Annotated in this window: 164 protein-coding genes and 2 pseudogenes (1 of these 166 cut by a window edge); 55 read left to right on the top strand and 111 right to left on the bottom strand. The window is 68.6% G+C overall.

Annotated elements, in window-relative coordinates:
- Positions 1–180: 180 nt before the first annotated feature.
- The 6 genes from EV649_RS38155 to EV649_RS38130 all read left to right on the top strand — a co-directional run bounded on the left by EV649_RS38155 (position 181) and on the right by EV649_RS38130 (position 8,077).
- On the top strand, positions 181–1,395 hold the full coding sequence (locus EV649_RS38155) for a helix-turn-helix domain-containing protein (protein ID WP_130388568.1): 1,215 nt from the start codon (positions 181–183) through the stop codon (positions 1,393–1,395).
- A gap of 144 nt (positions 1,396–1,539) precedes the next feature.
- A complete protein-coding gene (locus tag EV649_RS38150; protein ID WP_157996391.1) occupies positions 1,540–3,429 on the top strand; it encodes a PQQ-binding-like beta-propeller repeat protein in 1,890 nt (629 codons plus the stop codon).
- A complete protein-coding gene (locus EV649_RS38145) occupies positions 3,426–5,372 on the top strand; it encodes a PQQ-binding-like beta-propeller repeat protein (RefSeq protein ID WP_130388566.1) in 1,947 nt (648 codons plus the stop codon). The genes EV649_RS38150 and EV649_RS38145 overlap by 4 nt, the downstream gene beginning before the upstream one ends.
- A 22-nt stretch (positions 5,373–5,394) precedes the next feature.
- Entirely contained in the window at positions 5,395–6,627 is a 1,233-nt protein-coding gene (locus EV649_RS38140; RefSeq protein ID WP_130388565.1) for a DegT/DnrJ/EryC1/StrS family aminotransferase, read from the top strand.
- Entirely contained in the window at positions 6,624–7,352 is a 729-nt protein-coding gene (locus EV649_RS38135; RefSeq protein ID WP_130388564.1) for a hypothetical protein, read from the top strand. Before EV649_RS38140 ends, EV649_RS38135 begins: the two co-directional genes overlap by 4 nt.
- The gene (locus tag EV649_RS38130) at positions 7,346–8,077 is read left to right on the top strand and encodes an amidohydrolase family protein (protein WP_130388563.1); all 732 of its coding nucleotides are present in this window, start codon (positions 7,346–7,348) and stop codon (positions 8,075–8,077) included. Before EV649_RS38135 ends, EV649_RS38130 begins: the two co-directional genes overlap by 7 nt.
- Here EV649_RS38130 and EV649_RS38125 read toward each other — a convergent pair.
- The 5 genes from EV649_RS38125 to EV649_RS38105 form a co-directional block, all read right to left on the bottom strand.
- Complete coding sequence (locus tag EV649_RS38125) at positions 8,067–8,600, bottom strand: GNAT family N-acetyltransferase (RefSeq protein WP_130388562.1); 534 nt, start codon at positions 8,598–8,600, stop codon at positions 8,067–8,069. The genes EV649_RS38130 and EV649_RS38125 overlap by 11 nt on opposite strands.
- Before the next feature lie 59 nt (positions 8,601–8,659).
- Positions 8,660–9,016, bottom strand: a complete 357-nt coding sequence (locus EV649_RS38120) for a hypothetical protein (protein WP_130388561.1) — start codon at positions 9,014–9,016, stop codon at positions 8,660–8,662.
- An 84-nt stretch (positions 9,017–9,100) separates the two neighbouring features.
- Positions 9,101–10,417, bottom strand: a complete 1,317-nt coding sequence (locus tag EV649_RS38115) for a DUF1266 domain-containing protein (protein WP_130388560.1) — start codon at positions 10,415–10,417, stop codon at positions 9,101–9,103.
- Positions 10,418–10,443: 26 nt separating this feature from the next.
- Positions 10,444–11,247, bottom strand: coding sequence for a type II CAAX endopeptidase family protein (locus tag EV649_RS38110; RefSeq protein WP_130388559.1), 804 nt, complete (start codon positions 11,245–11,247; stop codon positions 10,444–10,446).
- A 3-nt stretch (positions 11,248–11,250) separates the two neighbouring features.
- A complete protein-coding gene (locus EV649_RS38105) occupies positions 11,251–11,835 on the bottom strand; it encodes a TetR/AcrR family transcriptional regulator (protein ID WP_130388558.1) in 585 nt (194 codons plus the stop codon).
- 46 nt (positions 11,836–11,881) lie between these two features.
- Between EV649_RS38105 and EV649_RS38100 the strand changes: the two genes are divergently transcribed.
- Entirely contained in the window at positions 11,882–14,287 is a 2,406-nt protein-coding gene (locus tag EV649_RS38100) for a glycoside hydrolase family 3 C-terminal domain-containing protein (RefSeq protein ID WP_130388557.1), read from the top strand.
- An 18-nt stretch (positions 14,288–14,305) separates the two neighbouring features.
- On the opposite strand, the gene EV649_RS38095 is transcribed toward EV649_RS38100, so the two are convergent.
- The gene (locus tag EV649_RS38095) at positions 14,306–15,277 is read right to left on the bottom strand and encodes a helix-turn-helix domain-containing protein (RefSeq protein WP_130388556.1); all 972 of its coding nucleotides are present in this window, start codon (positions 15,275–15,277) and stop codon (positions 14,306–14,308) included.
- Between the two features lie 59 nt (positions 15,278–15,336).
- On the opposite strand from EV649_RS38095, the gene EV649_RS38090 reads away from it, so the two are divergent.
- From EV649_RS38090 to EV649_RS38080, 3 genes are read left to right on the top strand one after another with little or no spacing between them, the layout of a single operon-like run.
- The gene (locus EV649_RS38090; RefSeq protein ID WP_130388555.1) at positions 15,337–16,584 is read left to right on the top strand and encodes an MFS transporter; all 1,248 of its coding nucleotides are present in this window, start codon (positions 15,337–15,339) and stop codon (positions 16,582–16,584) included.
- The gene (locus EV649_RS38085) at positions 16,523–17,356 is read left to right on the top strand and encodes an ATP-binding cassette domain-containing protein (protein ID WP_130388554.1); all 834 of its coding nucleotides are present in this window, start codon (positions 16,523–16,525) and stop codon (positions 17,354–17,356) included. The genes EV649_RS38090 and EV649_RS38085 overlap by 62 nt, the downstream gene beginning before the upstream one ends.
- Complete coding sequence (locus EV649_RS38080) at positions 17,353–18,009, top strand: hypothetical protein (RefSeq protein WP_130388553.1); 657 nt, start codon at positions 17,353–17,355, stop codon at positions 18,007–18,009. Before EV649_RS38085 ends, EV649_RS38080 begins: the two co-directional genes overlap by 4 nt.
- Here EV649_RS38080 and EV649_RS38075 read toward each other — a convergent pair whose 3' ends face one another.
- Together EV649_RS38075 and EV649_RS38070 are read right to left on the bottom strand one after the other, a co-directional pair.
- Entirely contained in the window at positions 18,010–19,056 is a 1,047-nt protein-coding gene (locus tag EV649_RS38075; protein ID WP_130388552.1) for a LacI family DNA-binding transcriptional regulator, read from the bottom strand.
- Positions 19,057–19,060: 4 nt separating this feature from the next.
- Complete coding sequence (locus EV649_RS38070) at positions 19,061–21,415, bottom strand: glycoside hydrolase family 3 N-terminal domain-containing protein (protein WP_241999189.1); 2,355 nt, start codon at positions 21,413–21,415, stop codon at positions 19,061–19,063.
- A gap of 258 nt (positions 21,416–21,673) precedes the next feature.
- Between EV649_RS38070 and EV649_RS38065 the strand changes: the two genes are divergently transcribed.
- The 4 genes from EV649_RS38065 to EV649_RS38050 all read left to right on the top strand — a co-directional run bounded on the left by EV649_RS38065 (position 21,674) and on the right by EV649_RS38050 (position 27,312).
- Positions 21,674–23,035, top strand: a complete 1,362-nt coding sequence (locus tag EV649_RS38065) for an extracellular solute-binding protein (protein WP_241999187.1) — start codon at positions 21,674–21,676, stop codon at positions 23,033–23,035.
- Positions 23,036–23,124: 89 nt separating this feature from the next.
- Complete coding sequence (locus tag EV649_RS38060; protein ID WP_130388551.1) at positions 23,125–23,967, top strand: sugar ABC transporter permease; 843 nt, start codon at positions 23,125–23,127, stop codon at positions 23,965–23,967.
- 1 nt (position 23,968) lies between these two features.
- Positions 23,969–24,859 carry a carbohydrate ABC transporter permease gene (locus tag EV649_RS38055; RefSeq protein ID WP_130388550.1) on the top strand — a complete coding sequence of 297 codons (891 nt, stop codon included), beginning with the start codon at positions 23,969–23,971 and terminating at the stop codon, positions 24,857–24,859.
- A 206-nt stretch (positions 24,860–25,065) separates the two neighbouring features.
- A complete protein-coding gene (locus tag EV649_RS38050) occupies positions 25,066–27,312 on the top strand; it encodes an ATP-binding domain-containing protein (protein WP_241999185.1) in 2,247 nt (748 codons plus the stop codon).
- 49 nt (positions 27,313–27,361) lie between these two features.
- Here EV649_RS38050 and EV649_RS38045 read toward each other — a convergent pair whose 3' ends face one another.
- Positions 27,362–27,955: a hypothetical protein gene (locus EV649_RS38045; RefSeq protein ID WP_130388549.1), complete on the bottom strand. Its 594-nt coding sequence runs from the start codon at positions 27,953–27,955 to the stop codon at positions 27,362–27,364.
- 186 nt (positions 27,956–28,141) lie between these two features.
- On the opposite strand from EV649_RS38045, the gene EV649_RS38040 reads away from it, so the two are divergent.
- Both EV649_RS38040 and EV649_RS38035 read left to right on the top strand, forming a co-directional pair.
- Positions 28,142–30,556: a transglycosylase domain-containing protein gene (locus EV649_RS38040; RefSeq protein ID WP_130388548.1), complete on the top strand. Its 2,415-nt coding sequence runs from the start codon at positions 28,142–28,144 to the stop codon at positions 30,554–30,556.
- An 84-nt stretch (positions 30,557–30,640) separates the two neighbouring features.
- Positions 30,641–31,903 (top strand): aminotransferase class I/II-fold pyridoxal phosphate-dependent enzyme, encoded by a 1,263-nt coding sequence (locus EV649_RS38035; protein WP_130388547.1) that lies wholly within the window; start codon positions 30,641–30,643, stop codon positions 31,901–31,903.
- On the opposite strand, the gene EV649_RS38030 is transcribed toward EV649_RS38035, so the two are convergent.
- Complete coding sequence (locus EV649_RS38030; RefSeq protein ID WP_130388546.1) at positions 31,894–32,406, bottom strand: PaaI family thioesterase; 513 nt, start codon at positions 32,404–32,406, stop codon at positions 31,894–31,896. The two genes, EV649_RS38035 and EV649_RS38030, sit on opposite strands and share 10 nt — an antisense overlap.
- A gap of 350 nt (positions 32,407–32,756) precedes the next feature.
- Positions 32,757–33,128, bottom strand: a complete 372-nt coding sequence (locus EV649_RS41885) for a hypothetical protein (protein WP_241999203.1) — start codon at positions 33,126–33,128, stop codon at positions 32,757–32,759.
- Between the two features lie 13 nt (positions 33,129–33,141).
- Here EV649_RS41885 and EV649_RS41880 point away from each other — a divergent pair.
- Positions 33,142–33,201, top strand: a pseudogene (locus EV649_RS41880) (excalibur calcium-binding domain-containing protein); the annotation flags it as partial.
- 5 nt (positions 33,202–33,206) lie between these two features.
- Here EV649_RS41880 and EV649_RS38020 read toward each other — a convergent pair.
- Genes EV649_RS38020 through EV649_RS38005 form a run of 4 tightly spaced genes read right to left on the bottom strand, consistent with a single transcriptional unit; the run spans position 33,207 to position 36,985 of the window.
- Positions 33,207–33,785, bottom strand: coding sequence for a hypothetical protein (locus EV649_RS38020; protein ID WP_130388545.1), 579 nt, complete (start codon positions 33,783–33,785; stop codon positions 33,207–33,209).
- Positions 33,698–34,102, bottom strand: a complete 405-nt coding sequence (locus EV649_RS38015; protein ID WP_130388544.1) for a hypothetical protein — start codon at positions 34,100–34,102, stop codon at positions 33,698–33,700. The genes EV649_RS38020 and EV649_RS38015 overlap by 88 nt, the downstream gene beginning before the upstream one ends.
- Positions 34,103–34,150: 48 nt before the next feature.
- Positions 34,151–35,569 (bottom strand): hypothetical protein, encoded by a 1,419-nt coding sequence (locus tag EV649_RS38010; protein WP_130388543.1) that lies wholly within the window; start codon positions 35,567–35,569, stop codon positions 34,151–34,153.
- A gap of 54 nt (positions 35,570–35,623) precedes the next feature.
- Positions 35,624–36,985, bottom strand: coding sequence for an NAD-dependent succinate-semialdehyde dehydrogenase (locus tag EV649_RS38005; RefSeq protein WP_130388542.1), 1,362 nt, complete (start codon positions 36,983–36,985; stop codon positions 35,624–35,626).
- Positions 36,986–37,246: 261 nt separating this feature from the next.
- On the opposite strand from EV649_RS38005, the gene EV649_RS38000 reads away from it, so the two are divergent.
- Complete coding sequence (locus EV649_RS38000; RefSeq protein ID WP_241999183.1) at positions 37,247–39,307, top strand: M6 family metalloprotease domain-containing protein; 2,061 nt, start codon at positions 37,247–37,249, stop codon at positions 39,305–39,307.
- On the opposite strand, the gene EV649_RS37995 is transcribed toward EV649_RS38000, so the two are convergent.
- Genes EV649_RS37995 through EV649_RS37975 form a run of 5 tightly spaced genes read right to left on the bottom strand, consistent with a single transcriptional unit; the run spans position 39,272 to position 45,261 of the window.
- Positions 39,272–39,928, bottom strand: a complete 657-nt coding sequence (locus EV649_RS37995) for a histone deacetylase (RefSeq protein ID WP_130388541.1) — start codon at positions 39,926–39,928, stop codon at positions 39,272–39,274. The genes EV649_RS38000 and EV649_RS37995 overlap by 36 nt on opposite strands.
- An 8-nt stretch (positions 39,929–39,936) precedes the next feature.
- The gene (locus tag EV649_RS37990; RefSeq protein ID WP_130388540.1) at positions 39,937–41,529 is read right to left on the bottom strand and encodes a peptide ligase PGM1-related protein; all 1,593 of its coding nucleotides are present in this window, start codon (positions 41,527–41,529) and stop codon (positions 39,937–39,939) included.
- Positions 41,526–42,656 carry an adenylate/guanylate cyclase domain-containing response regulator gene (locus EV649_RS37985; protein ID WP_130388539.1) on the bottom strand — a complete coding sequence of 377 codons (1,131 nt, stop codon included), beginning with the start codon at positions 42,654–42,656 and terminating at the stop codon, positions 41,526–41,528. Before EV649_RS37985 ends, EV649_RS37990 begins: the two co-directional genes overlap by 4 nt.
- A complete protein-coding gene (locus tag EV649_RS37980) occupies positions 42,653–43,036 on the bottom strand; it encodes a response regulator (RefSeq protein WP_130388538.1) in 384 nt (127 codons plus the stop codon). The genes EV649_RS37985 and EV649_RS37980 overlap by 4 nt, the downstream gene beginning before the upstream one ends.
- Complete coding sequence (locus tag EV649_RS37975) at positions 43,033–45,261, bottom strand: GAF domain-containing protein (RefSeq protein ID WP_130388537.1); 2,229 nt, start codon at positions 45,259–45,261, stop codon at positions 43,033–43,035. Before EV649_RS37975 ends, EV649_RS37980 begins: the two co-directional genes overlap by 4 nt.
- Before the next feature lie 232 nt (positions 45,262–45,493).
- Here EV649_RS37975 and EV649_RS37970 point away from each other — a divergent pair, with 232 nt between their 5' ends.
- Complete coding sequence (locus EV649_RS37970) at positions 45,494–47,527, top strand: phospholipase C, phosphocholine-specific (protein WP_130388536.1); 2,034 nt, start codon at positions 45,494–45,496, stop codon at positions 47,525–47,527.
- On the opposite strand, the gene EV649_RS37965 is transcribed toward EV649_RS37970, so the two are convergent.
- Positions 47,524–48,144 (bottom strand): LysE family translocator, encoded by a 621-nt coding sequence (locus EV649_RS37965; protein ID WP_157996390.1) that lies wholly within the window; start codon positions 48,142–48,144, stop codon positions 47,524–47,526. The genes EV649_RS37970 and EV649_RS37965 overlap by 4 nt on opposite strands.
- Before the next feature lie 127 nt (positions 48,145–48,271).
- Between EV649_RS37965 and EV649_RS37960 the strand changes: the two genes are divergently transcribed.
- Both EV649_RS37960 and EV649_RS37955 read left to right on the top strand, forming a co-directional pair.
- Complete coding sequence (locus EV649_RS37960; RefSeq protein ID WP_198682916.1) at positions 48,272–51,085, top strand: BTAD domain-containing putative transcriptional regulator; 2,814 nt, start codon at positions 48,272–48,274, stop codon at positions 51,083–51,085.
- A 42-nt stretch (positions 51,086–51,127) separates the two neighbouring features.
- Positions 51,128–51,904 carry a class I SAM-dependent methyltransferase gene (locus tag EV649_RS37955; RefSeq protein WP_157996389.1) on the top strand — a complete coding sequence of 259 codons (777 nt, stop codon included), beginning with the start codon at positions 51,128–51,130 and terminating at the stop codon, positions 51,902–51,904.
- Here the strand turns inward: EV649_RS37955 and EV649_RS37950 are convergent.
- The 6 genes from EV649_RS37950 to EV649_RS37925 all read right to left on the bottom strand — a co-directional run bounded on the left by EV649_RS37950 (position 51,897) and on the right by EV649_RS37925 (position 60,654).
- Positions 51,897–52,784, bottom strand: coding sequence for an ABC transporter ATP-binding protein (locus EV649_RS37950; RefSeq protein ID WP_130388532.1), 888 nt, complete (start codon positions 52,782–52,784; stop codon positions 51,897–51,899). The genes EV649_RS37955 and EV649_RS37950 overlap by 8 nt on opposite strands.
- Positions 52,781–53,614 carry an ABC transporter ATP-binding protein gene (locus EV649_RS37945; RefSeq protein WP_130388531.1) on the bottom strand — a complete coding sequence of 278 codons (834 nt, stop codon included), beginning with the start codon at positions 53,612–53,614 and terminating at the stop codon, positions 52,781–52,783. Before EV649_RS37945 ends, EV649_RS37950 begins: the two co-directional genes overlap by 4 nt.
- On the bottom strand, positions 53,607–54,482 hold the full coding sequence (locus EV649_RS37940) for an ABC transporter permease (RefSeq protein WP_241999181.1): 876 nt from the start codon (positions 54,480–54,482) through the stop codon (positions 53,607–53,609). Before EV649_RS37940 ends, EV649_RS37945 begins: the two co-directional genes overlap by 8 nt.
- Positions 54,483–54,490: 8 nt before the next feature.
- On the bottom strand, positions 54,491–55,519 hold the full coding sequence (locus EV649_RS37935; protein WP_241999180.1) for an ABC transporter permease: 1,029 nt from the start codon (positions 55,517–55,519) through the stop codon (positions 54,491–54,493).
- 62 nt (positions 55,520–55,581) lie between these two features.
- Entirely contained in the window at positions 55,582–57,435 is a 1,854-nt protein-coding gene (locus EV649_RS37930; protein WP_130388528.1) for an ABC transporter substrate-binding protein, read from the bottom strand.
- 249 nt (positions 57,436–57,684) lie between these two features.
- On the bottom strand, positions 57,685–60,654 hold the full coding sequence (locus EV649_RS37925; RefSeq protein WP_130388527.1) for a hypothetical protein: 2,970 nt from the start codon (positions 60,652–60,654) through the stop codon (positions 57,685–57,687).
- Between the two features lie 39 nt (positions 60,655–60,693).
- Between EV649_RS37925 and EV649_RS37920 the strand changes: the two genes are divergently transcribed.
- Positions 60,694–61,488, top strand: a complete 795-nt coding sequence (locus EV649_RS37920) for an SGNH/GDSL hydrolase family protein (RefSeq protein ID WP_198682915.1) — start codon at positions 60,694–60,696, stop codon at positions 61,486–61,488.
- Positions 61,485–62,063 carry a GNAT family N-acetyltransferase gene (locus EV649_RS37915; RefSeq protein WP_130388526.1) on the top strand — a complete coding sequence of 193 codons (579 nt, stop codon included), beginning with the start codon at positions 61,485–61,487 and terminating at the stop codon, positions 62,061–62,063. Before EV649_RS37920 ends, EV649_RS37915 begins: the two co-directional genes overlap by 4 nt.
- Here the strand turns inward: EV649_RS37915 and EV649_RS37910 are convergent.
- The 3 genes from EV649_RS37910 to EV649_RS37900 form a co-directional block, all read right to left on the bottom strand.
- Complete coding sequence (locus EV649_RS37910) at positions 62,060–62,845, bottom strand: GNAT family N-acetyltransferase (protein ID WP_130388525.1); 786 nt, start codon at positions 62,843–62,845, stop codon at positions 62,060–62,062. The genes EV649_RS37915 and EV649_RS37910 overlap by 4 nt on opposite strands.
- Positions 62,842–63,021: a hypothetical protein gene (locus EV649_RS37905; protein WP_130388524.1), complete on the bottom strand. Its 180-nt coding sequence runs from the start codon at positions 63,019–63,021 to the stop codon at positions 62,842–62,844. Before EV649_RS37905 ends, EV649_RS37910 begins: the two co-directional genes overlap by 4 nt.
- A gap of 73 nt (positions 63,022–63,094) precedes the next feature.
- Positions 63,095–63,589, bottom strand: coding sequence for a MarR family transcriptional regulator (locus EV649_RS37900; RefSeq protein WP_130388523.1), 495 nt, complete (start codon positions 63,587–63,589; stop codon positions 63,095–63,097).
- 67 nt (positions 63,590–63,656) lie between these two features.
- On the opposite strand from EV649_RS37900, the gene EV649_RS37895 reads away from it, so the two are divergent.
- Positions 63,657–64,391: a hypothetical protein gene (locus tag EV649_RS37895; RefSeq protein WP_130388522.1), complete on the top strand. Its 735-nt coding sequence runs from the start codon at positions 63,657–63,659 to the stop codon at positions 64,389–64,391.
- On the opposite strand, the gene EV649_RS37890 is transcribed toward EV649_RS37895, so the two are convergent.
- Positions 64,381–65,091, bottom strand: a complete 711-nt coding sequence (locus EV649_RS37890) for a DUF2071 domain-containing protein (RefSeq protein WP_130388521.1) — start codon at positions 65,089–65,091, stop codon at positions 64,381–64,383. The genes EV649_RS37895 and EV649_RS37890 overlap by 11 nt on opposite strands.
- Before the next feature lie 60 nt (positions 65,092–65,151).
- Here EV649_RS37890 and EV649_RS37885 point away from each other — a divergent pair, with 60 nt between their 5' ends.
- Complete coding sequence (locus EV649_RS37885) at positions 65,152–66,207, top strand: epoxide hydrolase family protein (RefSeq protein ID WP_130388520.1); 1,056 nt, start codon at positions 65,152–65,154, stop codon at positions 66,205–66,207.
- Here EV649_RS37885 and EV649_RS37880 read toward each other — a convergent pair.
- The 10 genes from EV649_RS37880 to EV649_RS37835 all read right to left on the bottom strand — a co-directional run bounded on the left by EV649_RS37880 (position 66,204) and on the right by EV649_RS37835 (position 77,693).
- A complete protein-coding gene (locus EV649_RS37880) occupies positions 66,204–67,205 on the bottom strand; it encodes a sugar phosphate isomerase/epimerase family protein (RefSeq protein WP_130388519.1) in 1,002 nt (333 codons plus the stop codon). The two genes, EV649_RS37885 and EV649_RS37880, sit on opposite strands and share 4 nt — an antisense overlap.
- 12 nt (positions 67,206–67,217) lie before the next feature.
- The gene (xylA, locus tag EV649_RS37875; protein WP_130388518.1) at positions 67,218–68,378 is read right to left on the bottom strand and encodes a xylose isomerase; all 1,161 of its coding nucleotides are present in this window, start codon (positions 68,376–68,378) and stop codon (positions 67,218–67,220) included.
- Positions 68,375–69,538: a Gfo/Idh/MocA family oxidoreductase gene (locus EV649_RS37870; protein WP_130388517.1), complete on the bottom strand. Its 1,164-nt coding sequence runs from the start codon at positions 69,536–69,538 to the stop codon at positions 68,375–68,377. Before EV649_RS37870 ends, xylA begins: the two co-directional genes overlap by 4 nt.
- A 7-nt stretch (positions 69,539–69,545) precedes the next feature.
- Complete coding sequence (locus tag EV649_RS37865; protein ID WP_130388516.1) at positions 69,546–70,580, bottom strand: substrate-binding domain-containing protein; 1,035 nt, start codon at positions 70,578–70,580, stop codon at positions 69,546–69,548.
- 12 nt (positions 70,581–70,592) lie between these two features.
- Positions 70,593–71,642 carry an ABC transporter permease gene (locus EV649_RS37860; RefSeq protein ID WP_130388515.1) on the bottom strand — a complete coding sequence of 350 codons (1,050 nt, stop codon included), beginning with the start codon at positions 71,640–71,642 and terminating at the stop codon, positions 70,593–70,595.
- Positions 71,642–73,144 carry a sugar ABC transporter ATP-binding protein gene (locus EV649_RS37855; protein ID WP_130388514.1) on the bottom strand — a complete coding sequence of 501 codons (1,503 nt, stop codon included), beginning with the start codon at positions 73,142–73,144 and terminating at the stop codon, positions 71,642–71,644. The genes EV649_RS37860 and EV649_RS37855 overlap by 1 nt, the downstream gene beginning before the upstream one ends.
- Entirely contained in the window at positions 73,141–74,403 is a 1,263-nt protein-coding gene (locus tag EV649_RS37850) for an ROK family transcriptional regulator (protein WP_130388513.1), read from the bottom strand. The genes EV649_RS37855 and EV649_RS37850 overlap by 4 nt, the downstream gene beginning before the upstream one ends.
- 164 nt (positions 74,404–74,567) lie before the next feature.
- Positions 74,568–75,086: a hypothetical protein gene (locus tag EV649_RS37845; RefSeq protein WP_198682914.1), complete on the bottom strand. Its 519-nt coding sequence runs from the start codon at positions 75,084–75,086 to the stop codon at positions 74,568–74,570.
- A 450-nt stretch (positions 75,087–75,536) separates the two neighbouring features.
- Positions 75,537–76,334, bottom strand: coding sequence for a dienelactone hydrolase family protein (locus tag EV649_RS37840; RefSeq protein ID WP_130388511.1), 798 nt, complete (start codon positions 76,332–76,334; stop codon positions 75,537–75,539).
- Positions 76,335–76,349: 15 nt separating this feature from the next.
- Positions 76,350–77,693, bottom strand: coding sequence for an amidohydrolase (locus EV649_RS37835; RefSeq protein ID WP_130388510.1), 1,344 nt, complete (start codon positions 77,691–77,693; stop codon positions 76,350–76,352).
- Positions 77,694–77,985: 292 nt separating this feature from the next.
- Here EV649_RS37835 and EV649_RS40990 point away from each other — a divergent pair, with 292 nt between their 5' ends.
- The gene (locus EV649_RS40990; RefSeq protein ID WP_157996388.1) at positions 77,986–78,123 is read left to right on the top strand and encodes a hypothetical protein; all 138 of its coding nucleotides are present in this window, start codon (positions 77,986–77,988) and stop codon (positions 78,121–78,123) included.
- Between the two features lie 333 nt (positions 78,124–78,456).
- Here the strand turns inward: EV649_RS40990 and EV649_RS37830 are convergent, their stop codons facing one another.
- Positions 78,457–80,580: a hypothetical protein gene (locus tag EV649_RS37830; protein ID WP_130388509.1), complete on the bottom strand. Its 2,124-nt coding sequence runs from the start codon at positions 80,578–80,580 to the stop codon at positions 78,457–78,459.
- Between the two features lie 590 nt (positions 80,581–81,170).
- On the opposite strand from EV649_RS37830, the gene EV649_RS37825 reads away from it, so the two are divergent.
- Positions 81,171–81,815, top strand: a complete 645-nt coding sequence (locus EV649_RS37825; protein ID WP_130388508.1) for an alpha-ketoglutarate-dependent dioxygenase AlkB — start codon at positions 81,171–81,173, stop codon at positions 81,813–81,815.
- Between the two features lie 6 nt (positions 81,816–81,821).
- On the opposite strand, the gene EV649_RS37820 is transcribed toward EV649_RS37825, so the two are convergent.
- Positions 81,822–82,265, bottom strand: coding sequence for a hypothetical protein (locus EV649_RS37820; protein WP_130388507.1), 444 nt, complete (start codon positions 82,263–82,265; stop codon positions 81,822–81,824).
- A 121-nt stretch (positions 82,266–82,386) separates the two neighbouring features.
- On the opposite strand from EV649_RS37820, the gene EV649_RS37815 reads away from it, so the two are divergent.
- From EV649_RS37815 to EV649_RS37785, 7 genes are all read left to right on the top strand, one after another.
- Complete coding sequence (locus EV649_RS37815; protein ID WP_130388506.1) at positions 82,387–83,643, top strand: MFS transporter; 1,257 nt, start codon at positions 82,387–82,389, stop codon at positions 83,641–83,643.
- A complete protein-coding gene (locus EV649_RS37810) occupies positions 83,643–84,281 on the top strand; it encodes a pyridoxamine 5'-phosphate oxidase family protein (protein WP_130388505.1) in 639 nt (212 codons plus the stop codon). The genes EV649_RS37815 and EV649_RS37810 overlap by 1 nt, the downstream gene beginning before the upstream one ends.
- Before the next feature lie 78 nt (positions 84,282–84,359).
- Positions 84,360–85,493 (top strand): sensor histidine kinase, encoded by a 1,134-nt coding sequence (locus EV649_RS37805; RefSeq protein ID WP_241999176.1) that lies wholly within the window; start codon positions 84,360–84,362, stop codon positions 85,491–85,493.
- Positions 85,494–85,600: 107 nt separating this feature from the next.
- Positions 85,601–86,509, top strand: coding sequence for an ATP-binding cassette domain-containing protein (locus tag EV649_RS37800; protein ID WP_130388504.1), 909 nt, complete (start codon positions 85,601–85,603; stop codon positions 86,507–86,509).
- Positions 86,506–87,270, top strand: coding sequence for an ABC transporter permease (locus EV649_RS37795; RefSeq protein ID WP_130388503.1), 765 nt, complete (start codon positions 86,506–86,508; stop codon positions 87,268–87,270). The genes EV649_RS37800 and EV649_RS37795 overlap by 4 nt, the downstream gene beginning before the upstream one ends.
- Before the next feature lie 22 nt (positions 87,271–87,292).
- Entirely contained in the window at positions 87,293–87,961 is a 669-nt protein-coding gene (locus EV649_RS37790) for a response regulator transcription factor (protein WP_198682913.1), read from the top strand.
- A complete protein-coding gene (locus tag EV649_RS37785; RefSeq protein WP_241999174.1) occupies positions 87,958–89,427 on the top strand; it encodes a HAMP domain-containing sensor histidine kinase in 1,470 nt (489 codons plus the stop codon). The genes EV649_RS37790 and EV649_RS37785 overlap by 4 nt, the downstream gene beginning before the upstream one ends.
- Here EV649_RS37785 and EV649_RS37780 read toward each other — a convergent pair.
- Positions 89,371–90,582 carry an alpha-hydroxy acid oxidase gene (locus tag EV649_RS37780; RefSeq protein WP_130388501.1) on the bottom strand — a complete coding sequence of 404 codons (1,212 nt, stop codon included), beginning with the start codon at positions 90,580–90,582 and terminating at the stop codon, positions 89,371–89,373. The genes EV649_RS37785 and EV649_RS37780 overlap by 57 nt on opposite strands.
- A gap of 73 nt (positions 90,583–90,655) precedes the next feature.
- On the opposite strand from EV649_RS37780, the gene EV649_RS37775 reads away from it, so the two are divergent.
- From EV649_RS37775 to EV649_RS37750, 6 genes are all read left to right on the top strand, one after another.
- Entirely contained in the window at positions 90,656–91,417 is a 762-nt protein-coding gene (locus tag EV649_RS37775) for an FCD domain-containing protein (RefSeq protein ID WP_198682911.1), read from the top strand.
- Positions 91,418–91,516: 99 nt separating this feature from the next.
- Positions 91,517–92,659 carry a histidine kinase gene (locus tag EV649_RS37770; RefSeq protein ID WP_130388500.1) on the top strand — a complete coding sequence of 381 codons (1,143 nt, stop codon included), beginning with the start codon at positions 91,517–91,519 and terminating at the stop codon, positions 92,657–92,659.
- Positions 92,656–93,303 (top strand): response regulator transcription factor, encoded by a 648-nt coding sequence (locus EV649_RS37765; RefSeq protein WP_130388499.1) that lies wholly within the window; start codon positions 92,656–92,658, stop codon positions 93,301–93,303. The genes EV649_RS37770 and EV649_RS37765 overlap by 4 nt, the downstream gene beginning before the upstream one ends.
- A gap of 10 nt (positions 93,304–93,313) precedes the next feature.
- Positions 93,314–93,979, top strand: coding sequence for a response regulator transcription factor (locus tag EV649_RS37760; protein WP_130388498.1), 666 nt, complete (start codon positions 93,314–93,316; stop codon positions 93,977–93,979).
- A gap of 214 nt (positions 93,980–94,193) precedes the next feature.
- Positions 94,194–95,093: an ABC transporter ATP-binding protein gene (locus EV649_RS37755; RefSeq protein WP_130388497.1), complete on the top strand. Its 900-nt coding sequence runs from the start codon at positions 94,194–94,196 to the stop codon at positions 95,091–95,093.
- Complete coding sequence (locus EV649_RS37750; protein ID WP_130388496.1) at positions 95,083–95,928, top strand: ABC transporter permease subunit; 846 nt, start codon at positions 95,083–95,085, stop codon at positions 95,926–95,928. The genes EV649_RS37755 and EV649_RS37750 overlap by 11 nt, the downstream gene beginning before the upstream one ends.
- Here the strand turns inward: EV649_RS37750 and EV649_RS37745 are convergent.
- Genes EV649_RS37745 through EV649_RS37730 form a run of 4 tightly spaced genes read right to left on the bottom strand, consistent with a single transcriptional unit; the run spans position 95,921 to position 101,215 of the window.
- Complete coding sequence (locus EV649_RS37745) at positions 95,921–97,189, bottom strand: glycoside hydrolase family 125 protein (protein WP_130388495.1); 1,269 nt, start codon at positions 97,187–97,189, stop codon at positions 95,921–95,923. The genes EV649_RS37750 and EV649_RS37745 overlap by 8 nt on opposite strands.
- 8 nt (positions 97,190–97,197) lie before the next feature.
- Positions 97,198–98,379, bottom strand: a complete 1,182-nt coding sequence (locus tag EV649_RS37740; RefSeq protein WP_130388494.1) for an ROK family transcriptional regulator — start codon at positions 98,377–98,379, stop codon at positions 97,198–97,200.
- Positions 98,380–98,425: 46 nt separating this feature from the next.
- Positions 98,426–99,976 (bottom strand): hypothetical protein, encoded by a 1,551-nt coding sequence (locus EV649_RS37735; RefSeq protein WP_130388493.1) that lies wholly within the window; start codon positions 99,974–99,976, stop codon positions 98,426–98,428.
- Between the two features lie 33 nt (positions 99,977–100,009).
- Complete coding sequence (locus EV649_RS37730) at positions 100,010–101,215, bottom strand: cysteine desulfurase-like protein (protein ID WP_130388492.1); 1,206 nt, start codon at positions 101,213–101,215, stop codon at positions 100,010–100,012.
- Positions 101,216–101,315: 100 nt separating this feature from the next.
- On the opposite strand from EV649_RS37730, the gene EV649_RS37725 reads away from it, so the two are divergent.
- Entirely contained in the window at positions 101,316–102,287 is a 972-nt protein-coding gene (locus EV649_RS37725) for a DMT family transporter (protein WP_198682909.1), read from the top strand.
- On the opposite strand, the gene EV649_RS37720 is transcribed toward EV649_RS37725, so the two are convergent.
- Genes EV649_RS37720 through def form a run of 4 tightly spaced genes read right to left on the bottom strand, consistent with a single transcriptional unit; the run spans position 102,284 to position 106,172 of the window.
- Positions 102,284–103,279, bottom strand: a complete 996-nt coding sequence (locus EV649_RS37720; protein WP_130388490.1) for a DMT family transporter — start codon at positions 103,277–103,279, stop codon at positions 102,284–102,286. The genes EV649_RS37725 and EV649_RS37720 overlap by 4 nt on opposite strands.
- A 48-nt stretch (positions 103,280–103,327) precedes the next feature.
- Positions 103,328–104,698: a transcription antitermination factor NusB gene (locus EV649_RS37715; RefSeq protein WP_130388489.1), complete on the bottom strand. Its 1,371-nt coding sequence runs from the start codon at positions 104,696–104,698 to the stop codon at positions 103,328–103,330.
- Positions 104,695–105,627 (bottom strand): methionyl-tRNA formyltransferase, encoded by a 933-nt coding sequence (fmt, locus tag EV649_RS37710; RefSeq protein WP_130388488.1) that lies wholly within the window; start codon positions 105,625–105,627, stop codon positions 104,695–104,697. Before fmt ends, EV649_RS37715 begins: the two co-directional genes overlap by 4 nt.
- Positions 105,624–106,172 (bottom strand): peptide deformylase, encoded by a 549-nt coding sequence (gene def, locus EV649_RS37705; protein ID WP_130388487.1) that lies wholly within the window; start codon positions 106,170–106,172, stop codon positions 105,624–105,626. Before def ends, fmt begins: the two co-directional genes overlap by 4 nt.
- 401 nt (positions 106,173–106,573) lie before the next feature.
- Between def and EV649_RS42100 the strand changes: the two genes are divergently transcribed.
- Complete coding sequence (locus EV649_RS42100; protein WP_277875762.1) at positions 106,574–107,656, top strand: C39 family peptidase; 1,083 nt, start codon at positions 106,574–106,576, stop codon at positions 107,654–107,656.
- The gene (locus EV649_RS37695; protein ID WP_241999172.1) at positions 107,657–108,799 is read left to right on the top strand and encodes a hypothetical protein; all 1,143 of its coding nucleotides are present in this window, start codon (positions 107,657–107,659) and stop codon (positions 108,797–108,799) included. It abuts the gene before it with no gap.
- 1 nt (position 108,800) lies between these two features.
- Here EV649_RS37695 and EV649_RS37690 read toward each other — a convergent pair whose 3' ends face one another.
- Positions 108,801–109,973, bottom strand: coding sequence for an epoxide hydrolase family protein (locus EV649_RS37690; protein ID WP_130388485.1), 1,173 nt, complete (start codon positions 109,971–109,973; stop codon positions 108,801–108,803).
- Between the two features lie 90 nt (positions 109,974–110,063).
- On the opposite strand from EV649_RS37690, the gene EV649_RS37685 reads away from it, so the two are divergent.
- Complete coding sequence (locus EV649_RS37685; RefSeq protein WP_130388484.1) at positions 110,064–110,639, top strand: CGNR zinc finger domain-containing protein; 576 nt, start codon at positions 110,064–110,066, stop codon at positions 110,637–110,639.
- Here the strand turns inward: EV649_RS37685 and EV649_RS37680 are convergent.
- The 3 genes from EV649_RS37680 to EV649_RS37670 are packed head-to-tail and all read right to left on the bottom strand — an operon-like array spanning position 110,614 to position 112,758.
- Positions 110,614–111,156, bottom strand: coding sequence for a DUF1707 domain-containing protein (locus EV649_RS37680; RefSeq protein WP_130388483.1), 543 nt, complete (start codon positions 111,154–111,156; stop codon positions 110,614–110,616). The genes EV649_RS37685 and EV649_RS37680 overlap by 26 nt on opposite strands.
- 4 nt (positions 111,157–111,160) lie before the next feature.
- Positions 111,161–111,781: an HAD family phosphatase gene (locus EV649_RS37675; RefSeq protein WP_130388482.1), complete on the bottom strand. Its 621-nt coding sequence runs from the start codon at positions 111,779–111,781 to the stop codon at positions 111,161–111,163.
- Positions 111,778–112,758 (bottom strand): AsnC family transcriptional regulator, encoded by a 981-nt coding sequence (locus EV649_RS37670; RefSeq protein WP_130388481.1) that lies wholly within the window; start codon positions 112,756–112,758, stop codon positions 111,778–111,780. The genes EV649_RS37675 and EV649_RS37670 overlap by 4 nt, the downstream gene beginning before the upstream one ends.
- A 97-nt stretch (positions 112,759–112,855) precedes the next feature.
- Here EV649_RS37670 and EV649_RS37665 point away from each other — a divergent pair, with 97 nt between their 5' ends.
- Positions 112,856–114,175, top strand: coding sequence for an MFS transporter (locus tag EV649_RS37665; protein WP_130388480.1), 1,320 nt, complete (start codon positions 112,856–112,858; stop codon positions 114,173–114,175).
- On the opposite strand, the gene EV649_RS37660 is transcribed toward EV649_RS37665, so the two are convergent.
- Complete coding sequence (locus EV649_RS37660) at positions 114,108–115,319, bottom strand: MFS transporter (protein ID WP_130388479.1); 1,212 nt, start codon at positions 115,317–115,319, stop codon at positions 114,108–114,110. The two genes, EV649_RS37665 and EV649_RS37660, sit on opposite strands and share 68 nt — an antisense overlap.
- A gap of 63 nt (positions 115,320–115,382) precedes the next feature.
- Between EV649_RS37660 and EV649_RS37655 the strand changes: the two genes are divergently transcribed.
- Positions 115,383–116,372: a helix-turn-helix domain-containing protein gene (locus tag EV649_RS37655; protein WP_130388478.1), complete on the top strand. Its 990-nt coding sequence runs from the start codon at positions 115,383–115,385 to the stop codon at positions 116,370–116,372.
- Positions 116,373–116,963: 591 nt separating this feature from the next.
- On the opposite strand, the gene EV649_RS37650 is transcribed toward EV649_RS37655, so the two are convergent.
- From EV649_RS37650 to EV649_RS37640, 3 genes are all read right to left on the bottom strand, one after another.
- Complete coding sequence (locus EV649_RS37650) at positions 116,964–118,997, bottom strand: primosomal protein N' (protein ID WP_130388477.1); 2,034 nt, start codon at positions 118,995–118,997, stop codon at positions 116,964–116,966.
- A 108-nt stretch (positions 118,998–119,105) separates the two neighbouring features.
- Positions 119,106–120,299, bottom strand: a complete 1,194-nt coding sequence (gene metK / locus EV649_RS37645) for a methionine adenosyltransferase (protein WP_130388476.1) — start codon at positions 120,297–120,299, stop codon at positions 119,106–119,108.
- Positions 120,300–120,488: 189 nt separating this feature from the next.
- Complete coding sequence (locus tag EV649_RS37640; RefSeq protein WP_130388475.1) at positions 120,489–121,613, bottom strand: winged helix DNA-binding domain-containing protein; 1,125 nt, start codon at positions 121,611–121,613, stop codon at positions 120,489–120,491.
- Between the two features lie 92 nt (positions 121,614–121,705).
- On the opposite strand from EV649_RS37640, the gene EV649_RS37635 reads away from it, so the two are divergent.
- The gene (locus EV649_RS37635; protein WP_130388474.1) at positions 121,706–122,620 is read left to right on the top strand and encodes a GNAT family N-acetyltransferase; all 915 of its coding nucleotides are present in this window, start codon (positions 121,706–121,708) and stop codon (positions 122,618–122,620) included.
- On the opposite strand, the gene coaBC is transcribed toward EV649_RS37635, so the two are convergent.
- The 7 genes from coaBC to EV649_RS37600 all read right to left on the bottom strand — a co-directional run bounded on the left by coaBC (position 122,597) and on the right by EV649_RS37600 (position 127,171).
- Positions 122,597–123,892: a bifunctional phosphopantothenoylcysteine decarboxylase/phosphopantothenate--cysteine ligase CoaBC gene (gene coaBC, locus EV649_RS37630; RefSeq protein ID WP_241999170.1), complete on the bottom strand. Its 1,296-nt coding sequence runs from the start codon at positions 123,890–123,892 to the stop codon at positions 122,597–122,599. The two genes, EV649_RS37635 and coaBC, sit on opposite strands and share 24 nt — an antisense overlap.
- A gap of 38 nt (positions 123,893–123,930) precedes the next feature.
- Complete coding sequence (gene rpoZ / locus EV649_RS37625) at positions 123,931–124,233, bottom strand: DNA-directed RNA polymerase subunit omega (protein WP_130388473.1); 303 nt, start codon at positions 124,231–124,233, stop codon at positions 123,931–123,933.
- A gap of 2 nt (positions 124,234–124,235) precedes the next feature.
- The gene (gene gmk, locus EV649_RS37620; RefSeq protein ID WP_130388472.1) at positions 124,236–124,829 is read right to left on the bottom strand and encodes a guanylate kinase; all 594 of its coding nucleotides are present in this window, start codon (positions 124,827–124,829) and stop codon (positions 124,236–124,238) included.
- Positions 124,830–124,867: 38 nt separating this feature from the next.
- Positions 124,868–125,182 (bottom strand): integration host factor, actinobacterial type, encoded by a 315-nt coding sequence (gene mihF / locus EV649_RS37615; RefSeq protein WP_130388471.1) that lies wholly within the window; start codon positions 125,180–125,182, stop codon positions 124,868–124,870.
- 117 nt (positions 125,183–125,299) lie between these two features.
- Positions 125,300–125,674 carry a hypothetical protein gene (locus EV649_RS37610; protein WP_241999168.1) on the bottom strand — a complete coding sequence of 125 codons (375 nt, stop codon included), beginning with the start codon at positions 125,672–125,674 and terminating at the stop codon, positions 125,300–125,302.
- Positions 125,675–125,782: 108 nt separating this feature from the next.
- Entirely contained in the window at positions 125,783–126,160 is a 378-nt protein-coding gene (locus EV649_RS37605) for a hypothetical protein (protein ID WP_241999166.1), read from the bottom strand.
- Between the two features lie 9 nt (positions 126,161–126,169).
- Positions 126,170–127,171 carry an EamA family transporter gene (locus EV649_RS37600; protein ID WP_241999164.1) on the bottom strand — a complete coding sequence of 334 codons (1,002 nt, stop codon included), beginning with the start codon at positions 127,169–127,171 and terminating at the stop codon, positions 126,170–126,172.
- 69 nt (positions 127,172–127,240) lie between these two features.
- Between EV649_RS37600 and EV649_RS37595 the strand changes: the two genes are divergently transcribed.
- Positions 127,241–128,104 carry a LysR family transcriptional regulator gene (locus EV649_RS37595; protein ID WP_130388470.1) on the top strand — a complete coding sequence of 288 codons (864 nt, stop codon included), beginning with the start codon at positions 127,241–127,243 and terminating at the stop codon, positions 128,102–128,104.
- Here EV649_RS37595 and EV649_RS37590 read toward each other — a convergent pair.
- From EV649_RS37590 to pyrR, 9 genes are all read right to left on the bottom strand, one after another.
- Positions 128,074–129,036 carry a DUF4037 domain-containing protein gene (locus EV649_RS37590; protein ID WP_130388469.1) on the bottom strand — a complete coding sequence of 321 codons (963 nt, stop codon included), beginning with the start codon at positions 129,034–129,036 and terminating at the stop codon, positions 128,074–128,076. The genes EV649_RS37595 and EV649_RS37590 overlap by 31 nt on opposite strands.
- Before the next feature lie 451 nt (positions 129,037–129,487).
- On the bottom strand, positions 129,488–130,324 hold the full coding sequence (gene pyrF / locus EV649_RS37585) for an orotidine-5'-phosphate decarboxylase (RefSeq protein ID WP_130388592.1): 837 nt from the start codon (positions 130,322–130,324) through the stop codon (positions 129,488–129,490).
- Between the two features lie 23 nt (positions 130,325–130,347).
- The gene (locus EV649_RS37580) at positions 130,348–131,379 is read right to left on the bottom strand and encodes a quinone-dependent dihydroorotate dehydrogenase (RefSeq protein WP_130388468.1); all 1,032 of its coding nucleotides are present in this window, start codon (positions 131,377–131,379) and stop codon (positions 130,348–130,350) included.
- The gene (gene carB, locus EV649_RS37575) at positions 131,372–134,677 is read right to left on the bottom strand and encodes a carbamoyl-phosphate synthase large subunit (protein WP_130388467.1); all 3,306 of its coding nucleotides are present in this window, start codon (positions 134,675–134,677) and stop codon (positions 131,372–131,374) included. The genes EV649_RS37580 and carB overlap by 8 nt, the downstream gene beginning before the upstream one ends.
- On the bottom strand, positions 134,677–135,819 hold the full coding sequence (gene carA, locus EV649_RS37570; RefSeq protein ID WP_130388466.1) for a glutamine-hydrolyzing carbamoyl-phosphate synthase small subunit: 1,143 nt from the start codon (positions 135,817–135,819) through the stop codon (positions 134,677–134,679). Before carA ends, carB begins: the two co-directional genes overlap by 1 nt.
- Positions 135,816–136,301, bottom strand: a complete 486-nt coding sequence (locus EV649_RS37565; protein WP_130388465.1) for a hypothetical protein — start codon at positions 136,299–136,301, stop codon at positions 135,816–135,818. The genes carA and EV649_RS37565 overlap by 4 nt, the downstream gene beginning before the upstream one ends.
- Entirely contained in the window at positions 136,298–137,590 is a 1,293-nt protein-coding gene (locus EV649_RS37560; protein WP_130388464.1) for a dihydroorotase, read from the bottom strand. The genes EV649_RS37565 and EV649_RS37560 overlap by 4 nt, the downstream gene beginning before the upstream one ends.
- Entirely contained in the window at positions 137,587–138,522 is a 936-nt protein-coding gene (locus tag EV649_RS37555; protein ID WP_198682906.1) for an aspartate carbamoyltransferase catalytic subunit, read from the bottom strand. The genes EV649_RS37560 and EV649_RS37555 overlap by 4 nt, the downstream gene beginning before the upstream one ends.
- Positions 138,522–139,118 (bottom strand): bifunctional pyr operon transcriptional regulator/uracil phosphoribosyltransferase PyrR, encoded by a 597-nt coding sequence (gene pyrR / locus EV649_RS37550; RefSeq protein WP_130388462.1) that lies wholly within the window; start codon positions 139,116–139,118, stop codon positions 138,522–138,524. The genes EV649_RS37555 and pyrR overlap by 1 nt, the downstream gene beginning before the upstream one ends.
- Positions 139,119–139,324: 206 nt before the next feature.
- Here pyrR and EV649_RS37545 point away from each other — a divergent pair, with 206 nt between their 5' ends.
- Positions 139,325–139,840 carry a transcriptional regulator gene (locus EV649_RS37545; RefSeq protein WP_130388461.1) on the top strand — a complete coding sequence of 172 codons (516 nt, stop codon included), beginning with the start codon at positions 139,325–139,327 and terminating at the stop codon, positions 139,838–139,840.
- Positions 139,841–140,089: 249 nt separating this feature from the next.
- Here EV649_RS37545 and nusB read toward each other — a convergent pair whose 3' ends face one another.
- Positions 140,090–140,500, bottom strand: coding sequence for a transcription antitermination factor NusB (nusB, locus tag EV649_RS37540; protein ID WP_130388460.1), 411 nt, complete (start codon positions 140,498–140,500; stop codon positions 140,090–140,092).
- A 35-nt stretch (positions 140,501–140,535) separates the two neighbouring features.
- Entirely contained in the window at positions 140,536–141,099 is a 564-nt protein-coding gene (gene efp / locus EV649_RS37535) for an elongation factor P (protein ID WP_130388459.1), read from the bottom strand.
- A 144-nt stretch (positions 141,100–141,243) separates the two neighbouring features.
- Between efp and EV649_RS37530 the strand changes: the two genes are divergently transcribed.
- On the top strand, positions 141,244–142,107 hold the full coding sequence (locus EV649_RS37530) for a hypothetical protein (protein ID WP_130388458.1): 864 nt from the start codon (positions 141,244–141,246) through the stop codon (positions 142,105–142,107).
- On the opposite strand, the gene fxlM is transcribed toward EV649_RS37530, so the two are convergent.
- Positions 142,085–143,236 carry a methyltransferase, FxLD system gene (gene fxlM / locus EV649_RS37525; protein ID WP_130388457.1) on the bottom strand — a complete coding sequence of 384 codons (1,152 nt, stop codon included), beginning with the start codon at positions 143,234–143,236 and terminating at the stop codon, positions 142,085–142,087. The genes EV649_RS37530 and fxlM overlap by 23 nt on opposite strands.
- 2 nt (positions 143,237–143,238) lie before the next feature.
- Entirely contained in the window at positions 143,239–143,736 is a 498-nt protein-coding gene (locus tag EV649_RS37520; RefSeq protein ID WP_130388456.1) for a MarR family transcriptional regulator, read from the bottom strand.
- 74 nt (positions 143,737–143,810) lie between these two features.
- Here EV649_RS37520 and EV649_RS37515 point away from each other — a divergent pair.
- Positions 143,811–144,632: pseudogene (locus EV649_RS37515) on the top strand (EamA family transporter); the annotation flags it as partial.
- Between the two features lie 30 nt (positions 144,633–144,662).
- On the opposite strand, the gene EV649_RS41865 reads toward EV649_RS37515, so the two are convergent.
- The 3 genes from EV649_RS41865 to EV649_RS37500 all read right to left on the bottom strand — a co-directional run bounded on the left by EV649_RS41865 (position 144,663) and on the right by EV649_RS37500 (position 146,425).
- Entirely contained in the window at positions 144,663–144,803 is a 141-nt protein-coding gene (locus EV649_RS41865; protein WP_241999198.1) for a LuxR C-terminal-related transcriptional regulator, read from the bottom strand.
- Positions 144,804–145,391: 588 nt separating this feature from the next.
- The gene (gene aroQ, locus EV649_RS37505) at positions 145,392–145,829 is read right to left on the bottom strand and encodes a type II 3-dehydroquinate dehydratase (RefSeq protein WP_130388591.1); all 438 of its coding nucleotides are present in this window, start codon (positions 145,827–145,829) and stop codon (positions 145,392–145,394) included.
- Between the two features lie 14 nt (positions 145,830–145,843).
- Positions 145,844–146,425 carry a TetR/AcrR family transcriptional regulator gene (locus EV649_RS37500; RefSeq protein ID WP_347233171.1) on the bottom strand — a complete coding sequence of 194 codons (582 nt, stop codon included), beginning with the start codon at positions 146,423–146,425 and terminating at the stop codon, positions 145,844–145,846.
- A 58-nt stretch (positions 146,426–146,483) separates the two neighbouring features.
- Here EV649_RS37500 and EV649_RS37495 point away from each other — a divergent pair, with 58 nt between their 5' ends.
- The gene (locus EV649_RS37495; RefSeq protein ID WP_130388453.1) at positions 146,484–148,457 is read left to right on the top strand and encodes an AAA family ATPase; all 1,974 of its coding nucleotides are present in this window, start codon (positions 146,484–146,486) and stop codon (positions 148,455–148,457) included.
- Between the two features lie 3 nt (positions 148,458–148,460).
- Here the strand turns inward: EV649_RS37495 and EV649_RS37490 are convergent, their stop codons facing one another.
- The 7 genes from EV649_RS37490 to EV649_RS37460 all read right to left on the bottom strand — a co-directional run bounded on the left by EV649_RS37490 (position 148,461) and on the right by EV649_RS37460 (position 153,531).
- Positions 148,461–149,552: a Gfo/Idh/MocA family oxidoreductase gene (locus EV649_RS37490; protein ID WP_130388452.1), complete on the bottom strand. Its 1,092-nt coding sequence runs from the start codon at positions 149,550–149,552 to the stop codon at positions 148,461–148,463.
- Between the two features lie 230 nt (positions 149,553–149,782).
- Entirely contained in the window at positions 149,783–150,874 is a 1,092-nt protein-coding gene (gene aroB / locus EV649_RS37485; protein ID WP_130388451.1) for a 3-dehydroquinate synthase, read from the bottom strand.
- Complete coding sequence (locus EV649_RS37480; RefSeq protein ID WP_130388450.1) at positions 150,871–151,371, bottom strand: shikimate kinase; 501 nt, start codon at positions 151,369–151,371, stop codon at positions 150,871–150,873. Before EV649_RS37480 ends, aroB begins: the two co-directional genes overlap by 4 nt.
- Positions 151,368–152,567: a chorismate synthase gene (aroC, locus tag EV649_RS37475; RefSeq protein WP_130388449.1), complete on the bottom strand. Its 1,200-nt coding sequence runs from the start codon at positions 152,565–152,567 to the stop codon at positions 151,368–151,370. The genes EV649_RS37480 and aroC overlap by 4 nt, the downstream gene beginning before the upstream one ends.
- A 43-nt stretch (positions 152,568–152,610) precedes the next feature.
- The gene (locus EV649_RS37470; RefSeq protein ID WP_130388448.1) at positions 152,611–153,021 is read right to left on the bottom strand and encodes a type II toxin-antitoxin system VapC family toxin; all 411 of its coding nucleotides are present in this window, start codon (positions 153,019–153,021) and stop codon (positions 152,611–152,613) included.
- The gene (locus EV649_RS37465; protein WP_198682905.1) at positions 153,018–153,281 is read right to left on the bottom strand and encodes a type II toxin-antitoxin system Phd/YefM family antitoxin; all 264 of its coding nucleotides are present in this window, start codon (positions 153,279–153,281) and stop codon (positions 153,018–153,020) included. Before EV649_RS37465 ends, EV649_RS37470 begins: the two co-directional genes overlap by 4 nt.
- A gap of 49 nt (positions 153,282–153,330) precedes the next feature.
- The gene (locus EV649_RS37460) at positions 153,331–153,531 is read right to left on the bottom strand and encodes a hypothetical protein (protein WP_130388447.1); all 201 of its coding nucleotides are present in this window, start codon (positions 153,529–153,531) and stop codon (positions 153,331–153,333) included.
- A 124-nt stretch (positions 153,532–153,655) separates the two neighbouring features.
- Here EV649_RS37460 and EV649_RS37455 point away from each other — a divergent pair, with 124 nt between their 5' ends.
- Positions 153,656–154,765, top strand: a complete 1,110-nt coding sequence (locus tag EV649_RS37455) for an ADP-ribosylglycohydrolase family protein (protein ID WP_130388446.1) — start codon at positions 153,656–153,658, stop codon at positions 154,763–154,765.
- 1 nt (position 154,766) lies between these two features.
- Here EV649_RS37455 and EV649_RS37450 read toward each other — a convergent pair whose 3' ends face one another.
- Positions 154,767–156,347: an FAD-binding protein gene (locus EV649_RS37450; RefSeq protein WP_130388445.1), complete on the bottom strand. Its 1,581-nt coding sequence runs from the start codon at positions 156,345–156,347 to the stop codon at positions 154,767–154,769.
- A 181-nt stretch (positions 156,348–156,528) separates the two neighbouring features.
- On the opposite strand from EV649_RS37450, the gene EV649_RS40985 reads away from it, so the two are divergent.
- Positions 156,529–156,969, top strand: a complete 441-nt coding sequence (locus EV649_RS40985; protein ID WP_157996386.1) for a DUF3592 domain-containing protein — start codon at positions 156,529–156,531, stop codon at positions 156,967–156,969.
- 144 nt (positions 156,970–157,113) lie between these two features.
- On the opposite strand, the gene EV649_RS37440 is transcribed toward EV649_RS40985, so the two are convergent.
- The 17 genes from EV649_RS37440 to EV649_RS37360 form a co-directional block, all read right to left on the bottom strand.
- Positions 157,114–157,821: an A24 family peptidase gene (locus EV649_RS37440; protein WP_241999163.1), complete on the bottom strand. Its 708-nt coding sequence runs from the start codon at positions 157,819–157,821 to the stop codon at positions 157,114–157,116.
- A gap of 19 nt (positions 157,822–157,840) precedes the next feature.
- Positions 157,841–158,890, bottom strand: a complete 1,050-nt coding sequence (locus EV649_RS37435) for a DUF2330 domain-containing protein (RefSeq protein WP_130388442.1) — start codon at positions 158,888–158,890, stop codon at positions 157,841–157,843.
- A gap of 14 nt (positions 158,891–158,904) precedes the next feature.
- Positions 158,905–160,440: an FAD-dependent oxidoreductase gene (locus EV649_RS37430; RefSeq protein WP_130388441.1), complete on the bottom strand. Its 1,536-nt coding sequence runs from the start codon at positions 160,438–160,440 to the stop codon at positions 158,905–158,907.
- A complete protein-coding gene (locus EV649_RS37425) occupies positions 160,427–161,251 on the bottom strand; it encodes a shikimate dehydrogenase (RefSeq protein ID WP_130388440.1) in 825 nt (274 codons plus the stop codon). Before EV649_RS37425 ends, EV649_RS37430 begins: the two co-directional genes overlap by 14 nt.
- A gap of 2 nt (positions 161,252–161,253) precedes the next feature.
- Entirely contained in the window at positions 161,254–162,462 is a 1,209-nt protein-coding gene (gene mltG, locus EV649_RS37420) for an endolytic transglycosylase MltG (RefSeq protein ID WP_241999161.1), read from the bottom strand.
- Positions 162,459–162,917 carry a Holliday junction resolvase RuvX gene (gene ruvX, locus EV649_RS37415; RefSeq protein WP_130388439.1) on the bottom strand — a complete coding sequence of 153 codons (459 nt, stop codon included), beginning with the start codon at positions 162,915–162,917 and terminating at the stop codon, positions 162,459–162,461. The genes mltG and ruvX overlap by 4 nt, the downstream gene beginning before the upstream one ends.
- An 11-nt stretch (positions 162,918–162,928) precedes the next feature.
- On the bottom strand, positions 162,929–165,598 hold the full coding sequence (gene alaS / locus EV649_RS37410) for an alanine--tRNA ligase (RefSeq protein ID WP_130388438.1): 2,670 nt from the start codon (positions 165,596–165,598) through the stop codon (positions 162,929–162,931).
- Between the two features lie 5 nt (positions 165,599–165,603).
- Positions 165,604–165,855 carry a DUF6167 family protein gene (locus tag EV649_RS37405; protein ID WP_130388437.1) on the bottom strand — a complete coding sequence of 84 codons (252 nt, stop codon included), beginning with the start codon at positions 165,853–165,855 and terminating at the stop codon, positions 165,604–165,606.
- A complete protein-coding gene (locus EV649_RS37400; RefSeq protein WP_130388436.1) occupies positions 165,852–166,262 on the bottom strand; it encodes a DUF948 domain-containing protein in 411 nt (136 codons plus the stop codon). Before EV649_RS37400 ends, EV649_RS37405 begins: the two co-directional genes overlap by 4 nt.
- A 155-nt stretch (positions 166,263–166,417) precedes the next feature.
- A complete protein-coding gene (locus EV649_RS37395) occupies positions 166,418–167,059 on the bottom strand; it encodes an excalibur calcium-binding domain-containing protein (protein ID WP_241999159.1) in 642 nt (213 codons plus the stop codon).
- Between the two features lie 95 nt (positions 167,060–167,154).
- The gene (locus tag EV649_RS37390; RefSeq protein WP_130388434.1) at positions 167,155–167,463 is read right to left on the bottom strand and encodes a nuclear transport factor 2 family protein; all 309 of its coding nucleotides are present in this window, start codon (positions 167,461–167,463) and stop codon (positions 167,155–167,157) included.
- The gene (locus EV649_RS37385) at positions 167,460–168,890 is read right to left on the bottom strand and encodes a replication-associated recombination protein A (RefSeq protein ID WP_198682904.1); all 1,431 of its coding nucleotides are present in this window, start codon (positions 168,888–168,890) and stop codon (positions 167,460–167,462) included. The genes EV649_RS37390 and EV649_RS37385 overlap by 4 nt, the downstream gene beginning before the upstream one ends.
- 105 nt (positions 168,891–168,995) lie before the next feature.
- A complete protein-coding gene (locus tag EV649_RS37380; protein ID WP_130388433.1) occupies positions 168,996–169,931 on the bottom strand; it encodes a hypothetical protein in 936 nt (311 codons plus the stop codon).
- Positions 169,928–170,812, bottom strand: coding sequence for a VC0807 family protein (locus EV649_RS37375; protein ID WP_130388432.1), 885 nt, complete (start codon positions 170,810–170,812; stop codon positions 169,928–169,930). The genes EV649_RS37380 and EV649_RS37375 overlap by 4 nt, the downstream gene beginning before the upstream one ends.
- 74 nt (positions 170,813–170,886) lie before the next feature.
- Positions 170,887–171,315, bottom strand: a complete 429-nt coding sequence (locus EV649_RS37370) for a hypothetical protein (protein ID WP_198682903.1) — start codon at positions 171,313–171,315, stop codon at positions 170,887–170,889.
- A gap of 210 nt (positions 171,316–171,525) precedes the next feature.
- On the bottom strand, positions 171,526–174,012 hold the full coding sequence (gene secA2, locus EV649_RS37365) for an accessory Sec system translocase SecA2 (RefSeq protein ID WP_130388431.1): 2,487 nt from the start codon (positions 174,010–174,012) through the stop codon (positions 171,526–171,528).
- A 125-nt stretch (positions 174,013–174,137) separates the two neighbouring features.
- A complete protein-coding gene (locus EV649_RS37360) occupies positions 174,138–174,944 on the bottom strand; it encodes a GNAT family N-acetyltransferase (RefSeq protein ID WP_130388430.1) in 807 nt (268 codons plus the stop codon).
- A 106-nt stretch (positions 174,945–175,050) separates the two neighbouring features.
- Between EV649_RS37360 and EV649_RS37355 the strand changes: the two genes are divergently transcribed.
- The gene (locus EV649_RS37355) at positions 175,051–175,665 is read left to right on the top strand and encodes a hypothetical protein (protein ID WP_198682902.1); all 615 of its coding nucleotides are present in this window, start codon (positions 175,051–175,053) and stop codon (positions 175,663–175,665) included.
- A gap of 54 nt (positions 175,666–175,719) precedes the next feature.
- On the opposite strand, the gene EV649_RS37350 is transcribed toward EV649_RS37355, so the two are convergent.
- The 3 genes from EV649_RS37350 to EV649_RS37340 form a co-directional block, all read right to left on the bottom strand.
- On the bottom strand, positions 175,720–177,738 hold the full coding sequence (locus EV649_RS37350; RefSeq protein ID WP_130388429.1) for a GxGYxYP domain-containing protein: 2,019 nt from the start codon (positions 177,736–177,738) through the stop codon (positions 175,720–175,722).
- Positions 177,739–177,862: 124 nt separating this feature from the next.
- A complete protein-coding gene (locus EV649_RS37345; protein ID WP_130388428.1) occupies positions 177,863–178,390 on the bottom strand; it encodes a hypothetical protein in 528 nt (175 codons plus the stop codon).
- 28 nt (positions 178,391–178,418) lie between these two features.
- Positions 178,419–178,844, bottom strand: partial view of a DUF1990 domain-containing protein gene (locus EV649_RS37340; RefSeq protein ID WP_206751601.1) — the 3' portion only. 96 nt of this gene lie beyond the right edge of the window; the window shows 426 of its 522 coding nt (coding positions 97–522); the start codon falls outside the window, past its right edge; it ends in the stop codon at positions 178,419–178,421.

Raw genomic sequence — 178,844 nt, 5'->3', positions numbered from 1 at the left:
CCGTCAGCCCGAAGGCGACACCGAACGTAAGAGCCAGACAGCGGGTGCTCAGGATCCAACCACCGCGTGAGCGGCAGCATCACCCTGACACTGACGCGAACGTAGCCGACCACGGCGCGGGTTCTTGCAGCAGTGGGGTGTTGTGGTGAGACTGACCCCCATGGAGGAGGGGGATCGCGCGTGGTGACGACGATCGGAGTAGTGGGACCGTCGGACCTGGTCACCTCCACCTGCCGGATCATCAAAGGACTGCGTGGCGTCGAGGTGGTCCCGCTCCGGTACCGCCGGGAGACCGACACCCCCAAGGTGATGGCCGACGCGCCGGGCAGCGTCGACGCGTGGCTGTTCACAGGCGTCGTCCCGTACCAGATCGCCGCGGCGCAGGACCTGCTGGACCGTCCGGCCGCACACGTCGAGTACACCGGCGCGACGCTGATGCGCGCCCTGGTCCAACTGCTCCGCGACGGGCACGACGTGACGTCGCTCAGCATCGACGTACTCGACGAGGCCGACGTCCGGGAGACGTTCGACGAGGTCGGACTCCCGATGCGCGGTGTCCGCGTGCTGCCGTACCGGCCCGGCCTGAGCCTCGACGAGATCGTCGCGTTCCATCACGAGGCCGGCGCGACCGTCGCGATCACCTGTCTGCGGTCGGCGTACGAGAAACTCCGGACCGAGCAGACCACGCTCCGCCTCGCCCCGTCGGTGCACTCGGTCCGTGCCGCGGTCAACAGACTGCTCCTGGTCCACGACGCTTTGCGCAGTGACGATGCGCAGATCGCGCTCGGCCTGGTGGAGATTTCTCCGGATGCAGAGAGCGCTCTCCAGCGCGAAGCCGGCTCTCTGGGCGGCAGCGTCATCCGGTACGACGACAAGCGCTGGCTCGTGATTGCGACCCGCGGACCGCTCGAACAAGCAACCGCGGCGTTCACCGAGCTCGGCATGCTGACCCGGCTGAAGGAGCAGTTTGGACCAGTCCGGATCGGGTTCGGCATCGGCGGGTCCGGGACCGAGACCGAGGCGCTGGCCCGCCGCGCGCTCGGCCGGGCGAAGACCGCCGGACGTACGGCGGCCGTCGTGTCGCTGCGCAACGACATCGATCTCGTGCTGGTCGGCGGCGCGCCGCCAAGGGCTCAGCAGCGCTCGAAACTGCAGCTGCTCGCGCAGCGCGCCGGCCTCTCGAAGGCGACGCTCGAACGGCTGCAGGAGCTTGTCCGCGCCACCCCGGAGGACGGTCTGACCACGCGCTCCGTGGCCGACTACCTCGGTATCCAGCCGCGGACTGCGCGCCGCGTCCTGAACCGCCTCGAGCGCGCCGGACTGGCGGATGCCACCGGCACCCAGCTCGGCACCGGCAGTGGCCGACCGCTTGTCGTTTATCGCGTTCATCTCTGATTAGTTCTCAACGGTTGACGTGCTGACGCACGTCCGGCTAATTTCAGCCATGACCGTAATTCGATGCGTACTGTCCCGGGAGGCCTTGTGGACAAGCGATTCGCACGGGGAATGATCGCTGCTTTGGTCAGCTGCGCAGGACTGGTGAGCGTTTCCGGACCAGCCCGCGCCACGATTCCGGTCGGGGCCGAAACTCCGACCGTCACCAGCCTCGGTCCGGCATCCGCCGTGACCTCGACCAGCGTCGCCGAGCAGGTCGGCGACCGGATCTGGACCATCACCTCCGGCGTCTCACCCGTCCAGGTCGGCGCGTTCGACCCGGTCGGCAAGACCGTCGACCGCAAGTTCTCCCTGCCGACCGGCGCCGGGGCGTGGGCCATGACCCACATCGGCACCGACCTGTACATCGGCCTCTACACACCCGGCGACGTCTACAAGGTCGACACGACCACCGGCACCGCGACCAAGGTCGCGCAGTTCGGCTCGTTCGTCTGGTCGATCGCCGCGACCCCGGACGGCAAGATCGTCGCCGGCACCTATCCCGACGGCGGGGTCCACGAGTACGACCCGGCCACGGGCGCCACCAAGTCGTACGGCGCCGCCATCGCCGGTGAGCAGTACGTCCGCAGCATCGCCGCCGACGCCACCACGATCTACGCCGGCGTCGGCACGAAGGCGCACCTGATCGCCATCGACCGCGCGACCGGCGACCGCCGCGACGTGCTGCCCGCCAAGTACGCGGACCGCACGTTCGTCGCCACCCTCGCCCTCGATGGGACGAAGCTCGCCGCGGGCCTCTCTCCCACCGGCACGATGCTCGTCTTCGACACCGCGGATCTGAGCAACCCGATCGAGGTGCAGACGCCCGGCGGCGACCAGTACGTCACCGCGATCACCCTCAGCGGTGACGACATCTACCTCGGCACCCGCCCGTCCGGAACCCTCTACCGGTACCGCGACAACGCGCTGACGCGCCTCGGTTCGCCGTACGACGGTGCCTACTTCAACCGGATCTTCGTCGAGGGTTCGACGAGCGGCACCATACGAGCCGAGCTGACAAGCCAGGTCGTCGACTTCGACGAGGCGAGTGGCACCTTCACCGGCACCGATCTCGGCCAGGCCGGTCTGCCACCCGCGCCCGAACAGGTGATGGCGCTCGCCGCCACGCCGTCGTCCGTCCTGGTCAGCGGCAAGGCCGGCGTCCAGGTCCACGATCTCGCCGCCGGCACGAGCACCCGCACGTTCCTGCCCGGCGAGGCGAAGACGATGACGCCGGTCGGAAAGGACGTGTACCTGGGCGTCTACACACTGGCTCGCCTCTGGCAGATGAAGCCCGACGGCACCGACCTGCACGAACTCGGCCAGATCGGCAACGAGCAGACCCGCCCGACCGACGCCGCGTACGACGACCGCTCACAGACGTGGCTGCTCTCCACCGAGCCCGACTACGGCAAGTACGACGGAACGCTCGTCGAACAGCACCTGGACAGCGGCGACCGCGAAGTGCACCGCGGCGTCGTACCACACCAGTCGGTCCGCTCCGTGACGACTGCCGACGGCATCGCGTTCCTCGGCGGCGCGACCCGGAACAGCCTCGGTACCGACCCGATCTTGCCCGAAGCAACCGTCGTGGCGTTCGACCTGCGCCGCAACAAGGTGCTGTGGGAGACTGCCCCGTTGTCCGGAGCGCAGACCTACAGCGATCTCGTGCTCTACCGCGGCCGACTGTATGCGACCACCGACGACGGCCGCCTCGCCGTCCTCGATCCGCAGACCGGCACGCTCGTCACGAGCGTGACGCTCGGCACCGGTCAGAGCCGGCTGACGATCGCCCGCTCCGGCCTCTACGGCACCGACAACAAGCGCGTCTTCAAGATCACGCCGAACCCCACCGGCGCCCCGACCGTGAGCACCGTGGTCGACGGCCTGGGCGCGCAGATCTACAGCTACCCGTTGATCACCACGTCGTACGACGGGAACGCGCTGTACACGATCAAGGGCCGCGATCTCGTCCGCATCGGAGGGCTCGGATGATCATCTCCCGCCGTACCGCTCTCGCCGGAGCGTTGGCGACCGGCGCGCTCACTGCACTCCCTACGACTGCCTACGCGGAGGACGGACCCATCGACGGCTCCACGCTGCCCACGTCCGGTCCCGCGGTCGTCACGGCCGCCGTTGTCGCGATGGCGGTGCACGACGGCCACGCCTACGTGATCAGCCGCGGCATCGTGCCGCCCCGCCTGACCGAGGTCGACCTGACCACCCGCCGCGTGACCAGGACGGTCGAGCTGCCGACCGGCGAAGGCGGCTGGGGAATCACGGTTGCCGCAGGCAAGGTCTACTGCGGGCTCTATCCGACTGCCGACGTCTACTGCTTCGACCCGGCCGACGGATCCGTGACCCACGTAAGAGCACTGGCCGGCCCCGGCGGCTTCGTCTGGGACATGACAACGGCCCCCGACGGCCAGGTGTTCGCAGTCAGCTACCCGAACGGCGCCGTCTGGCAGATCGATCCCGCGACGAACACAGCCACTCAGCTCGGCGCACCGGTCGCCGGGGCGCAGTACGGGCGCTACGTCGGGGCCGCGGGCAACTACGTGTACGCCGGGATCTACACGCCGTCGCAGTTGGTCGGGTACGACCGGAGTACCGGGGTCTTCCGCGACTTCACGCCCGAGGCATCCCGCGGGCAGAACTTCGGCCCGTTCGCCGACGCCGGCGACCGGATCTACGTGGGCAGCAGCCGGGCGTTGCTGAAGATGGCACTCGACGGCAGCGACGTACGGGCTGTGCCGTTGCCCGAGGGCCAGTCGAGCGTCGACGCGATCACAGTGGCCGCGGACGGCACGGCGTACCTGACCACCCGGACGTCAGGGACGGTCTGGTCGTGCGGACCGGAGGACACCAGCCTCACCGAGGTAGCGACGCCGGCGCCGTCGGACGAGCATCGCCGGCTCGTGATGCTCGACGGGAGCACGCTGCTCGGCTCGACCGGGTCCGGCGTGCTGTGGTGGCTCGACGTCGGAACAGGTGAGTTCGAGCTGCTCGATCTCGTCGACGCCGGGTTCACGCCCGCGCCGGACAAGCCGCAGTCGATCGTGATCGGCGACCCGCATGTGTACGTCGGTGGTCACTGGGTCGTCACCGAACACGCGATCGACACCGGCATCACCCGCCGGCTCCGGGTCGCCGGTGAGGCCAAGACGCTGAACTGGGTCCGTGGCGAGCTGTACTCCGCGCTGTATCCGAGCACCGAGGTGGTCCGGATCAACCCGCGGACCAAGGAGGTCCACAGCTTCGGCCAGATCCTTCACGAGCAGATCCGGCCGTGGCAGGCCGCGTACGACCCGAAGTCGAAGCTGCTGGCCATCGCGTCCGCACCAGGCACCGGGAAGCTGACCGGCGCCCTCACCCTGCTCGACATACGCACCGGCGAACTCGACGTGCACTACGGCGTTCTCCCCGACCAGGGCGTGCTGTCGGTGTCGATCGTCGACGGCATCGCGTACCTCGGCGGGGACGTGGTCGGCGGCGGTGGCATCCCGCCGACGCGCACCTCGGCGGCGATCGCGGCGTTCGACCTGTGCCGCCGCGAACTGCTCTGGACCGCCGAGCCACTCGCCGGAGAGCGCTCTATCCAGAGCGTCGCCGTTCACGAAGGGATCCTGTACGGCGTCCTGAAGCGCACCAGCGGCGGCTGGTTCACGTACGACCTGCGCACACGCGCCGTCGTCCGCGGCGCGAACAAGCTGTCCGGGTACGGCCAGATCCACACTGACCGGACCGGCGTCTACTGTGAAACGAACTTCGGCGGGAACCTGTACCAGCTGGGGCCGGGCCTCAGCACGGCGAAGCTGCTCGTGAACAAGCTGGGCGACGGGTGGTACACCGTGCCGCAACTGACCCCGGTCCCCGGCGCCGAGCACTCCGTCTGGGGTCTCGCCGACCGCGATCTCGTCCAGTTGCCGTTGCCGTAAGCAAATACCGGAGGATTGCTCGATGGAGAACAGTCAGCTCGCCCGCGACGGTGGTACGCCGGTGCGCACGGACCCGCTGCCGTCGGTGATGAACGCCAGCGGCCGGCGCTTCGGCGACGACGAGATCAAGGCGGTCGAGCGGGTGCTGCGCAGCGGCATGCTCTCGGCGACTTGGGGAACGGAGGTTCCCGCGCTCGAGCTGGAGTTCGCGTCCCTGCTCGGCGCCGGGCACGCGGTCGCCTGCAGTTCGGGAACGGCGGCGCTGCACCTGGCGGTCGCCGCTGTGAACCCGGATCCCGGCGACGAGATCATCACCACGCCCATCAGCGACATGGGCACAGTGTTCCCGATCATGATGCAGAACGCCGTTCCGGTGTTCGCGGACGTCGACCCGATCACGGGAAACCTGACGCCCGAGACCGTGGCGGCCGCGATCACACCGCGCACGAAGGCCGTGATCGTCGTGCACCTGTTCGGAAAGCCTGCCGCCGTCCGGGAGTTGCGCGAGCTCTGTGACCAGCACGGGATCCTGCTGATCGAGGACTGCGCGCAGGCGTATCTCGCGCCGGTCGGCGACACGTTCGCCGGCCGGATCGGGCACATCGGCTGCTTCAGCCTGCAGCAGACCAAGCACATCAGCGCCGGCGACGGCGGTCTCGCGGTCACCGACGACGCGCAGCACGCCCGCCGGATGCGGCTGTTCGCCGACAAGGGCTGGCCGCGGGACACCGACGAGCGGACCTATCTGTTCCTCGCACTCAACTACCGCATGACCGAACTCGTCGCCTCGGTCACGCGAGCGCAGCTCAACCGGCTACGCGGCGTCGTACAAGATCGTCGTACGGCGGCACTCCGGGCGACGGCCGGGATCGCCGACCTGGCCGGAGTCACGCCTCCGCCTGACGGGCAGAACCACGTGTACTGGCAGTACCCACTGATCATCTCCGAGGCGGCCGGCGACATGCGCGAATGGGCCGCGGCGCTGACCGCCGAGGGCGTCCCGGCGAACGGCGGGTACCTGACCAGCCCGCTGTACGCCGCACCTGCCGTCCGCGAGCGGATCACGTACGGTCAGTCCGGGTTCCCGCTGCAGGACGTCTCGTACCCGGCCGGCCTGTGCCCGAACGCCGAGGAACTCATCGACCGCAAGCTGCTCGTCCTCGGCTGGAACGAGAACTACACCGAATCCGACGTCGACGACATCGTCACCGCAATCCGCAAGGTCCACCAAGCCCTGTCCCGGAAGGCATCATGACCGATACTCCCCTGCTGCTCGACTGCGACATTCTGGTCGGGCACGACGTGACGACGGGGCGCTGGGGGCGACCCGAGAACGTCGCGAAGGTCTTCGCGGAGAGCGGTATCTCGGGCGGAGTCGTATCCGGGCTGCGGGCGGTGCACTTCGACGTACCGTCCGGGAACGACGAGGCGCGGCAGGTTGCTGATGGCAACGGCTGGACGACGTGCCCGGTGCTCGACCTGCGTGATCCGCTCGGCGCGGAGAAAGAACTGGAGCGTCAGCTGGCCAGTGACATGCCGCCGCGGGCGATCCGGCTGGCGCCGACCGCGCAGAGCGTCGAGCCGACGTACCCTTCCTTCGAGCACGTCGCGCAACTGCTCGTCGACGCCGGGCTGACGATCTTCGTCGAGGGCGACGTTCGCAAGGTCGGCCCGGCGCTGCGCGGGCTCGGCGCGCGCGTGGTGTTCCTCGACACGCACTTCTACTACCTCGGCGACTTCGTGCTGCTGGCCCGGTCCGAGCCCGGGTTCCACACGTCGACCCGGATGCTCACCGGACCGGACTCGCTGGAGATCGTGGCCGCGGAGGTCGGCGCCGAGCGGCTCGTGCTCGGCTGCCGGACGCCGTTCCACGAGACCCGCTCAGTGATCCGACGGTTGCTCTCGTCCAAGCTCAGCCCGGACGAGATCGCCCAGGCCGGAAGCCGCAGTCTCACGACCCTGCTGGAGCCCGCATGCTGATCGACGTACATGCCCACTGGGGACCGTGGTTCTTCTCGATGGACGTCGCGAGCATCGACACCAACATCGACGGCCTCGACCGGTTCGGCATCGACCTCCAACTGGTCTCCGCGATCGAGGCCATCGTGTACGACGCTCCGCTCGGCAACCGCTCTCTCGCGAAGCAACTCCCGGCCGATCCGCGGCTGCGCGGGATGATCGTCGTCGACCCGCGCCGCCTCGACGAGGCCCGAACCGATCTCGACGAGCTGCTCGCCGGGGACGGGCGGACGCGGTGGGTCGGCGCCAAGATCCACACCGAGTACAGCCGGACGCCGATGACCTCGCCCGCGATGCAGGCCGCGATCGAGCTCACGACCGAGTACGGGCTGCCCACTCTCGTCCACACCTGGGGCGACACCGTCGTCGATCTCGCCGACGTCGCCGCCCGGGTCCCGGGGGCGCAGGTGCTCGCCGGTCACATGGGCGCGAACGGCTGGCCCCGGGTCCCCGAGGCGGCGGACCGCTGCGACCGGATCTGGTTCGAGCCGTGCTGGTCCGCACCCGAGGCCAACCGGATCCGCTGGATCCTGGACCGGATCGACCCCGGCCGGATGATGTTCGGCACCGACGCCACGCTCATCGACCCCTCGATCGCGCTCGGCGCTCTCGAGGCCGCCGACCTCACCCCCGACGAACACGACGCCGTGACCCACCGCAACGCCATCGCCCTCTTCAGCCTCTGACTCCGCCGGCGACGAACACCAGGATGTCGTGTTCGGGGCCGCGGACCTCGGGCTCCTGCCAGCCGAGATGGCGGTAGAACGCAATCGCGTCGTGGTTCTGGTTCCACGCGAGGAGCCACGCGCGGTGGTTGTCGCGCGTGGCGCTCTCGAGGAGACGCCGGGCCAGGCCGGTACCGCGAGCGTGCTGGCGTACGCCGAGTTCGTCCACCTCATACGCGCCGATCAGCAGCTCCTCGACCTGCTCGCTGCCGATCCGGTCGAGGACGCTCCCGTACGACCGGTCGGTCCGGAACGGCGCCGGCGTCGTCCACCCGGTCAGGAACCCGGCGATCCGCCCGTCCTCCGACCGCTCGATCCACGCCTGGAACCCGTCCCGCTCCGCGTCGGTCTCGAGCCGTTTCCGGAACGCGGTCCCGGTCTCCTCGGGATCGCGGTGCTCGAACGGCGGCGCCGTGAACACCTCGACGTACGCCGTGGTCAGTTCGTCCGCGATCTCCAGAATGTCCCGCCCATGCGTCTGCACCGCTCCAACCTATCGATGGAGCGGTCCGACCTGCTGGTGTTGCTGCTGGTGCCTCAGGCTCAGTTGGTCGCCGCCGACTGGAGATCCGAGGGAGCGCCCTCCGAGCCGCCCGCCGGTGCCCCGGCAGCGGACCTCGTAGCGGCGCTCGTGCCGGGCGGGCCCGGCGTCGCCGCGATCGTCTCCAGTTCGGCGCGGAACTGCGGAAGCATCCAGCGCAGCGGCTGGTCCAGAACCCGTGCGATGGCCGCCTCGTCGACCTTCAGCAGGCCGCCGATCCGGGCGAGCGCGTCCGGCTCGTCGGTGGCGGCGTACAGCAGATGGACGACCTCGTGCCGGTGCGCGAACACGGCGAGCGCCGCGGCCGCGAGGCCGGCGTCGATCTCAGGCGGACTCGTGATTTCCCCGTTGACTGTCACGTCATCCTCAACCCGTCAGGAGGCCGATCGGTTACGTGTCAGTCTTTACAGTTGCCCAAATCTCGAAGGCGCATTGTCAACTCCCTAGCGGAACGGGACGGTGAGCCAAGGGCTCTGCTCGTAGCTGAGGAGACGCTCGTGGATGTCGCGGGCGTCGGTGTACCAGCTGCCGAAGCTGTCTTCGTCGAAGTGGAGGCAGCGGCCGAGCAGGTAGCCGACGCCGAACTCCTCCCATGAGGTGTAGCGGCGCTGGGCCTCCTGGCTGAGCTCGCGGAGGGCATCGAACATCTCGGCCTGGGTGCAGAAGCGGGTGCTCCGGCCCCAGCGGGCCATCGCGGAGGCGCGGCCCAGGTCCCACGCGGCGGTTGAGCGTACGGAGCCGCCGGCGGGGAGCAGTCGGTCTTCGCGGAAGCGATCCTCGTAGTGGAGGATCCGGGTGATCAGGTGGCCGCGGGCCGCTACGACCGCATCGAGCCGGGGGTCCGCGCCCGGATGAGCGGGAGCGCCGGACTGCGCAACGTACTGGCGGAACGCTGACTCGTCGTACTGGCGCCACTGGGCGGCGTCGGCCGGTCCACCGACGTGGTCGGCCAGCAGGTTACGGGTGTGCAGTACGTCGTCCCAGGAGGACGAGCCGACGTCGCGGTCGAGCAGGCGCCGCTCGATCTGCAACCAATCGTCGCGGACCTTGACGTCCCACCACTTCTCCACCAGCGCGAGCTCCGCGCTGTAGCCGTTGCCATGGTGCTCCGTGGTGTTCCAGGCGTAGCCGTTCGTGGCGCAGAGCTGCGCGCCGCAGGCCAGGCCGTGCAGGAGAGAGCCGGGCTCGGTGGCGTTGCTCTGACGGGTGATGATGCGGCCCGAGAAATAGCCCGGCTCCCAGTACTCGTCATGCAGCTGGAGCATCATCCGGAGCATCTTGTCGCCGAGTTGCAAGGCGTTCTGACACGGCGTCTCCGGGTTGACCAGCAGGACGTCGACGTCGCTGAGCATCTCGACCAGGCCGCGCAGCGTGGTGAACTCGTACACAACCTTCGGATGTGGGCGAGGCAGCACGTCCACGGTGTAGACGGACAGCGCCCGTAGTCCGTCGCTCAACTCGGCGATGATCGGCTGCCGCTTCGCCGGATCCTGGTCGGCGTGTGTGATCGCCACGAGGTGGTAGACACCGGCGGTCGCGAGAATCGACAGGTAACCGGAGGCGTCCGGGTCGTCCTTGTCCCGGTAGAGAAGTCTCTCGACCGGCGTCGGCGGTACCCAGTGGCCGTCCGGCGGCTCTTCGATCTTCGGGATCACCTCGTCGTGGTCATCCGCATCGCCGACGGTATACCCGAGATCGACCAGGTCGTTGACGACGTCGAAGTCGTCGAAGGAGCCGGGGCTGATGTCCCTCCTGAACATCTCGCAAAGATATGTGGTGCAGCAGGTCAGCTGGGCAGCCAGGACACCTTGCCGAGCAGGTACGTCGCCCCGATCAGGGCGGCCGTGTCGATCAGGGTGTGCGCGACGACGAGCGGCATGATGCGGCCCCACCGCCGGTACAGGTAGGTGAAGATCACGCCCATGATCACGTTTCCCGCGAACCCGCCGAGCCCCTGGTAGAGGTGGTACGAACCGCGCAGCAACGAGCTGGTCACGGTTGCCCGGCGTACCGACCAGCCGAGTTGGTCGAGCCGGTGGTTCAGGTACCCGAGCACGATGACTTCCTCGAGTACGGCGTTCTGCGCGGAGACCGCGATCAGGATCGGGATCCGCCACCAGTCGTCGGGCAGCTGCGACGGATCCACGGTCAGGTTCACGCCAGTCGAGTGTGCACCGATGTAGAACAGCAGCCCCGCTCCCCCGACGGCGGCCGCGATCGACGTACCGCGGCCGAGGTCGCGCATCCTGTCCCGCAGGTCGAACCCGATCGTCCGGAACGACTCCTTGCCCCGCGCGAGCAGGTGACCGACCAACGCGACAGGTACCAGGGCGGTGACCACCGCGAAGACCTGCCACGCCAGATCCAGCCACGGCCGGCCCGGCGCGCGCGAACCGACGATCACAGCGGTCTGCCCGCTGATCGGCTTCGCCGACGTCAGCACACCCGTGAACGAGATGATCGCCGCCACCCCGGACGCTCCGAGCGACAGCGCCAGCACCAGCCAGATCTCCCGCGAGAGCACCGACCGACTGACGCCAGAATCGACGGCCTCTGCCGGTGGGGACGGGTTGTCGGCGGGGGTCGTCATGGTTCAACTATCCCGCGTGGGACCACCCAGCAGGTCGAGCAGGTGGCTGAAGAGGTCGCCGGTGTCGGCCTGCAGTTCGTACTGCGACTGCACCTGGAGACCGTCGGAGAGCGCGATCAGCAGGGTCGCGATCGTTTCTGGGTCCGCCGATGCATTGAGGGTCCCGTCGGCCTGACGTGCGCGGACCGCATCGGCGAGGGCCGCGCGAATCCCGGCGTACCGCTCCACGAAGTACTCGTGAGAACCGTGTTCCGGGTCGCCGGCCTCGGCGGAGAACGTCGAGTACAACTGCACAAGGCCCGGCACCGACCCGTTGTGACGGACGATCGCCGTCAGATTGTCGATCGAATCGCCGGTCTCGAACCGGGCTGTGTCGGCCTCGTCACGGGCTCGCAGCACCGCCTCGAACAGCTGCTCCTTCGAGCCGAAGTAGTGCAGCATCCCGGCCTCGCTGAGCCCGGCCGCGGCGGCCAGCTCGCGCGTCGATGTCTTCCGGTACCCGTGCCGCGCGATCACCTCCAGCGCGGCCCGCAGGATCTCGGCGCGCTTGGCGACGCCCTTCGCGTACGGACCCCGGGAATTAGCCATGTTCAAAACCTAGCATCACTTGGTTTTCGCACGTACAGTCGTCGCCATGAACTTCGACGACCTGCTCGGCCGGCTCTCCCTCGAGGAGAAGGTCCGGATCCTCACCGGCCAGGATTTCTGGTCCACGCACCCGCTGCCCGCGATCGGGCTGCGTTCGATGGTGCTGTCCGACGGCCCGAGCGGCGTGCGGGGCGCGGTCTGGGACGAGCGCGACCCGTCGCTGAATCTCCCGTCGGCAACCGCTCTCTCGTCGTCCTGGGATGTCGGCATCGCCCATCGGTACGGCGTGGTGTCGGCGCTCGAGGCCCGCCGGAAGAACGTCGACGTGGTGCTCGGCCCGACGATCAACCTGCACCGTTCCCCGCTCGGTGGCCGGCACTTCGAGGCGTTCAGCGAGGACCCGGTCCTGACCGCGGACCTGGCCGCGGCGTACGTCGCCGGCGTGCAGGAGCTCGGCGTCGGCGCCACCCCGAAGCACTACGTGGCGAACGACTTCGAGACCGACCGCTTCACCGCGAACGTCGTGGTCGACGAGCGCACGCTGCGCGAGGTGTACCTGCTGGCCTTCGAGAAAGCGGTCACCGAGTCGAAGGCGTGGCTGGTGATGAGCGCCTACAACTCGATCAACGGCGCGACCGCGTCGGAGAACGACCTGCTCGAGACCCCGCTCAACACCGACTGGGGCTTCGACGGTGTAGTCGTCAGCGACTGGACCGCCGTACGCAGCCTGGAGAGCGCCAAGCACTCGCAGGACCTGGCGATGCCCGGTCCGGTCGGGGCCTGGGGTGATGCGCTCGTCGAGGCCGTCCGGTCCGGTGAGATCAAGGAGGACGCGATCGACCGCAAGGTCCGTCGCCTGCTCGCCCTCGCGGCCCGCGTCGGCGCCCTCGAAGGCTTCGAGAAGCCGGCCGACCCGCCGCAGGTCGACGGCGTCGCCTTCGCCCGTACGGCGGCTGCGGAAGGCACCGTCCTGCTCCGCAACGAGGGAGCGCTCCCCTGGCGTTCCGACGAATTGACGAAGGTCGTGGTCATCGGCCACAACGCCCGCGACGCGCGGACACAGGGCGGCGGGAGCGCGACGGTCATCCCAGAGAGCGTTGTCTCGCCACTCTCCGGACTGCGCTTGGCGCTCCCGAACGCAGAGATCACGTACTCCATCGGCGCGGTCGTCCAGGAAGGTGTCGCCGAGCTCCCGCCGGCCACGATGACCAACCCGCAGTCCGGCGAACCTGGCGCCCGCGTACGGTTCCTCGCCGCCGACGGGTCCGACCTGTTCGCCGAAGACCGTTTCTCCAGCGCGCTCGTGTACCTCGGCGGCAACGCGCCGATCGGCGAGTCGGCGGTCTTCGAGTTCCGCACCACCTGGACGCCGAGTGAGTCCGGCGCGATCCAACTCGGCTTCGCGTCGGTCGGCCGCGGCCGGATCTTTGCCGACGGCAAGCTCCTCCGCGAGGACGCCGCGGTCCCGGTCGGCAACGACCTGGGCGCCGCGCTGCTCTCCCCGCCGTCGATCTCCACGCCGCTCGAGGTCACCGCCGGAACGCCGATCGACGTACGCGTCGAGCTCGACCTGCCCAAGGTCGAGGGCGGCCTGAGCAACGCGCTGAGCATCACGGTCGGTGTCGAACCGAGCAACGACGATCCGCAGGCCCTGATCGACGAGGCCGTCGCCGCGGCCCGGGACGCCGACGTGGCGCTGGTTGTCGTCGGCACCAACTCGAAGGTCGAGTCCGAGGGGTACGACCGGACCTCGCTCGCGCTCCCGGGCCGGCAGGACGATCTGGTTCGCGCGGTCGCGGCCGCGAACCCGCGAACGGTCGTGGTCGTGAACGCGGGATCCCCGGTCCTCCTCCCCTGGCGAGACGACGTCGCCGCGGTACTGGCGACGTACTTCGGCGGCCAGCAGTACGGGGACGCGCTCTCCGACGTTCTCCTCGGCCGGACCGAGCCGGGCGGTCGCCTCCCGACCACCTGGCCGCGTGAGCAGGAGGACGTCCCGGTCATCAACGTGACCCCGGAAGACGGCGTCGTGCGGTACGACGAGGGCATCCACATCGGGTACCGCGCCTGGCTCAAGGCGGGCACCGAGCCGGCGTACGAGTTCGGTCACGGTCTCGGGTACACCACCTGGGAGCTCTCGAACCTGCGCGCGAACGACCCGTCGTCCGTCGCGCTGACCGTGCGCAACACCGGCGACCGCGCCGGCAAGCACGTCGTCCAGGTGTACGTGGAACGCTCGGAGAGCGCTCTCGACCGTCCCGTCCGCTGGCTCGCCGGTTTCGCCGTCGTACGCCTAGACGCGGGTCAGGCCCGCGAGATCACGGTCAGCCTGCACGCACATGCCTTCGAGCACTGGGACAACGAATGGGCGACGGAGCCCGGTGCCTTCACGATCCGAGCCGGCTCGTCGGTTTCGGACCTACCGCTCTCCACGGAGCTCGAGGTCCGTTAGCTGCCCGGCTGCACGAGCTCATCGGGGCTCGGGGCGGTTCGACGCCGGTCGCCGTACAACACGGCGGCCGGTGTCGGATTGCCAGTACAGGACTGATCGGCCGGAACGGCGACGTTCGAGCAAACCGGCGTCGGTCAGGACGCGCAGGTGGTCGGAGATGGTCGCGAGCGACAGGCCGGTGGTGGCCACGAGCAACGTTGTGCTGACCGGCTCGGCGGCCTCGACCAGGATGCGGGCGCGGTTGCGGCCGAGCAGCTGCACGAGCGGTTCGTCCGGCGTTTCCGTTGTCGCGAAGATCCCGGTTACGGGGTAGGTCAGCGCGAAGTGATCCGGCAACCGCCAGCTGACGTTCACGCGTTGGGTGTGCGCCGCGATGAACATCAGGTCGCGCCCACGTACGTCGGTCGCCGGGTAGTCCCAGCGGTTCACCTGGATCCGTCCGTCGCCGAGCCACCGGACATCGGGCCCGAGACCTCGCAGTACGCCGGACCACCCCTGCTCGCTGAGGCGCGACGTCCGCGACACGACGTCGGCCTGCAGCACCCGCAACCGCCGCGGCCAGTCCGGCTCGACCGTCGTCCGCCACACCCACCGCAGCAACCCCGCCGCCTCCGCGGCCAGCCCGGACGACGAGAGCAGGATCGATGGCAACGGCGTCCGTACGACGCAGAGGTCCGCGCGGATGTGGTCGTCGGAGAGCGACGTCAGGTACTCGAGTTCCTCCTCCAGCGTGAGGTCGGGCTCTAGCGGCGGCACGGTCAGGAAGTCCGCGACCCAGCTACGCCCGAAAGCGCTCTCCAGCAGCGCCGACGAGATCGGGCTCGCCGCCACCGCAGCCTGGAACGCGGCGCTGTGCGTGTCCTTCCACGGCCGGAACCACGGCTCGACCGGCGCACGCAGCAGCTTGAGCGCGGACACGGTCTCGGTGAGCTGCGACGTACCGAACCGTGCGTTCACGAGCGTGTCGGCATCGACCAGGAACTCGGACAACGTTTCGCCTCCATCCGAAACTGTAGGCGACGCGAGAACGGCGGTCGATGCTGCGGACCATGAGCACGTACCGGGCGATCTTCGCCAACCGGGAGTTCCGGAACCTCTGGATCAGCAGCGCGCTGGGCAACGCGTCGTCGACGATGACCAGCCTGACGCTCGCGATCCTGGTCGACGCCGCGACCGGATCCGCGTTACTCGCGGCGACCATCATGTTCGGACCGTCGCTCGCGCAGGTTCTCGGCGTTTCCACGCTGATGTCCGCGGCGGACACGGCCCGTCCCCGCCAGGTGCTCACGCTGCTCTCGGTTCTCTCGACCGTTGCGGTCGGCATCCAGGCAGCGTTCGGGCTCTCCGCCGGTCTGCGGCTCGTCCTGTCGCTCGCGGTCGCGTACGGGCTCTCGATCGGAGCCGGCGTCCGCTGGGGGCTGCTCGGCAAGGTCGTGCACTCCGACCAGTTCGTCCTCGGCCGGTCCGCGATGAACCTGTCGGTCGGCGCGATGCAGATCGCCGGCTTCGGCGTCGCGGGCGTCCTCCTGCAGGCGATCGCCCCGTCGACCGTGCTCTGGATCGCGACCGCCTGCGCCGCTCTCGCAGTACCGGTCATCCGCTTCGGCCTGCACGACCGCGCGCCGCGCCGGGTCGCGCGGACCGGCCTCGCCGAGACGTGGCGCGGCAACCGCTCTCTCCTTTCTCAGGCCCGCATACGTCCGCTGCTGCTCGCGCTCACGCTCCCGAACGGCTTGATCGTCGGCTGCGAGGCACTGTTCGTCCCGTACGCCGGTTCCCGCGCCGGCTGGTTGCTCGCGGCCGGCGCTGCCGGGATGATGACCGGCGATCTCGTGGTCGGACGTTTCCTGACGCCCAGAGGTCGCCGGATCGCGGGACAGGTTCTGCGGTTCGTACTGGCCGTACCGTTTCTCGGTTTCCTGTTCGATCTGCCGATCGCGGTCCTCTGCGTCTTGGTCGCTCTCGGGAGCAGCGGGTACTCGGCTTCGCTCGCGCAGCAGGAGGTGCTGGTCGAGCTGACGCCGGCCGAAATGCAGGGCCAGGTGCTCGGGTTGGACTCCGCGTTGCGGATGACGACGTTCGGTGTGGTCGCGATCCTGGCCGGAGCGCTCTCCGACCTGACCGCGCCCGCCCCGGCAATCGCCACGTTCGCAGCGGCTTCCCTGCTGGTCTCGATCGTCCTCACCCGCCCGCTGCACCGCGTGATGCGGCCCGCACTCTGGATAGGCTCGCCGCATGGAAGTGGTTCGGTTGCGGAAGGTGTCCAAGCGGTACGGACGCCGGGAGATCCTGGCTGACGTCGACCTGCAGCTGAACGCCGGTGAACTGCTGGCTCTGGTCGGCGCGAACGGTTCCGGCAAGTCGACCGTGTTGCGACTGATGGTCGGCCTGTCGCGACCGTCCGCGGGAACGGTGCATCGCAACGCCGGCGTCGTCAGCTACGTGCCCGATGTGTTCACGTCGCACGATCGCCTGTCGGCGTCGGCGTACCTGCGGCATATGGGGCGGATCCGTGGACTCAGTACGAGAACGGCGAGAGACCGCTCTCTCGAGTTGCTCGACCGACTTGCGCTCTCGGGCGGCGCGGACACCCCGATGCGCAAACTGTCGAAAGGCAACGCGCAGAAGGTCGCGCTCGCGCAGGCCCTGCTCGATCCGCCACAGCTTCTCGTTCTCGACGAACCCTGGGCAGGCCTCGACGCGACCGCTCACTCGACCCTGCGCGAACTCCTCACCGAGACCGCGGAACAAGGTGCCGCAGTCGCCTTCACCGAACACTCCGCCGAAGTCGTCCGCTCAACCGCAACCCGCGTCTGCGAACTCGACCGCGGCAGCCTCACCTCACTGCGCCAACAGCCCGCCCTCACTGAACTGCACCTCATCCCCGTCACTGCACACCTCAACGGCGCGGGGGTCGACTGGGAGCGTCACCCCGACGTCCTGGAGGTACGGCGTACCGAGGGCGGCGTGACTGTGCTGCTGCCGACCGGGCGGCACGACGCCGCGCTACTGACCGCGCTGAACCACGGGTGGTCGGTCGTCAGCGTGCGGCAGGTGAAAGCCGAGTGAGCGCTCTCTACCGTTACCTGCTGACCAGCGTCCTGCTTTCCCAGCGGTACCTTCCGCCGACGCTGATCTTCCTCGCCGCGATGGCCGTCGGTACGACGTCGGACAACGGCCCGTTGCAGTCGTCGTACTCGTTCTGCGTGCTGGCGATGCTCGTCTGCACGACCTGGCTCACCGTCAGCGTCGTCAACCACGAGGACCCGACCCAGCGGAAGATCACGCTGGTGATGATCGGCAGCTCGTTGCGCGTCCTGACGACGACGGTCGCCGTTGTGATCACCTGGTGCGTACCGCTCCTGGTGATCGGTCTCGTCTACCCGATCGTCACCGGCAAGCACGTCGTCACCGCCGGCGACCTCGCCGTCGGTGCGGCCGCGCAACTCGGCGCGGCGATGATCGGGATCGCGATCGGCCTGCTCTGCTCGCGTCTCGTGATCCCGCGGATCGGCGTCGCGATGCTCACCGCAGCCGCGGCGATCCTCGCCGTACTGCTCCTCCGCTGGATCTCCCCGATCCGCCCGATCATGACCGTCCTGTCCGACGAGAAGTCCGCCGGCGCCAACGCCGTACCACTCACCCTGTTGGCCGCGCTCTCCGCGATCCTGCTGTCAGCCGCCGTCCTCGCGACGAAGCTCCTCGCCGATCGCAAGGAATGATCAGGAAGCGGCGACCGACGACAGGCCGTGTGGGACGGCTGAGCCGCGGACGATGAGGGTTGTTGCCAGCTCGACGTGGTGTGAGGCGACGGGCTCCCCCGCGGCCAGTTGCAGCGCGGTGCGTACGGCGACCGCGCCGATCTCCCGGAGCGGCTGCTTCACCGTGGTCAGCTGCGGAGACGCATGCCGAGCCACCTGGGTGTCGTCGAAGCCGACCACGCTCAGGTCGTCCGGGATCCGCAGACCGCGGGCGCGCGCGGCCTCCATCACGCCGACCGCGATCTCGTCACAGCCGGCGAAGATCGCCGTCGGCCGGTCGGGCAGGTCGAGCATCATCGACCCGCCGGCCAGGCCGTCGTCGTACAGGAAGTTGTTCAGCCAGATGTAGTCCTTCGGCACCTCGGCGCCGACGGCGTCCATCGCGCTGCGGAACCCGCTCATCCGCGCCTGGTTGCAGGCCGACGTCGGCGGCCCGCCGATGTACCCGATCCGCCGGTGCCCGAGCTCGAGCAGGTGCTGGGTCGCGGCCATGCCGCCCGCGAAGTTCGTCGACCCGACGCTCGTGATGTCGGGCTGCGGTACGTCGGCCGGGTCGATGATCACCAACGGCAGCCGCGCCCGGGACAAGGCGGCCAGGTCGGCGTCGGACAGCTCGCTCGTGATCCCGACCGCGGCCCTGCGGCGGGACGCGATCAGGTCCCGCACCCAGGGTGCGGCGCGACCCGCCGAGTGCCGGCTCGGGTGCGGCGGCCGCGAGCTGAGCACGATCTCGACCCCGGCCGCTTCGCCCGCGTCGAGGACACCCTGGATCACCTCGACCGAGTAGCTGTTCAGTACGCCCTGGTAGAAGAGTTCGACCGTCTCGTGCTGGACGGGCTCCGGGCGGCGCCCGACGTACCCGTGCTTCTCGAGGACGTCCTGCACCCGGGCGCGAGTCGACGGCGAGACGTCGCTGCGCCCGTTCAGCACCTTGGACACCGTGGCGACCGACACACCGGCCGATCCGGCCACCGTGGCCAGGGTGACGCGACCCTTCAACGGCGACATCTCATCACCCTCCTCCAGGATCGTTGCTGATCGTCACCGGAGTCGTCAGGACCCGGTCGTGCCCGACCACCCTCACATCCCCGGTGAGCCGCAGCATGGCACGACACGGCAGGTCCAGCGACGACGTGCCCACCATCACTTCGACGTCTCCGGGCTCGACGATCCGGCGCAGATCGGGACCCGTGTACGCCGTGCGATCGGCGTGCACCCGGAACGTGACGTCGGCCGCCTGACCCGGCTCGAGCGACACCCGGGCAAACCCCGTCAGCAGCTTCAACGGGCGGGCGACCCGGGCGACGACGTCGCGCAGGTACAGCTGCACGACCTCGTCGCCGCCCCGGTCGCCTGTGTTCGCCACCCGTACCGTCGCGGTGAACTCGCCGTCAGTGCCGATCTCCGGCACGCTCAACCGGAGATCGGCGATCGTGAAGTCCGTGTACGACGCCCCGTACCCGAACGGATACAGCGGCTGCGTCTCGAGCCCACTGATGCCCGCGCTCTCGACACTCCCGAGCGCCGGCTGCAGGTACGTACCGGGCTGCCCACCGACGTGCCGCGGGATCTGCACCGGCAGCTTCCCGCTCGGCACGATCCGACCACTCAGTACGCCGGCAATCGCCGCAGCACCTTCCTGCCCGGGAATGAACGCCTGCACCAACCCGGCAGCCCGATCCGCGAACAACCCCAGCGCGTAAGGCCGCCCCGACACCACGACCACGACCACAGGTCGCCCGGTGTCGAGCAACGCTTCCAGCAGCTCGCCCTGCACCCCAGGCAGCCGCAGATCCTCCGCATCACATCCTTCGCCCGAAGTCCCGTGCCCGAACAACCCGGAGAGGTCACCCACGAAGGCGACACACACGTCCGAGTCCTGGGCCGCAGCGACAGCCGCCGCGAAGCCGGAGCGATCGTCTCCGATCACCTCACAGCCCTTGGCGTACGAGATGTCGGCCAACTCATTGCGCAAGGCATCGAGCGGCGAGGCCACCGAGATCCCCGGCCCACGCTCGGGATACCGCGGCAACACGTGATTCGGGAACGCGTAACAACCCATCAACGTCCGCGGATCATCAGCACAGGGACCGACCACAGCGACCTTCGCAGCACCCGACAGCGGCAGGACCGAGCCGGCGTCCAGCAAGACGACCGACTTCTCCGCAAGCTCACCCGCAAGAGACCGGTTAGCGGCCGAATCCAGATCGACGCCGGACTGCACCGAGCCCTCCGGCGTCCAGTCCTCGTCCAGCAGACCGAGCTCGGCCTTCTGCAGCAGCACCCGCCGCGCTGCGCGGTCGATCAGCTCCTCGGACACCTCCCCCGCCTTCACCTTGTCCAGCAGGCTCAAGTACCCGATCGTGTCCGGCAACTCCACGTCAGTCCCGGCGGTCAACGCGACGACCCCCGCGTCCGCGTTGTCCGCCGCCACCCGATGCATCGACGCGAGGAACGGCACCGCCCAGTAGTCCGAGACGACCGTCCCCTCGAATCCCCACTCGTCCCGCAGTACGTCGGTGAACAGCCACGGATCCGCGCTCGCGGGCAGCCCGTCGAGGTCGGCGTACGAGCTCATCACCGACCTGGCGCCGGCCGTCGCGATCGCGGTCTCGAACGTCGGCAGGATGATGTCCAGCAACTCGCGACGCCCCATCGACACCGGCCCGTGGTTCCGTCCGGCGCGCGACGCGGAGTACCCGGCGAAGTGCTTCAGCGTCGCGATGACGCCCGCGCTCTGCAGACCACGCACGTACGCCGAACCCAGAATCCCCACCAGGTAAGGGTCCTCGCCCATCGTCTCCTCAACGCGGCCCCAGCGATAGTCACGCACGACGTCGAGCACAGGCGACAGTCCTTGATGCACACCGACCGCCGCCATGTCGCGCCCGATCGCCGCCGCCATCCGCTCGACCAGCGACGGGTCGAACGTCGCACCCCACGCGATCGAGGCCGGATAGACAGTCGCGCCGTACGTCGTGAATCCGGTGAGGCACTCCTCGTGGACCAGCGCCGGCACACCGAGCCGCGACTCCTTCAGCACCACCTCGTGCTGCCGGACAACCTCGGCGATACCCTGCTCGACCGTCTGCGGGTAGCTGCCCCAGACCCGGGTGAGATGACCGAGCCCGTCGCGGCTCGCGTCCTCCAGGGACAGCGAACCGCCGACCGAGAACACGTCCTCCATCGGTGCCACGTTGATCGTCTCGTCCTCGGGGAGCTCGTGGTCGGCCATGTCGTTGCCGGCCCAGCGGCTGCCGAGCTGCGCGATCTTCTCCTCCAGCGTCATCGCCGCCAGCAGCAGCCCGGCCCGCTCGGCAGCGGGCAGCGCCGGGTCGCGCCAGGGCCGGTCAGTCGAGATGGACAAGAAAATCTCCCTTGATGAACGTTCCATTCGGTGAGCAATTATCGAAAACTTTTCGAAGCTCTCCGGTCGACCCGGCCGATCCGCCGTAGATCGATGAATCCCCTGTGCCAACAGGCGATTACGTGACCTCACTGTGACCCCAAAGTCTGCTTAGTTCAAGTCTTGACAGCAGTATCTCCGAAATCTATGTTTCGAAAACAAGTCATATCGGCAGGTGCTTCCGCAACCTGCGGGGCAGCATGGAGTACGGAGATCACAGTGGATCCCATCTCGACATCCCGACGTAACTTCCTCGGCCTGGTGGGCGGTGGCGCACTGGCGGCCGGCCTCGCGGCCTGCGGCAGCTCCGGTCCGAAGAGCACGCCCGGTTCCACCGCCGGAGCAGGCGGCGCCGGCAGCGGAGCGACGTACTGGTTCCTCACCGGACAGCCGCAGCAGGCCATCCGCGAGGCGCAGGTCAAGAGGTTCAACGACGCGAACCCGGACACCAAACTCAAGACCACCGAGTTCCAGAACGACGCGTTCAAGGCGAAGATCAAGACCGCGATCGGTGCAGGCCAGGGCCCGACGCTGATCTGGGGCTGGGGCGGCGGCGGCCTGAAGGCGTACGTCGAAGCCGGCCAGGTCGAGGATCTGACCGACTGGCTCAACAAAGAGCAGGCCGAACTGAAGAACTCGATCTTCCCGTCGGCATTCACGGCGGCGACCGCCAACGGCAAGATCTACGCGGTGCCGGGCGAGACCGTGACGCCGATCGTGCTGTTCTACGACAAGCGCGCGTTCGAGAAGATCGGCGCGGAGCCCCCGCAGTCCTGGGGCGACATCATGGACCTGGTGCCGAAGTTCAACGACAAGGGCATCGCGCCGTTCTCGCTCGGCGGCCAGTCGCGCTGGACCAACATGATGTGGCTGGAGTTCCTGTTCGACCGGATCGGCGGCAGCGAGGTCTTCCAGAACATCTTCGACGGCAAGAAGGACGGCTGGTCCGACCCGTCCGCGCTCAAGGCCCTCGACGAGATGCAGAAGCTGATCAAGGCGAACGGCTTCGTCAAGGGCTTCTCCTCGATCACCGCCGACTCCAACGCCGACCAGGCGCTGCTCTTCACCGGCAAGGCCGCGATGATGCTGCACGGCGCCTGGACCTACGGCAACATGAAATCGTCTGGTGGCGACTTCGTGACCGGCGGGCACCTCGGGTACATGAACTTCCCGCCGGTCGACGGCGGCAAGGGCGACCCGAGCGACACTGTCGGCAACCCGGGTCAGTACATGTCGATCTCGTCCAAGGCTACCGATGCCGAGAAGGCGACCGCGAAGAAGTTCATCGCGAACAACACCCTCGACGACGCCACGGTCGAGGCCTGGGTGAAGTCCGGCAGCATCCCGGTCGTGAAGAGCGCGAAGGACAAGCTCTCGTCGATCACCGACAAGAACGACTCCGCGTGGCTGAACTTCGTCTACGACACGGCGGCGAACGCGAAGAACTTCGCCCAGTCCTGGGACCAGGCCCTCAGCCCGACCCAGGCCGAGACGCTGCTCGACAACATCGCCAAGCTCTTCCAGCTGTCGATCTCCCCGCAGCAGTTCGCCACGAACATGAACGCGGTGATCGGCCAGTGAGTGTGACCGCTCCTCCCGCTCCGCCCGTTACGCAGGCCGGTGGCCGTACTGCATCGTCCAGGGTCGGGCGGAGCGGTCCGGTCGCCTGGATGGTGCTGCCCGCGCTCGTCCTGTTCATCGTGTTCGGGGTCGTCCCACTAGTCGGCGTACTCGTGCTGAGCTTCACCCAGTGGGACGGCCTCGGCGCGATCCACAACGCGGGCCTGTCGAACTGGAGGTCGGTGCTGTCCGACTCCCAGTTGCCGCACAGCATCCTGGTGACCTTCGAGATCATGATCCTGTCGTGGCTGGTGCAGACCCCGATGAGCCTGCTGCTCGGCACGTTCCTCGCCGGGCGGCAGCGGTACCGCGCGTTCCTCGCCGTCCTGTACTTCATCCCGCTGCTGCTCAGCTCGGCCGCGATCGCGATCACCTACAAGGCCCTGCTCGACCCGAACTTCGGGCTCGGCCCCGGCCTGCACCTCGGCTTCCTCACCCAGGACTGGCTCGGCCGCAGCAACCTCGCGCTCGGCGTCGTGATCTTCATCGTGTCCTGGCAGTTCATCCCGTTCCACTCGCTGATCTACCAAGGCGGCGTCCGGCAGATCCCGACCACGATGTACGAGGCGGCCTCGATCGACGGCGCCGGTCGGATGCGGCAGTTCTTCAGCATCACGGTGCCGCAGCTGAAGTACACGATCATCACGTCGTCCACCCTGATGGTGGTCGGCTCGCTGACGTTCTTCGACCTGATCTTCGTCCTGACCGCGGGCGGTCCCGGCGACGCCACGCGCGTCCTCGCCCTCGACATGTACAAGCGGGGCTTCATGTCCAACCAGATGGGTCCGGCCAGCGTGATCGCCGCCCTCATCGTGCTGCTCGGCCTGGCGCTCGCACTGCTGCTGCGCCGACTGGGTGGCAGTACGACGGCAAGCCAGCAGGAAGGTGCGTGACATGGCTGTGGCCACCAGCAGCTCGGGTACGGCGACCCGCCCGGCGCGCAGCCCCTCGTTCCGCGCCCGCAAACTGCTCCAGCTGAACTGGTTCGGCGGACTCGCCGGCTGGATCTGGCTGGCGATCGTGCTCATCCCGCTCTACTGGATCGTCGTCACCAGCTTCAAGGACCAGAGTGCGTACTTCACGCAGAACCCGTTCGCGCTGCCGTCCGCGCCGACGACGAACAACTACAGGCTGGTCATCGAGTCCGACTTCCCGCGGTACTTCCTGAACAGCGTGATCGTCACCGTGGGCACGATCCTCCCGGCCGTCGCGATCTCGTTCATGGCGGCGTACGCGATCATCCGCGGCGCCGGCAGCAAGTTCCTTGCCGGAGTCAACGGTCTGTTCCTGATGGGGCTGGCGATCCCGCTGCAGGCCACGATCATCCCGGTGTACCTGCTGATCATCAAGATGCACCTCTACGACAGTCTGCTGGCGCTCATCCTGCCGTCGATCGCGTTCTCGATCCCGCTGTCCGTGCTGGTGCTGACGAACTTCATCCGCGACGTACCCAAGGAACTGTTCGAGTCGATGCGCGTCGACGGCGCCACCGAATGGGGCATGCTCCGCGGCCTCGCCCTGCCCCTCACCCGGCCGGCGCTCGTCACGGTCAGCATCTACAACGGGCTCGGCGTGTGGAACGGGTTCCTGCTACCGCTGATCCTCACCCAGAGCCCCGACAAGAGAACCTTGCCGTTGGCACTGTGGACCTTCCAGGGCCAGTACAGCGTGAACGTCCCCGCAGTCCTCGCCTCCGTAGTCCTCACCACCCTGCCGATCGTCATCCTGTACGCCGTAAGCCGCCGCCAACTCCTCAGCGGCCTAACCGCCGGCTTCAGCCGCTAAAACACCCGCCGGGGTCTGGGAACAGGCTATTGCTTGTTCCCAGACCCCGGCGGGTGTGCTCAGCCCTGCTCTGAATCTCTTGCGGCAAATTCCCCGAAAAGGTACCGTGGGGTGTTTGTGCCGTAAAACAAAAAAGAAGCCCTGTCCGGGCTTCTAGGTTCAGATTATCAAACTCTCCGGGTTTGTGCAAGGGATCGGGGGCAGGGGTGCTGGAGCAGGAGATCGCTGCAGAGCAAGGCGAAGTGACGATCATGTACGAGCGGCTCGATGTGCTGCGTGAAAAGGCGCGCGGCGAACTGGGCCGGGTGCAGGTCGAGGAAACCGCCCAGACGGATCAGGCCTGGTCGGAGCGGGAGTCGTTCACGGATCTGTTCTCCGGGCGGTTCTCGCAATTGTCGTCGGTGGAACGCGGATTGTGTTTCGGGCGAATCGACGAGACCGCCGGCGAACGGTTCCACATCGGCCGGATCGGGTTGTTCGACGACGACTACAACCCGCTGCTGATCGACTGGCGGACGCCGGTCGCGCAAGTGTTCTACCGGGCCACCGCCGCCCAACCGCTCGGCGTCAAACGCCGCCGGCACATCCGGCTGCACGGCCGGACCGTGGTCGGGGTCGACGACGACCTCCTGGACGCCGACGCGATCGACGACGGCGAACGCAGCACGCTGATCGGCGAAGCGGCACTGCTCTCGTCGCTCGGCGCGAGCCGCACCGGCCGGATGAACGAGATCGTCGCGACGATCCAGTCCGAGCAGGACGAGATCATCCGGTCCGGCCTGCCCGGAGTACTCGTCGTACAGGGCGGTCCGGGCACCGGCAAGACCGTGGTCGCGCTGCACAGAGCGGCGTACCTGCTCTACACGCATCGCGAGCAGCTCGGGCGGAGCGGCGTACTGGTAGTAGGACCCAACAGCACGTTCCTGCGCTACATCGACCAGGTACTCCCCTCGCTCGGTGAGACCGACGTCGTGCTCGCGACGATCAGCGAGATGTTCCCGGGCGTCGCGGCGACCGCGCCGGAGCCGGCCGAGGCAGCGCGGATCAAGGGCAACCTGGCGATGGCCGACGTGATCGCGCAGGCGATCGCCGGCTTCCGGGTCGTCCCGGCCAAGCCGATCCGGCTGAAGGTCCACCAGGACGAGCTAGTACTTCGGCCGGACGCGATCCGCAAAGCACAACAAGGCGCGCTCGCTGCGCAGCCGCTGCACAACCGGGCCCGGCCGCTGTTCGTCCGGCGCGTCCTCAAGACCCTCACCAAGCAGGTGGTCGACCGCATCGGCCGGCAGTACGTCGGGGAAGCGGACATCGAGGACATCGAGCAGGAATTGTTCGACGACGACCACATCCTCGAGCTCCTCGACCAGTTGTGGCCCGAGCTCACACCGCAGCTCCTCGTCTCAGTTCTGTTCTCCTCGGACGACGGGCTGGCCGCCGCTGCACCGCATCTCAGTGCCTCCGAGCGTTCCGCCGTACTGCGTCCACTCGCCACGGACTGGACTGCGTCGGACGTTGCACTGCTCGACGAAGCGGCCGAGTTGCTCGGCGAGACCTCCGACGTCGTTGCCGGACGCAAGCGCCAGGCGGCCGAGGATGATGCCGCCGAGGAAGCGGGCCGGGAGTACGCGCACGGCATCGTCGACATCGAGCTGACCGCCGAGCGGATCACCATCGAGCCTTGGGAGATCGAGCAGTTCAAGGACCTGATCGCCCAACGCACGCGCGTGTTCAACAGGCCGGCGGGTAGCACCGAGGGTGCGGCGTACAACCGTGACTGGGTGTTCGGCCACGTCATCGTCGACGAGGCCCAGGAGCTGTCCGCGATGGACTGGCGGATGCTGATGCGCCGCTGCCCGCGCCGGTCGATGACGATCGTCGGCGACATCGCGCAGACGGGCTCGGCTGCCGGCGTACGGTCCTGGGCCGAGCTCCTCGACCGGTACGCCGCCCGCCGCTGGCGCACCGCCGAACTGACGGTCAACTACCGCACCCCGTCCGAGATCATGACGGTCGCCGCCGACATCCTCGCCGCCATCGACCCGACCTTGCAGCCACCCACCTCGGTCCGCGAGACCGGCACCACCCCCTTCATCGACCCGGTCCCGCCCGCAGCCCTCGCCGACGCGGTGCGCACCGCGATCAAGTTCGAGCAGCGGGAGATCGGCGACGGCCGCCTTGCCGTGATCGTCCCGGCATCCCGGTACAACGAGTTCGCCGCCGTACTCCCAGAAGTTGCCCACAGCCACGACCCGTCCGTCCTCGACGGCACCGTCGCCCTCCTCGACGTACCCCAGTCCAAAGGCCTCGAATTCGACGCAGTCCTGATCGCCGACCCAGCCACCATCGTCAAAGAATCCAACCGCGGCCTCTCAGACCTCTACGTAGCCATCACCCGAGCCACCAAACGCCTAACCGTCCTCGGCAAGCTCCCGGACGTCCTCAGGCAGCGATGACGGACGAAGCGGCTACCGGGCAGGGTGGTGGCCCGGTAGCCGCGGATTGTCAGCCGGCGAGGGTGATGGAGGTGGTTGCCTTGTCGAGGACCTTGGTGAGTGTTGCTCGGTCCTTCAGGCGGCCGCCTACTGTCATTTCTACGTTGGCGGAGTTCAGGGACCACATCGCGATGTAGCGGGTTGCGACGTACCGGGTCGTGGATCCGCTGCGGTAGGTGTAGACGAGGGTTGTCACGGTGAGCGGGCCCTGGCCGGAGGTCGACTTCATCGTGGTCGTCTTGCGGCTGAGGATCTTCAGGCCTCGCGTGCCCTTCAGTGCGGCCTGCTTGCGTTTGGCGGCCACCGCGGTGCTGGGTCCGGTGATGTTCATCCGGATCCGGATCATCCGCGGCGCGGTCCGGTCCGCGAACCGGTACTCGTCCGTGCCCAGCCGGATCGCCCGCCACGTCTTGGGCAGTACCGCCGTCGCGAAGCACCCCTCGTCGTAGTAACAGTTGAAGTACCGCTTCACGAACACCGGCTGGGCTGTGCCGGCCGCGGCCGATGTAGTTGCCGAGTCAACCTTGGCTTCCGCCGGCGATACCCCCGCCAGCACCATCCCCGCGGCCCCCACGACCGCGAGTCCTACTCCCCAACGCTTCATCCCGTTCCCCCTTGTTCGCGTGCTTCTTGTACTGGTTGGACGCCCGGTGTGGGGTGGTGGTTGGGGGTGGGATGATCGTCGGGTAGTGAGGTTTTGGCTACTGACGGTGAGATCGTTGGGCTAATGTGTAAATTCCGTAACGAGGAGACTCCCGGAAAGCACTCTCCTCACGTAATCTGCCCAACCATGCACAAAGGCGAGCGGCGGGCCAAGCGGCCCAATGTCGTGTGGTCAGTGTTCGTGTTCCTCGTGGTCAGCGCGCTCGCTGGAGCGCTGACCGCCGGGCTGGCCCTACCCTTCGCCGGTCTGGCCGGAGTGACCACGGCCAAGGCGCACGAGACGGTGCAGTTCCTGCCCCAGGACCTGCAGACGGCGCCGCTTGCGCAGAAGTCGATCATCCAGGCCGCGGACGGCAAGGTCATCGCGACGCTGTACCAGCAGAACCGGACCCCGGTCCCGCTGAAGGCGATCAGCCCGGTGATGCTGAAGGCAATCGTCGCGATCGAGGACGACCGGTTCTACGAGCACGGTGCGCTGGACTTCAAGGGCACCCTGCGCGCGCTGCTGCGCAACCAGTCGTCCGGCGGGGTCCAGCAGGGCGGCTCGAGCATCACCCAGCAGTACGTGAAGCTGAGCCTGATCAACAAGGCCCGTACGCCGGAAGAGGTCAAGGACGCCACTGCCGAGACCTACGAGCGGAAGATCGCCGAGCTGCGCTACGCGATCGCGGTCGAGAAGGAGATCCCGAAGACGGAGATCCTGAACCGCTACCTGAACCTGGCCTTCTTCGGTGACCGTTCGTACGGCGTCGAGGCCGCGGCGATGCACTACTTCGGCGTCCACGCGGCCAAGCTGACGCTGCCGCAGGCCGCGATGCTGGCCGGCCTGGTGAAGAACCCGAGCGGGTACGACCCGATCGACAGCCCGGACCGCGCGAAGGCCCGGCGCGACGTCGTCCTGCGCCGGATGAACGAACTGAACATCATCACCGCCAAGCAGGCCCAGGACGCGATCAAGACCCCGGTGATCGACCCCAAGAAGGTCCGCGTGATCCCGAGCGGCTGCGCGAACTCGACGTACCCCTTCTTCTGCGAGTACGTCGTCTCCAAGCTCAAGGCGAACAATGCGTTCGGCAAGACGCCGGAGGAACGCGAGAACTACATCGAGACCTCCGGCCTGGTGATCAAGACCTCGCTCGACCGGAAGATGCAGGCCGCCGCCCAGACCGCGATCGCGCAGCATTCGAAGGCCGGCGACCAGGCCGTCGCCGCGATCACGATGGTCGAGCCGGGCACCGGCCTGGTGAAGGCGATGGCGCAGAGCCGCGCGTACGGCGGGAAGAAGGGGCAGACGGCGTACAACTACAACGTCGAGAAGTCCTACGCCGGCGGTTTCGGCGGGTTCCAGAACGGTTCGACGATGAAGGCGTTCACGATCGCCGCCGCGATCGGCAAGGGCGTGCCGACGACGTACCGGATCCGCTCGCCGCAGACGATCAGCCTCGGCGGCCAGAACTTCAGTACCTGCAACGGCCCGATCTCGGTCGACTCGTACAACCCGAAGAACTCCACGAAGACCGTCCTCGACCCGTCGATGGTCGACGCGGCCCGTGCCTCAACCAACACCTACTTCCTGCAGCTGTCCCAGCAGATCGGTCTCTGCCCGATCACCACGATCGCGTCCCAGCTCGGCATGTACGACGCGCAGACGCTGAAACCGCTGCAGCAGGTGGTCTCGTTCACACTCGGCTCGGCGGGTCTGATCACGCCGCTGATGATGTCCAACGCGTACGCGACGTTCGCGGCCCGCGGCATGTACTGCAACCCGCAGATCATCACGTCGATCTCCTCGCTGAAGACCGGCAAGGCGATCCCGACGCCCGGCCCGAACTGCCACCGGGTGCTGTCGCCGGGGGTCGCGGACGGTGTCAACTACGTGCTGCAGCAGGTGATGGCGAAGGGCGGTACCGGCGCCAAGCTGAAGTTCGGCAAGAGCGACCTGGCCGGCAAGACCGGCACGATCCAGGAGAACCAGGCCGTCTGGTTCTCCGGCTACTCGTCGAGGCTCGCGGCGGTCTCCGTGGTCGCCGACGCCGACCCGCCGGCAGAGAACCTGATCAACCAGGTCTTCAACGGCAAGAAACTGAAGGACGCCTCGGGTTCCGGCACCGCCGGCCCGATCTGGGAGTCCGCGATGCAGGGTGCGTTGCAGGGGCTGCCGACCAGCAAGTTCGTGAAGCCGGACGACAAGATCATCCGCGGCAACGTGAAGGACCTGCCGTACCTGAAGGGCATGACCCCCGCCGACGCGGCCGCGAAGCTGCTGTCGATGGGCTTCAAGGTCCAGATGAGTCACGGCCCGCAGGTCGACTCGGACGCGCCGGCCGGGACGGTCGCCTGGACGAACCCGCGGCAGGAGGACGGCGCACCCGAAGGCGCGATGGTCCTGCTGTACATCTCCAACGGCAGCAAGGCCAAGCCACCGACGCCGCCGGTCACCCCGCCGACGCCACCCGTGACCCCGCCGACCGTCAAGCCGCCACCAGGATTCCCGACCTGCCCACCCTGGGACCCGCGCTACCCCAAGTGCAACGGCCGCTGACCCGGGACGGTCCCTGTTTCTGCGCTTCGTCGGGTGATCACTAGGCTGGGGGTCAATAGCTAGTACTTGGGAAAGGACTCCTCCGTGAGTGTCGATGAGCTGGTTGGTCAGGTTGAGCGTGCGCGGTCGGATTATGAGGCGCTGGTGGCCAAGGGGCTCAAGTTGGATCTGACGCGGGGGAAGCCGTCGCCCAAGCAGTTGGATGCGGCGAACGGGGTGCTGGGGCTGAGCGGTGATCCGGTATCCGCGGACGGGACGGATCTGCGGAACTACGGCGGGCTCAACGGGCTGCCGGAGGTACGGGCGATCTTCGCCGCGGACCTGCAGGTGCCGGTCGAGCAGCTGCTCGCGGCCGGGAACTCGAGCCTCGAGCTGATGCACGACGCGATCGTGTACGCGTTGCTCGGGAAGGTGCCGGGCGCCGAGCAGCGATGGGCCGACGTGGAGGGGCTGACGTTCCTCTGCCCGGTCCCGGGGTACGACCGGCACTTCGGGATCTGCGAGCGGTACGGGATCAAGATGATCCCGGTGCCGATGACGCCCGAGGGCCCGGACATGGACGTCGTCGAGCGGCTGGTCGCCGAGGACGCCGCGATCAAGGGCATCTGGTGCGTGCCGAAGTACAGCAACCCGGACGGCGCGGTGTACTCCGACGAGACCGTCCGGCGGCTGGCCGCGATGGAGACGGCGGCGCCGGACTTCCGGATCTTCTGGGACAACGCGTACGCCGTGCACCACCTGACCGACTCCCCCGCCCAGCTCGCCGACGTGCTCGCGCTGTGCGCCGAGAACGGGCACCCGGACCGGGCGTTCGTGTTCGGGTCGAGCTCGAAGATCACCTTCGCCGGCGCCGGCGTCGCGTTCTTCGGGTCCTCACCGGCGAACATCAAGTGGTGGCTGAGCCACACGGTCAAGCGGAGCATCGGGCCGGACAAGATCAACCAGCTGCGGCACGTGCAGTTCCTCCGCGACGCCGACGGCCTGCACGAGCACATGCGGACGCTGGCCGCGCTGATCCGGCCGAAGTTCGACGCGGTCGACAAGATCCTCACCGCCGAGCTCGGCGGCACCGGCCTCGCGTCCTGGACGGCTCCGGCCGGCGGCTACTTCGTCAGCCTGCAGGTCCCCGAGGGCTGCGCTCGCGAGGTGGTCGCCAAGGCGAAGGCGGCCGGCATCGCGATCACGCCGGCCGGCGCGACGCACCCGTACGGCGACGACCCGACCGACCAGGTCATCCGGATCGCCCCGACGTACCCGGAGCTGCCCGAGGTCGAGGCGGCGATCACCGGTCTCGCCACCTGCGTGCGGCTCGTGGCGAGCGAGAAGCTCCTGGCCGATCAGGCCTGAGGCAGTTCGAAGAGCAGGCAGTTCGACGTTGCGTGGGCGAGGAGTTTGCCGCGTTCGTCGTACAGGTGGGCCTCCGCGACCGCCGTACGACGACCGCGGCTGATGATCCCGCCCTCGCAGCGCAACAGGCCCGAGTCGATCGTGACCGGCTTGATGAAGCGGGTCATCAGGTCGAGTGACGTGTAGCCGACGCCGGCCGGCAGCGTCGAGTGGACGGTGCAGCCGGCGGCGGTGTCGAGCAGTGTCGCGATGACTCCGCCGTGCACCGTGCCGAGCGGGTTGTAGTGGAACTCGGCCACCGGCATCAGCACCGTGACTTTGCCTTCCTCGACCTCGATCTCGGTCCCGCCGACCAGGTGCAGGATCGGCGGTGCGGGCAGCTCCCCGTCGCGCATCGCCCGCAGCATCTCGAGGCCCGACGAGCGGCCGACCCGGGCCGCGGTCTCGGCCGGGTCCGCCCACGAGAACGTCCGGCTCCGGGTCGCCTGCTCAGTCTCCGTCATGGATCGAGCTTCACACCCCCACCTGAGTCTGTCAACGAGACTTAGCACTCAATGCGAGGTCGCCCGACGTCACCGCGCGACGCCGTACCGCGATCGGGTCCGGGCACGCGTCGACGTACAAGCGTTTAAATATTGGGATTTCGGGACCTCCCGTCTTCCTTCGTCCGACCCTCTCGCTAGGCTGCTGCCAGTACTGGGGGAGGAAGAGTGAGGCAGTTCAACGCACCGCCCGGTTGGCCCGACCCGCCGACCGCGCGCTGGCGACCACCGAAGAGATGGCGTCCGCCCGAGTCGTGGCCGCCTGCACCAGCGGGATGGAGATTCTGGGTCGACGGACACGGTCGGCCGGTTCACGGCCCGATTGGTCGGTACGGCGGACCCAGCAGGATCAAGCTCGGCGCCGTCGTGGCCGTACCACTCGCGCTGATCGCGGTGGTGCTGCTCAACCCGTTCGGCGGCGGTGACGAGTCCGCGAGTACGACGCCCGTGCGAATCTCGGAACCCACGTCGACGCCAACGAGCACACCGGTCGCGGAGCCAACGGCCGTCGCGACGGCTCCGGAGCGAACCGAGAGTCCCGAGGCCGGCCGGACGCCGACGCCGACCGAGAGCCAGACGCCGAGTGCGACGCCGGAGGTCACGACGGCGCCAACCCCGACGCCGACCGAGCCGTCGCCGACGAGCTCCTCGACGGCGCCGACCCCGACTACGGCCCCGGTCACGACCACTGCGGTCGTGTACCAGAGCTGTGCGGAGGTTCGCGCGGCGGGCAAGGCGCCGCTGCACCGCGGGGATCCGGGCTACTCGACGGCGCTCGATCGCAACGGCGACGGCGTGGCCTGCGAACGCGGCAACTCCTGACGGATCCCTTCGTTCCACAGCTCCTGCGTCTGGCTGATCCAGAAGGCCGCGAACAGCAGGATCAGCGTGCCCTCGATCCAGAGCACCGCATGGTCCCAGCCGAAGATCTTCTTCCAGCCGAACATGAGCAGCGGTACGACGACCATCGCGACCGCAATCACGGAGTACCGGTTCGCCGGTGAATGCGGGATCGCGTGCTTGCGTTGCTTGCGCCGGAACTGCTCCGCGTTCAGCAGCACGACCGCGACGATGCACAGGAACATCACGATCGCGGCCGCGTAGTGCGCGTTGCCGATGAACCCGGAGCGATCGACGAAGAACCACGCCAGCCCGCCGCCGAAGATCACCACCGCTACCGCGAGGCCGAGCACGTACATCGGCGTCCACCCGGCCGGCTGCCGGATCCGGTCCCGGGCGATGAAGACCGCGGTCAGCAGCAGGCACGGTACGCCGACCACGAACAGCGCGAGCATGTTGTTCGCAACGTTCGCGGCCGCGTCGCCGAGCGCGACCGGCACCGAGTGACACGTGCCCTGTCCCGGCGTCGGCACGAGCGCGACGGCCGGGGCCAGGATGCCGGCCACGTTGAGCAAATGTCCTCCGGCTCGGTGTTGCCCTTCAGCACCACCATGCAGACGCCGATGGTGATCAGCGAGCCGACGAAGATCGCGCGGACCGGCGTGTAGTAGTACGCGCTGATCGACGTCTGCAGGCAGTGCGGGTCGGTCTTCGCCCACTCGATGACCAGTGCGGCGGCGAGCAGGACGATCATCGCCGGCATCGCCATCCGCAGGTACCGATAGGTCTTGATGGAGTAGCCACCGGGCACGGTCATCCTCGGCCCCCTCGAGACGAGCTCCCTGGAGCCGTCAGTATGCGCCGTTCAGGGGCGCACCACGAGGGGCCGAAACGCCGCCTGGACCTGCGCGGCGCTCGGGGTCACGCTCTCTTCGTCCGTACTGCTGGAGCTCAGGCGGTACGGGCAGGCCTCCCCCGACATCGTCACGGTGGTGGACAGCACCAGGCGCCCGGTGCGCAGCTCGTACACCTTGGTCGGGACCGTGACCTTGCGGAACGTCACGTAGCTGACCTCTCCCCCGTACGGATTCGTCTCCGGTACGTACGGGCAGGTCTGCACGGCCGCGCCCATTCCCGGTGTCTCGGTGCACACGACGACGGTCGCCCGGTACGGGTCGTCGATGGACCACGCGGCCGGCAACTGGTCGGCGTACTGCGAGCCGTCGCCGAGGAAGATCGCCGGGTTGAAGCCGCGGTGGTACGCCTTCGCGCCGCTGTACTTCGCCGGCGTCGAGCAGTACTCCCCGGTCGACACCAGGCTCCGGACGTTGTCCAGCTCGATCGCCAGCGTGGCCTTCACGAGTCCGGCACGCGCCCGCATCGCCTGCTTGGCCTTGGGGTACGTCGTGACCAGCTGCTGGTACATCGAACGCGCCGTCACCCAGGTCGAGCGCGACGCGTAGTCGTCGGCGCAGGTCAGCAGGGCGTTCGGCTCGATCCGGGGTACGACGGCATTAGCGCGATCGAGCAAATTCTTGGACAGCTTGCGGGTCCGCAACCAGGCGGTCATCGTGATCTGCCCGCATGGCTCCATCGCCTGCAGGTCCTTGACGAACCGATCCATGACGACACCTGCGGTCGCCTGCTGCCGCGGGTCGGAGGCGATCGGGCCGAGGATGTCGTAGCCCTCCCTGAGGGACGCCACGTCGGTCAGTCCCGCGGCCGCCGTGAAGTGCCCCTTCGCCGTGTCGATCCTTCCGCAGGTCTCGACGTCGCTGTCGCCGCGGTCCATGTCCTGCCCGGCGACGAGACGGTCGCCGAACCAGACCTTGTCCTGCGCCGTGACCACTCCCGCGCAGTCACCGGCCCGCCGCGCCGCGGTCACCTCGTCGGCGACCTCGGCGGCATCGCGCTTGAGCACGACGCCCGAAGTCACGACCGCGAGCGTGATCACAGCGGCGACGATCCGCCTCGGAACACTGGCCTTCCGCTCCGGCGCCCGGGTCGCGAGGAACAGGCCGTGCAGCACCTGCAGCAGTCCCCATCCCAGCAGGCCGAACTGGTACGCCATGTCCTTGCGCTGGTACATGAGGACGAGGAGTACCGCCGTACCAATGAGGCCTAGGAGGCCGAAGAACCAGCGGCGGATCAGGAAGTAGCCGAGGCCGAGCAACGACGCGTTGCCCAGGGCAACGGCCAGCGGGTCGTGCGGGCGGAGCCGCTTCGGTTTCGGTCCCGGGTACGGCGTGCCCTGCGGCGGCGGGGGCTGCTGCTGGTAGCTCATCTCCACAACTGTGGCGTCGTCGACCTCCCCCCGCGGCGCGCTGGCCGGTTCCTGTCACCCCAGCCGGATGGACTTCTTGTTCATGAATTCCTCGATGCCAGCCGGGCCGAGTTCGCGGCCGAGGCCGGAGCGTTTGATGCCGCCGAACGGGAGGTCCGCCTGGGAGCCGCCGGCGCGGTTCAGGTACACCATGCCGGCGTCGATGCGGTCGGCGACGCGGCGGTTGCGGTCGGGGTCGGTGCCCCACACCGAGGCGCCGAGGCCGAACGGGGTGTCGTTGGCCAGCCGGACCGCGTCGTCCTCATCCGCAGCTTCGAAGACGATCACCACCGGCCCGAAGATCTCCTCGTAGTACGCGTCCATCTCCGGCGTGACATCGGTGAGGACGGTCGCCTCGAGGTAGGCGCCGGGCGTGATCCGGTGGCCGCCGGCGCGCAGCGTCGCGCCTTGTTCGACCGCCTTCGCGACCTGGGCGGCGACCTCGTCCGCGGCTGCGGCCGAGGCGAGCGGCGGGAGCTTCGTCGAGGGGTCGGCCGGGTCGCCGGGGACGTAGTACTCCGTGACGCGTTTGGTCAGCCGGTCGACGTACTCGTCGTACAGGCCGGCGAGGACGATCATCCGCTTCGGGGCGTTGCAGGACTGGCCGCAGTTCCGCATCCGCGCGGTCGCGGTGGCATTGACGGTCTCGTCCAGGTCGTCGGTGTCGAGGATGATCAGCGGGTCGGAGCCGCCGAGTTCGAGCACGGTCTTCTTCAGGTTCTTCCCGGCCTCGGCGGCGACCGAGATCCCGGCCTGCTCGCTGCCGGTCAGCGAGACGCCGGCGATCCGCGGGTCGGCGAGGATCGCGGGGATCTGCCGGCTGGACGCGTACGTGTTCACGTAGACGTCCTCCGGTACGCCGGCCGCGTGCAGGATCTCCTCGATCGCGCGCGCCGACCGCGGGCAGATCGAGGCGTGCTTGAGCAGGATCGTGTTCCCGAGGACCAGGTTCGGCGCGACGAACCGGGCGACCTGGTAGCACGGGAAGTTCCACGGCATGATCCCGAGCAACGCGCCGATCGGCCCTTTGGTGATGACGGCCCTCCCATCCTTGAGGTCGATCGGTTCATCCGCGAGCAACGCCGGTCCGCGCTCCGCGTAGTACCGGAAGATGTCGACCACGATGCCGACCTCGCCCCGGCCCTCGTTGACGCGCTTCCCCATCTCGAGGGTCATAATCGCGGCGAGCTCGTCGGCCCGCTCCACGAACAGGTCCGCCGCCCGCGCAACGATCGCCGCTCGCTCCCCCACGGTCCGCCGTCGCCAGTCCGGGTACGCCGCATGCACCCGCCCGATCGCCGCGCGTACCTCCTCCTCCGTCGAGTTCGCCACTTCCTCCACCAACACCCCACGCGCCGGATCGGTGACTGAGTACATCGGCAACCTCCTCCAAATCCAAGAACTGCCACCATACTGTATACAGCATCCCCTCGATCCGTCGCCGGTCCGACTTTGGGCACCCACCAACCGTTTCGAGGGCCGCGGAATGGTTGGTGGGGGCTCAAAGACGGCTTGGGCAGCGCGCCGTGTGCGGTTGTGACATTGGCGTCTTGGGGGCATGCTCATGGCTGGTCCCGTTGTCCCGCCTCTTTGATCGGATGCCCGCCCGTGTCTGAGCAACGGAAGTTTCGTCGTGTTGTGCGGCTGGTCGCAGTGCTGGCCGTTGTTTCGGTGCCGTCGATGGCGCTTGCCGCACCGGGTGCTCCCCCGGACCCCGTGAACGCCTGGCAGTACCCGCACTGGCCGCAGAAGCAGCCCTGGCAGGAGTCGGGGCCGGACACGCGGGTCGCGAAGACCCTGTCGAGTGGGTTACCGGGCCCGATCGACCCGCAGAACTGGGAGAACCCGGACCACATGACGTGGGACGACTACGTCAAACCGCCCGGCACCAACTGGGCCGACCCCACGGTGAAGGGGTCGGAGCGGACCTTCAAGGGCGCACTGGTGCTGCTCGACTACCCGAACCAGGACTTCGTCATCACCAAGCCCAAGGGGTCGACGGCGTTCGGCAACCCGAGTGCCGCGGCGAACGGCGTACCGCGGGATCAGACCGCGCAGTTCTACAAGAACTTCCTCAACACCCCGGAGCCGCTGAACCACGGTCACACGCTGCACGAGTACTGGATGGAGGACTCCGGCGGCCGGTACGGCGTCGACCTCACCGCGTTCGGGCCGTACCGGATGCCGGGCAAGTCGCACGAGTACGCGATGGAGTTCCAGAGCGACGAGGACTGCCCGGCCGGTGACGACTGCTCGCGGAACATCCGCACCGACGGCCAGGCGGCCTGGGTCGCCGACCAAGGTCCCGACGTACCGGCCGGGTACGACTTCGTGTTCTTCCTCAGCGCCGGTCAGGACGAGTCGTCGACCTGGCAGGAGTTCGGGATGATGAAGTTCCCGACCAAGGAGGACGTCACCGAGGAGTTCGGTGGGCCGGATCCCGCTCAACGCAACTGGTCCGAGACCCGGTACGTCGACTGGACGTCGTGGGCGGCCGGCTCGTCGATCTGGCCGAACGCCGGCGGCGGCTCGTCCACCCAGGCGGAGAGCTCCGGGATGGCCGTGTTCGCACACGAGTTCAGCCACATCCTCGGCATCGGCGACAACTACAACAACCCGTACGGCGTCCCGCCGAGACGCGCGTACACCGGCATCTGGGAGATGCTCAGCCGGGGTAGCTTCAACGGCCCGGGCGGCCCGCACAGCCGCTGGATGATCCCGGCGACCGGTGGCGCGTCGATGGGCGCGCAACACATGCTGCGCAACAAGATCAAGCTGGAGATGGTCGACGAGCAGAACGTGCTCAGACTCTCCCGCGAGGCACTCGCGACATCGGGTGTGGTGATCGCGAACGTCAAGGCGCGCAGCGTGAACCCGGGCGCTAAGGACCTGTCCGGGGTGAACATCGAACTCGGCGGCGCGGGTGATCTCGACGCACCGTGCGATGCGACGAAGGATCCGATGTGCGACGGCCGCGGGTACCAGAACTACACGGTCGAGGTCGTGGACCGGATGGGCACCGACTCGTTCACACCCGATGCCGGCGTACTGCTCGCGAAGACCAAGAACCAGGACCGCGCGCCGTTCGAGTGGGTCGTCGACGCGAACCCGCAGGACATCAACCTGACCGACTACGTGCTGCCCGACGGCACGAAGGTCCCGATCACGATCGGCGACTACCGGCAGTTGTCCGACGCGCTGTTCCACGCCGGCACGAACTCCGGCAGCGAGTACGAGTACACCGACACCGCGAACCGCCTGCACTTCTACATCACCAACGTGCACCGCAACGCGAAGGGCGAGCTGTCGTACACGGTCGCGATCCGCTCGCTCGACGGCGCCGGCTTGCAGAGACGCGGCGTACGGCTGCTGCCCACGGTCGCGAAGCCGGACCGCAGCGGCGTCCAGACCTGCAACTTCAGCCTCACCAACACGGGCACGGCCGGTACGTCGTCGACGCAGCCCGAGGACGTCACGCAGTACGTCAAGGGCGACGTCTACCGCCTGTCCGCCAAGTCCAACGGCTGGCCGATCGCCCTGCCCAACGCGCTCGCCACGGCGAACGCGGGCCAGCAGGTCACGGTCCCCGTCTACACGAAGGCCGGCACCAGCCCGCTCGCCAAGATCACCCTCACCGCCACCTCCGAGAGCGACCCGACCAAGTCAGCCACCGCCACCTGCATCGCCGTCAAGCCGTGAGCCGTTAAGCGCTGACAGCAGCGCGCCGGGCGTCCAGCCGAGTTGGACGCCCGGCACCGCGTGCAGGTAGTCGACCACCTGCCACACCTCCCAGCCGTGCGCCTCGATCAGCCCGGCTGCGATCCAGCGAAGGTACGGCGCCGTGGGGGCGGTCGCCTCGAGGCCGGCAGCCGGGTCATGCGTGACCGTGAACATCGGCAGGCCGTCGCGTTCGCCGAGGCGTACGACGGTCTCGTAGCGGCCGGGCCCCATGGTGTGGAGCACGTTCACGTCCGGCAGCAGCGCGGCCAGCTCGCGAGCGAACTCGCCGCCCGGTTCCCGGCGCATCTCCTGGGCGGCGACATCGCCCAGTTGGTCCGCCGTCAGCAGATAGGCCCGACCGGCGACACACCCGGCTGCGGCGTGGTCGTAGAAAGCCGAGCCACCACCCCAGACCCGCGACTCGCCGGCGAACACGAGCCCGCCGGGCACGTGGACACCGGCGATTCGCCGGGGATCGCTGTGATCGCGGCAGCCGGCGTAGACGCGCGCGCCACCCTGAGGCCGGCCGCCGGCCAGATAGCAGCGGAATCGGTCGAGAGCGAGGTTGGAACCGTAGGCGACGTACCAGACTCGCTCCATCGCACCTCTCAGCTCGGCAGCGGCTGCTCCACGAAGGCCTGCTCCGCCTCCGCCAGCAGAATGCGGGAAGCATCACGGTACCGGCGATCGGCCTCCGCCGGCGTGTTCCCTACCGCGGTCAGCCCGAGCCGGCCGCATTCGGTCAGACAGCTGATCATGTGGAACACGATGCCCACCTGCCGCGACTGGTCGAAGTGCAGCCCGTGCCGCGCCACGATGTCGAACACATCGGCCGGCGACAACCCCTTGAGCAGCTCCGACTCGAGGTGATCCGTCGCGACCAGATGCTTCTCCTGACCCAACGACGTGACGAAGAGCGCGGTGCGTGGGTCGTACCTCCCGTCGGTCAGGAACTGCAGCGTCAGGAACGGATGCGTCGTCCCGCCCTTGCGCAGATTCAGTTCGATCGCGTACGGCGTCCATCCGCCGGCGGCATCGCGCACCACGACGAAGTCGATCGCGAACCGTCCGAGCGCACCCTGATCCGCCAGCCGCCGGCCGATCGTCGCGGCATGCTCGGTGATCATCCGGGCGTACTCCGCCGCCGCCGGAAACACGCAGCCCAGGTAGCTCTGCCCACTCGCGCCGCCGAGCAGTTGGTCGTGCGTGGACAGCAACTCGACCGCACCGCCTGGTACTACCCGGAGCTGGACGCTCGGACTCCGCAGTTCGGCGCCGACGATCCGCTCCTCGACGATCCCGCCGTTCTCGGCGAACTTGGCGACGTACACCTCGAAGGGGGTCGTCACGGACTCCAGCTCCATCTCGCGCAGCCGCTGCAGGAGCTCGTCCCGCTCCCCCGCCGATCCGGCCGCCGGGAGCCCTTTCAGCCGCACCACCGCGTTGCCCTCGCCGGACACGCCCTCGTTCAGCTTCACGATCGCGCTGTCCATCCCGGGCCGCTCGGCACGCATCGAGACCAGCGCGTCGGCGAGCTCGTCGAGGCTGTGCAAGTTCTCCACGCCGAGCGGATGGGGTACGCCGACCTCCGCGAACAACCGGCGGCAGCCGGACTTCGAGCCCAGTGGCGCCAGCCGCGGATCCGCGGCGTACATGGGGATCCCGAGGCTGATCGCGACATCGCGTTCGAGCTCGGTCGTGTTGTACGGAATCAGGTGCGATCGGAACGGGTTCGGGATCAGCGCGGCGATCCGGCGCAGCAGCCGTGGCCGGGCCAGCAGCTTCTCGCTGAGCGGGATCGGCGACGCGTCGTTGACCGAGATCAGCGACAACCGGGCGCGCGCGTGGCTCGGAATCACGCCGGGCAGCAAGGACAGGTAGTACTCGATGATCTCCGGAGCGATCGGCATCGAGGTCACGTAGACCATCCGCAGCCGCGGTTCCCGCAACAGGATGAGCAGGAAGAGGAACCGCTCCTCGTAGGCCTGCATGGCCGTTCCGGTCCCGGCGGCCTCGGTCTTGTCCAGCGTGAGCGACGGTACGACGACCACCGACTCGTCGTGGTAGTTGAGCCGCATCGCCTCCCACACCCCGGCCATTCGCGCCTGCAACTCGTCGAAGCGGCGGTACCGCTCGTCCTCGGTCAGAGCGGACAGTCCACGGGCTGCCTCGCCCGGAGAGGTCCACAGGTCGCCGGTCATGACACGATCCGTGAGTTGTCGAGACCACGAATGCTGTAGGCGTGCACATTCCGGCTGAACCCGCGGACCTGGCGGAGTCCGGCGTCCTCGCCGATCACCACGTCACCGGCGGCGGCGTAGACCCGTTCGGTGGCGAGGATCTGCCAGGGTTCGGCGTCGGCGCACAGGCGCGCCGACAGGTTGGTCACGCTCCCGATCGCCGCGTAGTCGAGCCGTCCGTCGAACCCGATGGTCCCGAGGGTCGCGTAGCCCTGCGCGACCCCGATCCCGAGCGCCAGGTCATGCCCACGACGGCTCCACGTCTCGGCCAGCCCGCGGACCCGGGTCCGCATCGCGACGCTCATCCGCAGCGCCCGCAACGGGCCGTCCTCGCAGCGCACCGGATCGTTGAAGAACACCATCAGTCCGTCGCCCGCGAATCGCTCCAGCGTTCCCTCGAACCGGAAGATCAGGTCGCCGAGCGCGTGGTGGTACTCCGCCAGCACGCCCATCACCTCCTCCGGCTCGCTCGCCTCCGCGAACGCGGTGAACCCGCGCAGGTCGCAGAAGACCACGACGATCTCGCGCCGGTGGCTGGCCAGGAACGACTCGTCACCGGAGTCCACGATCAGCTCGGCCAGCTGCGGGCTGAGGAACCGGCGCAGCCGGCCCATCCGCTGCAGCTGCGACACCTGGCTCTCGACCCGTGACTCGAGTTGCTGGTTCCACGCGGTCAGCTCGGCGGCCTGGCGTTTGATCGTGTCCTGGTACCGCTTGATCCGGGCCAGCGACGCCACCCGGGCGAGCAGTTCGCTCTGGTTGACCGGCTTGGTGAGGAAGTCGTCCGCCCCGGCCTCGAGCGCCTTCACCTTCTGTTCGTCGCCGCTGGCCGTCACCATCACGACCGGCAGGTACGCCGTGTTCACCTGGTCCCGGATCCGCCGGCACACCTCGTACCCGTCCATCCCCGGCATCAGGATATCGAGCAGGACGAGATCGATGTCCCCGGCATCGATCAGCTCCAGCGCCTGCTCGCCCGAGGGAGAGGTCAGTACGTCGTACCCGCGCGGACTGAGGATCGCCTCCAGCAGCCGGACGTTCGGCGGCTGGTCGTCGACCACGAGCACCCTGGTCGTCGCGGCAGTCATGTCGCACCGCCCAGCCGGAGGAAGTCCCTCACCTGCTGCGGCAGCCGGCGCACGCTGATCGGCTTCTCGACGTACCCGGTGAACCCGGAGTCGAACGCTTTCTGCCGGTCGTGATCCATCGCGAACGCGGTCACCGCCACCACCGGCACGGCGTGCGCCCGCTCACCGGCGCGGATCCGGCGCAATGCCTCGGCGCCGTCGATGCCGGGCAGCTGCAGGTCCATCAGGATCAGGTCCGGCCGCTCCGAGGCGGCCAGCCGGACGCCGTCCTCACCCGAGGTCGCCTCGATCACCTCGTAGCCGGAGAATCGCAGCACATCCCTGACCAGCTTGAGATTCTTCGGATTGTCCTCCACTACCAGGATCCGGCCTGAGCTCATCGAGCATCCCCCTCGGTTGTGGCCCCGACTGCTCGGAGAGCGCGGAGCAAAGCGTCCCTGCTGACCGGTTTGACCAGATAGGCGGCGGCACCGAGCGCGGCACCGCGCGCCTGTTCGTCCACGATCGACACCACGACGACCGGGATGTCGCGGGTCTCCGGCTCGGCCTTCAGCGCCTGCAGCACCGCCCACCCGTCGATCCCCGGCAACCGGATGTCCAGCAGGACAGCAGCCGGCCGGACCCGTCGTACGGCGTCCAGCCCGGACTGACCGTCCTCGGCCACCGTCACGCGCAGCGCGGCACCGGTCAGGTAGGCGGTGATCAGGTCGATCGACGGGCGATCGTCCTCGATGACGACCACATCGCCGACGGACGTCGTGGTGTCCGGCCGGTGCTCGTTCGCCCTGCTCCGCAAGGAGAATCCGAACGTGCTGCCGACCCCGACCTCGCTGTCCAGCCACATCCGCCCGCCGAGCAGCTCGACGATCCGCCGCGACAGGGTCAGCCCGAGTCCGGTGCCCTCCTCCTGCGACGGACCCCGGCCGCCCTGCTGGAACGACTCGAAGATCCGCTCCCGGTCCTCCGGCGGTACGCCGCGTCCGGTGTCGGTGACCGAGATGTGCACCTCGGCGCCGGACCGGGTCGCCCGCACCACCACCGACCCGCCGTCGCCGGTGAACTTCACCGCGTTGGTCGTCAGGTTCAGCACCACTTGCTTCAGTCGCAGCTCGTCGGCGTACACCTCGTCGATGCCGGGCCCGACCTCGACCCGCAGGTCGATGCCGTGCACGGTGGCCCGCTCGCGCAGCATTGCCGCAGTGTTGTCGAGCACGCGGCGCAACGGGAACGTCGAGTACTCCAGCTCCATCCGCCCGGCCTCCACCTTGGACAGGTCGAGGATCTCGTTCAGCAGTTCGAGCAGATGCTTTCCCGAGCCGTGGATGTCGCGCAGGTACTCCTCCTGCCGCTCGTTGAGCTCGCCGAACATCCGCTCCAGCAGGACTTCGGAGAAACCGAGGACGGCGTTCAACGGCGTCCGCAACTCGTGCGACATGCTGGCCAGGAACTCGGACTTGTGCCGGCTGGCCACCTCCAACTCCGCGCTACGCTGCGTCAACTCGCGATAGAGCTGAGCGTTGAGCAGCGCGAGCGTCGACTGGTCGGCGAACATCTCCAGCAGCGTCAGCGTCTCGGCCGAGAACTCGCCCGGTCGTTTGCGGCGGACGACCAGCGAGCCGACGATCTGTCCCCCGCGCAGCAGCGGTACGGCGACCAGGGAACGCCAGCCGGCGTCGTACAGGACCGACAGGTGTGGATCGAGTTCCGCCGCGTCGAGATCGGAGACCGCCAGCGGCCGGCCGACCTTGGCCGCGCGGCCGACCAGGGTCTCGTCGAGGTGGATGCGGGTCGTCCGCAGCCGTTCGATCACACTCGGATCGGTCTGGTAGACGCTACGGACCAGGAAACACCGCGCGCCCTCGTCGTACTCCATGATCGAGCCGCCGTCGGTGGCCGAGATCTCGACCGCGTGCTTGGCGATGGTCGACAGCACCTTGGAGACGTCGAGGCTGGAATTGACTGTTTCGCCGACCTCGCGCAGCGCCTCGAGCTCGCCGACTCTTCGCGCCAGCTCGGCACCTCGAGCCTCCAGTTGCTGGACGAGCTTCACGCTGTTGACCGCCATCGCCGCCTGCCCGGCGAACCCTGTCACGAGGTTCTGCTCACCCTGGCTGAAGGGCATGACCTCGTTACGCCAGACCGCCAGCGCGCCGACCACCTCGTCGTCGACGAGCATCGGCGCTCCCATGGTGGTGCGGAACCCCGCCACCCGCTGCAGGTCCTGACGGTTGAAGTCCGGATCTGCCAGTACGTCGGGGATCTGCTGGGTGGCGCGCTCCAGACCGGCCCGGCCGACCAGCGAGCCGCGATCCATCGGGATCGGGTGCTCGGTGAGGTAGCGGATCGACTCCGCCGACATGCCGACCGCCTTGGACAACCGGTAGTAGCCGTCCTCGAACAGGTAGAGCTGCGCGGCTTGCGAGCGGCAGAGCCGGCAGGCGCTCTCGACGATGGTGGTGAGGACCGCGTCCGGGTCGCCGGCGGAGCGACCGACCGCGGACAGTACTTCGTTGGCTGCCGCGAACTGCTCGGTCAGGATCGTCAGCTCGCCCTGAAGCCGCTCGTGTTCTGTTTCCCTGGCGCCGAAAAGCGCCCGCCCAGCCATCGCAGCCTCCCCCACCCCGAGTCCCCCAGGCCGCGCTGATCCAGTCTTCCGCCGAACGTCGCCGAGAGCAATCGCCCCGGTGATCGAACTCCAGGCCCGCCGTTCACAACGGTTTGAAAATCACAAGTTGAGGACAGGAAAGTTCATCTTCCGTCGGTTAATCGTTCAGGCTAAGGTGCCTGCGTTGCAGTCCTGGTGTTTCAGACTCCATCCGCCCCGTTAGGAGACTCGCATGCCAGATATCAATCGCCGTAGGTTCCTGCAAATGGCCGGAGCGTCGGCTGCGTTCGCCGCGATGGCGAACAGCATCGAGCAGGCCGCCGCGATCCCCGCGCACCGCCGGCTCGGCAGTATCCAGGACGTCGAGCACATCGTCGTACTGATGCAGGAGAACCGGTCGTTCGACCACTACTTCGGCAGCCTGAACGGCGTCCGCGGGTTCGGTGACCCGCGACCGGTGACACTGCCGAGCGGACAGTCGGTGTGGCACCAGAAGAGTGCCCTCGGCAAGGAGATCCTGCCGTTCCGGCCGGAGGCCGACAACCTCGGAATGCAGTTCATCCAGGACCTCGCGCACAGCTGGTCCGACGCGCATCTCGCGGTGAACAACGGCAAGTACGACCAGTGGATCCCGGCGAAGACGTCGACCACGATGGCGTACCTGACCCGGGAGGACATCCCGTTCCACTACGCGCTCGCGGACAAGTTCACGGTGTGCGACGCGTACCACTGCTCGTTCATGGGCTCCACCGACCCGAACCGCTACTACATGTGGACCGGTTACACGGGTAACGACGGCACCGGCGGCGGCCCGGTCCTCGGCAACGACGAGGCCGGCTACGGGTGGACGACGTACCCGGAACGGCTCGAGCAGGCCGGTGTCTCGTGGAAGATCTACCAGGACATCGGTGACGGCCTGGACGGCGACCACGGGTGGGGCTGGATCGACGACGCGTACCGCGGGAACTACGGCGACAACTCGCTGCTGTACTTCAACAAGTACCGCACCGCGCAGCCCGGGAACCCGTTGTACGACAAGGCTCGCACCGGCACGAACGCGAAGGCCGGCGAGAGCCTGTTCGCCCAGCTCACCGCCGACGTGCAGAACAACCGGCTGCCGAAGATCTCCTGGATCGCGGCGCCCGAGGCGTTCACCGAGCACCCGAACTGGCCGGCCAACTACGGCGCCTGGTACATCTCGCAGGTCCTCGACGCGCTCACCGCGAACCCCGAGGTGTGGAGCAAGACCGCGCTGTTCATCACGTACGACGAGAACGACGGCTTCTTCGATCACGTCGTACCGCCGTACCCGCCGATGGATGCCAACCAAGGGTTGTCGACGGTCGACCCGAACCCCGATCTGTACACCGGATCGAAGGCCGCCCACGGCGCCTACGGCCTCGGCCAGCGGGTGCCGATGCTCGTGGTGTCTCCGTGGAGCACCGGCGGCTACACCTGCTCCGAGGTCTTCGACCACACGTCGATCATCCGGTTCATGGAGTCCCGTTTCGGCGTCCACGAACCGAACATCTCGCCGTGGCGCCGGGCGATCTGCGGCGACCTGACGTCGGCGTTCGACTTCGGTACGGCGGCGACACAGCCGGTCACTCTCCCGGATACGAGCGCGTACGAGCCGCCGGACAACAAGCGGCACCCGGACTACGTGCCGACGCCGCCCGCGGTCGGCAAGATCCCGGCGCAGGAACGCGGCCGCCGCCGTACCCGGCCGTTGCCCTACGCACCGGTCGTCGACGGAGCCGTTGCCGATAGCAAGTACAGGCTGACGTTCAGCTCCGGGGCGCGCGCGGGCGCGCAGTTCCTGATCACGTCCGCGAACCGTACCGACGGCCCGTGGACGTACACCACCGAGGCCGGCAAGACCGTCGCCGACAGCTGGAACCCGATCTACTCCGCCGGCGTCACCGACCTCACCGTCCACGGCCCGAACGGCTTCCTCCGCACCTTCAAGGGCAAGCCCGCAACCGGCCTGGAACTCACCGCCCGCGAGAACGCCGCCACCGGCAACGTCGTACTCACCTTCACCTCCGACATCGCCCGCCGCATCACGATCACCAACACGTACGCCGGCACCACCCAGAACCTCGACCTACTCAAGGGCACCACCACCCGCACCATCACCACCACCAACGGCTGGTACGACGTCTCGATCACCACCGCCACCGACGCGACCTACCTCCGCCGCCTGGCCGGCCACGTAGAAACCGGCACCCCCAGCCTCAGCGACCCCGCCATCAAGACCGTCTAGGACACCACCGCGAGCCCGGCAAGGGCCAGATAGACGCCTCCGGTCGTCTGTTTGATTCTGCGTCGGGCTTGCGGGGATCGGTGGATCCGGGGGGCCAGGGTGCCGGCGATCGTGGCGTAGGTTGCGTCGCAGGCGGCGGCCAGGAGGACGAAGCAGGCACCGAGGACGAGGATCTGTGTCGGTCCGGACCCCTCCGCCGGACGGACGAACTGTGGAAGGAACGCGAGGAAGAACAGCACCGTCTTCGGGTTCAGCAGGTCGACGAAGATGCCGTCGCGGATCATCCGGAGACAGCTCCTCGGCAGGGCACGGTGCTTGGGTGCATTGTCGCTCGGCGGACGGAACTCGCGTACTCCCATCACGAGCAGATAGCCGGCACCGGCATACCTGATCAGCCGGAACAGGTCAGGTGACGACGTGAGTACCGCACCCAGTCCCGCGGCGGCCGCGACGACGTGGACGAGCGCGCCGAGTTCCAGGCCGAGCACGGATGCGAGGCCAGCTGTGCGGCCGTGGCGCAGGCTGCACGCCACCACGTAGGCGACCGACGGCCCTGGTACGACGAGCACCACCAGAGCCGCCAGGCAGAAGGACAGGACTGTTGTCCCGCTTGGCATGATCCCCCCGATCCGGGCCTTCGCCCGCTCAGGAAGAGACCGTACGGACGGCCGCTGCCAGTTCGCTGTCAATCGGGGACGACCCGGTGGATCGGTAGAGTGGGTGGCCGTATCTCTCGGGGGTGAGATGGGACATCTCGACATTCGGCTGCTCGGCCCGTTCGAGATCCGTCGGGACGGGCGGGTGGTTCGGGTTCCGGGCCGCAAGGTCCGGGCGTTGCTGGCGATGCTCGCGCTGAACTGCGGACGGACGGTTTCGTTCGACGGTCTCGGTCGCGCGCTGTGGGCCGACGATCCGCCGCAGCGCCTGCGCGGCAGCCTGCAGACGTACGTCGGGCGACTGCGGCGCGTGCTCGGCGACGACGCGGTGACGACCGAGCCAGCGGGCTACCGCCTCGACGTGCCGGTGGAGAGTGTCGACGTACTGCGCTTCCATCGGCTGCTCGACGACGGCAAACCCGTGCAGGCGTTGGCGTTGTGGCGCGGAGATCCGTTCGGGAGCGCGCTCTCTGCGTGGTTCGACGAGCACGAGACGCCCGCGCTCGTCGAGCGCTACCTCACCGCCTGGGAACAGCGAACCGACGCCGACATCACCGACCTCCAGAAGCTCACCACGCGCTACCCGCTCCGGGAAACGTTGTGGCTAAGGCTTCTCACCGCCCTCCGCGACGCCGGCCGACAGGCCGAGGCCCTGGAACGCTACGGTGCCCTCCGCCAACACCTCACCGACGAGCTGGGCACCGATCCATCACCCTCGCTACAGACCCTCCATCACAACCTGCTCACCACCGCGCCCAGCGGAGGCGGGCGTGCGCGGGTCGGCGCGGGCAGAAGCGGCGTGGCGCTGACCCGCTTCTTCGGACGGGACGCCGAGCTCGATCGGGTCGGCCGCTTGCTCAACGGGTCCCGGCTGGTGACGATTGCAGGCCCACCCGGAGCGGGGAAGACCAGACTCGTCCGCGAATACGCGGCCCAGCAGGACTCGTCCCTTGTGCTGGTCGAGCTCGCTGCGGCGGACTCCGTGGCGAGCGGAGTCGCGGGGGCGCTCGGGCTCCGGCCGGGTGAGGTGCTGAGGCCGACATCCGACCTGCTGCTGATTCTCGACAACTGCGAGCATCTCGCGTCGGAGGCAGCGGCGTACGTCGTGCAACTGCTCGCCGACTGTCCAGGTCTGCGAGTCCTCGCCACCAGCCGAGTCCCGCTCGCCGCACCAGGGGAACATGTCTACCGGCTGCCACCACTGCCGGACCGCACCGCGACCGAGCTCTTCATCGACCGCGCACGCCTCGTCAACGCGGACTTCCCACGCGACGACAGCCCCACCGTCCGCCAGATCTGCCGCCAGCTCGACGGGCTCCCCCTTGCTGTCGAGCTCGCCGCCGCCTGGATCCGCGTCCTCTCCGCACATCAGGTCCTCGACCGCCTCACTCCGCTCCTGAACGAGCGCCACGGACGACAAGCAACGATGCGCGCCGCGCTCGACGCGAGCTACCGTCTCCTGCAACCTCCGCAGCAACAGCTGTTCGGACGTCTCGCGGTGTTCGCCGGCGGCTTCGACCTGGACGCCCTCGAAGCGGTCGCCGGGCTGGACGACGACCTCCTCACCACCCTCGCAGCCCTCGTCGATCACTCCCTCGTACTCACGGAATCCCTCCCCGACGGCCGCCTGCGTTTCCGGCTCCTGGAGCCGGTCCGCCAGTACGCCGTCGCAGTCTTCGACAACGAGGACGCCGTACGCGACCGCCACGCCCGTCACTATCTGGCCGTGGTACGTCGTGGCGACGCCCGCCTCCGCGGACCGGATCGGGCGACGGCGCTCGTCGACCTCCAACGCGAGGAAGCCAATCTCCTGGCGGCCTTGGCCTGGGCAGGCAGCCGGCCCAACGATCTCGCCCTGCGTCTGTCCACCGCGCTCGGCTACTACTCCGAGCACCGCGGCCAGGTCAACGAAGCCCGGGCCCGCATCGAGCAGTACCTCGGCCATGCGCCGGCCGAGCCGAAAGTCCGGGCCGCCGCGCTCGCGCGACTCGGCCGCCTCGCCTGGCGGCAACGCGACTACCCGGCCGCACGGCGCGCCTACCACCAGAGCCTCACACTCCGCCGGCAACTCGGCGACCAGAACGGTTCGGCGCGCAGCCTGCGAGATCTCGCGCTGGCGACGGCATCCAGCGGCGACACCGGCCGGGCAGTCGAACTGTGCGAGCAGAGCATCGGCATGTTCACCCGCTCCGGCGACGAGCGCGGCCGCGGCTGGGCGCTGACCGTACTCGGTCTGACGCTGTTCGAGAACGGCCGCTGGGCCGAGGGCGAGACGCACTACCGCGAAGCGCTCGAGGTCAGCCTGGCGGGCGGTGGCGCCGCGATGAATGTGAACGCCCGGCTCGGCATCGCGTTCTCCGCCGCGGTAGCCGGCGATGTCGACGCGCACCGGCATCAACTCGACGCGGTCGTCGACCAGATCCGCGCGGCCTCCGGCTTGATCGAAGACCCCGATTGGCTGTGGGCGAGCATGAGCCTGGCCGCGAACGAGGGCCGGACCCGCGCCGCGCTCCGGCTCGCCGGCGCCGCGACCGCCCTCAGCCGGCGTGGCGGCCGGATGTCCGGAACCATGACGACGTTCTGCGACGCCACGGTCGAACGGCTACGCCGCCAGATCGGCGTACGGCGGGCCGCCCGTCTGATGGCCGCGGGCCGGGAACTGTCGCAGGACGATCTGATCGTCGAGGCGCTCGCCCCGCCGACGGTCGACGACCGCCCACTGAGCCGCCGTGAACTGGAGGTCGCCGACCTGGCCGGCCAGGGGCTGAGCAACGACGAGATCGCGCGTTCCCTGACGATCTCGCGCCGTACCGTCGAGACGCATCTCGAGCACCTCCGCCAGAAACTCGATCTCACCAGCCGCTACGAGGTGGTCGCCTGGGCGTTGACGCGATCCGGATGATCCCGGATGCGGGCGGTACGCCGGCCGCGTGACGCTGCTGGGATGAACTACATCTTCGACACCGGCAGTGAGCTCGGACGGCACCATCTCGACCACCTCGGCAACCTGATCGACGCACCGACCCACTGGTGCCTCGAACGCCGCGGCCTGTCTCCCACCGCACGCTGCCTGGAGATCGGCGCCGGCTCCGGCCGGATCGCGAACTGGCTGGCCGCGCGCACCGGCGAGGTCGTTGCCGTGGACATCGATACCGCACAGCTCACCGATCTCGCGGCGAACGTCGAGGTCCGCAAACACGATGTCCGCGACGGTCTCGGGGTGGACGGCCCTTTCGACCTGATCCACGCCCGGCTCGTCCTCATGCACATTCCCGAGCGCGAGCAGATCTTCGCCGAACTGGTGAACGCGCTCGCGCCTGGCGGGCTGCTCGTCATCGGCGACTTCACCGGCCGCCGACTGCATCCGATCTCGGCGCCGAGCGCCGAGGACCGGGCGCTCTGGGCGCGGATGCAGTACCTCTCCCACGAGGTCGTCGGCCCGGCCGGCGGCATCAGCTTGACCTGGGCGGGCGGCACTGCGGCCCGGATGACCGCCGCCGGCCTGACCGACGTACACACGATGGAGTACTCCGAGACGACGGCGGGTGGCACCGACGGCTGCCTCCTGCACCGCAACCTCAACGAGCAGGCGGAGCCTCTCCTGCTGGCGGCGGGTGCCACCCCGGACGAGCTCGCACGGTACCGCGAGCTGATGACCGATCCGTCCTTCACCGCGTGGTTCTACCAGTTCCTGTGCACGTCGGGAGTGCGTCCTAGATGATCGGCGCCTCCGGCTTTGTGTCGGCGGCCGGGTTCGCGTCGTCGAGGCGTTCCAGTTCGTCGACGGCGATGCGGCTGGTCCAGCGCTGGTCGGGGTCGGGTTGGGGGATGGAGTCGAGGAGGAGCTTGGTGTACGGGTGCGAGGGCTCGTGCATCACCGTGGAGACCGGGCCGCGTTCGACGATCTCGCCCTTGGTGATGACCATGACCTCGCCGCCGAGGTAGTAGACCGTGGACAGGTCGTGGGTGATGAACAGCGTCGTCATCCCGTGCTTGATCTGGAAGTCGAGCAGGATGTCCAGGAAGTGCTTGCGCACCTGGGCGTCCAGCATCGACACCGGCTCGTCCGCGATGATGAACGAGGGGCGCAGCATGTGGACCCGCGCCAGCATGATGCGCTGCCGCTGACCGCCGGAGAGCTGGTGCGGGTACCGGCCGAGCACGTTCTCCGGCTCCAGCCGGACTGCGCGCAACGACTCCTCGATCAGCTCGAGGCCCTTGGCCCGGGTGTCCGCGAGCTTGAACTTCTTCACCGCCTTCCAGAGCACGCGATCGACCCGGTAGAACGGGTTGAAGATCGCGTACGGGTCCTGGAACACCGGTTGGACGTCGCGCCGGTACTCGTCGTACTCGGCCCGGCTCAGTTTGAAGATGTCCTTCCCGCCGTACAGCACGGATCCGGCCGTGGGTTTCTGCAGGCCGAGGACGTTGCGGGCGATCGTGCTCTTCCCGCTGCCGCTCTGGCCGACCAGGCTGACGATCTGCGGCGGCGACGCGGCCAGGCTGAAGCTCACGTCGTCCACCGCGGTGATGTAACCGTCGGCGACCCCACGAGCGTGGAACCGTTGCTGTACGCCACGAAGCTCGAGCTCCGACTTCATGATGCCCTCCGTCCGAGCTTCGGGATCGACTCGATCAGCTGCCGGGTGTAGGCGTCCTGCGGGTCCTTGAAGACCTGCCGTACGTCGCCGACCTCGACGAGCTGTCCCTCGTACATCACCGCGACCCGGTCCGCGAGCTGTGCGTGCACGCCCATGTCGTGCGAGATCACCATCAGGGTCACCCCGAAGTCGGTGCGCAGATCCGCGAGCGACTGCAGGATCACCCGCTGGATCGTCACGTCCAGCGCGGTGGTCGGCTCGTCCGCGATCACCAGGTCGGGTTCGAGCGCGACCGCGATCGCCATCAGCACCCGCTGCTTCATCCCGCCGGACAGCTCGTGCGGGTACATCCGGGCCACCCGCGGCTCGAGACCGACCTGCGCGAGCAGCCGCGGGATCATCTCGTGCAGGGAGCTCTTGCGTTCCGGCGCGTGCTCCAGGATCACGTCCTTGAACTGGTCCTCCACCCGCATGACCGGGTTGAGCGAGCTCATCGAGCCCTGCGGGAGATACGAGAGAGCGCTCCACCGCAGTACCCGCAGTTCCTCGCCGTGGACCTTCAGCAGGTCCACCGGCGAACGGCCGGCCGGGTTGAACAGCACCGAGCCGCCGGTCACCTTGCCCGGCGCCTTCAGGAGCCGGAGCAGCGCGACCGCGAGCGTGCTCTTCCCGCTGCCCGACTCCCCCGCGATCCCGAGGATCTCACCGCGACGTACGTCGAGATCGATGCCGCGGACCGCTTTCACGTCGCCGCGGTTGGTGGAGTAGACGACCTCGAGCCCCTTGATCTCCAGGACACTCTCGGAAACATTCCCAGGGACGTTATTCACCGGCCACTCCTCTCAGCCGCGGGTTGTAGACCTCTTCCAACCCGATGTTGACCATGTTCAGCGCCGCGAACAGCAGCGTCAGCAGCACGATCGGGACCACGAACATCGGCCACGCCCCGAGCGTCAGCGCGCCGGTGGTGATCGCGTTGTAGATGATCTGGCCGAGGTCGACGACACCGCCCGGCCCGAGCCCGATCACCTCCAGACCGACGAGGCCGAAGATCGCGCCGAGCGCCGACGATGCGAACCCGACGCCGATGAACGGCAGCAGGTTCGGCAGCAGTTCGGTGACGATGATCTCAATGTCGCGGGCCTTGCTCACCCGCGCCAGGTCGACGTACGGCCGGGTCCGCAGGCTGAGCACCTGGGAACGGATGGTCTTGGCCGCGAACGGCCACGCGAAGATCGAGATCATCACCCCGACCTGGAACAGCGTCACGTTCTTCGCGTACGCCGAGAGCGCGATCAGCAACGGGAACGTCGGGATCACCAGCAGGATCCCGGTGAACGTCGACAGGATGCCGTCGATCCAGCCGCCCTTGTAGCCGGCCACGAACGCCACGATCACCCCCACGACGGTGGAGATGATGCCCGCGATCGCTCCGATCTGGAGCGAGACGGACAGCGCCTTCATCACCATCGCGAACACGTCCCGGCCGAACTGGTCGGTGCCCAGCAGATGCCCGGCTCCGGGCACCAGCCATTTCTCGTACGCCGCCACCTCGATCGGATCCTTGCCACCCCCGATCGCGTTCACGATCAACGGGCTGAACAACGCCAGCAGGACCATCACCCCGAGGATGACCAACCCGGCCGCCAACCGCCGGCTGTTCCGGATCGTCCGCAGCACCGCGTTCAGAAATCTCATCGTCATCACTACTTCCAGTACTTGACCCGCGGGTCCAGCAGCGGGAGCAGGAGGTCGAGGAGGAGTACGGCGGTCAGCACCGAGAAGATCGCGATGTCGGTGACCCCGAGGATCGTGTTGAAGTCGAGCTGCTGGATCGCGGTGACCAGCGTGGTCCCGAGACCCGGGTAGTTGAACAGCTGCTCGACCAGCACGTTGCCGTTGAAGATGAAGCCGAGCGAGATGCCGAACGCGGTGATCTGCGGCAGGTAGCAGTTCCGCAGCGCGTACCGGGTCAGGATCCGCCAGCCCTTCAGGCCCTTCGCCTCGGCGTAGACCAGGTAGTCCTCGCCGAGCACCGGAACCATCAGCATCCGGGTGGACAGGATCCAGCTGAGCGTCCCGATCACCACGATCGACAGCCCCGGCAGCAACCCGTACTTGAGCACGCTGCCGATGAACTCCAGCGAGATCCCGGGACTGATATTGGAGTCGTACGCCGATCTCGCAGGCAGCACGCCCATCGAGTACGCGAAGATGTACACCAGGATCAGCGCGACGAAGAAGTACGGAACGTGGGAGAGCGCGATCGACAGGTTGGTCGCGATCGCGGAACCGAGTTTCCCGCGCCGCCAGCCCGCGATCGCGCCGAGGATCACGCCGAGGATCCAGGACAGCACCGCCGAGATCCCGAGCAGACCGATGGTCCAGGGCAACGCTCTCAGGATCACGTCCTGGGCCGGCGTCGGGTAGTTGATGAGGCTCGGGCCGAGATCGCCGTGCAGAACGAGTTTCTCCATGTACTTCAGGTACTGGGAGAACATGTTCCCGGTGAGACCGAACTCCTGCTGGTAGCGGGCGATGAGCTCGGTGCTCGCCTGCTGGTTGTACATGTAGTTCTGCTGCAGGGTCTGGATCAGCGTCTGGACCGGGTCGCCCGGGATCAGACGGAAGAAGAAGAACGCGATGGTGAGCGCTCCCCAGAGCTCCACGAAGTAGATCCCGACTCTTCGGATCGCGTACGCCGCCAGCGGATGCCGCGACAGCCAGGCCCGCACCCCCCGAGAAGGTGCGGAATCCTGGCTCTTGTCGACTGCTACCACCGGCGGGGCATCCGCCGTCACGCCGGTCCCTTCTGGCCGGTGGCCGAGATCTTGCCGAGCACCAGGGTGAAGTGCGGCCACCAGTTCAGCGGCACCTCGTAGAGGTTGTCGTCGGTCGGCCAGTCCTTCCAGAAGGCGGTGTTGAAGAACTGCGGGTACCCGGTCTGGATCACCGGCAGCAGCGGCAGCTTCTGGAAGTAGATCTCCAGCGCCTGCTTCAGCAGCGGCTTCGCCTCCTCGCTGTCCGGGTCCATCCCGGACAGCTTCTGGGAGATCGCGTCGAACGCCGGGTCCTTGAAGCGCATCTTGTTCTTACCGGCGGCGTTCTTGCCGATCGGCTGGGCCTTGGTGCTCTCCCAGTCGGTGTACAGCTGCTCGGGGTCGATGGCGAACCCGGCCCAGCTCGAGTCGATGTCGTACTCTCCGCGCTGGAACTTCTCGTCGTGCACGCTGCCGGACAGGCTGCGCAGGGTGCAGGGCACCCCGACCTTGGCGAGGTCGGTCTTCAGCACGTTCGCGATCGCGTACTCGGCCTTGTCGACCTGCGCGGGCGTGATGATCTCGAGGTTGATCTCCTTGCCCTTGTAGGTGCGCTTGCCGGCCGCGTTCTTCGGCGCGATCTCGTCGAGCAGCTGGGTCGCCTTGTCGAGGCTGTACTCGAACTTGTACTTTCCTGCGAGCTCGTCGTCTTTCCACTTGTCGTTGGTCGGGTAGTCGGCCCACGGGTAGATCGCGGGCGGCACCTTGACGTCCCAGACCGACGTACCGATCTTCTCCCGGTCGAGGCAGTAGTTGATTGCCCAGTGCATCTTCTCCTCGGCCATCACGCCCCGGGTCGGGTCGCAGTTCAGCCACATCACCCGGGGGTTCGGGTCGTGGAACTGCGTCGTGACCAGGTTCGGGTAGCCGGTGTTGGCCAGCTGCGTGGCGTGCTGCGTGTCGATCGAGCCGACGTCGAACTCGGCCCGCTCGAACGCCAGCGATGCCTGGTCGAGCTGCTTCGAGGTGCTCTGGAAGATCACGTACTGCGGCTTGACGTCGAGCTTGTCCTTGTTCCAGTAGTTCGGGTCCTTCTCCCAGACGAACATCTTCTGGTTCCGGATCGCCTGCTTCAGCTTGTACGGGCCGGAGCGGACCGGCGGGTTGTCCTTGAACTTCGTCAGGTCCTGCGACTTCCAGATGTGCTCGGGCATGATGTTGTTCGGCGCGCCCGCGATCGCGGCGATGAAGTTGTAGTGGAACCGCGGCGTCGGCTTCAGGAGCTTGACCACCGCCGTCTGCGGGTCCGGCACCTCGACCGTCTTGACGAACTCCTTCAGGTCGCCGCCGCCGCCGAACAGGTCGGGCCGGTCCTTGAGCGCCATGACGGTGAACTTGAAGTCGTTCGCGCCCAGCGGCTTCCCGTCGTTCCAGTGCGCCTTCGGGTCGAACTTCAGGGTCAGCTCGGTGTGGTCGTCGTTGTACTTGTACTCGGTCGCCAACCACGGCGTGAGCTTGCCGGTGGCGAAGCTGAGGAAGAACAGCGGCTCGGTGGCCAGCTCTACGCCGGCGCCGCCCGGAGATCCGTTGGGGATCATCCCGTTGAAGCTGTCGAAGACCGTGTACTCGACCTGCCCGACGATCACCGTCTGGTCCCGCGGGACGGGGATGTTGGCCTTGCCGATCTGGATGGATTTGGTGGCGACCGGCTTGTTGCTGTTGGCCGGCTTGTCGGAGTAGGAGCCGCCGCTGGAACAGGCAGCCAGGAAGGCGGTCAGCGCGGCGGCACCTCCACCGATCATGCTTCGCCGGGTCAACTGGTACCGGACGACGTCTTCGACATCTTCGTACTGCTCGCGCGGGCCAGCGCTGTTGTGGGACTCCGTGTTCATGACGAAGGTCACCTCCGTTTACGTTGCGTGGACTGGCGGATCACCGACCGAGAGGTGCCACGGACTATAAGTAGCGTTGACAACGTTGACAAGAGTTCGTTGCCACGTTGAAGCAGACTCGTCATATCCGCAGCTCAGTGGATATACCAACCTTTGACAACGTTGCTCGCTCTGCGTGACTCCCGTAGGCGGAAACGCTTCCAAGCGCAGTTACGCCGCGTGCACTTTCCGGCCCGCGGCCAGTTCCGGTCAGTCGTAGACGGAGTCGACCAGAAGTTCCACAGATCGGTCCGGTTCGTTGAGAACCGCGCGGATCACATGCCGCTGGTCCCATCGCCCGGCAGCCCATGCGAGGGCCTTCGCGAGGCCGTCGAACGTCGCCGCGTGCGGAGCGCTGTCGGCGTCCACCCACCACGAGACCTCGACACCGTCGACGGTGAGCTCCTCGTGCTCCCACCACGTCGCCGGGACCTCGGGCACGAGTTCGCGGACGATCGCCGGCACGTCCGCCGCCGTACCCTCGCCGTCGATTTTGCCCTCGGCAACTTCCTGGGCGAGCGGTACGTCGAACAGGTCGCTGAGCCCGTCCGCCGCGGCACCGGATCCGATCACGAATCCGCCGAGGTCCTCGCGCTGCACCCACATCGGCCCGTCGACCACGACCGCACCATCCGCGTCGGTGACTCGGGTGCCGCCGCCGTCGGTGTCCAGCACGCGGACCTGGGCCGGCGCGGCGCCCGGGAACAGCGCCATCGTCCCGAGCCGGTTCCACAGGCGCAGGATCGACGCCTCGTCGACCTCTCGCTCGGGGTCGGCGAGCCGGTCGAGGACGAGACCGATGCCGTCCGCGTCGAGGTCGCCGACGTCGCGGACCAGGCCGATCGCCGTACGGACCTCTGGATCGAGCCCGGCCGTCCAGGCGGGAGCTTCGTCGAGGAACGTCGCGAGTACCGGTTCGGCGTCGGGATCCGCGCGTCCGGCGAGCGGTTCGCCGTCGTCGAGCAGGACGTGTTCACGGATCCACCAAGCCGCGTACGACGGTACTCCGAGCGGCCGGTCGTCCGGGCCGACGACGCGGACCTGGGTGACGAGTGCGCGGCGCAGTTCGGGGTCAGAACCCAATAAATGCAGGGCTTTCGGCCAACTGTCGTCGGTGATCCAGTCGAGGTCGCGGATCGCTTCGAGCTCACCGACAGTGGCGCCGTACCGGGATCCGTCTGGTGCTATGTCGTACGCCCAGTCCTCGATGTCGTCGAGGTCCTGGAGGGCTTCGGGGAGGCGGTCGAGGGCGACGTCGGACGCGCTGACCCGGCCGAGCGAGGCGAGGACGCCAACGGCTTCCAGCGCGGGCACGCCGTAGCGGTCGAGGACGTCGCCGGCGACGGGTGCGACCTCCTCGACATCGAGCATTGCTTGCGCGTCGGAGCCCTCGACGACCAGGGCATTCGCGGGAACGAGCTCGCCGTCCGCGTCGCGAAGTACAAGGTCGGAGAGCCACCACAGGCCGTCCGCCTGGGTGGGGTCGGCGGCGACCAGGCTGAGGACGGCGTGCGCGATCGCGTCCGGGTCGTCGGAGTCCGCGGAGTGCTCGACGGCGGCGCGGACGGCGCCGTCTTCGAGGAGCGAGCGTGGGGTGGCGGGGATCGCTCCGAGGCGTTCGAGGACGGGGTCGACGGCATCCGGGTGTATGACGCGTACGCCGTACGCACCGAACGCGGCGAGCGTGTCGACCGGGATCTCGGGTCCGGGCAGGAGGAGACCGCGGGCTCCGCGGACGAGTCGGCCGTCGGCGAGCGGGACCGGGAGGGTGCCGAGCGGTTCGCGGATCAGTGGGTCGGTCACCATGGTCGACAGCGCGGCGTAGAGCGTGCGCCACCAGCCGGGCGGTTCCTCTCCCCCGAGCTGATCCACCACCTCGGCCAGCTCGATGCGGCGTACTTGCAGGGCGTCGAGGGCGAGGCGGTCCTCGCGGCGGGCGTGAATCAGGCCTGGTACGAGGGGTGCCAGGACCTCGTCGAACGCTTCGTCGGCACCGTCTACGACGGCCGCCTCGCTCGGTCGCAGGATGGTGCCGCCGACTGCGGGGAGGATGGGGACGCTCGGCAGGACGCGGAGGATTTCGTCGCGGAGCATGCGGTCGAGCGCGCCTGCGGCTAGGCCGGTTGGGACCAGCGGTAGTACGTCGTCTCGGTTGTCGGCTCGCTGGCGTAGGAGTTCGGCGTACGACGTCGCTGCTTCCTGGACGAGCCGGTCGGTCAGCGGGCCCTTTGCCACGTGCCGACGGGTGGAGTCGAGCGGGAAGGTTGCCAGGAGCAACGCTGGGAGGGAGAACGGTTCGTCGGTGGGGGTAGGTGCGTGGACCACACGCGGTAGTTCGGTGAGTGGGCTGCGGGGCAGGGCCCAGACGACTGACCAGGTCGGGCGGGTGCGTTCTTCGGTGGGGCGGTCGGCGAGGAGGCGTTCGCGCTCGTCGGTGGTGAAGGTGCCGGCGGCTCGGTGGATGTGCCAGCGGTCGGCGGCGTTCTCGAGGATCCGGTGGGTGTCCTCGGTCTCGATCTCGATGCGGTCGAGGCCTGGGAGCGCGAGGAGGAGCGCGTCGTCGGCTTCGGTGAGCAGGCGGCGGACGAGATCCGCGGCGGCTTCGTCGCGGAGCGGGAGGATGACGGCGGTGTCGTAGCCGGCAGGCGGTTCGCCCTCGGTCGCGAACGGCAGTCGCAGGACAGGCACCTGGCCGTCGCGACGCCGCAGTTCGGTGTCCAGCGAAGAGTTCCCGAGGTCGGCGATCGCCGCGACGGTGTCAGCCTTCGAGAACCGCACACCCCCACTCCGCGACAACACCACCGGCTCATCCGTCACCGCAAGCACAGCAGAAAACCCAACCCCGAACCGTCCCACCGAGGAACCCGCCCGCTCAATGCGTTTGGCTGATGCTCGGAGGGTGGCGAGTGATTGCACGCCTTCTGCGTCCAGCGGGGTGCCGGTGTTGGCTACGACGAGGGTGTTGGCGCGGAACTCGTACAGCACGCGCCCCGGGGTGCCGGCCCGGGTGGCTGCGTCGGCGGCGTTCTGGGCGAGCTCGATCACCAGCCGGTCGACGTACCCGCCGAGAGCGAGCTCCTCCTCGGCGTTCGCGTCCTCCCGGAACCGAACAGGCGCCGCCGCCCACCCGGCCAGCACCCGATCGCGGATCCCCCTGGCGCCGAACACATCCTCAGTCACCGGGGCACCGTACCCCCGTGAACCGTCTATCGTGGTGCGGTGATCGCTTCCGGCAGTCGGTACGTCGCACTCGGCAGCTCGTTCGCGGCCGGGCCGGGGATCCGCCCGATCGTGCACCCGCCCGCGGGCCGCTCGGGCAACAACTACGCGCAGCTCGTCGCGACCGAGCTCGGCCTCGACCTGGTCGACGTCTCGTACTCCGGCGCGACCACCGCGCACGTGCTCGACACCGCGCAGGACGAGGCGCCACCGCAACTCGACGCGCTCACGCCGGAGACCGCTCTCTTGACGATCACCGTCGGCGGCAACGATCTCGAGTACGTCGGGACATTCCTCCGCGGAAGTTTCCTGAACACGGTCGCCAAACCGGCGTCGATCCTCGGCCGCCGGGTGGCGAACCGGATCCGCGCGCGGATCAGCTACCTCAAGGACGACGCGTCGTACCAGGCCGTCACGGATTCGCTGACCACGGTGGTCGAGAGAGCCAGAGAGCGCTCTCCGGAGGCGCGGATCCTCCTGGTCGACTACCTGAGCCTCGTCGGACCGGCGACCCGGCCGCGCCTCGACGTACCGCTCAACGAGGAACAGCTACCGAGCATCGCGCTGATGGCCGACGGCCTGGCGGCCGCGTTCGCGAAGGCGGCCGCCGCGTCCGGGGCCGAGCTGGTAGCGGCGTCGGCGGCGAGCCGGGAGCACGCGATCGGATCGACCGAGCCGTGGACGACCGGGTTCACGCTGCGGCCGTCCTATCTGGGCGGCCACGTCTCGTACCACCCGAACGCGGCCGGCATGCGCGCCGTCGCCGACCTGATCCTCGAGACGCTCCGCACATGAAGGTGCGCGAGGCAACCATTGCGGACGTCGACGCCGCCGTCACCACTCTGACCCGCGCGTTGGCCGACTACCCGATGAGCCGCGCGTGCTTCGACCCGGACGGCTACCTCGATCGGCTCACGGAGTACCACCGCTTGTTCGTCAGCGGCATCGGGCTGCCGCACGGTCGCGTCTGGGTCACCGACGACGTGAGCGCGGTCGCCGTCTGGCTCCCGCCCGATCTGCCGGCCGATGCCTTCGCGCCGTACACGGCCGCATTTCAGGAGCTCGCCGGATCTCAGGGGCCTTTGACGGCGGAGTACGGCCAGGCGATCGCGCTCTTCCATCCTCGCGATCCCGTCTGGCTCCTCGCACTCGCCGCCGTCGACCCGGACCACCAGCGCCAGGGCCTCGGCCGCGCGGTCATCACTCCCGGTCTCGCAACCGCGGACGCCGCGCACTCCCCCGCGTTCGTGGAAACCCAGGACCCGGCGAACATCAGCTTCTACGAGTCACTCGGCTTCACCGTCATCGCCGAACTCGAACTCCCGCACAACGGCCCAATGCACTACTCCCTGTACCGCGCCGCGCGTTAAGCCGGGGTGTGGACGTACGGCGTCGTGGTGGTGACTGCGAGGAAGCCGAGGCGTTGGAGGATCGGGGAGCTGTCGTCGGAGGCGTCGACGTGGAGGTACTTGTAGCCGAGCTCGACCGCCCGTGCCGCGCGGACCGCGACCAGTGCCTTGTAGATGCCCTTGCCGCGCCACTCGGCGAGCGTCGAGCCGCCCCAGAGACCGGTGAACTCGGTGCCCTTCTTGTACACGGCCCACGCGGCGGACACCACCTGGCCGTCGGCCTCGGCGACGTAGACGTCGGTGCCGCCCGCGTTCCGGCGTACCAGGTCGTCGGTCAGCCAGGACCAGTCCTCGCCCCAGACCGTCGACTCCATCGCGGCGATGCGTTCGAAGTCCGCGCGCTCGGTCGCCAGCCGGATCGTTATGCCGTCGACCACGTCGCGGCCCTGCAGGCGCTCCGCGATGGCGGCGCTCTCGGCGACGAGTACGGTCTCCTGCTCCTCGGGCTCGAACCCGCCGGCCTTCAGCCGGTCCGGGAGGTCGGCGGGCAGGTCGTGACCGCGCAGCTTCCACTCGACGGCCTGTCCCTTGGCGGCGAAGTAGTCGCGCTGCCGGGCGATCAGGGCATCGATCTCCACGCCGTCGAGACCATCGAGAGAGCGGTAACTCACGAAGCCGCGACTCGGGTACTCGACCCGGATCACCGGCCCGTCGGTGCTCGTCGGCACGTCCGCGGTCTCGCTGGTCCCCCGCAGCTGGTCGTCGTACGCCGCGAGCAGGTCGTTCTTCAAGGCATCAGTCACGGGGTGACTCTGACACGACTTGCCCAGATCCGCCGCACATTTCGTCCTGCTGAGAGCCTCCGCGCCTTCCGCTCGGTACGGCGGCCACGCCCGGCAGGCTGGCTGAGGCCGTGCTCGTTCTCACGCTCGGCGTTCGCGAAGTGGCTCAGCGACACCATCAGGTTCAGCGGTTCCATCGGTCCGTCCTCCGGTCTCTCGGTGCTTACACGGGGACGTCGGATCCGATCGGCCGAACTCGACATGCGGCAGCTAGGAATCTTTCTCGGTGACGAGGACGAGGCGCCGGAGCAGGCTGTCGAGGCGGGTGCGGTCGGCTGCGGGCAGGTGGTGGATCAGTTCCTCCTCGACCCGCAGGATGTCGCCGATCCCGCGCTCCCAGAGAGCGCTCCCCGAGCGGGTCAGCGTCGCGACGACCTTGCGGCGGTCGTCGCGGTCGTGCGTGCGTTCGACGTACCCGCGGCTCTCGAGCGCGTCCAGCCGATTGGTCAGCGCGGCCGGCGACATCCCGAGCTGCCGCGCCAGCTCGCCGGGCGTCGCACGGTACGGCGTACCACCGCGGCGCAGCATGTGGAGCGTCTTGAACTCCCACAGTTGCAACCCGTACGCCGCCAGCACGGCTTCCCGCCGGCGCTCGAGGTACCGCGTCACCACCTGCAGGCGGACGGTGATGCCTTCCACGTCCCGGTCGAGATCGTCCAGCTCCCCGGCCCAGAGGTCGACGTGTGCGTCTACGAAGTCCTTCACCGGACTAACTTTTCAGCCGCTGAAGGTTAGTTGTCAAATATTTCGATGTCGAAATACTGTGATGGGCATGAGCCAACTCGCAGCCATCGAGGTCGTCACCGCCGCCACCCACCTGATGCGCGCCGGCCAGTGGGCCGCCGCGACCGACCTACTGACCGCCGCCCATCCCGACGATGCCGCCGAGGGTGAGGTGCTCGCGCTGGCGCTGGCCGAGGTCACGGTCGACCAGGACTTCGGGCACCAGACCGACCACGCCTCCGCCGCGCTCGCAGCCGTGCCCAACGAGTCGTGGGATCTCGCGATGCTCAAGTTCCGCAAGGACTATGCGAGCGCGCTGTTCCAGTCCGGCGGCAAGAACCTGAGAGAGCGCGTTCTCACGCTCATCGAGGAGGCTCCCGACGAAGCTCGACGGGGTACGGCGAACTTCTGGGCAGGTGCGATGGCCGACAACGTGTACGAGCAGCCTGCGGAGGCCATCGAGTACTACCGGACCGCGTTGGAGCTGGGTGAGAAGTGCGACGACGCGTGGCTGACGTCGATGGCGCTGAGGCATCTCGGGTACCACGCTCACGCGGCCGGCGATCTGGCGCTCGCGCGGGTGCAGTGGGAGCGGTCGACTGAGCTGCTGCAGAAGATCGGGTACCTGCGCCCCGCGCTCGCCCAGCAGGCCATGCTCGCGGTCCTGCTCCGCGACGAGGGCGACGCGACGGGATCACGAGCGCTAGCGACCGAGGTCAACCGGTGGGCCCGTCAGCTGGGCATCCCGTTCATCATCCAGGAGACCGCCGAGCTCATGGCCTGAGCGGTACGCCGAACTCCGCGGGAACGCCGGCGCTGAACGCGACATGGTCCGGCGGGCGGTCGGGCGGCACGAGGCCCACGGATCGCAACAGCCCATCGACGTCCAGCGCCGTAAGGGTTGCGGAGTGGAGGATCCAGGGCGGGTGCTCGTTGGGCAGGTACCAGGTGCGACCGGCACGGTTGGCGTGCAGTCCCCACCGCGCGGTGAGGAAGTCCTCCAACGGCCCAGCCTGCAGGCGCTCACCCATCTCGACACCTACGAGGGCTTGTACACCCGAGTGGCGGACGGTCGACGTGTACGTGTGGTGGTTGCCGTGCCGTTCGTGGCACATCCGCGCCCACCGGTATGGGAGGCCGAAGACCGTGCGAGCCGTCGCCACCACGGCCAGCCGGTTCGCGTCGAGGCTGAGGAACACCACACCACGCCGGCCCGTCTCGTCCACGGAGTACAGCCTGATGTTCGTCTCGAGGAACGATCCGAAGTACGGAACGGACGGGCCGTGCGGGAGTCCGGTGTCGATCATCCGGAACGGGACGAGGCCGACGTACGTGCGTCCTTCGAAGGTGTCCGGCCGGGTCCCCGGCGGGAAGAAGTGCGCGACGTCGGCCGGCGCGAAAGCCCAATGCACAAACGTCAGATCCAGCCATCGCTGCCGCAGGATCCGCGGCCGCGACAACCCCGGCGCCGACGGCCAACTCATGAGATCGAGCGTAGCCGTAGAGGTCAGGCGGTGTCCGCTATCGGTTCTAGTGTCGTTGCCATGGAGTTTCGAGCAGAGGTGCCGCAGGCGGAGTTGGACGAGCTACAGCGACGGCTGGAGGCGGCGAGGTGGCCGGATCAGTTGCCTGATGCCGGTTCGTCGTACGGCGTGGAGATCGGGCGGTTGCGGGAAGTGGCCGAGTACTGGCGGACGGCGTACGACTGGCGGCGGTTCGAGCGACGGTTGAACGCGTATCCGCAGTACGTGACCGAGATCGACGGGCAGCGGGTCCACTACCTGCGCGCCGGGTCGGGTACGCCGCTGCTGCTCCTCCACGGTTGGCCTGGCGCCGCCTCCGACTACCTCGACGTGATCGACGCGCTGTCCCAGGACTTCACCTTGGTGGCGCCGACGATGCCCGGCTTCGGATTCGGCGGCGTGACCGGCGCAACCGGGTGGGGCGTGGAGCGGATCGCGCGGGCGTGGGTGACGTTGATGGAACAGCTGGGATACGAGCGGTACGGCGTCCACGGATACGACTGGGGTGCGCGGATCGGCCCCGCGCTGGCGCGGCTCGTGCCCGAGCGGGTGATCGGGCTGCATCTCGACGGATACGTCGCCTTCCCTCAGGGCGAGGAGCTGAGCGAGGCGGAGCAGCAGCGGTTGAGCGGGCTCGACCGCTGGCGGAACGAGCGGTCCGGGTACGCCGCGATCCAGGGAACGCGCCCGCAGACGCTGGCGTACGCCTTGGTCGACTCCCCGATCGGCCAACTGGCGTGGAACCTGGAGTGGTACGACGACTACGGCCACCGGGAAGGTGCCGTCAGCAACGACCAGATCCTCGACAGCGTGACGCTGACGTGGTTGACGAGTACGGCGGGTTCGCAGGCCAGGCTCTACCGGGAGGCGCAGTCCTCCTGGGGCGCGCACGTCGACTATTGCGCCGTACCGACCGGGCTCGCCGTCTTCCCGAACGACAGCACGGTGCGCAAGCTCGTCGAGCGGGAGTTCGACGTCGTGCACTACACCGAGTTCGACCACGGCGGCCACTTCGCCGCCCTGGAGGTCCCCGAACTCGTGGTCGAGGACCTCCGGAACTTCTTCAGGAAGCTCTAGGACGAGAACGCGGCGTCAAAGGAAGCGGTCGGCGGGTCGAACGCGAGGGAGCGAACGAACTGCAGGGCTTCGGCGGCGCCGACGAGGCGGTCCATCCCGGCGTCTTCCCACTCGACCGAGATCGGGCCGTCGTACCCGATCGAGTTGAGCATCCGGAAACACGCCTCCCACGGGACGTCCCCGTGCCCGGTCGAGACGAAGTCCCAGCCGCGGCGCGGGTCGCCCCAGGCGAGGTGCGACCCCATCCGGCCGTTCCGCCCGTTGCCGACCTGGCGCTTGGCGTCCTTGCAGTCGACGTGGTAGATCCGGTCCTTGAAGTCCCACAGGAAACCGACCGGGTCGAGGTCCTGCCAGACGAAGTGCGACGGGTCCCAGTTCAGCCCGAACGCCTCCCGGTGCCCGATCGCCTCCAGCGTCGCGGTCGTCGACCAGTAGTCGTACGCGATCTCCGACGGATGCACTTCATGGGCGAAGCGAACGCCCACCTCGTCGAACACGTCGAGGATCGGGTTCCACCGATCCGCGAAGTCCTTGTACCCGGCCTCGATCATCGCCGGCGGCACCGGCGGGAACATCGCGATCGTCTTCCAGATCGACGACCCGGTGAACCCGACGACCACGTCCACGCCGAGCGCCCGCGCCGCCCGCGCGGTCGTCTTCATCTCCTCGGCCGCCCGCTGCCGGACGCCTTCCGGATCGCCGTCGCCCCAGATGTGCGCGGGCAGGATCGCCTGGTGCCGCTGGTCGATCGGGTCGTCGCAGACCGCCTGCCCGAGCAGGTGGTTGGAGATCGTCCACACCTTCAGGTTGTGCTTCTCCAGGATGTCCAGCCGGTCCCGGACGTACGCCGGGTCCTCGGCGGCCCGCCGTACGTCGAGATGGTCGCCCCAGCAGGCGATCTCCAGCCCCTCGTATCCCCACGAGGACGCCAGCCGGGCCACCTCCTCGAACGGCAGGTCGGCCCACTGGCCGGTGAACAACGTGATCGGTCGTGCCATGTCGTCTACTCCCTACCGGACACCGAGCAGGTGCTCCATCGCCAACTGGTCCAGCCTTTCGAACCCGAGACCACGCTCGGCCAGCGCGTTCGGGTCGTACGTCGCGTTGCGGAGGTCGTCCAGCGACTCACCCTCGGCCAGGGTGGTTTCGGACAGCTCCGCGACACGTGCGACGGCGAGCGCCTCCGCAACCTCGGGGTCGGCGCGGAACGCCTGCACCTTGTCGCGCAGGATCAGGTAGTTCCGCATACAGCCACGCGCGGTCTCCCAGACGCCTTCCTCGTCCTCGGTCCGCGGCGGCTTGTAGTCGAAGTGGATGTGCCCGTCGTACGCCGGGTAGCTCCCGGCTCCCTGCAGTACGTCGACAGTCCAGAACGCCTCGCGCAAGTTCCCGGCGCCGAACCGCAGGTCCTGGTCGAACCGCGGACCGTGCTGCCCGTTGAGGTCGATGTGGTACAGCTTCCCGTGCCACAAGGCCTGCGCGATCCCGTGCGCGTAGTTCAGCGACGCCATCTGCTCGTGACCGACCTCGGGGTTGATCCCGACCAGTTCGGGGTCGGCGAGATCGTTGATGAAGGCAATCGCGTGCCCGATCGACGGCAGCAGGATGTCGCCGCGCGGCTCGTTCGGCTTCGGCTCGATCGCGAACCGGATGTCGTACCCCTGCTCGCGCACGTACGCGCACAGGAGGTCCATCGACTCCTTGTAGCGATCGAGCGCGGCCCGCACATCCTTCGAGCCGCCGGACTCCGCGCCTTCACGACCGCCCCACAGCACGTACGTCGTCGCGCCCAACTCGGCCGCGAGGTCGACGTTGCGGAGCACCTTCGCCAGCGCGTACCGCCGTACCTGGCGATCGTTGGCGGTCAGGCCGCCGTCCTTGAACACCGGGTGGGCGAACAGGTTCGTGGTCATCATCTCGACGGCCATGCCGGTCTCGGCCAGCGCCTTGCTGAACCGCTCCAGCACCTGCCCGCGGGTGGAGTCGTCGGGTACGACGTCGTCGTCGTGGAACGTGACCGCCGCGGCGCCCAGTTCGGCGAGCTTCTCGACCGCGTGCACCGGGTCCATCTTCGGGCGGACCGCCGTACCGAAGACGTCGACGCCTTCCCAGCCGACGGTCCACAGACCGAAGGAGAACTTGTCGTCCTTGGTCGGGGTGTAGTCATTCATTCAGGAATCTCCTGCCATTGTCGGGATGCCGAGCTGGCCTCGACCGCGGCCAGCACACGCTGGACTCGCAGCCCGTCGGCGAACGACGGTTCCGGATCGGCGCCTTCGGCGATCGCGGTGACCAGGTCGACGACCTGATGGGTGAACCCGTGCTCGTAGCCGAGCAGGTGGCCGGGTGGCCACCACGCCGCGACGTACGGGTGGTCGGGTTCGGTGGCGAGGATGCGGCGGAAGCCGGCCGTCCTCGAGTCTTCGGTGGCGTCGTAGTAGTGCAGGAGGTTCATGTCCTCGAAGTCGAACGCCAGACTGCCGAGGCTTCCGTTGATCTCGATCCGGATCGCGTTCTTCCGGCCGGTGGCGAAGCGGGTCGCTTCGAAGACGCCCAGCGCGCCGGAGCGGAACGTGGCCAGGAAGACGGCCGCGTCGTCGACTGTGACGGGTCCCCGTTGGGCACCCGCCGTACCGGACAGCCCGGAGTGCTCTGCAGCGACCGGTCGCTCCTTCACAAAGGTCTCGAGCCGCGCACTCACCTCACCAATTGTGTCCCCGGTGATGTACTGGGTCAGATCGACGATGTGCGCGCCGATGTCGCCGAGCGCGCCCGAGCCGGCCTTCTCCTTGTCCAGCCGCCACGACAGCGGCGCCTCCGGATCGGCGATCCAGTCCTGCAGGTACTGCGCCCGGACGTGCCGGATCGTGCCGATCTTGCCGTCGGCCACGAGCCGGCGGGCCAGCCCGATGGCCGGCACCCGGCGATAGGTGAACCCGACCATCGACCTGATCCCCTGCGCCTTGGCCTTCTCGGCGGCCGCGGTCATCGCCTCGGCCTCCTCGACGGTGTTGGCCAGCGGCTTCTCGCACAGGACGTGCTTGCCGGCCTCCAGGGCTGCGATCGCGATCTCGGCGTGACTGTCGCCCGGCGTGCACACGTCGACCAGCTGGACGTCGTCGCGACCGAGCAGCTTGCGCCAGTCGGTCTCGGTCTCCTTCCAGCCGAGTTTCGTCGCGGCCGCTCGAACAGCCTCGGCGTTGCGGCCGCAGAGCACGTTCATGGCAGGGTCCAGCGGCAGGTCGAAGAAGCGCGGCGCGCTCCGCCAAGCCTGCGAATGGGCCGCCCCCATGAACGCGTAGCCGATCAGGCCGATGCCCAGGTTCTCCATGACTCTCCTAGCTCTCGAATGCGGTGGGCAGATACTGGTCCACGTTGTCCTTGGTCACCACCGGCGCGTACAGCTGCACGGTGCGCGGCACCTCGACCTCCACCAGGTCGCCGAGGGCCTTCTTCTGCACCAGCAGCCGCGCCAGCCGGACGCCGTCGGCGCCTTGGGTGGACGGGTAGATGACGGTGGCCTTGAGCAACGAGTTGCCGGACTTGATGTCCCGCATCACGTTCGCCGAGCCGGCCCCGCCGACCACGAAGAACTCCTTACGGCCGGAGTTCTTGATCGCGGCCATCACGCCGACGCCCTGGTCGTCGTCGTGGTTCCAGATCGCGTCGATCTTCGGCGCCGCCTGCAACAGGTTGGTCGCGGCCTCCTCACCGGACTCGACCGTGAACTTGGCCGCCACCCGGTTGCTCACCTTCAGACCGCAGTCGGCGAGCGCCTCCTTGAAGCCCTTGCTGCGGTCCTGAGTCAACGGCAGCGAGTCGATCCCGGCGATCTCCGCGACCACCGCGTCCTTCTTGTCCTTCAGTTGCTGGCAGACGTACGTGCCGGCCGACACGCCCATCCCGTGGTTGTCGCCGAGCACCGTCGTACGGGCGGCGAACGAACTGTCGAACTCGCGGTCCACGTTCACGACCGTGATACCGGCCTGCATCGCCTTCGTCGCGACCGGGGTGAGCGCGGCCCCGTCGAACGGCAGCAGGACGATCGCGTCGACCTTCTGGTTGATGAACGTCTCGACCTGGCTGATCTGCAGGTTCACGTCGTTGGTGCCTTCGGCGACGATCAGTTCGACGTCGGAGTACTTCTTCGCCTCGGCCTGGGTGGCCTTGGTGATGGCCCCCATCCAGCCGTGGTCGGCGGCCGGTGCGGAGAACCCGATCTTGACCTTCTTACCGGGCTCGTCGTTCTTGACCGCGGCCTGTTCGGCCGGTGCGGCCTTGTCCTCGGACTTGGGTGTGTTGCTCGTGCAGGCGGCGAGTGCGAGCACACCCAACCCTGCGATCACGACTGTTCGGACGGAACTTCGGGACATCGTTGTCCTCCTCTATGAACTGGTGGAACGACGAGCTAGCCGTTGCTGGAGGAGGACGGCGACCACGATGATCGCGCCCTTCGCCACCGACTGGGCGGAGATGCTCAGGTTGTTGAGGGTGAAGACGTTGTTCAACGTCGTGAAGATCAGTACGCCGAACACGGTGCCGACGATCGTGCCGCGGCCACCGGACAGCAGCGTGCCGCCGATCACCACCGCCGCGATCGCATCGAGTTCGTACAACTGACCGTGGGTCGAGCTCCCCGTTGTCGTCCGCGCCATCAGCATCACCGCGGCGATCCCGCAGCACAGCCCGGCCAGGACGTACAGCGCCACGGTGTGCCGCTGGACCTCGATGCCCGCCAGGCGGGCGGCTTCGGCGTTCCCGCCGACGGCGAAGGTCCGGCGGCCGAAGGTGGTCCGGTTCAGCACCACCCAGCCGGCCGCGGCGACCAGCAGGAAGATCCAGATCAGGACCGGTACGCCGATCAGCGAGCCGCCGAAGAAGTCGGCGAACGAGTTGACCGTGATGATCTGGGTCCTCCGGTCGGAGATGATCTCGGCCAGGCCGCGGGCCGACGCCAGCATCGCCAGTGTCGCGACGAACGGCACGATCTTGCCGTAGGCAACCAGCAGGCCGTTGACCAGACCGCACGCGGCACCGACCACGAGCGCCGTACTGACCATGAAGATCCAGCCGTAGTCGACGGCCAGCTGCTGGGTCGCCAGCGTGGTCGCCCAGACCGACGCCAGCGCGACCATCGCGCCGACGCTCAGGTCGATCCCGCCGCCGGTGATGACGAACGTCATCCCGACGCTGACCACCCCGACGACCGCGGCCAGCCGGAGGATCGTCAGCACGTTCGCACCGGTCGCGAACGTGTCACCCGCGGTCGCGACGCCGACAAGGCACAGCACCACCAGGGCGACGACGAGCCCGAGGTTGCGGCCGAAGCCCGACCTCAGCAGGTCGGTCCTCGAGCGCGGTCTCGCCGGCAGAGTGACGGTGTCCTGCTTCGATGCTGTCGTGCCACCCTCTTCCGTTGTGTTGGCCTCACTCATCACCTCGCACTTCCTTCCATCACCAGGTCGAGGACCTGGTGCTCGTCGATCTCTTGCGCGGGCCCTGTGTGGACGGCACGCCCCTCCCGCAGTACGACGACCCGGTCGGACAGACCGAGCACTTCCTCGACCTCGCTGGAAACCAGCACGATCGCGACCCCGTTGGACGCCAGCGAACGGATCAGCCCGTAGATCTCCGATCGCGCACCGACGTCGACACCCCGTGTCGGCTCGTCGAGCAGCAGCACCCGGCACTCCCGGAGCAGCCAGCGCGCGAGCACCACCTTCTGCTGATTGCCACCCGACAGGTTGCGCACCGGCTGATCCACGCCCGCAGGACGCACATCCAGCGCCACGGCCAACTTCCTGGCCTCTTCCCGCTCGGCCCGGCTGTTCAGGAACCCGCTGCTGGCGAACCGTCCCAACGTCGACACCGTGATGTTCTTGAACACCGCCTCGTCGAGCAGCAGCGCCTGGCTCTTCCGTTCCTCCGGTGCGAGTCCGACGCCGGCCTTCACCGCATCCTGCACACGGCCGGGCCGCAGCACGGCACCGTCGACCCGGACGAATCCGGTCGCCGCGCGCCGCGCGCCGTACAGGGTCTCCAGTACTTCGGAACGCCCGGAGCCAACCAGTCCGGCCAGGCCGAGGATCTCGCCGGCGCGAACGTCGAACCCGACCCCGGCGAACTCGCCTGGCCGGCTCAGATCGACGACCTCTAGGACGACGGGCGCGGTGTCCGGGACCTCGTTGCGGGGCGGGAACACGTACTCGATCGAGCGCCCGGTCATCAACTGGATGAGTTCCTTGGTCGGCGTCTCGCGGGCGTCGAGACCGGTCGCCACGGTCGCGCCGTCCTTGAGCACCGTGACCCGGTCTCCGATCTCCCGGATCTCCTCGAGCCGGTGCGAGATGTAGACGACCGCGACACCGCTGTCGGTCAGGCCGCGGATGACCCGGAACAGGTTCGACACCTCTTCCGGATCGAGTACCGCGGACGGCTCGTCCATCACGATCAGGCGGGCCTCGCGGGACAGCGCGCGGGCCATGCTGACGACCTGCTGACCGGCGGCCGGCAGCGAACCGACCGAACGGTGCGTGGGGATCTCGGGGTGTCCGAGGCCCTGCAGGATCGAACGTGCCTTCGTGTTCGCCTCATGGGTCCGGCTGAAGCCGTAGCGGGACGGTTCGTGGCCGAGAAAGATGTTCTCGGCAACGGTCAGGTCCGGCACCAGGTCGAGCTCCTGGTAGATCGCCGCGATACCGCGCTGGATCGCCGCGGTCGGGCTGTTCAGCTGCACCGCCTCGTCGTTGATCCGGATCATGCCCGCGTCCGGCTGATGTGCGCCGGTCAGCACCCGGATCAGCGTGGACTTGCCCGCGCCGTTCTGCCCGAGCAGGCAGTGCACCTCACCCGCACGTACGTCGAGATCCACACCGTCGAGCGCCCGTACCCCGGGAAACTCCTTGACGATGCCCATCATGTTCAGCAGGTCCGTCATGACGCGGCCCCGATCCGCGTCGGATCCACGAAGACCTGATCGAGCGAGATCTGCGCGCCACCGCGAACGGCGGCCGCGAAACCGAGCTCCGACCGGACGACCCGGCAACCGCCGCCGTCCGGTGCGATCACCCGGTCCTGAATCGCCTTCTCCAGTGGTTCTTTCAGCCACGGCCCGAGGACGGCGAAGTAGCCACCCAGCACGAGCACGTCCGGGTTCAGGATGTTCACCAGGATCGCTCCCCCAATCCCCAGCCAAGTACCGACGTCCTTCAGCGCGGACAGCGTCCGCGCGTCCCCCGCTTCGGCCCGCCGGATGATCCCGGCCAGCCGTTGCTCCACGTCCAGCGAAGGGTCCCGCACCGGGTCGTCCCTGTCCGTTGCCTTGTGCAACAGTGCGGTCAGCCCGACGACCGTCTCCCAGCATCCGGTCCGCCCGCAGCCGCAGGTCCGCCCGGGCGGGGCGACCGGCATGTGCCCGACCTCTCCGCTGTACCCGTGCCCGCCGCGCATCAGATGCCCGCCGGCCACCACGCCACCACCGACACCGACCGCTCCGGTCAGCAGCACGAGGTCATGCATGGATTCGCCTTCGGTCCGCCGAAGTTCGGCGTACGCCGCCAGCGCCGCCAGGTTCGCCTCGTTGTCCACATGCAACGGGTACGTCGGCTCACCCAGACGCATGCGCATCTCCTGCGCGATGGACAGCTCGCCCCATCCCAGGTTGGGCGCCAGCTTCAACTCCCCTGTCTCCACTCGCACAAGCCCGGGTACGGCGAGCGTGACGCCGGCCAACTGTCCGTGCCTCACGTCGACGGCTGTGACGGCTTCCTGGACCAGCTCGGCCAACCGATCGAGCGTCGGACCGGGCTCGAGGTGTGCGACGTCGACCGGGACCCGCTTCTCGAGCACGACGTCGCCGGCCAGGTCGAGGGCTGCGACCGCGAGGTAGTCGACGTTGATCTCCGCGCCGACGCCGCAGACGCCGGTGCCGTCGAGTTCGACGAGCTGCCCCGGGCGGCCGAGGGCGCGGCTGGAATCGGCCAGGCCTTCGCGGAGCAGGCCGCGTTCGACGAGCTCGGCGACGAGGCTGCTGACGGTCGCCTTGTTCAGGCCGGTCTCCTCCGCGATCCGGGCCCGGGACCGGGGGCCCAGGTCGCGGACGTGCCGCAGTACGACCGAGAGGTTGTTGCGCCGGAGCGACACGTGATCGGCGGCAACGCCCCGGCTCCCCGGGCGACGGCCGTCCGTCAGCGTCATCTGGGCACCCCTCCCGATTTTGTCTGTTGAACCAACAAACTAAGTTCAGGCCCGAGATGGCGTCAAGAGTTCGCAACAGTCAAGTTATTGCAGGACTTTGTAGAGGTTTGTACGCTCGCCACAGTCCCTGCCCGCCCCTCGGTGCGGCCGACGGCGCCGACGGGCTAGAAGAGTTCCATGCTGTCGGCGGTCGCCGTGATCACCGGGTTGTCGAAGTAGAGACGGCAGGCGATCGCGTGGCCCGCGCAGGTCAGGAGCGACGGGCCGGCGGCGTCGACGACGCGGTACCCGACCGGGTGGACGCAGCGTTCCACCTCACCCACGTTCTCTCGGCCGCAGCCGAGAACATGGCAGGTCACGGTGTCGCCGACATTCATCAGCGTCAGGCCGTGCTCGGGACAGACACCCCAGCCGACGCCACAGGCCTGTCCCTCGTTCGCGGCCAGCCGGACGAGCTTGCCGGCGGTGACCTCGAGCTTGGTCGCCAGGTCGCGGAAGGTGGTCGCCGCCAGGTCGAGGTCGCGCCGGAAGCGCCGCAGCTCGACGGACTCGGGCATGTTCTGCGTCGCAGCGTGCAGGTCCTCGGCGAGCGTCATCGCCGCGACCGCGATCTCGTCGACCCGGACGGGCGTGTTGAACTGGCGCAGCGTCGTACCGCTCGGCTCCCGAGGCCTGTCGCGCACCTCGGACAGCCAGTCCGAACGCGGTACGACGTCCTGCGGCTGGTCCAGGCGGATCTCACCGACCTGCTGCTCCGCTTGCCACTCTGATGATTGCGGTGGTTCAAGGTGAGTGGTTGGTTGCGGAGCGTGACCGTTGGCTCCGTTGGCCGGTCCGGTCCCGTTCGTCGGGATTCGGCTTTCCTGCGCTGTCCGCCCGTTCATACAGCCTCACTCGTCCAGTGCATGACACCCGCCATTGCGCGTCCCCTGTAGTGCCTCTGGTGGCCGATCGTGCCATGCCTGCGGTACCCACGACCAGAGGAACAACAACGGCGTCACCCACCGCTCCCCCGCACATGCGGACCGCAACGATCAACCCCCAGGCATTCCCAGAATTCCCCATGGCGGGGGCACCAAATCACAGCGTGCGGGTTACTCAACGTGGTTTTGACATTTCCCCACGGACCGTCGTCAGGCCGTTGCTGTCAGGTGCTCCCGGAGGAACGCCACCGTCCGTGTCCGGGCGTGGTACGCCGAGTTCGGCGGGTCCTCGCGCAGGTCTCGGGTGAGCACCGAGTGCGCGCCCCGCCCGTACCCGTCCGGGTTGCCCGGCGCCGAGTCCAGCTCGATCACCTCGAACGCGTCACCGAGCTGTGCACGGAGCGTGACGAATCGCTCCGCCGGCGCCATCCGGTCGTTGCTGAACCGCATCCCGAGGATGCAGAGCCCGTCGGTCCGGGTGCGCTCCCTGACTGCTTCGAGCTCCCGCTCCGAGAGACCGGGATCGCGGCGCAGCTTCGCGCTCACCGCGAAGGGGGTCGACGGCTGGCTCAGTACCGGCGCCTTCACCACGTCCTCGACCGCGGTGGCGAGCGCGAAACCTCCGGTGAAGCACATCCCGATCACACCGACTCCTCGGCCCGGCGTCCGCGCGGCCAGGTCGGTCGCGACGGCGCGCAGGTACTTCGTGATCGGGCGCTCGGCGTTCGCCGCGAAGCACCGGAACTCTTTGGAGACGCACAGTCGCGCGATCACGCCCATCGCGTATCCGGTGGTCTCGGGGCGTCCCGGCGTACCGAACGGCGACGGGATCACGACCGTGAACCCCTCGCTCACCAGATGCTCGCCGAACGCGGCCACCTCGGGCGTGAGACCGGGAATCTCCGGGATCAGCACGACACCGGGCCCTTCGCCCTTCTCGAAGCAGTCATAGGTCAGGCCGCCGCCAGTGAACGGCGCCCTCCGCCAGGAACCCAGGTCTGCATTCATGGCGAGAAGTCTGCATCACGGGGCGTAGTGCTGGACGGCACCGCCTGTGGACAGGTCAACGAGGGTGTGCGCCAGGGCCTGCGCGTCGGCCAGGACTTCTGTTAGGTCCATGGTCGTGAGTTGGCGGTCGCGCACCACGACCTGGCCGGCGACGAGCACGGTGACGACGTCGGAGGCTCGCATCGAGTACACGAGCGCGGCGCGTGGGTCGTGGACCGGTTGGTTGTGTGGTGCGCTCAGGTCGACGAGAGCGATGTCGGCTTGGCGGCCGGGCTCGAGTACGCCGATCTGGTTCTCGAGTCCAGCGGCTGCGGCGCTGCCTCGGGTGGCGAGGCGGAGCGTGTCGGACAGGGTCATCCATTCGGCGTCGTGTTCGCGCTGCTTCTGGGTGAGGGCGACCATGCGGATCGCTTCCCAGACGTCGAGCGTGTTGTGTACGGCGGCTCCGTCGGTACCGATGCCCACGTTGACGCCGGCTGATCGCAGTCCCTTGATCGGGGTCACCTCGCCCATCGCGAGCTTGAGGTACACCTTCGGGCAGGACGCCACCGTCGTACGGTCGGCGTACCGCTCGAGAATCGGCAGATCCTCCTCTCGGATGCCGCAGCCGTGCGCGATGAGGGCACCGGCCTCGAGGACACCGGTCCGCTCGAGCACCTGGATCGGCGTGACACCGTGCTTGTCGAGCGAGGCCTGCGTCTGGTCGTCGGTCTCCGCGGCATGCAGATGGATACGTCGCCCTTCGCTCCGCGCGAGGTCCGCCGTACGCCGCAGATCCTCGTCGGTCACTGTGTACGTCGCGTGCGGTCCGAGGCTCGCGGTGATCCGTGGATGTCGTGTGCTCAGGGCGCGGGTCGTCTCGAATGCTGCGTCGATCGCGTCCTGGCCCGCGGAGGAGAAGTACGTCGGGGCGAGATCGGCTCTGATCCCGGACTCGATCGCGGCGGAGGCGATCTGGTCGGCGTGGAAGTAGTGATCGACGAACGTGGTCACGCCGGCCAGCAGCATCTCCGCACACGCCAGCCGCGCACCGACCCGCACCCGGTCCGGCGTCAGGTTCACCTCCATCGGCCAGATCCGCCGATTGAACCAGTCCTCGATGCTCAGATCCTCGGCCGCGCCCCGCATCATCACCATCGGACTGTGTGTATGCGAATTGACCAACCCGGGCACTGCCAACAGCCCGCTCCCGTCAACCACCTCGGTCGGCGGTTCACCTGCGTCCGGGGCGACAGAGGTTGGTGTGATCGCGACGATTCGGTCGTCCTGCACATGGATGTCCTGCGCCTCGTCGACGCGGCACTCCCCCTGTTCGGGGACTATCAGGACGGAGACATTGCGGATCAGTACTCGCGACATTCATCCTCCCGGCGCGCTGCTCGACGTACAGCAGTCTTGTCGATCCGAAGGTCCACCCGAGGGTCCTGGTCCGTCAGAAGTTGAGCGACGGCTTGTGCTCCCGGGCCATCGCCGAGCTCACGTCGCTCGTTGACGCGCTGACGTCAACTCGTTGGTGGCGGACGAGGATCTGCGCCAGACTGCCGGCGTGTTTCCGTACCACCACCTTCCGGCCATTCGGTCCTTCTGCATCGCACGCTTGGAGGCGTCTCAAAACGCAGGCGACACCGAGGCCCCAAGGCTCCGCGCCCGCTTGGATACTGCCGTTCACGCCCTGCGCGCCTTGGAACCGGCCACCTGGCCGCAGGCCGAGACCGAAATCCAACACATCGCCGCCCGCTTCGCCACCCACCCCGACTACCCACCCCTCGGCCTCACCACCCGGGACTGAATCCCTCCGCAGCATGGCCATTGAAGCCCGACAACGCCCGCACAGTGGCCCATCATCCCGACCGACACCGCAGGTAGAACGCCCGCACAGTGGCCCATCATCCCGACCGACACCGCAGGTAGAACGCCCGCCCGCCGACACACGATGCGACGCGACTCAGCACGATGCGCGGCAGCAGAACGCGTGACCGAAGACGCCGGGCAGGAAGCGCGGCCGCGGGCCGTGCGGCACGAAAACCCGCGGCAGGAAGCGCGACAGCAGGACGTAGGGGCACGAAACGCGGGCCATCGACTAGTCGCACTCAGGTTGGTGCGACTAGGACTCAACCTGAGCTCATGGGTCGACTCGGTGGGTGCCGGTGGGGTCGACGTGGAAGATGAACCCGTGCGGCGTGGTCCATTCGAGTGTCTTGTGGTCGATCCGGCGCACGCTCCAGCCGCGGGCATGGGTCTTCACCCGGTGCCCGAACCTGCCGAGCGGCGCGAGATTCGTCGTACTCGTCTGCCCGGTAGGCCCGTGCGGGTCATACGGCTCAATGTGATCCAGGTCGATGCTGTCCGTGGTTTCACGAGTCCCGTACGGAAACAACTCGGCCGGATACATCAGCTTGACGCGCTCCCGGATCCAGGTCGGAATCTCATAGGCGTCGACGCTCTTGGCGTCGTTGAGGTCAATGACCGGCTTCACCGTGTACGGGCCATAACCGATCAGCTCACCCAGTTGAGCCGCCAGCAGCGGCCCAATGGCCTCGGCACGCAGCACACCGCAGCCGGTAGCCAGCGTGTGATCGGTCAGATGCACGACCACCTCGGTCTGCCCCGGCCGCACCCGCCCCGCCCGTGTCCGTCCTGCCCGTGTCCGTCCTGCCCGTGTCCGTCCTGCCCGTGTCCGTCCTGCCCGCACCGGACGTACCTGTCCCTTGGCCCCGCCCTCCGGTCGCACCGGCGCACCCGGACGCGTCAACTCACCTGAGCTACCCGGGTCGGGCGAACTGCCCGGGTCGTGCGGACTGCCCGGGTCGGATGGACTGCCCGGCTCGGGCGGACTGACGGGGCGGTCGGGGTAGCTCGGGTTGGCGTAGGCGTCCTGCTTGATCTGCGCGAGCCGGGCGCGGAGTGCCCGCAACGCGGCAGCATCCATCGCCGAACCCTTGCCGGGTTCATTGCACGCGTCCGGCCCCGCAGCCCCGGTCTCGACTGGTGCTCGCCGGTCGAACGGATCGGTCGGCGGGTCGGGGTCGTAGGGCGCGGCGGCTTCCAGCCACGGATCGTCCAGCGGACCCGCTGGCTCCACCAGTTCGAGCGACCCCGGAGAGTCAGGCAAGTCCGCTGGTTCGAGCGGCCCCGGACGTTCCAGCGAGGCGGGTGGCTCGAGCGGGTCTGCCGGCTCGAGCGGTTCTGGTAGGCATCGGGAGCCGGGATGCGGCAGACCAAGGGTGCCGACCCGCGGCCCAGCCTCACCGCTCTCACCAACCTGCACCACCGCGTCGCGGTCCGCCGCCGGGTTGTCCCGCACCATCACGTCGTCCTGAACCGCCAGGTCGTCCCGCACCACCGAGTCGTTCGGCACAGCCGGGTTGTTCGGCGCCGCCGGAGTGTCGGGCGTTGCTGGGTTGTGGGGTTCATGGTTGGTGTCCGGCTCGGGTTCGGTGGGGCTGGTTGCCGGGTCCGGCGGGTCTGGCTGGTGTTGGGCTTGGGCGAGGAGTTCTTGGGTGAAGGCGGCGTCGGACAGGATGTCGATGGCGTCGGCGCGGCGGTGCTGGAACGGGCGGGTGTCGCCGAACTTCTTGAGGGCTTCGGCGATGTCGGTGATGGTGGCGTTGCACCGGTTGACCGCACCGGCGGGGGCCTTGATGTAGATGGTCTTGTTGCCGTGACCGTCACCGCGCCCGACATAGACACCGCGGTCGTCGGCGGCCTCCGTGGCCTCGGCGGCGGCGCGGGCCGGGTCAGCGTGCTTGCGGGCCGCGCGGACGATCTTTTCCAGCCGGTACGGCGAGATGCTGTCCACGATCGCGGCAACCTTGCGGTCGACGTACTCCGCGGCGGCGTGGTCGAGGTTCATACACGCCCGCACAATCTGGCGAGCCTTCCACGGAGTGGCCTCGCCGACCTGGATCCGGGCCCAGGTCCGCGGGAACCGGTGCCGCAACGCCAACGCGTCGGCGAGCAGGTCGCGGCCGACGCCGGGCGAGACCCCGACCACGACGGCGAACTCGGCGATCGCGAACTCGGCGATCTCCGGACAACCCTCACCGCCCAGCACCACCGCGCGCTCCCGGCCTTCACAGGACCTGCGGGACGGTCGAGGCTCACAGACGGAGGGGTGGAAGCGGTCGGCGTAGATCTGGGCGGACTCCAGCAGCCGCGCGTCGGCCCGGCTGGCGACCGTGCGGCATTCCGCGGCCTGCTCCAGCAGGTCCCGGGTGCGGAGCGACTCCAGATCTTCCTCGAACATGTGTTCGATTCTATGCCAAGCGAACTGGGCGGGGCAAGTTGGTGGCAGCCCGTTTCCCCTTATCCACAAGGGGAAAAGTCACACGATCGACCTACCCGGAAACGTGTATGCGGTGGCAAGTTGGTTGGTCATCCGGTACACAGGAGGAACGGCCGGCAACCGTGGGCGGGCAGGCGGGCCGGATTGCGCCATGGGGCGGCTCCATCCCCAACGTAGTCCCGCGGGACCGCATGGAGCGTGGGCGGCACGTGGGCGGGGCGCGTGTGGGCGGGCGCATGTCGGTGCGGGTGGGCACACGCGGTGGGCCGGGGCGTGCGTGGGCCGGGGCATGGACAAGGTGATGCGTATGCGTGGGCGTGCGGTCGCCGTAAAAGCAGGCGGCGCAGTTGGGGTGCGGCGCCTGGGGTGTGGGGGCCTCGGGGTGCAGCGGTCGGGGGCCGGCACCCGGGAGCAGGACGTGGGGCCGAGATCTGGCGCTGCGGGATGGAACTGCAGGGGTGGACTGCGGGGCGTGCGATGGAGGGGTGAGGGCGTGCGGGGGTGGGGTTTGGTAGGGGAACGTTTGTTCGAGTTTCGGGTATGGTGGGGGGATGGGTGGTGAGCTTCAGGGGTCGTTGCTGGATGCTTTTGCGGATCCTGTGTTGGGGTCTTTGGGTGGGCTGGCGCGGGCTGAGTTGGGGCGGGGGGCCTGGGTTGATGTGCTGCCGGGCTGGTTGACGGGAGCGGATCAGGTGTACGAGCGGCTGGCTCGGGAGGTGCCTTGGCAGGCGGAGCGGCGGCAGATGTACGACCGGGTGGTCGATGTGCCTCGGTTGTTGTGTTTTTACGGGGAGAACGCGGAGTTGCCGGTGCCGATTCTGGATGAGGCTCGGGATGCGTTGAGTGCGCACTACGCGGACGAGCTGGGTGAGCCGTTCCGAACCGCTGGGCTGTGCTTCTACCGGGACGGCAAGGACAGCGTTGCGTGGCACGGGGATCGGATCGGGCGCGGGGACCGCGAGGACACGATGGTAGCGATCTTGTCTGCGGGTGAGCCTCGGGTGCTGGCGCTGCGGCCTCGGCCGGGTACGTCGAGTGGGCCGGTCGGGTCGACTGTGCGGTATCCGTTGGGGCATGGGGATCTGATCGTGATGGGCGGCTCGTGTCAGCGGACCTGGGAGCATGCGATTCCGAAGGCGACGGGGCGGGTCGGGCCGCGGATCAGTATTCAGTTCCGGCCTCGTGGGGTGCGGTGACAGCGTTCATGCGGCGGCCGATTCGGTGAGGGCTGGTTGGTAGATGCCGTCCTTGGTGGCTACGTAGAAGCCGAGCAGGCGAATGCCGGCTGCGCCGCAGATCGTGGCGGCGGCATGGGCCCATTGGGCGTCCAAGTCGGTCATCCGGGCGGGGCCGGGGCGGCCGAGGGCGAGGACGAGAGCTGTGCCGGGTGCGGTGTGTGCGGCGGGGATGAACGGGTGGAGGGCGGTCTCGCAAAGTTGAGCGGGGCTGGGTTCCAAGGAGAAGGTCGCGGGAAGCTCGATGGCTACGGTGGCCAGGTACCGGTTGTGGGGGTCGCAGATGAGGACAGTGAAGGTCCCTCGGCGGCGGTCGCCGAGGCTGACCATCAGGTCGACGGCGTCAGCGGCGACGCCGGGATCGGTGAGTGGCTCGTCGACCCAGGTCGCGGAGAGGTTCTCGAAGCTCATGCCTGTAAAGGTGCCGTGATTCCGACCGCCGATCCGGGTTGTCCACAGGGCAAAGTGGCCCATGATTTCGCAGGGCGAATGGATCTCTCACCTGGGCCGCTAAAACCCTAGGCTCAAGGACATGAGCAGCAGACTTGGGCAGATGCTTCCCCCGGCCGGAGCGCCGCGGGACCTGGCGATGGCGCAGTTGGCGAACGCGGTCGGCGACGGTGCGTTCGTCGTCACCTCGGCGTTGTTCTTCACCCGCGTCGTCGGGCTCTCGACCGCGCAGGTCGGTCTCGGGCTGACGATCGCCTGGCTGGTGGGATTCCTGGCAGGCGTGCCACTCGGCAACCTCGCAGACCGGCGCGGCGCGCGCGGCACCGCGGTCCTGCTGGCGCTGACGACCGCGACAGCCGTCGCGTCGTTCCTGGTCGTCAGGAGCTTCGCCGGCTTCCTGATCGCCGCCATCGTCTACGCATGCAGCCAGACCGGGCTCACCGCGGCGCGGCAGGCGCTGCTGGCCGGACTGGTCGCCCCGGCGGAGCGGACCAGGATCCGCGCGTTCCTGCAGTCCACGGTGAACGCGGGGCTCGCGCTCGGCGCGCTCCTTGGCGGTGTGGCGCTCCGGTTCGACAGCGAAGCGGCGTACCTGATCGTGTTCGGGATCGATGCACTCAGCTTCCTGATCGCTGCCGGGCTGCTGCGCCGGGTGCCATCGATCGCGACGACCCGCCGGATCATGGGCGAGCCGCGGCTGGCGGTGCTGCATGACCGTCCGTACGCCGTTCTCGCGCTGATCAATGCGGTGATGCTGCTCTTCATGCCGCTGATCAGCCTGGTCGGTCCGCTCTGGATCGTCACCCGCACCAACGCGCCCAGCTGGGTCGTCGCCTCGCTGATGATCGTGAACACGCTCGGCGTCACGTTCTTCCAGGTCCGGATCGCGAAGAGCGTCAAGGATCTCCGCAGTGCCGCCCGTTCGGTCCGGTACGCCGGTGTCGCCATGCTGGCCGCCTGTGCGGTGTTCGCGATCACGGCCGCCGATCTCGGCCCGGTATCCACTGCCGGCGTTCTCGTCGTCGCCGCCGCGCTGCTCACCCTCGGCGAGATGAAGCTGGCGTCCGGCGCCTGGGAGATCAGCTTCGGACTCGCGCCGGCCGACAAGCAGGGGCAGTACCAGGGCTTCTTCGGCACCGGTCCCGCGATCGCCCGAATGCTCGGTCCGGCACTGCTCACCACGGTCATCCTCGGATGGGGTCCGATCGGCTGGCTGGTGGTCGGTGCACTGTTCCTGGGGACCAGTTGCGCAACTGGTCCCGCCGTACGATGGGCTGCGCGGACGAGGGCCGTCAACGAGGACGCCACGCCGTCGCTGGTAGAGGAGAGCGCCGCCTGATGGAGATTCCCGGACTGGTCGAAATCACTACGCAGGACGAGCTGCGGGAGATCGTCCCGCAACCGCTGGCAGCGGCTGCCGGCAAGGCCCGCAAGGAGCTGCACGACCTCGATCGCGAGTGGCTCGCAGCGTCCCCGTTCTGCCTCATCGCCACCTCCGCCGAAGACGGCACCTGCGACGTCTCCCCCAAGGGCGACCCGGCCGGATTCACCAAAATCCTCGACGCCGGCACCATCGCGATCCCGGAACGCGCCGGCAACCGGCGGGTCGACGGGTTCACCAACATCCTCTCCAACCCGCACGTCGGGCTGATCTACTTCCTGCCCGGCCGCGGCGACACGCTGCGGATCAACGGCCGCGCCCGGATCGTCAGCGAGGCGCCGTTCTTCGACGAGATGACCGTGAAGGGCAACCGTCCGCAGCTCGCCCTGCTGGTCGAGATCGAGGAGATCTTCCATCACTGCTCGAAGGCGTTCCTGCGCTCGAAGCTGTGGAAGCCCGAGACCTGGGAGCCCGACGCGGTGCCGACCCGGGCGCGGATCTCGCAGACGCTGGAGCGCACCGACGAGGAGCTCGCGACGCTCGAGGAGTACTACGGACAGGCGTACGAGGAGAAGATCTACAAGGTCAAGTACTGAACTACCGCAGCGGGCGCAGGCCGACGTACTCCGTGGCGACGATGACATCGCCCCGGCCGACCTCTACGGTTTCGTAGTGTGATCGAACCTGTCCACGTCCCGACCTTCGGGGCCCGCGTGCGCCGCGTCCTGCTGCCGGTGGCGCTGGCCGTGTTCTCGGTGGTGGGGTCGTTCGGCGCGTCACGTGGTCAGACCGACCGCCACGAGCCCGACTGGTTCATGGTGGTCCTGCTGCTGGTCGGCGCGCTCTCCCTGTACTGGCTGCGCACCAAGCCGATCCCGGTGCTGTGGGCAACTGTCATCTCGACGCTGATCTACATGCTCCGCGAGTACCCGTGGGGCCCGGTCGTGTTCGCGTTCGTGATCGCCGTGTTCACCACGATCCGGCTCGGTCATCGGCTGGCGGGCTGGGTCGGACTGATCACGTTGTACGTCGGGCATGTCGGCGGCCGGATGATCCTCGGTATCAACGAGCAGGGCGTGTACCAGGTCCTGCTCGTCGGCACGTGCTTCTGCGTGCTCGGGTTCCTCGCCGAACTGTTCCGCGCCCATCGCGACCGCGTCATGGCGGCGGCGCGCACGCGGGAAGAGGAAGAACTGCGCCGGGCCGGCGAGGAACGCCTGCGGATCGCGCAGGAACTCCACGATGTCGTGGCGCACCACATCTCCCTTATCAACGTGCAGGCGTCCACCGCGCTGCATCTGGTCGACCGGCAGCCCGAGCAGGCCGCCCCGGCGCTCTCCGCGATCAAGGACGCGAGCAAGGAGGCCCTGGTCGAACTGCGCTCGATCGTCGGCGTACTGCGTCAGTCCGACGAGTCAGCGCCCCGTACACCGGTTGCCGGCCTCGATCACCTGGACCACCTGATCAGCCGTACCGAAAGGGCCGGGCTCGAGGTGCACAAGATCGTTCACGGCGAGCCGCGGCCGCTGCCGAGCGGGCTCGACCGGGCCGCGTTCCGCATCATCCAGGAGTCGCTGACGAACGTTGTACGGCATGCCCGCGCGACGTCGGCGACGGTCCGGATCCAGTACGGCGAGCAGACGCTGGTACTGCAGATCGACGACAACGGCGACTGCCTGGCCGCGGCGCCGCAGGAAGGCAACGGTATCTCCGGGATGCGCGAGCGTGCGACCGCGCTCGGCGGCACGCTGACCGCGAACCGCACACCGGCTGGCGGTCTGCGGATCACCGCGACCCTGCCGCTGTAGGTTTCCTGTGAATGCGGCCCATCGCCGGGCCGCGACCGGTGCGGATTCACAGAGTTCTCCCAGAAACTCCCGGTAAGCACTCAGATCGGTTCGTCAGGCTGCGAGGCATGACAACGATCGAAGTGCGGGGGCTGACCAAGCGGTACGGCTCCGACGTCGTCGTGGACGACCTGTCGTTCTCCGTCGAGCCGGGTCAGGTGACCGGGTTCCTCGGGCCGAACGGTGCGGGCAAGTCCACGACCATGAAGATGATCATCGGGCTGGCCGCGCCGACCCGCGGCACCGTGACCGTCGGCGGCCGGCGGTACCAGGACCTGCCGGTGCCGCTGACCGAGGTCGGCGCGCTGCTCGACGCGAGTGCGGTGCACGGCGCGCGGACGGCGTACGACCATCTGCTGGCGCTTGCCGTGAGCAACGGTCTCCCCCGGCGCCGGGTCGACGAGGTACTCGTCCGGACAGGACTCGAAGGGGTGGCCCGCAAGCGGGCCGGAGGGTTCTCGCTCGGGATGCGGCAGCGGCTCGGGATCGCCGCGACGCTGCTCGGCGATCCGAGCGTGCTGATCTTCGACGAACCTGTGAACGGGCTCGATCCGGAAGGGATCCGGTGGATCCGCGACTTCATGCGCTCGCTGGCGGCGGAGGGTCGCGCGGTGCTGGTGTCGAGCCACCTGATGAGCGAGATGGCGCAGACGGCGGACCACCTGGTCGTGATCGGTCGCGGCCGGCTGATCGCCGACATGGGCATGGCCGACCTGATGCACGCGAACAGCGACGGGACCGTCCTCGTCCGCGCAGGTACGCCGTTCGCGCATCAGTTGACCGCGGCCGGCGGCACGGTCCGGGACGGGCTCGAGGGGGCGCTGATCGTGTCCGGTCTGTCGGGTGAGGAGATCGGCAAGCTGGCGGCGTACCACGGGATCGCGCTGAGCGAGCTGACACCGCAGCGGGCGTCGCTGGAGGACGCGTTCATGGAGCTGACCAGGGAGAGCGTCGAGTATCAGGGAGCAGCCTCATGAACACATTGAACGCGGAGTGGATCAAGCTGCGCAGTCTGCGGTCCACCTGGTACACCGTGGCCTGTCTGTTCGTGCTCGGGCTGGGCATCACCGGTCTGTCGATGAGCGGCGCGAGCACGGCGTACTGGGGCGGGACCGACGCGGACCGCGCTGCTTGGGACCCGACCAGTCAGAGCCTGAAGACGTTCATCGTGGCCCAGTTGATCGTCGGCGTGCTCGGCATCCTGGTGGTGACGTCGGAGTTCGCGACCGGACTGATGCAGACGACACTCGCTGCCACCCCACGCCGGAACCGGCTGCTGGCGGCGAAGGCGATCGTGGCCACGGTAGTCGCGGCCGTGGCGGGACAGGCGCTGATGTTCATGGCGTTCTTCATCGGTCAGGCGCTGCTGTCCGGGCAGGACGTGCCGTACGCACACCTCGGCGACACTGGGGTCTTGAAGGCGGTCGTCGGCGGCGGGCTGTACCTGTCCGCGATCGCCTTGCTGGCTGTGAGTCTGGGTGCGATCCTGCGCGCAACGGCCGGCGCGCTCGCGACGCTGGTAGGGATCGTGTTCCTCGTTCCGGCGCTATCGGGGCTCTTCCCGGACTGGATGCTGGGGATCTTCAACTTCTGGCCGACGCTCGGAGCGGCCGCGATCTTCGGTACGGTGCCGGACGAGACCTTCCCGCATCCCTGGCTGAATCTCGGTGGGCTGTGGCTGGGCGTCGCCGCCGTACTCACAGCCGCGTTCGTCGTCTTCCGGCGACGAGACGTCTGACCGAATCCGTATTCTGGCGATCATGACTCGGCTGCTCGTGGTGGACGACGAGGCGACGGTGCGCGAACTGCTGTCCGCGACACTCCGGTTCGCCGGCTTCGACGTGACCTCAGCGGCGACCGCTGCCGAAGGCGTCGCCGCCGCGGCCGAGGAGCAGCCGGACCTTGTCCTGCTCGACGTGATGCTGCCGGACATGGACGGATTCGAGGTCGTACGGCGCCTGCGCCCGACGCCGGTCCTCTTCCTGACCGCTCGCGACGGGCAGGCCGACAAGATCCAGGGACTGTCGCTCGGTGCGGACGACTACGTGACGAAACCGTTCGATCTGGAGGAACTGATCGCCCGGATCCGCGCGGTCCTGCGCCGTACGACCGGCCGGCCGAGCGACGACGTACTGACGGTCGGTCCGCTCGCACTCGATGCCGAGGGCCACCAAGTGACGCGGGCCGGCAGTCCGCTGCGCATCTCCCCCACCGAGTTCCGGCTGTTGCACTACCTGATGGAGAACGCCGGACGGGTGGTGTCCAAGGCGCAGATCCTCGAACGCGTCTGGCGGTACGACTTCAACGGAGACACCAGCATCGTGGACACCTACATCTCGTACCTGCGCCGTAAGGTCGACGACCAGGACCCGAAACTCATCCACACCGTGCACGGCATGGGCTACGTGATGCGGGCACCCAAATCGTGAGGCTGTCGCTGCGCGCCAGGTTGCTGCTGCTCACCACAGGCCTGCTGCTCGCGGGGCTGACCCTGATCAGTGCGGTCGTGTCGAGTCAGCTGGAGAGATACCAGCTCGATCGGCTCGACAGCCAGCTCCGGTCGTTCACCGAGATCATCGCGCAGGTGTCACCAAGCGGGCCGAACCGCGAACAGCCCGCCCGTCCAGAGCTCCTCGACCCCGCGCTGGATCTGATCGGTGCGCCGTACCTGGCGTACCTCGGCCCGGACGGGTCCATCGTGGGCACGCTGCGCTCGTCCCGCGTGGCGGCCGAGTCCTTTCCCGCGGACAACGAGCTGCGATCGCTGCCCGTCGACGGATCGGCCCGCGTACTGCAGGCGGCCAACCAAGACGGCCGATGGCGGGCGGTCGCGCGACCAGCGGTGGGCTGGAGTGGGACAGTGATCGCGGCCGCGCCGCTCGCAGAGGCCGATGCCACGATCGCCAAGCTCCGAACGACCAGCCTGATCAGCGGAGCCGCGCTGCTCGTCCTGCTCACGGCGATCGGCTGGTGGGCGCTCGGGCGCGGGCTGCGTCCGCTGCGCCGGATCGAGAACACGGCCGCCGCCATCGCGGACGGCGATCTGACCCAACGCGTGCCCGGATTAGCCGCGCCCGGGACCGAGATCGGCCATCTGGCGGCGTCGCTGAACACGATGCTCGGCCAACTGGAGCAGGCGTTCGCGGACCGGGCCGCAGCTGAGACCCGGATGCGGGCGTTCCTCGCCGACGTCAGTCATGAGCTGCGTACGCCGCTTGTCGGCATCAAAGGTTCGACCGAGCTGTACCGGATGGGCGGATCCGATGTCGACGAGGCGATGGGCCGCATCGACCGCGAAGCCACCCGGCTGACCGTGCTGACCCAGGACCTGCTCCTGCTCGCACAGCTGGACGAGGCGCCAGAAGGACAGCTCGACTGCGCACCAATGGATCTGCGGACAATCGCCAACGATGCGCGGCACGACCTCCGTGCGCTGGATCCATCCCGGCCGATCACACTCACCGGGCCACAGGGTCGCGCCCCCGGTCCGGCCGCTGTGAACGGCGACGAGAATCGACTCCGACAGGTCGTCACCAATCTGGTGGGGAACGCTATCGCCCACACCCCACCCGGTACGCCGGTCCACATCAGAGTCGGCACGATGGGCGACCACGCGGTGCTGTTCATCGAGGACGATGGCCCTGGCATGACCGAGGAACAGGCCGGTCGAGTCTTCGATCGGTTCTATCGAGCCGACCGGGCGCGCAAGCACTCGGCGGGTGCGGGCACCGGACTCGGGCTGGCGATCGCACGGTCCATCGCGCGGGCGCACGGCGGTGACCTCGTACTGCACACTGCTCTCGGCGCGGGGGCGTCGTTCTGGTTGACGCTGCCGTCGTTAGGGCAGGCGGACGTGGGACGGGTTCAGCTCGGCCACGCTGGAAACGCCGAGTAGGGCCATCGTGCGACGGACCTCCGTGGTGAGGATGTCCGCGGCGCGGGCGACACCGCGCTGGCCGCCGGCCATCAGGCCGTACAGGTACGCGCGGCCGACCAGGCAGGCGTCGGCACCGAGCGCGATCGCCGCGACGATGTCGGCGCCGGACATGATGCCGGTGTCGAGGTAGATCTCCGCGTCGCTTCCGACCGCCTTGCGGACCTCCGGCAGGATGCGCAGCGGCGTCGGCGCGCGGTCCAGCTGACGACCGCCGTGGTTGGACAGCACGACCGCGTCGGCGCCCGCGTCGACCACCCGTCGCGCGTCCTCGACGGTCTGGATGCCCTTGACGATCAACGGGCCGTCCCAGATCGAGCGCAGCCAGTTGAGGTCGTCGATCGTCATCGTCGGGTCGAACAGCTTGTCGAGCAGCTCGGCGACCGTACCGTCCCACGTGGACAGCGAGGCGAACGTCAGCGGTCGGGTCGTGAGCAGGTTAGCCCACCAGGCCGGGTGCAGGGAGGCGTCCAGGACGGTCTTCACGGTCAGCGACGGCGGGATTGTGAAGCCGTTGCGTACGTCGCGGAGACGAGCGCCGGCGACCGGTACGTCGACGGTCAGCATCAGGGCCTCGTACCCGGCGGCGGCCGACCGCTTCACCAGGTCCTCACCGGAGGTGCGGTCCTTCCAGACGTACAGCTGGAACCACTTGCGCGCGTTCGGCGCCGCGGCCGCCACGTCCTCGATCGACGTGGTGCCCATCGTCGACAACGCGTACGGGATGCCGACCTGCTCGGCGACCTTCACGACCGCGCTCTCGCCCTCGTGGTTCATCATCCGGGTGAAGCCGGTCGGCGCGAACGCGAACGGCAGCTCGGAGCGGCCGCCGAGGATCGACGTACCGAGGTCGATGTCCGACACGTCCCGCAGGATCGACGGCTGCAGCTCCATCTCGGCGAACAACCGGCGGGCGCGGCGCAGGCTGATCTCCGCCTCGGCGGCGCCGTCGGTGTAGTCGAACACCGAACGCGGTGTCCGGCGCTTCGCGATCGCCCGCAGGTCCGCGATCGTCAGCGCCTTCTCCAGCCGCCGCTCGGTCGCGTTCACCGTGACCGGCTTCGGCCGCAGCAGCGGCTTCAACTCGGACCATTTGGGCATCTGGCGATCGGTCATCACAACTCCCGGCTCAATCTGTGGTCGGACCACACCCTACCTGTGGTCCGACCACACGGGTAGGGTCGTCCGCATGAAGAACTACGAGCTGGTCCTGCATCGGGTCGAGGCCGACCTAGCGGCGGGGCGGCTGCGGATCGGCGGGCGGTTGCCGGGTGAGCGGACGCTGGCCGAGCAGCTCGGGATCAGCCGGCCGTCGGTGCGGGAGGCGGTCCGGGTTCTCGAGGCGATGGGCGTCGTACGGACCGCGACCGGGTCTGGTCCCGAGGCGGGTGCGGTGATCGTGGCGGAGCCGGTGTCGCCGCTGACCGCCGTACTGCGATTGCACCTGGCAACCAATCACCTGCCGATGGGTGACGTCGTGCAGACCCGACTGCTGCTGGAGTCCTGGTCGGCGCGCGAGGCGGCGGCGCGGGAACTCGGGGTGGGCGAACTGAAGGTCGCGGAGGAACTATTGGACCGGATGGACGACGTCGGGCTGTCGCCGGAGGAGTTCCATGTGCTCGACGCGGAGTTCCACGTCGCGTTGTCTGGGCTCGCCGGGAACGTGCTGATCGCCGCGGTGATGACGTCGTTGCGGTCGGCGATCCATGGGTACGTGCTGGCCGCCGTACCAAATCTGCCGGACTGGGAGGCGACGGCCGTCGGGCTGCGGTCCGAGCACCGGGCGATCCTCGCTGCGGTGCGCGGTGGTGAGCCGGTGCGCGCGGCCGAGCTCGTGGCCGCGCACATCCGGGGGTTCTATCAGGCGGCTCAGTTAGCACCGTTCGGCGGCGCGGAGGGCGGTACGGCGGAGGCCGAGGATGACGACCGCGCCGACCACGAGGTGCAGTGACGCGAGGCCGAGCTTGGCGCCCGGCATCGGCCAGTAGTCGGCGGGGCTTCGACTTTGGTCGGTGGTGGGAATCGCCCGTGGACGCCTAGTCTCGGCGGCATGGAGGAGTTGTGCGTGCCGCGGAAGCCGCCGAGATCGGTGGACCTCGTCGCGACCGGCGCGATCGGTGTGCTGGTCGCGATGACCATCGTCGGGCGGCTGCCGGATCCGGAGCACCGGCAGTTCCTGCTGCTCGACATCGCGGTCGGCCTCGTGTCCGTCGCGCTGATCCCGGTGGTGATGCGCCGGCCGGTTCCTGGCGCGATCGCGCTGGCGGTGCTCGCCGTCCTCTCCCCCGCCGCGACCCCGCCGTCCACCGTCGGCACGCTGACCGTCGCGTTGCGCCGGCCGTTGCGTACGGCGGTCCTGGTCGCCCTCGCCGGTACTGTCGCCCATCTGATTCAGGGCCTGTGGCAACCGATCCACGGCCTGCCGTTCCTGTGGTTCGCCGTACTGGACGTCGTCGTGCACGCCGCGCTGGTCGGTTGGGGCCAGGGCACTCAGGCGCGGCAGCAGCTGCTGGAGTCGCTGCGGGAGCGTGCCCGTCGCGCGGAGGCCGAGCAGGGGCGCCGGGTCGCCGAGGCGCGGTCCAACGAGCGCACCAAGATGGCGCGCGAGATGCACGACGTACTCGCCCATCGCCTGTCGCTGCTCGCGACGTACGCCGGTGCGCTCGAGTATCGCCCCGACTCATCGCCGGAGAAGCTCGCCAAGGCGGCCGGCGTGATCCGGACCGGCGTACACCAGGCGCTCGACGAGCTCCGCGAGGTGATCAACGTCCTTCGTGACGAGGATGTGTACGAGGGGCGCCCGCAGCCGACGTTCGGGGACCTGCGCGCGCTGGTCGACGAGTCTCGGGAGGCTGGTACGACGATCGCGTACGACGACCAGGTGGCGGACCCGACGTCGTTGCCACCGGCAACCGGCAGGACGGCGTACCGGGTCGTGCAGGAAGGGCTGACGAACGCTCGCAAGCACGCGGCGGGGCATCCGGTGACCGTGCTGGTGGCCGGACGCGCCGGCGAGAGGCTGCGGATCGAGCTGACGAACCCGGCGTCGAACGGTACGCCGTTGGCACCCGGTAGCGGGACCGGGCTGGTTGGGCTGACCGAGCGCGTGCAACTCGCGGGCGGCACGCTGGACCACGGTCGGGTGCCCGGTGGCGGGTTCCGGCTGGAGGCCTCGCTACCGTGGCCCTCATGAACATCCGGGTCTTGGTCGTGGACGACGACGCGTTGGTCAGGGCCAGCCTGGAGATGATGCTCGACGGCGCGAACGGGATCTCCGTCGTCGGGCAGGCCGCCGACGGCGACGAAGTACCGGCCGCGGTCGACGCGCACTTCCCGGACATCGTCCTGATGGACCTGCGAATGCCGCGGGTGGACGGCATCGTCGCGACGCGGCGGGTGCGGGCGCGGACGAATCCGCCAGAGGTCGTGGTGCTCACCACCTTCGACACCGACGAGAACGTCCTGCACGCGCTCCGCGCCGGGGCGAGCGGGTTCCTGCTCAAGGACACGCCGCCGGCGCAGATCGTCGACGCCGTACGGCGGGTCGCAGCTGGTGACCCGATCCTGTCACCGGCGATCACGCGCAGGCTGATGGACCGCGCCGCCACCCAGGCCGACGCGCACACGATTGCGCAGCAGAAACTGCAACGGTTGTCGCCGCGGGAGTACGACGTGATGCTCGCGGTCGCGCAGGGTAAGACGAACGCTCAGATCGGCACGGAGCTGTTCATGAGCCTGGCGACGGTCAAGGCGCACATCTCGCACATCCTCACCAAGCTCGAACTCGGCAACCGTACGCAGATCGCGTTGCTCGCCCACGACGCTGGGCTGGCATAAGCTCCAGCGCATGATTCGGGTGTTGCTGGCGGACGATCAGGCGTTGGTGCGGGCCGGGTTCCGGTCGTTGCTGAACGCCGAGGACGACATCACGGTGGTCGGCGAGGTGCCGGACGGTGCCGAGGCGGTCGTGGTGGCGCGGCGGGAGAAGCCGGACGTCGTCCTGATGGACATCCGGATGCCCGGGACTGACGGGCTGGAGGCGACGCGGCAGATCGGCGCGGATCCTGAGCTGGCCGACGTCCACGTGGTGATCCTGACGACGTTCGACCTGGACGAGTACGTGTTCGAGGCGCTGCGGGTCGGGGCCAGCGGGTTCCTCGTGAAGGACACCGAGCCGGTCGAGCTGCTGCAGGCTGTGCGGGTCGTGGCGCGCGGGGATGCGTTGCTTTCGCCTGGGGTGACGCGGCGGCTGGTGGCGGAGTTCGCGTCGCGGTCCCGGCAGCCGCATGCGAGCAAGGAACTCGACGTACTCACGGAACGCGAGAAGGAGATCGTCGCGCTCGTCGGCGAAGGCCTGTCGAACGACGAGATCGCCGCGCGCCTCGTGCTGAGCCCCGCCACCGCCAAAACCCACGTCAGCCGCGCAATGATCAAACTAGGCGTCCGCGACCGCGCCCAACTCGTCGTACTCGCCTACCAAACCGGCCTCGTCCGCCCCGGCTGGCTGGGTTGACCTTCTAGCTGGTCGAGGGGCGAAGGTGCTCGCATGATGCACCTCGAAGAGATCACCGCCGCCGTCGAGCTCGGTCGCGCCGGGGATCGTGAAGCTGCGCGTAGTGTGCGTCGGCTGGAGACCAATCCCAGCAGCTGAGTACTCCGGCGGGGGTAGGTGGGGTCACTCCTCCGGGGCGACGCGGTGGGGGGCTTGTGGGCGGCACTCTCGTTGTATGGATGCGCTAGTTGAGGTCAGTGGGCTGACGAAGAGGTATGGCGGCACCTTGGCGGTTGATGGTGTCGATCTGACGGTGTTGCCGGGTGAGGTGTACGGGTTTCTGGGGCCGAACGGGGCGGGGAAGACGACCACGCTCCGGATCCTGACCGGGCTGATCGCGCCGACGAGCGGGAACGTGCGAGTGCTGGGCGGGCGGCCGGGGGATGCCGGCGTACTGGGACGGACCGGGTCGATGATCGAGTCGCCGGCGTTCTACCCGTACCTGTCGGGGCTCGACAATCTACGGTTGCTGGCCGAGTACGCCGGGGTGTCGCGGCAGCGGATCGACGAGGTACTGGAGCTCGTCGACCTCACCGATCGCGCGAAGGACCGGTTCTCGACGTACTCCCTGGGGATGAAGCAACGCCTCGGTGTCGCGGCCGCGCTCCTCAAGGATCCGGAGCTGGTGATCCTCGACGAGCCGACCAACGGCCTCGACCCGGCCGGGATGCGCGACATGCGCCGCCTGATCCGCGAGCTCGGCACCGAAGGCCGGACGGTGCTGCTGTCCAGCCACCTGCTCGGCGAAGTCCAGCAGATCTGCGACCGCGTCGGCATCATCAACGCCGGCCGGATGGTTGCCGAGCACAACGTCGACGAGCTCCGCGGCGAGCAGGAACTCGTCGTCCGTGCCATCCCTCGCGAAGATGCACAGCGGCTCCTGACCCGCTTCGGCAGTGTTCACCAGTACGACGACACGCTGCGGGTGCAGGTGGATCCCGCGAAGGCCGCCGAAGTGAACCGCGCGCTCGTCGAGGCCGGCATCGATGTGTCGGAGCTGCACACCGCCGAGCGCGCGCTCGAGGACATCTTCTTCGAGCTGACCACCGCGAAGGAGAAGACTGATGTTGGGTAGCTACCGAGCGGAGATCCTCAAGCTCCGCAAGCGATCCGCGGTCTGGGTACTGTTCGGCGCCGGCCTGGTGCTGAGCCTGATCTTCGGCTATCTGCTGCCGTATCTGGGCTACGCGACCGGCGACGACAACCCGCAGACCGACGGCGTCCCGCGCGCCGAGATCCTCCGCGGCATGCTCCCGGAGCGGGTCGTCGACAACACGATCGGCGGGTACCCGATCTTCGCCGGCGCCCTCGCGCTCGTACTCGGCGCGATCGTGATCGGCGGCGAGTACACGTGGGGAACGCTCAAGACCATACTCACCCAGCGCCCGCGGCGCGGCACGATCCTCGGCGCCCAGTTCCTGGCGCTGGGCACGATGATCGCGCTCTGGGTACTCGGGATCTTCGCCGCCTGCGCACTCTGCAGCGTCGGCATCGCGGCGGCCGAGAACGGCTCGACGAGCTGGCCGGGCGTCGGTGACCTCCTGCAAGGGCTCGCAGGCGGCTGGCTGGTGCTGATGATGTGGTGCCTGGCGGGCGCCGTACTAGCCGTTGCCTTCCGCAACGTTGCGCTGCCGATCGGCCTCGGCGTGGTGTGGATCCTCGGCATCGAGACGCTGCTGGCCGGCGTCGTGAGCAGCCTGCTGCCGAGCCTGAAGTGGCTCGCCAACGCCCTGCCCGGCACGAACGCCGGCTCCCTCGTCTTCAGCGTGACGGGCATGGCAGCCGGCGACGCCCCACCAGGCGTACGCGACGCAGTCGGCGGCGGCCGCGCGCTACTAACCCTGATCGCCTACTGCGCCGTCTTCGCCGTACTAGCCGCCTGGACCACCCGCCGCCGCGACGTCACCTGATGCCGGCGTGTACGAGGGCTAGTTCGCAGAACATTGCGTTGGCCCAGGAGAACCATTCGCGGGTGAACTTGCGGGGGTCGTCGACGTCGAAGCCCTCGTGCATCTGGCCGGTGCCGCCGGTGGTGTCGCGGAGGAGCTCCAGCAACTGTTGGCGTTCCTCCGCCGACGTGCTCGAAATCCCCTGTACAGCAAGGGCGATGTGCCAGATGTAGCGCGGCGGGGTGTGCGGGCTGCCGATGCCGGCGGCCGCGGTTCCGCTGTAGTAGTACGGGTTCTCCGGGCTGAGCAGCAGGGCCCGCGTCGCGAGGTACGTCGGGTCGTCCGGGGCGGCGTACCCGGTGAGCGGGATCGACAGCAGGCTCGGCATGTTGGCGTCGTCCATCAGCAGGGACTCCCCCAGCCCGTCCACCTCGTACGCGAAGACCCGGCCGTGCACCGCGTGGTCCACCGTGCCGAACGAAGCGATGCCCTCGTCGATCTCGGCCTTCAACTCCTTCGCGCGATCGGCCAGCGGCTCGTCCCGCAGTACCTCGGTCGCGATCTCCTGCAGGTACCCGAGCACCACCGACGCGAACATGTTCCCGGGCACGTTGAAACCCAGCTCCGTCGCGTCGTCGCTCGGCCGGAACGCGCTCCACGACATCCCGGTCGGCCTGGTCAGGCGCCCACGCCCCTCGCGGACGAGCGTGTCCGACGGGCGGTCGTCGAGTCGCTGAAAGCGGTACGGCGAACGCGCCTCATGGTCCTGCTCCACGGTCCACAGCTCGACGACCGCCTCCGCCGCAGCCCGGAACCGGTTGTCGATCACGTCCGAACGACCGGTGATCCGCCAGAGCCGGTACGCCAGCTCGAGCGGGAAGCACAGCGAGTCGATCTCGTACTTGCGCTCCCACACCCACGGCGACATCTCGGTCTCGTCGGACGTGTGCCCGGCGCCGTTCGCCTCCTTGTTGAAGGCGTTCGCGTACGGGTCCAGGACGACGTACTCAAGCTGCCGGTGCAGCACGCCGATCAGGACGTCTTGCAGGCCCGGGTCGTCCTTGCACAGCAGCAGGTACGGGCGGAGTTGTGCGGCCGAGTCACGCAGCCACATCGCCGGGATGTCGCCGGTCAGCACGAACGTCGTACCGTCCGGCAGCCGCTCGGCGACGGCCGGCAGGTTGCCGGCCATCGAGCGCTGGAACATCTCCGCGATCACGTCGTCACCGGTGGCCTCCCGGACGGCCGCGGCGGCGCGGGCGAGGACCTCGGGGTCGATCATCAAAACATCTACCTTTCAGCGGCAAGGGCGGGGGCGGGGGCAAGTGAGGGGTTGGGCGAGAACGTCCGGTCGAGGATCAGGCTCGCGGCGCCGATCGCGCCGACGTCCGCGCCGAGCGCCGTACCCGTGACGTCGAACGGGTGCACCGCCGCCACCAGGAAGCGTCCTTCCAGCGCGGTGCACACGCGGTCGTGCAGAACCGGGGCGAGCTGCTCCCAGTGCGGACCGCCGAAGACCACGCGCTCCAGGTCGAGCAGGTTCGCGATGTCCTCGACCACCTTGGCGATCCGCTCGGCGAGCGTGGTGACGATTTTCTGCGCGGCACCGGAACCGTCCGCGGCCAGCGCGCACAATCGGGCGAAGGCCGCGTCCACCGCGTGCCGATCGTCCAGGTCGATGCCATCGGCAAGTACGCCGGCCAGGACCGCCTGCTCCACCAGGTATCTGGGCTGGCTGGTCTCACCGACGCACCCGCGCCGCCCGCAGTAGCAGAGCGGGCCGTCGGGATCGACGATCACGTGACCGATCTCGCCGACGTTGCTCGACGAACCGCGCACCACTTCGTCACCGATCACCAACCCGGCGCCGACACCGGTGCCGAGGTAGAAGAAGACGAAGCTGCCGCCGTGACCGGCCCACTTCTCCGCGGACGCGGCCGCGGTCACGTCCTTGTCGAGGACGATCGGCAGACCGGTTCGCTCGCTCAACGCGTCGCGGAGCGGGACGAGGTGCCAGGTCGAGAGGTTCGGCGGGTCGACGACCACACCGCGCTCGACGTCGATCGGCCCGGGCGCGGCGATCCCGACGCCGGTGACCCGGTCGCGCGGTGCGCCGGACGCGGCGATCACTTCCTCGATCGTCTTCGCGATGCCGTCGATGAGTACGCCGGGGTCATCGGCGTACTGGTCGACCGGCCGGCGCGCGACCACCTCACCGGTGAGATCGAGCAGTACGACGGTGACGACGGACGGATCGAGATGGACGCCGACCGCGTACTGACCGGTGGGTTCGAGCTCGAGCAGCGTCCGTGGTTTGCCGAGGCCGGCGCCGCGCAGTCGACCGGCTTCCCGGACCAGACCTGCGTCGAGGAGGCGGCGCACGATGTTGGAGATCGCCTGACCGGACAGGCCGGTCGCCTCGGCCAGTTCGACGCGGCTCAGCTGCTCGCTGCGGCGGATCGCGTCCAGCACCACGGCATCGTTGAATCCCCCGACGCGATCGAGGTTCGTCCCCCGTCTAACCAATTGGATCCGCACCCCACGGTTGCGACCAGTCGTAACGAATGGTGTCGTCGCCCGCCCGCCACACGTTCGGCGTGGTGTTGACGAGCCAGTCGGCGGGCTCGATCGCCGCACCGCCGTTGAGCGCCAACCGTATACCGTCACGCAGCGCGCGGTCCGTGCGCTCCGTCCGGGCCGCCGGATCGATCGACAGGAACAACGCCGTACCGGAGCGCGCGACCAGGTCGAGGAACCGTTCGTTCAGCTCCCACGGCGTCTGCGGCGTACAGGGGACGCAGTCGGCGTCGACCGTGAAGAACCGGTTGTGCTGCGGGAGTCGGAACGCGAGCGTGTTGACGCCCATCTTCCGGGTCCGCTCCCAGTCCCGGCCGGACGTGTCGTCGCCGGTCCGCTGGACGTCGACGAGTCCGGCGGCGAGATGGCCGACGGTGTTGCAGCCGATCAGTACGACGTCCTCGGCCGCGGCGCGAATCTCGCGGTAGAAGGCCAGCACGATCTCGGCTGTGGTCCGCGACGGGTCATGGAACTGCCAGCCGTCCCGCGTCAGCCGGGAGCCCATCGCAGGGCCGAACGCCCCGAACACGTCGTACGTGCTGAAGTCGTGCTTGACCAGCTCGAAACCCCAGTCCTTGAACCGCTGCAGGTCCGCGCGTACGCCGTCCAGGACCTCGGGGTACGACGGATCCAGCGCCCGCCTCGGCTTGTCGTGCGGGCCCTTCGAGGCCAGCGTCGACGGCTCACGGACCAGGAGCGGGCGGAACCACAGGCCCGGTCGCGCGCCGATCGCCTTGATCGCAGCCGCCGTACCGGCCATGTCGTCGAAGACTCCCGGCGTACCGCGGTCCCAGGGGCCGCCGGAGGCGATGCCGCCCGGGTACCAGCCGTCGTCGACGACGCTGAAGGGTTTCACCGGGTGACCGTCGGCGAGCTCGACGATCGTCGAGGCGTCCTTCAGGACGGCCTTCTCGTCGAAGTTCTCGCCGTACGCGTAGTACCAGTTGTTAGCCCCGACCACCGGCGCGGGCTCAGGTCGCGCCGGTAGTCGGGTGCTCATGGAGGCGACTGCTGCGTGCAGCGTCTGCCAGGGTGTGCCGCCATCTTCAACGACACCTGTTTCGAATCGTCGCACGACTGCTGCCGTCAGCGTACGACCGTCCAAAAGCGTCGGACCGCCGCCGTTGCGCAGGTCGAGCCAGAGGGTGAACCCGTCACCGTCGACGGTCCACGCGCAGAACGCGTTCGGCTGCACGTCGACGCCCATGCCGAACGTGCCCGCTCCCGAGTGGGCGAGGAAGTACCACGGCAGCAGGCGCTCGGGTTGCTGGTGACGCCACTGGAGGTCGCCGTACGAACGCTCCCACGCGTCGCCGAGGATCAGCGCGTCGCTCGGCAGCTTCTCCGACCACCGGAGCGCGACCCGGGAGATCCGCTCCGCCGTAACCTCGACGGCCCCGTCGTTCCAGCTGATCTCGGCCCCGGCGCGCGCCGGGGCGACCAACTCTCCCGAGGGATCCACCTGGACGAAAACAGCGCTCGGTTCTCTCACTTGGCTCCCTCGGAGTTAATTTCCCCAGAGACTTTAGTTAATGCTTCTCGGGCCGGTCAAGGCGGAGACGGCGGCCACGAGACGGTCCACGTCCGACTGGTCCGTGTACGGTGCGAGACCGGCGCGGATCGCACCGGCCGGGCCAAGACCGAGGTGGCGGGCGGGCTCGTACGCGTAGAACGAACCGGCCGGCGCGTTCACGCCCGCCTTCGCGAGGTGCTCGGAGACCGCCGCCGGAGTGTGACCGTCGAGGGTGAAGAGCAGGGTCGGCGTGCGGTTCGCGGCGTGGCCGTAGAGGGTGACGCCGGGGATCGCCTTCAGGCGGGCCTCGAGGTCGTCGCGGAGGGCGTCCTCGTGCGCTTCGACGCTGTTGAGGGAGCTGATCAGCCGCTCACGCCGGGTGCCACCGGTGCCCGCGAGACCGGCAATGAAGTCGACAGCGGCGGTCGTGCCGGCGAGCAGCTCGTACGGCAGCGTCCCGAACTCGAACCGCTCCGGTACGACGTCCGACGACGGCAGCAGCTTGTCGGGCCTCAGCGTCTCGAGCAGCTCGGGCGCCGCGGTCAGCACACCGAGATGCGGGCCGAAGAACTTGTACGGCGAGCAGACGTAGAAGTCGGCGTACCGGGCATCGATCGGCGCGTGCGCGGTGAGGTGGACGCCGTCGACGTAGATCAGCGCTCCGGCCTCGTGCACCTTGTCGGCGATCTTCTGCGTCTCGGGGCGAGTGCCCAGGAGGTTGGACGCGGCGGTGACGGCAACGAGGCGGGTGCGGTCGGTGAGCAGCGGGGTGATGTCGTCCAGCTCGGAGGTCTCCGGGTCGAAGCCGAGCCACTTGACCGTGGCGCCGGCGGCCTCGGCTGCCTGGACCCACGGACGCACGTTCGCGTCATGGTCGAGGCGGCTGACGATCACCTCGTCGCCTGCGGACCAGGTCTTGGCGAGGGTGCGGGAGAAGTCGTAGGTGAGCTGCGTCATGCTGCGGCCGAACACGATCCCCTGCGCGGTCGTGCCGAGCAGGTCAGCCATCGCCTGACGGGCGCCGACGACGATCTCGTCGGCCCGGCGCTCGGCGGCAGTCAGCTGACCGCGGTTGGCGAGCGCCGACGTCATGGTCCGCGCCACCGCGTCGGCGACAGCCTGCGGGGTCTGCGAACCACCGGGGCCGTCGAAGTGCGCGGCTCCCTCGTCGAGCGCGGGGAACTGCTTACGGACGGCAACCACGTCAAAGGCACACATGCGCGTCATCCTCTCTCGCTCCTGACAGTCGCCGCCACCGCCTGCCCGAATGCGGATATAAATGCGCGAACTGTCCGAGGAGTAGTGCAGGATGTCAGGAGTGAGCACGGTAACGACTCCTGACAGCACTTCCAGCCCTGCCCCGGTCCGGGCCTGGCTCCCCGTCATGCTGGCCCTCGCCGCGATCTGGGGCTGCAGCTTTCTGTTCATCTCGGTCGGCGTCCGCGAGTTGCCGCCGCTCTATCTCGCGCTCGGACGGGTGGTCGCGGGGTCCGTCGTACTGCTCGCGATCCTCGCCCTGAAGCGCGAGGCGCTGCCGCGGGACCCGCGGCTGTGGGCGCACTCGTTCGTGGTCGGGGCGATCGGTTCGGCGATCCCGTGGACGCTGTTCGGGTACGGCGAGGAGCGGATCCCGTCGCTGCTCGCGGGCATCTGGAACGGGATCACCCCGCTGGTCGTGCTGCCGATCGCGGTGCTGATCTTCCGCACCGAAAGGTTCTCGGCGCAACGCGGGTTCGGGCTGCTGATCGGGTTCGTGGGCATGCTCGTCGTCCTCGGAGCCTGGCGGGTGAATACCGGAGCGGACCTCCTCGGCCAAGGACTGTGCATGCTGGCAGCGGTCTTCTACGGGCTCGCGATCCCTTACCAGAAACGGTTCCTGGCAGGGATGACACTGTCCGGCACCGCGCTGTCGACCAGCTTGTTGCTGTGCGCAACGGTCCAGCTCGCCGTCGTCGCTCCGCTGGTCACCGGACAGGCTCCCCCGGCGCCGTGGTCGCTGTCGGCCAAGACGGTGCTGAGCGTTCTCGCCCTCGGTGCGCTCGGCAGCGGACTCGCGTTCGTGCTCAACATGCGCAACATCCGGCTGATCGGCGCCAGCCGCTCGTCGATGGTCACCTACCTGATGCCGATCTTCTCGATCATCGTCGGCGTACTGGTCCTGCACGAACACATCACCTGGTACCAGCCCGTCGGCGGACTCGTCGTCCTCCTCGGCGTAGCTGTATCGCAGGGCGTCCTCGGGAGCTTCCGCCGCAAGCCGACCGTCGTCGCGGAGGCACCTGCCACCTAGGTGGCGTGACGGAGGTTGGGTACGGCGGCGACCACCACGGCGACCAGTGCGAGCAGGGTGCCGGCGACGACCGGCGTCGTGATCGGCTTGTCGGCGACCGGCAGGAAGACGTCGATGAAGAGGCTCGCGATCAGTTGGCCTGCGATCGTGCCGAGGCCGAGCACGAAGACGCCGACCACTCGGACCACGGCGGCCGCGGCGCTGATGAAGATGACGCCGCACGCGCCGCCGAGGTACAGCCAGGGCTCGCTCGGCAGGTGCCGTGGCGCACCGCGGAGCGCGAGATCGACGGCGAACACGATCAGCAAAGCGACGAATCCGACCAGGAAGTTCACCACTCCGGCCGCGACCGCGCCGTACGCATCGGAGGAGGCGGCCCGCGCCACCCGCCCGTTGATGGCCTGCTGCACCGCGGTGCCGAGGCCGCCGAGCGCGGGCAGGATCGCCAGCATCAGGCCGTCGGGGTGACTCAGCTGCTCCGACACGGCCAGGCCGACCGCGACCAGCGCGATCAGTGCACCGACGATTCGTACGGCGGTGAGCGGCTGCGGGCCGGCCGGGCCGAATCCGAGGCGGTCGACGACCAGGCTGCTGATCGCCTGCCCGGCCACACCCGCCACCAGGAACACCGCGACACCGATCACGGAGACGGTGATCGACTGCGTCGCGACGAGAAACGCGCCCGCGAGTCCGCCGAGACATTGCCACCAGCGCAGACCGCCGTACCCGCGCATCGGCCGCCGGATCGTGCGCCACACCTTGACCAGCCCGCGCCGTACCGGAGGCACCACCGCTGTCGCGACCAGCAGGATCAGCAGGCCGGAACCGAACGAGATCAGCGCCGCCGGGATCCCGTCGCCGAGAATGCCGCCGAGTTCGCCGTTCAAGCGTGACTGGACCGCTACCAGCATCCCGATCCCGAAGGCCGAGGACAGACCGACGACGTGATGCCGCCGGGTCGAGGACGCGGGACGGATGGCGGTCGTTGTCACCTCACCATCATGACCGTTCGACCGATAGCGCCTGACACCAGGTCCGGATTATGACCGCCTGATCAGCGCCAGGTACATCGCGTCGGTGCCGTGCAGGTGCGGCCAGAGCTGGACATCGGGTCCGTCCCCCAGATCCGGTACGCCGGGGAACAGCGCCCGCGCGTCCTCGAGAGTCGCGTCGTCGCGACGCCCCAGGACCGCGTCGACCACCGTCCGGGTCTCGTCGGGATGCGGCGAGCACGTGACGTACGCGACCACGCCGCCCGATCGGACCGACGTGATCGCCGAGTCGAGCAACGCCTCCTGGAGCGGGCGCAGCTCCTCGACGTCTTCCGGCGTACGGCGCCAGCGGGCTTCGGGACGGCGGCGCAGCGCACCCAGACCACTGCACGGTACGTCGGCCAGCACGCGGTCGAACGAACCCTCCGGCCAGGTCGGCTTCGTCCCGTCGCCGATGAGCACCTTGTGGTTGCCCGGGATCGCCCGCAGATTCTGGCGCACGAGCTCCGCGCGGTGCTTCAGCGGCTCCACAGCGGTCAGCTGACCGTCCGGTACGAGGGCTGCGAGCAGCGCCGACTTGCCGCCCGGTCCCGCACACAGGTCGAGCCAGCTCGCGTCGTCGCCGTCGACCTTCGCCGACGCCAGTGCGATCGCCACGAGCTGCGAACCCTCGTCCTGTACGCCGGCCCGCCCGGTCGCGACTGCTCCGATACGACCCGGATCGCCACCGCCTTCGAGCACCGCGCCGTACGGCGACCAACGCGTCGGGACCGCACCGGCATCGACCAACTCGTCCATGTCGGACAGCCCCGGCCGAGCCACGAGGGTCACCCGAGGCGGCTCGTTGTCCGCGACAAGCAGGTCCTCCAGGCCTTCGTCGAGCACCCGGTCGAACGCCTCGATCACCCACCGCGGATGGGCTTCGGCGATCGCCAGGTAGCCGAGGAGATCCTCGTCGGGCCGCGGCGCGGTCGTCGAGATCCACTGGTCCAGCGAGCGCTGACTGATCTTGCGGAGCACCGCGTTGACCAGGCCGGTGCGCTTCTGCCCCAGCTCCGAGCGGGTCAGTGTGACCATCTCGTCCACCGCGGCGTACGAGTCCACCCGCATGTTGAGCAGCTGGTGGGCGCCGAGGCGGAGTACGTCCAGGAGTTCGGGGTCGAGGTCCGGGAGTGGACGCGAGACGCACCGCGCCAGGAACGCGTCGTACGTGCCCTGCCAGCGCAGCGTGCCGTGCACCAGCTCGGTGCAGAACGCGGCATCGCGCCCGCCGAGTCGCGCGTCGCGGAGGGCCTTGTTGAGCGCGAGGTTCGCATAGCCGCCCTCAGCGGTGACCTGCCGGATGACCTGGTACGCAACCCGCCGTACCGGATCCGAACGCCGCTGCGGCGCCCGATTGCGTGCGTTCCGATCGCTCACGCGTTCGGCCCCAGGCGGCCATCGTCGGTGAGCCGGATGCCGCGGGCCCAGTCGGCCGCCGCCATCGGCTTCTTGCCCTGCGGCTGGACGGTCACGAGTTCGATCGCCTTGCTGCCGGTGCCGGCCTTCACACTCGACTTCGTCGCCTGCAGTTCGCCGGGCTTCAGTTCGTCGTCGGTCAGCCGTACGGCGAGGACCTTCAGCCGCTCGCCACGGAACGTCGTCCACGCCCCGGGCGCCGGGTTGCACCCGCGCACCAGCCGATCGACGCGCCGTGCCGGCGCGTTCAGGTCCAGCTCAGCGTCCTCGACCGTGAGCTTCGGCGCCAGCGTCACCCCGTCGGCCGGCTGCTCGCGAGCCTCCAGTACGCCGGCCTCGATCCCGTCGAGCGTGTCGACGAGCAGCTTCGACCCGGACACCGCGAGCCGCTGCAGCAGGTCGCCGGACGTGTCCTCAGGACCGATCGGTTCGGTGAGTACGCCGTACACCGGGCCGGCGTCGAGCGCCTTCACGATCCGGAACGTGCTCGCCCCGGCCACGTCGTCGCCCGCGATGATCGAGTGCTGCACCGGCGCGGCCCCGCGCCACGCGGGCAGCACCGAGAAGTGCAGGTTGATCCAGCCGTACTGCGGGATGTCGAGCGCCGCCTGCGGCAGCAGCCCGCCGTACGCGACGACCGGGCAGCAGTCCGGCGCGATCTCCCGCAGCCGGGCCAGGAACTCGGGGTCGCTCGGCTTGACCGGCTTCAGGATCTCGATCCCGCCGAGCTCCTCGGCGTACTGCGCGACCGGCGACGCCATGAGCTTGCGACCGCGGCCGGCGGGCGCGTCCGGACGGGTCACGACCCCGACCAGTTCGTGGCGACTGGCAACGATCGCCTCGAGCGCGGTGACGGCAGGTTCCGGCGTACCGGCGAAGACGACTCTCACAGACCGAATCCGTTCGTGGGGTGCGGCGAGACCTTGAGTTGCGGCGGGCCGTTCAGGCCGGACCAGTCGGATTCGCGGATCGCCTTCATCGCCTGCTTGCGGGTCTCGCGGTCGAGCCGGTCCACGAACAGGACACCGTCCAGGTGGTCGGTCTCGTGCTGGATGGCACGGGCGAGCAGGTCCGAGCCCTCGATCACCACCGGGTCGCCGTACATGTTGAAGCCCTTGGCGATCACCGACTGGGCGCGGCGGCAGTCGAAGGTCAGGCCTGGGATGGAGAGGCAGCCCTCGGGGCCGAACTGCTCCTCGAGCGACAGCGTCAGCTCCGGGTTGATCAGGTGCCCGAGCTCGCCCTCGACGTGGTAGGTGAACACGCGCAGGCCGACGCCGATCTGCGGCGCCGCCAGGCCCGATCCGGGCGCGTCCTGCATCGTGTCGGTGAGGTCCGCGACCAGGCGGCGCAGCTCGGCGTCGAAGTCGACGACCGGGTCGGCCTTGGTGATCAGTACGGGGTCGCCGAACAGGCGGATGGGTTGGACCGACACAGACTCTCCACACAGGTTCCACGGACCGGGACCGAGCAAGTCTAGTTGGCCCGTCTGACGGATTCCCGGCGGGAGGGCCCTCCCGTTTGTTGCCACAAGCACGTACTGTGGTCCCAGGCGTACCCTCAGTCACTGCCGTCACACGCCGCTCGGGAGACCCAATGCTCACAGCAGCACGGGGGGCAACTCTGATCCTCCTGGGTGCACTGCTCGCCCAGGCACCCCTCACCGCCCAGGCCTACCAACCGCGCGACCCCGCAGGGCCCGCCGCGCCGCTACCTACCGCGCCGCCGACCACTGCGCCGCCATCTACTGCGACGCCCACCCCCACGTCGTCGGCCCCTTCTGCGCCTACCGCTGGAGTGCCCGGGGAGGCTCCCGCGCGGTCGTGGAGTGAGGTGGTGCAGCAGGTCACCGAGAGCTCGCCGGGTGATGTGCAGCTCAGGTCGGCTGACACCTCGGCGCAGGCTGCCTCGATGCTCCGGTGCTTCAAGCTCGACACCGAGAACTACTGCCTCGGCCTCGGCTTCGTCAGCCAGGTGCCGACCGGCGCCCAGCGGCACGCGATGATGGTCGAACCGGACCTCCGCGCCGCGGACGAGGTCGGTGCCGAGCAGGACATCGCGACCGGTGATCTGACGCCGGCCGCGTTCGTCGCCGAGCGCGCCGCGCTGCCGAAGAGCCAACGCGTCACCGCGGAACTCGACGAGATGGAAGCCGCCTGGAACGGCCGCGCAAAGGCCCGCGAACTCCGCGAACTCGCCGAGACCGAAACCCCGCCACCCAACCCCGTGCCGAACGCGGAATCCACTCCAAGCCCCACCCCGGAGCCGACTCCGGTGCCGACGCCGACTTCAACTCCGGTGCCGACCAGAACTGCTCCTACCTCGGATACGCCGACCCCCGTGCCGTCGACTCCGGTGGCGCCGGTCGCCGCGCCTGCGTCGGCGTACATCATGAAGGGGTTCCAGACCTCGCAGGAGAAGGGCTACTGGTGTGGTCCGGCGACCTTCCAGTCGATCGACTGGGCTGACGACAACCAGAAGGACACCCAGGCGTCCTGGGCGAAGGACCTCGGTTCGACGACGTCCGGTACGGCGATCTCCGCGATGGTGAAGCAAACGAACCTGAAGACCGCGTGGCCCAAGACCGCCGGCACGTACATCGTGCAGAACGTCTCGAACTGGAACGCGCAGACCTTCTTCACCGTGCACCAGAAGCACCTCGGCGTGTACAAGGCCCCGGTGATCGAGCACGTGCAGCTGCTGAAGCGGTACTTCCCGTACCTCGCCTTCAACCACAGCGGGCACTACCAGGTCGGCCGCGGCTACGACAAGGCGAAGGGCACGATCGCGATCTTCGAGGTGTTCAACGAGCGCCGCTTCAACAGCCGCGGCAACGTCACCGACGGCCCGAAGAACATCCCCGCGAGCGCCCTGTTCAACGCCACCCTGGCCAACTCCTTCAAGAACATCGGGCTGTAAATGCGTCGTCGTACGGTTGCCGTTGGCACCCTTCTGGTCCTGACCGTGGCGGGCTGCTCCTCCAACACGCCGGAGAGCAGTCCGTCACCGAGCCGCACACCATCACCGAGCAGCACCCCGACGCCAACCCCGACAACGCCAGGGCGGCCGTCGGACACCGGTACGGCGTTGCCCGCGTGGGCGAATGTGCTGCGGCAACCGGTCGACGGGCAGCATCTCGTCACCCAGCAACGCAAGTACGTCGTGACGCGGGGCAGCGACGAAGCCGGTACGACGACCATCGCGGACCGCACCAGCAAGAAGGTCGTCGTACGGCACGTGCCCGCGAGCGGCTTCGTCGCCCAATCCCCCGTCGTCATCGACGACCACTGGGCGCTGATCGAGGACATCCGCTCCGACGGCCCCGACCCGCAGATCAAGGTGCTCCGCTACGACCTCACGACGGGCAAGGCCACCCCTCCGACCGCGCTCCCACCAGTCTCCGAGCCGGAGATCGGCGCGTACGACGGCACGTTCGCCTACAGCTCCACCGACGCGAAGAACCGCTCCTGCCTGATCGTCGCCGGCCTCGCGACGCTCGAGTCCCGCACCGTCACCTGTGTCGCGGCTCCCGGCTACCTGGCCGATCCCGTGGTGTCCGCGGACACGGTGACGTTCAGCGAGATCATCGCGCCGGAGACCGCCCGTCGCTGCAAGCGAATCCTCACCGCTCCCCTGTCCGGCGGCATCGCGCATCCGGTGCCCGCAGCAACCAACTGCATCCAGTGGAGCGGCGCGACGCTGCGTGGTGCGACGGTCTGGTCCGAGGTCGGCGCCTCCGACCCTGACCAATACCAGAGCAAGGCGTACGTCCGAGAGTCCGGCGACTCCCCCGCCCGCCCACTCGGCACCGTCGTCACCGACACGATTCTTGCCTGCGGCAACTGGATCCTGTGGGAGACGAGGACGGTCGCTTCAAGCGGCGAGGAGACCTACCAGATCAACCGCTGGCGCTCCGGTCTCTCCACCCCACAACGGCTGTACGCCGCCAAACCCGGCGTCGCGCTCACTCCGATGACGTGCCAGGACAACACGGTCTACGTCGAAGCGGCGTACCTCGCGAGCACCCCGACGTACACGGAAACCATCTCAGCCCCGCTCTAGGTCATCGAGTAGCAGCCAGCACTGCTGCGAGGCCTTCTTGCAGATCCTTGACGAAGTATTCGGGGACCTCCAGCGCCGGGAAATGTCCCCCGATTTCGGGAGTCCTCCAGCGGACGATCTGCCGGTACCGCTCCTGTGCCCAGGGGCGCGGACACTTCTCGACGTCGCGGGGATACATAGTGAGTGCCGACGGGACGTCGACCCGGAGTTCGGGGTCCAGCGAGTTGTGGCTTTCGTAGTAGATGCGGGCCGCAGACGCGCCGGTCCGCGTCAGCCAATACAGCGTGACGTCGTCAAGAACACGGTCTCTGGAAATCCTCTCGAACGGACTGTCCTCGGTGTCCGACCACTCGGCGAACTTGTCGAGGATCCAGGCCAGCAGCCCGACCGGGGAGTCGACGAGCGAGTAGCCGATGGTCTGCGGCCGGGTCGCCTGCTGCTTCGCGTACCCCGCACGCCGGCGCCAGAAATCGTCGGTTTCCTCGGTCCATTCGCGCTCGATCGCAGTCAGCCCGTCCGTTGTCATCCCGGGCGGCGCCTCCGCGAACGTTGTGTGGATCCCGAGAACGTGCTCCGGGAACCTGCCACCGAGAACCGTGGTGATATTGCCGCCCCAGTCGCCGCCGTGGGCCAGGAACTTGTTGTAGCCGAGCCTTCCCATCAGCTCCACCCAGGCGGCCGCGATCTTCTCGGTTCCCCACCCGGTGGTGGCCGGCTTGTCGCTGTAACCAAAGCCCGGCAGCGAGGGAACCACGACGTGGAACGCCGGCGCGTCGGCAGCTTTCGGATCTGCCAGCTCGTCCACCAGATCGATGAACCGAGCAATGCTGTCTGGCCAGCCGTGCGTCAAGATCAGCGGCGTGGCGTCTGCGCGCGCGGATCGGCGGTGCAGGAAGTGGATTCCCAGACCGTCAATGGTCGTGCGGAACTGACCGACCTGGTGAAGGCGCTCTTCGAACGAGCGCCAGTCGTACTCGGTGCGCCAGTAATTCACGACCTCGACGAGGTCGGCGAGCGGAACGCCCTGTTCCCATCGGCCAGGGCCGGGCGCGGCGCCATAGACCGTCTCAGCCTCCGGTAGTCGCGCCGCGGCCAATCGCGCGCGCAGATCGTCGAGATCGGCGTCACTCGCGTGGGCTTCGAATGCTTGTACGTCGCTGGTGAGAAGGGGCATGAGACCTCCCTGGCCATCGTCGTGGAACCGGCTAAGACGGTTCCACCATGTCATGCCTCAAGTCGGCGCGCAACCGGCTAAGGTGGTTCCATGCGTGATGGGTTCCCCGACTTTCGCCTCGGTACCGTGCTGGCGACCAGCTTCACGGGGACTCTGTCGGAGCGTCACGGCAACGCAGTGGAGCGCATTCCGACGCCGCAGCGACTCGTCGACTGGCTGACAGTGAGCGGCCTCGCCGTGGACTCCTGCACCACTGCCCAACTCGACCTCGCCCGGGAGCTGAGGGAGTCGATTCACGCCGCCGCGACAGCAGCCGCGGTCCAGGACGCTCTACCTGCGTCTGCTGTCCGTGTCATCAATGACTGCAGCGTTCACGGTCGGGCCGCGGCTGTCCTGACGCCCGAGGGCCAGCGACGCTGGCAACTTGGCTCGGCTTCCTCCGTGGAAGATGCCCTCAGCGTGATCGCCTCCGACGCGGTCAGCATCATCGCGGGCGAACGAGACGGACGATTGGCCTTGTGCGCATCGCCAACCTGCCAAGCCGCCTTCTTCGACACCAGCCAAAGCCGCACCCGCAAATGGTGCGACATGAACACGTGCGGAAATCGTCAGAAGAAAGCCCGCTTCATCGCCAGCCGCTCTAGCGGCGGGCGTGCCGGATCTTGAGCCGGCCGAAGCCCATCACGCCGGTGATGCGGACCCGCGGGCCGTCGCCGGTGGAGTTGCGCGGCGGCTTGTAGCGGGTGTCCTTCCACTCGGTGTGAACTGCGTCGAAGTCGACGACCGCATCGCGCGGCAGCGTGATCTTCACGCCGCCGTGCATCACGTTCAGGTCGATGTCGACGTCCCCGTGCTCGAATTGCGCCTGCGACAGATCCAGCCGCACCCGCCCGTGCATGGACGCGACCTTGAGATGCCGCGGCACCCGCCAGACACCCCGCCGTACGATCCGGCCGGCGGAAGCGCCGATCGTCGCCGAGCGGCCCGGCTGCTCGGCCGGGAGCGCGGCGACGGCGACCTCGAGATCCTGACGTGTTCTCGCGGCCAGGACCTGGTGCAGTTGCTGCTCCAGTTCGTCATGGGAGAGGTACCCGCCGGTGTACGCCGCCTGGACGCGCTCCACCGCGGCATTGCGGTCCACGTCGCCGATCGCGGGCGAGCGATCCTCTGGCACGGAAGTCACCGGATCACTGTAGTGGCAGGCCGCGCTCACGCAGCTGGGTACGCAGGTCCGCGGCGCCGGTGAAGACCTCGGCGTCGAGCCCGACCGCGCGCGCACCGTCGACGTTGTACGCCATGTCGTCGGTGTAGAACGTGCGCGCCGGGTCCAGACCGAAGCGCTCGATGAGGATCCGGTAGATCTTCTCGTCCGGCTTCACCGTCTGCTCGACGCCGGACACGACCTCCCCGTCGAAACGGGTGAGGATCGGGAACGCCTCCTTGGCGACCTCCCACTTCTCGCCGGAGAAGTTCGTCAACGCGTACGTCGGAATGCCGAGCTCCTGGAGCTCGCCGAGCAGCGCGGCTGTGTCCTCGAACACGCCCTTGACCATCTTCAGCCAACCGGTGTCGTACGCCTCGATCCACTCGGCGTGCTCCGGGTGCAGGCTGGTCAGCTCGGCGACCGCCTCCGACCACGGACGTCCCTCGTCCTGCTTGTGGTTCCAGGCCGGCGTGGCCACATTGGTCAGAAAGTGCGTCCGCTGATCCTCGTCCGGGATCAGCTCGGCATACAGGTACGTCGGGCTCCAGTCCAGCAGCACCCCACCGATGTCGAAGACCACTACGTCGATCGTCCGCTCGTTCATACCGGCAACCCTACGAGACCCGGCGAGAACGGTGCCGCGGCTTTCACGGTCCGCAGGACCGGGACGGTCTCGATCGCGGTGATGTGCTCGATCGCGCCTACGCGTTCGGTCAGGTAGGTGTGCAGGGCGTTCGGGCTCGCGCAGATCGCTTGCGCGACGAGGTTGGTCCGGCCGGTCGTCGCGGCGACGAACCCCAGCTCGTCGTGCTCGGCCAGCGCCCGACCGACGGCGTCGAGATGTGCGGGCGGCACAGACAGCCACAGCATCGCGCTCGTGGTGAAGCCGAGCGCCGCTGGATCGATGTCCACATCGAAGTAGATCGCACCGCTCTGCTGCAGCTCGTCCATCCGCCGCGCAACGGTCGCCGCCGACCACCCCGTCCGTACGGCGAGATCCGCATGTGTCGCCCGCCCATCCGCACCAAGCCCAGCCAGCAACTTCCCGTCACCCGCATTCAACCCCCGCACCGTCCCACGATCCGGTATCCCTGGGAAACTTCGGAGCGCGCTCTCTTGGGCTGCGGTGAGGCTTTTGGCGCGGCCGCGCCAGGCTGTCGGACCGCCGACGTACAGGTGCAGCAGGTAGTGCGCCGACACCGAGGTGATGCCCGCGGTCCGCGGGATGTCGTGCAGGAGCAGCGCGTTTCGGTCGGACTGGGTGGTGTGCACGATCGACACGATCTCGGTGCCGCCGGAAGCCAGCTTGATCCAGCTCGTGTCGGAACGGCGAGAGAGCGCTCCCGCAAGATCCTGCGCCGCGTGCGGGACCGCGGTGAGGCGGAGCAGCCACTGCGATCGACCCGCAACCTGCGGATCCGGTAGGCCGATCACCCGCAGCCCGGCCTCGGCCCGCAGCCGGTTGAACCGCCGCGCGACGGTCTGCGTGGAAACGCCGAGCACCTCCCCGATCCGGCTGTACGGCGCCCTCCCGTCGAGCTGCAACGCGTGCACCAGAGCCCGGTCGATCGCATCCACCATGGTGACGATCATCGCCCCAGCAGCACTCGGATGGAAGATTCCCGCAGATTTCGTCCACTGAGTGGAAGATCATCCGCCCCGCGCGGATGGTGGCGCCATGACGAACAAACGATGGATCGGCCTGATCGCCCTACTGGTCGCCGAGGCCATGAACCTGCTCGACGCGACGATCGTCCAAGTCGCGGCGCCAGTGATCCACTTGGACCTCGGCGGCCGGACCGCGGACATCCAGTGGTTCAGCGCGGCGTACACGCTGCCGTTCGCGGCCTTGCTGATCACCGGCGGCCGGCTCGGCGACCGCTTCGGCCGGCGACGCATGTTCCGCGTCGGCGTGACGGCCTTCGTCCTGACCTCAGCCGCCTGCGCACTCGCCACAGCTCCCGGCGAACTGATCGGGTTCCGCGCGGTCCAAGGTGCAGCGGCCGCCCTCGTGATCCCGCAAACCATCGGCCTGATCAGGTCGAGCTTCAAGGGGAGTGCTCTGTCGAAGGCGCTCGGCACGATCGGTCCGGTGATGGGCTTGGCCGGCATCTCGGGTCCGCTGCTCGGCGGGTTCATCACCGAGGCCAGCTCCTGGCGAGTCGTCTTCCTTGTGAACGTCCCACTCGGCGTCGGCGTACTCGCCCTGTCGCATCTGCTCCCCGAGTCCGCATCTCCGCAACCGCCACGGATCGACATCCTCGGAACGCTGTTGCTCACCGGCGGTACGGCGCTCGTCGTCTACCCCATCCTGCAGTCCCGCGACTGGTACCTGCTGGCGGCCGGAGCCGTGCTGCTCGGGCTGTGCCTACTCCGCAAGGACGGGCGGCTGATCGAGGTGAGCCTGTTCGCACACCGCGGGTTCGCGCCGGCGCTTGTCACGTCGACGTTGTTCTTCGCGGTGATGAGCGGCCTGACGCTGGTCGTCGTACTGCATCAGCAGTTGACCTTGCACCACAGCGTGATGCGCTCGAGTCTCGCGTTGCTGCCGTGGTCCGCAGCAACCGGTATCGCCTCACTCGTCGCCGGCCAGTGGTTGGTCACGCGACTTGGATCCCGCTTGATGTACGTCGGACTCGGCGTACTGCTCCTCGGTCTCGCGACCGCGCCCTACGCGCTTCTGCCCGCACTGGCTGTGGGCGGCGTCGGCGTCGGATTGTTCACGACCGCGTTCTTCACCGAGGCGTTGCATCGGGTGGGCCCACACGAGACCGGGTCCGCGGCCGGGCTGCTGAACGCGGTGCAGCAGTTCGGCGGAACGCTCGGGGTTGCGGTGTTCGGCTCGATCTTCCTGCGGCACCCGGCGACGGTCGATCGCGCGGTGTGGGTGGCGGTCCCGGTGGTCGTGGTGACGATCGCGACCGCCCACCTCATGCGGTCGCCGCGTTCGACTCGGCGCGGGCGTGCAGAGCGGGAGCCAGTGCGTACTGGCCGATGAAGATCGCAACACCGAGTACGGCGCAGCCAAGCCAGGTCGCGGTCGGCCCGAGGTGCTCGAGGGCGTTGGTACCGGCCAGCGGTCCGATCACCGTGCCGACGCCGAACGCCATACCGGACAGGCCCATGTACCGACCGCGCAGGTCGATCGGCGCGAGATCGGCGAACACCGCGCCGATCACCGCGGCGAACCCGATCTCCCCGAGCGTCCACACCACGACCGACACGCCGTATCCCCACCAGGTGTCAACGACCGCTCCCAGACCGAACCCGAGCCCGACCACCAGCATCGACGCGGCAAGCAATTTCGGCCGGTCGAGCTTCGCCATCCACCGGCCGAGGAACGGCTGGGCAAGCACGATCACCACGCCGTTCAGCCCGATCACGAGCCCGTACGTCCGCGAGGACAGACCGTCCCCCGCCATCGCGAGCGGCAGCGTCGAGTAGCCCTGCATGTAGATGGTCGCGTAGCCGATCTGGATCAGGACCATCATCAGGAACACTCTGTCGCGCGCGACCACCGGCAGCAGCGATCGGCCGACCGAGTTGTCTTCAGGTGCGGGGCGGCTCTCCGGCACCATCATCCAGATGACCAGACCGGCAATCACCGACGTGGCGGCGTTCACCCAGAACAGCAGGCCGTAACCGAACGACGCGAGCACGCCGGCGCTGACTGTCGAGACGGAGAAGCCGAGGTTGATCGCCCAGAACAGGAGGCCGTACGCGCGGACCCGCTCGGTCGGCTGCAGTAGATCCGCGACCGTTGCCTGGACCGCCGGGCGGAACAAGTCGCCCAGCAGGCCGACAAGGAAGGCGGTCACCCAGATCAGCGCCATCGACCGGGCGGATCCGAGCAGGATCAGCGCTGCGCCGGTGCCGAAGAAGCAGATCAGCATCGTCACCCGGCGTCCGGCACGGTCGGACAACCAGCCGCCGACGAGTTGCGCGCAGACGGATCCGGCACCGACAGCCGCCGCGACGGCTCCCGCCGTACCCGCGGAGAGGTGCCGGTCGTGGGTCAGGTAGAGAACGAGGAACGGTTGCACGAAGCTGCCGAGCCGGTTGACCAACTGGCACACCCACAACGCCCAGAAGGCCCGCGGCAGTGCGGTGGGCGTGGGGTTGCCGACGGCGATTGCGCTCATGGGTCAACTGTCCGGGCTCGCGGCGGCATTGTCGACGATTAGGCTCAGGGCTAATCTGGTCCGGTGATCACGATCAGGCTGAACGCCGGGGACATCGGGCGGATCCGGTTCGCGCTGTCGCCGGTATGGGAAGCCGTGACGAGTGTGCGGGCGCTGAGCAACAACACCGCGCGCAGCGTGCACGGGCCGTGGCTGCAGAAGGTCCGGCCGACGATCGAGGGCGACGACCTGACGTTGCTCAGGGCCCTCATTCCGTCGTACGGCTATATCCCGGACTTCCTGACGCCGGCGCCGCCGCGCCGGTCGACCAGCCTGGAGTCGGGCCTCGCCGCGATCGCCGCCACGCCGCACGAACTCGTGGCCGACGAGCTCGCGAAGCTGCACAGGGACACCCCGGACCCGATGCTCCCCGAGCTGATCGCGCATCCGGCGAAGGCGCTCGACCTGATCACCTCGGCGCTCGAGACGTACTGGCGACGGGCGATCGAACCCGACTGGCGGCGGATGCGGTCGCTGCTGCAGGAGGATCTCGCGTTCCGGCTGGACGAGCTGGCGAGCGGCGGCATCGAGCGGCTGTTCCGCAACCTGCATCCCTCGATCAAGTACGCCGGCGACCGCATCGAGATCGACCGGCCGTTCTGCTGCGACGGCGAACCAATGGCCGGACAGGGCCTGCTGCTGGTGCCCTGCGTATTCACCTGGCCGGCCGGGCTGGCCGTCACCGGCGCGCCGCACGTGCCGACCATCACGTACCCGCCGCGCGGCCTCGGCCGCTTGTGGGAGGACCGTCAGGACACCACGGACTCCCCACTCGCGGACCTGGTCGGCCGCACGAGAGCCGCGATCGTCAGCCACCTCGATCTGCCCATGTCCACAACGCATCTCGCCCACCAGCTAGGCGTCACGGCCCCCACCCTCAGCGTCCACCTCAGCATCCTCCGCAACGCCGGCGTAGTGACGTCCCGCCGCGACGGCCGCACCGTCCTCTACTACCGCACCTCGCTGGGCCACCAGTTGCTCGCCGCCGCAACGCCCCTGGCCACCTCCGCCTGATCGCTTCGACTCCGGCTCGCCAGCCCGGCTGGCATGGTGGAGAGTTTCCAGCACCTCACTGGAGGGTTTCTGGCGTCATCACAGGAAAACCCTCCTACCAACCACCATCCCCATCCCACCCCGAGGGCCGCCAGGTCTGGGAACTGGGGACTGCTACCCACCTGAAGTCACAGCCAGCGTCCCCGGTCGCCCCGCCGACGTCACCGGCCCGGGCCTTGGGCGTGCGTGCGCCGGGTCAGGGCTCGGGCGGCTGTGCTGCGGATTTCTGCGAGAGGTCGACAGTACGTATACGTCCACTGACCGGCGATCCGGACTACTGCCCGGTGCGGGGTGGCGGGTAGCAGACGTATACGTACTGTCGAGATGCAGTTCCGGCGGACTGCGGCTACCCGTAAGCGCGGTCAGCCGGTTGCCGGGGAAGAGACACCTTCCGGGTGCTGCGGACAGCGAATATCAGGTGCGAGCCCACCAGACCTGTCACACGGTCCGCAGCCCAGCCGACCCACGCCTCCAAAAAGCCGAATGACCTGTGTCGCGCCACCAGTTCCTGTTTGCGGCACCAATTCCTGGCCGCGACCGACGCGCGGCGGGTCAGCCGAAGCTCGGGGGGTCTACCTGGATTCGCACTGTGCCGGGGTTCTTCTTTGTGGTGCGGGCCGATTGGGCTTCTTTGAGAGAGCGGACGAGGGTGGTGCCGTGCGCACGGGGAGTGCGAACTACGGCTCGGACGGTTTCGTCGTCGAGGTCGACCGGGCCGAGGACCTCGAGGCCGGCGGTCGGTGGCATCAGGTCGCGGAGGCGGGTGACGAGGTCGTTGACGGATTCGGCCGGGCCGGTGAGTTCGGCGAGTTTGGCGGCCGGGGCGAGGCGGGCGGTACGGCGTTCCTCGATCTCGCGGGCGGCGTACCCCTCGGGGCTCCACCGCACGATCGCTTGCAGCGGCAGCGCCGACGGGTCGCCGACCAGGATCACCATCCCGCCGGAGCTTGCCGGACGAACCAGGGCGGCCGCGTTGAACCAACGGCGTACCGCTTCTTCGGAGGCCCGGAGGTCGGGGCGGGCGAGCATCAGCCAGGTGTCGAGGAGCAGCGCCGCGCTGTACCCACCCGCGGCGACCGGCTCGGCCCCCGGCGTGCTGACGATCAACGCCGGCGCGTCCGGTACGACGTCGAGCATGTTGTCCCCGCCCGACGTACGGACAACGACACCGGGGAACGCGCGCCCGAGTTCTTCCGCCGTACGACGTGCGCCGATGATCGCCGCGCGCATCCGGGTGTCCCCGCACTCCGGGCACCGGTGATCCGCCGCGGGCCGGCCGCACACGCTGCAGCTCGCCGGCCCGGATCCCCCGGTACGACGCAATGTCCCGCCACACGTGGAGCACCGCGAAGGCGCCCGGCACGTCTGGCACACCAAACTCGGCAAGTACCCGGCCCGCGGCACCTGCACCAGCACCGGCCCAGTCCGCAGACCCTCGCGAGCGATCTCGAACGCCCGGGAGGGCAGCCGCGCCGCGCGCGCCGACGGGTCGCGCGCCAGATCGATGTCCGACTCCCCCGCAATGTGCACCGATGGCGCCGCCGCCCGCGTCACCTTCCGGTCCGCGATCAGCTCGTGGGCGAACCCGGACTCCACCAATGCCGCCGCCTCCGCGGACCGCGCGTACCCACCGAGCAACGCCGCGCACTTCTGCCGGAACGCCCGTAGCAGCAGGACTTCTCGGGCATTCGGGTACGGCGCCCGCGGCTCGGCGTACGACTCGTCGCCGTCGTCCCACATCGCCACCAGCCCGAGATCCGCCACCGGAGCGAACGCCGCCGCGCGCGTCCCGATCACGACCCGCGCACGCCCGTGCAACGCGGACAGAAAGGCGCGATAGCGAGCCGTCGGACCCAGATCCGCGGACAACGCAACGAACCCGGACTCCCCCAGCACCTCAGCACAGGCGGCGGCGAGCCGCTCCAGGTCTCGCGCGTCCGGCGCCAGCAACAGCGCGCCGCGACCCGAGGCGGCACAAACCGCCGCGGCCTGCGCGAACGCGAGCGGCCAATCAGCCCCCGGCACGGCGGTCCAGACCGCCCTCGGCGCCTCGCCCCGCGCAACCGCGTCCAGGAAACCAGGAGGGTACGGCGACCACTCCGAGCGGGACGTCGACACCGGCGGACGCGGGGGCTGATCGCAGCGGAGTGTCTCGCCCTCCACCTTCGCGTGCCGGGGCGGCACCGCGAGCCGCGTGACGTCCGCGAGCACCCCGGCGTACCGATCGGCGACTGCGCGGCAGAGATCCGCGATCTCCGGCGTCAGCACCTGCTCGGGCGAAACAACCTTGCGGAGCCGAACCAGCTTGCCGTCATGGTCCGACTCGTCGAGCCGCTCCAGCACGAACCCGTCGAGGTCCTTGCCGGCGAATCGCACCTTCACCCGCGCCCCGGGCTGGGCGGCCGCGGCCAGGTCGTCCGGCACCAGGTAGTCGAACGGCCGGTCCAGGTGCGGGAGCGAGACATCGACCGCGATCCGGGCCACCGGCAACGTCGTGGTGATCTCGGCCGGTTCCTTGGTACGCGACTTGCGAACGGTGTCGCGCAGCAGCGTCAGCTGCTCCGGCGAGTCTCCGTTCGATGTCACCGGGAAACTCTAGTCGGCCACGACGACACTCCGTCGGAGGCCGACTGCCAGCCTGTGGACAAGCCACGGCCCGACTGCTGTGAAAGCCAGCCGGGCCGTACAGCAGTATTACTTGGTGACCGCGGCCTTGAGGGCCTCGACGCGGTCCGTGCGCTCCCAGGTGAAGTCCTCGCCGGTTCGGCCGAAGTGGCCGTTCCGCGCGGTCTGGGCGTAGATCGGCCGGAGCAGCTCGAGGTCGCGGATGATCGCGGCCGGCCGCAGGTCGAAGACCTCGCGGACCGCGGCGGCGATCTTGTCCACGGCGACCTTCTCGGTGCCGAACGTGTCGACGTAGAAGCCGACCGGCGCGGCCTTGCCGATCGCGTACGCGACCTGGCACTCGACCCGGTCCGCGAGCCCGGCCGCGACGATGTTCTTCGCCACCCAGCGCATCGCGTACGCCGCCGACCGGTCCACCTTGGACGGGTCCTTACCGGAGAACGCGCCGCCGCCGTGCCGCGCCATACCGCCGTAGGTGTCGATGATGATCTTCCGCCCGGTCAGCCCGGCGTCGCCCATCGGGCCGCCGATCTCGAACCGGCCGGTCGGGTTCACCAGCAGCTTGTAGTCGGTCGCGTCGATGTCGAACTGCTCGAGCACCGGGTCGACGACGTGCTTCTTGATGTCCGGCTGCAACATCGTCTCCAGGTTGATGTCCGCCGCGTGCTGGCTGGACACCACCACGGTGTCGATCCGGACCGCCTTGTCATCGTCGTACTCGACCGTGACCTGGGTCTTGCCGTCCGGCCGCAGATACGCCAGGGTGCCGTTCTTGCGCACCTCGGCGAGCCGCTCGGACAGCCGGTGCGCGATGGTGATCGGCAGCGGCATCAGCTCCGGCGTCTCGTTGGACGCGTAGCCGAACATCAGTCCCTGGTCGCCTGCCCCCTGCAGGTCCAGTTCGTCCTTGGACGCGTCCGAGCGCGTCTCGTACGCCGTGTCGACACCCTGCGCGATGTCCGGGGACTGGCTCCCGATGGCGACCTGCACCCCACAGGACGCGCCGTCGAAACCCTTCAGGGACGAGTCGTAGCCGATCTCCAGGATGCGCGCACGCACGATCCCCGGAATGTCGACGTACGCCGTCGTCGTGACCTCACCCGCGACGACGACCAGACCCGTGGTGATCAGGGTCTCGACCGCGACCCGGCTCTTCGGGTCCTCGGCCAGCAACGCGTCGAGGATGGAGTCGCTGATCTGGTCAGCGATCTTGTCCGGGTGACCTTCGGTCACGGACTCGGACGTGAAAAGGCGCCTCGCCACAGTTCTCCCTCGGATTCCTCTTGTGCCGCCCGGTTGCGCGTTGGCACATCCGCACGATCCCCCCATGCACCGGCGGTTGGCGATGCATCTTGGGAAGTATGCCAGCAGTTTCCGCCCGCGTCCCGGTGACGCTCCGAATTCATCCAGGATACGAGATTGATGATCACATTCTGGACCGTCGGCCCCGGTTCAGGCGTGCGGGCCGACCGTCACGTCGCCGAGTGTGAGCGATGGTGCACACCCCGACGCGCCACCAAGAATCGCAGCCAACCGGTCCACCTCGGCGTCGAGCAGCTTGCGGCGGCGCTGGTTCAGCGGGGTCAGCGCCTCGACGGTCACCTGAAGCTTCCTACCAGTCTTCTTCTGGTGCCAAACACCGGCCACGATGCCGTCGACGAGAAGCAGCGGGAAGTTGCCGGCCTGGCCGCGGGCGGTCGCCCGGTCGAACGTCTTGCCCGGAAAGAGCAGTTCGCGCGGGAAGCTGCCCACGCCGTACGCATCGAAGTACGGCAGCAGCCGGACGCCCTCCGCGCGATCGTCGGGGAACTCGTCGTCGCCGGGAGCGACCCACGCGGTCTGCCCGTTGAGCTCGACCTGCGGAAGCTCGTCGAAGTACGGCTTCGCCATGGTCGGCGTGGCCTTGAGCCAGCGGGCGAACTGCTGCGGGGTCGCGGGACCGTAGGAGTAGAGGTAGCGGTGCAGGAGTTCGGTGAGCGCCTTCTCTGCGGGCATCGGGTCGAACGGGCGGAGCCGGTGCGGATTCGAGTACGTCGTAAGCCGCCCGCGCATCGGTCCGTGACAGAGGACGCCGGCGTGCGCGGCGAGGTAGACCGCCTGCCGCCAGCGGGCCCAGGCGCCCTGGAACGCCGGGATCGTCGGCGTGCGGGCCCATTCACCGGTTCGCCGTACCACTTCCTCCGTGAGCTCGTCGACGGTCAGGTCGGCGTTGGCAAGAGCCTCGCCGATCGCGGCGACGACCTGGTCGAGCTCGTCCGGCGTCATCCGGATCGGTTCCGGCTGCTGGCCGCCGGGCGGCAGCGCGGACAGCGCACCGGTCCACATCGGCAGGTCGTCGAGCGGCAACAGGTGCACAGTCCCGCGCGGCCCGAACGTCTTGACCAACCCTTCGTCGCGCTGCACCGACTCCCGGTTCGCCCCGTCGACGCGCAGCGCCACGGACATCTCCCCCGCCGCCGCGATCTGCGCATGTGCCCCGCACATCGCCCGTACGGCGTCGACCGCGGTACCGGCGGGACCGCTCAGAAAGTGCCGCCGCATCCGCCGCGCAACCACGGCCTCCCAGGTGATCTCCATGCTGTCAGCCTAGGAGTCAAAGCGGACAGCTTTTGACCTCTAAGGCCGCAAAACCTGGAGCCCTTTGCAGCAAGCTGAGGCAAGCTTGCGTCATGACCACGACGATCCGGACGGCGACTACCGACGCCGACTACGAAGCCTGGCGCGCGGTGCGGATCGCGGTGCTGCCGTACGAGCGCTGCCCGAGCGTCGCCGAGCTCCGCGACCTCGACCGCCCCGGCCGGCTGATGCTGCTGGCGGAGATCGACGGCGAGGTGGTCGGCAGCGGACTCGCGGATCGCTCGGGCGACGGCGAGCGGGCGGCGCTGATGCCGCGGGTCCACCCGGACTTTCGCCGACGCGGCGTGGGGACCGACTTGCTCTGGGCGCTCGCCGACCATGCCGTTGCCCAGGGCTACGACACTGCAGGGGCCAGCGTCGACGACGACGGGTCCCGGCTCTTCGCTGAGCGGTTCGGCTTCGTGGAGAGGAATCGGGAGGTCGAACAGCTGCGGAAGATCGGCGACGAGCCGGGGCCGGCGCCGCCGACGGAGTACACGATCGTCTCGGTCGCCGAACGCCCGGAGCTGTGGGCGGCGGCCTATCACCAGGTCGCGCTGCCGACCTTGCCCGACATGGACCATCCGGTCGCGCTGAAGGTTTCCGAGGACGACTGGGAGAAGGAGTGGATCAACGATCCGGCCGCGATGTTCGTGGCTGTCGCCGGTGACGAGGTGATCGGCGTCGCGGGTCTGATGCTCGACTCCGATCGCCCGGAACGCGCGGAGGTCGCCTACACCGCCGTACGGCGGGAGTGGCGCGGCAAATCGGTCGCCGCCACCCTCAAACGCACCAGCATGGCGTGGGCCGCCGACCACGGAATCACCGAGATCTACACCTGGACGCAACGCGGCAACGACGCGATGCGCCGCCTCAACGAACACCTCGGCTTCACCTACGGCATCACCAGCATCAGCATGCGAGCCCCGCTACCGCTGACCGGGTTAGCCCCAGTGGGTCGCGACTAGGTTCCAGATGACGCCGGCTAGGGCGTCTTTGCTGCCGGAAGGGACGGGGAGGGCGTTGCCGGTGCGGTCGAGGATGACGGCCTCGTTGACGTCGCTGCCGAAGACCTTGCCGCCGGAGACGTCGTTGACGACGAGGAGGTCGCAGCCCTTGCGTTCCAGCTTGGCGCGGCCGAGCTCGAGGACGGTGTGGTCGGCGTCGCCGGTCTCGGCGGCGAACCCGACGATCACCTGATCGGTGCGGGACCGGTCGTGCGAGATCGTCTGCAGGATGTCCGGGTTCTGCACCAGGCTGACCGCGGGCACCGAGCCGTCGGCGGTCTTCTTGATCTTGTGCTCGGCGACTTCGGCCGGGCGGAAGTCGGCCGGGGCCGCGGCCATTACGATCGCGTCCGCGTCGGAGGCGCGCCCGGTGATCTCGTCGTACAGGTCGCGGGTGCTGGTGACCGGGACGACCTGGACGCCGGCGGGGTCGGGCAGTTCGGAGTTCGCCGCGACCAGGGTGACCTTGGCGCCGCGGGCGGCCGCGATCCGGGCGAGTGCGTAGCCCTGCTTGCCGGACGACGAGTTGCCCAGGTACCGCACGGGGTCGAGGTGCTCACGCGTCCCGCCGGCGCTGATCAGTACGTGCTTGCCGGTCAGGTCGGCGACCGACTGGCCGGCCGCGCGGGCGGCCTCGTCGGCGAGCATCAACTGGCTGATCGCGAAGATCTCCGACGGCTCCGGCAGCCGGCCACGGCCGGTGTCGGTCCCGGTCAGGCGCCCGACCGCAGGCTCGAGGACCGTGATCCCGCGGGAGCGCAGCGTCGCGACGTTCGCCTGGGTCGCGGGGTGCTCCCACATCTCGGTGTGCATCGCGGCCGCGAACAGGATCGGGCAGCGCGCGGTGAGCAGGGTGTTCGTGAGCAGATCGTCGGCCAGCCCGTGCGCGGCCTTGGCGATCAGGTTGGCGGTCGCGGGAGCCACCACGACCAGCTCAGCTGCCTTGCCGATCCGGACGTGCGGCACCTCTTGCACGTTGTCGAACGGATCGGCGGTGACCGGCTGCCCGGACAGCGCCGCCCAGGTCGCCGCGCCGACGAACTCCAGCGCGGCCGCCGTCGGCACCACGCGCACGCTGTGCCCGGACTCGGTCAGCCGGCGGAGCAGATCACAGACCTTGTACGCCGCGATGCCGCCGCCGACGCCCAGCACCACATTCGGCTTGTGCTTGGGAACGACGTCAGCCCCCGGAGCACTCGTGGCTTCGGGGGTCTGGTCACCGGTTGCGGACATCTGCGTGGACTCCGTTCCCGGTCGTCTGTCCTAGATGACTACTCGGACTTCTCCGCGGCAGCGGCTTCCGCCTCGGCCTCGGGGTCGATGTCGGTGCAGGTCAGCACGCCCTCGTTGATCTCGCGCATCGCGATCGACAGCGGCTTCTCCTGGACGTGCGTCTCGACCAGCGGTCCGACGTACTCCAGCAGGCCCTCGCCGAGCTGCGAGTAGTAGGCGTTGATCTGCCGCGCGCGCTTGGCCGAGTACAGCACCAGCTTGTACTTGGAGTCGGTGCGGGTGAGCAGGTCGTCGATCGGCGGGGACGTGATGCCGATGGCGACGGGCTGGTTGCCAGACAAGGTCAGGCCTTTCCAGAGATGTGGGGTGATCGAATCAACTTTACCAACTGATCGGCGGCTTCCCGAACCGAGGCGTTGACGATCGTCACGTCGAACTCCTTCTCGGCCGCCAGTTCGACGGTCGCGGTCTCCAGCCGCCGCTCCCGCTCCTCCGGCGTCTCGGTGCCGCGGAAGAGCAGACGGCGTACCAGCTCGTCCCAGCTCGGCGGAGCCAGGAAGACGAACTGTGCCTCCGGCATCGACGCGCGGACCTGGCGCGCACCCTGCAGATCGATCTCCAGCAGGGCCGGGCGGCCGGCGGCGAGCTTGTCGAGCACCGGCTGCCGCGGCGTCCCGTAGCGAGCCGCTTTGTGCACCACCGCCCACTCCAGCAACTCGCCGTCGGCGATCATCCGGTCGAACTCGGCGTCCGAGACGAACAGGTAGTGCACGCCGTGCACCTCGTTCGGCCGCGGCTTGCGGGTGGTCGCGGACACCGAGATCCAGATGTCCGGGAACCGCTCGCGGATATCGGCCGCGACGGTTCCCTTGCCGACCGCCGTCGGGCCGGCCAGCACCGTCAGGCGGGCCGGGGTGTCACCAGGGTCCGTGGTCATCGTCACACCAGTGTCCAACGAACCGGTCAGCGTCTGGCTCACTCGGCGAATTCGCGCTCGAGCGCGGCGATCTGGTTCGAGCCGAGGCCGCGCACCCGCCGCGTCTCCGAGATCCCCGCGCGCGCCATGATCTGCTGGGCGCGGACCTTGCCGACGCCCGGGATGCACTGCAGCAGCTGGCTGACCCGCATCTTGCCGATGACGTCGTTCTTCTGCCCCTCGTGGAGCACCTCCGTCGGAGACGCTCCCGAGTGCCGGATCCGGTTCTTGATCTCGGCTCGTTCACGCCGCGCCGCCGCGGCCTTGTCCAGAGCGGCCGCACGCTGCTCCGGCGTCAAAGAAGGAAGTGGCACCGTTTCACCTGTCCCGTTGTATGGCTTCGCAAGGGAACCTAACACGGGTTCAGCCCGAGTTCTGGTGGTGGTGGAACTGAGTCGCGGGACAAGCGGCCGATTGGAACGATCAGTTGATCAGTTCAGTGCCGGAAGGTCGACCTTGCAGCTGTCCTTGGCCTGGCTGGTGATGTTCTTGTACGCCGTCATCACGCCGCCGGTCTCCTTGCTCAGTTTGGCCAGCTCGGCGGCGTCCGTGCCGGCCTTCTTGGCCTTCTCCGCGAACGCGACGACGACACCCCAGTCGTCCTTGACGTCCTTCGGCGCGGACTCCTGGAGCTTCTTCGCGTCGTCCAGGATCTTCACGTAGTCGACCGGCTTCTGCGGATCGACGTCGACTGCCTTGGCGGCGTACTTGGCGAGGTCGACGCAGTACGCCTGCTCGTCGGTGCAGGCAGTCAGCACACCGGCGGTTGCGGCCATGGTCGCGAGAACGGCGAGAGAGCGCTTCACGACGATCACGCTACAGGTAGGCGGGACTACCGGGCGAAACCGCTGTCGGGCACGCGCTGGTGGGACGGAACGGGCAGAGCCGTCCCACCAGGCTGCGCCAACGGCAGATCAGCTACCGGAGCCCGGCAGGTCGATCTTGCAGGTGTCCTTCGCCTGCTTGGTGATCGCGTCCATCGCCGGCTGGATCTTGGAACCGTCGGACTTGGCCAGCTCCATCAGCTTGTTCGTGTCACCCTTGGCGTCCTGCGCCTTCTCGGCGTAGTCGATGACAGTCTTCCAGTCGTCCTGCAGGTCCTTCGGCGCCGACTTCGAGACCTTCTTCGCCTGGTCCAGCATCTTGCCGACCGCGTCGGAGTCCTTGATGTCCAGGTTCTTCGCCGAGTCGACGTAGCCCTTCAGGTCTCCGCAGTAGTCGCCGCCCGAGCACGCCGTCAGGGCGCCAACACTCATCGTCACAACGGCCGCGAGGGCTGCCAGCTTCCGCATCGTGTTCCTTCACTGTGTCGCGCGGGAAGTCAGTGGCTCCCCGTCCGCCGACACCTTTCCGAACGCCGGGGTCACCGCGAGCTCCGGCACGCCGTGAAGAACATCGCACCCGCCGACTGGAACCCGGTTGTGATCTACCGCGTCGTCGTTCGAGTCCACTTCAGGTACGCCGGATTTCCTGCCACCGAACGTGATGGCGACGGCGTTCGCCGACACGATCACCAGGATCGCCGCCCAGTCGACGATCGCGAGCTGCTGATCGAGAACGACCAGCCCGACAAGCGCCGCCAGTACGGGGTTCACGCTCATGAAAACGCCGAAGAACTGCGCCGGAACACGGCGGAGCGTGAGCAGGTCGACGAGGAACGGCACGGCCGACGACAGCACGCCGGCCACCAGCGCGTACGACGCGGCGGCAAGCGTCGGCGGGTGATGCAGTAGTACGACCACGCCGATCGGCACGTACGCGAGGCCCGACAACGCTGCCGCCGCGGCCGAACCTGTTGCGCCCGGCAACTCTCGCCCGACCTTCCGATTGAGCAGGATGTAGAACGCCCAGCACAGCGCGGCGAGCAGACCGAGCCCGATCCCGACGTAGTCCGTCGTAGCCTGCGGGCGGGCCAGCAGGACGACAGCGGGCGCGGCGACGAGCGCACAGGCCAGGTCGAGCACGCGCCGCGACCCCAGGAGCGCAACGGCCAGCGGGCCCAGGAACTCCAGCGTGACGCCGAGGCCCAGGCCTACTCGGTCGATGGCGGTGTACAGGGACAGGTTCATCACGGCGAAGACCGCCGCCAGCCCGACGACCGGGCGCCATTGCTGGGCCGTGATCGACCGCAGCCGCGGTCTCCCGATCGCGAGCAGCACGATCGCGGCGACCCACTGCCGGATCGCCACCACGCCCGCCGGGCCGATCACCGGGAACGCGAGCGCCGCCACCGACGCACCGACCTGCGTCGACAGCCCGCTCCCGAGCATCATCACCACACCGACCAACCGTTCACGCCTCACGATCACGAGAGTCCGCCCGGCGCGGACCTGCGCAAAATGCATCGGGCGGCCGATCTATACGCTGGAGTCATGGATATCCGGCAGCTGCGGTGCCTGGTGGAGATCGTCGACTCGGGCACGTTCACCGACGCCGCGATCGAGCTGGGGATCTCGCAGGCCGCGGTGTCCCGCAACCTGCTGGCCCTGGAACGCGAACTCGGCGTGCGCCTGCTGCACCGGACCAGCCGTTCACTCACCCCGACCACGGCCGGCGTCCGGGTCCTCACGCGGGCTCGGCACGTCCTCGCGGAGATCGACGAGCTCGTGACCGAGGCGACGAGCGGTCACACCCGTCTGCGAGTCGGTCACGCGTGGTCGGCGTTCGGGAGCCGTACCCGCGAGTTCCAGCGCCGGTGGGCGGGGGAGCATCCCGGCATCGAGTTGCAGCTGATCCGTACCAACACCGCGACCGGCGGGCTCGCCGAGGGATTGTGCGATCTCGCGGTCGTCCGCAGCCAGTTGGAGCTGCGACGATTCGGGCACGTGTTGCTGACACAGGAACGGCGGTACTGCGCTCTACCGGCCGACGACCCGCTGGCTCGCAAACGGGCGCTGACGCTCGATCAGCTCCGGGACCGGACGCTGGTGATCGACCGGCGTACCGGGAGCACCACGGCCGATCTCTGGCCGGAGAGCGCTCGCCCGGCTCTCGAGCACACCCAGGACGTCGACGACTGGCTGGCCGCGATCGCGTCCGGGCGGTGCGTCGGCGTGACGCCGCAGGCGACCTCGACGCAGTACCGGCGGGACGGAGTGGTGTACCGCCCGCTGCGGGACGCGCCGCCGGTCGACGTACACCTGATCTGGCATCGCGAGGATCCGCATCCCGCCACGCAGGCGGCCGTCGACCTGCTGATCGCGCTCTACCGGGAGTCGAGCAGCCCGAGCAGCTGACGGCGATCGCCGGTGCGGTGCAGGACATCGCGAACCTGCTCGATCCCGCCGACGGGCCAGCGGTCCGCGATCCGGCGTACCTCAGGGTCCTGGATCGCGGCGGAGAGCGCTCCCGGGAAGTCACCCCAGACGACCTCGAACGGCCGGCCCCACATCCGCTCGACGCCGAGCTCGACCGGCGCGGTGATCGCCAGCCGGTTGTGCAACTCCCCCACGGCCCGATAGACCGCAGAGAGCGCTTTCTCGCGTTCTTGCCAGGTTTCCGACCGCAACACCTCGCGGCACAGAGGGCCGATCGACGGACCGCAGGACAGGCCGCCGAACGCCGTACCGAACCACTTCGAGTACGGCGCATAGCGACGCTCCATCAGGAAGCACAACCGCATCAGGTCCTGCGCGAGCTGCGACCCGAGCAGCGCCGACCCGAGCTCGTCCCCGACGTACCCGGACCGGCCGACCAGGTTCATCTCGGGATGCACGCGCCACCAGGCAGCGATCATCAGGTAACGCCAGACGTCGTCCGGGTAATACGCAAGCCGATCCCGCACGTCCTGTAGCCCGAGGTCGTCGTGGAACACCGCACCCGCGGTCATCATCAACAGCACGTGCTCCGGAAACGTGAACCATTCCGAAACAGTCGGCCTCCGTACGGCGTCCCAGCCGAGCTGCTGCTGGAAATACCCGCGGATCGTGTGCACCTCGACAAACGCCGCCCGCCCCTCGAACTGCGCCGGAACGTCCGGCGCGAACTCGACCCCGTCGTCCACGAACAGCACCACGCGCGCTTCACAGTTGTGATCGGTCGACATCGCGTCGTCGTACCTGAGCACCTCAGATCCGCGCCCCAGCAACCCCGCACTGTGCGGCACGCCGACAACCGGCCGGACAACCTCGCTGTAGAACCTGCGGCACAACTCCAACCCCGAACCCATGCCGACGAAGATCGCACACCCGGCCTTGTTCTGCAGCTCGACAGGACATGTCAGGTTGCTCGGCCCGATCGGGCACGCTGCTGAGCGTGGCGGGCACCATCATTCCGGGGGTCAGCGCCTCCGGTGGTGGGTTGGCCCCCATAGTCACCCGCGTTTCCTCGAGTCGTGGAACTCGGCGGTCAAACGCAGCCTCGATCCACGACTCGGCGTTCTGGTGGCCAACCAAACGCCACGACTCGGTTCGATCCCGGACAAGTCCGCGGAGCGCCGTCAGCACAGCCGGGGTTATCCCCTCGCGTGCAGGGTTCTCCCTTCGTCTATCAGCAGAGAACCCACAACCCGAGGGGATAACCCGTCGTCTGCTCGACGAGGGCTGCGGGGCGGGGCAGGTTCCGTGGCGCGGTTGGGCTCGGGCGTGCGTTGGTAACCGAGATGGTGGCGCGGCTGGGCGTCAGTAACCGAGGACCGTTCGGTAGGCGTCGTTTGTGCGGGCGGCGGCGTCCTGGAGGGCGGTGGCGTCGGGGCCGGCTCCGAGGATTTCCCGGGAGCTCGACGGTACGACGTTGCGCACCGCGGACCCGAAGACCTCGACAAGCCCCGCGGCCGTGCCGCCCTGGGCGCCGAGGCCGGGAGCGAGCAGCGGGCCGTTGATGTCCAGGTTCTCATCGGTGGAACTGATGGTGGCCCCAACGACCGCGCCGAAGGAACCGAGCCCGTCGGCGTCGACGTTCAGCGCACGCAGACCGTCGAGGACCGCGCCGGCGACGGTCGGACCCTCGGCGGTGCGAGCCGTCTGGAACTGCGGGCCCTCCGGATTCGACGTAAGCGCAAGGACGAACAACCCCGCCCCCGCCTCCCGGGCCTCGTCGATCGCGGGCTGCAGCGACCCGAACCCGAGGTACGGGCTGACTGTCAGCGCATCGCACGCCAGCGGCCCCTTCTCGGCCAGGTACGCCGACGCGTAGCCCGCCATCGTCGTACCGATGTCACCGCGCTTCGCGTCGATGATCACCAGCGCCCCGGCCTCCCGCAGCCGGATCGTCGCCTGCTCCAGAACGGCGATCCCGGCCGACCCGAAGCGCTCGAAGAACGCGGACTGCGGCTTGAACACCGCGACCCGGTCGGCGAGCGCGTCGACGACGCCGTACGTGAACGAGGCCAGGCCCTCCGCGGTGTCGGGCAGACCCCAGGCGTCGAGCAGGTGCGCGTGCGGGTCGATGCCGACGCACAGCGGGCCGCGGGTGTCCATCGCCGCCCGCAACCGGGTGCCGAACGGTTTGCTACGCATGTCGCTCCCGAAGGTCTCGTTGCTCAAGGCAATCTCCTGTTGATCTGCCGGATCAGCCCCGGCCCGCGATAAATCAATCCTGTGTAGACCTGGACGAGGCTCGCGCCGGCGTCGAAGAGGCGGGCCGCGTCCGACGGGTCGACGATCCCGCCGACCCCGATCACGGGGAGCGCTCCCCCGGTTTCCCCGTGGATGTGCGCGACGACCTTCGCCGACGTCTCGGCAAGCGGCCGGCCGGACAGGCCGCCGGCCTCACCCGCCAGCGGATGCCCCGAGACGCCCGCCCGGTCGATCGTCGTGTTGGTGGCGATGATTCCGGCGACGCCGGTGCCGGTGCAGACCTGAAGAAGCTCGTCGATCGCCGACGTGGTCAGGTCCGGCGCGATCTTCACCAGGATCGGCTTCGGAGCCAGCCCCGCGACGGTCAGCGAGGCAGCCTCGGTGTGCAGTGCGGTCAGCAGTTCGCGGAGGTGTCCGGCGTCCTGCAGAGAGCGCAATCCCGGCGTGTTCGGCGACGAGACGTTGACCGCGAAGTAGTCGCCGTACCGGTAGAGGCGGCGCAGCGAGGTCACGTAGTCCTCGACCGCCTCCTCCAGCGGTGTCACCTTCGACTTCCCGATCGAGATGCCGAGCGGGTAGCCGAGGTCGCCGTACGCCGCCAGTCGCGCGGCCAACGCTTCGCTGCCGAGGTTGTTGAAGCCCATCCGGTTGATGACCGCCTCGTGCTCGACGAGGCGGAACAGGCGGGGCTTCTCGTTGCCCGGTTGCGGATGCGCCGTCACGGTGCCGACCTCGACGAAGCCGAACCCGATCGCCGGCCAGGCCCGCAGCGCCACCCCGTTCTTGTCCATCCCGGCGGCCAGGCCGACAGGTGACGGGAAGCGGACTCCGAAGACGGTCCGCGGCGACGTAGCGCCGTACAGCCGGGCCCCGGCGCGCGCTGCGCCGGGGACGCGGCCGAGGAGACGGAGGCCGGCGAGCGTCTGCTCGTGGGCGACCTCCGCGTCACCGCGACCCAGCCGGTACAGGACCGGCCGGACCACTCGCCTATACACCGCGGATCCTCGGCACCCAGTCCTGCAGCGACCGGACGCCGATGTCGCCGGCGCGCTGCGCCTCGATCCCCTGCACCGCGGCCGCGAGCCCCTGCACGGTGGTGATGCACGGGATGTTCCGCGCCACCGCCGCGCTGCGGATCTCGTACCCGTCGATCCGCGGCGAGCCGCCCTGGGTGATCCCGATCGGCGTGTTGACGATCAGGTTCAGCTCGCCGTCCTGGACCATCTGGACGATCGTCGGCTCACCGTTCGGGCCGGGGCCCTGGCTGCTCTTGCGGACCGTGACGGCCTCGACGCCGTTGCGCCGCAGTACGTCGGCCGTGCCTTCGGTCGCGTAGATCTGGAAGCCGAGATCCGCGAGCCGCTTGACCGGGAAGATCATGTGCCGCTTGTCCCGGTTCGCGACCGACACGAACACCTTGCCGTCGATCGGCAGCGGCTGCGACGCCCCCGCCTGCGACTTCGCGAACGCCGTACCGAAGGTGTCGTCGATGCCCATCACCTCGCCGGTGGACTTCATCTCCGGCCCGAGCACCGTGTCGACCGACGAACCGTCGATGGTCCGGAACCGGTTGAACGGCATCACGGCCTCCTTGACCGCGATCGGCGTCGTCGGCGGCAGCGTGCCGCCGTCTCCGGTCGCCGGCAGCATGCCCTCCTCGCGGAGCGAGGCGATCGACGCGCCGAGCATCACCCGGGCCGCGGCCTTGGCCAGCGGTGTCGCGGTCGCCTTCGACACGAACGGCACCGTCCGGGACGCCCGCGGGTTCGCCTCCAGCACGTAGAGGACGTCGCCGGCGAGCGCGTACTGGACGTTCAGCAGGCCCCGTACGCCGACGCCGCGGGCGATCGCCTCGGTGGACCTCCGGATGTTCTCGATGTCCGCGTTCCCGAGCGTGATCGGCGGCAGCGCGCAGGACGAGTCGCCGGAGTGCACGCCGGCCTCCTCGATGTGCTCCATCACGCCGCCGAGGAACAGCTCCTCGCCGTCGAACAACCCGTCGACGTCGATCTCGACCGCGTCGTCGAGGAACCGGTCGATCAGCACCGGGTGCTCCCACGAGCCCGAGCCGGCGCTCAGCCGGTCCAGCGCCGCGGTCAGCTCGGCCGAGCTGTAGACGATCTCCATCCCGCGACCGCCCAGCACGTACGACGGCCGGACGAGGACCGGGAACCCGATCTCCTCCGCGACGGCGTGGGCCGCCTCGGCCGACATCGCCGTACCGTGCTTCGGCGCCGGCAGCTTCGCGTCCGCGAGCACCTTGCCGAACGCGCCCCGCTCCTCCGCGAGGTGGATCGCCTCGGGCGAGGTTCCGACGATCGGTACGCCGGCGTCCGCGAGCCGCTGCGCCAGCCCGAGCGGGGTCTGGCCGCCGAGCTGGACGATCACGCCCGCGACCGGTCCGGCCTGCAACTCGGCGTACACGATCTCGAGCACGTCCTCGCAGGTGAGCGGCTCGAAGTACAGCCGGTCGGAGGTGTCGTAGTCGGTCGAGACGGTCTCCGGGTTGCAGTTCACCATCACCGTGCAGTAGCCGGCCTCGCGCAGCGCCATCGACGCGTGCACGCAGGAGTAGTCGAACTCGATTCCCTGCCCGATCCGGTTCGGCCCGGAGCCCAGGATCAGCACGGCCGGCTGCGAGCGCGGTGCGACTTCCGTCTCCTCGTCGTACGACGAGTAGTGGTACGGCGTCTCGGCCTTGAACTCGGCTGCACACGTGTCGACCGTCTTGTAGACCGGCCGGATCCCGAGCGCCTGCCGGACACCGCGGACGACGTCCTCGGTCAGGCCGCGGATCTCGGCCAGCTGCAGGTCGGAGAACCCGTGCCGCTTGGCCAGCTTGATGACCTCCGGTGTCAGCCGCGGCGCGGCCGCAACCTGGAGAGCGGTCTCGTGGATCAGGTACATCTGGTCCACGAACCACGGGTCGATGCGAGTCGCGTCGAAGATCTGCTCCGGCGTGGCACCGGCCCGGATCGCGTCCATGACGATCCGCAGCCGGCCGTCCTGCGGCGTCTTGATTGCCTCCAGCAACGGCTCGAGCTCGCTGGCGGGCTGGCCGGCCCAGGAGAACCGGGCCTCCGGCTTCTCCAGCGACCGCAGCGCCTTCTGCAGCGCCTCGGTGTAGTTCCGGCCGATCGCCATCGCCTCGCCGACGCTCTTCATGTGCGTGGTCAAGGTGGCGTCCGCGGCCGGGAACTTCTCGAACGCGAACCGCGGCACCTTCACCACCACGTAGTCCAGCGTCGGCTCGAAGCTGGCCGGCGTCTGCCGGGTGATGTCGTTCGGGATCTCGTCGAGCGTGTAGCCGATAGCGACCTTCGCGGCGATCTTCGCGATCGGGAAGCCGGTCGCCTTCGACGCCAGCGCGGACGAGCGGGACACCCGCGGGTTCATCTCGATGACGATCAGACGACCGTCCTCCGGATTGACCGCGAACTGGATGTTGCAGCCGCCGGTGTCGACGCCGACCTCACGGATGATGCCGATCGCGAGATCCCGCATCACCTGGTATTCGCGGTCCGTCAGCGTCATCGCCGGCGCGACCGTGATCGAGTCGCCGGTGTGCACGCCCATCGGGTCGACGTTCTCGATCGAGCAGATGATCACGACGTTGTCGGCCTTGTCGCGCATCACCTCCAGCTCGTACTCCTTCCAGCCGAGGATCGATTCCTCGATCAGCACCTCGGTGGTCGGGCTGGCGTGCAGTCCGGCGCCGGCGATCCGGCGCAGGTCGGCCTCGTCGTACGCCATCCCGGAGCCGACGCCGCCCATCGTGAACGACGGCCGCACCACCAGCGGGTAGCCGAGCTGGTCGGCCGCGCCCATCACGTCGTCGATCGTGTGGCAGATCACCGACCGCGCGGTCTCCGCGCCGAGCTTCTCGACGATCTGCTTGAACGACTCCCGGTTCTCGCCGCGCTGGATCGCGTCGACGGACGCGCCGATCAGCTCGACGCCGTACTTCTCCAGTACGCCGCTGTCGTGCAGGGCGATCGCCGCGTTCAGCGCGGTCTGGCCGCCGAGGGTGGCGAGCAGCGCGTTCGGGCGCTCCTTCTCGATGACCTTCTCGACGTACTCCGGGGTGATCGGCTCGACGTACGTGGCGTCGGCGAACTCCGGGTCGGTCATGATCGTCGCCGGGTTGGAGTTCACCAGGACGACCCGGAAGCCCTCCTCGCGCAGCACCCGGCAGGCCTGGGTGCCGGAGTAGTCGAACTCGCAGGCCTGGCCGATCACGATCGGTCCGGACCCGATCACGAGGACCGAATCGATGTCTGTCCTGCGCGGCATCAGTTCCGCCCTCCCTCATTCTCCGAATGAGCAGTCATCAGTTCAACGAAGCGGTCGAACAGGTACGCCGAGTCATGGGGACCCGCCGCCGCTTCAGGGTGGTACTGCACAGAGAACGCGAGCACCCGGCCGTCACGGCCGGTCAGCTTGAGTCCTTCGACGACGTTGTCGTTGAGCGAGATGTGCGAGACCTCAGCGGTTCCGTACGGCGTCTCCACCACCGAGTCGATCGGCGCGTCCACCGCGAACCCGTGGTTCTGCGCGGTGATCTCGACCTTGCCGGTGGCCCGGTCGAGCACCGGCTGGTTGATCCCTCGGTGCCCGTACTTGAGCTTGAACGTGCCCAGTCCGAGCGCCCGCCCGAACACCTGGTTGCCGAAGCAGATCCCGAAGTACGGCTTCCCGCGCTGCAGCAGTTCCTTCAGCAGCGTGGTCGGGTGCTCGGTGGTCTCCGGGTCGCCGGGGCCGTTGCTCATGAAGATGCCGTCCGGATTCACGGCGAGGATCTCGTCCAACGAGGTGTCCGCAGGCATGACGTGGACCTCGATGCCGCGCTCGGACATCCGCTTCGGCGTCATCGTCTTGATCCCGAGGTCGAGCGCGACCACCGTGAAGCGCTTCTCCCCCTCGGCCGGTACGACGTACGGCTCGAACGTCGTCACCTCCGACGCAAGGTCCGCGCCGACCATCGGCGGCTGCTCGAGGACCTTCTGCAGCAGGTCGGCGGGGTCCAGGATCTCGGTGGAGATCCCGGCGCGCATCGCGCCGCGCTCCCGCAGGTGCCGGGTCAGCGCGCGGGTGTCGATCCCGGAGATCCCGACGATCTCCTGGCCCTTCAGTTGGTCGTCGAGCGATCGCTTCGCGCGCCAGTTCGACGGCACCCGGGCCGGGTCTCGGACGACGTACCCGGCGACCCAGATCTTCTGCGACTCGTCGTCCTCGTCGTTGATCCCGGTGTTGCCGATGTGCGGCGCGGTCTGGGTGACGATCTGCCGGTGGTACGACGGGTCGGTCAGTGTCTCCTGGTAACCGGTCATCCCGGTGGTGAACACCGCCTCGCCGAACGTGGATCCGGTCGCCCCGTACGACGTACCGGCGAAGGACCGGCCGTCTTCGAGGACAAGCAAAGCCGGCTGGCTCATAGTGCTCCGATCAGGGTCGAGATGGATGCGGTCAGGGCGGCGGCGTCGGCCTTACGACGCGGACGGAACCCGGTGTCGAGCTCACGGCCGTCGTGGGTCCAGGTGACCACGACGAGGCCGGACTTCTCCGCGGTCACCTTGCCGGCGATGCCACGGTCGGTCCGGACCCCGGTCAGGTGGTCCGCGGGGATGAAGACATCCGCCGCCCCCTGCCGGTGGAAGATCAGGCCGGCCTCACTGACGGCCAGGTCCGCGGTGGCGCGGACGCCCAGTTCGTGCACGGCGATCCGGTCCATCCAGTCGCCGGCGCTCGTCGTCGCGACGTACACACCCTCGACGCCGCGGGGCGTTTCCACTGGAGCCGTGGGCAGCGGCGCCAGGTCGGCCTGCCGGGTCTGGCGGTTCCGCCAGCCCCGGTACATGCCGAAGTAGCCCGCTGCCAGCACCAGCAGCGTGCCGAGAATGCCGAGGAACGCCCTCACCGGGTGTGCTCACCGTCCAGGACGGTCGGCGTACCGCGCAGGAACGTCGCCACGACCTTGCCAGGCAGCGTCATCCCGTCGAACGGCGTGTTCCGCGACAGCGACACCGAATCCTCGGGTACGACGGTCCGCTCGACCCGCGGGTCGTACAGGACGACGTTCGCGGGCGCGCCGGCCTCCAGCGGACGACCGTGCTCGGCAGCCTGACCGATCGCTGCCGGCCGGTAGCTCATCCGGTCGGCGACGTCGGCCCAGGTCAGCAGCTTCGTGTCGATCATCGCCTGCTGGACCACCGAGAGAGCGGTCTCCAGGCCGGTCATACCGAACGCGGCCGCGCTCCACTCGCAGTCCTTGTCCTCGACCGGGTGCGGCGCGTGGTCGGTGGCGACGATGTCGATCGTGCCGTCGGCCAGGCCCTCGCGGACGGCCTCGACGTCCTCCTTGGTGCGCAGCGGCGGGTTCACCTTGTAGACCGGGTCGTAGGAGGCGGCAAGCTCCTCGGTCAGCAGCAGGTGGTGCGGGGTGACCTCGGCGGTCACCTCGAGCCCGCGGCGCTTCGCCGCGCGGACGATCTCCACCGAGCCCTTGGTGGACAGGTGACAGACGTGCAGCTTCGACCCGACGTGCGCGTTCAGCAGGATGTCGCGGGCGATGATCGCCTCCTCGGCGACACTCGGCCAGCCGGTCAGGCCGAGAACGCCGGAGAGCGCTCCCTCGTTCATCTGCGCGCCCTGGGTGAGCCGCGGCTCCTGCGCGTGCTGGGCGATCACACCGTTGAACGCCTTCACGTACTCGAGCGCGCGGCGCATCAGCGCGGCGTCCCAGACGCAGTCGCCGTCGTCGGAGAACACCCGGACCCGGGCGGCGGAGTCCGCCATCGCACCGAGCTCCGCGAGCTGCGTGCCCTTCCGTCCGACCGTGACCGCGCCGATCGGGTACACGTCGGCGTACCCGGCGTCGCGGCCGAGGCGCCAGACCTGCTCGACCACACCGGCGGTGTCGGCGACCGGGTCGGTGTTGGCCATCGCGAAGACCGCGGTGAAGCCGCCCTTGGCGGCCGCGCGGGTGCCGGTGAACACCGTCTCGGCGTCCTCCCGGCCGGGCTCACGCAGGTGCGTGTGCAGGTCCACCAGACCCGGTAGCGCGACCAGCCCTTGGGCATCGATCGTCTGCACGTCGGCGGGCGCGTCGAGGCCGGTGCCGATGGCAACGATCTCGCCGTTGTCGATCAGCAGGTCCGCGACCTCACCGCCAACAATGCTTGCGCCGGTGATCAGGTACGCGGTCATGCGGTCTGCTCCTCTTCGTTACTACCCGACAACAACAGATAAAGGACGGCCATCCGGATCGCCACGCCGTTCGTGACCTGCTCGACGATCACCGAGCGGGTGGAGTCGGCGACCTCGGCGCTGATCTCCATACCGCGGTTCATCGGCCCGGGGTGCAGCACGATCGCCTCGTCCGGCAGCTGCGCCATCCGGTTCTTGTCCAGGCCGTAGCGGCGTGTGTACTCGCGGGCGCTCGGGAAGTACGCGTCGTTCATCCGCTCCCGCTGCACCCGCAGCATCATCACCGCGTCGCTCTTCGGCAGCACCGCGTCCAAGTCGTACGACGTGACGCACGGCCACCTGCTCATGTCGACGGGGACCAGCGTCGGCGGGGCGACCACAGTGACCTCGGCGCCGAGCGTCGAGAGCAGCAGCACGTTCGACCGCGCGACCCGTGAGTGCAGGACGTCGCCGACGATCGTGATCCGGCGGCCGTCCAAGGAGCCGAGGTGCCGGCGCATCGTGAACGCGTCGAGCAGCGCCTGCGTCGGGTGCTCGTGGGTCCCGTCGCCGGCGTTCACCACCGACCCGGTCATCCAGCCCGACTTCGCCAGCAGGTGCGGCGCACCCGACGAACCGTGCCGGCAGACGACGCCGTCGGCACCCATCGCCTGCAGGGTCAGCGCGGTGTCCTTCAGGCTCTCGCCCTTGCTCAGGCTCGAGCCCTTCGCCGAGAAGTTGATGACGTCCGCGGACAGCCGCTTGGCCGCCGCCTCGAACGAGATCCGCGTCCGGGTGGAGTCCTCGAAGAACAGGTTCACCACGGTCCGCCCGCGCAGCGCGGGCAGCTTCTTGATCGGGCGGTCCGCCAGCGACCGCATCTCCTCGGCGGTGTCGAGGATCAGGTTGGCCTCGTCGCGGCTCAGGTCCGCCGCACTCAACAGGTGCTTCATCAGCCCTTCGCCCCCTTGTCAGCGATCAGTACGGCGTCTTGACCGTCGTACTCGGTCAGGTGGACGGTGACGCGCTCCACCAGGGACGTCGGCAGGTTCTTGCCCACGTAGTCGGCGCGGATCGGCAGTTCGCGGTGGCCGCGGTCGACCAGGACGGCGAGCTGGACGGCGCGCGGGCGGCCGATGTCGCTGAGCGCGTCGAGGGCGGCGCGGATCGTCCGGCCGGAGAACAGCACGTCGTCGACGAGCACCACGACCTTGCCGTCGATACCGTCCGCCGGGATATCGGTGTGTTCCAGGCCACGTGGTGGTTTGAGACCGATGTCATCGCGGTACATGGTCACATCGAGTGACCCTGTCGGCACGCTCTGCCCCTCGACGGCCTGGATCCGGGCCGAGACGCGTTGTGCCAGCGGGACTCCGCGGCTGGGGATGCCGAGCAGGACGACCGGGTCTGCGCCGCGGTTCCGCTCGAGGATCTCGTGGGCGATCCGGGTCAGTGCCCGGGAAATGTCGGAAGCGTCGAGGACCTCGCGGCTGCTGCGTTTCGGCGGCTGCGCGGTCTCAGGGTGCTCTGCGCTCTGGGCAGGGCTCATCGCTACCGTTCCTCCTTTCCCGCCTCTCTGGACGGGTCTTTAAAGGACGTTCGGACCGCTTGACATGGTATCGGATGTGACACGCCGTCTTGACGCTGGCCTCCGACCCAGAATATTGTTACTCTGTGTAATCGAGGGGGGTTTCACCTTTCGGCCCGTTCCCTGCGGGCCGGACATGACGAAACTAATCGGAGGGAAGAACCAGCGTGCCGAGCGAATACGCGAAGACACTGGGTGGCAAGCTACGTGCCATCCGCCAGCAGCAAGGTTTGTCGCTGCATGGCGTGGAAGAGAAGTCCAAGGGTCGCTGGAAGGCGGTTGTCGTCGGCTCGTACGAGCGCGGCGATCGAGCCGTCACGGTCCAGAAGCTCGCAGAGCTCGCCGATTTCTACGGCGTGCCGATCCGTGAGCTGCTCCCTGGGTCCGCCAGCGCGGCTGCCGCGGCTGCCGCTCCTCCCCGGTTGATCCTCGACCTGGAGGCCCTGCAACACCTCGACGCGAGCGAGGCCGGTCCGCTGACGCGGTACGCGGCCACGATCCAGGCTCAGCGTGGGGACTACAACGGCAAGGTGCTGTCGATCCGTCAGGACGACATGCGGACGCTCGCGGTGATCTACGACGAATCGCCGACGACGCTGACCGAGCGCTTCATCTCCTGGGGTGTGCTGAACCCAGAGGCGAAGGGTGACGTCGAGGAATCGTCCGAGGCCGCCGGCGCCTGACGCCTGAGAAGGCAGAAATCTGGCGAAGGCACTAGACGGTCGGGGCTTGTAGCAGCTGGCCCGCGGCCGCCCGCCTTCCTCAGCGAGACTGAACAGTCTCAGTAGACGGAACAGAGCACTACAACGCAGTACATGCGGCAGGTAACACCTCACCGGCCGCCCACGGGGACGCAACGGCGGCCCGGGACCGTACCGAGACGGTCACCGGGCCTGACAGAGGGCTCGCCCCCCTCACTTCCCGGCAGCGATTCAGACGCCCAGTGTGGGCTTCAGCTGCAGCAGTCTCGCCAGCAGTCCGTTGACGAACGTCGGGGACTCGTCGGTCGACAGGTCCCGCGCCAGCGCGACCGCCTCGCTCACCGCGACCACGTCCGGCACCCGGTCGTCGAACAGGAGCTCGTAGGCACCGATCCGCAGGATGTTCCGGTCGACGGCCGGCATCCGGTCCAGCGACCAGCCCACCGAGTGGGTCTCGAGCAGGTCGTCGATCTGCTCGCTGTGTTTCGCGACCCCTTCGACCAGCGCCACGGTGAACTCGTTCACCGGCGGGTCGTTGTCGGCCACCCGGTCAGCCAGGGTGCCGCCGACCGGCAACCCCCTGACCTCCGACTCGAACAGCACGTCGAGCGCGCGCTTGCGGGCCTTGCTCCGGGCAGACATCTTCTGTTGTCGACTTTCCCTAGAGGTTGCGCTGCTCAGGAGGTGACGCGGCCGAGGTAGTCCCCGGTGCGGGTGTCGACCTTGACCTTCTCGCCGGTGGTCAGGAAGAGCGGGACCTGGATGTCGTAGCCGGTCTCCAGCTTGGCCGGCTTGGTGCCGCCGCTGGAGCGGTCGCCCTGCAGACCCGGCTCGGTGTACTCGACCGTGAGCTCGACCGAGGCCGGGAGCTCGACGTACAGCGGAAGCTCGTCGTGCACCGCGACGATGGCGTCCTGGTTCTCGAGCAGGAAGTGCACCGCGTCACCGACCACCTCGGGCGCCAGTTGCAGCTGGTCGTAGGTGCTCTTGTCCATGAAGACGTACGCCGTGCCGTCGTTGTACAGGTACGTCATGTCACGCTTGTCGACCGTGGCCACGTCGACCTTGACATCGGCGTTGAAGGTCTTGTCCACCACCTTGCCGGACAGCACGTTCTTCAGCTTGGTCCGGACGATGGCGCCGCCCTTGCCCGGCTTGTGATGCTGGAACCACACGACGGACCACAGCTGTCCGTCCAGGTCGAGCACCATGCCGTTCTTGAGGTCGTTCGTCGATGCCACGCGGGTATGCCCTTCGAAATCGATCAGCGGTAACAGCAGATTGTAGCGGTGACCACCGCATTCCTCCGATTCCGCGGATTGACTAGACCCGATCGGCCTTAGGCTGGTGGTCCAGAACGTCCACGGAGGCGCGAGGAGGCCGGCATGACGGGGTTCGTGATCTTCGTCGTCGTGATGATCGTGGTGAGCCTGATCAACAAGGCCCGGCAGGGGTCCAAGAGCGGCACCGGCCAGCCGAACGCCCGGATGCAGGCGATGATCGAGCGGATCCAGGCCCAGCAGGGCGGCAACCAGCCGGTCCAGTTCCAGGGCCAGTTCACCCAGGCCGCCGGGCCGGGTGGACCACCTCCGTCACCCACGCCGAGCCAGCCGACCTTCCCGGTGCAGACCGGGACCGCGCAGGGCAGTCAGCAGGCCGCAGCCGTTCTCCAGCAGCTTCTGCAGAACGGTCGCCAGCCACGACACGCGGGCGAGCGAAACTCCCCCGGCCAGGCGGCACAGCAGCCCGGCCACGGTACGCCGTACCCGCAGACCGGGATGTACCAGCCGCCGGCGCAGTTCCAGCCTTCGCAGTACCCGGTGCAGTACAACCCGGGGCCGTACCAACCGCCGGCTCACCGGCCGCAGCAGAACAATCTGCCGGCGCCGAACCAGGACCTGGACGCCAGGGTGCGGGCCTTGATGAACGCGAAGAACGAGGTCGGCGCGATCCGGTTGCTGAGCGACGAGCGCGAAATGGGCATCCTGGAGGCGCAGAAGTACGCCCGCACGTTGGTCGCGCCGCCAGCGGCTCAGCAGGATGCCGACGTACTGGATGAGCCAGATGAGGAGCGGTACGTCGGTTCGGCGGCGTTCGCGGAGTCGATCTTCAACGTCAACGACCGTGACGAGAACGTGTGGGCCAGTGGCTGGGTCGACGAGCCCGAGCCGGAGGATCGCTCCGACATCGAGGAGCTGTGGCAGACCGTCAGCAACCCGCCGCGGGCTACTCCGCCCACGTCACAGTGATGTAGCTGTGCCGCCGGGCGATGTGGAAGCCGGGCGGCAGCACAGCGTCTGAGGCATGCACCTGAAACGCCGGACCCCTGCGATGCTTGGCGTCCCAGCTCTGCACTTGGTCGAGCATGTGGTCGATCAGCTCACCGGCGTCCGGACCATGACCGCGGCAGCCCAGCTCTATGTGCACCCCGTCTTTCCCGTTGCGTGACGTGAGGTACGCCAGGCTGTCCGCCGTTGCAACGGCTGCCCATTCCCTACCTGACAGCACGCAGTACCCCGGCAGCTTGCTCGCCAGCCACAGGAAGAGGTCGAGTAGAGGCTCCTCGCGATGCACCTGTATTCCGGACCACTTCTGCTCAGCCGGCAACGTCAGTACGTCGTACTGCGGATGCGGCTCGCCCTCCTGGTCCTCATCGAACGCCAGCCCGCCGTCCTGCAACGGGACCAGCCGCTCGTAGTCCGCGCCCGCCCCTTGCATGCTGACGAACCCGCACACCGTCGCGGACCGGCTCTCGAGATGGTCACCGACCAGGTCGAACGCGATCGCCCGTGTCTGCCCGCGCATCCGCAGCGGTACGACGATGCGCCCGCCCGGCCGTAGCTGCCGCAGCCACGCGCCGGCGATGTCCCACGCCGTCACCGTCACCACAATCCGGTCGTACGGCGCTCGCTCCGGAACACCGAACGCGCCATCAGCCTGCACCACGACCACATCGCCGTACCCAGCCTCGTCGAGTGACTCGCGCGCTCGATCCGTCACTTCCGGATCAATGTCGACCGAGGTCACCGCACCACGCGGTCCGGCCAGCTCCCGCATCAGAGCGGCGTTGTACCCGCCGGAACCGATCTCGAGGACCCGGTCCCCCGGCCGGATCGCGGCCTGCTGCAGCATCAGCGCGACAATGCTCGGCTGCGACACCGAACTGATCACCACTCCAGCCTGGTCGTGCTTCATCAGTACGACGTCGTCCGCGTACGCGATCTCGAGCGGAGCGTGCGGGACGAATACATGTCGTGGCACCGCCGCGAACGCAGCCGCGACCCGCTCGTCGCGGATCGTGCCAGCAGCTACCAGCTGCTGGACGAGAGCGGTCCGCAACGACCCCGCTGGTGCTGAGTCACTGCCGACACCCGTCATGCCTAGCCCCGCTTGTCCCCGAGCGACTCCAGCAACGTCCGCAGCAGACCTGCCAGTTGCTCGCGTTCAGCCGCCGACAGGCCGGCGAGTAGCTGCGACTCGGTGTCAATGTGTGTCGGCAGCACCTTGTCGATCAGCTCTAGGCCCTCGGACGTCAGGGTCACCAGCACGCCACGGCGGTCGGTCTCACTCGGTGCGCGCGTCACCAGTCCTCGAGCCTCCAGCCGATCCAGGCGCTGGCTGATTGCTCCCGACGTAACCATCGACGAGTGCATCAGCCCGGCCGGCGTCAGGCTGTGCTCGGCGTTGCTGCGCCGCAGGGTCGCCAGTACGTCGAAGGATGCGCGGTCGAGGTCGTGCTTGCCGAAGTTCCGCCGCAGCTCGGCGTCGAACAGCGCGCCGAGGCGGCTCATCCGCCCGATGATCCCCATCGGCGACGGATCCAGGTCGGGCCGCCGCGCCCGCCACTGCTCGAGCACCAGGTCGACGTGATCTGCCATGCACCCACCCTAGCGGCAGATTGCTTAGCGGTGAGGGACTTGAAAGTTTCTTAGCGCTGAGATACTTTATCTTAGTGCTAAGCAATCGACGCTCGACCATTCTCCTGACCACGGCGATCGCGCCGATGCTCTGGGGCACCACCTACGTGGTGACCACCGAGTTCCTCCCGCCCCACCGCCCTCTGCTGGCCGCGCTCCTGCGCGCGTTGCCGGCGGGCCTCCTGCTCGTCGCGATCACCCGTGTCCTGCCGCGCGGCAGCTGGTGGTGGCGCTCGCTGGTGCTCGGCACGCTCAACATCGGCGCCTTCAACGCACTGCTGTTCGTTGGTGCGTACCGGCTGCCAGGTGGCGTGGCTGCGACCGTCGGTGCGATCCAGCCGCTACTGGTCGCTTTGCTGTCTGCTGGTCTGCTGCGGCAACGGCTGTCGCTGCGCACCGTTTTCACTGCGCTGGCAGGCGTGTTCGGCGTCGGTCTGCTGGTACTGCGGGCAACTGCACGGCTCGACACGTGGGGCGTACTCGCGGCCGCCGGCGCTGCAGTTGTCATGGCGTTCGGCGTCGTACTCAGCAAGCGCTGGACGTCACCTGCTCCCCTGCTGGCCACTACTGGTTGGCAGCTCGTCGCTGGCGGGCTGGTGCTCCTACCAGTGGCCTTCCTGGTCGAAGGTGCATTCCCCGCCTTCACACTGCGGAACGTCGCTGGCTATGCATACCTGGCGCTGTTCGGGTCGGCAGTCGCCTACGCACTGTGGTTTCGTGGACTCCGGGAACTCGTTCCGACCGAGGTCACGTTCCTGGGCCTACTGAGCCCAGTAGTAGCCACCACAGTGGGCTGGCTGGCCCTCGCGCAGCACCTCACCGCACTGCAGGCAGTCGGCGGCCTCATCGTGCTGGTAGCCCTTGTGTTTGCACAGCTACGACCTGCGTCAGATCAGGCCTTCGCGCAGCGCATAGGCGACGGCGTGGGAGCGGTTCCTGAGCTGCAGGCGGCTGGTGACGTCGTGGAGGACGTTCTTGACCGTGCGCTCCGAGTAGGACAGCTCCCGGGCGATCTCCTGCGTGTCCATGCCGTCTGCGACCAGTCGCAGTACCTGGGTCTCCCGGTCGGACAGAACGGTGTGGGACAGTCCTCGCGGTGCCAGTACGTGCCGCTGCATCCGCGACACCTGACCGAGCAGCCGTCCCAGCAGGTCCGGAGGCAGGCTGCCGTCACCCACAGCGGCGGCCTGCACCAGGTGCACAATCCGGTCACCGGTCGCTTCGGTACGCCGTAGTACGCCGGAGACCCCCAGCTCGACCGCCGTCATCAGCGCTTCGTCGTCGATCGTGCTACCGATCAGCACAGCCCGACGGCAGCCCCGCTGCGTCGCGCCCCGCAGTACCTGAACGGCACCGGCGTCCAGCGAGTCGACTGCGACCAACGCAACCACTGGCGGGGCGGTGCGCTTGTCGGCCGACTGCGCGGGCAGCTGCGCTGCCAGGTCGGCGTCACCGATCAGGCTGATCTCCGGGCGCTGCCCCAGCGTGTGCACCAGCCCGAACTGCGACAGCGGGTCGAGTGCCTTGACCCAGACCGGAATACGGTGCTGCTGACCGAGAGGTTCCCCCACCTGTTGTGTCGTCACAACCATCTGATGCCCGAAAGGGCAGGTTGGTTATGAATCGAGGGTGGTGAGCGCGCGGAGCGCGAGCCGGTACGAGTCGAGCCCGAAGCCGGCGATGGTCCCGGTCGCCACCCCGGCGACCACACTGGTGTGCCGGAACTCCTCGCGAGTGGCCGGATTGGTCAGGTGGATCTCGATCAACGGAGCGGTCCGCTGCGCGATCGCATCCCGCAGCGCATACGAGTAGTGCGTGAACGCGGCCGGGTTGAGGACGACGGGAGTCCGGCCGTCCGCGGCCTCGTGCAGCCAGCCGACCAGCTCGGCCTCGTCGTCGGTCTGCCGTACGTCGACCTCGAACCCGAGCTCGGCACCGGTCTTCTCGCACACCCCGACCAGGTCCGCGAACGTCGTCGTACCGTACTTCTCCGGCTCCCGCGAACCCAGCCGCCCGAGGTTCGGCCCGTTCAGTACCAGCACCCGCCTGCTCACATCCGTCACAGCCATCACCCTAGTCGCTCGAATGCCACGTCAGCCTCCGCGACCGCGGTCGGGTAGCGCTCCGCGGCGGACTGCCCGCCGGAGATGGCCAGCCAGTTGCGGTAGGCGAGGATCCGCTGCGTCGACAGCAATTGCGCGGACAGCAACTCCGCGGTGAGATCACCACCGAGAACCTCGGTGAGCGCTCTCTCGTCGTCGTCCATGAACGCGCGCAGCCGGGTCGCGAGGGCCGGCGTACCGAAGACGAGGTTGTAGTAGGCAACGACCTGCGGGTGGTCGTTCAGCCCGGTCGTCGGCTCCCGCTCGGTGAGGCCGGTGCGGAAGTGGTCGCGCAGCACCTCGACCGGCGGCGCCGGCGACGTGCGGACGATCCGGGCCGCCTCCCGCCAGTGGTCCGCGATCCGGTGCATGACCAGGTCTTCCTTCGTCGGGAAGTACTTGAACAGGGTCGGCTTGGACACGTCGGCGGCGGCCGCGATGTCGGCGACCGGCACCTCGTCGAAGCCGAGCTCGAGGAACAGCGCGATCGCCGCCTGCGACAAGGCGTCGTGCGTCTGCTGCTTCTTGCGTTCGCGGAGTCCGGTCACAACGATCATGTTAACCTAGGCAAAAGATTGACCGGGTTAATCTTTCGCGGAGGGGTGGATGAGGGATCTCGACCAGGAACGCGCGTACGCCGAACGTTGCCGGGAGGCACTGCGGCGGATGGTCGCCGGCGCGCGGGAGAACGTGGTCGTCGGCGAGGACACCTGGGGTGACCGGTACACCGCCGAGCGGCTGGGCTTCTACCTCAAGACGCTGGCGCGGGACATGGGCGAGGAGGGCGACAACCCGCCGTTCTTCGGCGTGATCGCGTACGCCGACACGGACCCCGCGGCCGGCGAGCACCGCCGCCAGACGTATTACCTCGGCCGCCGGCACATCTCGGACGCGATCGGCCGCCCGCCGATGGTGATCGACTGGCGCGCGCCGGTGTCGGCCACGTTCTACCAGGCGTCCGCCGTCGAGCCGCGTGGGATCGACACCCGCCGCCGCTTCGGCTGGTCGGGCAACCGGCTGACGAGCTTCGAGGACGAACACCTGCAGACGGGTACACCGTCATCGGCCAGTGAGCTCGTACGGCGGGAGATCGAGCGGGCCCGTGTGGGTCCGATGCGGGACATCGTCGCCACGATCCAGCCCGAGCAGGACACGCTCGTCCGGACCGGCCTCGACGTCTCGGTCTGCATCCAGGGCGCACCGGGGACCGGCAAGACCGCAGTCGGCCTGCACCGCGCCGCCTACCTCCTGTATGCGCACCGGTCGCGGCTCGAACGCAACGGTGTCCTCGTGCTCGGCCCGAACCGGGCGTTCCTGCACTACATCTCCGCCGTACTCCCGACGCTCGGCGAGGTGGACGTGGAGCAGACCACGATCGAGCAACTGCTGGATCGCGAAGTACGGGCGGTCGATGATCCGGTGGCGGCCGCGATCAAGCACGACGTACGGATGGCCGAGATCCTTCGGAGAGCGGTCTACGGCCGGATCGGGCGGCCGGTACAGGCGGTCGTAGTACGGGACGAGTCGTACAAGTGGCGGGTCAATCAGCACGAGTTCGCGGAGATGGTGGCTGAGGCCGAGGCCACGACGTACCTGACCGGACGCGAGCGGGTGATCGCGCGGCTGGTCGCCGCGGTACAACGTCAGGCCGAGGCGCGCGGGCAGAACTGCAACGGCGTCTGGCTTCGGCGGATGGCGCGGGCGGTGACGCCGTACGTCGAGGAAGTGTGGCCGGGGTTGAAGGCGGACGAGGTGCTGGCCGAGTATCTGAGCGATCCCAGTCAGGTGGGCATCCTGACGGCGGAGGAGCAGCGAGCCATCGCGTGGTCGCGCCCGCGCAAGGCGAAGAGCGCGCGCTGGACGGCCGCGGACGCCGTACTGCTCGACGAGGTGAGCGCGTTGCTGGAGCGCTCTCCGACGTACGGCCACGTGATCGTGGACGAGGCGCAGGACCTCTCCCCAATGCAGTGCCGGGCGATCGCGCGGCGGAGCGAGCACACCTCGATCACAGTGCTCGGCGATCTTGCACAAGGTACGACGGCGTGGGCCGCTCACGACTGGGTAACGCAACTCGCGCACCTCGGGAAGCCGGCGGCGGAGATCGTTGCTCTGAGCACCGGGTTCCGCGTCCCGGCGACGGTCGTCGAGCTGGCGAACCGTCTGCTGGAAGCACTCGACGTCGCGGTCCCACCGACCACGTCGTTCCGCTCCGACGGCGAACTCACCATCACCCACGTCGACGACCTCGCGGCCGCGTGCGTCGAGAACATCCGGAGAGCGCTCTCTGTCGAGGGCTCGATCGGTGTCATCGCCGCCGATCACCAGTTGCCGGCGGTGAGCGATGCGTTGAAGGCGGACGGGATCGAGACGTCGGCGGCGGACGGTGACGGCCGGGTGGCCGTCGTACCGGCGAGCCTGGCGAAGGGGCTCGAGTACGACCATGTGATCGCACTCGAGCCGGCCGAGATCGTCGCCTCCGAGACCCGCGGCCTCAATCGCCTGTACGTCGTCCTCACCCGGGCCGTATCCCGGCTGGACATCCTGCACAGCCGGGAGCTCCCGCCCGAACTCGGGAGGTAGGGCCTAGTTGTTGCTCCAGGGGGCGCCGGGGCCGCCCATGCGTTGCGCGTACGGCGTACCGTGCGCGAGCTCACCGCGGCGGATCGGCTTGTCGGTGAACGCGGAGGCATAGATGGCCGCGGCGAGTTCGAGCGTGTTGCGTGCCTCGGCCAGCGTGACCGGGGTGGGTTCGCCCGCAGCCTTGGCGTCGAGGATCGCCGCGAGCTGTGCGGTGTGACCGCTCGCCACATCCGGCAGGTCGGTCGACCACGCGGTGGCGATCTCTTCGTGGCCGGGAGCGGGCGTGATGGTCCAGTCGGGGTTCTTGTACCCGTACAGGTGCTCCAACTCCACGGTCGCGTTCTCGCAGTCGAAGCGGAGCTGGGAGGTCTGGCGCGCGGAGACCAGCGAGTTCACGACCGACGCCACCGCGCCGTTCTCGAACGTCACGAGCGCCATCGATACATCCTCGGTCTGCGTCGGTCGCGCCTGCCGGGCGGCGAGCGCGGTCACCTTCTCCCACGGGCCGAGGATCGAGAGCAGCAGGTCGTACTGGTGGATCCCGTGGCCCATCGTCGGGCCGCCACCCTCGACGTCGAACGTGCCGCGCCAGGGCACGGCGAAGTACGCGTCGTCGCGATACCAGACGGTGTTGCACAGGGCAACCAACGGGCGTCCGAGGACGCCGTCGGCCAGCAGTTCGCGCAGCCGGACCGCGCCGGAGCCGAAGCGGTGCTGGAACACGCACGCCACCTGCGCCGCGGACTTCTCCTCCGCGGCCACCAGGGCATCGAACTCGTCGAGCGACAGGGTCGGCGGCTTCTCCATGTACACGTCGACATCCGCGGCGAGGCACTCGGCGGCCAACGGGACGTGCGAGTTCGGCGGCGTACACAGATGGACCAGGTCGACCTGGCCGGCGGCGAGGAGGTCTGTCAGGCTCGGGTACGTCGCCGGGATGTTCCACTGGGCGGCGAACTCCTTCGCCCGATCCAGATCGACATCGACGGCCGCAACCAACTCGGCCCGCTCAGGCAACGCCGCAACAGCCCGCGCATGCGAGGCGGCAATCCCTCCGGTCCCGACGATCGCGATCCGATACTTGCGCTCACTCATATGGAAAGCCCTTTCCGAGGCATCCCCAGCATCCTCCGCGCCCCACCCCACATTCCACAACCCACCGCCCGCCATCTGACCGCATCCGGACACCCCCACCCCCACAACCCACGCCACCACACACCTCGCCTACCCACATCTCGGGTAGCCGAGCCACAGCCCAGGACGCGAAGCCGTAGCACCCCGTGCGGGGCCGCGGGACAGGACGCGGGGGACCGCCGGGGTGGGGGTTAGGTGGTTTCGGTGTAGGCGGCTATTAGGAGGCTGGGGTCGGGGGCCTCCAGGATGGTGGGTTTTGCCAGGGCATCGAGGATTACGAAGCGGAGGCGGTCGGCTCGGGTTTTCTTGTCCAGTTTCATTGCGTCTTGGAGGTGGGGCCAGGCGTCGGAGCGGTAGGTGACGGGGAGGCCTAGGGACTCCAGGATGGTGCGGTGGCGGTCCGCGGTGGGGTCGTCCAGGCGGCCGGCGGCGCGGGCTAGTTCGGCGACGAAGACCATGCCGATGCTGATCGCGGCACCGTGGCGCCACTTGTACCGCTCGACGCGCTCGATCGCGTGGCCGAGTGTGTGGCCGTAGTTGAGCGCCTCGCGCCCGATCGGCCCGCCCGCGGTGGTGGTCCGCTCGCGCAGGTCCGCGCCGACGGTGTCCGCCTTCACCTGGATGGACCGGGCGATCAGCTCCTCGGTCGCGCCGTACGACGGACTCTTGGCACCGGCCGGGTCCTTCTCGACGAGGTCGAGGATCACCGGGTCCGCGATGAAACCGCACTTCACGACCTCGGCGAGGCCGCTGACGTAGTCGTTGACCGGCAGTGTCTCCAGAGAGGCGAGGTCGCACAGTACGCCGGCCGGCTCCCAGAATGCGCCCACCAGGTTCTTGCCCTCGGCCGTGTTGATCCCGGTCTTGCCGCCGACGGCCGCGTCGACCATGCCGAGCAGGGTGGTCGGGATGTGTACGACCTTCACGCCGCGCAGCCAGGTCGCCGCGACGAAGCCCGCGAGATCGGTCGTCGTACCGCCGCCAACGCTGACGATCGCGTCCGAGCGGGTGAAGCCGGCCTGCCCGAGGACCGACCAGCAGTACGCCAGCACCTCGGCGGTCTTGGCCTCTTCGGCGTCCGGGATCTCGATCGCGTGCGCGGTGAACCCAGAGCCGGTCAGGTCGTCGCGGATCGCGTCGCCGGTCGAGCGCAAGGCCCGCGGGTGGACGACGGCGACCCGCTGCACACCGTCACCGAGCAGGGCGGGCAGTTCACCGAGCAGGTTGTTGCCGATGACAACGTCGTACGGCGCGGCTGCCTCGACGCGGATCCTTGCGCTCACGAGAGCTGCTCCAGGATCTCGTCGGCGATCTGGTCCGGGGTCTTGCCGTCGGTCAGTACGGTCTGCTTGGCGACCTCGCCGTACAGCGGGCGACGGGCCTCCATCAGGTTTCGCAGCTGGGTCCGGACGTTACCGAGCAGCAGCGGACGCGCGACGCTGAGGCCGACGCGCTTGCTCGCCTCCCCCAGGCTGACGTCGAGGAAGATCACGGTGTGGCCGGCCAGGTCCGCGCGCGTGGCGGCGTCGAGGATCGCGCCGCCGCCGAGTGACAGCACCTCGCCGTCGCCCTGCAGCGCGGCCGTGATCGCCGCCCGCTCGAGCTTGCGGAAGTGCGGCTCACCCTCGTCGACGAAGATGTCCGAGATCGGTTTGCCCGCGTCGGCCTCGATGTCGGTGTCGGTGTCGCGGTGCGGTACGCCGAGCCGCTTGGCGAGCAGCGCCGCGATCGTGGACTTGCCCGATCCGGGCGGGCCGACCAGGACGACGACCGGGCTCACTCCCACTCCCGCGGGGTGATCGTCTTCGGCAGGTTCGCCAGGTACGACTGGTGGTTGCGCGCGGTCTCCCCGACCGAGTCGCCGCCGAACTTCTCCAGCGAGACGTCGGCCAGGACCAGCGCGACCATCGCCTCGGCGACGATGCCGGCGGCTGGTACGGCGCAGACGTCCGAGCGCTGGTGGTGCGCGGCAGCGGCCTCGCCGGTGGCGGTGTCGATCGTGCGCAGGGCGCGCGGGACGGTCGCGATCGGCTTCATCGCGGCGCGGACCCGGAGCGTCTCGCCGGTGCTCATACCGCCCTCGGTGCCACCCGAACGGCCGCTGGTCCGGCGGACCGAGCCGTCCTCGGCGACGATCTCGTCGTGCGCCTTGGAGCCCGGCGTCCGGGCCAGCTCGAAGCCGTCGCCGAGCTCGACGCCCTTGATCGCCTGGATGCCCATCAGCGCGCCGGCCAGCTTGGAGTCGAGGCGGCGGTCCCAGTGCACGTAGCTGCCGAGGCCCGGCGGGAGTCCGTCGACGACGACCTCGACGACGCCGCCGAGCGTGTCGCCGGCCTTCTGCGCGGCGTCGATCTCGGCGACCATCTGCTTGCTCGCATCCTGGTCGAGGCAGCGGACCGGGTCCGCGTCCAGCGCCGCGACATCGCCGTACGCCGGAATCACGCCGTACGGCGCCTTGACGGTGCCGAGTTCGACGACGTGGCTGACGATCGTCACGCCGTACGCCTGGCGGAGGAAGCGGGCCGCGACCTCACCGAGCGCGACGCGGGCCGCGGTCTCGCGGGCGCTGGCGCGCTCGAGCACCGGGCGGGCCTCGTCGAACCCGTACTTCTGCATGCCGGCCAGGTCGGCGTGGCCGGGCCGCGGGCGGGTCAGCGGCGCGTTCCGGGCCAGGCCGTCGAGCGTGTCCTGATCGACCGGGTCGGCGCTCATCACCTGCTCCCACTTGGGCCACTCGGTGTTCCCGACCTGGATCGCGCACGGGCTACCGAGAGTCAGCCCGTGCCGGAAGCCGCCGACGAACGTCACCTCGTCCCGCTCGAACTTCATCCGGGCGCCGCGGCCGTACCCCAGCCGACGACGAGCCAGGGCGTCGGCCACGTCATCCGTGGTGACCTCAACGCCTGCGGGAAGACCTTCGAGTACGGCGACGAGCGCTTGTCCGTGCGACTCGCCGGCGGTGAGCCAGCGCAGCATGCCCCGATTCTTTCACGCCGAGTTCGCCCTCCGGACAGCGGTCTCAGTTGTAGAAGGGGTTCAGCAACCGGACGCCGGTGCGCTCGACGTCGGCGGCGTTGCGGGTAACGAATGTCCAGTCGTGGACGAGTGCAGTCGCGGCCATCAGCCCGTCGACCAGCGGGAGCGGGCCGGCCGCGTTCAGACGACCCCAGGCCTCGGCGACCTCCAGGGACACCGGGACGATCCGGTCCGCATACCCCCGGACCAGCCGCTGCCTCCAGTCCTCGATCGAGGCGGCCTGCTTCGGGTCCCTGGCCGCGAGCCGCTCGACACCCTGCTTGATCTCTCCGACCACGAGAACACTCAAATACAACTGACTCGACCGGACCGAGCCGATCCAGTCCGCCGCGCCGGCATCTGGCGACTTCTTGCGGAACTCCGACACCACGTTCGTGTCGAGCAGAAAGCTCATTCGAAGTCGACCTGCCGCACCGGCTCGGTCGAGCGCTCGATCTCGAGACCGCTCAGATCTGGCGCCGAGGCCAGGAAGCTCTTGAAATCCACCAGTTCCACCCCGATCATCCGCCGGTAGTCCACGATGTCCAGCACAACAGCGACCTGCTGGCCATGCCTTGTCACGAACTGCGGACCGTCGGTCCGGACTGCCCGGATCAGCTCACTGAAATGCTGTTTCGCCTCTTGCAACTGCCATTGCCCAGCCGTAGCCGTCATGACCATCACCTCTGGAAAAGTCTAGACAGACTGGACAGAATCGTCAACCTCAGTCGCAGGCCGCGTTGTCCTCGGTGGGGCCGGTGCGGACGGCGAGGACCGCATTGAAGGTCTTGGCGATCGGGGAGTCCTCGCAGCTGGTGCTGGCCGTGGCTGCCTGACCGCCGGCGATCGCGGCGCCCGTGAGGGCGGTCGTGGCGAGGGCCGCCACGGCCAGACGCCCGGCGGTACGACGGAATGCGGTGGTCATCTTGCGCTCCTTCGACGATCGGTTTCTCTCTACCAACGACCGTAGAAGCAACGCGCACTGCGCGAACTGGCTCCAGATCCCGTCTTGGAGGTAGCGCTGGCACCACCCCCGATAGGGTCCTGGCATGACTCGGGTGGCTGAGGAGACGTGGCGGGCGCGGGTGCGTGGGTGTCTGTTGGGAGGTGCGATCGGGGACGCGCTTGGTGGGCCGGTGGAGTTCGAGGACGCGGGGTCGATCCTCGCGAAGCACCCGGACGGTCTGCGGACGTTCGTGGCTGGTGGGTGGCCCGCGGGGACGATCACCGACGACACCCAGATGACTCTGTTCACGGTCGAGGGCCTGATCCGGGCGAGTGTCCGGACCGACCGTGGGCTCGGCTTCACGGTGGCCGTCGTTCAGCATGCGTACGACCGCTGGCTCGACACGCAGAACCTGCCGGGCCCGAGCGGCGAGCAGGACGGCTGGCTGCTGGGCGAGCAGTGGCTGTACGCGCGCCGCGCGCCGGGCAACACCTGCCTGACCGCGTTGACCCAGGCCCGCAAGGGTGAGGCCCGGATCGCGCAGTACGGCGGCCAGGCGGTCAACGACTCGAAGGGCTGCGGCGGCGTGATGAGGGTCGCGCCGTTCGGGCTGCTGCCGGAGTACTTCCCGGCCGAGTGGATCTTCGACTCGGCCGCGACCGCGGCCGGGTACACGCACGGTCACCCGACCGGCAAGCTCGCCTCCGGCGCCTTGGCCGCGATCATCCGCGAGGTGTGCGGCGGCGCCAGCCTGGACGACGCGATCACCAGCGCCACAAACCTCCTGACCAAGCATGACGGCCACGAGGAGACCAGTACGGCGCTCGCCTTCGCCAGGCACCTAGCCGCGACGACACAGCCCGGACCGGTCACGGTCGAGCGCCTCGGTGGCGGCTGGGTCGCGGAGGAGGCGCTCGCGATCGCTGTCTACGCGGCCCTCGTGTACCCCGAACCCGACCAGTTCCTCGACGCTCTCGCACTGGCTGCCACGCACTCCGGGGACAGCGACTCGACCGGCGCGATCTGCGGGAACATTCTCGGCGCCCTCCACGGTGAGACGGCTCTGCCCGCAGAGCTCGTCTTCACCGTCGAGGGACGTCCGATCATCCTCCAGCTCGCCGACGACTTCGCGCTGGAGTTCAGCCAGGGCAAGCGGCTGCACGGCGACTACGGTCCGCACACCGCCTGGACCACCCGCTACCCCGGCTGGTGACTCAGCTCGGCTCGATAGAGAGCTTGTGGTGGAACACGTTGCGCGGATCCCACTTCGACTTGATCTGCTGCAGCCGCGGGTAGTTGCCGAGGTAGTACAGGTCGTGCCACGGCACACCCGACTTGTTGTACGCCGGGTCCGCCAGGTCCACGTCCGGGTAGTTGATGTACGACCCGGCGTTGATCGCGTTCGGCACCGGGACACCGCCCGTGTCGCGGTAGATATCGGCGTACACCTTCCGTGCCCACGCGAGGTTCTTGGCGTCGTCGGTCGCGTTCTCCCACGACGCGCTGAGCACCATCTTGGCGACCACGTCGCGTTGTGCGGCGGCGGTCGCGTCGGACGGCACGGTGTTCACCTTGCCGCCGTACGGGATCAGCAGCACCGAGGACGTCGGGCCGGTGTACGTCGTGTCCGTGAGCCCGCGGTACATCGCTACGATCTGCTCGTCGGTGTACCCCGTCTTCAAGTACCCGGCCTTGTACTTCCCGCGCCCCGGCGACGCCGTCTCGCCGATCGACCGCTCCATCGTGGTGTGCAGGAACGGCCCTTCGCCGACGTCGATCACCTGCGGTTTCGGGTCCACGCCGGCGACCATTGCGGCGTGGAACGCCTTCATCAGCTCCGCCGCGTTCGGTGCGGCCGCGTCGATCTGGGTGGAGAGCAGGAACTGCCCAGCCGACGAGTGCGTGAGGATGAACGGCGCGTAGAGCGTCGCGTACGACGAGTCCGCGGTGTTGTGCTGCTCGAAGAAGTCGAACCAGTTCCGCACCGTCCGCAGGAAGCCGGCCTGCGTCGTCGTCTTCCAGTCGTAGATCAGCAGGCTGGACCGCAACGCGGCCGGTGCCTTGGGCAACGATTCGCCCGGTGTCCGGCCGGACGACCCAGCAGACCGCATCAGGTACCGGGTGACGACGCCGAAGTTCCCGCCGCCACCGCCCGTGTGCGCCCACCACAGGTCGCGGTGCTCGTTGTCGCGCGTCGCAACCACCGACCGTGCCCGTCCGCGGGCGTCGACGACCACGATCTCCACGCCGTACAGGTGATCGACGACCGAGCCGTACTTGCGGGACAGCGGCCCGTATCCGCCCCCGCTGAAGTGACCGCCGACCCCGACGCCGAGGCATCCGCCGCCGGGCACCGTGAGGCCCCACCCGAAGAACAGTTCCTTGTAAACGGTTTCGAGGATCGCCCCGGCGCCGATCGAGAAGGCCCGGTACTGCGGGTCCCACGTCACCGCGTCGTACGTCGACATGTCCAGCAGCACCTCGATGTCGCTGCTGTCCACGAAGTCCTCGAAGCAGTGCCCGCCGCCGCGCACCGCGATCCGCTTCCCGCTGCGGACCGCGTCCTGCACGGCCGCGACGGCGTCCTCGGTCGACTGGATCACCCGCGCGTAGTCGGGTTTGCCGACGAAGCGGCGGTTCTGGCCGCGCTGCACGAGATCCTGGTAGCGCGCGTCACCCGGGCCGATCTTGGCGCTGGTGGTGATGGCGCCGGCCGCGGACGACGTACCAGGTATGGCGAGTGCAGCACCCGCGACGGCTGTTCCGGCCAGGAGACCACGACGACTGACTGGCATTGACTTCCCCTCCCGAGAGTTCGAATGCGTCCTCAACGACCCTAGGAAGGCGGGCAGTGCCCGCACATCAGCCATCTGGTGGAGTCCAGGACTCCCCTATCCGGCGTACAACCACTCGGAGCCGGCACGCGCCGATCGGCTAGGGTGCTGGACCCATAACCAAGAGTTGTTGGGAGATCGCGTGAGTTCTGGTTCCGTGATTGGACTGGTGTTCGGCCTTGCCTTGCTGATCGGCCCAGTCTGGGTGCTAGGGCTGTCCGCGCGCCGGCTTCGGCGACTGTCCGCATGGCCGCGAGCCCAGGGCACGGTTCGTCATGTCTGGACAACAACTCGCAGTTCCTCGGCGACAGGCACGTCAACGACCGAGAAGGTCGTCCACGCCCGGTATGAATTTGCTGATGCGTCGGGCCGGCAGCAGGTCGGGGAGTGCGCCTACCTGAAGGACCCGAAGGTCGGCGACCCTCTTGAGGTGATGTACAGCCCGGAAACGTCAGCAACCAACCAGCCCGTCTATGGGGGCTCGGTGATCTGGCGCACCATCACCTGGGGATTCGTCGTCATATTCGTCGGCGGCCTGGGCGTCTTTGTCATCTTGGCCGCACTCGGCGCTGTCTCGCTGTAGACGACGAGCCCCAAACTGGTTTGGGGCGTCCTACCCGCCTGAATCGGGCAGTAGCGCTCCCCGGTCGGAGGCAGGAGCCTCCCCGAACCGGTTTGGGGAGGCTTGTGGACCGCGATCCGTCGGGCGCAAGCAGCCTCGCACCCGTTATCCGGCGTACAACCGTTCCAGCGGGGCGCCGAGCAGTACGCCGGCCAGTGCGCCGACGAGCATGAACGGCCCGAACGGGACCATCTGTTTGCGGGTCATGATCCGGGCCGCGATCAGTACGATCCCGACGATCGCGCCGAGGAAGAACCCGCCGTACAGCCCGGACACGAACTCGCCCCAGCCGAGCCAGCCGAGTGCGATCCCGAGCAGGCCCGACAACCGCACGTCACCGAACCCGACGCCGCGCGGGAACGCGAACCACAGCACGTAGAACACCGCGAACCCGATCGCCCCGGCGATCGCCGCCCGCCGCAACGAGCCCCACTCCCCCGTCGCCAGCGCCGCGGCCACCAGCCCGGCCGCGACCACGAAGTATGTCGGCCAGATGATCACCGACGGCAGGAACCGGGTGCGCGCGTCGATGTACCCGAGCACCGAGCCGGCCACCACGAGCACCAGCCACGCGGGCAGCACGGCGTCCAGACCGAGCACCCAGCCAAGGATGCCGCCGGCCACAGCCGCGAGCCCGCCGCACCAGTACGCCGCCCGTCGGCCGGCCAGCGACGCGTACGAGACCTTGGTCTCGCCTTCCTCGAGCTCCGGCTCGGGGATGCTGCGCATCAGCCAAGGACCGAGCACGGACGCGACAGCACCGCAGGCGACCACGCCGATTCCCGCAGCGAGCAACGCGTTGTCAGCCGGCACGATCCACGACCCTAGACGACTACTTGCGGACGCCTGCGGCCGCCCGCCGGGCCAGCACGCGCGCGAGCACGATCGCCCCGCCGACCAGCAGCAGCACGAGTCCGGCGAGCACCGCGACCGTGCTCCAGAACCCTTCGTTCTTGGTGACGTACGTGATCCGCTGGTACTCGTCGTCGTTGGCCGCCTGGGCGAACGTGAAGTCGTCGGTGATCTTGCCCGGCTCGCGGTACGTCGCCGTGTACGCGGTCAGGAAGTCGGTCGGCTTGGGCAGCATGTCGGTGTCGACCCGGCCGGCGAAGAGCAGTTCCGGAGTCACGTCGGCATCCGGCACCTTCGTGGCATCGACCCGGTGCTCCGCCGCGACGTACACCGTGACGGTCTGGGTCGTGGTCGCACCCTTGCTGAGCCGCATCGGGTAGACGATCCGGTCCGACGCGAACGTCAGCCGCAGCGGCGGTGTCGCACCGGACAGACTCTCGCCGTCCTTCCTCGGCGCGAGCTTCACCGCGACGATCTCCCACTTCTCGGTCAGGTACGGCGTGAGGTTCGCGGCCAGCGTCGACGGTACGACGTACCCGTTCGTGCGCAGCCAGTCCGTGACCGCCGTACCGCTGGAGCCCCCGAGCCGCGTGACCGCGAACGGGCCGAGCGTCATCTGCTCCTTCACGCTCACCCCGGCTCCCGGCGCCGGGGCGCCGGCCGAGTCACCCCGGCCGCGGCCCAGGCCGAGATCGCGGAACGGCCAGTACGTCTTCTTCACCACGCGCTTCGGCTTCGACAGCTGGTCGAGCCGGTAGAACAAGTCGTTGTCGTCGCCGAGGTCGACCTTCGCGGCCGACGGGACCGGCATGATCCAGGCCGCCTTCTTCGACGCGCCGCGGACCGACATCGAGAGCGTGATCTGCTCGGTGCCCCCGGCGTACTGGACCAGCGCGTTCTCGCCGTACACGCGGGCCTTCGACTGTCCGTCCGGCAGGTAGCCGCCGCACGCACACGCCCACGCGGGCGTCACCCCGGCCGCGACGAGTCCGGCAGCCAGCACACCCGCGATCACACGCCAAAGCTTCACGGGCCGAACACTAGCTAGCCAAGGGTGTACGGCGTGTGGAAGAAGTTCGTCGGGTCGTACTTCTTCTTCGCGGCCTGCAGCTTGGCGGCGCTCCCGCCGTAGTACGAGCTGACCGCCCGTCCGGCCTCGACGTAGTTCACGTAACCGCCGGCCGACGCCGACCCGACCGCTCTGTGACCGTTCGAGATGAAGGTCTGCGCACTCTTGCCCTGCGCCGAGGAGTACCACTGGATCACGCCCAGCGCGCCACGCCACGGCCACGACGAGCCTCCGGCCGGCTCCTTCGCGGCCTGTCCGCCGAGCGGGTCGAGAATCGCCGACGCCGGTGTCCCGGCGCGCGCGGCGGCCTTCACCGCACCGAGCAGCACGAGGATCGTCGCCGAGTCCATCGGCCCCTCGAGTACGTCGGAACCGGCGAGGAAACCCTGGCGCGGGCTCGTCGTACCGCCCCCGAGATACTTGACGGCCTCCAGGTGCGACTTCACCGAGAGAGTCCGCGCCGACGCCTTCGCGCCGACGAACCCCTCCAGCTGGGCCGCCGCCGCGGTCGCGTCGCCGGTCGTGGAGACGCCGAGCACCCGGATCGACAACGTTCCGTTGCTCGCGGCATCGATGTGCAGGTTGCCCCAGACCGTGGTGGGCGCACTCCGGGCGAACTGCTGCCAGCCGCGCACGACAGCCGGCGCCTGCGACTCCGGCCAGGTCAGCCGGAAGAAGCCCAGCTTGGTCGCCGGGATCGTCGCGAACTGGAACGACGTGACCACGCCGAGGTTGCCGCCGCCACTCCCCCGCAGCGCGGCGAACAGGTCCGACTCGGAGGTCGCGCTGACGTTGTGGGCCTTGCCGTCCGCGGTGATCACGCCCATCGACACGACGCGGTCGCAGGTGAGGCCGTAGGTCCTCGTGTGGATCCCCATCCCGCCGCCGAGCGTCAGGCCGGCAACGCCGACCGTCGGGCAGGTGCCGGTCGGCAGCGAGCGGCCGTAGCGGTCGAGGAAGGCGTGTACGTCGTACAGGCGGGCCCCGGCGCCGACGGTGAGTACGCCGTTCGCGTAGCTCATGCCCTTGAGCGCGCCGATGTCGAGTTGGAGGCCGTTCGCGATCGTCGACGCGCCGACGTACGAGTGGCCTCCGCTCTTCGGGACGAGCACGAGTTTGTTGGTGCGGGCGAAGTTGATCGCCTTCTGCACGTCGGCGGGGTTGGCGGCCTTCACCACGGCGGTCGGGCGGACGCTATCCCAGCGTGGGTTGAAGAGCTGGTGCGCGGCGGCGTACCCGGAGGTCGAGGGCAGGTAGACGCGGCCCGTGAGGGAACGCGCGAAGGTGTTCCAGTTCGGCGCGGTCGAGGTCAGCGTGGGTGCTGAGGTGCTCGGGGTGCTGCTCGGCGTCGTCGTGGGGACGGTCGTGCTGGGAGGCGGCGTCGTCGAGCTTGGTGCCGTTGCACTCGGAGTCGGGCTCGCTGTACTGCCGGCGTCCTTCGAGTCACTGCAGCCGGCCAGGGTGACAGCGACGCCGGCTATCAGAACGGTACGACGGTCAAGCAGGCTCACGATCCCCGAGCTCCTCACGCGCAGCAGCCCTCATGGCCGCCAGAGGAGCCGGCGACCTACCCGTCATCATCTCCACCTGGAGGGTCGCCTGATGCACGAGCAGGTCAAGTCCGTTCAACAGCTCTGTACCGATCCGGTGCGCCGCGATCGCGAGCCGGGTCGGCCACGGGTGGTACGCCACGTCGAACACCACGGGCGCGACGGCCGCGAAGTGCTCGGCCCACGGGTCGACCGCGCCACCGGGCAGCGTCGAAATGCACAGGTCGAAGCCGCCGATCTGCTCGACCTGCGAGAAGTCCGCGACCGACGTCCGGAGTCCCAGCTTCGCGGCCAGATCCAGCAACCGCTCGGCCTTCGACATGTCCCGCACGACGACGGTGACCTCGCTGACCCGCAGCCCGCGCAGCGCGGCGAGTGTCGACGCGGCGGTCGCGCCACCGCCGAGGACGACAGCGGAGTCGGCGGCGGTGATGCCTCGCTCGGCGAACGCGTTCACCAGCCCGGGTACGTCGGTGTTGTGCGCCGACCGGAATCCGTCCGGCTCGAACAGCATCGTGTTCGCCGCGCCGATCAGCTCCGCGACCGGATCGACCGTGTCGACCAGGTCGAGCGCGACTCGCTTCAGCGGCATGGTCAGCGACAGCCCGCGGACGTCGTCACCCAGCGACGCCACGAATCCGCGGAGCTCGTCCTCCTCGACCTCGAAAGCGTCGTACCCCCAGTCCAGCCCGAGCGCGGCGTACGCGGCCCGGTGCATGGCCGGCGACAACGAGTGCGCAATCGGCGAACCGAGAACGGCACACCGGGTCATGGTCAGCAACGTCCCTTGTGGGCCTGGCACCAGGTCTGCAGCTTCTTGACGTTGGCCTGGTGCTCCTCGGCCGAGCTCGCGAACGCGGTCTCGCCGGTGTCCAGGTTGACCAGCGTGAAGTACAGCCAGGAGCCCTGCGCCGGGTTGATCGCCGCCCGCAGCTCGTCGCGCGTCGGGGAGTTGATAGGCGTCGGCGGCAGGCCCTTGTACTTGTAGGTGTTGTACGGCGACGTGCTCTCGCGCTGCTCGGGCGTGGTGAAGACGCCGCCGTCCTTGCCGACCACGTAGTGAATCGTGGAGTCCATCTGCAGCCGCATCCCGGCCGCGAGCCGGTTGTAGATCACCCGCGCGACCTTGGCGTAGTCCTGCGACCGGTTCGTCTCCGCGCCGATGATGCTGGCCACGATGACCGCCTGGTACGGGTCCAGCTTCTTGTTCGTCGCGGACTTCACCAGGTCCAGCGACGCGGCGGTCTGCGCGTAGTTCGCGGTCATCAGCTTGAGCATCGTGTACGCGTTCGCGTTCTTCGGCACGTCGTACGTCCCCGGGAACAGGAAGCCCTCGGCGTTGTTGTGCGCGTACGGCGGGAGACCGAGCGAGGCCGGCTTGCCGAGTGCCGTGGCCGCGGCGCCGGCCGGCAGCTTCATCTTCGAGCCCTGCAGGATCAGCGCGACCTCGGCCTTGGTCTTGCCGGCCGGGACGCTGATCCGGGCCACCCGGACCGACTCGGCGGTGTTCAGCATCAGGTCGAGAGCGGCCTTGGCCGACATGTGCTTGCGCAGCGTATAGGTGGCCGCCTGGATCTGGAGCGACCGCGGATCGTCGCGGGCCACGCGCTCGAAGGCGCGGGCGCTCTTCACGACTTCCTTCTTCTCCAGGGTGTCCGCGATCGACGCGGTCGCCTGGCCCTTGGTGATCTCGACGACCACGGTGCCGGTGCCCGCGCCCTCGTAGTCAGGAGCGGAGAAGAGTCCCTCGAGCGCCTCCTTGCCCTTGCCGAAGCCGACCACGGCGCCGGCCACCAGGGCGCCGACGACGAGCAGCGAGATCAGGCCGGCGAAGCAGCCGAAGGCGCGCCGGCCGCGGGCGCGGCGGCGGTTGGCCCGGCGCTCGACCCGCGTCTCCGGACGCAGCCCGAGGCCGGTGCCCAGATCGTCGTCGCGCTGGTCCTCGCCCTCGTTGAGCTGTTGTTCCACCGATGGTCCGTTCACAGGGGCCTCCCGGGTGGGTTGCCGGTCTCGCGCTCGAGGTCGAGCGCATGTTGCAGAATCACGACGGCCGCGGCCTGGTCGACCACTGCCCGCCGCTTGGAGCCCTTCTTTCCCCGTTCCCGCAGCATCCGTTCGGCGGTGACCGTGGTGAACCGCTCGTCCACCAGCCGCACCGTCGTCCCCGAGTTCTTCACCAGTACCTTGTCCCGCACCTGCTCCGCCGTTTCCCGGATCTTCACCGCGGCCGGTCCCTCGCCCCCGGACAAGGAGCGCGGCAGCCCGATCACGACCTCGAACGCCTCCAGTTCGGCGGCGAGTGCCGCGATCCTATCCAGATCGCCAGGCCCACGCCGGACGGTTTCCACAGGCGTGGCCAGGATTCCGTGCGGATCGCTGCTCGCGACGCCGATCCGGGCGTCGCCGATATCGAGCGCGATCCGCACGCCCGTCCTCATCGCCGGCTCATCTAGCCGGTGACCTGGTGGCCGATCGCGTGCTCGACAGCGCTCAGGGCGTCGTCGGCACCGGCCGCTTCCGTGCCGCCACCCTGCGCGACATCGTCCTTGCCGCCGCCACGGCCACCGAGCTTCTCGGCCGCGATCCGGACCAGGTCGCCGGCCTTCAGCCGCCACTCACGAGCCATGTCGTTCAGTGCGATCACCACGCCGGGCTTGCCGTCGTTCACGCTCAGCACGGCGACCACGGCCGGCTTGTCGTTCGCCATCCGGCCGCGAACGTCCAGCGCCAGCTTGCGCAGGTCGCCGCCGTTCACGCCGTCGGGTGCGCGGTGGCCGACGTACTGGACGCCGAAGACGTCCTTCGGGTCCTTCGCCAGTTCGGCCGCGGCCTCGAGCACCTGCGCGGCGCGCATCCGCTCGAGTTCCTTCTCGGCCGCCCGCAGCCGCTCGGCCAGGTCGGCGACCTTGGCGGGCAGCTCCTCCGGACGGGCCTTCAGGTTCTCGCTGAGCAGCCGGACCAGTGCCCGCTCGCGGCCGAGGTAGTGCAACGCCTCCATGCCGACGAACGCCTCGATCCGCCGGACCCCGGCGCCGACCGACGACTCACCGGTGACGGTGACCGCGCCGACCTGCGACGAGTGCTTCACGTGCGTGCCACCGCAGAGCTCGCGCGACCACGGGCCACCGATCTCGACCACGCGGACCTGCTCGTCGTACGTCTCACCGAACAGCGCCAGCGCGCCCCAGTCCCGGGCCTCCGGCAGCGTCATGTACTGCGCCGACACCGGGAGGTCCTTGCGTACGGCGAGGTTCGCGACCTCCTCGATCTCGGACCGGGTCGCCGGGTCCAGTGCCGACGACCACGCGAAGTCGAGCCGCAGGTAACCGGGCTTGTTGTACGAACCGCTCTGCAACGCGTTCGGGCCGAGCACCTGGCGCAGCGCGGCGTGCACGACGTGCGTGCCGGAGTGCGCCTGGCAGGCCGAGACCCGCCACTCGTGGTCGACCGCGGCGTGCACGTCCTCGCCGGGACGCAGTACGCCCTCGACAACCTCGACCTTGTGCACGATCAGGCCCTTGACCGGGCGCTGCACGTCGAGCACCTTCAGCTTCAGGCCGTCGCCGAGGATCAGGCCCTCGTCCGCGATCTGGCCGCCGGACTCGGCGTAGAACGGGGTCTTCTCGAGCACGACCTCGACGGTCTCGCCCTGCTCGGCGAACGGCGCGACCGCGCCCTCGCGGAGCAGGCCCCGGACCTGGGAGTCGCTGGAGAGCTCCTGGTACCCGGTGAACTCGGTGACGCCCTTCTCCCGCAGCTCCCGGTACCCCGAGGTGTCCGCGTGACCGGCCTTCTTGGCGCGCGCGTCGGCCTTGGCCCGCTCGCGCTGCTCCTTCATCAGCGAGCGGAAGCCCCCGGTGTCGACGTTCAGGCCCTGCTCGGCCGCCATCTCGACTGTCAGGTCGATCGGGAAGCCGTACGTGTCGTGCAGCTGGAACGCCTTCGCGCCCTCGAGCTGGTGCGCGCCGCTCGCCTTGGTGTCGCGCACCGCCACGTCGAAGATCGTCGTACCGGCCGTGAGAGTACGGCGGAACGCCTCCTCCTCGGCGTACGCGACCTGGCTGATCCGGCCGAAGTCGGTGACCAGCTCCGGGTACGACTTCTTCATCTGCTCAAGGCTCACCGGGAGCAGCTCGACCAGGCTCGGGTCCTCGTAGCCGAGGAGACGCATCGAGCGGATCGCCCGGCGCAGCAGGCGGCGCAGCACGTAGCCGCCCTGCTCGTTGCCCGGCGTGACGCCGTCACCGATCAGCATCAGCGCGCTGCGCACGTGGTCCGCGACGACCCGGAACCGGACGTCGTCCTCGTGCTCCGCGCCGTACTTGCGGCCGGTCAGCTCGGTCGCCTTCTCGATCACCGGGTAGATCTCGTCGATCTCGTACATGTTGTCGACGCCCTGCAGCAGGTACGCGACCCGCTCGAGGCCGAGACCGGTGTCGATGTTCTTCTTCGGCAGCTCGCCGAGGATCGGGTAGCCCTCCTTGCCGCCACCCTCACCGCGGATGTTCTGCATGAAGACCAGGTTCCAGAACTCCAGGTAGCGGTCGCCCGCCTCCCAGTCCCGGTCCGCGCCGAACTCCGGGCCGCGGTCGATCAGGATCTCCGAGCACGGGCCGCACGGACCCGGGATGCCCATCGACCAGAAGTTGTCCTTCATACCGAGCCGGACGATCCGGTCGTCGGGCAGCCCGGCGACCCGCTTCCAGATGTCGATCGCCTCGTCGTCCTCGTAGTACACCGAGGCGTAGAGGACGGACTCGTCGAAGCCGTAGCCGCCCTCGTTCTGCGGCTTGGTGACCAGCTCCCAGGCGAACTTGACGGCGTCTTCCTTGAAGTAGTCGCCGAACGAGAAGTTGCCGTTCATCTGGAAGAAGGTGCCGTGCCGGGTGGTCTTGCCGACCTCCTCGATGTCGAGGGTCCGGACGCACTTCTGCACGCTGGTCGCGCGCGGGTACGGCGGGGTCTGCTGGCCGACGAAGTACGGCACGAACTGGGCCATGCCGGCGACGTTGAACAGCAGGTTCGGGTCCGGCGACGGCAGCGGCGCGCTCGGCACCACGGTGTGGCCCCGGTCCTCGAAGTACTGCAGGAACCGCCGCCTGATCTCACTGGTTTCCATGGGTGTTACCGGTAGTCCTCACGCTGTGTCGAATCAGTCTGGGATGCGTTCTCGATGCCCAGCGCGTCGCGCAGCTCGGTCTCCCGCTCGGCCATGCCCTCGCGGACCTGGTCGCCGAAGTGCCGGACCGCGGCGGCCAGCTTGGCCGCGGACTCCTGCATGCCCTCCGGAGCGAGGATCTGGGCCCGCTTCTTCAGCCGGGTCACGGCGTACACGCCGACGGCGATCCCGACGATCAGCCAGAAGATCCGCTTCACCGCTTCCGCGCCTTCCGCTCGGCCTTCATCTCTTCCTTGACGCGCCGCGACACGTCCTTGCGCTGCTGCTCACCGAGTGCCCGGCGGACGCCGTAGGTGAACGCGGCCGCCTTCACCAGCGGGCCGCCGGCGGTGGCCGAGAACAACGACATCAGCGCGGCCGCGTTCGTGGTCACGGTGGTCGCGTTGTCGGTGATCGTGTCCACCTTCGCCAGCTGGGCGTTCGTGGTCGCCACCGTGGTGGTCACCTCGCCGAGCAGCGGGACACTGGAGTCGGAGACGCCCTTCACCATGATCCGGGTCTCGTCGAACACCTTGCCGAGCTTCAGGATCGGATAGGCCAGCAGGCCCACCAGGATGAGCAGCGCGCAGGCGGCTATCAGCCCCGCGACTTCACCGACGCTCATGGAAACGATCCACCTTCCGTAGCGACCTCATGCGACCTGTCGCGAACTCTGTGCGACTTTGTGGACCGCCCGACCTTATCGCGCGCCCCTGTAGCACTCCGCTCCAGGACACCATCCCTCACATCACAGTCCCTCACCAAACCGCGTCGCGAGGGTCAGGAGTTGCCTCGTTCGCAGGCGATTCCGTCGCCGTTACGGTCGAGCTGCGGGGTGTAGCCGGGATCGCCGCGGTAGAGCGGCGCCTTCCCTGCGGCCCGGACCTCGTCGCAGTTGTTGTAGACGGCCGCGGGCGTGGTGGTGGGCGTGGTGCTGGGCGTGGCCGACGGTACGGCGGTGCTCGCGGTGGGCGTCGGCGTACTGGGTGCCGGGGTGGTCGGGGCCGGCGTGGTGGTCGTCGGTGTGGTCGGTGTGGTGGTCGTCGGTGGTGTCGGAGTCGTTGTCGTCGGCGGCGTCGGCGTGGGCGTCGACGGGATGCTTGTTGAGGGGGTGCTGCCGGGTGGGGTGCCCGTCGTGGGGTCCGCGGTGGTCGGGTTGTTCGTGCCCGGGCCGATCAGTGGCCCGTTGGACGTGGAGCCTGCGCTGGTCTGCGGTGCGAGCGGGTTCAGCGGCTTTCCGACCGGGAGCGACGGGCGCGTGCTCGATCGCGTCGTACCTTCCGTCCGATCGATCGTCGGACCGGACGAACTGGCGGCCTGCGGTGCCTTGGCCGTCTCCGACTGCTGGGACCTGAACGGGAACAGGAACACCGCTCCGGCCAGCACCGCTACTGCTGCCGCGCCCGCGCCGAGCTTGAGCACCGGTGGACGCTTACGTACATGCCGAGGATGGGGCTGCCTCACAACAAATTACCTTTCGCCCCCAGGCCGAGAGGCAGTTTAGCGACTCGAACGCTTCAATCGAAGCTCACGGTGAGTGCCTGTACGGATCCGTCCGGCGCCCAGCGCAGCTCCATCGAGCCGGTTCCACCACCTGACCAGCGGAAACGCGCTTGTTCGTCGCCGTCCTCGAGCAGTGTCATGGTCTCGGCCGGCGGATTCTCCCGGTACGCCGCAGCGATCGCCGGCCGCCCTTCGAACGGCCCGACCGGGACACCGACGAACCGCATCGTCGCGTCCAGCGCGAACCGCTCGGCGAACGTGTCCCAGTCGCCCGTCGTCACCGCCAGGTTGAAGGCGTCGACGTGGTCCGCCGTACGACTCACTTGCGGTCCCGGAGGATCTTGCGGATGGCGGCGACGCGGTCGGCGTACGCCGCTTCCCCGCCGCGGCGGGTGGGCTTGTAGTAGTCGGTGCCGTCGATCACGTCCGGGGCGTACTGCTGCGGGAGTACGCCGCGCGGGTCGTCGTGGGAGTACTGGTACGACGACCCGTGACCGATCTTCTTCGCGCCGGCGTAGTGCGCGTCCCGCAGATGCGGCGGGACCGGGCCGACCTTGCCCGCCTTCACATCCGCGATCGCCGCGTCGACGGCCATGATCACCGCGTTGGACTTCGGCGCGAGCGCGAGCGCGACGACCGCCTGGGCGAGGTTGATCCGCGCCTCCGGCATCCCGATCAACTGCACCGCCTCGGCGGCCGCGATCGCGACGCCGAGCGCGGTCGGGTCGCCCATACCGATGTCCTCACTGGCCGAGATCACCAGCCGGCGCGCGATGAACCGCGGGTCCTCCCCCGCCTCGACCATCCGGGCCAGGTAGTGCATCGCCGCGTCCACGTCCGACCCACGGATCGACTTGATCATCGCGGAGGTGACGTCGTAGTGCTGATCCCCGGCCCGGTCGTACCGCACCGCAGCCCGATCGACCGCCGTCTCCAACGTCACCAAATCAATCACCGCCCCACCCACCTCGGCCTGGTCGGTCGGGTCAGGTTCGGTGGCTTGCTGGTACTTGAGGGCTTGGTCGTGCTTGGCGCGGGCTCCGCCGGCGGCAGCTTCCAGGTAGGTGAGGGCCCGGCGGGCGTCTCCGCCGGCCATCCGGAGCAGGTGATCCCGCGCGTCCGCGGCCAGCTCGAACTCGCCGTTCAACCCGCGCTCGTCGGCCAGCGCCCGGTCCAGCAGAAGCGCGATGTCGTCGTCGGTCAGCGACTCCAGCGTCAGCAGCAGACTGCGAGAAAGAAGTGGTGAGATGACCGAGAAGAACGGGTTCTCCGTGGTCGCGGCGACCAGGGTCACCCAGCGATTCTCGACACCCGGCAGGAGCGCGTCCTGCTGGGCCTTCGTGAACCGGTGGACCTCGTCGATGAACAGCACCGTCTCGACCGCACCGGTCCCGCGAGACAGATCCCGGCGCGCGCCGTCGATCACCTGCCGTACGTCCTTCACACCGGCGGTGACCGCCGACAGCTCCACGAACTTCCGGTTGGTCTGGTGCGAGACGACCGCCGCGATCGTCGTCTTGCCCGTCCCCGGAGGTCCCCAGAGCAGCAGCGACATCGGCTGGTCGCCCTCCACCAGCCGACGCAACGGCGAGCCGGGCGCCAGCAGGTGCTGCTGGCCTACCAGCTCGTCCAGACTGCGCGGCCGCATCCGCACCGCCAGCGGAGCCGCGGTGTGGTCCGCATCCGCCAAACTCCCACCACCACGGGCCGGCGCCGGCGCCCCCGGAAGATCGAACAACCCATCACTCACCCCAGCAGCCTATCCACCCCCACCGACATCCCGTCTTTGAGAACCCATCAACCGTTTCAACCCTCGCGAAACGGTTGGTGGGTTCTCAAAGACGGTGGGAGTTCGTCAGCGGCCGTGGTCGGGGCGGCGGGTGGTGGCGTTGCGGATGGCGCGGGTGTCGCGGCGGGTGGCGGGGGTGGGGGTGTCCAGGGAGTCGGCGATGCCCTTGCGGACCGACCGGAGTTGGGCCTGGGCGGGGTCCAGCCGGGTCGCGACCGCGTGATCGTGCTCTCGCCACGCGTCGCGAGTCTCCTTGAAGAGCACCGCGGTAGCGGGGGTCTTCATCAGCAGGTCGGCCCACAACGGCGCACCGGTGAGCTCCACACCCGCGCTGTACGCGAAGTACATCGAGGTGATCCTCGCCTGCCGGGCAATCAGCGGGCGCCGGCTGACCGGTGCCTCCTGGCGCCTGGCGAGATGGAGCCGGTCGTCCATCAGTTGCTGACCTTGCCGGACCAGGTCGTCGGCCGCGGCCCGCAGCGGTTCGCTCACCCGGATCTGCGCGCCCTCCGCGATCACGTCCCGCAGAACGCTCGCCCGCGCCAGCCGGGTCAGCGACTGCGCGAGCCATTCGTCCTCCCGGTCGGGCAGGTCCACACGCCCGCCGTACGCGCTCTCGAAGCTCTTCCGGAGGTCCGCGATGCTCGTCGTCGGCATCGTCCGGCCGTCCATCGCGGCCCGGTTCACGGCTTGAGCGGATGCCTCCTCGAGGCTCAGCCCCCAGTGGTTCTCCGGGTCGAGCGCCAGATCGGACGCCGCCACCAGGATCTGCTCGGCGTCCGTTCCCTCCGGATCCAGGCGTACGTCGTCCAGCTCGAGCTTGCGCCACCAATGCGCCAGCCGGTCCGCCGTACGCCGTTCCTTGTCAGGCGCACCCGCCGGAAACGACTGCTCGTACCGGTCGATGGCGAGCAGCGCCTCGGCAGCGAACAGATCCACGACCTGCTGCGCCGCGACGAGCTCGTCCCGGCTCGGCTCCTGCCGTTCGGACCGCGGGCTCATTGTCTGCCGTCCAGCTCGGCCTGGACGCGGTCGACGGCTTCCGCGCGGCGCCGGAGCCGGTCGAACCGCTCGGACTTCTCCGGGTCGGCCGGCTGGTAGTCGGCGTCGTCTGCGGCCTCGGCCGGGATGTACCACCAGCGGTCGGCGTACCAGGTCGGGCCGACCTCCATCCCGGCGAGCATCGGCGTCGCCTCTCCGGAGTCCAGCAACTCACGCATGCGCGCTTGTGACAGCTTGTCGTCCGTCATCTCACCGACTGTAGGCCGCCGAGGGGCGAACACGAGGTGCCATGTGCCGCTGCGCCGGAGCAGCACGATCGTCGGGATCTGCAGTACGACGATCGTCAGGACGGTGATGACCGGGTCGGTGGCCGGTACGACGGAGATGGGCAACGTGTACGCCAGGACGATCCGCACGACCCCGTCGATGATCGTCGCGATCCCCCAGAACACGGTGATCCACTTCCACGCGTGCCGGAACCGCGCGTTCGTCGCCCACAGCTGCTCCATCACGCGCGCCCGCCGGGGCATCATCGCGAGCGTGACCGTGTAGCAGAGCGGCTGTGGATGCCGCAGTGACCACAAGGTGATGCCTGCGAACGGCAGACTGATCCACGCGTTACGAACAAGCAGCACCCGCGCGTCCCCTCCGAGTACGGCGACGGCCGCGCTACCCAGCATGCTCAGCACGACGGCCATCCCGATCAGGTCCGTACGGCGGGTGCGCACCAGGGAGACCGCCGAGCTGATCAGGCCCGGGACGATGCCGACGAGCAGGGCGGTCAGGTCACTCGCACCGAGAGCCCGCAGCCCGTAGAAGAGCGCGAGCGGAACACCGACGTCGACGACGAGAAGCCACGGTCCTTTATGGGTGCTGGACATGCGCCGAGATTCGCCGATCCAGCCGCCGACGGGCATCGGGCCGACGGCTGTTCGCACCTAGACCAAAGTCGGAGTCAGAACCGGAACCGCACGATGCGCGTGGATCGTCTGAAGCCCGGAATGACGTTCATCAGGCGGTACAAGCGACGTACGGTCGGGGGCGCCTTGCTCATCAGCACCGGTGCGTCGTTCATCGGTGCCTCGTCGACGTACACGAGCCGCGGGTGCCAGTCGGCCAGGGCGGCCGGGTCGTCGAAGCCGGACCGGAACAGCGCGTTGTACCTGCGCCCGACGGGATCCCATTTCGAGGTGCGCCAGGCCCCGACCGACACCGTGTCGACCTGGATCTGACCGGTGGGAAACGCGTCGACGACACTGGTCAGCAGTCGATGGACCTCGGTCTCGGTGAGATACGGCAGCAGTCCCTCGGCGATCATCAGCACCGGACGGCCGCGCGGGACGCGTTCCAGCCAGGTCAGGTCGGTGACGCTGGAGTCGATCAAGACCGATCTGGCTGGTCCCGAACCTGCGGCTGTCGTACGCCGGGTCGAGGCGGCGCATCGCCAACTCGGCGTACTCGTCGCCGAGGATCGGGTCCGTCAGCCGGTTGTCCAGCGCCTTGGCCCGCAGGACCGGGGTGAGGGTCCGCTGTACTCCGACGAGATCACCGTCTTGCACACCAACGACGGTACTCCCGCTTCCACCCCGGCCGGCTACTTCTTCTGGTCCTCGTCGGCCTCGTCGTCCGCGTCCCGCAGTTCCTCAGGCAGGTCATCAGCCTCGTCGTCAGAGTCGTCGTCGGCGTCCCGGAGTTCCTCGGGCAGGTCGTCGTCGTCGAAGTCCTCGGCGAGGATCTCCTCGGGCTCGGAGAACGACTCGGGCTTGATCGCGTTCCGCAGGCGGCCGAGGATCCGGTCCGCCTCGGTGCCGAACGGGTTGTCGTTGACCAGGTACGTCCAGGTCGCGGTCGGCCGCGGGATCCCGCTGGTCTCCTCGTTCAGCCCGTCGGAGGTGATCTCCGCGTCCACGAACGTCTCGGCCGCGTCCTTCCAGGAGTCCTCGATGAGCGTGTCGAACGACGCGATCGCCGACTTGTTGAACTCGTCGATCGGCTTCAGGTGCACGATCCCGCCGGCCAGCGACCGCAGGTGGATGCCCTCCCGCAGGTCCGCCAGGTACGCCAGGTGATCGGTCCAGCGCCGGTCCAAATGCCGCAGCGCGATCCGCCGCGCCGCAGCCTTCACCACGTCCTCGCCGACCTCGTCGATCAGTTCGTCGTACCGCTCCTTGGCGCGCTCGGCGAGCTCGTCCGCGGCCAGGTCCTCGGTCAGCACCTTCTCGCGGGTCTCGAGCAGGATCGCCCGCTGCTGTCCCGTCAGCCGGTTGTACTGCCACGTCGTACGGTGCAGCTCCGCGTTCGCGCCGTCCGCGACCCGCTGGGCGTGCTCGAGCATGCCGACCGACTTGCGGTCCGTGAGCCGGCCGGTGTCGTCCGGGTGCGGGCGAAGGCCGGACGAGACGGAGTACCGCGTGACGAGCTCGTCGGCGAGGCTGGCGAAGAACAGCGAGCCGCCCGGGTCACCCTGTCGTCCCGCGCGACCGCGCAGCTGGTCGTCCAGCCGCCGCGACGCGTGCAGACCGGTGCCGACGACGTACAGGCCGCCGAGTTCTAGGGCCTTGTCCTTGTCGTGGGTCTCGTCCTTGCCGCCCAGCCGGATGTCGGTACCGCGGCCGGCCATCTGCGTCGACACGGTCACCGTCCCCGGCACACCGGCCTCCGCGATGATCGCCGCCTCCTCGGCGTCGTTCTTCGCGTTCAGTACGACGTGCTCGATCTCGGCCGCCTCGAGCTTGTCGCTGAGCTGCTCGGACTCCTCGACGCTGTGCGTGCCGATCAGGATCGGCCGCCCGGTCTCGTGCACCTCGCCGATGTGCTTGACCAGCGCGTCGTTCTTCTGGTCGACGGTCAGGTACAGCCGGTCCTGGTCGTCCTTGCGGATGTTCGGCTTGTTCGGCGGTACGACGGCGACGTCGACCTCGTAGAACTCCTGGAGCGACTCGCCCACGACGACCGCCGTACCGGTCATGCCGCACAGCGACTTGTACTGCTTGATCAGCGCCTGCACGGTGATGCTGTCGAGCACCTCGCCGGAGTCGCTGACCGGCACGGCCTCCTTCGCCTCGACCGCAGCCTGCAGACCGTCCGGCCAGCGCTGCAGCTTGGCGATCCGGCCGCGGTTGTTGTTGATCAGGCTGACCTTGCCGTCCCGGACCAGGTAGTCGACGTCCCTGCGCAGCAGCACCTCGGCGTGCAGCGCGACGTTGATCTGGGTCAGGGTGTCGAGGTTCTCGTCGTCGTACAGGTTGGCGTCCTCGCCGAGCGCCTTCTCGACCTTGTCCGTGCCGCGATCCGTCAGCGCGACCGTCCGGCCGTCGCCGTCGATCTCGTAGTCGACTCCCGCGCGTAGCGTCCGGACGAGCTGTACGACGTCGTCGTCGAGCGCCTCGTTCCGGGTCGCGCCGGCCAGCACCATCGGGACGCGGGCCTCGTCGATCAGCACCGAGTCGGCCTCGTCCACGAGCGCCACGTCCGGCTCGACGGTGACCCGGTCCGCGACGTCGGTGACCAGGCGATCCCGCAGTACGTCGAAACCGATCTCGCTGACCGGGACGTAGCAGACCTCCGCCTGGTACGCCTCGCGGCGCTCCTCCGGCGTGGACGCCTGGCCGACGTGCGACACGGTGACGCCGAGCAGCTCGTACACCGGGCCCATCCACTCGGCGTCGCGCTTGGCCAGGTAGTCGTTGACCGCCAGGACGTGCACCTTGCGGCCGCCCACGGCGTACCCGGCGGCGGCGATCGCGCCGGCGAGCGTCTTGCCCTCACCGGTCGCCATCTCGACGACCCGGCCCTGCAGCATCGCCAGCGCGCCGACGACCTGGCCGTCGAACGCACGCTCGCCGATCGCGCGGTTCCCCGCGTCGCGGGCCAGCGCGAGGAACTCGATCTGCTCGTCCTCGTGCAGCCCGCCGGTGGTGCGCAGTTCCGCGACCGCCTCGGTGAGCTCTTCGTCGGTCAGGGAGAGGACCGATTCCTCCGCCTCGCCGACCAGCTGGGTGAGCCGTTCGTACGGGCCGAGATCGATCGAGCCGGGGCGCTGCAGCAGCCGGCGGAAGCGAGAAGCGATTTTCAGGGCCATGATGACGGCAACGTACAGCCTCGACCGGTCGTTCCGCGCGCCGACCCGGACGCCCACGCAGGCATAACCCGGCGACAGGGGTCCTCCACAGGCGAAAACGGTGGGTTGTGCCTGCGTGCAGGTCCCTACGCGCCGCTCAGCCGCCACTCATACGGCGTCGTGGTGGTCACCGCGTACAGGCCGAGTTTCTCGAGGATGGGGCGGGAGTCATCGGACGCGTCGACGCGGAGGAACTCGTAGCCGCGCTCCTTCGCGAGGCGGGCGCGATGGGCGAGCAGTGCGCTGTAGATGCCCTGCCTCCGCCACTCGGGCAGCGTTCCGCCGCCCCACAGGCTCGCGAACCCGGTGCCCGGATGGAACCGGATCCAGGCGGCCGACACGGCCGGGCCGTCCGGGCCCTTCAGCGCGTCCTCGACCAGGAACACCGACAACCGGTCCGGGAACATCCGCGCCTCCCCCGCGAGCCGCTCGACGATCCGTTCCACGCCGTTGTGCCACAGGGTGTCGGTGAGTACGCCGATCCGGTGGTAGTCGTCCGGCCCGTCGGCCTCCCGCAGCCGTACCTTCGACGGCAGCGCGGACGGCCGCTGCAGGATCCGGTCCACCTCACCGAGGATCAGCGTCTCCGGCGCCTCCTGCGTGAACCCGGCCCGGACCAGCCGCTCACCAAGGTCGGCCGGTTCGTCGTACGCGTACGTCTTCCACTCGAACGGCAGGCCGCGCTCCCGGAAGAACGCAACCTCCTTCGCGATCACCGCATCCGGGTCGTCACCCAGCCCGCGCGGGGTCTCGACGAACCCGGCTCCCTCGGCGCCCTCGACGTACGAGCGGTGCACGAAGCCGTCATGTTCCTGCTTCCAGCCGGGGATCGCGTCGGCGTCCGGCAACCGGATCCGGCGGTGGAACACGTCGAGCAGCTCTTCAGGGGTCATCTGCACATCGTGCCCGATCGGCTACCTGAAATCACCGGCACAAAAAGTAAACCAGTTGGCGACTGGTGTCGTCCAAGTAAGTGTCCTCATAAGGGGGGAATACATCATGAACATCCATCACAAACTCACCAAGACGATCGTCGCCGCACTAGCGGTGCTGGCAGTCCCCGCGGCCGCGTTCGCCGCGCCGGCACTGACCGGATCGTCCACCGCCCCCCGCACCACCTCGACCGCTTCGACCGCAACTGTCAGCACCGCGTCCTGCCCACGCGGCTGGGGATCATTGCCCGAGGCAAACAGCCGGATGGTCCAGTCGCCGGTCACCGACGTCCGCACCGGCAGGCACGCCTGCTACGACCGGCTCGTCGTCGATCTGGGCGGCCGCGCCCCCGGGTACGACGTCCGGTACGTCGGCACCGTCCACCAGGACGGCTCCGGGTTCGTGGTGCCGCTGCGCGGTGGCGCGAAACTGCAGATCGTCGTCCGCGCGCCGTCGTACGACCTCGACGCCGGCAAGGCGACGTACGTCCCGAAGAACTCCAAGGAGCTGACCAACGTGACGGGGTACCGCACGTTCCGGCAGCTCGCGTTCGCCGGCAGCTTCGAGGGTCAGACGACGATCGGTCTGGGCGTCCGCGCCCGGCTCCCGTTCCGCGTCTTCACGCTCGCAGGACCGGGCTCGAACTCCCGGCTGGTGATCGACGTCGCTCACCGCTGGTAAGCCCCCCACAAAGCGGCCGCCCGTTCCCCGCGGGCGGCCGCGCCTTGTGTTTTGCTACAGCACTCTGTTGAGCAGGTCGTAGAAGCTGTTCGCCAGCACCACCTCGTACGGGTCGCCCAGCAGCGCTCCGAGTTCAGCCATGTCGGACGGCGCCCACGACCAGGCACCGATCCCACCGGAGATGAACAGCGGGCTCGCACCGTCCCAGTTGGCGATCCGCTGGTCGAGCGCGGCCTTGAACTCGGCGGCCTTACCGGGTGCGCCCCACTGGCCGGTGATCGGCAGACCACCTTGGCGGACGGTGAGCGGGTCGCCGTCCCAGGTCTGCATGATCCCCTTGACCGGCGTGTACTCGTTGTACCCGCTGGCGATCTCCTCCGACAGCAGGACCCACTTGTCGTCCTGACGGTTGCTGTAGGCGTACACCACGTCCAGCCCGGTACGGCTCATGAAGCCGCCGGTCATCTTCAGGTACTCCGTGAGCTCGGCAGGTACCCACGAGCCTGGGTACGTATAGCCGCCGCCGGACGGGCCGCAGACCAGGAGGTCGTTGGCGGTCGCGGTGCGCTGGAAGTAGCTGTAGAGGCCGGGGCCCGTCTCGGCGAGCAACGGGCTGATGGTCCAGTTGGTCGGCACCTGACCGCGTTTCGGGTCGTCCCAGATCTCACGCAACCGGCGCTGGCAGTACTGGATGTTGTCGCCTTCGCCGAAGGTCAGGGTCAGATAGACCTTGTTCTTCGGCTTGTCGATCCGGCGTATCGGCCGGGGCTTGTCGGAGATCGGCGCCGTGAAGCCGGCGTGCACGGTGCCGTTCATGTAGAAGTCGGCAGCGACCACGGGCGAACCGCCCTTGCTCGCGAGGTCGACGCCGTCCCATTCACCGGAGACGTCGTTCGCGAACCAGCCCATGTACGGCGCCAGCGTCGGGTACTTCGCGTAGTGCTCGATGAGCAGGTCGCCCGTCGCTCCACCCGGAGGTAGCCAGCTCACCAGGGCTTTGGTGGCCACCACGTAGTCGCGGAAGTACGCGAACGGTTCGATGCGGGTCGGCGACGTGTCGGTCGCGGAGACCAGGTACTGGTTCCACATCTCCACGGTCACGACGAGGGACGTCGTACCCGCTGGTGGTTCGAAGCGGTAGATCCAGTAGTTGCCGCCGTCGGCGAAGCGGTTGTTCTCGCCGCCGATCGAGGAGTGCGAGCCGTCGAACAGGTACGGCGCTTCCTCCGGGGTGTTGGGAAGGAAGTTGGCGATCTCGGTGCCGTTGGCCTTGACGGAGACCGACAGCACCGAGGCGCCCCAGCCGTCGTCGGTGAACGAGTCCGCGAACCGGACGTACACAGCCTCCTTGCCGAGCTTCGGCGACACGTCCAGGTTGTAGGTGCCGCGGTTCGACGAGTCGCGGATCTGCTGGGTCTCGCGGGCGATCTCCTGCCACTGGACGCCCTCGACGTCGACCACGCGGGTCGGCGGGAGGCCGGCGAGCAGCTTGTGGGTGACCTTGGGGAACAAGTTGTCCAGCTGCCAGCGGTACGTCTTGACGCGGTCGTCGTCGAACATCCCGCGCAGGTCCTTCACGATCTTGAGACCGTGCGCCTTGGCCTGATCCGCGTCGGCGACGACCGCGTTCTCGAGTCCGGCGAGCGTCGTCGCCACGTTCAGCGAGTCCGGTACGGCGGGGTCGTGCACGATCGCGCCGCGAATCCGGCTGCGGTACTTGGCGACCAGGTCCAGCGGGTTCTTGTACAGCTTGGTCGGCAGGTGCATGTCGGCCAGCCATTTGGCGTCCGGCACGCTCACCGTGCCGGTGTCGTAGAGGAAGTACAGCTCGGGCTCAGTACGGTTGACGATGCCTTGCAACGTTGTCAGCAGGGTCTGGTCTCCCCCGCTGAGCTTGCTCACATCGCCGTAATCCAGGTGTCTCGGGCGGTTGAACACCGGCAGCAGCCGAGCGGGGCTGCCGGACGTCGATGAAACCGCAGCCTGCGCTGTCGATGCGAAGCCCGGAACCATCCCGAGCCCACCCACCGTCACCGCACCGCTGCCCGCCAGGAACGCACGTCTCGAAACCATCGCGACCACTCCCTGAGGTTGACATCGATGTCAAATCAGCCCGGAATCTAGCAACGCCAAGAGAGCGTGTACATACCTCACTACAACGTTGACCCGACTTTCTTGGAATCGTTTCCGCGACGGGTCAGGGAGTGGGCGGCCTGGGGCGGCGGAATCGGGAGCGGAAGTTGCCGTCGTACTCGAGTTTTGTGTAGCCGGCGGAGTGGACGCCGACGGCGAAGAAGCCGACCAGGAGGAACGCGATGCCGGCGATCGTCGAGATGTGCCAGAACGCCGCGGTGAGGCCGACGAACGCGGACCCTTCCGCGACCGCCTTGGCGACGCTGACAAGGCGGGACCTGGACACCTGACGGCGGAACGCCTCTTGCCGGTTGAGCACCAGGAGCGCCGCCAGCAACGGGATCGAGACCGCGAACGCGATGACGCAGATCTTCGCCGTCAGGTCGAGCGGCGACGCAGTCAGGAACGGCTGCACCACCACCAGCCCGGCGGCGGCCAGTCCGCCGTAGATCAGGTTCGACTGCCGGATCCACTCCTCCTGCACCGCAGGATCGGCCTTCGCATCCTCCGCCTCCGCCTGAATCCGCTCGGCCTCCGCCTCGGCTACCTCGCGGGCCGCCTGCTCGATCCGGAGGTCCTCGTCCTCGTTCATGCGCACATCTTCCCGGAGCCGCGGGCCGTCAGGGCACCAAGGCCCTCTGATAGCGGCGGCGATACCAGCGTTGGGCAACCAGAACTGCCGGAAAGGCCAATCGCCACAAACCTCGGCCCGGCCGTGTCATGGACCGTATGGTCAGCCACACTGCCCCGTCGGGTGTGCGGTGCACGACGAACGCTTCCTCACCCGAAACGGGGTGGCCTTGGCGCGTGCCGTAAGCAAAGCCACGGCGGTCAGGACGAGCGACCACAGCGACAACCCGAACAGGCTCTCTCAGCGTGCACGGACCGAGCTCTGCGAGCAGCGTGTAGTCCTGTTCTTCCCGAACTGCGAGTTCGCCATCGGCAGCGGGCTGGACGGAGAATCCGCTCCGGGTCTTGATGGTCCACTGCCCGATGGCAGCCGTCGTGACGTCCCAGCATTCCAGCCCCTGCCCGATGCGGGTCGT

It is taken from the genome of Kribbella sp. VKM Ac-2569 (assembly GCF_004216905.1).
In the GTDB taxonomy this organism is placed as follows: Bacteria; Actinomycetota; Actinomycetes; order Propionibacteriales; family Kribbellaceae; genus Kribbella.
Note: the sequence above shows the minus strand (reverse complement) of the source record. Positions and strands in the feature narration are given on the sequence as shown.

Bases quoted from the DNA above. Each gene is read 5' to 3' on its own strand.
- EV649_RS38090 (WP_130388555.1), top strand. From the start codon at position 15,337: ATGAGCACGTACCGGGCGATCTTCGCCAACCGGGAGTTCCGGAACCTC.
- EV649_RS37955 (WP_157996389.1), top strand. From the start codon at position 51,128: ATGAACTACATCTTCGACACCGGCAGTGAGCTCGGACGGCACCATCTC.
- EV649_RS37640 (WP_130388475.1), bottom strand. From the start codon at position 121,613: ATGGAGATCACCTGGGAGGCCGTGGTTGCGCGGCGGATGCGGCGGCAC.
- EV649_RS37755 (WP_130388497.1), top strand. From the start codon at position 94,194: ATGGATGCGCTAGTTGAGGTCAGTGGGCTGACGAAGAGGTATGGCGGC.
- EV649_RS37605 (WP_241999166.1), bottom strand. From the start codon at position 126,160: ATGCGGAAGCTGGCAGCCCTCGCGGCCGTTGTGACGATGAGTGTTGGC.
- EV649_RS37970 (WP_130388536.1), top strand. From the start codon at position 45,494: ATGCCAGATATCAATCGCCGTAGGTTCCTGCAAATGGCCGGAGCGTCG.
- EV649_RS37915 (WP_130388526.1), top strand. From the start codon at position 61,485: ATGAAGGTGCGCGAGGCAACCATTGCGGACGTCGACGCCGCCGTCACC.
- EV649_RS37670 (WP_130388481.1), bottom strand. From the start codon at position 112,758: ATGGTGGATGCGATCGACCGGGCTCTGGTGCACGCGTTGCAGCTCGAC.
- EV649_RS38100 (WP_130388557.1), top strand. From the start codon at position 11,882: ATGAACTTCGACGACCTGCTCGGCCGGCTCTCCCTCGAGGAGAAGGTC.
- EV649_RS37895 (WP_130388522.1), top strand. From the start codon at position 63,657: ATGAGCCAACTCGCAGCCATCGAGGTCGTCACCGCCGCCACCCACCTG.
- coaBC (WP_241999170.1), bottom strand. From the start codon at position 123,892: ATGTCCGCAACCGGTGACCAGACCCCCGAAGCCACGAGTGCTCCGGGG.
- EV649_RS38130 (WP_130388563.1), top strand. From the start codon at position 7,346: ATGCTGATCGACGTACATGCCCACTGGGGACCGTGGTTCTTCTCGATG.
- EV649_RS37690 (WP_130388485.1), bottom strand. From the start codon at position 109,973: ATGCCCCTTCTCACCAGCGACGTACAAGCATTCGAAGCCCACGCGAGT.
- EV649_RS37855 (WP_130388514.1), bottom strand. From the start codon at position 73,144: ATGACGGACCTGCTGAACATGATGGGCATCGTCAAGGAGTTTCCCGGG.
- EV649_RS37770 (WP_130388500.1), top strand. From the start codon at position 91,517: ATGGAGGAGTTGTGCGTGCCGCGGAAGCCGCCGAGATCGGTGGACCTC.
- carB (WP_130388467.1), bottom strand. From the start codon at position 134,677: ATGCCGCGCAGGACAGACATCGATTCGGTCCTCGTGATCGGGTCCGGA.
- EV649_RS37940 (WP_241999181.1), bottom strand. From the start codon at position 54,482: ATGAGATTTCTGAACGCGGTGCTGCGGACGATCCGGAACAGCCGGCGG.
- EV649_RS37530 (WP_130388458.1), top strand. From the start codon at position 141,244: ATGACGGGGTTCGTGATCTTCGTCGTCGTGATGATCGTGGTGAGCCTG.
- EV649_RS37495 (WP_130388453.1), top strand. From the start codon at position 146,484: ATGAGGGATCTCGACCAGGAACGCGCGTACGCCGAACGTTGCCGGGAG.
- EV649_RS38005 (WP_130388542.1), bottom strand. From the start codon at position 36,985: ATGTACTCAGTCACCGATCCGGCGCGTGGGGTGTTGGTGGAGGAAGTG.
- EV649_RS37450 (WP_130388445.1), bottom strand. From the start codon at position 156,347: ATGCCAGTCAGTCGTCGTGGTCTCCTGGCCGGAACAGCCGTCGCGGGT.
- EV649_RS37835 (WP_130388510.1), bottom strand. From the start codon at position 77,693: ATGTCGCGAGTACTGATCCGCAATGTCTCCGTCCTGATAGTCCCCGAA.
- EV649_RS37380 (WP_130388433.1), bottom strand. From the start codon at position 169,931: ATGAGCCCGCGGTCCGAACGGCAGGAGCCGAGCCGGGACGAGCTCGTC.
- EV649_RS37990 (WP_130388540.1), bottom strand. From the start codon at position 41,529: ATGACCGGCGACCTGTGGACCTCTCCGGGCGAGGCAGCCCGTGGACTG.
- EV649_RS37465 (WP_198682905.1), bottom strand. From the start codon at position 153,281: ATGACGGCTACGGCTGGGCAATGGCAGTTGCAAGAGGCGAAACAGCAT.
- EV649_RS37660 (WP_130388479.1), bottom strand. From the start codon at position 115,319: ATGAGCGCAATCGCCGTCGGCAACCCCACGCCCACCGCACTGCCGCGG.
- EV649_RS37675 (WP_130388482.1), bottom strand. From the start codon at position 111,781: ATGAACGAGCGGACGATCGACGTAGTGGTCTTCGACATCGGTGGGGTG.
- secA2 (WP_130388431.1), bottom strand. From the start codon at position 174,012: ATGGCCCTGAAAATCGCTTCTCGCTTCCGCCGGCTGCTGCAGCGCCCC.
- EV649_RS38140 (WP_130388565.1), top strand. From the start codon at position 5,395: ATGGAGAACAGTCAGCTCGCCCGCGACGGTGGTACGCCGGTGCGCACG.
- EV649_RS37930 (WP_130388528.1), bottom strand. From the start codon at position 57,435: ATGAACACGGAGTCCCACAACAGCGCTGGCCCGCGCGAGCAGTACGAA.
- EV649_RS37350 (WP_130388429.1), bottom strand. From the start codon at position 177,738: ATGGTTTCGAGACGTGCGTTCCTGGCGGGCAGCGGTGCGGTGACGGTG.
- pyrR (WP_130388462.1), bottom strand. From the start codon at position 139,118: ATGAGCCCTGCCCAGAGCGCAGAGCACCCTGAGACCGCGCAGCCGCCG.
- EV649_RS38040 (WP_130388548.1), top strand. From the start codon at position 28,142: ATGCACAAAGGCGAGCGGCGGGCCAAGCGGCCCAATGTCGTGTGGTCA.
- EV649_RS37695 (WP_241999172.1), top strand. From the start codon at position 107,657: ATGCGTCGTCGTACGGTTGCCGTTGGCACCCTTCTGGTCCTGACCGTG.
- EV649_RS37860 (WP_130388515.1), bottom strand. From the start codon at position 71,642: ATGAGTGAGGCCAACACAACGGAAGAGGGTGGCACGACAGCATCGAAG.
- EV649_RS38015 (WP_130388544.1), bottom strand. From the start codon at position 34,102: ATGACCGTGCCCGGTGGCTACTCCATCAAGACCTATCGGTACCTGCGG.
- EV649_RS38145 (WP_130388566.1), top strand. From the start codon at position 3,426: ATGATCATCTCCCGCCGTACCGCTCTCGCCGGAGCGTTGGCGACCGGC.
- aroC (WP_130388449.1), bottom strand. From the start codon at position 152,567: ATGCTGCGCTGGCTCACCGCCGGCGAGTCGCACGGACAAGCGCTCGTC.
- EV649_RS38075 (WP_130388552.1), bottom strand. From the start codon at position 19,056: ATGTCGCCGTTGAAGGGTCGCGTCACCCTGGCCACGGTGGCCGGATCG.
- EV649_RS38045 (WP_130388549.1), bottom strand. From the start codon at position 27,955: ATGAAGCGTTGGGGAGTAGGACTCGCGGTCGTGGGGGCCGCGGGGATG.
- EV649_RS37665 (WP_130388480.1), top strand. From the start codon at position 112,856: ATGACGAACAAACGATGGATCGGCCTGATCGCCCTACTGGTCGCCGAG.
- EV649_RS37775 (WP_198682911.1), top strand. From the start codon at position 90,656: ATGAAGAACTACGAGCTGGTCCTGCATCGGGTCGAGGCCGACCTAGCG.
- EV649_RS38105 (WP_130388558.1), bottom strand. From the start codon at position 11,835: ATGGCTAATTCCCGGGGTCCGTACGCGAAGGGCGTCGCCAAGCGCGCC.
- alaS (WP_130388438.1), bottom strand. From the start codon at position 165,598: ATGGAAACCAGTGAGATCAGGCGGCGGTTCCTGCAGTACTTCGAGGAC.
- pyrF (WP_130388592.1), bottom strand. From the start codon at position 130,324: ATGCGTAGCAAACCGTTCGGCACCCGGTTGCGGGCGGCGATGGACACC.
- EV649_RS38010 (WP_130388543.1), bottom strand. From the start codon at position 35,569: ATGAGCTACCAGCAGCAGCCCCCGCCGCCGCAGGGCACGCCGTACCCG.
- EV649_RS37795 (WP_130388503.1), top strand. From the start codon at position 86,506: ATGAACACATTGAACGCGGAGTGGATCAAGCTGCGCAGTCTGCGGTCC.
- EV649_RS37905 (WP_130388524.1), bottom strand. From the start codon at position 63,021: ATGGAACCGCTGAACCTGATGGTGTCGCTGAGCCACTTCGCGAACGCC.
- EV649_RS41865 (WP_241999198.1), bottom strand. From the start codon at position 144,803: ATGGACACGCAGGAGATCGCCCGGGAGCTGTCCTACTCGGAGCGCACG.
- EV649_RS37850 (WP_130388513.1), bottom strand. From the start codon at position 74,403: ATGACGCTGACGGACGGCCGTCGCCCGGGGAGCCGGGGCGTTGCCGCC.
- EV649_RS38030 (WP_130388546.1), bottom strand. From the start codon at position 32,406: ATGACGGAGACTGAGCAGGCGACCCGGAGCCGGACGTTCTCGTGGGCG.
- EV649_RS37455 (WP_130388446.1), top strand. From the start codon at position 153,656: ATGACTCGGGTGGCTGAGGAGACGTGGCGGGCGCGGGTGCGTGGGTGT.
- EV649_RS37460 (WP_130388447.1), bottom strand. From the start codon at position 153,531: ATGACCACCGCATTCCGTCGTACCGCCGGGCGTCTGGCCGTGGCGGCC.
- EV649_RS37765 (WP_130388499.1), top strand. From the start codon at position 92,656: ATGAACATCCGGGTCTTGGTCGTGGACGACGACGCGTTGGTCAGGGCC.
- gmk (WP_130388472.1), bottom strand. From the start codon at position 124,829: ATGACCACGGACCCTGGTGACACCCCGGCCCGCCTGACGGTGCTGGCC.
- EV649_RS37360 (WP_130388430.1), bottom strand. From the start codon at position 174,944: ATGACCCCTGAAGAGCTGCTCGACGTGTTCCACCGCCGGATCCGGTTG.
- EV649_RS37825 (WP_130388508.1), top strand. From the start codon at position 81,171: ATGGGTGGTGAGCTTCAGGGGTCGTTGCTGGATGCTTTTGCGGATCCT.
- EV649_RS37975 (WP_130388537.1), bottom strand. From the start codon at position 45,261: ATGGCTGGGCGGGCGCTTTTCGGCGCCAGGGAAACAGAACACGAGCGG.
- EV649_RS38055 (WP_130388550.1), top strand. From the start codon at position 23,969: ATGGCTGTGGCCACCAGCAGCTCGGGTACGGCGACCCGCCCGGCGCGC.
- EV649_RS37750 (WP_130388496.1), top strand. From the start codon at position 95,083: ATGTTGGGTAGCTACCGAGCGGAGATCCTCAAGCTCCGCAAGCGATCC.
- EV649_RS37820 (WP_130388507.1), bottom strand. From the start codon at position 82,265: ATGAGCTTCGAGAACCTCTCCGCGACCTGGGTCGACGAGCCACTCACC.
- EV649_RS37780 (WP_130388501.1), bottom strand. From the start codon at position 90,582: ATGACCGATCGCCAGATGCCCAAATGGTCCGAGTTGAAGCCGCTGCTG.
- EV649_RS37490 (WP_130388452.1), bottom strand. From the start codon at position 149,552: ATGAGTGAGCGCAAGTATCGGATCGCGATCGTCGGGACCGGAGGGATT.
- EV649_RS37425 (WP_130388440.1), bottom strand. From the start codon at position 161,251: ATGACCCGGTGTGCCGTTCTCGGTTCGCCGATTGCGCACTCGTTGTCG.
- xylA (WP_130388518.1), bottom strand. From the start codon at position 68,378: ATGAATGACTACACCCCGACCAAGGACGACAAGTTCTCCTTCGGTCTG.
- EV649_RS37400 (WP_130388436.1), bottom strand. From the start codon at position 166,262: ATGAGCGTCGGTGAAGTCGCGGGGCTGATAGCCGCCTGCGCGCTGCTC.
- EV649_RS38085 (WP_130388554.1), top strand. From the start codon at position 16,523: ATGGAAGTGGTTCGGTTGCGGAAGGTGTCCAAGCGGTACGGACGCCGG.
- EV649_RS37965 (WP_157996390.1), bottom strand. From the start codon at position 48,144: ATGCCAAGCGGGACAACAGTCCTGTCCTTCTGCCTGGCGGCTCTGGTG.
- EV649_RS37995 (WP_130388541.1), bottom strand. From the start codon at position 39,928: ATGGAGCGAGTCTGGTACGTCGCCTACGGTTCCAACCTCGCTCTCGAC.
- EV649_RS37985 (WP_130388539.1), bottom strand. From the start codon at position 42,656: ATGACTGCCGCGACGACCAGGGTGCTCGTGGTCGACGACCAGCCGCCG.
- EV649_RS37810 (WP_130388505.1), top strand. From the start codon at position 83,643: ATGGAGATTCCCGGACTGGTCGAAATCACTACGCAGGACGAGCTGCGG.
- EV649_RS37590 (WP_130388469.1), bottom strand. From the start codon at position 129,036: ATGGGTTCGGGGTTGGAGTTGTGCCGCAGGTTCTACAGCGAGGTTGTC.
- EV649_RS38135 (WP_130388564.1), top strand. From the start codon at position 6,624: ATGACCGATACTCCCCTGCTGCTCGACTGCGACATTCTGGTCGGGCAC.
- EV649_RS37520 (WP_130388456.1), bottom strand. From the start codon at position 143,736: ATGGCAGATCACGTCGACCTGGTGCTCGAGCAGTGGCGGGCGCGGCGG.
- EV649_RS37560 (WP_130388464.1), bottom strand. From the start codon at position 137,590: ATGACCGCGTACCTGATCACCGGCGCAAGCATTGTTGGCGGTGAGGTC.
- EV649_RS37960 (WP_198682916.1), top strand. From the start codon at position 48,272: ATGGGACATCTCGACATTCGGCTGCTCGGCCCGTTCGAGATCCGTCGG.
- EV649_RS37685 (WP_130388484.1), top strand. From the start codon at position 110,064: ATGCGTGATGGGTTCCCCGACTTTCGCCTCGGTACCGTGCTGGCGACC.
- EV649_RS37375 (WP_130388432.1), bottom strand. From the start codon at position 170,812: ATGTCCAGCACCCATAAAGGACCGTGGCTTCTCGTCGTCGACGTCGGT.
- EV649_RS37880 (WP_130388519.1), bottom strand. From the start codon at position 67,205: ATGGCACGACCGATCACGTTGTTCACCGGCCAGTGGGCCGACCTGCCG.
- EV649_RS37980 (WP_130388538.1), bottom strand. From the start codon at position 43,036: ATGAGCTCAGGCCGGATCCTGGTAGTGGAGGACAATCCGAAGAATCTC.
- EV649_RS37745 (WP_130388495.1), bottom strand. From the start codon at position 97,189: ATGATCGACCCCGAGGTCCTCGCCCGCGCCGCCGCGGCCGTCCGGGAG.
- EV649_RS37815 (WP_130388506.1), top strand. From the start codon at position 82,387: ATGAGCAGCAGACTTGGGCAGATGCTTCCCCCGGCCGGAGCGCCGCGG.
- EV649_RS37800 (WP_130388504.1), top strand. From the start codon at position 85,601: ATGACAACGATCGAAGTGCGGGGGCTGACCAAGCGGTACGGCTCCGAC.
- EV649_RS37345 (WP_130388428.1), bottom strand. From the start codon at position 178,390: ATGAACGAGGACGAGGACCTCCGGATCGAGCAGGCGGCCCGCGAGGTA.
- EV649_RS37760 (WP_130388498.1), top strand. From the start codon at position 93,314: ATGATTCGGGTGTTGCTGGCGGACGATCAGGCGTTGGTGCGGGCCGGG.
- EV649_RS37730 (WP_130388492.1), bottom strand. From the start codon at position 101,215: ATGTGTGCCTTTGACGTGGTTGCCGTCCGTAAGCAGTTCCCCGCGCTC.
- EV649_RS37635 (WP_130388474.1), top strand. From the start codon at position 121,706: ATGACCACGACGATCCGGACGGCGACTACCGACGCCGACTACGAAGCC.
- EV649_RS38115 (WP_130388560.1), bottom strand. From the start codon at position 10,417: ATGTTCAGGAGGGACATCAGCCCCGGCTCCTTCGACGACTTCGACGTC.
- EV649_RS37470 (WP_130388448.1), bottom strand. From the start codon at position 153,021: ATGAGCTTTCTGCTCGACACGAACGTGGTGTCGGAGTTCCGCAAGAAG.
- EV649_RS38060 (WP_130388551.1), top strand. From the start codon at position 23,125: ATGGTGCTGCCCGCGCTCGTCCTGTTCATCGTGTTCGGGGTCGTCCCA.
- EV649_RS37885 (WP_130388520.1), top strand. From the start codon at position 65,152: ATGGAGTTTCGAGCAGAGGTGCCGCAGGCGGAGTTGGACGAGCTACAG.
- EV649_RS37950 (WP_130388532.1), bottom strand. From the start codon at position 52,784: ATGAAGTCGGAGCTCGAGCTTCGTGGCGTACAGCAACGGTTCCACGCT.
- EV649_RS37355 (WP_198682902.1), top strand. From the start codon at position 175,051: ATGAACATCCATCACAAACTCACCAAGACGATCGTCGCCGCACTAGCG.
- EV649_RS37830 (WP_130388509.1), bottom strand. From the start codon at position 80,580: ATGTTCGAGGAAGATCTGGAGTCGCTCCGCACCCGGGACCTGCTGGAG.
- EV649_RS37790 (WP_198682913.1), top strand. From the start codon at position 87,293: ATGACTCGGCTGCTCGTGGTGGACGACGAGGCGACGGTGCGCGAACTG.
- EV649_RS37890 (WP_130388521.1), bottom strand. From the start codon at position 65,091: ATGAGTTGGCCGTCGGCGCCGGGGTTGTCGCGGCCGCGGATCCTGCGG.
- EV649_RS37555 (WP_198682906.1), bottom strand. From the start codon at position 138,522: ATGAAGCACCTGTTGAGTGCGGCGGACCTGAGCCGCGACGAGGCCAAC.
- EV649_RS38110 (WP_130388559.1), bottom strand. From the start codon at position 11,247: ATGACGACCCCCGCCGACAACCCGTCCCCACCGGCAGAGGCCGTCGAT.
- EV649_RS37840 (WP_130388511.1), bottom strand. From the start codon at position 76,334: ATGAATGCAGACCTGGGTTCCTGGCGGAGGGCGCCGTTCACTGGCGGC.
- EV649_RS37865 (WP_130388516.1), bottom strand. From the start codon at position 70,580: ATGTCCCGAAGTTCCGTCCGAACAGTCGTGATCGCAGGGTTGGGTGTG.
- EV649_RS37595 (WP_130388470.1), top strand. From the start codon at position 127,241: ATGGATATCCGGCAGCTGCGGTGCCTGGTGGAGATCGTCGACTCGGGC.
- carA (WP_130388466.1), bottom strand. From the start codon at position 135,819: ATGAGCCAGCCGGCTTTGCTTGTCCTCGAAGACGGCCGGTCCTTCGCC.
- EV649_RS37870 (WP_130388517.1), bottom strand. From the start codon at position 69,538: ATGGAGAACCTGGGCATCGGCCTGATCGGCTACGCGTTCATGGGGGCG.
- fxlM (WP_130388457.1), bottom strand. From the start codon at position 143,236: ATGACGGGTGTCGGCAGTGACTCAGCACCAGCGGGGTCGTTGCGGACC.
- nusB (WP_130388460.1), bottom strand. From the start codon at position 140,500: ATGTCTGCCCGGAGCAAGGCCCGCAAGCGCGCGCTCGACGTGCTGTTC.
- ruvX (WP_130388439.1), bottom strand. From the start codon at position 162,917: ATGAGGACGGGCGTGCGGATCGCGCTCGATATCGGCGACGCCCGGATC.